Below are 230686 nucleotides of genomic sequence, written 5' to 3'. Positions count from 1 at the left end.
CGAAAAGAAAAACCGCGTTCTGCTTCATCGAACTCATGCGACGAAACGCCCAAATCGGCCAATATCCCATCCACCTTTTCCAATCCGTAGTAGCGGAGGAAATTTTTCAGGAACCGAAAATTATGCTGAACAAATATGAGACGATCGTCATCAATAAGGTTTTGCCGGGCATCCACATCCTGATCGAAAGCCAGCAATTTGCCGCCCTTGAGTTTCTCCAGGATTCTGCGCGAGTGTCCTCCTCCGCCAAACGTCACATCCACATATACTCCACCCGGTTTCAGCGCCAAACCGTCAACACTTGCATCCAACAACACGGGTACATGGTATTCACTCATCACTCAGCAATTTGAAGGGTCAAAAACTATCGGCCGGACCACCGAGCAACTCTTTGTAAAGCCGCACAAAATCTTCGTCGGAAATCCGTGAAGCTTCATGTCTGGCAGGCTCCCACAATCTCATCCGTTCGCCCTGACCGGCAAAAATGGCTTCTTTGCCAATTCCTGCATAGTCCAGCATTTCGTTGGGAACATTGAGCCTTCCGTTATCAGCCATATTTACTTTCACCACTTCTTCGAAATAACGGGAAAGCATTTTACTGTGGAGCGGATCATCCATATTAACCCGCTGACGAAGCTTATCCACTTTCCGGTGCCATGCCGAGAGCGGATAAACGTTCAGGCATTTGTCATAAATATCTTTCTCCACCACATACACCACTTCCAACGCGTCTCCCATCTCCTTCTTGAAAGGAGCCGGAAGCACGACACGGCCTTTACCGTCAACATTTACAGGATATACGCTGGTGAAAGAGATCATGGCTCAAATTACCTACATTTTCATGTAAAGGTATCTTTTTTACACTATCTGACAAAGTATGACACATTGAGACACTTAGCAAATTTGTCAACATTTTGTTGACATCAATGTTCATAACCATGTTGATAAACACCTTGTAATTGTTGAAATCTTAAAGTTGAGAGTGGTTTTTCTGTCTTTGGAATTCAAAGATACACTTCATTTGGGAAATCCATTCTACAACGGCTTTAAATTGTCGGCCATTCTTTACACGATCAATTTTTTAGTAAATTTCGCCACAGTTGAACGACAATTCCTATGGAGCAAAGAGAACCGGTTCAAAAGTTAAAACCGATTGTACTAAAAGAGCTTATCGCGGATAAAAGCCCTAAACTGGCGTCCCGGATTCCGGGATTTGTGTATCGTTATCTGAACTACAAATTACATATCAAGGAGGTTAACCAGATTATTCGGGATTATGGACACCTGACGGGAGTAGAATTCTGTGATGCCGTTATCAGTGATTTTAAAATCAAATTCGATTTTCACGGACTCGATAATCTTCCCGGGGAAGGACGATACATTTTTGCATCGAACCATCCGCTCGGAGGTTTCGATGGAATGTTGCTCCTCAGCCAGGTGACACATCAAATGGGTCCGTCCAAATTCCTGGTAAGAGACGAGTTAACAAAAATTCCACCGTTGGCTCCTGTTTTTGTTCCGATCAACAAGCACGGCAGTCAGCGAAAAGCCGCCAAAGTGATACAGGAAGCGTATGAATCAGACAACCAAATACTCATCTTTCCGTCGGGACTGGCTTCAAGACGCATCAACGGGGAAGTAGTCGATTTAGCATGGCACAAACACTTCATACAAAAATCGATACAGTATCAGCGAGACGTGATACCGGTTCACATTTCCGGCAGAAATTCCGGATTTTTTTACCGGCTAGCCAATTTCCGCAAGTTCATTGGTTTGAAATTCAACATTGAAATGTTTTTTTTGCCTGACGAAACATTCAAACAGAGGGGAAAAGAGATAAGTATTACATTCGGTGAACCCATTTCGTGGCAGACTTTCTCAAAGGAAAAATCGCAAAATGGATGGGCAGCCTGGGTAAAATCGAAGGTTTACGACATGGCACCGAATACTCAAAAATAAGTGTACTTTACACATATCCTGTCTATTATTTCTTATTTTTGAAACCTTAAATCAAATGTTCGAAACATGAAGGAAATCATTCCTCCCGTTCCACGGGAGCTAATTGAGTCGGAACTTACCGAGGATAAATTCCAACGCAAGACGAACAAAGCCGGGAACGAGATTTACATATTCACCTATCACGAGGCTCCGAACACGATGAAGGAGATAGGTCGACTGAGGGAGCTTTCTTTCAGAAAAGCAGGGGGCGGAACCGGCAAAGAGATTGATCTTGACGATTACGACACCTGTGAAAATAATCCCTACAAGCAACTCATTGTCTGGGATCCCGCCAGAAAAGAGATCCTGGGAGGCTACCGCTACATTCATTGCTCCGGCTTACCACGTGACGAAAACGGAGAAGTACAGCTGGCAACAGCACGTCTCTTTCGGTTTTCCGAGAAGTTTATCGACGAGTACCTGCCCCATGTAATTGAACTGGGCCGCTCATTTGTGCAACCCGATTACCAGTCGAGCAAAGCAGGGGCCAAAGGTTTGTTTGCGCTCGATAACCTGTGGGACGGACTTGGCGCCCTGACGGTAGACCATCCGGAAATCAAGTACTTTTTCGGAAAAGTAACGATGTACACGCACTTCAACACGGAAGCGCGCAACCTGATACTTCACTTCTTCGAGACCTATTTCGCCGACCCGGATGAACTGGTACGGCCTAAAAAACCGATGCCGACCCATCGGAATATCGAAGCACTGAATGCGTTGTTCGAAGGAAAAGAATATCAGGAAGCGTATAAAATCCTTTCACAGGAGGTGCGTAATTACGGCGAAAATATTCCGCCGCTCATCAATGCTTACATGAATCTTTCTCCATCGATGAGGACATTCGGTACAGTTGTCAACGACCATTTTGGTGACGTGGAAGAGACCGGCATCATGATCAACATTGACGAGATGTACGACGCCAAAATCGACCGGCACGTTTCAACTTACCTCGAAGAGCTGGTTGAAAAGGGAGAAGATCCGAAAGTAAGATTCCAGTAAAAGAAACAGAATCAACGAATACACAATAAAGCCTTCTGAAATTTCAGGAGGCTTTTCTTTTTGCCATCAAACCCCTAACAGAAAGGAAACTATAGCATTCCGTATTTGTATCTACTATTTTCTTAGTAGAATTTCTAAGAAAATAGTAGGAATTAACAAACACATCTACTATGTTTGTAGTAGACTTTGAAGTAAACGTGTATCCTCATGGAAATAAAACAGCTGACAAATGCCGAAGAGCAAGTGATGCAGATTGTATGGCGACTAAAGGAAGTAGTGGTAAAGGATGTGGTTGAGCAATTCGACGAACCCAAACCCGCGTACACAACGGTGGCCACAGTACTAACTGTTTTGGAGAAAAAGGGATTTGTGGAAAAACGAAAAATCGGGAATACCAATTTATTCTTTCCGCTGGTTAACAAAGCCGAATACACCAAATTCCAATTTACGTCGCTGCTGAAAAACTATTTCAACGGTTCGTTTCCGAAGATGGCTACATTTTTCGCCCGCGAGAACCAACTGGATATTCAGGATCTGGAATCGATCATGAAACAGGCCGAAGAGGAACTCAGGAAAGATCAATCTAACACCGATTCGTAATGGAAAACTGGTTCGACTTTTTATTTCATGCCTCTGTTGGCCTCAGTCTCTTCTTCGTTGTATACTGGCTGTTACTACGGCAATCAACGCATTTCACGGCCAACCGGATCTACTTGGTGCTTTCGGTATTGCTGGCACTGATGGTTGCTGCTTTTCCCTTTCACTACACGGTAACACTCACACCATCTGCGAGCACTCCCCTGTCCAATTTATCGGGTATTCTTAGCCACCAGATCATTTCCGGAAGCAAGCATACTCCTGAAAACAACGGAGTCACCTGGTCGACGGTTTTACTTTACGCCTACCTGACCGGTACTGCTCTTTTCGCGTTGCGACTACTCATTCAAACATGGAGACCGCTTCGGGTTATCTACTCTTCAGAACCGAAAATACGGGATGGCTATTACATTCATGAAAATGACAAATACGCCCTTCCATTTTCGTTCTTCAACCATATATTAATCAATCCGAAATACCTGAAACAGGAAGAAATCAGTGAAATTCTTTCTCACGAACAAGTGCACATTCGCGAGCGTCACTGGGTCGACCTGCTTATCATAGAACTGTTGACAGTCGTTTTCTGGTTCAATCCATTCATTTGGTTATTTGAACTGGCTATTAAACAAAATCACGAGTACCTGGCCGATCAAGGTGTGATATCCCGGGGCCACTCACCCGTCAGGTACCAGGCATTATTAGTTAATCAGCTAATGGGCATGCAGGTCATTGGAATCACCAACAATCTGAATTTTGCCCTTGGCCCAACCCGTTTAAACATGATGAAAAGACAAAAAACATCGAAAAAGAGGCTGTTCCATATGGCTTGGGGGATTCCCGTTCTGGCTTTTATGCTGGTGGCATTCGCCGAACCTCAATATGAAAAAGCTGCGCCTGCAACCAATACAGTCCAATCGGAGGCAACCAAAACAATTCATGGAACAGTTGTTGATGAAAAAGGCGAACCAATGCCAGGAGCATCGGTGGTAATCCGTAATACCAGCCAAGGTACTGTAGCAAATATGAAGGGAGAATTTTCGCTTGAAATTCCGGAAAATGGATGTGAGTTGGCTATTTCTTTTGTGGGTTACAAAACAATTGTCAAAAAAGTCTCACCGAAAAAAGATAACCTGAAATTCCGGATGGAGAAAACGGTTATTGGAATCAGTACGAAACTTTCACCGGCCAAAAAAGAAACGCCTGCTCCACCTCCGCCACCGGTAGAGGCAAAGAAAGCTGAGAGCAAGGCCGAAAAAGATGGCCCGGTTTTCGTCATCGTCGAAGATATGCCGCAATATCCGGGAGGACAGCCAGCATTGGCGAGATATATCGATGACAAAAAGAAGGAAATAGTTCAGAAAGCAAAGGCTGAAGGAAAAACGCTAAAAGGCAAGGTCTACGTTAATTTTGTCGTTCAACCGGATGGTTCGGTAGGGCAGGTAAAAATTACCAAAGCCAGTGGTTCAAAATATCTTGACGAAAAAGCTATCGAAATCGTCAAGGGGATGGAGAAATGGAGCCCGGGAAAACAACGGGGCAAACCAGTTCGGGTTAGCTTTGTCGTACCCATCGAGTTTTAATGATAATTACTTATACAAAAAAGAAGGATGTCGAAACGACATCCTTCTTTCATATTTTAGCAAGGTCCGGCTTAATAGGCCCGGCCTTTGATTCCTTCGATATAATTAATGAATGAGGTATTCACTACTTTGTTTCCACCGGGTGTTGGATAATCGCCGGTGAAATACCAGTCTCCCAAATCGTTCGGGCACGCCTTGTGGAGATTATCTACCGTCTGGTAAACGATGTCCACTTCCGCATTGCAATCCACCGGCTTCAACAACTGGGCGATTTTATCCGAAATCTCCTGGTCGGTAAAGGGACGATAAATTTCCTTCACGTAGTTGACAATCTCTTCCTTCGGCAAGTGTTGCTGCTCTTTACATTTCTTGTAGGTCTCATCAATCACGTGTCCTCTGCCAGTTTCCTTCAGCAACGTAATGGCCGCTTCAAAAGCGATAAACTTGCCAAGCTCCGCCATGTCGATTCCGTAACAATCGGGATACCGAATCTGCGGTGCCGACGAGATGATGACAATCCGTTTCGGATGCAACCGGTCGAGAATACGCAGGATACTTCGCTTGAGTGTCGTCCCCCGAACGATGGAGTCGTCGATGACTACCAGTGTATCCTTCTCATTCTTAACAACGCCATAAGTAACGTCGTACACGTGACCTACCAAATCATCCCGGCTGGAATCATCCGTGATGAACGTTCTCATCTTCACGTCCTTGATGGCAATCTTTTCAATACGAGGCTCAACCGAGATAATTTCAGCAATGGCTTCTTCCGTCATGTTCTCGCCAAGCGCGTGAATTTTCTCCTTTTTCCATTCCAACAGCAGGTCGCGGATGCCCTCCATCATTCCCGAAAAGGCGGTTTCAGCCGTGTTGGGGATATACGAGAAGACTGTATTCTCCAGGTCGCCATCCACAGCATCCATAATGGTTGGTGCCAACAAGTGCCCCAGCTTTTTTCGTTCGAGGTAGATATCACGATCGGAACCACGGGAAAAGTAAATCCGCTCGAAAGAACACGATTTCCGCTCCTGCGGAACACGGACCATCTCTTCGGACAAGGTTCCGTCCTTCTTCACAATTAATGCAGATCCGGGCTTCACTTCCTGAACACTTTTCCAGGAGACGTTCATCACGGTTTGAATCACCGGACGCTCAGAAGCTACCACCACAATTTCGTCATCGGCATAGTAATACGCCGGCCGGATTCCCCACGGGTCGCGCAGCACAAAGGCATCGCCGTGACCGATGATTCCACCAATGGCGTATCCTCCGTCCCAGTCGCGACTGGAGCGTTCCAATGTTTGTCTCAAATCGAGGTTGCGTTCGATGAGCGGCGAAATTTCTTTATTGGAGTGACCTTCGTTTTTATACTTGCGGAAAAGCAGTTCATTCTCCTCATCCAGGAAATGTCCCACTTTCTCCAGGACAGTCACCGTATCGGTATATGCTTTCGGATGCTGCCCCAAATCGACCAGCAGATCGAACAACTCATCGACGTTGGTCAGGTTGAAGTTACCGGCCAGCACCAGGTTCCGCGAACGCCAGTTATTTTGCCGCATCACAGGGTGGGTAAATTCCACACTGTTTCGACCGAACGTACCATACCGCAAGTGCCCCAGGTAAAGCTCGCTGACAAAGGGCAGGTTGTTTTTGGCCCAGGCCGGATCATGATATGTTTTCGGGTAAGTGCGTTTGGCGTGGTTGAATTCGCCGAATACATTGTCGAACACATCTTTAATCGGATTGGCATCCACCGAACGGTGACGATGAATGTAATCCTGCCCGGCGGCCATGTCAATCTTCACACTAACGACTCCGGCTCCGTCCTGTCCCCTGTTGTGTTGTTTTTCCATCAACAGGTAAAGCTTGTTCAAACCGTACTGCCAGGTTCCGTATTTTACTTTGTAATACTCAAGCGGTTTGCGAAGCCTTATCATCGCTATACCACACTCATGTTTTATTAGCTCGCTCATCTCAGCTTAATCTGCTTTTTTATCGTTCTGATGTTGAATTGCTGTTAAGGTCGGGAAATTGAATATTGTCGGGTACAATAAAAGCGTTGGGATAATCCCGGGCAATCTGTTTTTGCAACCGAAGTGCATCGCTCCGCGTGCGAAAATCACCAACCCTAACTTTAAAATCGGGCGATTGGTATATGATATAGGCTTTTACATCCGGGTACGAGGAAAGAAAGTCGGTTTTCACCTTCATGGCCCGCAGTCGCGCTGAGCTTCCGGAACCAAAATAAATCTGCACCCTGTACCCCGGCGTGGTTTGATCATTCTTATTGAGCTGTATTTTCCGCTCAAGCAGTTCTTTCGTTTTCGGGTTCTGATGAACATCGAGTCCTGTCCAAATCCGGGTCGTATCGTTCGCCGAAAGCTGACCGTATCCGTTGACCGGCGCCGGCTTCTGCGCCAACACACTACCCAAAAAGAGTAAAAGGACAACGAAAGTTGAAAGTATCCTCTTCATGAACTGTTTTTCTTTAGGGATGCAAATATAACGGAAAAAGAAATGGCCGGGAAATTCCGGCCATTGTCAAATCTTTAAATATTATTCTGATTCAAGCGCTTCCTGCAATTCATCAGTCATTTCGAGGTTGTGGTAAACGTTCTGAACGTCATCATCATCTTCCAGCGCCTCGATTAATTTCAGGACCTTCTGGGCCGAATCCACATCCAACTCCTTGGTATCGTTGGGTATTCGCTGCAAATCCGCACTCGCTACCTCGATGTTCAAATCTTCCAGTTTTTTATTCAGGCTACCGAAATCTTCCATGGCAGATGTCAGATTTATAAAGCCGTCCTCTTCTTCAATATCCTCAACACCCGCGTCAATCAAATCGAGTTCGACCTCCTCGAGGTTGATATTATCGGCAGCAATACGGAAAATTCCCTTCCGGTCGAATAGGAAACTCAGCGAGCCATTGGTTCCCAGGTTGCCCCCGTATTTATTAAAGATGGAACGTACACTGGAAACCGAACGGTTATTATTATCGGTCAAACATTCCACAAAAACAGCAATTCCGTGAGTGGCATAGCCTTCGAAGGTTACCTCCATGTAGCTTTCGCTATCGGCGCCGGCAGCTTTTTTAATGGCTCTTTCAATATTGTCCTTCGGCATGTTCTCGCCCTTGGCATTCTGAATGGCCAGGCGTAAACGGGGATTTCCATCCGGATCGGGTCCGCCCTCCTTCACGGCTATTGAAATTTCCTTGATAAGGCGGGTAAATATTTTTCCGCGTTTCGCGTCCAGTGCGCCCTTTTTTCGTTTAATCGTCGACCATTTACTGTGTCCTGACATAATTCGTTTTTTTGGGTTGACTATTTTGGAATCGTCGGGGCTGTAAAGATAAGAAAATCCCATTTTTTACAGAAAATCCTTCAGGAAAGGACAATTAAGTCTTATTTAGACAGCACCTTATTGTCCAAATTCAAAATATGAATGTAAATTTGCCCAACTAATTTTCTCAATTGATTTTACCGTAATGGCGAACAAGAAATTATATATCGAGACGTACGGTTGCCAGATGAATGTGGCAGACAGCGAAGTGGTGGCAGCCGTATTGGGAGAGAAGGGATATGACCTGACCGAAGATCATCAGGATGCCGATGCCATATTAATTAATACCTGTTCTATTCGCGACAACGCCGAGCAGCGCATACACGCCCGGTTGGATTTGTTTCAGAGTCATAAAAAGAAAGCACCTGAAAAAGTGGTTGGTCTGATTGGCTGTATGGCCGAACGGATTGGCGACCAGTTGCTCGAAAAGAAGAAAATCGACCTGGTAGCAGGACCCGATGCTTACCGCGATCTTCCCTACCTGTTCGACAAAGTAAAGCGCGGCGAGGAAGCCATCAACGTGGATTTAACCACGAACGAAACATACGATTCCATCATCCCGAAACGTATCGGGAACAATAAAATTTCCGGTTTTGTATCCATTACCCGTGGTTGCAACAACTTCTGCACGTTCTGTATTGTGCCGTATACCCGTGGCCGGGAAAGAAGTCGCGACCCGAAAGATATTCTCAGCGAAGTACAGGACCTCATCAGCAAAGGCTACAAAGAAGTTACCCTGCTGGGCCAGAATGTGGACTCGTACCGCTTCCGTGCTCCCGGAACCCGTCCGGTGAAGTTTGCCGATTTGATGGAAATGGTAGCACAGATTGACCCGACAGTCCGGGTACGTTTTACCACTTCGCATCCGAAAGATATGTCGAACAAGTTGCTGGAGGTGATTGCCAAATATCCGAATATTTGCAAGTTCATCCACCTGCCGTTCCAATCGGGAAGCTCGACGGTGCTCGACAAAATGAACCGGAAATATACCCGCGAATGGTACCTCGACCGCATCAAAGCCATCAACGAGATTATCCCGAACTGCGGCTTGTCGACCGACGTGATTACCGGCTTCTGCGGCGAAACCGAAGAAGATCACAAAGAGACCCTTTCGCTGATGGAGGAAGTTCGCTTCGACTCGGCCTTCATGTTCAAGTATTCGGTTCGTCCCGGAACCTATGCGCACGAACATTACGAAGACGATGTGCCGGACGAGGTGAAATCGCGTAGACTGAACGAAGTAATCGCCTTGCAAAGCCGGATTTCGCAGGAGAATAACCGCCAGGACATTGGCAAAGTAGTGGAAGTGCTGGTAGAAGGTGTTTCGAAGAAGAGCGACGAGCAATACTTCGGACGCAGCTCGCAGAACAAGATGGTTGTTTTCCCGAAAGGTGATTTGAAATTTGGGGATTATGTTCGGGTAAAAGTGAACGAAAGTACGCAGACCACGCTGATTGGCGAGGTAACCGAAAAAATAGGACAACCCACCGAATAAACTGAAATGAGCAAAATGATAGATGAATTCCGGGATTATCGTGCCCGGATGAATGAGAAAATTCTTTCCGCCGATAACAAGGTGATGAAGCGCATCTACAACCTCGACACCAATACCTATATGGAAGGTGCCTTATCGACCAAAACCAAGGAGATGCTGGGGTTGGTGAGTTCCATGGTGCTGCGTTGCGACGATTGCGTGAAATACCACCTCGAGAAATGTCACGAGCAAGGTGTTACCACCGAAGAACTCTTCGAAGTGTTTTCGGTAGCCAACCTGGTGGGCGGAACCATTGTAATTCCCCACACCCGCCGTGCCGTGGAGTACTGGGAAGAGTTGCAGAATGCAGAATAAATCAACAACCCAAACAAATAAAAAAGGGTCTTCGTTACGGAAGGCCCTTTTCTTTTATCTCATTCTCCGGGGAAAAGCTCCGGCCTGACAAACGGAATCAGCGCCAGGCAAACCGCCTGTTCGTAAAGCAACGTCCGCGTGATGGCGTTGCGGGTGAGCAATCCAACGGCTCCATTCTCCTGTTTCGAATTGGTTTTCCCAAACACCTGATCGTCGGCATCGCCCAGCTCCAGTCCTTCTTCCACCAGTTTCACCACTTCCGGCGGAAGCTGAAAAGTAGTGGTACGCGATTCGCCAAACTGCCCGTCAGCGCAGGCTGCAATCCAGGCAAACGACTGCATCCCGCCGTTGTGTCGTTCGATGCCGCCCTCTACGCCAAACCAGAAATCGGCATCCGGAACCTTTTCCCGCGCATTGGCGGCCCGGTTATGCGCCCCGGCCCGGGTTTCTTCATCGCTCATGGGTTGGTCGGGAACCCCAGACTCAACGCTCACACCTTCTATTTTAATTTCCGTGTCCGGGAAGAGCCTTTCAAAGCCCCGCTTCACCGCCTCAATCTTTACCGGGTTGTGCGAGGCCACTACAATATGTTTTTTCATCTCTCGTAATTTCTAATTCTCTTCTTCTATCAGGCCGGCCAAAGCATATACCAGCGCAGCCTGCCAGTTGATGGCAATTTCGTTGGTGGTATAATCCGGCTGTTTATCCTGCCAATTGGTGGCCGTGCGTCCGCCGCCCACGAGGTAACCCGGCCAGGGGTCTTCAATCCCGTCGGCAGCGCTGCGCCGGTCGTGCGGATGCATCGGCGGACGAAACCCGATGCCGGTTACGTACGAACGGTCATATACATTCCGTCCCAGCAGATGGTCGGCAATGGAGACCACTGCGTTGGTATAGGCCCGGTTGGGCGAAATGGCGTTGGCCACCTGCAGATTAACAGCCTGCCGCGCCACCGTTCCGTTACACCCCCAGTAATAGCGCCCTGCCAGTGGCCGGCCGTAAACATCCTTTCGTCCTTTTGCCACCAGGGTATCGGCATTCGCCAGAATGGCTTTTTGAACACGGGTCAGCAGGTCCGCGTTCTTTCCGTTCCTGCCGGAAAGCACATAGGTAAACAGGGCCAGGTTTTTCACATTGCCCCAGTCCCAGTCGCTGTCGATGAGCGGCGGATGAATGTCCGGCACCGCCGATTCGAAGTCCGCGAGATAAGCCGGCTCGCCCGTTGTTTCCCACAACTCGGCCGCAGCCCACAGCCGTTCGCTTTTATCGCTCTTCACTTTGTAGGCACCCGTCTTGAAATCGCCCTGCTCAAACGGTTTCATCTCCGGATGTTCTTTCAGAAATTCATAACTGTTCTTCGCAGCCTCCAAACACTTTTCCGCATACGCGGAATCGTACGGCTGAAAGTTGCGGGCCGCCATGGCCATTACCGCGGCAAAATCAGCGGTCGCTGCCGAACTCCATTCGGTAAAATAGCGTTTCCCCTTATCGTCTTCTGGCATGATAAAGCCGGCAAAATTAACGCGCGTCAGCTTGTGTGACACCCTACCCGAACCATCCGGGTATGGCATCTTCAGCAGCCAGTCAGTTTCCCATTTCAGCTCTTCCAGGTAGCCGGGATAACCCGGAGCTGTCTCCGGTAGATTCAGCTTCACATTTTCCAGTGCCGGCCTGAACTGTTCCCATGCCAGAAACAATGTGCCCAACGTGATACCAGCGTTCACCGTGTATTTCCCATAATCGCCGGCATCGTGCCAGCCACCGGTCCCGTTACGGATAACGCCTTTCTGTCCGGTGTAATCGCCGTAAGCATCATCGAGGTGACAGGCAGCGTGGGCGTAATGTTGTCCGTTGAAATCGCCTTCCACGGCTGTGCCACAACGCCAAAGATAAAAGGCCCGCATAACTGTTTTGTAAGGAAACCTGAATACATCATCGCTGATGCGAAAGGCCACCGACCTTCCAACGCCGGGCACGTCCAGGTAGTAAGAACCGGTATCGGCGAAAGCCGAGAAATCGGCCAGCCAGGCATTTTGGTTCACATCCTTCTGATGGAACGGGCCTGTAACCTTTCCGCTGAAAACCGTGGAGTCGTCGGCCAACCGCCTCACTTCGAACTGGCTGCAGGGTTGTATAATGGTGGCTATTTTGGCTTTCGCCGGAAGGAACCCCACCGAGTTGAGACGGACCGGGTACGCATCGCCCGATGGCCCGGCGCTGCAGGCAGTGAGCCACAGCAGCAGCATCGTCAATAATTTTCTCATGAATCAGATCGTGTAAAAAGGTTTGGAAAAGTGGTCACGGTGCGTCACATTCAGGCTCTTCCTCCGACAAGTCGTAAACTCTCCCGGAGGGTTTCAACTTTCATTTCCAGGTCGTGGATTTGCTGGTTCAGCCCTTCCATCTCCTGTTTTAACAGGGTGGTCTCCTCCCGTTCCGGTTTTTCGATGGCCCGTGCTTTGGCAATCAGGGTAAAGAAATTAAAATCCAGCGCCTCCGATAGTTGCCACAACCGGCCTATCTTAACATCCTTCGAGTTCAGGATGTAATGAGCCATCTGCTCCGAAACCCCCAGCCTGCGGGCAAACTGCGGAACCGTAAGTTGCCGTTCCGCCAGCCGCTCCCGGATGGCATTCCCGATGTGAAAAGGCAGTTTCAATTCGTTATTCATGACCAAATATTTTGTGGTGATATTCTCCGAAGCTTCGCAAAAGCCATCGGCTACTTAAAGTTACACAAAATTATTTTATTTTTCTATCAAAGAACAGGATAATAACCAAACAGCGTTAGTTAACTATCACACAGCGTTAGATACCCACTTCACAGCGTTAGATACCCACCGAATAGTATTGTATTAAAACAAAAATTTAATTTATCTATACATCATTTTATTTTATTCTTACCTGATTTTAATTTCTTCTGTTCCATTAAATATAATTATTGTCGTTGTTTTATTTTATTTTGTATGGTAGTTATTTGTAATTATACTATTATTAGTTAGATACCAAATATTTTTTGTTTCATATCAAACAATATCTCACCATACAGATAGATGTAGTGGAAGCCCTTCAGGCTTCCCTCATTGTTGCGCACCTTTCTCTGGGGGCGGTGCCCCCAGTTTTGGAATATCAGGCCTTCAGCCTGTTTCCCCTCACCTGACAGCGACACCCGTTGGTTGGATTTTTATCTACTCACCCCATCCGGACTGCGTCCGAGTTGCCCCTCTCTACAAGTAAAGATGGGCGGGGGCCGGTGATAGCATCGAAGTTTGTATTTGCATTCTCCCCGACGGGATACCAGGTTGTTTTTGGAATTGATGCCTCACGAATACGCAGCGGCCTGGCCCTTCTCTATGATTAGAGAAGAGGTGGGATGAGCAGATAACCATGCACCGAACACTCACCGGCGGTGCCCCCAGCTTCGGAATTTCAGGCCTTCAGCCTGGACAGGGTCGGCAGCCCCTAAGTGAAACATCGAAGGAAACCTCTAAAGTTTGACGCTGGCGCCCAATGAAGCTACGCTAGTGAATCTGTCATCGGTCCAAAAGTCTCCCCGGGTGGGGAGATTTAGAGGGGCGGAAAATGGAAGAACCACAATCCGGGTATTTCCATTTTCCCCGGTAGGATAATAAGTTGTTTTTTGGAATTGATGCCTCACGAATACGCAGCGGCGTGAGTCCTTCTCTATGATTAGAGAAGGGTTGGGATGAGTAGAAAACATTGTTTCGAACACTCACCGGCGGTGCCCCCGGCTTCGGAATATCAGGCCTTCAGCCTGGACAGGGTCGGCAGCCCCTAAGTGAAACATCGAAGGAAACCTTTAAAGTTTGACGCTGGCGCCCAATGAAGCTACGCTAGTGAATCTGTCATCAGTCCAAAAGTCTCCCCGGATGGGGAGATTTAGAGGGGCGGAAAATGGAAGAACCACAATCCGGGTATTTCCATTTTTCCCGGTAGGATAATAAGTTGGTTTTTGGAATTGATGCCTCGCGAATATGCAGCGGCGCAAAATCATTAACGGCCGAGGAGTTTAAAGAGAAAAATAATAACTTGCGTCAACCCAAAAAAATTCGGCCATGGTGAACACGAAATTATTCAGGATGATACGAGAGGGGGAACACCAGCAGCAGGATTTCAAGTTTTGTATCAACGATTCGCGAAAGATAGCCCGCTCGCTGGTTGCTTTCGCCAATACCGATGGCGGCCGGTTGCTTATCGGCGTAAAAGACAATGGAAACATTGCCGGCGTGCAGACCGAGGAAGAGTTTTATATGATTGAAGCAGCCGCCAAATTATATAGCAAGCCTGAGATTGAATTTGAAACCCAACAGTGGCATACCACGGACGGCAAAACGGTTTTACAAATCGACATTCCGCCAAGCCCTAACAAACCACACTACGCTAAAGACGAGAACCAGAAATGGTTGGCCTACATCCGGCACGAAGATCAAAACATCCTCGCCAACCGGATCCTGCTTGAAGTTTGGAAGAAAAAACAAAAGCCGCGGGGAGTCTTCATCCGGTACACCGAAGAAGAGAAGAAAATACTGCAGTATCTGAGCAATCACCAAAAGATAAATCCGGGTCGTTTATCCCGTTCCATGTCTATCTCCCGATGGAAAACAGAAAGAATCTTAATAAACCTCATAACCATCGGAGTTATTGAGATTGAACAAACGACAGATGGAGTGCATTACCATCTGACGGACAATTTTATTCTTTCCGGGAATAATAAATAAAATCCCCTCTTCGTTTAAATAAAAAAGCCCCTTGGTTCACCTTTTCAGAAAGAGAATCAGGGAAAGCTAATAAAAGGGGGTTGAAAAATGGGAAGGAATCAAATTTTGGCTTTAGCAAGTAGCTTTTTGCTGCTGCTAGCCGGATGTGCGAAAGACAATACAATAACTAATGAGTTTACTGCAAACGCAGAAAAAATCTCCAAAGAGAATGCCGACCGGATTACGTATGTCAACGAACGAATCGATCTGGCTGGAAGCAGTTCACTGAAATCAGCTGAATCGCCGGAAGACTATACCTACACGTCAGCGGTTGATATCTACAACACTGTCTTCGATAAAATAATTATCCAGTCCAGTACGGCCACGTATACTGTTTATTCCGGGCAAACAGTTTTGTTGCCCAAAGGCTTGACCTACGAAGGAAATATTACGGTAAATGACGGCGGAATGTTGGTGGTTGTCGGTAACTTAGCCGGCTCGACGCTCAGTGGGACAGGAACCGTGGTCATTAATCCAACCGGTGTTTTTTCAGCGAAATATTTAACCCTCAACTCTGGGGTGAAACTGGTTAACTACGGCGAGTGGAGTGCCGAAAAGAACGCCAACCTGAACGGCATTCTGGAGAACCACGGTGTTGTATCGTTCGATGCCATGAATAACAATAGTTCGGGCCATGTGGTCAACACCGGTAAAATTACACTCTCGGCAGACCTCAACAACAACGGCGTCATCGACAACTTCGGGACATTTATTACTGCCGGAACATTCAATCTGAACAGCGGTGCTAACCTCAACAATGCGTGTCATTTCGAAACGGCAAAGATGCAGGCGAACGGACTGACCCATTCCACCGGCTTCCTAAAAGTCAATAACCAGTTAACGATAAACGGAGGCAGTATTCTGATGCTGGGCTCCCACTCAGTTACCGATGCTGGCACCATTTCCCTTAACGGGAAAATTTCAGGCACCAACGACGATTACGCGGGTATCATTATCCGGAATTCGTTTCAATCGAACTGGGGCGCCCGGATTACGGGGAAAATAGACATCCGTTACGACGATGAAATCACCAGCTCCGACCCCGATTTACTGGGCTCTCTGGTTACCTTCAAGTCGGCCTATTTCCCGGCTACCGACTGCACGCCTCAGTACGGAGCCAACCCGGTAAATTCTTTTACACTGGTTGCCAACGTCGATGCTCCTGTCGATAGCAGGGGAAACACGTTAAGTGCGACAAGCGTGGATATTCAGGGAGACTATGCATACGTTTCATACCACCTGCACGGGGCAGAATTTGGTGGCCTTATCGAAGTGTATGATATTACCGATCCGTCAACTCCGGCCATTGTCAGCCAGTACTGGAGCGAGGATGCCGACTTTAACGACATTGAGGTGGATGGTAACAAATTATACGTAACAGGCGGAGCCAATCCGGACAAGACCGGAGCTGATACTCCTGCTACATTTTCCGTTATCGATTTAAAAAATGGTGAGTTGCCCAATGCTGCACCAACATTTTATTCACTGCCCAGTTTTTCAGGCAACTGTGTGCACCTCGCTGAAAACGGAAAGCTTTATATCGCAACCGGAAATACCGGAGGTCAGTTTATCTCCGCCGATGCCAACAATGGTTCGATCATCAGTAAACGGGATGCCTTAACCGCCAAATATTTTGACAGTGAAGGAAACACCATTATCGGATTACAGGGTGGTACTGTTGGCTTGCTGTCGGTATTTAACGAGAATAACGGCTTAAATCCGGTCAGGACCATCCCGGTAGGAAGCATTATTCCGGAAGACGGAAAGGCAGTAGCCCGCCTGAAAAACGGACTCGCCTATGTTTGTGAAGGCGAAGCCGGATTGTATGTTTTCGACACAAACGACGCCTCCGGAACTCCTCTGGAAATATTCAACCCGCAAAGCGGCAACACCAACGGTGTCGATATCGACCATGGCCTGGTATATGTAGCCAATGGAGCAGGCGGTTTATACGTCATCGACCAAAATACATTTAAAGTATACGGAAATTACAACTACGATGGCTCGGCCAATTTCGTAAGAGCTGTTGACAACTACATTTTTGTGGCCAACGGCACCGGCGGCCTGAAAATATTAATGAGAGATAATCCCTAGTTTTTTCATACCCAATTCAAATGAAAACAGCACGCTCAGGCGTGCTTTTTCTTTGTCATAAATGCTACATAAATATTTAGTCTTTTGTTTACAGAAAGGCATTGCCCAACTTCAAACAGAAACCCTTAATTTTGTACCTGATATCCTAATCAAGTTTGAAACCTTACTGAAACATCAAGTAATGAAAAACTTTCTTATGAGAAATGTCCGCCATGCTTTCCTGATTGGTCTTATTATTGGCGGTTTTGCCTTTGCCGGTTGTGCGCAGAATGAATACATGGATCCGGCCAACCGGAAGTTGCAGGAAATTTATACCGGCGGCGACTTCTATCCGGTAAAACATTACCAGCAGAGTACCCGGAAAAAACGTCCGAAGAATGTCATCCTAATGATTGGCGACGGCATGGGACTCGCCCAGGTATACGCAGGTTTGACAGCCAACGGCGGTCATCTTTACCTCGAAAATTTCAAGCACATTGGTTTTTCAAAAACCTACTCTTCCGATAATTACATAACCGATTCGGCTGCCGGGGGAACAGCCCTGGCTTGTGGCGAAAAAACATACAACGGTGCAATTGGCGTAGATCCGCAAAAACAGCCGATTGTCAACATTCGCGAGCTGGCTGAGAAGAAAGGTCTGGAAACCGGGCTCGTTTCGACTTCGGCCATTACGCACGCCACCCCGGCGTCATTTATCGCTCATCAGCCTTCGCGAAATATGTATGAAGCCATTGCTGCCGATTTTATCAACAGCGACATCGATGTTTTTATCGGTGGTGGCGTCGACCATTTCGAAAAGCGTAAAGACGGCCGGAACCTGAGTGAAGAGCTGAGAAAAGACGGCTATCAGGTTTTGTACAACATGGATAATATCAGCCAGGTAACATCGGGTAAACTGGCCGGACTCACCGCCCCGGTTCACAATCCGGCTGAACCCGAACGTGGCAATATGCTGGTTCAATCGACTAATACCGCACTGAATATCTTGTCTCAAAACAAAAAAGGCTATTTCATCATGATTGAAGGAAGTCAGATCGACTGGGGCGGCCACGCCAACAAAACGCCTTACGTAGTAGAGGAAATGCTCGACTTCGATCAGGCCATCGGGGCTGCACTCAAACATGCGGCGCAAGATGGTGAGACGCTGATTATCGTGACAGCCGATCACGAAACGGGCGGAATGTCCATCAATGAAGGCGACATGGCAACCGGAAAAGTAGTTGGTGAATATACCACAGGACACCACACGGGAATTATGGTTCCGGTGTACGCTTTTGGACCGGGCGCCGAGCAGTTTACCGGAATGATGGAAAACACCGATATTCAGAAAAAAATTAAAGATCTGTTGGATCTATAACTGCACTAACCAATTTCTGGTTATTTTAGAAGGGAAACCACTGTGTTTCCCTTTTTTATTAAGACAAATAGCGGGGTTATTGTTGCAACCTAATGTTTGAAACCACACCTATTTGGAATGGAGCCATGCTTCTTCGACTAAAAATCAGGTTACTCAGCGTTCATACATGACTGAAGGATTGATTAAAATCCGCCTGACTGCCCACCCCGGAGATTCCTGAAGTTGCTGCCATTCTGCTGATTATTATTCTGGTTGTTGTTGTCTGGCGTAGCTGATTCGTCGATATGTTTGGCACCTTCCATTTTGGGTGCTTTCGGCATCTTCTTCGTTCTCCACAACGGAATCCGGTAGTAAATCCCATATGAAAAATCCATCGGAATATCCACATTGGTTTTCCCGAATCCGGGTACGATATAAGGTGACATGTTCGGATCCTTCGTTTCGCTCACCATGAATTTTACCCGAACAGACCATCCGAGGAAAAAATTCTTAAAAATCTCCCCTTTCATCCCGAACACGAACTCGCCCCAATGAGCATTCATATTTCTTTTCGGAATGGATGTGTTATAATCGCCCCAGAAATTGGAATATTTAACATCATCAGCCTGTTGAGTGAAACGGGAGTAACCGTAACGCAAACCGACAAACACCAAATCGCCGTCTTCGAGATTTCGGTAGCGCAAAATATTGAAATCAGTTCCCAACCGGCCATAAACACCGTTCGCCTGATAGTGGAAATTATCCCGACGATCATTCAACCCCATCATACCCACTTCAACCGTAGGAAACCAATATCCCTTAACAGGAATATCTCCCTGCAATTCCCAACCCCAACGGTCGGCCGATTGCAGATACGTGGATGCAAACCGCGAGAGATCGACACCGATACGGGGTCCTTCGACACGCCAAACATCCGCATTCTGTTTCTCCTGAGCCAGTGCTTTCAGCGGGCTACTGAGTGTTAGCAGGCAAATTGAAATATACAGTAATATTTTGCTCATTATTGGGTTTTTCAATAGATGTTGGGCCCACTGAGGGGTCCGAAATATTCACCGAGTCGATTCGGGAAGTATATGAGAAACCTTTCAAGTTGTAATAGGGTGCAAAGCCGCACGCCTCCGACACCAGTTTCATTTGCATGGTGTGGTAAATGAACAGCGTGTCAGCTTCTCCATTCACAAACAATACAAACGCTGTAGAGTCGTGTTCAAGCGAAAGCGGCAAAGGATAGCGCTTGGATATGGAAGGTAGCGTATCGCGTACCCATCCGGTATCGTTTTTGGCAACGCCCCAAATCATCAGCGAATCAATCGTCGTTGAATCACTGTCGATGAATTTGGCCATGAGATAAGTATCTGTGGAATCGTAACACCTGTCCGCCTCGCTACACGAAACGACAATTGCCAAAAGCACCACAAGTAAAGGTAAAATGTATTTTTTCATATCCGGATACGGGTTTCCGCTTGCCTGACAAATATAAACAAAATGAGAGGAAACAAGCATGAAGCAAGATGTCAGATTGAAAAAGCGTAAACCAGAAACAATTGGCTTATCATCAACAAAAAAAGGTTATTTTCGTTAATTCCATTGCGGCACAAAACATAAGAAACACTGCCGCCGATCTTACATTGAACGACAATCTACTTTAAATATGCGAAACATGCAGTTTGCCATTTTCTTCGGAACCGTCATTTTAGTCTACTTTCTGGTCAATTATTATATCTATGTTCACGGATTAATGGCCTTCCAGGCGACCGGAAACTTCAAAACGATATACAAAATCCTTTTCTGGGTTATCGCCTCCACTTTTATCGTTGGTGAAATACTGGAGCACACGCATTCCAGCCTGGCTGGTGAGTGGGTTTACCGGATAGGAGCTTTCTGGCTCTCGTTCATGCTCTACCTGTTTATCGCTGTCCTTTTCATCGACATCATCCGGTTACTGGACAAATTCTTTCACATTGTTCCGGCCGTGCTAAAAAGCAACCCGGACCAACTCAGGCTGTGGACCGGCGTTGTTGTTTTTTCATTGGTAGCCCTGGTGGTTTTTTTCGGACACCTCAATGCGCTGAATACACGGGTAAAGCAATTCTCGATTACCATACCCAAAAGTGTTACCGGTTCCCCGGATATGAAAGTGCTGATGGCTTCCGACATTCACCTCGGAGCACTGATTGGTGAACGCCGCGAACAAAAGCTTGTCGACATCATTAATCAGCAAAAGCCCGACTTGGTTCTCCTTTGCGGAGATATGGTGGATGGCGACATTGCTCCTGTATTGCGGAAACACCTGGGAAGACACTTGCAGGAAATCAAGCCACCGATGGGCATGTACGCTATTCCGGGCAACCATGAATACATTGGTGGAATAAAAGAAACATTACCTTACCTGGAAAGCATCAACATCAACGTGCTGCGCGACCAGGTGATTACACTTCCCAACGGCGTTCAGATTGTCGGGCGCGATGACTTGTCAGCTCGCAATCGTGATGGGGGAAGAAAGGAACTTCCGGAATTACTAAAAGATGTGGACATGAGCAAACCGGTAATTGTGATGAACCACCAACCGTTCAATCTGGAAGAGGTTGCCGAAGCCGGTGTTGATTTACACCTTTCGGGACACACCCACGACGGGCAAATGTGGCCGCTAAACTACGTTACCGAAGCGATTTTTGAAGACAGCTGGGGATTTCTGAAGAAAGGCAAAACCAACATCTATGTCTCTTCAGGATTCGGTTCATGGGGACCGCCGGTTCGCATCGGAAACACACCGGAAGTTGTGGTTTTCAATCTTCACTTTCAACCGGAAACGGCAAAATTATAAACAAAATTAGTCGTCGTAGGTCATGGGAAGCGGCTCCGGATGGATGGTCGTTATGATACCCAATTCCTTTTCGATGGCTTCTTCGATGACAGAACAGATATGATGGGCTTCATCCAGTGTCATCTCCGGAGGCAATTTAATGTGACAGCTTAATTCGGTATGGTGTCCGTAGCGGTGCATATGGAAATGATGGGGAAACACTTCCCGGTCGACATTTTGCCGGACCAACTCCCTGATTTGGCCAATCATTGTAGGATCGGCACTTTCACCGAGCAGCAGACTGAAATCATTCTTCATTACTTCATAGGCGGTATACGCAATCAATATGGCGACCAAAATTCCAAGTACACCATCGATCCACCAGAAATAACCGCCGAGGAAAATACCTGCCAGGATAATGATGGAAGACAATGCGTCAGAACGGTGATGCCAGCCATCGGCTTTCAGCACCGACGACTTTGCTTTTCGTCCGACCCCAAAAGCATATTGAGCCAGACCTTCCTTCGCCAGAATCGATACAACGGTAACCACTTTAGCAACTATTCCATAGTGAACAGCCGTATGTGACTGCAAACGGTCAATCGACTGCAGCAGGAACTCGAACGCAATAATCGCCAGCAGTACACCAATAATAACCGCAGCGATGTGTTCAGCACGGCCATGCCCGAACGGATGTTCCTCATCGGCGGGTTTGCCGGCCAGTTTTGCACCGAAAATAACAATGATGGAAGAGACCGAATCGGAAAGAGTATGCCATGCATCCGCTACAATAGCAATTGAACCGGATACAATACCGGCCCAATACTTCAAGGCAAACAGCACCAGATTTACGATAATCGAGACCCATCCGGCCTTAACGATCATTCTGGTATTCTTCGGTCTCATAAGCTTTGGTAAGTTTCTCTTTAATAAAGCATCAAAGCTAAAAGATTCAGGCCTAAAATCCGAGTAAACAAAAGGTGGTTGTGTTCTAAATTACGCGCTATGCATCTCGTCGTACCACATAAGGAATTTCTTAATGCCTTCGCGGAATGAAGTTTTCGGCTGATAGCCCAGTAGCTCTTTCGCCCTGGAGATGTCGGCATACGTGATATTCACGTCGCCATCCTGCATCGGGAGCTGATTGATAACGGGCTCAACACCGGCCTCTTCAGCAATCGTTTGAATCATATCGCGGAGCAGCACCGGATGGTTATTTCCCAAATTCACGGTTTCGTACACATTTTTATTCTTCAGCAAATAGTCAATCGCCGACTCGATGCCGGCAACCGTATCTGCTACATATGTGTAATCACGGGCTGTTCCTCCATCGCCAAACATGGGAATAGGCTCATTATTCCGAAGCAACCGGGTAAACTTGTGAATGGCCAAATCGGGACGCTGCCGTGGACCAAACACCGTGAAAAAACGCATATTCAGAATATCCAGCTGATAAAGGTGATGGTAAGTGTAGTTGATAAGCTCACAACTCTTCTTGGTAAAAGCGTACGGCGAAACCGGATTGGAAACGTCCATATCTTCACGGAACGGTGTTTCCGGACAATTCCCATACACCGACGATGACGAAGCGAAGGCCATTTTCCGGATACCTTTTTCCTTCATGATATCGAGAATATTCTGCGTCGCTGTGATATTGGCCCGGATGTAGCCCGCGGGATCATCAATCGACGGCCGTACGCCAGCTTTTCCGGCCAGGTGCACAATAATATCAGGAGATTTATCTTTCAAAAAGGTGGCTAGGTCATCTTTATTGGCCAAATCCAGCTCGGCAAACGAGCAATAAGGTTGCCCGATGAAGCTAACCAGGTTTCGCTCTTTTATTACCCGGCTATAAAACGGGTCAAAATTGTCGATCCCAATTACCCGGAATCCTTTATTCAAAAGGCTTTCACAAAGATGTGAACCGATGAAGCCGGCACATCCGGTCACTAAAACAGTTTGCATTACGGTGTATCTTGTTTCATCCGAATTATGGTCACATAATTCGAGAATATTTTAATTCCATCTTTTTTCTTCATGTCGAGATCGTAATGTCCCAACGACTCAAAATCGTACTTCTCCTTAAAACTTTCGTTGAAAACGTCCTCGGGAGGTTCGTGTGTCATCACCACCAATGGCGTAACAACCGGAGTTCCGGTCGCATTCGACGTATTCCAGTACTGAATCAGATGCCCGCTGCTCCATACCACCTGGATGAATTTTCCGGGTACGGGGCCATTGAAATAGAAAGGCATATTTTGCACTTTCTCCATATGCCGCAAATCGTTATAAGGCCGGTAATCGGGGTTTTTCTGGAAGAAATTACGCGCCGAGGGAATCACCAGCAAGCAAAATGCCATAATCAGTACCACCGTTCCACTCCACAGGCGGAACGCCTTTTTCCGGTAGGTGCTTCTTACCACATATCCGCCAATGGCCCAGAAAACAACCAAAATAATTATCTGCAAACCAAGTGATAAACCATCATTAAACCGATGATTATGATACATCACTGCCAGCGGCAAGGCAAAACCAACCAAACCTACCAGGTATCCCTGGATGGAATACAGTATCGTGTCAGCTTTAGTGTGCTCCTTCTCTTTGAAAGCATGCATCAGGTAACGGAAATAATAGGCCGTTATCAACGCCAGCGGAATCAGAACCGGCATCAGGTAACGCTCTTTCTTTTCAGGAAATGAGGAAAGCAGGATAACCGCTGCCCAAACCCAAAGTGCCAAAAACTTGTAGTTGCCGAACTGTCCGATTTTCCTCCGTGCATACGGAATAATCACCGCAGCCGCAGCAGGTAAAGCCCAGATTCCTGATTGCACCGGAAAACTCCAGTAATGGTACCACGGGTGTACACTGCGGTTCATCCATGCAGCCGACTCTTTTTCCGCCACATACGTGGAAAATTCGGGATGCAGGAAATAGATGTATAACGGCCACCACGTACTGAACGCAAGCAAAATCCCCAATGCAATCATCAAAGGTTTCCATTGCAGCTTCACACCGCTGAAACCATAGGCAACGAAAAACGCAATGAGGAAAGGCAACAGCAGCGCAAAGAACGAAACCGGGCCTTTACTCAGAAAGGAAAGTCCCATTAGTATACCCGCCCACGTAAACTCTTTCCAGGCTTTCTCCTTCCGATTCCAACCCCGGTAGAGCATCCAGATGGCACCCAACATAAAACTGTGACAGAAAATGTCCCAGGTAATGGTTCTTGCCATGAAAAATATATAGAAGCTGGTTGCAACGGTTCCTCCGGCCAGCAAGGGGAGGTGTTCGTCACGCGTCAGTTCTTTCGTCAATTTATACAGGAAGAAAACCAACAACATAGCAGAAAGGGCAGCAGGAATACGCAGGATCGACAGGCTGTCCTGTCCGAAAATATGCATCATAAAGGCTGCAATCCATGTTGGCAACGGCGGTTTCTCCAGGCGCAACACACCATTCATAGTAGGAACTAACCAATTGTGTGTCTGCAAAATCTCGCGGGCAGTCACCAGGTTTCGGGCCTCCATGATGTTAGCGTCCAATACGCCGTTATGAATCACAAAGGCGAAAAAAGTAATTACCAGCAATGCCAGAAGTTGACGGTTCTCTCTGCTCATGATCGTTTCTTTAATCGTGCGGCCACTTTCCGGATGACCGGACTTAAAAATCCGGGATGATTTAACCCCAGCAGCAAGTTACGTGAATAGACAAATGCTCCGGTTAACTGTCCCAGAAACAACACCGGATCGAGGCGAAAAATGGCGTAGCTGAATATCATCAGCGAGCCCGCCAGGCTGATAATCCAAAATGTATTGGACAATACCGATTCGTTTTGTCGCTCGGAATCGATCCATTGATACACAAACCGGAAGGTAAATATCAATTGTCCGGCACTACCCCAAAGCAACAAGCCGAACGATACATTTTCGTTTCCAAGTATTTCACGGATATTATTCGGTGCCCCGGAAAAAAGATAACCGAGACTGAAAGCCGGCAAAACATAAAACACCCACCGGAAAATCAATGGAATGGTTTTCCACCTATTCTTCAACTGTAAGTTTCGGATATAAACAAAGTAAACCAACAGCTGTCCAAGGACAATGGCAAAATCCTTCCGAAGTACGCCGTAAACGAACAGCAACATAGACGCGAAAAGGCTGAGCTGCCAGAAAATAGTAGGAGACAACGGTTTGCCCGCTTTTTCGGAGCGAAACCACTGAATAATCATCCGGCCCGAGAAAAGGATCTGTGCCAGGAAACCTACACCATATACCAGGAAGTTATCTCTCATCAACCGCGCTTCTTAATATCGTAACGGATATACCGGTTTTTCATCCAGCTGTAAGCAAACAAATCCTTCAACGGACCTCCCAGTCGATTCCACAAATGGTATTTCGACTCGCCAGCCACCCTCGGGAAATGACGAACCGGAACTTCCTTCACGGTTCCGCCTTCGAGTTGTATCAACGCCGGAAGAAAACGGTGCATCCCATCAAAAAAGGGAATCTTCCGGGCCACCGGAGTTTGCATAATTTTCAACGGACAACCGGTATCTGTAGCGCCGTCGTGTGTAATGGAACGACGAATGCTATTGGCCAGTTTCGACGACAGCTTCTTCACAAAACTGTCTTTCCGGTCGACGCGTATTCCGGTTACCAGGGCAAAATCATCCGCAAAAGGCAGCAACTTGTTGAAGTCCTCCGGCGACGTTTGCAAATCGGCATCGATGTATCCCACCAAAGGGGTTTCTGCGTGATCGATTCCGGCTTTGATGGCTGCACTCAGTCCACAATTTTCGCGAAACTGAATAAATGAGAACGCTTCGTGGCGCCCGCACATCGCTTCCAGTTGTTGCTGACTGGTATCGGTGGAACCATCGTTGACGAACAAAATACGTGTCGGCACCGAAGAAATCCCGGCAAAAGCAGAAAGTTCTTTTTCCAGCCGGTCCATGTTACTCTCCTCGTTATAAACGGGGACAACGACGGTCAGAATATTATTTTCCTTCATTTCTGTATAATTCGACCGGAACAGGAAAACCGTTTCAACTATTCCGGATTTGGCGGTTCAAAGTTAAAATATTATCAGGCACATCAATTATTGCGCGACTGCTTAATCGATAAATTTAGATGATCTGTCCGGTCCGAAAAAATCATGCTGTTGTAAAATCCTGAAATCAACTGTTTTTCCAAAAGGAAATCAAGTAGATAAAAGCGTTGAAAGATAGCATATATCCGCCAAATATCCATCTGACAATGACCGTGAATTTTTCCCACCCGTTATCAAAAATTGAATATCTTTGCGTGACTTTGGAATAGACTATTAGAATAAGAAAATCAGGACATAAGATATAATTTGCCCATGAATAACATCAGGAACTTTTGTATTATTGCCCACATTGACCACGGTAAAAGCACATTAGCCGACCGTCTCCTGGAAATGACGCAAACCATTACCCAACGGGAGATGAAGCAGCAAGTGCTCGACAATATGGATTTGGAGCAGGAAAGGGGAATTACCATTAAGAGTCATGCCATCCAGATGAACTATCTGCAGGAAGGACAAAAATACACGCTCAACCTGATTGATACTCCCGGGCACGTCGACTTCTCCTACGAAGTTTCCCGTTCCATCGCTGCTTGCGAAGGAGCCTTGTTAATTATCGATTCTACTCAGGGAATTCAGGCGCAAACCATATCGAACCTGTACCTGGCACTCGAGCACGATTTGGAAATCATTCCGGTAATGAACAAGATGGACTTGCCGAATGCCATGCCGGAAGTGGTGGAAGACCAAATCATCGATTTGCTGGGTTGTGAGCGCGAAGATATTATCAGGGCATCGGGGAAAACAGGAGAAGGCGTTGGCGAAATTCTTACGCGCATTGTAAAAGATGTTCCGCCTCCCGTTGGAGATCCGGACGCACCCTTGCAATGCCTCATTTTCGACTCAGTCTTCAACTCATTCCGCGGTGTTATTGCTTATTTTAAAGTTACCAACGGAACCATCCACACCAACGATTTGGTGAAATTTGTGGCAACCGGCAAACAGTACCAGGCCGATGAAATAGGTGTCCTGAAACTGAAAATGGATCCACGTGACGTATTGAGCGCTGGCGATGTGGGTTACATCATTTCCGGAATTAAAACGGCACGCGAGGTGAAAGTAGGTGATACCATTACGCACGTGAAAAATCCCTGCGATAAAGCCATTGCTGGTTTCGAGGAAGTGAAGCCGATGGTCTTTGCCGGTATCTATCCAATCGATAGCGACGATTACGAGGACCTGCGGACAGCCATGGAAAAGCTGCAGCTAAATGACGCATCACTTACCTTCCAGCCCGAATCTTCTGCAGCACTAGGCTTCGGTTTCCGATGCGGATTCCTCGGGCTTCTCCACATGGAAATTGTGCAGGAACGCCTCGATCGCGAATTCGATATGAATGTGATTACCACCGTTCCGAACGTTTCCTATCATGTTCACACCAAGGGTGGTGAGGTTCTGGACGTTTATAACCCATCCGGAATGCCTGAAGCTACTTTGATTGAAGATATCGAAGAGCCTTTTATCCGGGCACAAGTCATTAGCAAGTCCGACTTCATTGGTCCTATCATGACGCTTTGTTTGGAGAAGCGGGGCATTTTGAAAAAGCAGGATTACCTGACAGCTGACCGGGTCGAACTCACTTTCGATATGCCACTGGGCGAGATCGTATTCGATTTTTACGATAAACTAAAAAGTATTTCCAAAGGTTACGCCTCATTCGATTACCACATCACTGGGTACCGTTCAGCGAAGCTGATAAAACTGGATATTTTGCTGAACAGTGAGCCGGTCGATGCGCTTTCAACGCTCATTCACTTCGATAACGCATACAACTTTGGGCGACGCATCTGCGAAAAGCTGAAGGAATTGATTCCGCGCCAGCAATTCGACGTGGCCATTCAGGCCGCTATCGGCGCCAAGATTATTGCGCGTGAAACGGTAAAAGCGGTTCGAAAAGACGTGACAGCCAAATGTTACGGAGGTGATATTTCGCGTAAGCGGAAACTGCTGGAGAAACAGAAGAAGGGTAAAAAGCGGATGAAACAAGTAGGTAACGTGGAAGTGCCACAGAAAGCCTTCCTGGCCGTTCTCAAACTCGATTAAAAATATTTCAGCAAAATACGAAGCCCGGATTCCTTAATCAGGATCCGGGCTTTTTGTTGATTAGAGTTCTTGCACAAATATTTTATACAATCAGTTTATACCCCTTGCCGTGAACATTGATAATTTCAACGCCCGGATCATCCTTCAGGTGCTTGCGCAACTTGGTAATGTAAACGTCCATACTACGGGCATTGAAATAATTATCGTCTACCCAGATAGTTTTCAGCGCGAAGTTACGTTCCAGCACTTTGTTCACATTCACGCAAAGCAAACGCAACAATTCACTCTCCTTGGTCGTCAGCTTCTGCGTTTCCTTACCATCGGTAAGGGTTTGTTTCTGCGAATCGAAGGTGTACTTTCCTAATTTGAAAACCTCCTGGTTTCCTTCCTGCCCTTCTCCTTCGGTTCGACGGAGGATTGCTTCGATACGGAAGATCAGCTCTTCCATGCTGAATGGTTTTGTCAGGTAATCGTCAGCACCCAGCTTAAAACCTTCCAACACATCCTCCTTCATGTTCTTCGCCGTAAGGAAAATCACCGGAATATCGGTGTTCACCATACGAATGTCTCTTGCCAGCGAGAAGCCGTCTTTTTTGGGCATCATCACATCGAGAATACAAAGGTTAAACTGGCTCTTCATAAATCCCTGATAGGCTGCTTCGCCATCGGGATAAAGCTCGGTGTCGAAACCTTTGGCTATCAGGTATTCTTTCAACAGCAGCCCCAGGTTTTCGTCATCCTCAGCCAGGAGAATTCTAGTCTTTTTTTCCATAATCTATTGTACTTTAACGGGCAGATAGATTCTGAAACGGGTTCCCTTACCAGACGCGCTGTCCACTTTTATCTGGCCGTTGTGGACATCGACTATACGCTTAACGTACGATAATCCCAGGCCAAAACCTTTCACATTATGGACATTCCCGGTAGGAACGCGGTAGAATCTCTCAAAAATTTGTTTCTGATGTTCTCTTGGAATTCCTATTCCATTATCTTTTACTGCAACCACTACCCAACCATTTTTGTTCTCGGTAGAGAGTTCTATTTCCGGATTTTCCGTACTGTATTTCACTGCGTTATCCAGCAAATTGAACAACACGTTGGTAATATGAACCTCGTCACCTTTCACAACGGGGTGTTTGGCTGCAAAGTTTGTATGCAAGACTCCGTTTTGCGAGCTAACCCTTATCTGGAAGTTCGATGCGACAGTGCCTGCCACGTCATTCAGGTTAATCTCCGCCATTTTAAGTTTCAGGCGCCCTTCGTTGAATACCGCCATCTGTAACACCTTCTCGACCTGATAACTTAGTCTTTTACTTTCGTCGAAAATTACACCCGACACGTGCTCGATGGTCTTGGGAGTATGAGCTACAGAAGTGTCCTTCAGCATTTGTGACGCAAGCGAGATAGTAGATATCGGCGTTTTCAGTTCGTGCGTCATATTGTTAATAAAGTCGTTCTTTATCAGGGAGAGCTTCTTCTGCCGCAAAATGATATGCAATGTAATGGCAAAAATTCCGATGATAATAAACGTCAGAAGAATTGACGGAATAACTAAGAAGCCGGTCGATTGTATCAAAAAACCACGCTGCTCGGGGAAATATACCGTCAGGAAATTGGGTTTGACATTGATATCGTTCTGGAACAATAATTTCCGGTATTTCGTGGCGTGGCTCGGATCAAACCCATCGCTTCCCATCAACACCGTTGACTTGCCACTTATCTGCGATTCGACAGCATACTGATAGTTAAGTGTAATTCCGCTGTTGCGGAGTTCCGTGTTCAGCAGATGCTTTAAATAATCAGGGTCAATTCTTTTGTTAATCGGGATACTGGAACGGTTCAGATTAAATTCCATCGAACGGATCACCCGCTCTTGCCGGGCAGAGCTTTGTTGGAACTTTTTCTGCATCATATTATCACTCGCTGCGGAGTTGTTCCCCAGAAACTCAATCGTGCCCATGCTGCGGTGTTGCACATGCACCTGATTCGAATCGCCAAATGAGATTTTGGTTTCAGTCTTCACTCCACTGCGGTAGGATGAAGCTGACATATTGTATGACAAACTCAGTTCCCCTTTGGCAACCTTTTCGTTCAAAGGCTTTATAGCGCCCGAGTTCGGAAAGAAGCCCGAGCCACCTCCCGGCGTCGAGGGATCGTCCTCTCCATACCAAAAGAGGTTCATCTCTTCGCTCTCGAGTTTATCGACAACATCCTCCAAGGCACGGTTAACCAACAGGTTAAAGTGTTCCTCCTTAAGCTGCGACGTGCGCTTAATTGCCATTGTCTGAAGCCAGATCAATGCCACAACAGCAATTGCCATTGTAAGGCTTAGGAAGTAGATCACCTTTCTGCTCATGGATACAAAGATAACTTACTTGGGCTATCTGCTAACCAGCACTTAACAATATTTAACAATATCTTAGATTGATTAGCAATCAGATGCATTTGAAATTAACATTTTAAACGAGACAAACACAGGGAAAGCAGGCAGGAAAAATGGGATGATGTATGATCAATTTTTAACTCGTTTTAACATATTGCCGATTGCATTTTAAAATAAAAAAACTATGTTTGTAACATAAAACGTGGTTAATAGGTTTTTAATTTTTGGGGTTAACTGAGTTTTTTCACAAGGTGAATTTAGGTTTTGGTTTAAAAGGCGGGTAGTTCCCGCCTTTTTCTTTTTACGACAATTTACGGGAAAATTTCTTAGTCCTGAATCTTCATCAAAGCCACCTTGGCAGCCTGTTGCTGTGATTCCTTTTTCGAATATCCATCGCCCTCGCCGAACAGCTCTCCTTCGACAATTACCTGCGAAACAAAAGGAGGCTTATCTCCCGTCGTACCCGGATTATCCTGGGTCTTAAACTGCACCTCTTTTTTATTCTTCTGTCCCCACTCAATCAACTGGCTCTTGTAGTTGGTATCCTTCTTTTCCAGTTTATGAATGTCGACATAGACCGACAAGATGCGCTTAACGATGAATTTCTTGGTCTGCTCGTATCCTTTGTCGAGATAAATAGCGCCAATCAGCGCCTCGAAAGCATCACCGTAGATGTGGCTGGTTTCGTTTGCCGAGTTGGTATTCGATTCAACAAAACGATTCAGACCCGTTTTAAAAGTAAGTTTGGTAAGAAAGCTCCGGTTGACCATCCGGGAGCGCAATTGGGTAAGAAAGCCCTCGTCTTTATGAGGAAAACGGTTGTAAAGATAGTCGGCCACTACGGCACCAAGAATGGCATCACCCAGATATTCGAGGCGTTCGTTATTGACCGGATAACCGTGAGAATCGACTGTGGAAGCCGACTTATGAATAAACGCAATGTCGTAAAAGTGCAGGGTTCCGGGGTAGAACCCAAGCAATGATTTCAAAAACAAATAAAACTCTTTCCCCGGCGAGGAAAAGAGTTTTATTCTTTGCTTCAAAGCCTTTATCACTTTCTTATGACAATTTTTTGAAGATTACAGTCGCATTGTGTCCGCCAAATCCAAATGTATTGCTAAGTGCAAAATTAATCTGGCGTTCTTTTGCGTGATTAAAAGTAAAATCAATGTTCGGATCAACTTCCGGATCCAATTCAAATTGATTTATCGTTGGAGGTACAATGCTGTTCTGCATTGCCAAAATAGAGGCAATACTTTCAACTGCACCAGCCGCTCCCAGCAAGTGACCTGTCATCGACTTGGTTGAACTCACACTTACCTTGTAAGAATGGTCACCAAATACTTTCAGGATTGCTTTTGGCTCGGCAACATCTCCCAGCCCGGTAGAAGTACCGTGTACGTTAATGTAATCGATATCTTCAGGTTTCAGACCGGCATCGTCCAGCGCATGCTTCATTACCAGTGCAGCACCTTCTCCTTCGGGATCAGGAGCAGTCATATGGTAAGCATCCGTTGACATGCCAGTGCCAACCAATTCCGCGTAGATGGTCGCGCCACGGCGAACCGCGTGTTCGTATTCTTCGAGGATGAGTGCACCAGCACCTTCTCCCATCACGAATCCATCACGATCTTTATCGAAAGGTCGCGATGCCGTTTTTGGATCATCGTTACGCGTTGAAAGGGCACGCATGGCATTGAAACCACCAACACCCGCCTGGTTAATTGCTGATTCGGAACCACCGGCTACGAACATATCCGCTTTTCCGAGCCGGATATAGCTCGCTGCATCAATTAATGCATGGGTTGCCGAAGCACAAGCAGTAACCGTGGTAATGCTGGGTCCCCGAAAGCGATATTTCAAGGCAATATTACCACTGGCCATGTTGGCAATCATCTTAGGAATGAAGAAGGGGGTAAATCGCGGATTTTCCGGATTTGAATTGAAGGAGGTTACTTCCTGAAAGAAAGTATCCAAACCACCAATACCTGCACCCCAGATCACACCAACCCGGTCCTTATCGATTTTTTCCAGGTCGATTCCTGAATGACTGATTGCCTGGTCAGCAGCGATGTAAGCAAACTGAGCATACATGTCATGTTTGCGAACTTCCTTGCGCTCGAGGTAATCATTCGGGTCGAAATCCTTTATTTCGCAGGCAAACTGCGTTTTGAATTTGGAGGCATCAAAATGAGTAATGGGGCCGGCACCGCTAACCCCATTCCTCAGGCCTTCCCAGAATTCCTGGATATTCTTACCGAGCGGGTTGATCGTACCTAAGCCGGTAACAACAACTCGTTTCAATTCCATGGTAAGTTCTTAAGACCTTTATTCAGTAATAATTACTTTCCGTTCTCTTCGATGTAAGCAACAGCTTCGCCTACAGTACCGATTTTTTCAGCCTGATCATCAGGGATAGCAATATTGAATTCTTTTTCGAATTCCATAATCAGCTCAACGGTATCGAGTGAATCAGCTCCCAAGTCATTGGTGAAAGAAGCTTCGTTAGTAACTTCGCTTTCATCAACACCAAGTTTGTCTACAATGATCGATTTAACTTTAGCCGAAACGTCAGACATAATTTCTAAATTTTAACGTTAATACTATGAATAAATTTAAACTATGATTTTTTCAAATCAACGGGTGCAAAGTAATAAAGAAACCCAATTATTTTCCAAATATTTGTTCCATAATATGGCTTTTCGTCAGGGTAAAACGGCTTCCTATGCCTGTTTTCGAATCCATTAGTCGAATAGTCAATTTTTAAACAGCACACAAAACTCTAATTATGAAAAACATAGCCATACTTGCATCGGGTTCAGGAACAAATGCACAAAACATAATACAGTATTTTCAATACCATCCAACCATCCGCGTTGATTCGGTTTGGAGCAACCGCTCAGACGTCTATGTGCTCGAAAGAGCAGCAAAATATGGAATTGAGTATGGCTCCTTTAACAGGAAAGAGTTTTACGATTCGGAAGATTTCCTGAATCGACTCAAAAGCCGCAACATCGATTTAGTTGTTTTGGCAGGCTTTCTTTGGTTGGTACCCACCAACCTGATCCAGGCTTTCCCGATTATTAATATTCACCCGGCCCTGCTACCAACGTATGGTGGTAAAGGAATGTACGGAATGAAAGTACACGAGGCAGTTGTCGCCAACCAGGAAAAGGAAAGTGGTATCACCATTCACATGGTCGATGAAGTTTACGATCACGGAACCGTTTTACGCCAGGAAAAGTGTCCTGTCCTCCCGGACGACACACCGGAGTCGCTGGCTAAACGCATCCACCAATTGGAATACCAATACTTCCCCGAGGTGATCGAAAATTTTTTAATGAAATAATCACCATAACTGGAAAATCCGTACCAAAAATTCGAAAGCTGTTATTGATTATCTGCAGGCGTGCTGTGAATGACATCGGCCACAGGAATTTGATCGGTTTCGTTGCCGGGAATCGGGATAGTCATTAACTCATTCATGAGTGAATCCCGATGCTCCTCAAAACGCACCATATTCTCTTTCTTCACCGGTTCTACAGGCGGCGCTTTCACTTTTAGCGGATCGACAGCTGTACCATTTTTATATACCCTGAAATCGAGGTGTGGCCCGGTAGCTAGTCCTGTCATTCCTACATAGCCAATCAACTGTCCCTGCTTAACACGCACACCGGGGTGCATGCCCTTGGCAAACCGCGAAAGGTGCATATAGGAAGTCGTGTAGACAGAGTTGTGTTTGATGTATAAGTAATTGCCACCACCACGTGCCTGGTAACCCCGGCGCGTAATCACTCCGTCACCAATTGAATGAACCGGTGTTCCGGTCGGTGCAGCGTAATCAACTCCATGGTGCGGTCTTCTGATTCGTAGAATAGGATGATAGCGGCTGTTGGTAAAACGCGAACTGATGCGCGAATATTTGAGTGGAGCTTTCAGGAAAGCTTTCCGCAAACTCTTGCCGTCTTCATCGAAATAATCGGCCCGGCCGTCCTGATCGAAATTGAACGCATAATAATCATCACCCATGTTATTAAAACGGGCGGCATAAATGGTTCCGATACCAATGGATTTTCCATCGACATAATTCTCATCGTATATTATCTGAAACCAATCTCCCCTCTGAACTCCAAAAAAGTCAATGGTCCAGGCATAAATCTCTGAAAGGTCGATAGCCAGAATCGGATTCAAATTATTATCCGTCATTGCGTTCCACAGCGAAGAGTTAATCTGACCAAATGCCACCTTGCGTTTGGTTATCACCGGTTTCTGACCGGCTTTCACGCGAAGTGAATCGCCACTAAGGTCGAATGTATAATAATCAACAGGTGAATCTTCGTAAATGAAATAACGGGGAGTATGCAAAGAATCGTGAGCCAGGAACATAGAATAGGCACTTCCTGCCTTGATCCGACGCACATCAAAAACGCCTTTTGCATTCCGGGCAAGCTGATCGATAGCCTGATACGACACGCCATATCTTACCAAAATATCCGAAAGGTTCTGATTGCGCCGCACCTTCTTATTTTCAATAACAAAGGAATCAACCGGCAGTCCAAACTTTAAAACTGGCGGCGGTAAAACCTTTGCTACGCTATCAATTGGTTGAGTAACCGATAAATCTCCCTGCCCCGATTTTGTATTCTTCCGGATGATAAAAAATCCCACAACAACAATTATCAAAACGGCCAAAATAATCCCCGGAATCCACTTTTTCATTTGCTTCTACTTTCCCTGATTTAACATATGATAATAATCACAACACAGACAAAGTTAATATTTGATTTGGTCAAATCCGTGACCAAATACACCCATTACGGAGTTCTGGGATATAAATGCATCAGGATCAATCTGTTTTATTTGTTTATAAATTGGAGAAGCCTCTCTTTTTCTAACTACCGTCATAATCACTTTTACATGTTTCCGGGTGTACCAACCCGTTCCGTCGAAAACAGTTAGTCCCCGATTTGCTTGATAAACAATATAATCCGCGATATCATCGTAGCGCTCGGAGAAGATAAACATCTGAACCGACTGCTTGGCACCGTTCAAGAACGAATCGACCGTATAAGAAACGACCCACATCGAAACGTAACCGTACACCATTCCCTCTACTGATTTCAGAACGAAAAACGAGGAAGCAATAATAATCACGTCGCAATACATAATAATACGTCCCGGGCTTACATTCCGATACTTATTAATAATCATCGCGATAATATCGGTACCACCGGTACTTCCTCCACGATTAAAGACAATTCCCAGGCCGGCTCCCCCCAGGATACCTCCCAGAACAGCAGACAAAAACTGATCGTCGATAATAGGGTGAGTAAATATCGACTGTAATACATTCAGAAATACGGCCATCACCGCCATACCGAAGATCGTCTTCACCCCGAAGCTTGTCCCCAGTATTTTGATGGCTGCCAAAACAAGGAAAATATTAATAATAAAATAGGTATACCCGGTTTCTATTCCCGTCGTGAAGTAAATAACCGTTGCCACACCCGTAATTCCGCCACCAATAATCTTAGCTGGAATTAAAAATGCAGCTACACCAAAAGCATACAGGAATAACCCTAAAACGATAGTTGCGTAGTCCCGAACCTGATTATATACTTTTCCGCTCATCTCGATTAAAATTTGCGCAAAAGTAGAATAAAAAAAAGCACGGAAATCATGATTTTTCCGTGCTTTTTATGAAGATTGGATTCTTTACAATTACTTAACAACCACGTTGATAATCTTACCTGGTACGTAAATCAGTTTCACCACGGTTTTACCTTCCGTCCAACGTTTTGCAGCCTCATGTTCCAGTACTGCTTTTTCAGCATCATCTTTCGAAATATCTAACGGAAGTTCGAGTTTGAAGCGCATTTTTCCATTAAATGAAACCGGATACTCAAAGGTATTCTCAACCAGGTATTCTTCGTTCACTTTGGGCCATTCAGCCAAACTTACACTGGCATCGTTCCCATAGAGGTTCCAAAGCTCTTCCGCAATGTGCGGAGCAAAAGGAGCCAACACCTGCATGAATGTTTCGGCAGTCAAACGGGACACCTTGCCGGCTTTATAACAATGGTTAGTGAACACCATCATCTGCGAAATCGCGGTATTGAACTTCAAATCTTCTACGTCATCGCCTACCTTCCGGATGGTTTGATGTAAAAGCTTCAACGTCTCTTTGGTATCTTCGCTTTCACTTACGTTGTCCAGGTTCGAAAAGAAGGTGAATACCCTTCGCAGGAAATTATACACACCTTTCACACCGGTATCGGTCCAGGGTTTGGTGGCATCCAGCGGCCCCATAAACATTTCGTACAGACGCAATGAATCGGCTCCGTATTCTTCTACCACGTCGTCCGGATTGATGACGTTCTTTAGCGACTTGGACATCTTGGCCACAATCTGCTTCAGCTCCTCACCGGTTTCGATATGGAAATAACTGCCGTCACGTTCCTCCACCATATCAGAAGGAACTTTCGAGCCGGAAGCCGTTTCATAAGCAAAAGCCAGAATCATTCCCTGGTTATACAATTTCAGATAGGGCTCATCGGTAGAAACCACACCCAAATCAAACAATACTTTATGCCAGAAACGGCTATACAGCAAGTGAAGTACCGCATGTTCGGCACCACCTACATACAAGTCGACCGGCATCCAGTAGTTTTCCTTTACTTTATCGAACGGAGCCTCGTCATTTTTCGGGTCGATATAGCGCAGGTAGTACCAGCACGACCCGGCCCACTGGGGCATGGTATTCGTTTCACGACGGCCTTTCCGTCCATTTGAATCGGTTACATATAACCAATCGCCAGCATTGGCCAAAGGAGACTCGCCCGTTTCTCCCGGCTGATATTTTTCAACATCCGGAAGAATCAGGGGCAGATCTTCGTCTGACAAAACGGAAACTTCGCCATCTTCCCAGTGAATTACCGGAAAAGGCTCTCCCCAGAATCGCTGACGGCTAAACAACCAGTCACGGATCTTGTAATTCACGGTAGCTTTACCCAGATTTTTCGACTCAAGCCATTCAATAACAGTTTTCAGGCCGTCCTCTTTGCTCATGCCGTCAATATCGAGGCCTTCGCTTTCGTTAGCCGAGTTGATATAAGCTCCGTCTTCCGTCCAGCAAGCGTCTCCCTTAAGAACCTTTTCACGTAATTCAGGTTCCGCATCTTTCGGATCGAGAATGCAGACAATATCTAAACCGAATGTTTTCGCAAATTCAAAGTCACGGGTATCATGCGCTGGCACAGCCATAATCGCACCGGTACCGTATCCCGTCAGCACATAATCGGCCACCCACACCGGAATTTTCTTCCCGGTAAGGGGATTAATAGCATACCGGCCCGTAAATACGCCGGTTTTATCTTTCGCCAAATCGGTCCGGTCCAAATCACTTTTCAGTGCAGCCGAGCGCACGTAATCATTAACGGCATCTTTGTGTTCCTCCGTAGTAATCACGTCAACCAATTCATGCTCTGGAGCAATGACCATATAGGTTGCGCCAAACAATGTATCGGGGCGGGTAGTGTACACCCTGATTTTCTCATCAACACCATCCAGCAGGAAATCCACTTCGGCACCGGTTGACCTTCCAATCCAGTTCCGCTGCATATCTTTCACGCCTTCCGGCCAGTCCAGATTGTCAAGGCCGGTCAGCAAACGCTCGGCATAATGCGGAATACGAAGCATCCACTGTTTCAGGAAACGACGCTCCACCTCTTTCGTACCGCACTTCTCGTGCGAGCCGTCGTTCAGCACCTCTTCGTTGGCACAAACCGTCTTACAATGACGGCAATACCAAACCTGTGCATTATCGTAATAAGCCAGACGCTTTTCATCAATATACTCGCGTACTGCTTCTTTTCCTTTACTTTCAATTTCTGCCGGAACAGACAGTTCTTCTATCGGACGACCTTTCTGCTGCTCCCCATCAAACCACGTATTATATAAACGGGTAAAAATCCATTGTGTCCATTTATAATATGCCGGATCGGTCGTATTGATTTCCCGGTCCCAGTCGTAGCTCAATCCCAACGACTGAATCTGACGGCGGAAGTTGTCACAATTCTTTTGCGTGGTAATCGCCGGATGGGTACCGGTTTGAATAGCATACTGTTCTGCAGGGAGTCCGAACGCATCCCATCCCATTGGGTGAAGGACGTTAAATCCGTTTGCCCTTTTGTAACGGCAAATGATATCGGTAGCCGTATATCCTTCCGGATGGCCCACATGCAATCCGGCACCCGAAGGATAAGGAAACATATCGAGGCAATAGAATTTCGGTTTTGAATAATCGTCTTCTGTTTTGAAGGTCTTATGCTCGGCCCAGTAATTTTGCCAGCTTTTTTCAATCTCCCTGAAGTTGTAATCCATCTTTATTGAGACTATTAAATTCTTTTTTCAACTAAAGTGCGAAAATAAGACTTTATTTTCTGACTGCCGGAAAGCTTCCTAAAAATCATGAAAATAACTTTTAGGTGCCCCGAAAATAAATCGGAGACCAATGAACGGGGCTTTTTCACCTCAAAACATCTAATCCTCAATGATATGTTAAAGAACACCCCGTGTTTAAATTGCATTTTCTACCTTATCATACCTTAATTAATAAAACAAACAGCTATGACAGCCACCGCCACACTTTCATCACCGACCAAACTGGTCGACGAATTCATGTCCGATTTAAGAAAAAAAGATCCGCATGAAGTAGAATTCCACCAGGCCGTTCATGAGGTCGTCGAATCGCTCGCCCCCTACCTAATGGCTCATCCCCAGTACATGAAAGCGAAGATTCTGGAACGAATGACGGAGCCGGAAAGAGTCATTCAATTCCGGGTTCCATGGATGGACGACCGGGGAAACATTCACGTTAACCGGGGATTTCGAGTGGAAATGAACAGCGCCATTGGTCCTTATAAAGGTGGCCTTCGTTTTCACCCCAGTGTCAACCTTAGTATCCTGAAATTTTTGGCCTTCGAGCAAACCTTTAAAAACAGCCTCACCAATCTTCCGATGGGAGCCGGTAAAGGTGGTTCTGACTTTGATCCCAAAGGCAAATCAGATGCAGAAGTAATGCGGTTCTGTCAGTCGTTTATGACGGAACTCAGTCGACATATCGGGCCTTACACCGATGTCCCGGCAGGTGATATTGGCGTTGGAGGACGCGAAATCGGTTTCCTTTTCGGACAATACAAACGACTACGAAATGAATTTACGGGCGCCTTAACTGGAAAGGGAATCGAGTGGGGTGGTTCGCTAATCAGACCGGAAGCAACCGGTTATGGTAATGTATATTTTGCCCGCGAAATGCTTAAGACCCAGGGCAAAGATTTCAATGGCCTGACCGTCGCAATTTCCGGCTCGGGTAATGTAGCACAGTTCTCTGCTGAAAAAGTAATTGAACTCGGCGGAAAAGTTATTACGCTTTCCGATTCAAGCGGTTACATATATGATCCGACTGGCATCGACTGCAAAAAGCTGGAGTACGTGATGGATTTGAAAAATAACCGACGCGGCCGAATTAAAGAATACGCTGAAAAGTACGGTGTAAAATACGTTCCCAATGCCCGTCCGTGGAGTGAAAAATGCGATGTTGCATTGCCATCGGCTACCGAGAATGAGATAGATGAAAACGATGCGCGCATGCTGATCGAGAATGGCTGTTTCTGTGTAGCTGAAGGAGCTAATATGCCAAGTACGGCTGAGGCAATTCATCTGTACATGAAGCACAAAATCCTGTACGCACCGGGCAAAGCTTCCAATGCAGGTGGTGTTGCTGTATCAGGTCTCGAGATGACACAAAACTCCATGCGCCTGAAATGGACCCGCGAAGAAGTTGACGAGAAATTGCTGCAAATCATGCAGAATATTCATCACACTTGCGTGAAGTATGGTACGCAAAAAGATGGATTCGTTAACTACGAAGTAGGTGCCAACATCGGAGGTTTCCTAAAGATTGCCAACTCCATGATGGCGCAGGGATTAGTTTGATTTTCTGTTTTCCAATCTATACCGATACGCTCCTTTGCTCCGGCAGAGGGGCGTTTTCTCTTTCTGGCTTTCACGCAATCAGCACCTCATTTATTCATAAGGCCAAAAATCCACTTTCAAAATTCTGACATAAGTCAAACTTCCGGTTTTTTGTGCTATTAAACATACTCTGAAAGCATCCGTAATGACTGATTTACTGACTATTGAGCGATTCCTGTTTTTTGAATAATCATTAGGAAGAGGAGAAAATGTTTTCTCTACCTTTGACTCTAACAAATTGAAACCGTCGGGGTGTAACTGTCTTCGGGCATTATACCCGCACACAGACGGAATCCATAGGGTTTTTACAAAAATATGTTATCATGAATACCGGTATAGATCAATTCATGGAGGCCTTAAAGGCCCGCACCAATGGCGAGAAGGAATTTCATCAGGCCGTTCAGGAAGTTGTTGAATCTGTTTGGGAGGTTTACGATTCAAATCCTCGTTACAAGCAGGCACGCATTCTGGAACGCATGGTGGAGCCCGAAAGAGTCGTCATGTTCAGGGTTCCCTGGATGAATGACCGGGGCGAAGTTGAAATTAACCGCGGTTACCGCGTCGAATTCAACAGCGCACTTGGTCCATATAAAGGTGGATTACGTTTCCACCCCAGTGTTAATTTAAGTATTCTCAAGTTTTTAGGGTTTGAACAAACCTTTAAAAACAGCCTGACCACCCTTCCTATGGGAGGCGGTAAAGGAGGCTCCGACTTCAGCGCCAAAGGACGCAGCGACAACGAAATCATGCGTTTCTGTCAGTCGTTCATGACCGAGTTGAGCCGCCACATCGGTCCGGATACTGATGTACCCGCTGGTGACATCGGCGTTGGCGGTCGCGAGATCGGCTACCTCTTCGGACAGTACAAACGCATCCGCAATGAGTTTACTGGCGTATTGACCGGAAAAGGTCTGGGTTGGGGAGGTTCACTCATCCGTCCGGAAGCAACCGGTTACGGTGCCGTGTACTTCGTTCAGCACATGCTGGCCGAAATGGGCAAAGACATCAAAGGTCAGGTATTCTCGGTATCCGGTTTCGGAAACGTTGCCTGGGGAGCCATCAGTAAGATCAACGAACTGGGTGGTAAAGTAGTTACTATCTCCGGTCCCGACGGTTACATTTACGATGCCGCTGGTATTACCGGCGAAAAGGTTGACTACCTGCTCGAACTGCGGGCAACCAACAACGACATTGTTGAGCCTTATGCCGAAGAGTTCGGCGCACAGTTCTTCGCTGGTAAAAAACCATGGGAACAAGCAGTTGACATTGCCATGCCATGTGCTACTGAAAACGAGTTGAACGAAGAAGACGCCAAGTTGCTGATCAAGAACGGCTGCTTCCTCGTTGGCGAAGTTTCCAACATGGGCTGTACAGCTGACGCAGCAGAATTGCTGACCAAAGAAATCGCGTATGCTCCGGGTAAAGCAGTTAATGCCGGTGGTGTTGCTGTTTCTGGTTTAGAAATGTCACAAAACAGCATGCGTTACAACTGGACCCGCGAAGAAGTGGATCAACGCTTACATATTATTATGAAAGAGATTCACGAGACTTGTAAAATCCACGGACGTAACGGAAGTAAGATAAATTATGTCAAAGGTGCCAATGTTGGTGGCTTCGTAAAAGTTGCCGATGCCATGCTGGCACAAGGGCTTGTATAAGCACCTATCCTAAAAAGCAGAAAGAGCCGTTTCCCTTCCGGGAAATGGCTCTTTTCGCATCAACCAGGCTCAATTATTTCCAATGTAAATTGCACTTAGGATTCAGATAACATTCTGTTAATGGGTGGATGCTTCTGCTTTTGCTATTTTTGACCAAATTTCGAAAAATGTTTGTTGATACCCATTCACATATTTATTCGCCTGAGTTTAATATCGATCGGACGGAAGTTGTAAACCGTGCCACAACATCCGGAATTAAGAAAATAGTTCTCCCCAATATCGACAGCTCTTCCATCAAACCCATGCTGGACTTGTCAGCATCGTACCCGAATGTTTGCTATCCGTTAATCGGATTGCACCCTACTTCGGTAAAGGAAGATTTTCGAAATGAACTGGAAATTGTTCGCTTTTGGCTCGACCGCCACCAGTTTTATGGTATCGGCGAAATCGGGCTCGACCTGTTCTGGGATCAGACTTTCGTCGAAGAACAGACCGAGGTTTTTCGCGTTCAGTTGCAATGGGCAAAAGAGCGCAAACTTCCGGTAGTAATCCACGTACGGGATTCATTCGAAGAAGTATTCAACGAAGTAGGAAAAGCTGCAGATGAAAACCTAAGAGGCGTTTTTCACAGCTTCACCGGAACGCTGAAACAGGCAGAACAGATTATTGACTGGGGATTTAAAATTGGTGTGAATGGTATTGTTACCTTTAAAAATGCCGGCGTCGATAAAGTCATCTCCCAAATCGATCCCAAACATCTTCTGCTGGAAACCGATTCACCTTATCTTGCACCCGTTCCATTCAGAGGGAAACGCAACGAAAGTGCACACATTGTACAGGTAGCCGCCAAAGTTGCCGAACTGCACAACACTACTCCCGAAGAAATCGCCGAAATAACAACAAAAAATGCTGAAGAAATGTTTGGAATCTGACCACGCTTCGTTCCAATATTTCTAATTTTGAGGGCAATTTAATCGTGTAGACAAAGAAATCCGGGTTGAACCCGTTCGCCGGACTCAAATTACACGTATTATATTATTGTACTTCATCCAAATTTTCACCGATTCGGCAATCGGTGATAAAAACATTAGGTGTGAAAAACAACGAAAAGCCTTCAATTCATATTATTTATACCGGCGGCACCATCGGGATGCGGGAAGATCCCGATACCCACACACTGGCCCCGATGAAATTTTCCCACATCCAAAATGAAATTCCTGAGTTGTCGAAACTTGGCATAGAAGTATCGGCAACCGCCTTCAATCCTCCCATCGACTCGTCCGACATGCAACCGGCGATTTGGGCCCGGATTGCCAGAACGGTACGTCAGAACTACCAAAAATACGACGGTTTTGTTGTTCTTCACGGCACCGATACCATGGCGTACACCGCATCTGCATTAAGCTTCATGTTCGAGAACCTCGACAAGCCCGTTATCCTGACCGGTTCGCAGCTTCCTATTGGTGTTATGCGTACCGACGGGAAAGAAAACCTGGTAACGGCCGTAGAACTTGCGGCCGCCAGCCGAAACGGCCGGGCCATTGTTCCGGAAGTCTGTATTTATTTCAACTCCCGCCTTTTTCGCGGCAACCGCACAACAAAAGAAGATTCAGAAAAATTCAGTGCGTTTATGTCACACAATTATCCGATTCTGGCCCGTGCCGGAGTGGATATTGTATACAGTTACGACCGCATTAATTACCCGAAAAACAAAGGCATACTAAAAGTTAACACCAACATCAGTGATAAAGTCATTATCTTGAAGATGTTTCCGGGGATGAACCGCCAGTATATTGAGCATGCACTGAATCTACCGGAATTGAAAGGTGTTGTACTGGAATCGTATGGTTCAGGAAATGTTCCCACACACCGTTGGCTGTTAAACGCCATCCGGAAAGCCATCAGGCAAGGGGTTATCTTCCTGAATGTAACACAGTGTTCAGGCGGCAGAGTGCAGATGGGACAATACATGACCAGCTATGATCTGCTCAACGCAGGCGTTATCAGTGGAAAAGACATAACCGTTGAAGCAGCTATCACTAAGTTGATGTTTCTACTCGGACAAGAGCTCACAACAGAGGAAGTGAAGACTCATTTACAACGGAGTCTGAGCGGGGAAATAACAGAATGAGTTGTTTTTTTTTCAACTTTTTTTTGTAATTTGCGTGCCTGAATTTTAGACCAATCCGGAATCTTTTTAAGCGGAAATAGTTTCATTTGGAAAGAGAAAACGGGGGGCTAATTGAAGAACGAAACAAGGATTTTTTTTTATTTGTTGGAAATTTATTGTAGATCAATAAATCGTAAATAGAAATTAATAGTAAGAACAATTTATTAATCAAAATTCAAAACCAATTATGAAAAAACTATTTGCGTTAATTGCAGTTTTCGGGATGCTTAGTTTTGGCGCATCGGTGGTTGCTTTCGCACAGGAGCAAGACACCACGCAGGCAGCTACTGAACAAGCGGCTACTGATTCCGTAACACAGGCTCAGGCTCAAAGCTCTGACTTGACAGCTGATCCTGTAGAGCAAGCAGCTGCCAAAGCTGAATCAGGCAAGTCTCTTCACAGCATGCTTAAGCAATATTTCATTCAGGGGGGTCCGAGCTTCATGGCATTCGTACTTATCGCCCTGATTCTTGGTCTTGCATTGGCTATCGAGAGAGTTCTTTATTTGAACCTCGCCACTACCAACACCAAAAAACTGCTGGCAAATGTAGAAGATGCATTGAATAGTGGTGGTGTAGAAGCTGCTAAGGAAGTTTGCCGCAACACCCGCGGTCCTGTTGCTTCTATTTTCTATCAGGGACTCGATCGTTTCGACGAAGGAATCGACGTAGTTGAGAAGTCAATCGTATCATACGGTGGTGTACAGGCTGGTCTGCTGGAAAAAGGACTGAGCTGGATTGCACTGTTTATCGCACTGGCTCCGATGCTTGGTTTCATGGGAACTGTAATCGGTATGATTTCAGCATTCGATGCTATCCAGGTTGCTGGTGACATTTCTCCTTCTCTGGTTGCTGGTGGTATTAAGGTTGCACTTATTACTACTGTAACAGGTCTTATCGTTGCTATCATCCTTCAGATTTTCTACAACTACTGTGTTGCAAAAATCGATAGCATCATCAACAGCATGGAAGATGCTTCTATCTCTCTGCTTGACCTGTTGGTAAAACACAACCTGAAGAAGTAATTACAAAATTAATTCGTACCCATGAGTAGTAAAGTAACAAGAATACTGACTATTATTCTTTGGGTCATGTTGGCGTTATCAGCAATCTTTATCGTGCTGCTGGTCGATAAGATTGATACACCACAACAGGACTCAATGATAAATCTTAACCTTCGCTGGTCATACATACTCTTTGGCATTGCGGCTATTGTTGCTGTCGGATTCTCCGTTTTCCACATGTTCTCATCTGGAGAAAAAGCTAAAAAGAGCTTGATGGCTATAGGAGTGCTTGCCGCAGTAGTCATTATTGCAAGCCTGCTGGCATCGTCAGAAATTCCAAATTTCTACGGAGCTCAAACGATGGTTCAGAAGGGAACATTGACCCCTGAAGTTGCTAAATTCACAGACACCCTGCTCTATACCACCTACATCTTGTTTGGCGGAGCCGTTTTGTCTGTTATTTATTCGGGTCTTTCCCGTTTCTGGAAATAAGATTTAAATCAGAATGAAAAAGGGTGACTTTTTCATCATAACTGAACATGAAATTAAATAAACATGCCTAGAAAATTACCGGAATATAATGCTGCATCTTTGGCTGACATTGCCTTCATGTTGCTTCTCTTCTTCCTGGTAACAACTACCATGGACGTTGATTCTGGGCTCGAACGTAAGTTGCCACCGCCACCTCCGCCGAATCAGGACTTGAGCAAACAGCCACAAATTAAAGAACGTAACGTCTTTGTTGTGCTGGTGAACAAGAACGATCAGTTGTTGGTGGAAGGCAAACCGATGCGCGTCCGCGACCTTCGCGAAGCAGCGGAAAATTTTATGGCCAACCCGAATAACGATCCGACGTTACCGGAAAAAGAAGTGAAAGACGTTCCCTTCTTTGGTCCGACGGAAGTTACCAAGGGAGTCATCTCGCTGCAGAATGACGTAGGTACGACATATGGTACCTATATCGCGGTCCAGAATGAATTGGTAGGCGCTATCAACGACTTACGGGACCAGCTGGCACAACGGAAATGGGGAAAATCCTATGACGATCTCGATAGAGATCAGCAGAAAGCTGTTCAAGAGATTTACCCATCACGTATTTCAGAAGCTGAGCCCAAAAAAGTTGGTAAAAAATAATTAGGAGGATTTAAAGAATGTCAAAATTCAGAAAAGACGACAAAAAGGAAACTCCACCGATTTCGACAGCAGCTTTGCCTGACATTGTATTTATGCTTCTGTTCTTCATCATGGTGTCGACCACCATGCGTGAGGTAACGTTGAAAGTACAAATTAAGTTGCCCCAGGCAACTGAGTTGAGCAAACTGGAGCGGAAATCTTTGGTGAGTTACATCTACATCGGCCCTCCTCAACAGCAATACCAGGCACAGTTAGGTAGCGAACCGCGAATTCAGCTGAACGATTCATTTGCCACTGTTGGCGACATCCAGGATTTTATTGTGTCCGAAAGGGAAGCACACGACGAGAACGAAGTTCCGTTGATGGTTACCTCTCTTAAAGTGGATCAATATACCAAGATGGGTATCGTTTCAGACGTGAAGCAGGAATTGAGGAGAGTTCAGGCTCTTCACATCAATTACTCAGCCAGAAAACGTACTGAGAAAAACTAAGATGTACACTAAATAAAAGAAAGCGGTCTGAAATTCAGGCCGCTTTTTTTGTGCCAATATTTTTAACATACAAAAAACGGCTGCTCATAAGAACAACCGTTTTAATTAGTAACGCGTACGCTATTTTTATTTCTTTTCTTTTTGCGGAACGACTTTCAGGGTAAGTTCGTCCAACTGTGCATCAGCAATGGTCGACGGGCTGTCAATCATTACGTCACGCCCGGCATTGTTTTTCGGGAATGCAATCACATCGCGAATACTGTCGAGCCCGGCAAACAGCGATACCAAACGGTCGAAACCGAAAGCAATTCCTGCATGCGGAGGCGCACCATATTTAAACGCATCCATAAGGAAGCCAAACTGCTTCTCAGCCTCTTCTTTGGTAAAACCGAGTGTCTTAAACATTTTGGCCTGCAGCTCGCTGTTGAAAATACGAACAGAACCGCCACCAATTTCCACACCGTTAATCACCAGGTCATAAGCATTCGCATGAACCTTACCCGGATCGGTATCCAACAAATCCACTTCATCCAATTTTGGCGATGTAAACGGATGGTGCATAGCAAAAAAGCGCTGCACTTCTTCATCCCATTCCAGCAATGGGAAATCAACCACCCACAACGGACGGAAATCATCACTTTTAGCCAGCCCTAACTGCTTGCCCATTTCCAAACGAAGTATCCCTGTAGCTGTTTGTGTCGCCTCTTTCCTGCCTGACAAAACCAGTAGCAAGTCACCGGGAACGGCTCCAAACAGATCGGCCCACTTCTTCAAATCGTCGGCACTATAGAATTTATCAACTGACGATTTAAATGAGCCGTCTTCGTTATATTTCACATAAACGAGCCCTTTGGAACCAACCTGTGGACGTTTAACAAAATCCGTCAACGCATCCAGTTGCTTGCGCGAATAGGAAGCTGCGCCGGAAGCACAAATACCTCCAATATATTCAGCTTCGTCAAACACTTTGAAGCCATTTCCCCTCACCGTTTCCGTCAGGTCATGGATTTCCATCCCAAAGCGAATATCGGGTTTGTCTGAGCCATATTTTTCCATTGCCTCTTCGTAAGGCATACGCGGAAACTCACCCGGGTCGAAACCCTTCAGTTCCTTGAAAAGATGTCGGGTCAGCCCTTCAAACATACTCAGCACATCATCCTGCTCCACGAACGACATCTCGCAATCAATCTGCGTAAACTCAGGCTGCCGGTCTGCGCGAAGGTCCTCATCGCGGAAGCATTTTACAATCTGATAGTACCGGTCAAAACCAGCAACCATCAGCAACTGTTTGAAGGTCTGCGGCGATTGCGGAAGCGCATAAAACTCGCCGGGATTCATTCGCGAAGGAACTACGAAGTCGCGGGCACCTTCCGGTGTAGACTTGATCAGAACCGGCGTTTCTGTTTCGATAAAATCCTGGTCATTCAGGTAATTTCTTACGTAATGGGCCATCCGGGCACGAAGCTCGAGATTCTTGCGAACATTTTCCCGACGCAAGTCGAGATACCGGTATTTCATACGAATTTCATCACCGCCATCCGTATCTTCAGCAATGGTAAACGGAGGAACAACCGATTGATTCAGAACCGTGACTTTTTTGAGCTCTACCTCCACATCTCCCGTAGAAATTTTGCTGTTCTTGCTCGCGCGTTCTCTCACGACACCTACGATTTGGATGACAAATTCACGTCCCAGGTGATTCACAGCATCCTTAATTTCAGCCGAAGCAGTATCGTCAGCAACCAGCTGCGTAATACCGTAGCGGTCACGGAGGTCAACAAAAGTCATTGCACCGAGGTTGCGGACCCTCTGTACCCATCCGGCAAGCGTCACTTCATCGCCAGCCTGGTTGATTCGTAATTCACCGCAATTATGGCTTCTGTACATCGATTATTCTTTTATAAATTTGAATGCAAAAGTACAAAAGTTCTAAAGAAAACAGGAAGCAATCAATCACAGGTTTAGGCGCCTCCTGAGAAATATTTTGGGAATCGGACTTGCCTGCTTTTAGAATCAGAATTACTTTTAAACTAAAACTCATAACATGCTGGAACCATTTTCCGATGAATACTTCATGAAGCAAGCGCTTAACGAGGCGCAGAAAGCATTTGATATGGGAGAAATCCCCGTCGGCGCTGTAGTCGTTTGCCAGAATCGTATCGTTGCACGTGCGCATAACCTCACCGAAAAGCTGAACGATGTAACCGCTCATGCGGAAATGCAGGCCATCACGGCTGCTGCCAACATGTTAGGCGGCAAATACCTGAACGAATGCACACTATATGTTACCCTGGAGCCTTGTGTGATGTGTGCCGGGGCATTGGGCTGGTCACAAATCGGACGAATTGTATATGGTGCCGAAGACGAAAAGAGAGGCTTCCAAAAGTTTGCAGCGAAAGCCTTACATCCTAAAACAACCTTACTGGGAGGAATTATGGAGGCTGAATGTTCAACACTTGTCAAAGACTTCTTCTTGTCGAAACGATAAGCAAACCCTCCAAACACCTTTTTAAAAGTGATATCAGGTAAAAAACATTTTGCTATTTTGCCTGACAAACCAACTCTATTAACGACTAAATAAAAATTCGATGAGTATACACAACCAGGCTAAAAAAGGAGACATCGCAAAAACCGTTCTTCTCCCGGGTGACCCGCTTCGCGCAAAGTTCATTGCTGATAACTTTCTGGACGATACGGTCTGCTACAACGAAGTCCGCGGCATGTTAGGCTACACCGGTTATTACAACGGACAGCAAGTGAGTGTGCAGGGAACCGGCATGGGAATGCCGTCCATGTCGATTTACGCCACTGAGCTAATTGAAGAATACGATTGTGAACAGCTTATCCGTATCGGCAGCTGTGGTTCCATACAACCGGAAGTACAACTCCGGGATATTATTCTCGCACAAGGTGCTTGTACCGATAATGGTATGAACCAGTTGCGATTCGGCGGGCTACAGTTTGCTCCGCTAGCCGATTTTGACCTGCTTCACAGAGCCTACACTATTGCCCGGGGAAAAGACGTGAACCTTCATGTAGGAAATGTTTTAAGTTCTGACTTCTTTTACAACGACGAGCACATTGGCGACCCATTTGCCGTATGGCAGAAATTCAATGTTCTGGCAGTGGAAATGGAAACGGCTGCTCTTTATACGATTGCTGCCAAATACAAGAAACGGGCACTTTCTATTTTGACCGTCAGTGACCATATCCCGGAAGGAAAATCGACCACTTCGGAAGAACGGCAAACCACTTTTACACAAATGATGGACATTGCCCTGAAACTGGCCTAAACACTTTATAAACCAAACAATCGCCTTACGCCATGCGCTTAATGACACTATTACTGCTTCTCCTGCTTCTGAATCTGACTACTTTCGGGCAAACCCAAAAAGACAAGGGTTTGCAAGCAATTACCATGAACAGCGTGAAAAGTCCGGTTCAGTTTCTGGCCAACGACCTGTTGGAAGGACGAATGGCAGGTACAAAACAAGGGCAAACGGCAGGTGAATATGTAGCGTCATTGTTTAGCTTCATTGGGCTGGAAGCCATGGGGGACTCTGTTACTTTCAAACCAAATCGTTACCAAAAGCTCCTGGGAGCGGAACCAAGAACAACAGCTTCCTTCTTTCAACCTTTCCAGGCGATTGAGGTTTCTCCTGATACCGTCCAGGAGCTCGCATTAGTCACGACTTCAGACAAAGCAACGCTAAGAAAGGAATACGCGTATAAAACGAACTTTCGGGTGACTATTCCGAACGGGAGCAGCCAGGTTTCGGCGCCTGTAGCGTTCGTCGGTTATGGCATGACGGATAAAAAAAGCGGTTATGATGATTTCAACAAAATCGACGTCAAAAATAAAATCATCGTCAGATGGGCAGGTTTACCCGGACAGGATTTTAAAGGTAGTCCGGCAGCGAAACAAATCACGGGACCGGAAGGCAGGGCGCTGGAGCGTTTGAAAAATAAACAAGCAAAAGACAATGGAGCAGTCGCAGTCCTGGAAGTTGCGGACGGTGCGCAAATCAGCCATTGGAACGCCAACCAATACTATTTCCACAATGCGATGTATGAAGGCGTGAAGAAGCGTGAATCGTTTTATGACAAACGGGTTTACCTACCCAACACGGGCGACGGAAATATTCCGGTTATTTACATTTCTCCTTCTGTATTTTCAGACATCATGGGACCGGAGTTTCAGAATACGCGAGCCCGAAAGAAAGCTTCCGAACTGAAAAATGTATCACAAGCCATCAGCAGAAAGACAATTGAACTGGCAATAAACACCAGGAATCGAAGACTACAGCTGCGAAATGTGCTGGGCAAAATTGAAGGAAAGAAAAAGGATAAGTTCATTGTAATTGGTGCCCATTACGACCATTTGGGCACCCACGATGGCTATATTTGGAATGGCGCCGATGACAACGCATCGGGAGTTTCTGCAGTATTGAACATTGCCAAAGCCATGATTGCATCGGGAGTTCAACCCGAATACACCATTTTATTCGCCTGTTGGGACGGGGAAGAAAGAGGATTGCTGGGCTCACATTACTTTGTCAATCACTGGGCAAACAAGGGAAAAATAATGGCCTACCTCAATTTCGATATGATTGGCCGAAACGCCGGCCCGGAAGCACCGGACAACCAGGTAACCATGATTTATTCTAAAGCCTTCCAACCGGCGGTTACTTTATCAAAGCAACACATCAGCGCCTACAACCTGAACCTGGTTGTTTCATACAACGGTTCGGAAAAACCGGATAGCGGCAGCGATAACGTGTGGTTTGTCAAAGATGATGTGCCACTGTTCTGGTTTCATACCGGTGGTCACCCGGATTACCACCAACCGACTGATGTGCCGGAAATGATCAACTACACCAAGATGGCCAACATCATCCGGTTGAGCTATCTCGACATTTTTGAGTTGTCGACGAATCCTGAAAGCTGGAAATAACTGAAAAGCGTCTCCGTAGATATCAATCGGATACTTCCTGAACAGTGAATCCAACTTTCTTCAAATCCTCATAGAAAGCAGGGTAAGATTTGGTCACCACCATTGGATCGGCAATCTTCAATTTGCCGAATACCAGCGTTGCCGGAGTAAACGCCAATGCCATCCGGTGATCATGATAGGTTTCGATAGTCGCCTCACTCGCATCAACACGTTCATCCAACATTCCATCCCAGTCAATTTCACCATGCTGTGGTTCGGTCAGTTTGGCTCCCAGCTTAGCGCATTCATTCTGCAAAGCAGCAATCCGGTCGGTCTCTTTTATCTTCAGCGTATGCAGTCCTGTAAAATGGAAGGGAATCTGCTTTGCTACACACAAGACGGCAAAAGTCTGGGCCACGTCCGGGTTTTCAACAAAGTTTAAATCCAGGTGTTTCAGCTCCGGTTTTTCCTTCCGGGAAATTCGAACATCATTGCCTTCCTGTTTTGACTGAATTCCGAAATATTGGTCGAACCACTTGGCCAATACTGCGTCCCCCTGCAAGCTTTGCAAGCGCAGTCCTTTTAAAAGAATATCGAAGTCATCGGACATGGCAGCAATTTGATACCAGTAAGAGGCACCGGACCAGTCAGCTTCCACCGTGAATCGGATGGGCTTATATTCCTGCTGATCGATACGAATCTCACTCCCTTTCCAGGCATACCGCACACCAAATTTCTTCATCAACTTCAGTGTTAACTCGATGTACGGCCGGGAAGTAATCTTGTTTTTCAACCTCAACGTCAAACCATTTTGGATAGACGGAGCAATCATCAGCAACGCTGAAATATACTGGCTACTCACACTTCCGTCGAGCTCCAGGACGCCACCTTTCAGAGCGGTTCCGGTAATCTTCAACGGTGGATATCCCTCTTCTCCTGCATATTCGATTACCGCTCCCAATTCACGTAATGCATCAACCAGTATGCTAATCGGCCGTTGTTTCATCCGCTCCGAACCGGTTAGCGTCCACTGCCCCATTATCTTCGAAAGAAAAGCCGTCAGGAAACGCATGGCCGTTCCGGCATGACCGATATCGAACTCGTTGGTCGAAGCGTTCAGCACCTTCTCCATCACGCGGGTATCGTCGCTATCCGACAAATTTCCGATAGTGTATGGCGAATAACTCAGCGCATTGATAATCAACACACGATTACTAATACTTTTTGAAGCAGGCAGTTTGATCTCTCCTTCCAACCTGCTGTTGGGTCTGGTTATCTGGTAAAGCATCTATTCAATTCGTTAAAGAGAAAGATTCCGGTAAAAATCAAGCGATTCAATGATTAAGTCGCGACTGCAATCCTGATCAATCGCCACTTTTCCAATTTTCGGCAGCAGCGTAAAGTTAATCCGCTTGCCTTCGTTTTTCTTATCATGACTCATCAGGCTCAGCAACGCATCGTAATCCTCTTCCGTGATATCAAATTTTCCATAAATGGTCATCAGCCAGTACGAAAGTTCCTTCAAATCGCGACTTGACAACCCGGCCATTTTGTGCGACAGATACAATTCCGCCATCATACCGTAAGCCACTGCATAGCCGTGTAATATCGGTTTCCCGGAAGTCATGGCATAGCTTTCAAACGCGTGACCGATGGTGTGACCAAAGTTCAAGGCTTTGCGAATATTCTTTTCCGTCGGGTCCTTATCAACAAAATAATCTTTGATGGCTACCGAACGGGCGATTAATCCGGCTAACGCTTCGTAGTTGAGCAAATCGAGATCGTAGTTCCGGACCTCCTTCAGATGATCGGCCGAGCGAATCAAGCCGTGCTTCACCATTTCGGCGAATCCGGATACGAAATTCCGGCGGTCGATGGTTTTCAAAAAGCGCGTATCGATAATGACATCTTTGGGTTGATTTATCACCCCTATTTCATTTTTGAACCCGTTAAAATTGAATCCGGTCTTGCCACCGACTGAAGCGTCTACCTGTGATAGCAGCGTAGTCGGGACATTCACGAAATCCATTCCGCGCTTATAGGTCGAAGCCGCAAAACTTCCCAAGTCGGTTAACATTCCACCGCCCACGTTAATTACCAGTGATTTCCGGTCAGCACCATTTTGACTCAGGAACAGCCAGATTTTCTCTACGGAAGACAGCTTCTTGTTTTCTTCGCCTGCCGGAACTTCTGTTTTCTTCACCTTCTCCCATCCAATGACGTCCTGTAAAACAGGAAGACAAAATTGGGTCGTATTCGATTCGCTCACCAGAAAAACCTTATCTTCGGGATAACGGGAAATCAATTGAGAGAGAGCAGCTACAACATCATCAGTTACGGTTACTGCTGCATGGTATGATGGTAGATTGTTCATTTTTCGGTTGTTTACCGGACAAAGTTAAAACTATTTGCTATTTTGAATTTCGATTTGCAAACTTCTACATTAAAATACACACAAAGATGATATACAGTAACCGGAAATATGCCGACAAGCTGAGAAAGAGAATTCTGCTTGGAGGAGTGCTCGTTCTGGTAAGTTTAACGGTTTTACTTCTGCTACAACTTTTTACCTGGCTGGCTATTGGTGCCGCCGTCTTTGTTGTCGCTTTTCTTTTCATCGCCGCACTCAATCTCCAGTACATCCGTATTTTCGATGAAAAAGAGAAGATCATCATCCGGTACTTCTCCGTCTTCACTATCAACCGCTTGTTTCAATCCATCGAATTTCCCGTTACTAATTTGATGAAAGCGGAAGCTGAAAAACATTTAGGCGGAATAAAGACCGACCTGATATTAACGGTCAGAACCCGGCAAGGAGTGGCCGTTTATCCGCCGGTTAGTCTTTCCGGCATTAAAAGAAAAGAGAGGCAACAAATCATTGAAGAACTCAATAAGTTAATTCCACGAAAAAAAGAGGGAGCATAAAACAATCATGATTCTTAGGAATCACCAACGGAGATACAAATGATATTAGGGTTCTTTCCTTTGTTCTGAATATCAGAAAGACGAAGATTTTTGCAAAAGCGTAAAAAGCCATCTTGTCTTGCGTGCATACACTGACCACCTTGTGGTTTTTATTTTGACGTATGGTATATCCATTTTCATGATGAACCATATGATTAAACTTTCAGAAAAAACGACCTCCGAAATTAATACGTTTCTCTTCTCTTCTTTATACGGTTCTCATCAAATCTTTATACGGTTCTCCCTGCTACACTGATACGGTTCTCGTCGAAGCTTTATACGGTTCTCCTTGAAGCTTTATACTTTCTCCAAAAAAACTACAGGTAGTCCGCCTATGACAATAAGGATATTGATAGTGAATTTCATAAAAAAAGCGACCCATCCGGATCGCTTCTATCTGTTCACATGTATTTTATTTGATCAAACTTTCTTCAGGATATACAAGCCTCCTGTTCCAGCTGCCAAAATAATGTAATCGTTCGTCCCGGCAACATAATTCACCGAACCTTCCGGGTTGTAACTTCCCAAGATTTCCAAATCAGTTCCCTGAGCGGGAATACTGGCGACAACCAAACCATCGGCTCCATTGGCAATCATGATGTCGCCATTGAAAAGCGTTACTGCATTCACATTTCCAACATTCTGATCGGTCAATAAGTACTGGTACACCGGAGTCGGATCGGTTTGACCGGCTGTCAAATCAAAAGCCTTCAAACCAACAGCTCCCAATGAAACAAATACCAGGTTGCCGTCTACGGTAATCGTCGATTTCCCTTGGTAATCGGGAGTTGTATGATTATCGGAGGTACCCGGGTTATTCGAATTACCGGGATAGTAGTAGTTACCGATATTCATCACGTCGTCCGATGAAAGGTCGGGTGCTAACACGTGCAGTTTAGCATCGGCAACACCTTCAAAACCTACCACTTTATCTACATTGGCAGCATAAGCCGCATACTTTGCGTAAGAAAACCGAACCCTTGCCGCTGTCGAGAAATCACTCAGGGCAATCTTCGTAATACCGGTGTTCAGAGTAATCGTTTCTCCTTTACTATTCGTGATGGTCTTCTCTTCACCGCCGGCAGCAAAATAGAGATAGTCGCCATGCCGGAAAACCGCATTGGAAGAAGGAGCATCCAGCACCTTATCGCGTTGAATAATCTTGTTTTTATTTTTCCCGGTAGGATAATAAATATCTCCATTAGCTTCCAGGTAAAGTTCCCGAAGAACTGCACCATCTTTATGATCATCGCAGGCCAGCCAACAACGGGTTACTGTGCCGGCATCCGGATCGGAATAGGTTTGATCATCGACATTTAAGGCGTTGAATTCAACGTTTCCGTACGTTAGCTGAGATGAAATTTGGGGATGCTTTGGATCGGACATGTCAATTACCTCAAATGCTCCTTTTACTATATCATCCTGCCGGTGATAGGTTACATAAGCCTTATCACCAACCACCTGAACGAAAGAAGCACTCAACTTATCCGATTTCCCCTGATCTGCCAGAGGAGGATCGACGTGAGCCACCAACTTCAATGTATAACTATTCGAAGGGACCACAGACGCCGCCTTCAGCGAAGATGAAGCCACGTTAACCACTTCATCCATTGTCGTTACCCTTGAAGTAAAAGCTGCGTCATCGTTAACAACGGTTATGTCTTCATCGGTGTTACTGCCAAACGGCGATTTGCCGTCGTCCTTGGAACATGATGCCAACACCAGGGCAAAAAGAGCAATAATAATTCCAACGACCCAAAGACTTCTAAGACTAAGTCTACTCATAAGGGGTTACTTTTGGTTAATAATTAGATCATTCCTAAGAAGAATAACGAAATTCTCCCTGGTTTTGGTATACAGGAAAGCAACAATTTTCTATAAATCAATAAAATAAACTAACCCTTGAAGTCGATTTTCTTGTGAGTGCCATCACAGAAAGGCTTGTTGGACGAACCTCCGCAACGACAAAGAAAAATGGTTTTGGTTTCTGTGGCCTTATTGCCATACTGACCTTCCATCGTAACAGGTCCTTCGATCATGATCGGTCCGTTTTCCGTGAAAGTAACTTTGGTGGTTTTGATTTCTGATACCATAAATAGTCGGTTTTTATAAAATTCTCACTTCATTTACTTATCAATCAAAACAGCACAGGCATATCAAAAGTTTGATTAAAAAACGTAAGCTTTACCCTGTCATCGAATCCGTTTGTACGACTCTTTTTTCAGCACAACTGCTGTACGTGCAGGCAAATACAACCTCAGATAATGGTTGGAACTCAACTTAGAAACCGGCAGCGTGTAATAAATGATATCCTGGTCAATCCGGTTTTGTCCGCCATAAGGATGAGCATCTGTACTGAGAATTACCCTGAATTTCGATGGGTCCATCTGTATTCCATATCCTTCAAACGATTTGTCGGGATTGAAATTAAAGACAAACAGTAAATCACCGCGCTGAAAGGCCAGTATTTGATCGGCCTTATTGTCGGTAATCCAACGTACTTCCGGACTCTCGAGCAATCTTTCTTCCCTGAGAATATGAATCATATCCCGGTCGAAATCGAGCAGCCAGTGATACCGCAATTCGGGATCTTCAGCAATACTCCATATTCTCCGGGCATGTTGATACGACCAACCATTCCCTTCCCGCGGAAAGTCGATCCATTCGGGGTGCCCAAATTCATTTCCCATGAAATTAAGATAGGCGCCACCGGCACACGAAGCTGTTGCCAACCGGAGCATCTTATGAAGCGCGATTCCGCGTTCCACGGTCAGGTTGGGTTGGTCTTTTCGCATGCTGAAATACATCTCCTTATCAATCAACCGGAAGATGATCGTTTTGTCACCTACCAATGCCTGGTCATGGCTCTCAGCATAGCTTACCACTTTTTCGTCCTGACGATGCGCTGTCAGCTCGTAAAAAATCCGGCCGACATCCCACTCCTCATCTTTCAGCTCTTTAATAATTTTAATCCAGAAATCGGGGACACCCATCGCCATACGAAAATCGAAACCGAGTCCGCCGTCTTCCTGCGGTGAAGCCAGTCCGGGCATTCCACTCACTTCTTCGGCAATAGAAATAGCATTCGGCTTGATTTGGTGAATGAGTTTATTCGCCAACTTAAAATAAACAATCGCCTCGTAATCGATATTGGGCGTAAAATAATCGGTATAAGAAGAAAATGCCTTGCCCAAACCGTGATCGAAGTAGAGCATGCTGGTTACACCGTCGAACCGGAAACCATCGAACCGGAACTCATCCAGCCAATATTTGATATTGGAGAATAAGAAATGGAGCACTTCGGGCTTACCATAGTTGAAGCAGTACGAATCCCAGGCAGGATGTTCGCCTCTTCCACCTTCATGAAAAAACTGGTATCGCGTGCCATCGTAACGGCCCAAGCCTTCCACCTCGTTTTTCACCGCATGTGAATGTACCAGGTCCATAATAACCGCCATTCCCATTCCATGCGCTTCATCGATTAATGCTTTCAGCTCGTCCGGCGTACCAAACCTCGAAGACGGCGCAAAGAAACTAGACACATGATAGCCAAAGCTTCCATAGTAAGGATGTTCAGGAACCGCCATCAACTGAATCGTGTTGTAACCCGCCTTTTTTATGCGGGGAAGCATATTCTTACGAAACTCGTCATAGGTGTGAATACGCGGCTCTTCACCTGCCATTCCCACGTGCGATTCGTAAATTAGCGGAGCTTCAGTTAAACCGGAAAAATCATTCTTCCATTCGTAAGGATTTTCGGGCATCCAGACTTTCGCATTAAAAATCAACGAATCCGGATCTTGAACCGCCCAACGGGTCCAGGCAGGAATTCGCTTCCCCTGTCCTCCTTCCCAGTAAACCGAAAGCGCGAACAGGTCGCCATGTTTCAATGCGTCCGGCGTCAATCTTAGCTCCCAGTTCCCTTCTCCAATAGATTGCAGTTCGAATTCCGGCAGTTCCTTCCAATCATTAAATGCTCCGATTAGAAAGATGCGGGTCGCATTGGGCGCCCACTCGCGTAACACCCATCCCTTCTCATCACGGAATAACCCGAAGTAGTGATGGCCTTCGGCAAAATCGACCAAAGATCTACCTCCGGTTAACTCTCTTTCTTTTTGTTCAGAAAGTTCTTTCCACTCGATAAACGTCCCCTCGAAAGGTTCGAGCCAGGGGTCGTTTTGTACAATCGGGATTCTGTCCATGATGATGATTTTTAACTATTCTCTGTAAGGAACTTCGAACTACAAGTATTTTTCTATTCCTTCAGCCAGTACTTTTTCTAAATCTTCCGGGGTATCGATACCAAAACTGTCGTAATTGGTTTCCTGGGTGCGGATACGATAACTATGCTCAAGCCAGCGAAGTTGTTCCAACGATTCCATCTTCTCCAAGCGTCCTTCCGGCAAACCGGTTAATTCATGTAAAACTTCGGTACGATACGCATACAAACCAATGTGACCGAAAAATGTGTGATGATTAATCCATTTATCCTGCTCGATATTTCGGGCAAAAGGAATTGGCGAACGACTGAAATATATGGCATCGCCGTTTTCGGCCAGTACCACTTTGGGTATATTCGGATTGAAAATATCTTCGCTTTTGGTAATCGGCTGCACCAACGTGCCAATCTGTGTCTCCTCTTCATCAAACAAAGCAGCGACTTTATTTAACTGGCTGGGTTTAATAAATGGCTCATCGCCCTGAATATTTACGACCACATCAAAGCTTTTGCCAGTTGATTCACTCACATTCTTCACCGCTTCCGAGCAACGATCCGTTCCGCTGCGGTGCTCTTCTGACGTCATTACCGCCTTTCCTCCAAACGCCTCCACTGCGTCAAATATGCGCTGGTCGTCTGTTGCGACCCACACATCATCGAAAACGCTGGCGGCAGTTTCATATACGCGTTGTATCATTGATTTTCCCGCAATGTCAGCCAGCGGTTTCCCCGGAAATCTGCTGGAAGCATAACGGGACGGAATAATTCCGATTATCTTCTTCTGATTCGAATTGTCCATTTACGACTTTAAGCTAAATATTGTTACTAAATCGAAGTTAAAGATAAAAATAAGCACGTGTGTTTTTTCGTGAGTTAAGGTAAAGTAAATTTCCTCTGTTCAGATAGAACAAGTAACCTTGGCTATCGTTCCGATATTTTGGGGATTAATTATAAATTTGTAATCCAATATTAAAACGGGAAGATGGATATTCAGGAAATAAAACAACGTTTCGGCATTATTGGTAATGCTCTGGGGTTAAACCGGGCCATTGAAGTAGCTGTGCAGGTTGCTCCCACCGATCTATCGGTTCTGATATCCGGGGAGAGTGGTGCCGGTAAAGAGGCGTTCCCGCAGATTATTCATAACTATTCGCATCGAAAACACGGAAAATATATTGCTGTCAACTGTGGTGCCATCCCCGAAGGTACCATCGATTCGGAGCTTTTTGGTCACGAAAAAGGTGCCTTTACAGGAGCTTTGTCCGACCGGAAGGGATATTTTGAAGTAGCCGACGGCGGAACCATCTTTTTAGACGAGATTGGCGAGTTGCCACTTTCAACGCAGGTCCGCTTGCTCAGGGTACTCGAAGCCGGTGAATTCATTCGGGTAGGTTCGTCGAAGGTGATCAAAACCGATGTCCGCGTGGTAGCAGCAACAAACGTCGATCTGCCGACAGCTATTCGGGAAGGAAAGTTCCGGGAAGATTTGTACTATCGGCTGAATACGGTCCCGATTCACGTACTTTCGTTGCGCGACCGTGGTGAAGATGCCCTGTTGCTGTTCCGCAAATTTGCCCTCGACTTTGCCGAGCGCTATCATATGCCGCCCGTCAGATTGTCGGAAGACGCACAACGTGTATTGCTGAGTTACCGGTGGCCCGGAAACGTGCGCCAACTGAAAAATATTACCGAGCAAATTTCAATCATCGAGCAAGAGCGCCAGATTGACGCCAATACCCTGAGGAATTATATTCCGGATGACAGCGGAGGTTCGTTACCGGCCATCTATTCATCGGTCGATGAAAAAACATTTCACTCTGAACGAGAGATTCTGTATAAGATTCTTTTCGAGATGAAAAGAGACGTGACCGACTTGAAAAAACTGGTCCACGACTTGCTGGAAGATGGGCATACGCCTCACGTACACGAGGACAACGCGCAAATCATCCGGAAACTCTATCAGAGTTCTGACGGAGAGTTCCAGCCGGAACCCAGTAACTATGGTTCCCCGGTTCCGTCTGCTCCGCCAAGTAATGATCATCATCAGATTGAGGACACGGAAGAATTTGTAGAAGAATCGTTATCATTGGAAGAAAAAGAAATTGAACTGATACAGAAAGCACTGGAAAAACACAACGGGAAAAGGAAACTGGCCGCTGCCGAATTGGGCATATCGGAACGAACCCTCTACCGGAAAATAAAAGAATACAACATCAGCTAATGACGATTATGCCAAAGCATTCAGGAAAATTCCTGTTAACAACGCTGCTTGTTTCCATTTTAATGGTAACAGGATGCAGTATAAGCTACACATTCACCGGAGCATCGATTGCGCCGGATGTTAAAACGGTTTTTGTTGATTATTTTCCAAACCGGGCGAGAGTAGTCAATCCAACATTGAGTAATACCTTTACGGAAGGTCTGAAGGATAAATTCGTCAACCAAACCAGTCTGACACTGAACAATAGTCAGGGCGACCTGGAATTCAGTGGTGAAATTACCGGTTACGATATCCGGCCGTTATCGATTCAGCAAAGTAACGATGGCCGTGATGTTGCATCGCAAAACCGGCTAACCGTGACGGTAAAAGTGAAGTTCGTGAACAACAAAAATCACGATCAAGACTTTAATTCGACCTTCTCGGCCTATTATGATTGGGATAGTACGAGAAACCTGAGTGACGTGGAAGATGCAGCCGTACAAGACATCACCGAACAGTTGGTAGATGATATTTTCAACCGCTCGGTAGCGAACTGGTAAAAACGAGTAGTTATGTCGATGAACAGAGAGCAAATGATGCGATACCTGGACGACCCAACTCAGTTAAATGAAAAGTCGCTGGGCGAACTGAAGGAAATACTGGATGAATTCCCGTTTTTCCAGACGGCTCATATGCTCTATGCCCGCAACCTACTCAACGAAAAAAGCTTTCGGTTTACGAACCAGTTAAAAGTAGCGGCCGCCAACGTCACCGACCGGTCGATGCTCTATTTCCTGTTGCATCCCAAAGCCCGCCATGAAGCCGAGGTCTATGAACCGAAGCAGGAAACGGCCGAGATAGAAATGCCGCCGCAATCAGTTGCCACGTCTCCTGAAGAAGAGAAAACCGGGACGGCAACGGAAGAGGATGAGGGAATCTTCGAACTGGCAGAGGATGTAACACACGCACAGCCCGGAAAAGAGTCTCCGGAAAAAGAACATCCGGATACGGCAGAAGAGGACGAGCCTGTTGCTCAAAAGCCGCAAAAGTCATTCGATTTGCTTGACTTTGACGTAATGGAACCATCTTTTTATCAACTCGATGAAGATGTAACCAGCATCAAAGGATTGTCCGACCTGAGCAAATCGATTAACCGCAACGCGAAGAAGAACAACAAGTCGGAGGAAGAGAAGCCGGAGCAGGAAGAAGGGAAAGATAACCTGATTGACAAATTTCTGGAAACCCGACCGACCATATCGCCGGCCAGAAAGGGAGACGGTCAGCAGGAAGATATCTCGGAGCGAAGCGCTGAAGAAACGGATGAATTTATGACAGAGACCCTTGCACACATCTACGTAAAGCAGGGATACTACGAAAAAGCCATCAAAGCTTTTCAAAAATTAAGTTTGAAATATCCCGAAAAAAGTATTTACTTTGCTCGGCAAATTGAAGATGTCAGGAAACTGCTAAATAGATAACCCGATATGTATACACTGATAACCGTTTTAATTTTCATAATCTGTATCCTCATGATTTTGATTGTGCTGGTACAGAACTCGAAAGGTGGAGGTCTGACTTCAACTTTCTCAGGCTCAAATCAAGTAATGGGTGTTCGTAAAACCACCGACTTTCTCGAGAAAGCGACCTGGTACCTGGCTGGTGCACTCCTCATTCTGTCTGTTTCTGCTTCGGCTTTTATTCCGCGCCAGGGACAACAGCAGCGTTCGGCTATTGAAAAGCAGATTGAAAATGCGGCAGACCCGACTGAATTGCCTACTTTCCCACAGGCAGCACCTCAACAAGGGGATTCAGACAATACAACGCAACAAAGCAACGGTCAATAATATTACCCTGATAGAATTAGAGAAAGCTCACCAGATGGTGGGCTTTTTTTATGCCTGACATTTCCAAAAGCAATCAAATGTCAGCTTGTCAGCCCCAACTGACAACAAGATAAAATCATACCTGCCTGATTTTATTCGAATTACAAAAACAACGTCCTCCAATCTTCCTTATCCAAATGATTTTTTGTCCTGAATGCAGCCTATAACAGGCTTGTACCTGCTTTGGCACGTAATATGATGAATAGCGGGTGTCAATGAAATAACTTTTGTCTAACGAAAAATACAATACAAGATGACAGAACTGAAAGGTAGAATACTTGCCGGCAAGATTCTGGTACAGCCACAAGAGGCTGTAGAGAAGACCGCCGGAGGAATTATCATTCCCGACTCAGCCAAAGAAAAACCACAATTGGGAACGGTTGTGAAAGTGGGAGCCGATAAGAAAGATGAACCCATGGAGGTTAAAGTTGGGGACACTGTATTCTATGGTAAATATTCAGGCACTGAGCTTCAGATCGACGATGAAAACTACCTGTTGATTTCTCAGTCAGATGTTCTTTACATCGCATAGTGAAAAGACCGATTGTACAAAAATTAAAATGAAAAAATAACATGGCTAAAGAGATCAAATTTGAAATCGAAGCACGCGAGTTGCTGAAACAAGGCGTCGATCAACTTGCCGATGCAGTAAAGGTAACGCTGGGCCCTAAAGGACGCAACGTTATTATTGACAAGAAATTTGGTGCACCTCAGGTAACCAAGGACGGTGTAACTGTCGCCAAAGAAATCGAACTGTCGGATGCATATGCCAACATGGGCGCACAGCTCGTTAAAGAAGTAGCTTCCAAAACAGGTGACGATGCCGGTGACGGTACGACTACTGCAACTGTACTGGCACAGTCTATCATCAATGTTGGACTGAAAAACGTAACTGCCGGTGCCAATCCAATGGACTTGAAACGCGGTATCGACAAAGCAGTTGCCAAAGTTGTTCAAAGCATCAAAGATCAGTCAAAAACGGTTGGTGACGATTACAGCAAAATTGAACAGGTAGCCCGTATTTCAGCAAACAACGATTTCGAAATCGGAAAACTGATTGCCGAGGCAATGGAGAAAGTTCACAAAGAAGGCGTTATCACGGTAGAAGAAGCCAAAGGTACCGAAACTTACGTTGAAGTAGTGGAAGGTATGCAGTTCGACCGTGGTTACATCTCTCCTTACTTTGTAACCGACACCGAGAAAATGTCAGCTGAACTGGAAAATCCTTTCATCCTGATTCACGACAAGAAGATCTCAACCATGAAGGACCTGGTTCCAATCCTGGAAGCTACTCACCAGTCTGGTCGTCCGTTGATGATTATCTCTGAAGACATCGATGGTGAAGCGTTAGCTACCCTGGTAGTGAACCGTCTGCGTGCCGGATTGAAAGTATGCGCCGTGAAAGCGCCCGGATTCGGCGACCGCCGTAAAGAGATGCTGGAAGACATCGCTGTCCTGACCGGTGGAACCGTGATTACCGAAGAAAAAGGTATGAAACTGGAAGACACCACTCTGGAGATGTTGGGTCAGGCTGAAAAGATCACCGTTGACAAAGAGAACACCACTATCGTGAATGGTTCAGGCGAGGGCTCCAACATTGCTGCCCGTGTAGCTCAGATTAAAAACCAGATCGAATCAACTACTTCCGATTACGACCGCGAAAAACTGCAGGAACGTCTGGCTAAATTGTCAGGTGGTGTTGCTGTACTATACGTAGGTGCTCCTTCGGAAGTGGAAATGAAAGAGAAGAAAGACCGCGTTGACGATGCGCTGAGTGCAACCCGTGCAGCTGTTGAAGAAGGTATCGTACCCGGAGGTGGAGTAGCTTACATCCGCGCTACCAACGTACTGAAAAACCTCGAAGGTGACAACGAAGACGAAACCACCGGTATCGAAATCGTGAAACGTGCCATCGAAGAGCCGATGCGCCAGATTGTAGCCAACGCCGGACTGGAAGGTGCTGTTATCGTGCACAAAGTAATGGAAGGCAAAGACGACTTTGGTTACAACGCCCGCGTAGGTGAATACCAGAACCTGTTCGAATCAGGCGTTATCGACCCGGCTAAAGTAACCCGTGTTGCTCTTGAAAATGCAGCGTCTATCGCAGGTATGTTCCTCACCACCGAGTGTGTTCTCGTTGAAGAGAAAGAGGACAATCCTCCAATGCCGGCAGGCGGAATGGGCGGAGGTATGCCCGGAATGATGTAATCGATACATCGAACAATATATAGCAACCTTTTATTGGTTTTGAACAAGCCGTCCGGAATTTCCGGGCGGCTTTATTCTTGCTCGATTTTGCCCGATTCCCGCGGTTTTTCTATCTTCGTTCAAAATCTTTTGCATGGATTTACTGACCGTTTCGATTCTCGCTCTGGGCCTCTCCATGGACTCATTTGCTGTTTCCATTAGTTGTGGTCTGGCCGAACGAAAAATCTCCTTCCAACATGCAGTCAAAATCGCTTTGTCGTTAGCTTTTTTCCAGGGATTGCTCCCATTGCTGGGATGGTTTGTGGGTTCCGAAATCAAAGATTTTGTGGAACACATCGATCACTGGATTGCCTTCGCACTTTTATCCTACCTGGGAGGGAAAATGATTTTCGAAAGTCTCGATAAAGAAAATACGGAGGGAATGGCCAACGTGTACTCATGGGGCAAAATCCTCACTCTTTCTATTGCCACCAGCATCGATGCGCTGATTGTGGGCTTTTCCTATGCGTTAGCTTCTCCCGGCGACCTTTTTGAAGGAGCCATCATCATCGGCGGCGTCACCTTCTTTTTCTCCATGTTGGGTATCCGGATTGGGAAGAATGTCGGCAACCGCTTCGGTAAACGGATGGAACTTCTTGGAGGAATTGTCTTGCTCGCCATCGGATTCAAAATCCTGCTGGAGCACCTCTTTTCGTAATCGCCTTACGGCGGAAGTATCTATCTCCGGCGCGGCTTCTTTTTTCCCCGCAAGTGTTTACTCTTCGAATTGAAATCGAAATTATTCTTCTTGCCCCGCCTTTTCTTTTCATGAAAAGCCCCCTTGTAATCGGGGTCATTAACCCGCTTCACCCGGTCAATTTCGCGTGCCTGTTCCTGCAACTCCCGCCGGGTCGATTCCACCAACTCCACATCTTCCGGAACACTTTTTTCCGGAATCTCCATCCGGATAAGTTTTTCAATGCGTTCCAGATGATAAATCTCGGCCGGATTCACCAACGAAATGGCCTCACCTTCGTAACTGGCACGGGCTGTTCGTCCAATCCGGTGAACGTAATCTTCATCGTTGGGCGGCAAATCGAAGTTAATCACGTGGCTGATGCGTGATACGTCAATTCCCCGCGCCGAAACGTCCGTTGAAATCAGTACCCGCACTTCACCTTTCTTAAACGCGTTAATGGCGTTGATGCGCGTGACCTGTCCTTTGTTCGAATGCAAAATACGCACCTCACCTTCCGTCTTCCGCTTGATGACTTTGTAAACTCCTTCGGCATTCTCTTTCGTACGGCAGAAAATGAGTACGCGGTTAAACTTCTCTTCATCCCGCAACAGGTAATGAATCAGGTTGAGTTTACTGCGGTAGTTGGGAACATTGTAAAAATACTGCTCCACCTTTTCGGCCGGTGTCGCCGACGGCGCTACTTCCACACGCACGGGGAAATCGAGGAATTCATCACTCATTTTCTCCACCTTTCCGGAAAAAGTAGCCGAAAAAAGCAGGTTTTGCCGCTTGGGCGGAATTACCTCAAACAATTGATGCAACTGATGAATAAAGCCCATATCCAGCATTCGGTCAGCCTCATCAATCACCAGTGTTTTCACTTTCTTAAATGAAACCGCACCAGCCTTGTACAAATCCCACAACCGCCCGGGTGTCGCTACCAGGATATCGATTCCCGGTTCCACCAAAGCAGCATGTTTCGTCCAGCCAACACCGCCGTAAACAGCAGCATACCGGATATTGGAATAGCCCGTCAGTTCCTCGATATCTTCGCCAACCTGCAGCGACAATTCCCTCGTGGGAACCAAAACGATAGCGCGCGGATCGTTTCCTTCCGCCTTCACCAGCTTCATGAACAACGGAATCAGGTAGGCAGCCGTTTTTCCGGTTCCGGTTTGGGCAATCCCCAACACATCCTGCCCCGATTTGATGGCAGGAATGGCTTTCTCCTGAATCGGAGTCGGCTCCTCGAAGCCAATCTCATCCAACGCCTTCAAAATCGATTTTCCTACACCTAATTCCTGAAATGTCTTCATTATACTGGTATTCGTTTGCCTGCAAAAATACACTTTCCCAACGAATTGCCTCAACACATTGTTTGTCGTTTAACAGGAAGAACCGATTTGATGATATTCTCTGCTGAATAAGGGCCAATCACCATCCGCGAAAGGTTCTCTTCACGAAAAGTAGAACCACCGCATTTCGCGATTCGTTCCCGCCACAATGCAACAAGTAACCGCATTTGGCGACGACGTCTTTTTTCCTTGCGGGAAGCTTCTGCCGATGGCAGATGGCTTTTGTCCGGACACCGGGAGCAAACTACATTTTGTAGTTCCTTGCCGAAACGACACGAGGGGAAACTACAATTTGTATTTCCTTCCCAACACAACGCGGGAGTAAACTACATTTTGTAGTTCGTTCTCTTCACGATACAGGAAGTAACTACATTTTGTAGTTCGTTGCCGGAAGGATGCGAGAGAAAACTACATTTCGTATTTTCTTCCCGGCACAACGCGGGAGCACACTACATTTTGTAGTCCTGCCGGAAAACCAGGCGCAACCATAATCATCAACCAATTTACAGCAGCTTAAATACCTTACCGGGAAGTCCTTTCACCAGGCCGGCAAACTCGAGGTTGAGCAACAGCGGAGATACTTTGTTCATCGGCATACCACTTTTGATACAGAGGATATCGATGGCCAGCGGCCCTTCTTCCTCCAGGATGGTAATCACCACTCTTTCATCTTCCGATAAATCGGAAAACAGGCGCGGCTGAACGGCATCGGGTCGGCCCTTTGCGGGCTCCCAGTTCATGATGTATTCCAAATCAGCTACCGACTCGATGAGCGCAGCCCGGTTTGATTTGATAAGGAAGTTACACCCTTCGGAAAACGCATCTCCCTTCCTTCCGGGAAAAGCAAACACGTCGCGGTTATAGGAATTGGCAATTTCAGCTGTTACCAATGCACCACCTTTGTGCGCCGATTCAATCACCAACGTGGCATCGGCCAGTCCGGCAATAATCCGGTTACGACGAATAAAATGCTTCCGGTCGATGGTCGAACCACTCATAAAATCGGTCACCAGGCCTCCCTGATGATTCACCATTTCGCGTGCTGTTCCGGCATGTAACTGAGGATATAGCTTATCGAGACCGTGGGCCAGCACACCAACAGTAGGCAACCCATTTTTTAATGCTGCCCGGTGCGCCCGGATATCGATACCATAAGCCAATCCACTAACCACCATAACCCGGTAATTGCGATTTCCTAAATCATTCAGCATCTCATCCACCATCTGGTATCCGTAATCCGTTGCACTGCGCGTTCCCACAATGCTAATGATTTTCGTCGCATTTAAATCAGGTTCACCTTTCACGTACAACATCACCGGTGCGTCGCTGCAGGCTTTTAAACGCTCGGGGTATTCCTTATCGAGATAAAACAGGGGTCGAATTTGATTCTTTTCGATGAATTTCAACTCTTTTTCAGCCCGCTTCAACACATCGCTTTTCGCAATATTCCGGGCTAAAACGGTACCGATTCCCGGAATCTCGCGCAGCTCCTTCTCGGAGGTGTGAAATACTTCCCGGATACCCCCGGTATAGGCCACCAGGTTCCGTGCTGTGATGCATCCCACGAGAGGAATTAATGAAATGCCAATTTGATATAGCCGGTCGTCAGTCATGGTTCGGAAAAATGATACCATAAGTTACTAAAATCGCCGGTAATTCAGATCTTTCAAGTCATAAACAATCAAAAGCTAAGAAAGCCCATTCGTACAGTAACAGGCTGTCACTTCGACGCTAACTGGCTAAACATAACATGATTAAAATCAATATAAATTAACAAAATCAGGCTCTTTAATGGTGAAAATACCGTCAATCTACCACAAATTCCGTTAACTTTTCGCGCTGAATTAAGCTGTCTTAACTACCGACAGAATACAACGTATTAATTCGGCTTACTTCCGAAACCAAAAAAATCAAAAGCATATGACCAAAGGAAAAAGTGTCGGAGAACGCATCGGCAATATCCGGCAGCTGAAAGACATTTCGAGGGAAGAGCTGGCCGACAGGTGTCAGTTTACACTCGAAGTTTTGACAAAAATTGAAGAGGATGCGGTCATTCCTTCCCTGGGACATCTCATTAAAATTTCCAGGGTACTGGGAGTTCGTTTAGGTACTTTCCTTGACGATGCAGATCAACTTGGCCCGGTTATTTCCCGCAAGGGTGTTAATAAACCGAGCGCCAGTTTCTCCAATAAAAACAGTGAAGCAAGGGTTAATCTCGATTTTCATGCGTTGGCCAGCGACAAATCGGGCCGGCACATGGAGCCCCTCATCGTGCAGATCAAACCATCGGAGCGAAAAGACTATTTGCTTTCGTCGCACGAGGGCGAGGAATTCATTTACGTTCTGGAAGGTGAAATTGAAGTGACCTACGGAAAAGAAAACCACAAACTGGCAGTTGGCGACAGCATTTATTACGATTCGGTTGTGGAGCATCACATCCACACCCATGCCGATGAGCCCGCCACCATTCTCGCCGTTGTTTATGCACCTTATTAAAAGCGGCTTCTCATGGAATTACTTGATATTACATTAGGCGAGCAACTGGAATATTGGGCGAAAAAAACGCCTGACCACGAATTCATGGTTTATCCCGATCGCAATTTGCGTTTTACCTACCGGGAATTCGATGAGCGGGTCAACAACCTGGCAAAAGGTCTCCAGTACATTGGAATGGGCCCCGGAGACAAGCTGGGAATCTGGGCCAACAACGTTCCCGATTGGATGACCTTCATGTTCGCGACCGCTAAGATTGGTGTTGTACTTGTTACTATCAACACCAATTACAAATTGCACGAACTGGAGTACCTCATTAAAAACTCCGACCTGCAAACACTCTGCATCATCAATGGTTTCCGCGACAGCGACTATGTAAAAATGGTCAACGAACTGGTACCGGAACTGAAAGAGTGTGAACGCGGCTACCTGGAAAGCGAGAAGTTTCCGTTTTTGAAAAATATCATCTTCATCGGGCCGGAAAAACACCGCGGGATGTATAACACCGCCGAATTGATTTTGCTGGGTAGTCAACTGGATGATGATCTGCTGAATTCGACCAAAAAGATGGTCTCCCCGCACGATGTAGTGAACATGCAATACACATCCGGAACGACTGGTTTCCCAAAAGGAGTCATGCTGTCGCATCACAACATCCTGAATAACGGCTATAGCACCGGCGAATGCATGAATTACACACAAGACGACCGTTTATGCGTCTGTGTGCCGCTGTTCCATTGTTTTGGCTGTGTACTGGCCGTGTGTGCCGTTATCTCACATGGAGCCACCATGGTAATGGTAGAAAACTTCGACCCGTTGATGGTTTTAGCTTCGGTACATAAAGAACGTTGTACGGCACTTTATGGTGTGCCGACCATGTTCATTGCCGAACTCAACCACCCGATGTTCGAGATGTTCGACCTTTCATCGTTACGTACCGGAATCATGGCCGGAGCACCTTGCCCCATCGACACGATGAACCAGGTGATGGAGAAGATGTACATGAAAGAAATCATCATCGTGTACGGACTGACTGAGTCGTCGCCGGGAATGACTGCCACACGGACCACTGATCCGCCGGAAATCCGATCGACAACCGTTGGTAAAGAGTTTCCTTTTGTCGATGTAAAAGTTGTAAATCCAGAAACCGGTGAGGAACTAAAACCCGGAGAACAAGGAGAACTTTGTTGCAAAGGCTACAACGTCATGAAAGGTTACTACAAGAATCCGGAAGCAACTGCCAAAGCCATCGACAAGGACGGTTGGTTGCATTCGGGCGATCTGGGCGTGAAGGATGAAAAAGGTTATTTCCGGGTAACCGGACGAATAAAAGACATGATTATTCGTGGTGGCGAAAACATCTATCCACGCGAAATAGAAAACTTCCTTTACGAGATGCCGGGAATTCAATCTGTTGAAATTGCTGGTGTTCCCAGTCCGAAATACGGCGAACAAATCGGAGCATTCATCAAACTGAAAGAAGATGCAGCGTTAACCGCGGAAGACGTGCAGGATTATTGTCGTGGACAAATTGCCCGGTACAAAATTCCGAAGTACATCTTTTTTGTGGATGAATACCCCATGACAGCCAGCGGAAAAATACAGAAATACAAACTCAGCGAACTCAGTATCGAGCTGCTGAAAGAGCAAGGCGTCGAGCCCGTATAAGAATACTCAGAAAAAAAGGCCTCCAGAATTCGGGAGGCCTTTTCATTTATTATAGCATCGCTTTTAAATCCATTTCAGGTAACGGAAATCCTGCCGATGCGGCAGGTTCTCATTCTTCGGGTAGACCCGCAAACCGTAGTTAAAGGTTCCCGATTGCTTCAGATTGAGATCCAATTGGTAATGCGTCATTCCGTTTTCTGTTTTCACCGGAGTAAACTCCTGCTTCTGTATAAATTCAACAGGTTCATCCGACGTAACCACAATCATCTCCACGCCAACTTCCTCGGGTGTCAATCCTTTCAAATCGAGCACCACTTTAGACGGATAGTCCTGTCCCATTTTATAGGAATTCGTAATGCCGTCGGCCAGCTGTACACTCACCAGCTCGATATCGTTCCAAACATTGGAAATTTTCGATTTCCACTCCGCCATCTCGCGGGCATGCTTGTAATCTTCCGCAATGATATCCTTTGAGCGGTCGGCTTGCTTGATATAGAAACGGTCGAAATAGTCGCGCATCATCCGGCGTGTGGTAAAGTAAGGCGCCACTTCAGCAAATGTATTTTTGATGAAATCGACCCAAAGAACCGGTACTCCTTTTTCGTTCCGGTAGTAATAGGCCGGAATGATCTCGTTTTCCAGGGTACTGTAAATGCTTTCCGCATCCAGTTCATCCTGCAGATCCTGAATATCGAACGAGCGTTCTTCCGGAAGGGCCCATCCGGCGTCCTTCTTGTAACCTTCGACCCACCAGCCGTCAAGAACCGAGAAGTGCAAAGTACCGTTCATTACCCCTTTTTCACCTGAGGTACCGGAAGCTTCCAGCGGGCGCGTCGGGGTGTTCATCCAAACATCGCAACCCTGCACCATAATTTTGGCGAGGTTCATGTCGTAATTCTGGATGAACAAAATCTTCCCGATAAATTCCGGCCGCTTGGAGATCTCCATGATGTAACGGATCAAATCTTGTCCTTCTTTGTCGGCAGGGTGTGCTTTACCAGCGAAAATAAACTGCACCGGGCGCTCCGGGTTGTTCACAATCTTATTCAGCCGGTCGAGATTCCGGAAAATAAGGTGCGCTCGCTTATAGGTGGCAAAACGCCGGGCAAAACCGATTGTCAGCGCATTGGGATTCAACTTCGACAATGCCTCGGCAATGAACTTCGGATTTTCGTTTCGCTGAATATGAATATCGGTAAAACGTTCCTTGATGTATTCAATCAACCGGGCACGCAGCTTCGATTTCGTATTCCAGATAACGCCATCCTCCACCTTATATATATTCTTCCAGGCACGGGCTTCCGAATCTTCATCATAATCGTGAATATCTTCCGGCAGCTCTTCTTTCAGAAATTTATCGTGGATTCTTCTCCATTCCGGCGCCACCCATGTCGGATAGTGCACTCCGTTGGTCACATAACCAACATTTTCCAACTCTTCCGGAAGGAAACCTTTATAAAGCTCGACCAACAGTTCCTGGCTAACCCGTCCGTGCAAACGACTTACACCGTTGATACGTTCGGACAAATTAGCCGCGAGAAAGCTCATGTTGAAATGGTCTTCGTGCATGTGCGATTTTCCCAACATCTGGAATTCTTCCCACGAAATCCCCAACCGATCGGTGAATTTCTCCATATAGGCTCGGAACAAATCGTCGTGGAAGGCGTCGTGTCCGGCCGGAACCGGTGTATGAGTCGTGAAGAGGTTTGACGCGCGAACAGCTTCTTTGGCTTCAGCAAAAGTAAGATTGGCTTTCTGCTGCAGCTTCCACATCCGCTCCAAACCGATGAAGGCAGCATGACCTTCGTTGATGTGATAAATCTCTGCCGAAATGCCCATCTTTTCCAGTGCCCTGATACCACCTAACCCCAGTACCATTTCCTGTTTCAAACGATTTTCATTATCGCCGCCATACAAATGGTGAGTAATGAACCTATCCTGCTCCTGGTTCGCTTCCATGTCGGTATCGAGAAGATACAACTTCACGGCTCCCACATGTACAACCCAAACCTGAGCCAATACGGTCCGGCCCGGCATCTCGATGGTAATGGTCACCCAGTTGCCGTTGTCGTCCATCACCGGTTGCACCGGAATATGGGTAAAATGCTCGGCATCGTAATGCGCCACCTGCTCGCCATTTGCCGAGATGGTCTGTTTGAAATAACCAAAACGGTACAACAAACCAACCGCTACCATATCGACTTTTGAGTCACTGGCTTCTTTCAGGTAATCGCCGGCCAGAATTCCCAATCCACCGGAATAAATTTTCAGGCTCGAATGCAAGCCATACTCCATACTAAAGTAGGCCACCTTCGGTCCCAACAACTCTTTCCGCTCTTTGAGATATTGATGTAAACGGGCTTCTACTTCGCGCATGCGCAGAATAAAAGCTTCATCTGCTTCCAGCTCATCATAACGCTCAAAGCTTGTTTCTTCCAGAAGCAATATCGGGTTGTGTGCTGTTTGTTCCCAGATTTCAGGATCGATCTCCTCAAAAAGCTTCCTCGCATCGTCATTCCAACTCCACCACAAATTCTTTGCGATTTCGCGAAGAGGTTTCAGACGCTCAGGAACATTTGACTCGACTATTATTTTTTTCCAGGTTGGTTCAGGGTTCTCAGGTAGTTTAACAAATCTCACTCCTTGTCTTTCCATGATTCGTATGCATTTAACTCTCCTTCTGCAAGAGTTCGGTTAATAATGGGTCAACTACTTTCACACGGCAATTTGCATGCAATTTAGCCAATACAAATTACCTGTACGTTAAATTACTAGAACATAGGTTTGAATAGTGAGTCTGGTCAAAAAGCAGGTTGAACTATTTTGTCAATTACTCTTACTTTTCGTTTTACTCTTTGCCGTTGCTTTTTTTGTCGTTTTCTTCTTTTCCACCTTAGGCAAGGTAGCACCTTTGGCTTCTTTCAATTTCTTTTTCAGATTTCTCAATTCTTCTTCGGCTTTTGTCAAGCGGTCTTCCTTTTCGTCAATGACTTCCTTCAGAGCCGCAATTTCGCGGTCGATCTCCGATTCAGGAACTAACGCGTTCAGTCGAATCCTGAAGTCGCTCAGCACATTCATGTAGTTAATGAACGCTTCGTACGGACTGCTGTAGGGATTGAAGTACATATGCACCTCTCCGTCGGAAAAGAACTTGGTACACATGTAATACATATGGTCGCTAATTTGCAGGTAGTTCCAGTCTTTAATCATAACCGGATCGGTACACCGCAACATCCGGTCCTTCAAATCATACAATTTACCAAAAGCTTCTTCCTGCAACTCATTTCCGAGCCAGGCAGAAAGATCTCTCTCTTCGTCCGCCCAGGAAATCGGATGCGGAACATGCACTGCCGAAATGGGCTGGTACTTATCAACAATTTCTGAAGGAGTATCAAAAGTAAATTCTCCACTATTTAATGCAACCTCCGGAAAGTTCTTCAGAAAATCGAATATGCCTGAATCTTTTGTCTGATGTTCGCCAAATGTTTCGTAATCCATGAACAGGTTGATCATCTCTTCATTCTTATCGAGCGCATTCATCCAGTTCACGAATTTCTCAGCGGTCAGTGGGTATTCATTCCAGCCTTTATTCGAGAAGCGGAAAGAGATATCGTCACTGAGTTTGTAGTTCCGCATCAGCACCTTCAGCCGCGGGTTAAGAGCATTACAATAGAGGAAATTAGGACTTTTCCAGCCCAAAACGTGTTTTGCTCCTTCGGTGAGCATGGCTTTGAAACCCATTTTATACACCTTATCCCCAATATCATCGGAATAAATCATCTCGGTATTCCGGAAAACGGTAGGACGCTGACCGAAATAAGCTTCAATTTTATCATCGTGCTCCTTCACCTGCCTGTCGAAAGACTCACCATCGAATAATGAAACAAGCGAGTGAGAGTAGGTCTCGGACAGAAATTCCACATAACCGGTATCGGCCAGTTCCTGAAACGAGTGCAAGACTTCGGGCGCATACAGTTCAAATTGCTCCAGCGCGATACCTGAGATTGAAAGGGCTATCTTAAATTTTCCTTTGTGCTTCTTAAGCTGCTCCAGCAACACTTTGTTAGCCGGCAAATAACAATTGTTTGCCACCTTTCTCAGAATGGTTTCGTTGGCATAATCATCATAGTAGTAATGGTCGTTACCAATATCAAAGAAGCGGTATTTCCGGTAACGAAATGGCTGATGAATCTGAAAATACAAACAAACGGATTTCATATGGCTAACTTTTTACGCGTTACTGTTACTGGTTGACTGTCCTAAAGCAGATAAATACACCTGGCGCACATGCGCTGCTGAATGGCGCCACTGCAGGTGGTCTACTTCAATCCGGCCATGTTTCTTAAACATCTTAGGTAAAGCAGGATACTTTAATATCGAATAGATGGCATCGGCCATGGCGTTAATATCCCAAAAATCGACTTTAATGGCGTGTGTCAGAATTTCGGCTACTCCCGATTGCTTGGAGATGATCACCGGAACGTCGGACATCATCGCTTCGAGCGGGGAAATTCCAAATGGTTCGGATACAGAGGGCATCACATACACATCACTGAGACGGAACATATCAAATACGTCATCTCCTTTTAAAAAGCCTGTAAAATGGAAGCGGTCGGTTATTCCCAACTGGGCCGAACGTTTTATCATCTTGTTCATCATATCGCCGGAACCCGCCATCACAAAACGGACATTGTCCATCCGCCTCAAAACCTGGTGAGCTGCTTCGATAAAATATTCCGGCCCTTTCTGCATCGTAATTCGCCCGAGAAACGTCACAATCTTCTCGTCCACCCCTTTGTTTATCCCGAGTCTTGGTTTGCGTTCAACCGGCTCAACAGCGTTGTAAACCGTCACAACTTTGGCCGGATCGATACCATACTTATCGATAACAATATTCCGGGTCAGGTTACTCACGGTAATCACCTTATCGGCAGCCTCCATACCTTCGCGCTCGATAGCATACACACTAGGGTTAACACTTCCGCCCGAACGGTCGAAATCGGTAGCATGCACATGCACAACCAACGGCTTTCCACTGGCTTTTTTGGCAGCAATTCCGGCAGGATAGGCCAACCAATCATGCGCATGAATCAGGTCGAATTCATTTTCCTGGGCAATCACATCTGCCACAAGTGCATAACGGGCTATTTCCTGCAATAAATCGGCGCCGTATTTTCCTGTAAAAGGTAATCGTCCTTCCGAGTCGGTCTGAATGAAACGCGATCGTGAACTAACTTTTTGCTGTGTCAGTTTATAAAACTCTTCCGGCCCGACATAAGGAATCAGGGATGAATCTACTTCAAAATAATCGACCTTTTTCTGCAGATCCTCAAACTTCACTTGCTTTCGTGTAATCGGCACGTCGCTGGCACCAATAATATTATCCACAGCCGATCGATCTTCGTCACCGTAAGCTTTGGGAACAACAAAGAGAACATTCACATCATCATAATGGGCCAATCCCCTGGTGAGTCCGTAACTGGCAGTCCCGAGGCCACCACTGATATGGGGAGGGAATTCCCATCCAAACATTAATACTTTCATTCAGCTCTTCGATTTAAGGGGTTTTCTAACTGACATTACTCTTCATAGTTATCAAGAAACGAAATGGCCGACAATATGGAGCCCACATTCCATGCCTGGGAAACAGCGCCACGGGCCTCGTGGGGCGGGTTTCCGTCATACATCTCGGAAAGTGTTCCAATACAATGTTCTGTCATTTCTTCTTCAAAGGACTCCATAACGTTTTTCACGAATGACATCCCCCCCATCTTATGAATTCCTATATACGCTTTAACAAAAGGCCCGATAAAAAACGGATAAACAGTTCCCTGGTGCATCGCCAGTGACCGGGCACTCAAATCGCCGTCACATATTCCCAAATATTCCTGATTTTTCGGTGATAACGATCGCAACCCACTGGTGGTAAGCAACTCATTCTTCACGCGGCTGATAACGGCTTTTTTCTGCTCCCGCGACAAAGGAGAATATGAAAGCCAGGCAGCAAAAAGCATGTTGGGACGCACTGACCAATCTTTGTAATCGCCATCGACATAATCGGCCAGGTATTCTTCCTCATCGCACCAGAATGTTTCCTGAAACGAGGCGGCGATTTTTTCCGATATATCTTTCCACTCCTCAACAAAAGCATGATCACCCGCAATTTCGGCCAACTCCAGAGCATAAGAAACCGCGTTGTACCAAAGTGCGTTGATTTCAACAGCCAAACCACCTCTCGGTGTAACCGGCTTTCCTTCCACGTAAGCATCCATCCATGTCAGCGCAACATTCTCTGCTTTCGCGTGAATCAAGCCGTTATCCTGCATATGGATATTGAATCGTGTGCCTTTCCGGTAGTTGGCCAGTATCTTCTTCATGGTCGGACCATACTTTTCCCAGAGCTCTTTCTTCTCTACGTAATCATTCAATTCCTGCACACTGACGAAGAACAGCAACGGTGCATCAGCTGCGTCGTAATCACTTTCACCGGCACCAACATATTTTGGGAAAAGGCCGTCCTTTAACCGCTTGGTATGCGTTTTCAGAATCGACTCATACGTTTTCAGGTTTCCCTGGCGCAGTAAAATCCCGTTAATCGCCAGAAAAGTCTGCCGCGGAATCGACTCATACCATGGATAGCCGGCGATAATATCATCACCGTCATTGCGCATGCAAAGAAACTGCTGGGCAGAATTGAGCAACGAGTTGGAAAACGAATCGCGAGGCGTTCTCTTTTTCGTTTCGTTGGTAAACCGACGCTTAAATCCGCTCGGCTTTTCTTCGGCTGTCGACGCCGAGAAAACAATGGATTCTCCTTTCTCAATCGGAAGTTCAAAATATCCCGGCACAAAGAGGTCTTCATGAAACTCGTAACCTCTTTTTTGCTCCTTCATGTATTCGATATTGAAATACCAATCCGGCACAGGAACAAAATCGACTTCTTTCGAAAACTGCATGTGCAGAAAAGGATACCCTTCGTACAAGCGCATTTTAATTCCATTCTCAACCGGAACAAAACGGGTATTTGCAAACATGTTGGCTTTACTCAGTGTATGAACATTTCGAAAAGCCAGAAATGGTTTGAACCGGAGCTTTGTCGGACTATGAGCATCTTCCAGCGTGTATCGGATCAGAAGCTGTTCTTCCTTTTCTACCAAAATCCGCTCACGCGAAAGAATGACACCACCAACGCGGTAAGTGAGCTTTGAAATTTTATTGAATTCAATATCGCGAAGATATTTGTGTCCGCGGGGCTCGTAATGGTCGCCCGGGAACTTGTGTATTCCCAGATTAAATTCTGCGTCATGCTGAATCACTGTTTCATCCAACGACGAAAGAAGCACATGTCTTCCCCCGTCCAGCTCGTTCAACTGAGTAACGAGCAGACCATGATACTTACGGGTGTTGCACCCCGCAAGAGTAGAAGATGAATAACTTCCCGCACGGTTGGTGCGAAGAAATTCACGCTGCAGTGAATATTCCAGATTGACTAACTGCTGTTTATCAAATTTCAGATAGCTCATAGGTGCAGAATTAATTTTAATGCGCTTCAACGATTAATTTCCAAAAAATCGCAATAGGAATGAATTTAAAATACAGAAAAATTTAGGCAATTGGCACCTCTGTAAAAATTTATTCCTTCAGTTTTCGAAGAAAATACTCCAAAATATCTTGAATGTTAAGGAACGGGTATTGTTTCATCAATTTATCAGCCTGTGTTAACTGATTGTCAAGGAATAAGCGGTAGTCTTTCCCATGTTCATCGAAGGGCCGGTGTTCGGTCGCTCGTCGCAGTTTTTCTACTCTGTTCATGATGCTCAAACTATCTCTTGTTATTAGAACATCCGAAAAGCGCTCCCAGATATAATCGACAGCGGTGTCGCTCAGGTGAATCATGTCAGGGGCGTAAAACCGGTAGTCCCGCAATTCGTCCATCACAATTTCATACGATGGGAAATAAGCTATTCGCCCCTTTTCAAACCGATTCAACAAGGTCTCGATTACTAGAAACAACACCGATTTACTGATTTGGTTTTCGTGAGCCCCATCTTTCCAGTGACGTATCGGACTTACGGTAAAAATAACCTGCAAACCAGGATTCATCTCCCACAACCGGGTTAGCAAAGTCTCCCACCGGTTGACAGTTTCATCTACATTTAAGCGGTATCTGTGAAACTGCTTCGCCGGCTGCTTGTGACAATTCGACACTACTTTTCGAGCGTCACGGTTTTCGTACACCCAGGCTGTACCGAAAGTGATAAAAAGAAAACCCGCCTGGCTAAGTTGCTCTGCCCCAAATGTTACGCGTTTGTTAATTTCCTCGAGGCAGATTTTTTGATCCTGATGGGAAAAACGACTATGATGGTGATAGCTGTTCCATCGTCCGTTAGCAAAAAAGATATCTTCATCTTCAAATCTCTTTTGCTCCATTAGAATTTCCAGGCTATTCCCCACAGAAACCGGGTTGTATAAAATTCCGAACGGATTAACATCGACCGGAAAACAGCGGCTGGTGAGCTTTTCCCCAATATTTTCGGCAAAGCATGATCCCATCAGCACGATTTTTTCACGGTAGTCGAGCTTCTTCTTGTATTCCGGTAAATCTATTTTCGTCCTGAATCGGCTCATATATTCTGTTCTATCCAGTGAAAAATAAACTCCAGCACCTCATCCTGTCCTTCAAAATCGTGCAGTTGGTGACGCGCGCCGTGCCATCCGCGGTAGGTAATCCGATCGGCGGCATTATCGAATAGCTTCAAACCGGCATTGCTATCCATTATGGGATCATCCAGTCCCTGCATCAGCAGAACCGGTATATTCAACCGATAAGCATTTTCCAGCAACCATTCACCTTCGCGCTTGACTTCGCAAAACAGTCGGACAGAAATGCGGTTATGCAATAATTCATCTTTGCTACGCGAATCAGCTGATTCTTCATCTTCCGAGAAATCGCGTGAACGGAGTCCGGTTTTAAAGGTAAGACGGGGCGTCAGGCGATTGGCCAGACAAGCAGCTGCTGTCATAACAGCACCGGGTCTTTTCCGCAACGTTATCCATGGCGAAGTGATGATAGCCAGCTGTGGAACGGCAGCTCTGCGCAAACAGTAACTCAACGCCATGTTTCCACCCATGCTGTGGCCGAAAAGGATTACCGGGATGCCGGGGAATAATTCGCGGGTTTTTCGCACCAATAGCTCCACATCCTGCAAAAAATCGGTGTAATGACGAAGAATTCCTCTTTTTCCGCCCGATCGTCCGTGTCCCCGGTAATCGAATGCGACAGCAGCCAGATTCTTTTCGGGAAACTTACTCAGCCAATGATCATACCTGCGGCAATGATCGCCATGGCCATGGACCAGTGCCAGCACTGCTTTCGGATAAACATCCGGCGCCCAACTGACCGCATAGTAGTCCAGTCCGTCGAACGATTCCCATTTGTATTCCGCAAACTTCATTGGCACAAGGGTTCATCTTTGATTAACTAAATGTGCAAAAAAGTTCGCAGGAGTAAAACTTAATTAATCTAAAAAATCGATGTTACGACGAAGGCCTTTAAAACCGGCTCGTTTTACCGCCGATTTACGGAAGAGTTGATTGAAGTGTTCCCGGTCCAGCTCTTTCCATTCAGCGCGTGACATTTCGAGCAGTTCGGGCTTGGGTTTGAATGCTTCGACATTATGAGTAGCAGGAGTCCGGTTCCACGGACAAACATCCTGACAGATGTCGCAGCCATACATTCGGTCCTGCAGCTGGCCTTTAAAAGCTTCGGGAATTTCTTCGCGATTTTCAATCGTTAGGTAGGAGATGCATTTCCGGGCATCAATGGTATGAGGAGCCACAATGGCTTTGGTCGGACAGGCATCGATACAGCGGGTGCAAGAGCCGCAGAAATCAGTGTCAGCTGGTTTGTCATACGCCAGTTCCAAATCGATGATGAGTTCACCAATAAAAAAGAAAGAGCCATGCTTAGGCGAAATAAGATGGGAGTTCTTACCAATCCAGCCGAGTCCCGCCCGACGTGCCCACGCCCGATCCAGAACCGGCGCCGAATCGACAAATGGTCGTCCGGAACAAGGAGCAATCTCTTCCTGAATAAATCGCATCAGGCTTTTCAGTTTGTCTTTGATGACAAAGTGATAATCCGTTCCGTAAGCATATTTTGAAATTACCGGCGCATCTTCTACCTTTTGCGTTTCGCCCGGATAATAATTAAGAATAACCGAAACCACAGAACGGGCGCCTTCCACCAATTTTCCCGGGTCGAGACGTTTCTCCACATTTCGCTCCATGTAGCCCATCTGCCCGTTCATACCTTTTTCAAGCCATTGCAACAAACGGGCCTCCTCTTCCTCGAGATGTTCGACGGCTGCAATACCGCAATCAGTAAAACCGAGCCGTTTCGCTTCTTCTTTGATGCGCTCGCTGTATGTGGCTTTTTCCGTGTCCATTCGTTTCCGGGTACGATATTTTCTGACAAAAAAACCATCACAATATGTGATGGTTAAATATTTTACATGAAGCCGAGTTCGAGTCGCGCCTCTTCGGACATCATCGACTTATCCCACGGCGGGTCAAAAGTAATCTCCACCTTGCAATCTTCAACGCCGTCCACCTTTTTCGTCATGTATTCCACATCCGAAACAATCATGTCGGCGGCGGGACAATTCGGAGCCGTTAATGTCATTAGTACGTTGGCCGTGTTGTGTTCATCCACATCAACACTGTAAACCATGCCCAAATCGTATACATTGACCGGAATTTCCGGGTCGTAAACCTCTTTCAGGCTGGCAATTATTTTGTCAATTCTTTCATCCATTTCTTAACCCTCCTGTTGTGAAAGTTTTTCGTAGGCCAGAGCATAAAGTTTCATCTGTTTCACCATGGCCAGTAATCCATTTGAACGTGTAGGAGACAAATGTTGTTTCAATCCGATGTCATCGATAAAATGTAAATCGGCATCGATTATCTCCCTCGGTGAACGATTGGAAAGTACACGCAGCAACAAAGCCACCAGGCCTTTCACAATAATCGCGTCACTTTCTGCTTCAAACAGAATTTTATCACCGTCCTTTTCAGGATGAAGCCACACCCGTGACTGGCATCCCCGAATCAGGTTGTCATCAATCTTATATTTCGCATCAATGGGTTCCAGTTCATTCCCTAGTTCAATCAGGTAGGCGTACTTGTCCATCCAATCTTCGAACACCGAAAACTCCTCAACGATTTCCTGTTGTATATCTTCAATAGTCATAACGAAAAACTGCTTTGAATCAAAATCAAGGGAACAAACTTACGATAAAATTCAAAACATTCCCTTGATACGAATCAGGGCCTTGTACAGCGTCTCAACCTCTTCTTCTGTATTATAAAATGCAAACGAAGCCCGCGTCATTCCGGGTACGTCAAAATGATCCATGATCGGATCGGTGCACATGCGCCCGGTACGGACTGCTATGCCCAGTTGATCAAGAAGCGTACCTAAATCGAACGAGTGAATCCCATCAATCTCGAAAGAGATGACACCTACCTTATTTTCAGCTTCTCCGAAGAACCGAACACCTTCGATTGACTTCAGTTTCCCTGTCGCCAGTTTCAATAATTCTTGTTCACGAACTGCCAGATTGTCAACTCCGAGCGACTGAACATACTCTATAGCCGTTCCCAACGCAATAGCTCCGACGTAATTGGGCGTCCCGGGCTCAAATTTATAGGGCAGTTCATTAAAGGTCGTTCCGGAAAACTTCACCTCCGAAATCATCTCCCCACCGCCCATGAAAGGTGGCATTTGCTCCAGCCATTTCCGCTTTCCGTACAAAACGCCAATCCCGGTAGGGCCGTAAATTTTGTGACCGGAGAAAACGTAAAAGTCACAATCGAGCTTTTGTACATCCGGCGGATAATGGGCAATTCCCTGCGCCCCGTCGAGCAACACCGGGATATTTCGCTTATGTGAAATCTCGACAATCTTCTCAACCGGATTGATCGTCCCCAGTGTATTTGACACATGGTTCATCGCTACCAACTTGGTGCGCTCAGTTAGCAAACCATCCAGCTCTTCAATTTTCAGAACGCCTTTTTCGTCGAACGGTAATACTTTCAGTGTTGCTTTCTTCCGCTCGCAAAGCAATTGCCAGGGAACAATGTTCGCATGATGTTCCAGCTCAGAAACTACAATCTCGTCACCTTCCGAAACGAACGCTTCACCAAAAGAATAAGCAACGAGGTTGACCGATTCGGTCGTTCCATGCGTGAAAATAATCTCGCCCCGATCGCCTGCTTTGATATACTGCCGCACTGTTTCGCGAGCACCTTCGAAAGCTTCGGTTGTTTCGTTGGCCATAAAATGAGCCCCGCGATGAATATTGGCATTGGTCTTCAGGTAATATTCTTCCACCTTATCGAGAACAACCCGGGGTTTCTGCGTAGTAGCGGCATTGTCGAGATAGGCCAGTGGCTTTCCGTGAACCTGCTGGTCAAGGATGGGAAAATCCTTTCTAATTTTCCGGAAATCGAGACTCATAATGTGAATAAAATTATTGAACCGGAAGTTAAGCTTTCAACGCTAACTCCCGGCTTATGCTTTGTGCCTTCCGCGAAAGCGAAAAAGCGATGTTTTTCTCGCTAAAACGAAACGAATCAGCTTTCACAGTCCATCACACAGGAGTGACATTTCGACACCTCACCGCGCAGGCGCTTGTTCACCAGCTCATCAATTCGTTCACCCAGTTTTTCGACGCGAACTTCCTGCAGCACCTCGTGTGCAAAAGCATACATCAACATCAGGCGGGCTTCCCGTTCACCAATACCACGAGACTTCAGGTAAAACAAAGCCTCCTCATCGATACGCCCAACAGTCGCTCCATGCGAACATTTCACATCGTCGTTATCAATCACCAACTGCGGCTTCGTATTCATTTTCGCAGTGCCTGTCAATAACACGTTGTTATTTCGCTGGTAAGCCAACGTTCCGTGTGATCCACGTCCCACATGAATCCGGCCCGTAAATCCACCGGTGGACTGATCATCCAAAACATTCTTGAAAAGCTGGTTGCTCTGACAATCGGGATGCGCATGTTCAACGAAAGTGAAATTATCGACATGTTGACTTTTGTCTGTCAGTGCCAGCCCATACAAATTAGCTTCAGCATGCTCGCCATCGATGAGAACGTTCAGGTTGTTGCGAACAATTCCGCCATGAAGAGACAAAGTATTGGTCAGCACATTGGAATTACGCTCCTGACGGATATACAGACCAGTCAGATTCACCGCTTTGTTATGCTGGTTTTGCAGATTGTAAAAATCGACAACCGCATTTTCACCAACGTGTGCCTCTGTCAAGTTATTCACCATGTAATCCTGCGGGTCAAGCGTATGATCGCAGAAAATCACTTTAACCTGACTGTTCTCTTCGGCGATTACCAGGTTACGCTGGGTTGCGTAAGTATTCTCTGTCCCTCTCATCAGGTCGATGATTTGGATGGGCTTTTCCACCACAACACTTCGCGGTACATAAATAAAAACACCATCCTGGGCAAAAGCCGTATTCAATGCGGTCAACGGATCTTTTTCCGGATCCGCCATCTTGCCATAATATTTTTCAACCAACTCCGGATATTCAACCGCAGCTTTGCGAAGACTGGTCACCACAACACCTTTCGGGAGGTCTGTCAGCTGCTCGTTACCGGAATAATACCAGCCATTGGTGAGCATCACCAAATTGGTATCCAGTTCCGGAACATCGCACTGGAAAAGCTCGTGCAGATTGACGTCGCTTTTCTCGTAGGCAAACACCCGACGGTGATTCTCGTTAGCAAAAATCTTCGCGAGATTGGTATACTTGTAGTTTTCCGTTTTAAAATCGGGAATTCCCTGTTTCCGGAATGCCTCGATCGCCGGCTTGCGTGCAGCATTGAGAACACCGGCCGCGCCATCTTCCAGAAGGTGAACATTCGATTCAAAAAGGTTGGCGAGCCGCTGATTGATTTCTTGATTTCTTTTCGCCTCAGTCATATTTACGCTCCCACCTCTTTTTTGATCCAGTCGTAACCTTTCTCTTCCAGTTCCAGTGCCAGCTCTTTTCCGGCTGACTTCACAATACGACCGTTATACAAAACATGAACAAAATCGGGGACAATATAATCGAGCAAACGCTGATAGTGCGTTACCACGATGGTGGCATTATCAGGGCGTTTCAAGGCATTTACACCGTGAGCCACAATACGAAGCGCGTCGATATCCAGTCCTGAGTCCGTTTCATCAAGGATCGCCAGTTTCGGTTCGAGCATAGCCATCTGGAAGATTTCGTTCTTCTTTTTCTCACCACCCGAGAAACCTTCGTTCACAGAACGGTTGGTCAAATGAGAATCGATTTCAACCAGCGCTTTCTTTTCCTTCATCAGTTTCAAAAAATCGCCGGCTTTCAGCTCATCTTTTCCCTGGTATTTACGATGCTCATTCAACGCGGTTTTCAGGAAATTGACCATACTCACTCCCGGAATTTCTACCGGATACTGAAAACTGAGGAACAGACCTTCTTTGGAACGAACATCTGCATCCATATCGAGCAGATCTTTTCCGAAGAAAGTAACCTCTCCACCAGTTACCTCATAATTTTCATGACCGGCCAACACGTTAGCCAATGTACTTTTTCCTGAACCGTTAGGTCCCATGATGGCATGAACCTCTCCGGGATTTACCTCGAGGTTGATACCCTTCAATATTTCTTTTCCTTCGACTTTAGCGTGTAAGTCTTTTACAATTAACATATTTTCTGAACTTATCTTACGTATATATCTGATTAACCCACGCTACCTTCAAGGCTGATTTGCAATAGCTTTTGTGCTTCCACTGCAAATTCCATGGGCAATTTATTGATTACTTCACGTGCATAACCATTCACAATCATTCCAACCGCATCCTGCGTTGAAATTCCGCGCTGGTTACAATAGAAAATCTGGTCTTCACCAATTTTCGATGTAGTGGCTTCGTGTTCCACCACCGATGAATTATTGGAAACTTCGATGTAGGGGAATGTATGTGCTCCACAGGTATCGCCAAGCAAGAGCGAGTCGCACTGTGAGAAGTTCCTTGCGTTTTCCGCTTTGGGAGCCACCCTCACCAAACCACGGTAGGAATTATCACTTTTTCCGGCCGAAATACCTTTCGAAATAATCGTGCTCTTGGTGTTTTTGCCAATGTGCACCATTTTGGTTCCGGTATCCGCCTGTTGGTAATTATTGGTAACAGCCACCGAGTTAAACTCAGCCACCGAATTATCGCCTAACAAAATACAACTCGGGTATTTCCAGGTAATGGCTGAACCGGTTTCCACCTGATTCCAGAAAATTTTGGACGATTCTCCTTTACACAATCCGCGTTTTGTCACGAAGTTGTAGATACCACCTTTTCCGTTTTCATCACCTGGATACCAGTTCTGTACAGTAGAGTATTTTACTTCTGCACGATCGAGTGCAATGATTTCCACAACGGCCGCGTGTAACTGATTCTCGTCACGCATCGGAGCGGTACAACCTTCGAGGTACGAAACGTAGCTATCGTCGTCGGCTACAATCAGCGTACGCTCGAATTGACCGGTATTGGCCGCGTTGATACGGAAATAAGTGGAAAGTTCCATCGGGCAACGAACACCCTTCGGGATGTAAACAAACGAACCGTCGGAGAAAACGGCTGCATTCAGCGCAGCAAAGTAGTTGTCAGTCGAGGGAACCGACATTCCCAAATATTTCTGAACCAAATCGGGATGCTCCTGAACAGCTTCACTGAACGAGCTGAAGATAATTCCCTTTTCGGCAAGTGTTTCTTTAAAAGTGGTTTTCACCGACACGCTGTCCATCACTGCATCTACCGCCACGCCGGCGAGTAATTTCTGCTCTTCCAGCGGAATACCCAGCTTTTCGAAAGTGCTCAGTAATTCAGGGTCAACTTCGTCAAGACTCTGCAATTCCTTTTTCTTTTTCGGTGCTGAATAATAGATGATGTCCTGGTAATCGATTTCCGGGATTTTCAGGTAAGCCCAGTCCGGCATTTCCATCTCCAGCCATTTGCGATAAGCTTTCAAACGGAAATCAAGCATAAACTGAGGCTCTTTCTTCTTGGCCGAGATCCAACGAATCACATCTTCATTCAACCCTTTTCCCAGCGTATCGGAATCAATATTGGTCACAAAACCATACTGATATTCACTCTTTGTTACTTTATCAAGTAGTTTATTTTGGTCTTCCATAACTGCGAATATTTAATTAAAGCCGGCCCACCTCTTCACTATGCGCGTCTCACACCGTTAACACATTTAAATAGACCGCTTTTAAATTGTTGCAAAGATATAAAATGTGCGCTATTTTTGAAGCCTGATTCCTACTAAAAAAAACCTCGAGGTCTTTTATTATATGACAGACGAAAAAAGAACAATTCATCAACTTTCCGAACTCGGAGAGTTTGGCCTGATCAACAGGCTTACATCACATCTTACTATACACAACAAAAGTACCCTCAAGGGGGTTGGCGATGACTGTGCAGTTTTAGATTTTAATAACAAAAAGACGGTCGTAACTACTGATATGCTGACGGAAGGAATTCACTTCAACCTGATGTATGTCCCGTTAAAACATTTAGGATACAAAGCTGTGGTGGTCAACCTCAGCGATGTTTATGCTATGAATGCCATCCCGAAACAGATTACCGTTAGTATGGCCATATCGTCGAAGTTTTCCATCGAAGCACTCGACGAGCTTTATTCCGGCATCCGGTTGGCCTGCGACACGTACGGAGTTGATTTGGTGGGAGGAGACACTACCTCATCGATGACGGGACTGGTGCTTTCCATTACCGCTATCGGTGAAGCCGAAGAAGAAGATTTGGTTTTCCGCAGCGGCGCCAAACCAACCGATCTTTTATGTGTCAGTGGTGATTTAGGTGGCGCATACATGGGATTGCAATTGCTGGAAAGAGAAAACGAAGTCTTCAAAGTGAACCCAAAAATGCAACCGCAGTTGGAAGGTTATGACTACATCCTGGAAAGACAGTTAAAACCGGAAGCCCGGCGTGACATGTTGAGAATCTTTCAGGAACAAGGAATTCATCCCACCGCCATGATTGATATCTCAGATGGATTGTCATCCGAAATTATGCACATCTGTGAAGAATCGGGAACCGGCTGCAAATTGTTTGAAGACCGAATCCCAATGGATGATCAGACCAAACAAATGGCGGAAGAGTTAAATGTCAATCCGCTGGTTGCGGCATTGAACGGAGGCGAAGATTATGAATTGTTATTCACCATCCCGGTAGGTGATTATGACAAAATCCGGAATCATCCGGACATTACCGTTATTGGCCATATTACTGAAAAGTCGGAAGGGACTAATTTGGTTACCGCCGGCAGTGGCCAGGAAATTCCGCTTATGGCGCAAGGCTGGAACCCGCTGTGAACCAAGAATAAAACATTCAAAAATTCTCAAGCAATAAAAAAACCGCCCCGGAAATGGAGGCGGTTTTCTTTTTCAATATCATATCATCAATCGGGGAAATATCCTTTGATAATTCCTCGTTTCGAATCTTTTACAAATAACAAGATATCATCACGCTCGCGGGAAGCAGGAAGCTCAGCTTCAATTACTTCCAACGCCTGTGTATTATTGTAACCTTTCTGATAAATCAGGCGGTAGATTTCCTGCATCTCACGGATTTTTTCGTTGGTATATCCACGACGACGAAGTCCGATAGAATTCACACCAACATATGACAACGGCTCACGGCCTGCCTTGATGTACGGAGGAACATCTTTCCGCACCAACGAACCACCCGAAAGCATCACATGCTTACCAATATGGCAGAACTGATGTACGGCTGTATATCCACCCAGGATAGCAAAGTCGTCAACGAAAACTTCACCGGCCAAACCGGTATAGTTAACCAAAATAACGTTGTTTCCAACCACACAGTCGTGGGCAATATGGACATATGCCATGATGAGACAGTTACTTCCTACTACCGTTTTACCTTTAGCAGCAGTACCTTTATTAATGGTTACATACTCGCGAATGGTTGTGTTGTCTCCAATTTCCACGGTAGTATATTCTCCCTGGAATTTCAGGTCCTGTGGCTCACCACCAATCACCGCTCCGGGAGATATTTTACAATTCTTACCAATCCGGGTACCCGGCAAAATGGTAACATTAGGTCCAATATGGGAACCTTCGCCAATCACCACGTCCTTATCAACAGTTGTAAAGGGCTCGATGACTACATTTTCAGCAATCTGAGCTTCGGGATGAACGTACGCTAAAGGTTGTTTCATTACTATAAAATTTGAGACAACACCAATGGTTGTCGTTTCAGAATCATCTTAGTTTTTAACAATTTGGGCCATAAATTCGCCTTCGCAGACAACCGTGTCGCCAACAAAAGCATAGCCAATCATATTAGCAATTCCACGACGAATCGGACCTGCCAGCTTCAATTTAAATATCAATGTATCGCCTGGCACCACCTTCTTTCTAAACTTAATGTTGTCAAGTTTCATGAAATAAGTGGAGTAATTCCCGTCGGAAGGTAATGAACTAATCACAAACACACCCCCACATTGCGCCATGGCTTCCACCATCAGAACGCCGGGCATAACCGGCTCATCCGGAAAATGACCGCTGAAAAACGGCTCATCCATGGTCACGTTTTTCACTCCGATAATGAAATCGTCTCCTTTGTCCATGATTTTGTCAACCAAAAGGAATGGAGACCGGTGCGGCAACATCGTTTTTATCTCGTTAATATCGTATAAAGGAGTCTCGTTGGGGTCGTATTCCGGTGCTGAGTTCAGAGCCGTCTGACGCTTGCATTCTTTCTGGAGAATCCGGGCAAACTCCGTGTTAGCCATGTGTCCCGGACGACGGGCTATGATTCGCCCTTTGATGCGCTTTCCAACAAGGGCCAGGTCGCCAATCACATCAAGCAACTTATGGCGGGCACATTCGTTTTCGAAATGCAGATCCAGATTATTTAAAACACCAATCTTATCGACCTGAACATGCTCGTGATTAAACAAGTCGGCAATGCGATCCAACTCCTGCTGAGGCATCTGCTGATCCATAATAACAATCGCGTTGTCCAGATCGCCACCTTTCACGAGATTATTCTTCAACAACATTTCCAGCTCACGCACAAAAACAAACGTACGACAAGGAGCCACTTGTTTTTCAAAGTCTTTTAATGAACTGAGCGTCGCAAATTGATTTCCCAACACTACCGAATCATAGGAAATCATCACATCCAGAGCAAACTCATCGTCCGGAAGCGCAATCAACTCAATTCCCTGCTCTTCGTTCCGATAAACAATTTTTTGCTTGATTTCGAAATAGTCGCGACGGGCTTCCTGTTCAACCAGGCCTGCTTCTTTCAGCGTAGCTACAATGGGAGCAGAACTTCCGTCCAAAATGGGAGCTTCGGGACCATCTACCTCGATCAGCACATTATCAATATCCATCCCAAGCAAAGCAGCCATCGTGTGCTCAATCGTGCTAATCCCAACTTCACCTTCCTGAAGAACCGTTCCGCGCGAAGTACCCTTTACTTTCGATACATCGGCGTTAATCACCGGTTTTCCCTCAACATCTATCCTCTGAAATTTGAAACCATGATCTTCGGGAGCAGGTTTAAAGGTCATCGTTACTTCTACTCCCGTATGGAGTCCTATACCTGTCACCGAAACAGGTTTCGCAATGGTCTTTTGTTTCACACTCATTTTTCTGAGAAATTTGGTTCAACCCGGTTAGGCTATTGCCGGAATTCCGGGAGTTCTCATCCCATTTTTATTATTTCAGAATTCCCAAAAATAAACAATAAACCGTCTGAATCAATCACTTCACTAAAATCAGCTGTTGGATTCGTCCAGGTCTTTTATTTTCCGCCCAAGCTCAATCACATCTGAACGCAACTGCGGAAGATTCTTAAATACGGCATACGACTTCATAAAATCGCGATGTCCAAAAGCAGGCGTTCCAAAAATTGTCGAGTTATCTTTCACATTATTTGAGATTCCTGATTGGGCACCAACTTTTACGTTATTGCCAATTCTAATATGACCGGCAATACCTACTTGTCCGCCAATCATACAATTTTCTCCAATCTTAGCTGATCCTGCAACTCCTACCTGAGCTACAATAACAGTATTTTTTCCAACCTCCACATTGTGTGCAATCTGCACCAGGTTGTCAATTTTCACACCTTCGTTGATAACGGTTGACCCCATAGTCGCACAATCGATCGTAGTATTCGAGCCAATTTCTACATTATCACGAATCTCTACATTTCCAACCTGTGCAATCTTATCGTAACTGCCATCAGAAGTTGGCGCAAATCCAAATCCATCGGAACCAACAACTGAGCCAGCATGCAAAATACAGTTTTTACCCACCTTACAGCCGGCATAAACTTTCACACCTGCATATAAAATAGTATCGTCACCAACAGTAACTCCATCGCCAATATATACGTTGGGATAAATTTTTACATTCTTGCCGATCGTCGCGTTTTCGCCTATATAGGCAAAAGCTCCGACGTACAGCTGTTCACCGACAGTTGCTGATTCGCTTATAAAGGAAGGTTGTTCAATACCTACTTTTTTCGGCTTCGATTGCTCGTAATAATTCAGCAATTTGGCAATCGAAGCGTAGGCGTCATCTACACGGATAAGCGTACAGGAAAGTTCATCCTCCGGTTTGAAATCGCGGTTAACCAGCACCACCGATGCCTTGGTTGTATATATATATTTAGCGTAAGCCGGATTAGCAAGAAAAGCTAATGTTCCGGGGATTCCCTGGTCGATTTTGGAAACATTATTCACTTTTACACTGCCATCTCCTTCTACTTCACCGCCCAGCAACCCGGCAATGTCGTTGGCTGAAAACTCCATGCGCTGTTCTTTAAATTTCGTGCAAAAATAGTTAATTAATATTACTTCAAAATTATTTCGCGAGGATAACAGACAAAATATTTGCGCACAGTCGTCGATAATCCGGACAAATTAATGTCCGAAGCATCCTTGATATCCTTGATCTTTCCGTTTTTGAACAAGATATTGATCTGCTCTACACTTGGCATGTAGGCATTGTTTGTCGCTGTTCCCGAAATGACAAAATAATCGGCTTCGGATGATGTCACCGAAAAAGTCTTCATAACACGTTCACGCAATTCTGCCCTCTTTTTTTCCGTTACCGGATGATTACTCAATTTGATCTTAAAAAGGTTTCGGTTAATAATACTCCCGGAAAGCGTTGACAAAATCACGTCTGAATGACGAGTCCATTCTTTGATCGAACTAAGAATATCCGTATCATCCAGCTCGGCAAACAGTTGAAGCGCTGATTTGACCGTTTCGTTGTCGCCCGATTCAAACTCGTGCCGGGTGATATCGCCACGCAAAAACACACCGAGTGCCGGCGGGGCAAATACATTGTCGCCATCGGAAGCCAACTCATGCGCCCTTTTCAGCACACTTATCATCATATGCTCGGCCGACAAAACGGTTTTGTGCATGTAAACCTGCCAATACATCAAGCGCCGGGCAATCAGAAATTTCTCGATAGAGTAAATCCCCTTCGACTCAACCACCAGCTCACCATTCCGGATATTCAGCATCTTGATGATCCGATCTGACGAAACAATTCCTTCCGAAACACCGGAATAGAAGCTGTCACGCTTCAGGTAGTCGAGTCGATCCATGTCCAGCTGACTACTGACCAACTGGTGCAGAAATTTCTTGTGATACTCTCCGGCAAATATCTGAATAGCCAGGTCGAGACGGCCGTCAAATTCACGGTTTAACTGGTGCATGAACAACTTCGAGATAACTTCATGGGAAATCCCTTTCACCATGCTCTCTTCCAAGGCATGGGAAAACGGGCCGTGCCCAATGTCATGCAAAAGGATAGCAGCCAGCACGCCCGTCGTTTCCTCATCTGTTATCTCATGCCCTTTTGTTTTCAGCACATCCAGCGCAGAACGCACCAAATGCATCGCTCCAATAACGTGCTCGAAACGGGTATGATTGGCACCAGGATAAACCAGGCTGGAAAGCCCCAGCTGTTTAATCCGACGAAGACGCTGCACGTAAGGATGACTAATCAAATCCAACAACAACGGTGAATCCCACTCGATAAACCCCCACACCGGATCGTTGACAATTTTTCGTTTAAGCGGCTTCAAATGATGTTCTTTTAGGATATTTTTAACTTCTGCAAAATACAAAATGTTTTCGGAAGGGGAAGGAAAAGGCCGGCAACCCCCTAAGACCCAAATCTAAAATAGCTGAAACAAAAGTAGGTTTGTTTTGATATATCATACAATTATATTATTTTTGCGGCGAAGAATAATCGAAGGATTTAGGGGACAGTGAGTCCCCTATTTTATTAGGGTTAAAGATGATTAATAAAGAACTGATTCGGAGTCTGATTGATGAGAAGCTTACTGACGACATATTTGTTGTCGATATTCAGGTCTCAACCGGTAACGCCATATCGGTTCTGATTGATAGTGATAGCGGGCTGAGCATCGAACAATGCGTTGCATTCAGCCGTCAAATTGAGCATAATCTAGACCGCGATGAAGAAGATTTTCAACTGGAGGTTTCGTCGCCGGGTTTAACCCAACCCTTCAAGGTGCTTCGTCAGTACCAAAAAAATATTGGACGCGAAATTGAAGTAACAACCAATGACGGTGACAAGCACACCGGCATTTTAAAGGAAGCCGGTGAAGACGGCATCATACTGGAAGAAAGCCGGCGTGAGCGGGTTGAAGGAAAAAAGAAGAAGGTAACTGTAACAGAGAACCTTCCATTTTCGTTCGACAAGATAAGAACAGCAAAAAGCGTTATTTCTTTTAAATAAAAGAATAAAGAAATGGACAATCTGAACTTGATTGACACCTTCTCGGAGTTTAAAGAGTTAAAGAACATCGACAGAGCCACAATGATGAGTGTGCTGGAAGATGTTTTTCGCAGTGTGCTACAAAAACAATACGGCACCGATGAGAATTTCGATGTAATCATCAACCCTGACAAGGGCGACTTCGAGATTTGGCGGAACCGTGAGGTTGTAGAAGACAAGGATTTAACCGATCCGAACCTTCAGATTTCATTATCTGAAGCCAAGAAAATTGATACCGACTACGAAGTAGGTGAAGAAGTGTCTGACGAAGTGAGATTGGTTCATTTCGGTCGCCGGGCAATTCTTAACTTGCGTCAGAATCTGGCAGCAAGGATATTGGAGCTTGAAAAAGATAACATTTACACCATATATAAATCAAAAGTAGGTGATATTGTTACCGGAGAAGTTTACCAAATTTGGAAAAGGGAAATTCTAGTACTCGACGACGAAGGCAACGAACTGTTGCTTCCGAAAGCTGAGCAGATTCCTTCAGACTTTTTCCGGAAAGGAGATACCATTCGTGCAGTTGTTGTGAGGGTTGAGATGAAGAACAACAATCCGCAGATTATTCTGTCACGGACATCGCCGGTATTCCTCGAAAGACTTTTCGAGTTGGAAGTTCCCGAGATTTTCGATGGCCTGATAACCATCAAGAAAATCGTTAGAGTACCCGGTGAGCGGGCCAAAGTTGCCGTTGAGTCATACGACGAGCGCGTTGATCCGGTAGGAGCTTGTGTAGGAATGAAGGGTTCCCGCATTCATGGCATCGTAAGGGAGCTACGTAACGAAAATATTGATGTAATTAATTTTACGAATAACTTGCAGCTGTACATTCAACGGGCATTGAACCCGGCCAAAATTTCCACCATTAAGATTAATGAAGAGGATAAACGTGCCGAGGTATATCTGAAACCCGAAGAAGTATCGCTCGCAATTGGTAAAGGCGGTTTGAATATCCGTCTGGCCAGTCAGTTGACCGGCTACGAAATTGACGTTTACCGCGATCAGATAGAGGAAGACGAGGAGGATGTTAACCTCGACGAATTCTCTGACGAAATTGAAGATTGGATTCTCGATGAATTGAAAGCAATTGGTTGCGACACAGCCAAGAATGTATTAAGTCTTTCAAGAGAGGAATTGATCAAAAGAACCGATCTTGAAGAGGAAACCATTGACGAGGTTCTCCGTATCTTCAAGACTGAATTTGAGTAACTCATGTTCATGTCAACAGCAGACAATCTGCCGTACAGAGATTCGGGGTAAACGGAACAGACATTTTGATTATTAACTCTTTGGCTAAATATGGTTGTAGGAAACAAAGGTACTAGATTAAGTAAAATTGCACGCGAATTAAACGTGGGTATTTCCACCCTGGTTGACTATTTGCAGAAGCAGGGGGTCGAGATTTCATCCAATCCGAACACCAAGATTGATGATAAGACACAGGAAATGCTCGAAAAGCAGTTTCGTAAAGATCACGAGGCTCGCATCGAAGCGAACAGGGTGAACTTGCGTCAAACAAGGTCGAAGAAAGAATCTGTTTCACTTGATGACGTTCATCAGGAGGAAAATGCAGACACGGAAGAAGAAGACTTCCAGGATGATGACTCCATCCGTATCGCCGACCATAGCAGTTCAGCGCACCGCGCAGAAGAGAAAAAACAACAACCGTCGGAAGAACCTCCCAAACCCAAACAATCCAAAGAACCTACGCCTCCTGCACCCGAGAAGAAAGAAGACAAGCCAAAAGTTAAAGTTGTTGGTCACGTAGATTTGGAAAACGTGGGCCCAAAGAAAGCCCCAAAAGAGGAAGAGAAAAAGGAAACTCCGAAAGCAGAGAAAGCTCCGGAGAAAAAAGAACCGGTACCTTCTCCCGAATCTTCAGAAAAGGAAAAGAAACAGCAGGAACAAGATAAGTCCGAAAAAGCTCCGAAACAGGAGAAAAAAGAGCCAGGGAAGACTGAAAAACCCACGGCTGGGACACCGCCTGAAGCTGAGAAATCAGACAAAAAGGAATCTGCTTCGCAAAAAGCAGAGGACAAAGTTAAAGTCGTTGGTAAAGTCGATCTCGATTCCATGAAGCCTGGCTCAAAACAAACTAAAGAGACTCCGAAAAAACAGCAAAGACCTACCCAGGGAGAGCAGGAAGCTCGAAAAAAACCGCAGGGAAAGGGCAAAGAGAAAGAGCAATCGCACGAGGCGAATGCTGATAACGGAGATGAAATTTTCAAACTGGAAAGAAAGAAACTTTCCGGACCGACAGTCGTCGGAAAAATTGATCTTCCGCAAGCAGATAAACGCAAGCCCGGAAACAATAAGAATAAAAAAGACGAAGAACGGCAAAACCGAAGGAAAAAGCGTAAAAGGATTCAGAAGGACCCAAAAGAACGCGTTTCGGTAAGCAATAACAAAAAGGACAATCAGCCCAACAAGCAACAACATCATAAAGATGGAGGCAAAAGGGGCGATTGGAAGAAAAAACCGAACCGGAAGAAAAACGCACCGAAAAAAGAGGTTAGCGAGGAAGATGTTCAGAAGCAAATCAAAGAAACACTTGCCCGCCTGACTTCCAAAGGTCAGAAATCGAAAGGTTCGAAATACCGTCGTGAGAAACGTCATGCTGTCAGTGAGAAGATGGCTGAGGAAATGGCGAAAGCCGAACAGGAAAAGAATGTAATTAAGGTAACAGAATTCGTTTCTGTAAACGAATTGGCCAACATGATTGATGTTCCGGTTACCAAGATTATCGAAACCTGTATGAATCTCGGCTTGTTCGTATCCATCAACCAGCGTCTCGATGCGGAAACCATGGCTCTTGTTGCCGATGAGTTCGGCTACACCGTAGAATTTATCTCGGTAGAGGTACAGGAAGCCATCATGGAAGAGGACGATACCGACGAGGAAATGCAACCTCGCCCGCCGATTGTAACGGTGATGGGACACGTCGACCACGGTAAAACCTCACTGCTCGACTACATTCGGAAAACCAACGTAATTGCCGGTGAGGCCGGAGGTATTACACAGCACATTGGAGCATACAACGTCACGCTGGAAGATAATCGTAAGATTACTTTCCTCGATACTCCAGGTCACGAGGCTTTTACAGCAATGCGTGCCCGTGGTGCTCAGATTACCGATATCGCCATCATTATTATCGCTGCCGATGATAACGTGATGCCGCAGACAATCGAGGCTATCAACCACGCTTCAGCAGCTGGTGTGCCAATTATATTCGCTATCAATAAAGTTGATAAACCGGGAGCCAACCCGGAGCGAATCAAGGAAGAGTTAGCCAACATGAACTACCTCGTTGAAGAGTGGGGTGGTAAATACCAGTCACAGGACATCTCGGCCAAGAGTGGTAATGGCATCGAAGAATTGATGGAGAAAGTGCTGCTTGAAGCTGAAATGCTCGACTTGCAGGCCAATCCGGATAAACGTGCTGTCGGTTCGGTTATCGAATCATCGCTGGATAAAGGACGTGGTTATGTTGCCACAGTATTGGTTCAAGCCGGTACACTCCGGGTAGGTGACGTTATCCTGGCCGGACAGTATTTTGGACACGTCAAAGCGATGTTCAACGAACGGAACCAGCGAATCGAAGAGGTGGGTCCATCAGAACCTACGTTGATTCTCGGATTGAACGGTGCACCACAGGCTGGTGACAAGTTCAATGTAATGGAAGAAGAAAAAGAGGCCCGGCAAATTGCCAACAAGCGCGAACAGTTACAGCGTGAGCAAGGACTCCGGACTCAGAAACATATCACACTCGACGAGATTGGTCGTCGTATCGCCATCGGAAACTTCCAGGAACTGAATGTGATTGTGAAAGGTGACGTTGACGGTTCCATCGAAGCACTCTCCGACTCGTTGATTAAACTGTCGACGCAGGAGATTCAGGTAAATGTTATCCACAAAGCTGTGGGACAGATTACCGAATCGGATGTGATGCTGGCTACCGCATCCAATGCGATTATCATTGGATTCCAGGTACGTCCGTCCATCAATGCTCGCCGGATTGCGGAGAAAGAGGAAATCGATATCCGTCTCTACTCCATTATCTACGACGCTATCAACGAAATCAAGTCGGCGATGGAAGGAATGCTTGCTCCCGAAATCAAGGAAGAAATACAGGGAACGGCCGAAATTATGACAACGTTCAAGATCACCAAAGTGGGTACCATTGCCGGTTGTATCGTTCGGGATGGAAAGATTACCCGCAATGCTCAGGTTCGTGTCATCAGGGATGGTATCGTGGTCTACACAGGCGTACTTGGTTCACTGAAGCGCTTCAAGGATGATGTGAAAGAGGTTGCCCGTGGTTACGAATGTGGATTAAACATCGAAGGCTACAATGATATCAAAGAAGGTGATTTTGTAGAAGCTTTCACTGAGGTAGAAGTGGCCAAAAAACTGAAATAAGCAAAATTCACGATAAAAGAAAAGCCGGTCAAAATTTTGACCGGCTTTTTTAGTGTCTTTTAGGAGGATAATCAGCCCTCGATCAAATCTTTGTATTCGTCTGCCGACATCAGGTCATCCAATTCAGATGAGTCACTCATGGCAATTTTAATCATCCATCCTTTTCCGTACGGATCTTTGTTCACCAACTCGGGTGCGTCTTCCAGTTCAGTATTGAAAGACTCTACGGTTCCGGAAACGGGCATGAACAAATCAGAGACAGTTTTAACGGCTTCGACAGTACCAAAAACCTCCTCTTTTCCCAGTTCGTCGCCTTCGGTCTCAATTTCGAGGAAAACGATATCACCTAACTCACCCTGAGCAAAATCGGTGATACCAACTACAGCTTTGTCACCTTCCACACGAACCCATTCGTGGTCTTTCGTGTATTTTAAATCAGCAGGAATATTCATAAGATAAAACGTTTTAAAAATTTCAGATGCTTTCCCAAAAGTACAACAATTTTTGGTTTAAACCCTATTAGAAAGTCAGCTCCAAAAACAGATTCCTGAACTGGGAAAAGAAGCGTTGAAATTAATTAATGCACTGTTTTTATTAAATCCCGAAATTGATTAAAATTGAAAAACGAAAATCCACATTGAAAATGTTTAAGGCTGAGATACATTCTCTGGAGGATATCAACCATATCGCCAAGCGATTTATTGCGGCGCATCCGGCCGACAGAGTATTTGCATTTTACGGCAAGATGGGAGCGGGTAAAACAACGTTTATCAAGGCGTTATGCGAAGAAATGCAGGTAATCGATTACGTTACATCCCCCACCTTTGCATTGATCAACGAATACCAAACTTCAACCGACGACCAGATTTTCCACTTCGATTTTTACCGGATAAAAACACTGGAAGAAGCGTTCGATTTTGGTTATGAAGACTACTTTTTCAGTGGAAAACACTGCTTTATCGAATGGCCCGAAAAAATTGAGGCCCTTCTGCCAGAGAATGCTGTTAAAGTCTATATCACAGAACTGGACGACGGACTGAGGATGATCGAATCGAAAAATTAACCTGATACGCCATGATTCAACGGAAATCTTCCAAAATGAGTTCGCTTGCCAATCCGGATTTGCTTCCCAAAGAGCAACTCCTGATTCCACAAAAGAAAAGCATGAAACTGAGCATCGGCATTCCGAATGTCGTTCCCGACGTAGAGTTCCGTATTCCGTTGACGCCACAGGCTGTTGAACTTTTGGTGTCGAATGGCCATGATATCTTCATTGAAAAAGGAGCAGGAGAAGGTTCCAGTTATTCCGATCACGCTTACGCTGAATCAGGAGCCGTCATCTGTGAAACGAAAGCCGAAGTTCTTCAGTCGGACGTGATTGTAAAAATGTCTGCATTTACACTAGAGGAAGCAAAACTTTTGAAAGGCAACCAACTTCTGTTGTCGCCGCTATACATCACATTTCAAAGCCAGGAAACCGTTCGCAAACTAATGCAAAAACGGGTGACTGCCATTGGCTTTGAGTACATGAAAGACGAACATGGCATTTTCCCGGTTACCCGGATTTTAAGTGAAATAATGGGAAACGCTGCCATTTTTGTAGCCAGCGATTACCTCAGTACCTTCCGGGACGGAAAAGGAGTTATCCTTGGCGGAATCACCGGCATATCTCCAACCGAAGTAGTTATCATCGGTTCCGGAACAGCAGCTGAGTTTGCAGCCCGCAACGCGTTGGGCCTCGGAGCGGTTGTCAAGGTGTTCGACGATAGTATCCACAAGCTGATGCGTTTCCAGGAACGACTGGGTCAAAGGGTTTTTACTTCGGTATTTCACCCGAAAGCGTTAAAGAAAGCGTTGAAATCAGCGGATGTAGCTATCGGCGCATTATCGATGAACGAGGTTCCGAAAATTATTGTCCCCGAAACGATGGTGGAGAATATGAAAAACGGTTCTGTCATTATCGATCTGAATATCATCCAGGGAGGTTGTTTCGAAACGTCACGGATTACCAATCTGAAAAAACCGGTTTTCAACAGACATGGTGTTATTCACTACTGTGTACCAAATATCTCTTCGCGAATGGCGCGAACCACATCTATTTCGGTTAGCAACATCATCGCTCCCATCCTGCTCAACATGGGACGTTCAGGGAGTTTGAAACAATATATCCGAATCAACCAGGGATTCTGCGAAGGAATTTATGTTTTCAACGGCATCCTAACGAATCACGATCTCGGGAACATACTCGACATTCCTGTTAAGGATATCAACCTTCTACTTGCTGCTTTCTAATCTTCAGCCACCAAAATCATCATCGAGGTAGGATGAATGCGCACTTTTCCGGTAGTCATCCGCCCCATTCCATTGGGATTAATTTCCCCGTCCTCAGCAATAACCAGCCAGTTGGCTTCAGGAATTTCCAGTTCAACTGAGTAATTATTTCCGTTAAATAACATCTGGATACTCTTCCATGAATCGCCATTGGCATAATCACCCAGCTCGTATTGAATAATTCCGGGAATGTATTTCCCGTTGAACCGCATCTTCTCGTTTATCATTTTCGCAGAACTCATCCGGAATGCCGGATGCTGCCGGCGCAGCTCAATGCATTTCTGAGTGAAAAGGAACAAATTGTGAAATTCGTGCTTCCGGCTCCAGTCAATCTGGTTCAACAAATCGGGTGACCGATATGAATCGTGATGACCTCCCTTGGTCCGCATCATTTCGGATCCTGCGTGCAGAAACGGCACCCCTTGCGAAGTAAGCACAATACCTAAGGCAAGCCGGACCATTCGTTCGATCTGTGCCTTGGAAGCCTCCGGACAGGAGTATTGAAGCTTATCAAACAACGTAAAATTGTCGTGACATGAGACGTAATTAATACATTGTGCAGCTTCGTTGGCCCAGGGGCCTTTCGACGATTCGACATAGTCGTACGCAATCTGATCGTGTTTTACCGCGCCCACCATCGAAAACTTCAAACGCTCTTCCTGCAGCGTATGACCACTGATGAAGCCGGTACTAAACTGATCGAAAGCACTTCCTTTCAAGCCGTCGCGCATGTCGTCGCTAAAGCTGGCAATCCGGTCGAGCTTCAACGTGTGCCGTTTGGTCGCCCGCCTCTTCTTTTCCAGAGGGCTTTTGCCGGCAGTCCATCCTTCGCCGTAAAGGAAAATATTCGGGTTGATAGTATCGAGACTTTCCCGAATGATATTCATCGTTTCAATATCCAGCACTCCCATTAAATCGAAACGAAATCCATCAATATGATATTCTGAAGCCCAATACATCACCGAATCAACGATATACTTCCGCACCATCGCCCTTTCAGAAGCCAGTTCATTTCCGCATCCGCTCGCATCGGAAAAACTTCCATCCTCTTTCTGTCGATAAAAATAACCGGGAACGGTTTGATTGAAGTACGACTCGTTGATAAGACCAGTATGATTGTAAACCACATCGAGGATGACGCCAATTTCCTGTTCATGTAACGCCTTTACCAGTTGCTTCAGCTCTCTAACCCGTACTCTGCCATCGTTCGGGTCAGTTGAGTACCATCCCTCGGGTGTATTGTAGTTCAGCGGGTCGTACCCCCAATTGTATTGAGGAGCTTCCTTTCTTTCGTCAACCGTATAGAAATCGGCAACCGGCAACAAATGAACGTGAGTGACTCCCAGCTCATCAAGATGATCCAGTCCAGTTTTTTCTCCTGTGAGTGTTTTTGTTCCGGTCTCGGTAAATCCCAGGTATTTTCCTTTATGTTCTATACCCGAATCAGGTGACATGGAAAAATCACGGATATGCGTTTCGTAAATGAGCATATCGGTAGGAGAAGCTGGCACAACGTGTTCGTCATCTGCCCATCCTTCCGGATTAGTTTCCGCCGGATTGAAGATCATCCCACGCCGGCCGTTAATACCGGTGCTTCGAGCGTAAATGTCGGGACCTTCCAGAAGCCAGCCGTAGTTGTCGCGTACTTGAAGGGTGTAGTACCAACCATTCCAGTCTCCCGATAACTCCAAAAGCCAGATGCCATTATCTCTTTGCTCGAGGTAGTGTTCAACCTCGGCATCGCCTCCAAATCCTTCCCGGTACAACCGAAAAAAAATACGGGTTGCCGAAGGCGCCCAAACCTTCACCATGGTCTTATCCTCAGACCAGAATACTCCTAAATCGTTACCTTCGTAAACGGGGTATTTATCAAATTCAACAGGATTAAATTTCCAGTTTCTCACAGTCTATATCCATTTTAAACGCACAATCCGGCTTTCGAGCCGAATATTTCCATTCACTTCCGCGACTTCTACTCTCACTCTGGTAGCGGTTCTCAGAATGGGTTCCTTCCGATAAAAAGGTTCGAGTTGCACGGTTAGCTCGTGGGTTTGGCCGGCATCCAACAACAGCGGATAAATCTCCGATTCATTTACTTTCCGTATCCTGAATTTTCGGGAACTTCGCCACCGTTTAAATACAATTACCGGCGCTTCAATATCAATTGTACGGTCCGAATGATTTTTCATTCTGACATACAAAACAATGGGTCTGAATTCCGGTTCACCAGAAAGTGACAATGACAATTCTCCGTTACCTGATTCACTGTTTTTCGACGCGCTGAACAGTCGTCTCCACGAAACCCTCCTCCATAAATAGTACACGATTACCGGCACGAGCAAAGCGGCCAGTCCCCAAAGTATCTTGTACCCTTCAGGTCCGACATTATGCAACGCTAATAAACTATTTACCGAAAGTGTAACACATGCAATCATCCTCTGGTGCAGGATTTAATCACACAAAAGAAGGGAATTCTGCGAATATTCCCGCATAAAAATCAGTCGATTACCAAAATATCTTTAAAGAGAAACGCTGACACAAACTACTCTTGTTTAAAACCCGTGAATATATTGTTGAAAACTCAGCCTATCACGTTCAAATAGTAGTTGAAAACCTTATGATATATCCCTACGGATAGTTAATAAACTGGAAAGGAAGATCTTTTGTCTGCTTTGATTCATTACATTCCAGTTGAAGGAGAGTTGATAAAAAAAACGTTATTCACACCTTATTAACAACAATATTAAAAACTCAGCCTTTCCCGAAGATTGCGGTAACCCGATTTACTAACCTTCAGTTTTTCACCACCATTAAGCCGAAGTACCCACGACTCTTTCTCGTACTGCTGAATTTCGCTGATTTGTGATACATTCACCAGATAAGAACGATGAATACGAATGAATTGCTGCGGATCCAGGTGAGTCTCGAAGTATTTCATCGTCTTCTGTTTCATTGCATGTTCATTCTTCCAGTAGATCATCACGTAGTCGTCCTGCGACTCAATATAGCGGATATCGCTGGCCGGAATAATGTGGATTTTACTCCCGGATTTAACGACAATCCGTTCCACATGAACCACCTGATCATCGTGATCCCTGACTAACTTTTCAACAGGCAGCTGTTCGATATCTTTTTTCTCGATTCGTTCGATAGCTTTATCAACAGCCTGAGAAAGCCGCTCGATTGGGTAAGGCTTCAACAAGTAATCAACGGCGTTCATCTCGAAGGCGCGGATGGCATATTGATCGAATGCCGTGGAAAAAATAATTTCCGGCGGCTCGTTTAGCAGCTCCAGCATCTCGAAACCGTTGACTTTAGGCATCTGAATATCCAGGAACACCAAATCGGGATGCAGCTCCTGAACAGCCTTCACTCCTTCAAGCCCGTTCGAACATTCTCCGATCACTTCAACACGTTGGTCTTCTTTGAGGTACTCAATTAATAATTCACGGGCCAGATCTTCATCATCAACAATAAGGACGCGATATTTTTTCATGGCAAAAAGGTTTTCAATTGATTCAATGTCAAGATGACAAGTAACATTCTTTTGATATTTTCCGGCTAGTCAACTTCGCCCTGAGGAATTTTCATGTGAACATGAAATGTATTCATCCGTTTTTCGATATCCAACAGTCCACTACGTCCGTACATCACCCTAAGCCTACTCCCAATATTTCGGAGTCCTACACCTTCACCTTTTGTTGGAACGGCTTCCGGGTCAAAATCATTTTCAATATCGAGAACAAGAAATTCAGCCGCCACCACCGCTTTTAATCTGATCTCAACCGGTTCAATCGCTTCATACACCCCGTATTTAATGGCATTTTCAAAAACCGGCTGCAATATAAGGTTGGGTACAATGCTCTCTCCGGCCGCTTCTTCAACATCAATATGATACTTTAACTTACTACCAAATCGCACCTTCTCTATTTTCAGGTACAGCTCAATATTGTGCAACTCCTGATTCAGGCTAACTTTATCCTCATTCCGGCTTTTAAGCGAATACCGCATAAATTCTGAAAGGCATACCACCATTTCGCGGGCACGCTCCGGCCTTGTCATCGTTAAAGACGCAATAGAGTTTAAACTATTGAACAGGAAATGTGGATTGATTTGCGACTTCAGAGCCTTCAGCTCAGATTCCTTCACCATCGATTCAAGCTGTGCAGTGCGTTCTACTTTTTCCCTGAAATTCCGGTAGTAAACAATCAGATAATAAAACAGAACCAGCAAGACGTAGAGCAACATGCAGGTCCAGGCACGGCCGGGATAACTATTCTCATAAAACCCGTAATAAGTGGGCGACTGCACAAACAAATGAACGATTACTCCCCCAACAAAGAGCCACAGGGAAATAAATATCAGGGCAGCAGCGATATGATTCCCCAGAAACTGCAAACGGGTCATCTCATCCGGATCGGTATACACAACCATGTACCATACACCTAGTCCCATGCCTCCGAAAAGCACAATATTGACAAAGCTGTCGGTAAAGGCAAACCACCAGGGCACCGGATTATTCAAGGCCAGCACCAAAAAGATACCGATCCCGATAACGATCAGAACCGATAGATATATGACCAGAAAACGCCGATTAGCAACAAATGGGTGAGTCATAGGTTAGTGGTTTGATGGTTAAGGTAAATTAGCCACTTCTCCTCCGCCGAAAATCGCAAATCCCTTTATGACTACTACTTTGTTACTATCGACTTCACTCAATGAGATAGAGCGCTTGTCAGAGAATCCGCCAAGAATAGCTACGACCTCCACTTTCACGTTCCAATCGGATGGTACGATGAACTTGGAACCACCAAACATGGTGAACATATCGATGGTACAGTTTTCTGCCGGGTTTGCCTTCAACAGATTAAATGTGCAACCACCAAAAATAGTCGTCACTTTTCCGCCTTTAAAATTATTTGTTACCAAGGAAGTTTCACGGCCGCCCAGCACTGCGACTTCGTCAAAATAGTCAGTTGAATTCACCCCTTTTTTAAAGTTCCCTCCGTGCCGTGTTCGATCCATTAAAAATACCAGACCGACAATGACCAGTACAGCCGGCCAGAAATTATAAACTATATTTTCGGGAACGCCTGAAATGCGAGGCAAGAGGAAAAATCCTCCTATCGCAATTAAAATAAGACCAGGCGTAACAGCTCGTTTGGCCAGGTTAAATAAGCCAATTACGATAAGCAGCATCTGCCAGCTAATGACAATACGGGATACTGAATAAGGTATCATTCCGGAATTATCGGCGATCAAAATAACTCCAATCAGGACCAGTATCAATCCAAGGAGTGGACGATTTCCTTTATGAGAACGATAAGGTTTCGCAAAATCATCCTGAGGGAAATGCGGATTATGGTTTGATGTCATGATATTAATTTTTATTGTTTACCTCAAAAATAGCCCGAAAGAGCAGAATCCAAAATGCTAAATCGGTAAATCCCGCTTAATTATCGGTAAACAGCGAAAAATTAATAATCGTTATTTCTACCCGACTGCTCGATCATCTTACTCAACGCATGATTAAAGCCATCGGAGTGTAACAACTCTTCCATCTTCAAATGCATCCGGTAGCGCCAATAGTAATAAGTTATCCCCGGGATGTTAATCCGCTCGTTCCATATCTTCTCCCAGCGCAATTCACCGTCCATGGCCAGTAAATCCTGTAAAGGAAAGATGGCCCACATAGCCGGCGACCACAAATGCTGATTGATAATATCACGCGCTATCCATGGCTCCATGAAATGCGGCACTTCGCCTGCATGTCCCAACAGGGTATGGAAAAACCGGCTACTACGCTCGTAGTCTTCTTCCCACCATCCCCTGATGGTCGTCATATCGTGGCTGGAAGTAGTGCAGACTGACAGGTACGGCGCATCGGACGGGTGCCCGAATTCCACCTCGGTATCATGAGGCCTGCGTTGCACCTCGAGCGTTAAGATGCCCAACTCTTTCAGTACCCGTTGCACACAGTCAGGATTCATTCCCAAATCATCGCCAAAGGCCATCATATCGGAAGTGCGCAATAATGCCGGAAGTTTCACCATAGCATTGTCGCGCCACAGATCTTCATGCCGTTTGTAGAAATAATCCACATACAGCTGCTCAAAACTATAACGCGTTTCTTCATCCAGGTTAATGAACGAATAAGTATCCTGAAGACGAATTCTGGGATGGAACTTATACTTGTCATACGGATCGCGCAAAAACAGGACCTCGCTAACCAGCGAATTCAAGCCTTCCATCATCCGGGTTTCCTTATCAGGAAGATTGCCTTCTTTCTTGAACTGCTCAAAGTGAAGAGTAATTTTCCGTTGTGTGTCTACTTCCGGACGAAGATTGTACTTACCCGAACCATACTCTTCCAGGTACCTGTTCTTCACCTCATCGGTATAATCGCCGAACAAATCCCACAGAAAATATTCGCGGATAAACGGCCGCGTCATTCGCTCCTCGATGAAATGAATTCCGGCATCGATAATTTCATCCCGCGTAAGCGGAAAAGAAGGTACAAAATATCCCATATCAGCGCTGGTTTGCGATGAAGGGATTACCCACGTACGGAAAAATCCAACCACATGCGCCAGCCGATAAGCATCGAACCAGGAAGCAAGCTTTAGTAGTCGCTTACGCCACCAATCGTAACCATCATAAGCCATGCGCTCCCAGTTGTAGGTCGGATATCCCCAGTTTTGTCCCATATCGTCATCCTCGTTCGGCGGTGCACCTATCTGTTCCTCCAGGTTAAATAACTCGGGATGCGCCCAGGTCTCAACGCTATCGGGACTAACGCCTATCGGGATATCGATTTTCAGCACGATTCCGTTTTTCCGGGCGTAGTTCGACGCATCGCGCAACTGCCGGTCGAGGTGATACTGAATGAAATAGTGAACAGCAATATCGGGATAGTGTTTTTGTGACGGATCGCAAAGCTGCTGTATCTCCTCTGGACGATAGATGGCGTACTTCTTCCACATACGATGAGCGGCTGTTTTATTCTGATCACGCAAATAACAAAATGCTGCATAAGGAACCAGCCACTCTTTGTTTTCCGAGAAGAACAGAAGAAAATCACGATCATTCAGAAACGTTTCCATCTCTTGGTCAAACAGCTGTTTAAAATAACGCGACTTAACCCGGTGAACCTCCTCATAGGGAACCGATTCCATCTGGTTTAATTCGTAAAGCTGTTCCCGAAAATCCTGCATCACCTTCCCGTCTTTCAGTTCTCCCATCAGTTCAATGTTCGCATAAACCGGATGCAGGGCCATCGCAGAAATAACCTTGTACGGATAAGAATCAATCCAGCTTTGCGTAGCCACCGTTTCATTGACCGGAAGGAGCTGTATCATCTTGAGACCAGTTTTCTTAGCCCAGTCAACCAACATTCTCAAGTCAGGAAATTCACCAATTCCTCCACTTTTTTCGGTCCGGATAGAAAATACCGGCAGCGCCACACCCGCACCCCGCCAAACACCAATCGGGAAACGAAACTTCTCGTCGGTATGTACTTTCAGGCTGTTATCTTCTTTACAGACAAAATCACGAATCACACGATTATTGCCATCTTCCCACGAAATCACTTTTCGCTCACGCTCGTCATACACGACATATTTGAATTCCAGTGGAAACACTAATTCCGAGGCATCAATATCCACCGACCAAAGCGGGAAACGCGAATCATCCATCACGAGGGCATCCCGCTCTTTCCAGGCTCCCAGTTCAGGACGATTTCCCAATAAAGCAATGTTGTACCGATGATTCACCCTCGGAACATGCACCTGTACCCGCAACACTCGACCTGTATGTAATTGCTTCTGGCTCTTACCTGATGGTTTTCGCTGCATCAGCACTCGGGTAAAAGCTGAATGGAAAAGCGTATTCTCTACATCCTGCGAGGTTCTCCAGAAATCCCGGATACGAACTTCATCAAACTTCCCTTTGGAAAGATCAACATGCCGGTTACCTCCCCACTCCCACAAAACGCCTCCGTCATCGTCTTTCACGAGGTATTTATAGTCCCACGAATCAAGGCCTTCTACTTTGATAATCAATTCCCATTCGCCCGGATAGATATTCTTCATCTCAAGGGCCCGATCGGGGTTCCATTCGCCAAATTCAGGCCGGGAGCCCAAAACATAAAGTCGTTGTCCCCAAACAGTCTGATAATCTATCTTAAAAGAAACTCTCATAAGTTATCCTCCTAAAATGTAGGTGAACAAAAGCTTTGGGGGTCATTACCTACAATTTACAACTTATAAATTTGTCATAAAATGAAACACTACAAAAAATAAATTGTTGGAGAGTCTGTATATGCAAGTACTTTACCTGCATTTTGCCAGTAATTTGTTAAAAACGAGGATAACTTAACTATGAACAGCCGATCTAATTTTACGACTGCGCCGCTACCCGGACTTATCAAGCAATTGGCGGTTCCGGCCAGTGTTGGCTTTATTTTCAACACGCTGTTCAATGTGGCCGACACGTGGTATGGCGGACTTCTATCAACGAAAGTACTGGCATCCCTGTCACTGTCTTTCCCTGTTTTCTTTATCATCCTGGCACTGGGAACCGGTTTGGGAACGGGAACAACTGCTCTCATATCTCATGCGCTGGGCGCGGGAAAATTTAAGGAAGCCCGGTTGTACGGCATTCAGGCTATCTCATTTGCTATTGCCAACTCAGTACTACTCACAATAATCGGTTTCTTCCTTGCCCCGATACTTTTCCGCATCATGGGTGCCGAAGGCGAATACCTCGACACGGCACTGCAATATATGTACCTGATACTTTTCGGCACCGTATTTTTCTTGATGAATAATATCTTCAACGCCTTCCTAACCTCGCGGGGAGACACCCGCACCTACCGGAATTTCCTGATAGCCGGATTCTTTTTGAACCTCGGATTCGACCCCTGGTTCATGTTCGGAGGCCTGGGAATTCCCGCTATGGGCATAAAAGGCATTGCGCTTTCAACCGTTATGATTCAATTCATCGGCATGTTTTACCTGCTATTTGTGGTTCGGCGCCGCGGCATCCTGCTTCACTTGAACTACCGTGAACTTTTTCCGCGAAAGCTGTTTTTCACCAACCTCTTCAAGCAGGGATTTCCGGCCAGTTTAAATATGATGACAATCGCGCTGGGAATTTTTATCATCACGGCTTTCGCCGGAAGATTTGGAGCCAACACGGTTGCTGCATTCGGAATTGCTATCCGGATAGAACAAATGGCTTTACTTCCAACTATCGGACTGAATATTGCCACCCTGACACTTACAGGGCAAAACATGGGCGCACTTTTGTTGCACCGCGTTTATGAAACCTGGAAATTGAGCCAGACCTACGGGATTATCATCATTCTGATTGGCTCCACGCTGGTTTTCTTCTTTGCCCGGCAATTGGTCGGATTTTTCACCGATGATCCTGATGTCGTTGGAATAGGTGTTGAATACCTCCACGTAGGTGTTTTCTATTTCCTATCCTACATTATTTTGAATATTTCTGTCTCGACTTTGCAAGGCATGAAAAAACCTATGTATGCCATATGGATTGGACTATACAGAAGATTGTTAGTGCCGCTGCCCCTGTTCTATTTTCTAGCCGTCATGTTAAATTGGGGCACAAAAGGAATCTGGTGGAGCCTTTTTATCGTAAACTGGACAGCAGCCATTTATACTTTTTTTTATACCCGGAAAAAAATTCGTAAGGTTGCCCACATTCATACGTCTAAAACATAGTTTAACCCTAATAATTTAATACCGATGAGCTCACTTATTTGCCCCGTATCGACTGAAAAAGTCGACGAGAAAGCCGTACGAGGTACCGCTTTGCTCAGTTTCATTATTGCTGTTTTGTTTACCGTAAAACCGAACCTGTTTGCCGCGGCCTTTCTGTCCATTGATTTCTATTCACGTGGTTTTGGAATGAAAAACACCAGCATACTGGCGTGTTCCGGCGCCGGACTCACCCAATTTGTGCCATTTCAATCGAAACAGATAAATAAAGGACCGAAAATTTTCGCTGCCCGGGTTGGCTTTCTGTTTTCCGTTGTATCCTTCATTCTTCTGCTCGTCCACTATGTTTTAGCCTCACAAATTGTTATGGGAATCCTTACCGTGTTTGCGTTTTTGGAGTGGAGCGTGGGTTTCTGCATGGGATGTTACGTTTACACCTATGCTGTGCTTCCCTTCTACAACAAAAACAGAAAAAAGATATGACAAAAAAGAGCTGTGTCCGGCACATGCCGGACACAGCTCTTTTCAATATATCGCGTATCTAAACTTATTGCATCTTCTTCCAGGTTTCCCTGAGCGGAACCGTGCGGTTAAAACGCATATGCTCTAGAGTTGACTCCGGATCGAGGTTGAAATAACCGACGCGCTCAAACTGGAAATGATCCAGTGGTTTCGCATCCTTCACGAAAGGTTCGACATAACACTCCGAACGAATCTCCAGCGAATCAGGATTCAGGAATTCCGTGAAGTCAACATCCTTGTGACCGGCCGGATCCGGATCATTAAACAAGCGATCGTAAAGCCGTACTTCTGCTTTTACCGCATGCTTGGCTGAAACCCAGTGAAGCGTCGCTTTCACTTTCCGCCCGTCGGGAGCATTTCCACCCTTGGTTTCCGGATCGTAAGTGCATCGCAATTCAACAACCTCTCCGTTTTCGTCTTTAATTACTTCGTTACAAGTAATGAAGTATGCATAACGCAAACGGACTTCACGGCCCGGTGCCAGACGGAAAAACTTCCGTGGCGGGTCTTCCATAAAGTCGTCACGTTCGATATAAAGTTCCCGGAAAAACGGCACACTGCGTTTGCCCATGCTTTCATCTTCCGGATTATTAACTGCCTCAGTGTTTTCCTCTTCTCCTTCCGGATAGTTCGTGATCACCACTTTCAGGGGGTTCAAAACACCCATTACCCGCTGTGCGCGTTTGTTCAAATCTTCACGGACAGCATGTTCCAGAAGCGCTACATCGGTCACCCCGTCTACCTTGGTAATACCAACGCGCTCGGAGAAATTCCGAACCGATTCTGGCGTGTATCCTCTTCGGCGAAGGCCTGAAATAGTGGGCATGCGCGGATCGTCCCAGCCACTAACGTATCCTTTCTGAACAAGCTCGAGCAAACGACGCTTACTCATGACGGTATAACTCAGGTTCAACCGCGAGAACTCAATCTGTCGCGGACGATACTCATTTGTTTTCAATTGATCGACGAACCAGTCATATAACGGGCGGTGAATTTCAAATTCCAGCGTACAAATCGAATGGGTAATTCCTTCCCAATAGTCGCTCTGTCCGTGCGCGAAATCATACATCGGGTAGATGCACCACTTGTCACCTGTACGGTGATGCGTCTTTTTCAGGACACGGTACATCAACGGATCGCGCATGTGCATGTTCGGCGATGCCATATCAACTTTGGCCCGCAGCACGCAATGACCTTCCTCGTATTCTCCGTTCCGCATTTTTTCGAAATGCATCAGGTTTTCTTCCGGCGAAGTATTTCGATATGGACTTTCAATTCCCGGACGTTGCGGCGTACCACGTTGCTGGCTTATGATTTCCTGTCCCTGGAAATCGACATAAGCGAGCCCGCGCTTGATTAATGTTACGGCGAACTCATACAGCTTGTCAAAATAATCAGAGGCATAATATTCCCGATCGCCCCAGTCAAAACCAAGCCAATGTACGTCTTCCTTAATGGAATCGACGTATTCGGTTTCCTCTTTCGTCGGGTTAGTATCGTCGAAACGCAGGTTCGTCAGGCCGCCATATTTTTCTGCAATACCAAAATTCAGGCAAATCGATTTGGCGTGACCGATATGCAAATAGCCATTAGGCTCCGGGGGAAAACGGGTATGAACACGTCCACCATTCTTACCTTCGGCCAAATCAGCGTCAATCTGCTGATGTATAAAATTCTTAGGAGCCTTTTTTTCAGCTCCTTCTGCTGTGGTTTTCTTCTCCGTCATATGCAATGCGTTACTTCGCGGAATTGTTGTCAAAATGTTCTCACAAAAGTAAGAAGAGTTTCCCCATTCGTGGTAATAATCAATCATAAAAATAGGTTTTCATAAAATACTCGTAATTTTGGGGAAATAAACGCCGGAAGGAAATACAATTTCCGACCAAAAGGCAAGTGTTTTAACACCGAAACAACATGGGACTGATTGAAATTGAGGACATGGAATTTTATGCCTATCACGGGCATTTCAAAGAGGAACAGGTAGTCGGGAACCGTTTTTTGGTCAATGTAGCGATACGGACAAACTGCCAGGCTGCTTCGAAAAGTGACAAGCTGGAAGATGCGCTGAATTACCAGTTGGTCTACCAGTTGATTAAGGATGAGATGGAAGAGAAGTCACATCTTTTAGAGCATATTGGCGGACGAATTCTGGATAGTCTGTATGCAACCTTTCCGGAAATACACTGGGCCAAAGTGAAGATTTCGAAAATGAATCCTCCGATGGGAGGACAAATCGAGCGGGTAAGTGTTACCCTCGAGCGCTAGCCCGGGGATTTTTGAAAAGAGAGTTGCAAGGGATGAAGAAATTTCCCTATATTTGCATCCGCATCGAAAAAATACAGGCTATTCGTCACTAAAAAGTGAGATCCCAGCTAATTTTCGAAGTTATAATGGTCGGTTGGCCGAGTGGCTAGGCAGCGGTCTGCAAAACCGCGTACGGCGGTTCGAATCCGCCACCGACCTCCACCCAAAAGCCGCATTTCTGAACTCAGGAATGCGGCTTTTATTTCTCCAGTCTGACTACCAGAAGAAGAATCATAGAAAACCGTTATCAACTTTCGAATTTAAACGACACTTTGACCTTGGCCCGATAAGCTTCTACTTTACCATCCTTTATCTGCATATCCAGTTGCGAAACTTCAGCAATACGTAGGTCCCGTAAAGATTTCGAAGCCCGATCAATAGCATTCATCGCTGCTTTTTCCCATGATTCAGTACTGGTACCGACCAGTTCAATAATTTTATAAACGCTTTCTGACATAGTAAGCCCTCCTAAATTTAGTATTCGAATCTGTTTAAGTTACAAATATTCAACGCGAAAGACAACCAATTTTCATAACACAAAAACCTGCTTTTCAACTGCCGGTATTCACCGGTATCCTCGACATTTTTTTGTAACTTCAATATCCGAATATCAAAATCCACCGCAAATGACTCCGAATCCTGAAATCGATCTTGCAAGGAAATTCGTATGGTACACCAACCGGAACGTTTTCTTAACCGGGAAGGCAGGTACTGGTAAAACCACCTTCTTACAAAATCTAAAAGCTAATCCATTAAAACGAACAATTGTTGTAGCACCCACTGGTGTGGCGGCTATCAATGCCGGTGGAGTGACCATTCATTCATTCTTTCAACTTCCATTTGGGCCCATTCTGACGAAAAAGATAACAGGCGTTACGAATCAACAGCGCAGCAATGAGCAACGTTACCGGTTTAGCAAAACCAAAATCAACATTATCAGAACTCTCGATTTGCTAGTCATTGATGAAATCAGCATGGTTCGGGCCGATGTACTTGACGGAATTGATGAAGTGCTCCGCAGATACCGCCGTCCGGATGTTCCTTTTGGTGGAGTGCAGTTGCTATTAATCGGAGACCTTCAGCAACTTCCGCCGGTAGTGAAAAAAGAAGAATGGGAGTTGCTCAAATCATATTACGATACATTTTATTTCTTCAGCAGCTACGCACTGGCCAACTCCAAGCCGGTCAACATCGAACTGAAAACAATTTTCCGCCAACAAGACGAGGATTTTATTCGAATTCTGAATGAAATAAGAGATGACCGATTGACACCCGGATCTCTCCAGACACTAAATGAAAGATTTCATCCTTCCTACCTTCACGGAGATAACGAGGGCTACATCACGCTCACCACACACAATGCCGGAGCTGATAGTATCAATCATCAGAAACTGGCACGACTCGGAACCCAGTTGTACAACTTCGAAGCAGAAGTTCAGGGAGATTTTGCTTCGTACAATTATCCGGCACCAGCCAATCTCCAACTGAGAGAAGGAGCTCAGGTTATGTTTCTGAAGAACGACACCTCATACCGGAAGCAATATTACAACGGAAAGATCGGTGTGGTCACCGAACTGGATGAGGAACACATCGAAGTATCTTTTCCAGGGGAAGATGAACGGGTTGAAGCCGAAAAGGAAGAATGGCGCAACATTCAGTATACCATCCATCCTGAAACAAAAAATATTGAAGAGAAGGAGATCGGAAAATTTATTCAGTACCCCTTGAAGCTAGCATGGGCCATCACCATTCACAAAAGTCAGGGATTAACCTTCGACAAAGCTGTTATCGATGCGCATGCCGCCTTTGCACATGGACAAACCTACGTGGCGCTGAGCCGGTGCAAAACCCTGGAGGGCCTTCGGCTTAGTACGCCATTATCATCCGATGCTGTCATCTGCGATCCGATGGTTCAGCATTTCAACAGCAAAGTGGCCGCCAGCAAACCCGATAGTCAGGACTTTGCCAAATCCAGGCGAGCCTACCAACAAATGTTGCTGAACGAACTCTTTAGCTTTCATTCCATCGAAAAGAAAATCAACAATTTGCTCCATCTTATCGGGACCAACGAGAAAAGTATTCAGGGTAACCTGAAAAACAAACTGATGGAATTGTCAAATGTTCATTTACCTCATCTAAAGGATGTTTCGATAAAATTCCAAAATCAATGTAATCGACTATTTCAGGAAAACAGGTATCCGGAAACCGATTCTTTCTTCAACGAACGGATCAGTAAAGCCGGCATCTATTTTAAAGAATATCTGGAAAACCAATGGCAACCCGCCTTCGGGAAACTTTATTACGAGTCAGATAACAGAGCAATTCAGAAATCACTGGATGAACTTTCTGAAAAGATAGAGGGAGAAACCACACAGAAAATAAAGTCTTTCACAGCAGTCAGTACAGGTTTCGCTCTGGTGAGCTATCTTCGCACAAGAGCGCTGGCGCAGCTTGGAGATATGGAAGTTGAAAGAAGACCGAAAATCATCCTGAATGACTCGGATGTTATTCATCCCGAACTTTACCAGGAACTAAAAGCATGGCGCTATCAACTATCTAATGAAGCTGGTGTTGCTCTTTATTCCATTGTTTCGCAGAAATCACTGCGCCTGATTGCCAATGAACTACCAACAACGATAAAACAACTCGGTTCTATTCACGGCATTGGAAAGAAAAAACTAACTCAACATGGCGACGACATCCTAAAAATTGTAAAGGAATATTGCCATAAGAAAAACATACCGATAAGAAAAGACAGCAACTATCCACCTTTACGTGGCAAAAAAGAAGATACCAAACAGATCACCTTCAACCTTTACAAACAGGGAATGGACATACCTGCCATCAGCAAACAGAGAGGTTTCACCGAGGCAACAATTGAAAAGCATCTTGCTTATTACGTTGAACAAGGAGATCTGGAAATCACAGACTTTGTCCGCGAAGAAATCATAAAAACGCTTTCACCACTCATTAAAAGTGATAAAACAAGGTCATTATCGGAAATAAAAAGCTTAGCCGGCGATGAGGTTACCTTCTCCGATCTGCATTTTGTAATAAGTCATTTAAAAAGGAAAAAAGCAGAAAAAGCAAAGTAAAGAATCAAGCTATTCTGTCACATCGAGCTGCACGAGCTGAGCATCGACGCCTTTTACCAACTTGAGCTTTCGAACAAGCTCTTCGTGTTTAGCCTGCTCACCGACCAGTTCCAGAAATATCAGGCCGCTTTCGGAACAGTTATCCAAAACGCCATCATGAAGTCCCAGGCGTGTTTTGATGAAACATCCCCAACCGGTTAATATCTTTTGAACACGGTCGGCTGTATCTTCGCGATGTTGAACAAGCAACAATAAGACATCTCTTTTCATGGAATAAAAGTTTACTGGTTAATTGATTACAAGAAATTTACGAAATTCCGACCGATGCATCAATTGAATTAGCAAATCAACACATACAAAATTCCGGTTGGAAGAATTTATATTTATGCGTTCATCGCTAAATCCTTTTTCCAATGAAAACTTTCGTATTTGCTTTCCTTCTGGTTGCCTTCAGTGCTTGCCAAAACGAACCCGTCGTTGAAATCCAGACGACCTTGGGAAACATACAGGTTGAGCTTTACCCCGACAAAGCTCCGGTTACCGCTAATAATTTTCTGCAGCTGGTAGAAGACAGCGTATATACCGATGCCGAGTTTTATCGCACGGTCCGCATGAATAACCAGCCGCACAATCAGGTAAAAATTGAAGTCATTCAGGGAGGACTGTTCGCAGATAGTCTGGTAGATAAAATTCCAACCATCCCACACGAAACAACTCAACAGACAGGTATTCGGCACAAAAACGGAGTCATTTCGATGGCACGAAATAAGCCCGGTTCCGCCTCGTCAGAGTTCTTCATTTGCATTGGCGACCAGCCTGCGCTTGATTATGGCGGAAAGCGAAATCCGGATGGACAAGGATTTGCCGCTTTTGGTAAAGTAATTAAGGGTATGAACGTTGTTAAACAAATACAAATGCAACCAGATACTAGCCAATATTTGATTCATCCAGTCACCATAATAGATATTAAGCGTATAAAATGACGTTTTTCAAAAACTACAAACTGAAAATCAACCGATAAGAATGCCTTTTTTAAAAAGTTAAAATGGGCAAAAAACCGCATTCATCCTTTCAAACATATGATTCAATCATTCAAAATGCTCATTTGCTCATTCTAATTTAATATTTGTTAAATTAATATTACGAAAGCTGTATCTTTGTATCGGTTGATTAAAGTTCAAGTTGCCTCGCACGAAAACGAACAGGCAATTTTTGGTTTTTACCCCGCTGCATCCCAGCGGGTTTTTTTATATCTTGTCTGCAGGTATTTACCCTGCAAAAGCACAAATATAAATGGGACCAACTCCTGAACAGATACAACACGGACCAGGCTACAAACTAGTAGCCCGAATTTCCCACGATAATATTAAAGCGTTTTTGCTGGAGCAATTTTCGGGTGGCTCGAGGCTGGCCAAACGGTATATGATATACCAAACCATCATGGGTGCCGTTTTAGCCGGTTTACTAGTCTACAGCATTGTGACCTTTTTTAAAGGCTCAAAAATGGAACTAGAATGGTTTTCGCTAGCTGTACTTATTTCGTTTACTGCACTGGTGGTAATTCACGAACTACTGCATGCCGCCGCTTTTTTGATAACAGGAGTAAAAAATATTTCGTTCGGAGCCAATTTCTGGCGCTTCATTTTCTACGTCCAGGCCGACCGGGAAGTCATTCAGAAAAAGCAATTCCGTTTTGTAGCAATCGTTCCTTTCGTGGTAGTTAACCTGGTAACGGCTGCAGGTGCTTTGTGGTGTATCTGGCAGAATTCACCGGCCGTCATTCTCTGGTTAAGCATCATGGCCATCCACAGCTTCTTTTGTGCCGGCGACTACGGGTTACTTTGCCTCTATCAAAATCATCCCGACAAGGAGATAATAACTTTTGACATGAAGCACGAACGCTGTTCCTACTTCTACGAAAAAATAGCCTGATTTATTTTATCCGAAAAACGTACCGATCGCCTTCTTTCTCAAAACCAATCTTCTCGAGGTAGTTGTTGTGCGCTGAGTTTTGCACTTCGGAATAGAGCATATTGTATCCCAAATAACGGAACCGATCGATATTTCGCTTGAAAATATAATCAGCCACTTTGTAATCGCGGTAGCGGGGCACCACATAGTCAAGAACAATGTGTAACGTATCAGAATCTTTTATTTCCAGCACAATAAGACCGGCCATATTCAGGTCGCGGTGCACAAACATGATTAGGTATTCCTCTTCGATATTGAAGTTAAAACGGGGAAAGAAACGCTGGATGTCATCGTGATAATATTCCAGAAAATCAGTCAAATAATCGTTCTCCTCCGAATGGACAAAAGCAACGCGAAAAGCCTCCTTTTTCCGGTAAATACCATACAGGTGAACGATATTCACCCCCACAATAAAAATATTAACTCCCGCTACCGATACAGAATGGATTAAGATACCATAAACGGAAAATATAACAGACCCGAACAGATTCAACCACCGCAACTTAACAAGCGAAGACATCATCAGGCTAATCGCCACCAACACCGAAGCCAGCAATCCAATGGCTTCATAATAATCAGAGAAATCCATAAGTAAAAGTTTCTATCCCAAAAGACAACACGCAATAGCTGTGTTTGGTTTGTCTCTTTTTCAATTGAGCATAAAATTAATCTTTGAATCGCTTCTGGCCAAACAATTTCGGAGGATGGAAAGATTTAAAAAGTCTTCAAATAAATCCGGAAAAAAGAAACATCTGCATCATAAACTCACGTAATTTTGTTAGGGGAGATATGAGATGGGATACTTACTGAAAATATTGAATGTATTTCTTCTGGCAAGCTTAAAATACTTCTGGACACCGCCTTATGTGAAAATACTGAAGCTTGAATTCTGGGAGACTTTTCTGGCAGTTGAAGCGGGAGGAATCCTAGGATTCATCTTTTACTACTACCTGAGCGGCATCATCATTCATAAATTCCTGAAACATCTCCCGAAACTGTATTGCTGTACACCAGCAACTTTTGAGCGCCGAATGGAGATCTGGCTGGACCAGTTTAAAGAAAGACGCCGGAAACGAAGGAAATTTACCCGCCGAAATAAGTTTATTGTTCGTACCCGGATGAAATACGGCATGTGGGGCATCATCATCCTGACACCGATTTTGCTGTCAATTCCCCTGGGAGCATTTCTCGGGAAAAAGTATTACGAACGAAAGAGAAGGTTTTTGCCACTGATGCTTTTCTCGATCTTCTTATGGGGCATTATATCGTTTATTCTATTTTACGAATTCCCGTTCATTTTCCGCTGATTCTCGATGGCTTCCAGCAGTTTTCGTCCGCGGCTGCGAAAACCTTTGCTTTCCACATCCCATTGTTCTTCAATAATCGCCTTTAGTTCCTGCAACAGATCGGGCTCTTTCTTCCCAGCCTGAAAAATAATCTGCATACAATGTACCTTTACAGCCGGTGGTTCCTGCGAATACAGCCATTCGAAACAAGTATTAACCACGGTACCCAGCCATTCTTCCGGGATAGAGCAGCGAGTAAGGATACGCGCGAAATGCCGTTTCTGAGAACTGTTGCTCAACGAGGGAAGTCGTTCGCAGAATTTGCCGATATGGGGTTTCAGCATTTCCGGATATTTTTCGGTGGTATTATCAATTAAATAGCACGCGCGCCACGCAGTCGGATGCTCATCAGAAAAAGCCACTTCGAGGCACCGATTGAATAACGCTGCATTGTTGTGTAAAGCTTCGTGCCAAAAGGTCGATTGACTGCCTCCGAAATTTACGAAGCCGCCTCGCAGCAATTCGATCATTTCTTCAGGACTTTCCATATCTGAAGTCTTGATTTTTCCCCCGGGCATCTCCTTTTTAGATTCCTTCCTCGTAGTCGCCGTGCTGCTGCCGGATGAAACGATAGAACTCCATCTGCGACTTATATGGAGTTTCACTATCCGTTCTTTTCAGCTGATTCACCAGATTATTATCCAGAATGCGGGCTGCCTCATTATCCTGCCACTGCATTTCCAGCATCTTCTTAATCTCGTTCCGCAGGTCTGCATCATAAATCGGGGCTCCCACTTCAACGCGTCGGTCAAGGTTCCGCGACATCAAATCCGACGATGAGATGAACAAACGCTCATGTCCATTATTATGGAAAAAATACACACGGGAATGCTCCAGAAAACGATCAATCAACCCGATACAGGGAATCGTGTATTTCTGGTCGGGTGGTGTAGGCAGCAACGAGAACATACCACGTACATTCAGTTTGACATCAACCCCTGCACGGGCAGCATCGTGTATTTTCCGGATGATAACCGGATCGACCAGGTTGTTGCATTTGAAATAGAACATCGCCTCTTTCCCTTCCAGCTTGTTTCGTATTTCCTGGTTGATCATGCGGATGAGGCGACTTCGCATATTGAACGGCGAAACCATCAAGTGCCGGAAACGATTCAGCTTATAATTGCGCTCGAAGAAGTCGAACACATAGTTGACTTCGCGGGTAATGCGCGGATCGGCTGTACACAACAAATGGTCGCTGAACACCCGGGCTGTATCCTCGTGGAAATTACCGGTTCCGATACAAGCGAACAGTTTGTCTTCGCCGTGTTCCTTCCGGTTAATCACACATATCTTGGAATGCACTTTCAGTCCGGGCACACCGAAAATCACCTTCACATTCTCTTTATCCAGAATATTTCCCCACTCTATGTTATCCTGCTCGTTAAAGCGCGCCCGAAGTTCCAGTACAACGGTCACCTGCTTCCCGTTACGGGCCGCATTGATGAGGGCGTTCATCACGCTCGAATCGGGAGCCACGCGATAAACCGTCAGCTTAATCTCGGTAACTTTCGGATCAATCGATGCTTCCCGCAGAAGATCGATGAAATGAATAAACGATTGATATGGAAAATGGAACAACAGATCCTTTTCTGATATACTCTCCAGGTAGGTTTTTCCCGGTAGGACCCGCTTATGCCGGGCCGGTGATATCGGTTGATATTGGAGCTCTTTACTTCCCACTTTCGGAAAGTTCATAAAGTCCTTGAAGTTGTGAATCCGTCCGCCACCAATAATGGTATCGTCTTTGGTGAAATTCAGCTTCTTCAATAAAATTTTCAGAAACTCGCGCGGCAATTTTTTATCGTACACAAACCGGGTCGGCTCACTCTGACCGCGTTTTTCCAAACTCTTCTCAACCGTTTTCACGTAACTTTCGGCCACATCGTCGTTGATATCCAGCTCGGCGTCACGTGTCAGCTTCACAATATAGGATTTGATATCCTCGAACTCGAACATGTAAAACAGGTCCTTCAGCTCATACCGGATAATATCTTCCAAAAGGATAATATAAGTCCCGCGTGGATCTTCCGACGGAATGATGATGAAACGCGGCAGCACATCCGAAGGTACCTCGATAAGGGCATAGGTCGTTTTGTCCTTTCCGGTTAATTCCACAGCCATGTAAATCGCATCATCGCCCAACATGGGTAACGGCAGACTCTTCTTCAGAATGATAGGCATAATCCGCGGCCGGACTTCCTTGAGAAAGTAATCGCGCACATACTTACCCTGACTTTCCGAAAGTTCCTGCTCGTTCACCAGGTAGATATAGTCCTTGGCCAGTTCCTTCAGAATGCCTTTATAAATCACCTCAAACCGCTTTCCCTGCTCAACGACAATCCGCTCAATCTCATCCAGCACTTCTCTTGGATCGGCCCCTTCCACCATCGTGGTGCGTCCCATCATGGCCAGACGCCGGAGAATAGCCACCCGTACCCGGAAAAATTCATCCAGGTTATTGGAGTAGATTCCCAGAAACTTGATACGTTCGATAACCGGCACATTCCTCTTCGAAGCCTCCTGCAACAGTCGCTCGTTGAATGACAACCAGCTTATTTCTTTATTTCTAACTTCAATGCTCATAAAACTTGTGACCATAATGTTATGGTAAATTTTAAAGATAAGAATTATGCGATAAAAGCAACCTGACAAAGGCTACTTCCTGCCTAAAAAATAAGGAAAAAAAGATAGAATTTTGGGTTCCTCAGAACTACAATGGTGAGGGATTGTTCTCACTATTGGTAACCATAATTTGCATCAAAAGTTCGAAAACCGCTGCTATGAAAAAGTCGCATCTTGGAAACCTTCCGGTTTATACCTTTTCCCACTTTTCCGGTTACCCGGAAATCATTCATTTTTCTACCACCCGTAATGGCGGGAAGAGCGAAGGAGTTTACCAATCGCTCAATCTGGGTTTTCATTCCGGCGATGAAGAACCTAATGTACAAGCCAATCGCGAAGTACTGAGCAATGCATTGCAGATAAAACCGGAGCAACTGGTTTTTGCCGTACAAACACATTCGGCCAGTGTTGCCAAAATCAACTCTGAAGCACTTAGCTGGACTGATGAAATTCGCCGTGAAAACCTCAACGAAACCGATGCATTAATAACCGATAAGCCCAACATCTGCATTGCAGTAAAAACCGCCGACTGCATCCCGGTTTTACTCTACGACCCGCAACGCAAAGCTGCTGCAGCCATCCATGCTGGTTGGCGTGGAACCGTTGGCCGGATTGTTAGCAGAACCATTGAAGCAATGAAACAGGAATACGGCACGCAACCGGAAGATCTTATTGCCGGTATCGGACCGGGAATTGGGCCGACAGTATACCAGATAGGACCCGAAATCGTGCAAATAGTGCACGAACAACTGGAAAAAAACCACGACCTCATTCAGTATTTGGTTTCGAAAAATGAGCATCAGAAAACTCCACACCTGAACCTGTGGAAAGCCAACTACATTCAACTGCTCAAATCAGGCATACCTGAAAAAAATATTGAAGTAGCAGAATTGTGCACCTTCACCTATCGGGAAGATTTCTATTCCGCCCGCCGTGATGGTGCCGCTACCGGACGCCTGGCAACAGGAATCATGATTCGGGCATAAAAAAACAGCCCGATGTGGATATCAACAGGCTGTTCTATGCAGCATTTCGGGCTATGAAATATTGGAACGGCTATTAGTATAGGCACGAAAGAGATTAGCAGGTAAAGAATGGCCGCGACCCGACTTTTTTAAGCTGCATCATTCAAGACAGATATAATATTAGGAAGGAACTCGTTTTTATAATTGAATTCAAGATACAACCTTGGCAAGTAGAAAGTCAATACCTCATTCGTTGAATTTTTCCACACAAAAATACCCGGGGTGTTGACAACTATTTTTCATTTGCTTGCAATCAGACCAACAGGATCTCATCAATCACTTGGCAGTCAGCCTCACTAAAATCCAAAGAATGAAGTTCATCAACCGGCACCCAACGAAACTCATCGTGGTCGGTTAAAGAGATAGTTCCCCCGTTGACAAAACACTTCATCGCGATTAGCCGGATAGAAATATCGGGATAGTGGTGAACGACGGCCCCCAGCATGTCAGCAGCCTTGACGTCTAACGACAATTCCTCGTGTAATTCTCTTTCAATAGCTTCTTCCGGCGATTCGTCTTCTTTTACTTTCCCTCCGGGGAATTCCCATTTTCCGCCTCTTGCTTTACCTTGTTTCCGCCGGCAAGCCAGAAATTTATTTTCATCCTGAATAATTGCACATACTACATTCACCATGCCGGTAAAGATAGGGGAATTAGCTCTAATGAAACTTTTCCTGACCGCCTTGAAATTTTCAGAAGGTTCCCGGTTCAACATTTGGCGCTGTTGAATTTTTCAACGCCTTCCCGACGTAAAAAATGGAGCCGTTGAATTTTTCAATCGGTCGCCGGGGAGAAAAGAGAGGTTATTGAAATTTTCAATTCGTTCCCGGGAAGAAAAATGAAGCTGTTGAAATTTTCAATTGGTTGCCAACACGACGCGGGGAGCTGTTGAAATTTTCAATTCACTTCCACAGCGAAGCAGAAAACTATTTTCATTAGCCTTTTGTGTAATCAGAGAAATCTGCCCCTAAGCGAAATAAACAAAGCCCGGAGAAAAATTCCCCGGGCCAGGCTTCACATAAAATAGTATGACAGTTGATTAAAGTATTTGGGTTTTACCATCCTCCGCGTCCGTGGCGTCCCTGTCCGTAGCCTCTGCCACAACCGGCACCACGTCCCTGACCACGTCCGAATCCCATAGCTAAATGATCATTGGCCCATTGCTGTTGGTCTTTGTCGAGCACTGCCATTAAATCGGCATGATGAGCGGCACGAGCTTCAGCTATCTGAACACCAATCTGGTCGCGTTCTTTCAGCGTCGCAGCGCGCATTCTTTTCAGACGCAGTTCGTCCATTTGCTTCCAGTGAGTTTTCTGCAAGTCAGCAATTTTATCCTGCTGCTCCTGGGTCAATCCGGGAATATTCTGGCAAATTCCTGCATTCCGGTAACCATAGCCATTTCCCTGACCTTTTCCATAACCGTTACCACGAGGTTGAGCGTTGGCTCCCAATGCCAGTAAACCGGCAAACATAATCGTCAACACGACTTTAAACATTTGATTTTTCATGATTTTTTGATTTTTAAGTTGATACATTCTTGATTTTTATGACATACTTTTCCCATTCAAGCCTTCGAAGCTTTTTCGAAAACCAGGGTATTTTTCAGTTATTAAATTCCGATAAATTAATTTCCGGGCCTGCCTCTGCGCATTCCCCGACCGTGTCGCCAGCCTCTTCCGTAACGATGTAAGGGCAAATCGTTGTTCGGATTCAGCATGGTACGAAACAGCACGTGCAGTTCTTGCTGCTGCTCAGGTGTACACACCGAGCGCAATTCCATATAGTAGTTAATTGTTTGTTCTTTCAATTGTCTGTGCAAATTACCGAAAGCAGCTGCCAGCGAATCGAGTTTCTGCCTGTCGGGATTCTCTTTTCCCAGTTCATTCACCATCTCCCGTCTCATATCTGCCATCTCCATGGAAAGTTGATGCACCCGCGGATTAAATGTGCGGTTTGCATTCCGGAAGGCTTCCATCTGCTCGGGCCTCAATCCTAATTCCTGAGCGAAAAAGTGGAAACGAACAGCGTCCGGATCAGCCGGTGGATTTTGCACCTGGGTTGTTTTCGGTTCAACCGTTCGGTTACGACTAACCACAATCGTCACAATCGTTGCCACGTTCATGGCAAACAGGATAATCACTGCCCATATCAGGAATTGTGTCTTTTTCATCGCCGCATCATTTAAAGTCGAACAGATAGCCTTCAATTGGTTCATTCACCATCTCATTGATGGCCAGATTGCCCATCGGGTTTTCCACCGACGTACCGGAAGTTTGTCTTACGTCCATCGTCCCAAGCTTTACGCCGCCCCAGATACTCACCAGCAACAAAATGGTTCCCAATGAGGTAACCAGGGTGCGTTTCCACAACGGTGCCGGTTTCCTGACTGATTCCAGTCGTCCCTGAATCCGGGTATAAAGAAAAGGCGGAACTTCCTGCGAACGTTCAACAGCTATCTCCTGAACAGCTCGTTTTACGACCTCCGATTCACGAAGACACGATTCACAAGCTTCGAGGTGGGCTTCCATCTGCCGGTTTTCTTCTTCCGAAAGATTTCCCAGATGAAACTCCCAAAGTCGTTCTGTGATATGTTGCTCGTTCATCATTTTTTACCTCGTTTTACTGTTTGACACCGTTACCCGGAAAAACTTGCGCCGGGATCATCATTTTTTGTAAAAATTCTTCAATTTCTTTTGCAGATTCTTTCGTGCCCGGTGAATCAGCGACTCAACCGAAGACAGCGAAACGTTCATCACGGTAGCGATTTCCTTGTAAGCCATATCTTCGTAATGATAAAGCACAAACGCGGTACGTTGATTTTCCGGCAAACTGCCAAGCGCCTGTTGCAACGCCTGAGCCGTTTCCTGGTTGCCTACCACCGCTTCGGGATGGATAGAACAATCAGCTTCCGGCTCGCCGGTCCAATCTGCATCATCCTGAAAGAACGCCTCGATTCGCTGAAAAAAACCTTTTCGTTTCCGGCTCCGTAACCGGTTCAGCGAACGGTTGACCGTCATCCGGTAAATCCAGGTCGAAAGGCTTGCATCGCCCCGGAACCCATGAACCGATTTAAAAACCTCGACGAAAACCTCCTGGGCTATGTCATCAGCTTCCGAACCATCGTGGACAAATCCCATGGCTGTGCGAAATACCTGTTGCTGATATTTCCCGACAAGGTGACGAAAAGCTTTTTCGTCGCCCGCTTGCAATTCAATAACCAGTTGCTTCTCGTCCATTAATGGTTCTAATCGTTGTCCGGATTTTTCTTTTGGACACATCAAGGTAAAAAAACTTGCGCCATGGATTGAAAAAAAATTTCATCTCGTTCCGGCGCGTGTTTTCTTTAGATTGTTTATCAGGCAAGTGGTTTAATCACTGCCGGTTGATACAATGATTCCGATTTCTTAACAACCAATTACCGAACGCGCATCGTTTTTTTCCTACATTTGCCGCCTCAAAAGCCTTTTTTAAAAATGATTACAGTCTCAGATTTAGCCATTCAGTTTGGTAAAAGAATACTTTTCCAGGATGTGAACATGAAGTTTACACCCGGCAACTGCTACGGAGTAATTGGAGCGAACGGAGCCGGTAAATCTACTTTTTTGAAAATGATTTCAGGAGAGCAGGATTCGACCAGAGGTTCTATTTCCATGGGACCCGGCGAACGATTGTCGGTACTCAGCCAGGACCACCACGCGTATGATGAATTCAACGTGCTCGATACCGTCATGATGGGACACGAAGAGCTGTGGAGCATTATGCAGGAAAAGAATGCCATTTATGCCAAGCCCGATTTCTCGGAAGAAGATGGTATGAAGGCAGCCGAGCTGGAAGATAAATTTGCCGAAATGGACGGCTGGAACGCTGAGAGCGATGCTGCAGCCCTGCTCAGCGGATTGGGCATTCGTGAAAGTTTGCATTACCGCCGCATGGGCGATTTGGAACAGAAAGAAAAAGTTCGCGTGTTGCTGGCCCAGGCTTTGTTCGGAAACCCCGACAACCTACTCCTCGATGAGCCGACCAACGACCTCGATTTGGAAACGGTCATGTGGCTGGAAAACTTCCTGGCCAATTTCAATAACACGGTAATTCTGGTTTCGCACGACCGTCACTTCCTCGATAGCGTGTCGACGCACACCGTCGATATCGATTACGGAAAAGTTCGGATGTTCGGTGGAAACTACTCCTTCTGGTATCACTCCAGTCAGTTGGCTGCCCGCCAAATGGCGCAGCAAAACAAAAAGATGGAGGAGAAGAAGAAGGAGTTGCAGGAATTTATTTCACGCTTTAGCGCCAACGTGGCCAAGTCGAAACAAACGACGAGTCGCAAGAAGATGCTGGAAAAACTCAACGTGGAAGAGATTCAGCCTTCGACCCGCCGTTACCCGGGAATTATTTTCCAACCCGAGCGGGAAGTGGGAAACAACATCCTTACGGTGAAAAATCTGAGTAAAAGCATCGATGGCGAAGTCGTATTCAACAATGTCAATTTTACCATCGAACAGGATGAGAAAGTCGTCTTTCTTTCGCGCGATACGCGTGCCATGACGGCGCTTTTCAACATTCTGAACGAAGACGCTCAACCCGATTCCGGTGAATTTGAATGGGGTGTAACCGTGACCACCGGTTATCTTCCGATGGACAATAACCGTTTCTTCAACAACGACTTTCCACTAGTCGACTGGCTGGCGCAATACACCGACAACACCGACGCCAGTTTCCTCCGCTCCTTCCTCGGAAAAATGCTTTTCTCAGGCGAGGAAATTTTCAAAAGTGCGAAAGTACTTTCCGGAGGTGAAAAGATGCGCTGTATGATTTCGCGACTGATGATGCGCCACCCGAACGTGGTGATGCTGGACAACCCCACCAACCACCTCGACCTGGAATCGATTCAGGCTTTCAACAACGGCCTGATTAGCTTCCCCGGCATTGTGCTGATGGCATCGCATGACCACGAATTCATTCAAACCGTTTGTAACCGTGTTATCGAACTCACACCGAACGGTATCATCGATAAACTGATGAATTACGACGACTACATCACCGACGATCGCATCAAAGAATTGCGCGAATCGATGTACCAGCAATAATTTGTACTGCTTGACCATTAACAAATAGTATCAAAGGCTGCGATGGATGAAAGTCCGTTGCAGCCTTTTTCTTTTTTTTCCCCTTCCGAAGGCTTTTCATTTGGCAGCTGTTTTTCCTATCTTCATCAGAACGAATCCAATACCTGCACAAATGAACCGAACTGCCTTTCTCCTGGGTTATCTTTTCTTGTTCCTCTTCACAAGCTTTCTGTCCACTCCGTCACAGGCTCAACCTCCCAAATATGTTTTAGTAATTCACGGCGGTGCCGGTGTTATCAGTCGCGAAAATTTGGGCCCGGAACTGGAAAAACAATTCCGCGACAAACTCAGTGAAGCGCTCGATACGGGCAAGGCAGTTTTGTCGCGCGGCGGAACCGCCATCGATGCCGTAGAACACACCATTCGGGTGATGGAAGATTCTCCGCTGTTTAATGCCGGAAAAGGAGCCGTATTTTCCCACTACGGAACCAACGAAATGGATGCCGCCATCATGGATGGATCAACTCTGAATGCAGGCGCTGTCGCCGGAGTTGGCGATGTGAAAAATCCCATCTCGCTGGCGCGGAAAGTGATGGAGAAATCGGAACATGTGATGCTGTATGGTTCCGGCGCGTCGGAATTTGCCCGTCAGCAGGAATTGACGATAGTCGACAGCAGTTACTTCTTCACGCAAAGGCGATGGGATGCGCTACAACGTTACCTCGCGAAAGAAGGGAAAAACAAATTTGGAACCGTCGGTTGTGCCGCACTCGATCAGTATGGAAATCTGGCTGCAGGAACCTCGACCGGAGGCATGACGAATAAAAAGTTTCACCGCATTGGCGACTCTCCCATCATCGGAGCGGGAACGTATGCCAGCAATCAAAGTTGTGCAATTTCCTGCACCGGCCACGGCGAGTTCTTCATTCGGTACACGGTGGCGCGAACCATCGCTGCCCTGATGGAATACAAGCAACTTTCGTTTCACGATGTAGCCAACGAAATCATTAACAACGAACTGGTAAAGTCCGGTGGCGACGGTGGCATGATTGGCGTGGATAAAGACGGGAATGTGGTGATGATGATGAATACGCCGGGCATGTTCCGTGGCTTTGTGAAGTCGACTGGAGATAAATATGTTGCCATTTACGGCGACGAAGAATAATTCGCAAATCAACCGTATCATGTATAACCAATCAAATTAGCTATGAGTAAAATTGGTGTCCTGGGAACTGGGATGGTCGGTCAGGCCATTGCGTCCCGTCTGGTCGGCAGAGGCTATGAAGTATGTATGGGCTCGCGTTCAGCTGAAAATGAAAAAGCTGTGGCTTTCGCCGAAAAATACGGAGACCTGGCCAACAACGGAACTTTCGCCGATACAGCTGTCTTCGCTGACGAAATCGTTTTCAATTGTACCAACGGACATGCATCCCTTACGGCACTCGAGTTGGCTGGCGGCGAAAATCTGAAGGGAAAAATCCTTATCGATGTGGCCAATCCTCTCGATTTTACAAACGGCATGCCGCCCAAACTACTCTTTTGCAACGATAGTTCGCTGGGAGAACAAATTCAGAATCATTTTCCCGATTCAATGGTGGTGAAGTCCCTCAACACCATGAATTGTGAAATTATGCTGCATCCCGAAGGCATTCCCGGTGACCACAACGTTTTCGTTTGTGGAAATGATTCCGATGCCCGAACGAAAGTCTCGGAATTGCTCCAGGAGTTCGGCTGGAAAGACAGTAACATCATCGACCTGGGCGATATTACCGCTGCCCGCGGAACCGAGATGCTGCTTCCACTCTGGCTTCGCTTATTCAGCAAAATCGGAACCGTGGAATTCAACTTCAATATTGTACGAAAACCTTAGGCCGGGTTGAAAATTACCGATGCACGATCCAACCACGTTAACCAATGGGGCGGTCGTTTTCTTTGGCCGTGGCAAATTCGATGACTGGTGCGTTTTCCTTCGTTCTCCGGAAGGAAAAACTGTGGCTCCACGGGATAAGGAATACTTTCAAAAGCTGAAAACCATCGGTAATCGTTTCGGCCGGCAGAAGCTCTACGACGATTTCATAACGGTTTATGCACCTACCGGGAAAGTTGTCGACCCGCTGATTTTAAGACGCATCAAACGGTTATCATTAAAATACGATGAACTGACAGATGAAGTGGAACAATGGCTAACGGTCATCTATTATGGAATGGTAGCGGAAGAGAACAAAGCGCGTGCGATTCTGAAAAAGCGGATTAAACGATTAGGTATTCATCAAATATTAATAGAGGATAACTCACCCGAACAGGCTGCCACATTCAGTAAAGGAAAATCTGCAAACGAACTCGATAAACTGATACTTGAAAAAGGATTTTAGTCGTAATTCCGAATCAGCAACTCACTGATTTCTCCGCGCCGGCTTCCACGCGAGTTGATTGCCCGGCGCGCCTGCACCCGTTCGATTTGATAATCACCGTACAATTCATCGAAGAAATGATTTTCCGGATCTTCGTTCTTCGGATCGGAATTGCTGAGCAGCCAATGGGCTCCCGTTTCGTGCAACTTGTCGCAAAATCCCTTCAGGCGTTCCTGATCGCCGTCACCAAATCCATTCTGCGAATAAGCATTAAATGAAGCCGTTGAACTGATAGGCTTGTAGGGTGGATCGAAGTAGAAAAAAGCATCGGGAGTCACCAGGTCGTTTAACGCATCAAAATCGCCCAGCCGAATCTCCACCTTCTGCAAGGCTTTGTGCACCAACCGGATGTTAGCCTCATTGCAAATCTTCGGATTTTTGTGTTTCCCGAAAGGCACATTGAACTGATTCTCCTTGTTCACGCGGTACAATCCGTTGTAACACGTCCGGTTCAGAAAAATAAGGTAAGCTGTATGATGGGCTCTTGACGCTTTCCGCTCATTGAAAAGCTGTCGCACCATCTGGTAATGCATTTGCCGGAACTCCTCTTCCGGGTTACCGTAATACTCTTTCTCCAGTTGCTGCAAAGCCTCAATCAATGCATCCGGCTCCTCCTGAATAGTCCGGTAGGCATGAATCAAATCTTCATTAACATCGTTGATGACAGCTTTTTCAATGTTGGGAAATTTGTCGAGCATCCTGAAAAGTACAGCCCCACTGCCCACGAAAGGCTCGACATACACAAAGGGTTTTTTCTCCAAATCTTTCGGAAGCGCATCTGTAATAACCGGCAAAAGCTGCCTTTTTCCACCTGCCCACTTCAAAAAGGGTCGGGCAGTAGCTGGCTTTTTATGATGTGTAGGATAAACCATAACAGATGCTTTACGAACGTCTAGTTACCACGAAAATACAGTTTCAGGAACGTGCAGCCAAAGAAATCGCAAAAAAGTCGTGATTTGCGACAAAACATAATCTTAACTTCAGGTTATCATATCCTTCGCGGAATAAATATCCAAACTAAAAAAGGCTCCCCTGAAACAGGAGAGCCTTCGGATTGTAGGAGAAATCCGGAAATTACCTGACAATTACTTTTGATACGGTTTTGTGCTGTATCTGCACCAGGTAGATTCCCTTTGGAGTTCCGGATAGATCAAAGCGTTGGATATTTGATTCCATCAGCGCTGTTTTCACCAATCTACCATTCATGTCGATCAGATGTACGGTTTCCCCGACAGGACCGTCTATATAGAAATAACTTTGAGCAGGGTTCGGGTACACCTTCACCTCTTTCAAGGCAAGGTCATCCAAACCGGTTGTTACATCGTCACTGGTATCATTTGTGATGCCGATGATTACTTCCAGATAGTCACTCCGGTTAATGCCATCCCAGACAGATATCCTGACTTTCAGCTCATCGTTGGCTTCATAATCGAAATCATCTTTGTCGCGGATATACAGATTACCATTCGATTCATTAATGATAAACGCTTCCGCCCCATCCATGTCCGGATCAGTATTTTTCACAATGTGCCAGGTAAAGGTTGCCGGCGTAACATCTACGTCCGTAGCTTCAAACTGGGCCACCAGTGTTCCAATCTCGGAATTTTCCTGGATGGTGAAATAAGGCATCGTGATAATAACCGGTGCATTGTCGTTTTTATCCGTCAGATGCAAGGCTACTTCCACCGGAAGGCTGGTATTCACACTGTCGTCAACCGTTACGGCGATGTTAAAATCCGGCACAGTTTCGAAATCGAGATCACCCGGATCGTTGACCGTCAGGTTACCCGATAGACTATCGATGGCAAAGGTTGGATTACCGTCACCGTTTCCATCGAAATTGGTCGATATTTGCCAATTGTTGAACGTGCTGGCAGTCACATCGCTGTCGGCAACTTCTATCTTACCAACAGACGTTCCTACCACCGTATTCTCCGGAAGGGTAAACGATTGTCCGGCAGCAATAACCGGCAGAATATCATTCACATCGTTCAGAGTTACAATGACCAACTCAGGAGCACTGGTATTCACTCCATCGCTAACCGTTACACTCAGCTTCAGGGTATCGATTTTTTCACGGTCCAGTGCCGAGCTTTGTGCAACGGTAATCTGGCCGGAATTGCCATCGATGGCGAAAGCTCCTCCTGTGTTTCCATCAACGATAGTCCAATTGGAGAAAGTTGTTGGGGTTACATCGCCATCCGTAGCTGAAGCTGTTCCCACAACCGTGCCGGCAGGACTGTTCTCATCAATGGCAAATGTCGAATCAGCTGCAATAACAGGAAGAACATCGTTCACATCATTCAGGTGAATCGTTACATTTTGCACTACACTGGTATCCAGTCCATCGCTGACAAAGACACCGATAATCAATGAATCGAGGACTTCGCGATCAAGCGTTGCCGGATCGTTGACAGAAAGAACACCTGACAAACTATCAATGGCAAATGCATTATCATCATTTCCAGTGCTAATTGTCCAATTGGTAAAGGTTGTTGGAGTCACGTCACCATCGGTTGCGAGCACCGTTCCAATGGTCGTACCGGCAACACTGTTTTCGTCAACATTGAATGATTGATCGGCTGTAACAACCGGCGTCACATCGTTCACATCGGTGAGATTGATGACTACATCTACTGTATCGCCGGTATTCACCCCGTCACCGGTTACTACACCGAGAGTGAAAGATGAAGTAGTTTCGCGATCAAGTGCCGTACTGTCAGCGACAGACAACGCTCCAGTAGATTCGTCAAGAGCAAAGGTTCCGGAAGCATTTCCTGTAAGGATATTCCAGTTTTGGAAGGTAGTAGCCGATACATCACCATCGGTTGCCACCAGCGTTCCGATAACCAAATCGTTGGCACTGTTCTCTTCAATGGTAAATGACTGGTCAGCGGTAACCACCGGTGCCACATCATTGACGTCATTCAGTGTAATCGTAACATCCTCCGGAGCACTCACATTAATGCTATCACTCACGGTAATACTCAACACGATCGATTCAATAGTTTCGCGGTCGAGCAAGGTACTGTCCGCAACAGTAATGACTCCCGTCGAATCATTGATGGCAAATGTTCCGGCATCATTACCACCAACAATCGTCCAATCGCGGAACGTGGTAGCCGTTACATCAGCATCAGTAGCAACCACCGTACCTACCTCGGTTCTATTGGTAGTGTTCTCATTAACCGGAAAGGATTGTCCGGCCGTAACCACCGGAGGCTGGTTGTTGGTGTCGCTCAAATTAACAACCACATCGGCCGTATCACTGGTATTCACGCCATCTCCAACGGTTACCCGAATGGTCAAAGAAGCATTTTGCTCACGGTCCAGATCGTCTGAATCGGCGACGGTGAGTACTCCCGTATCGATATTCAGCGCAAAAGCGCCTGTTCCGTCACCGTCTACATCTATATTCGTGGCGATGAGCCAATTTTGGAAGGTTGTTGCACTGATATCGCCATCGGTTGCAGCAAGGGTTCCAGCCGTTGTTCCAACATCACTTTTTTCCTTAATGGTAAAAGATTGATTGGCGGTCACCACCGGTGCAACATCATTCAGTTCATTCAAATTAATCACGACATCCACCGGATCGCTGGTATTTACACCATCCGAAACCGTTACCTGGATGGTCAGTGAAGCATTCGCTTCCCGATCGAGATCTGTTGAATCATTGACAAAGATTTCGCCTGTTGCATCATTGATACCGAAAGCATTCAAAACATCATTATCAGGATTCACATTCGAGACAATCCTCCAATTTTCAAAAGTCGTAGCCGTCACATCAATATCAGTTGCCACGAGCGTTCCAATCACCATATCGTCCGGGGAGTTCTCGTCAATAGAGAAACTCTGATTAGCTGTTATAACCGGTGCTTCGTCGTTCAAATCATTTAAATAAATGACCACGTCCTGCTGAGCACTGGTATTGACTCCGTCGCTTACTGTTACTCCAATCGTAAAAGAAGAAGCAGCTTCGCGGTCCAAGTCGCCGGCATCATTCACTGTTATCTCCCCCGTCCCGGTGTTAATTGTAAAGGCGTTGTTAACGTCCCCGTCACCATTCACGTTGGAAACGATTTGCCATGTCTGGAATGTCGTTGCTGTGACGTCTCCGTCCGTCGCCGTTAAAGTTCCCACAACCGTTCCACCGACACTATTTTCATCAATAGTAAAGGACTGATTAGCGGTAATAACCGGCAATACATCATTCACATCATTCACATCCACCGTAAGAGTTTGGGCTGCACTGGTATTCACGCCATCATCAACAGTAACGGTTAACGTGTAGGAAGTCACGACTTCCCTGTTGAGCTCTGTTGATTTAGCGACTGTGATTTCACCGGTAGAACCATTAATGGCGAATGCTCCGTTGGTGTTTCCATCGGTAATCGTCCAATTCTGGAAAGTCGTAGCCGTTACATCACCGTCAGTGGCCAGAACCGTTCCTACAGATGAACCATTCGCACTGTTTTCATCGATAGAGAAAGTCTGATTGGCTGTCACCACCGGAACCTCATCGTTCAAATCATTCAAAGTAATGGCAATAGTCTGCTCTGCACTGGTATTCACACCATCGCTAACCGTTAAACTAAGCGTGAAAGATGACGTTGTTTCCTTATCCAGGGCCGTGCTTGTCGCTACCGTAATTTCGCCGGTCGACACATTAATCGCAAATGCATTGTTCGTGTTGCCGGAAACAATGGTCCAATCCTGGAAAGTGGTTCCTGCATCAGGATCAGTAGCGGCAACAGTTCCGACAACATTCGAATTGACACTGTTTTCGTCTATCGTGAAGGTTTGGTCGGCTGTGATAACCGGTGCCTGATTATTTACGTCATTCAAATTGATGGTAACACTCCCTTCGGCACTGGTATTGGTACCGTCACTAACCGTTAACGTTAGTGTAAAAGATGGATTGACCGCAAAGTCCAATGCCGAACTGTTCGTCACCGTTATCTGTCCGGAAGAAGCATTAATCCCGAAAGCATTATCTGTATTACCGCCGGTAATGGTCCAATCGTGGAAAGTAGTTGAAGTTACATCCTGATCGGTTGCTGCAACGGTTCCCACCACGGTAGCGTTGGCGCTTCCTTCATCCACATTGAATACCTGGCTGGCAGTTATCACCGGAGTCACATCATTTACATCCGTCAATGTGATAGTCACATCCTGTGCGGCGCTGGTATTAACGCCGTCTCCCACCGTCAAACCAAGTGTGATGGTTTCCACGGTTTCCCGATCCAGAGCAGTCGAGTTAGCGACGGTAATTTGTCCCGTCGAAGCATCAATTGCAAAAGCCCCTGCAACTGTGCTTGATGAGATTGTCCAATTCTGGAAGGTTGTTGATGAAACATCACCATCCGATGCTGTTGCTGTTCCGACAACCGTACCGTTTGCACTATTCTCGGCTATGCTGAAAGATTGCCCGGTATCAACAACCGGAATGACATCATTCACATCATTTAAATTGATGGTTACATTTTCAGCCGATGATGTATTGGCTCCATCACTAACAGTAACTTGAATAATCAAAGAAGCGTTGGCTTCCCTATCCAAATCGTCTGCATCATTAACCGTTATTTCTCCCGTAGAAGCATCAATAGCAAAAGCATCGTTGGCGTCACCATCTCCATTCACATTGCTGGTAATTGTCCAATTCTGGAAAGTTGTATTGGAGTCTGCATCCGTAGCAGCCACCGTTCCGACCGACGTAGTCGCAGCACTGTTTTCATCCACATCAAACGTCTGGCCATTGGTGACAACCGGATTTTGATTGTTGATATCAGTTAGACTAATGGTTACCGTCTCATCTGCGCTGGTATTGACGCCATCGCTAACACTAAGGGTCAACGTAAAAGTTGGATTCACTGTGATATCCAATGCAGACGAATTGGCCACCGTTATCTCTCCAGATGTACCATTAATCGTAAAAGCGTTATCTGCAGTATTGCCATCTTTAATAGTCCATGATGAAAAACTCGTAGTGGTAGTATCGCCATCTGTTGCCTTCACAGTACCAACCACCGTACCATTATCACTAAGCTCATCCACATCAAAGGATTGGTCGGAAGTAATCACCGGATCGATATCGTTAACGTCAGTCAAATGGATGGTAACAGTTTCCTGAGCGCTGGTATTATCTCCGTCATTCACGGTTAGCCCCAGAGTAAATGAAGTTGTAGTTTCCAAATCAAGTTCTGAACTGTTAGCTACTTTGATTTCGCCGGTAGAGGCATCAATTGAAAAAGCTCCGTTTGTGTTTCCACTCTTAATGCTCCAATCATGGTACGTAGTGGGCAACGGCGAATCAGGATCCGTCACGGCCACTGTCCCCACCGAATAGTCATATGCACTATTTTCCGGAATAGAAAAACGTTGATCGGCGGTTATAACGGGAGCTTCATCATTCAGGTTATTCAGGTTAATGGTCACGTTTTGCTCTGCGCTAAGATTTTTACTATCACTAACCTTTACGCCAATCGTCAAAGACGGATTCGTTTCATAGTCCAAATCATCTGCATCATTAACAGACAACTGTCCGGTACCGGCATCGATAGAGAAAGCCTGATTTCCATCCCCATCCGGATCGACGTTAGTACTAATTATCCATTCCGAAAAAGAAGTCCCGGCATCAGCATCTGTGGCTGCCAAACCACTTGTCCCAACTGCCGTTCCAACAGATGTATTTTCATCGATAGTAAAACTTTGATTCGCTGTAACTATCGGTATTTCATCATTAAGATCTACCAGGCTAACTGTCACAGTTTCCTCGTCACTAAGATTCAAGCCATCACTAACCTTTACGCCAATCGTCAAAGACGGATTCGTTTCATAGTCCAAATCATCTGCATCATTAACTGACAACCGGCCGCTATCTCCATTGATAGAGAAAGCGAAATTCCCATCTCCGTCAGGGTCAACATTACTGCTAATGATCCATCCAGAAAAAGAGGTTCCCGCATCAGCATCTGTGGCTGTCAAACCGCTTGCTCCAAGCTCTGTTCCGACTGACGTATTTTCATCAATAGTATATCCCTGCCCGGAGTCGATAACTGGAATCTCATCATTAAGATCGACTAGATTGACGGTTACAGTTTCTTCTTCGCTGAGATTTGTTCCGTCACTGACCTTTACACCTATAGTGAACGAGGTAGTGGTTTCGTAATCCAGTACAGAACTATTAACAACTGTGAGCTCTCCTGAAGATGCATCAATGGCAAACGCCCCGGAAGAATTTCCACTCGAAATCGTCCATCCACTAAACGTTGCTGAACCATCATCATCCTTTGCAGTCATCTTCACAATAAGGGTAGTGGTGGAGGTGTTCTCAGCAATCGTAAACGGACCGGCAGGTTCAACCACCGGAGTAAACTCGTTGACATCTGTCAGGTTTATAACTATATCAACCGGTGCACTGGTTAAAGTCGCAGCATCTCCTTCCGGCCCGTCACTAACCGTAACTGTGAGTGTGACAGACTGAATCGTCTCATAGTCTAAAAGTGAACTATTCGCTACCGTTATATCACCTGTCGAGGGATCAATAGAAAATACGTCAACTGTTGTAGCTGAAACAATGGTCCAGTTTTGAAGAGTTCCATCATCATCCGTACCATTAAGAGTCGTCACAGGATCATTAACCGCACTATTTTCAGCAATACTAAAGGGTCCGGTAGTTGTAATAACAGGCGCCGTACCTGCTAATAATTCCAGATCATTTCGGGTATTCCCGGGGGACGAAAAGTCAGTCAGGCCAGGTCCCCCTGCTGCCATAACATTTATTCCGATTAATAGGATAATAAATGACAAGAGTAGAGGTTTCTTCATAAAACTGAGGTTAGAGGTTAGTATTAAGCTACAGAAAGATACCAGGAGGCATCTTCACAGTAAATAAATATACGGCAAAAAGGTTTGAAATGTAAGAGTATGATAAATAAAGATGCCTTGATTATCAATACATAAGAGGTTATTATGTTTAGGAGACCAGCTCTGGAATCATCTATATGTCAATAAAATTAGCACTTTCAAAGATATCGGGTAGCCCACCCACATGTCATTTAACATACCAGACTGAGTATAAATATTATCCCAGGATCATTAATCATAGAAACATAATTATCATTTATAAAAATAAAAACAGTCTATTATCTATCATAATTTATACAGAAAGAACATTTATTGGCTATCACAGACTCATATTTCACTACAAACATGAACATTAAAACAAAAGAGGGTCACCTGAAAAACAGGCAACCCTCTTTTATAAGTTTATCTAAATAGCTATCGACTAATACTGGCTACCCCGTCCCGTATCCGGCGAATGGTTTCTTCCTTTCCAATAATTTCGCATATCTCGAATAGGTCAGGACCAAATCCACCGCCTACCAGGCAAAGCCGGAAAGCATTCATGACCGCTCCAAATCCCCACTCTTTCCCATTTACGAAAGCTGAGAAAGGCTCTTTAATTTCCGGTGCTTTCCAGTTTTCCACGGTTTCCAGGAAATCAGCGATTTCAGTCATCATAGCTGGCGTACCTTCTTTCCAACGCTTTTTCACCACTTTTGCATCGTACTCAGTTGGCGCTTCAAAAAAGAAATGACTCTGTTCCCAAATTTCCGGGACGAAATTACAACGCTCTTTCACCATTCCGCAAATACGTGCGACCATCTCAGAACCGGTATCAATTCCCTTTTCCTGCAACAGCGGAAGAAATAATTCAGCCAGCTCATCATCACTTTTCCCAATCAGATACTGATGGTTGAACCACTTGGTTTTTTCCGGATCGAAACGGGACCCCGATTTACCAACCCGCTCCAGCGAAAAGGCATTGACCAGTTCATCCATTGAGAAAAGCTCCTGTTCTGTCCCGGGATTCCAACCCAGCAAAGCCAATACATTGATGAATGCTTCGGGGAAATATCCATCTTCGCGGTAGCCGCGTGAAATCTCATTCGATTTCGGGTCTTTCCACTCCAGTGGGAAAACCGGAAAACCCATTTTATCACCATCGCGTTTCGAGAGCTTCCCTTTGCCCACCGGCTTTAGGATAAGCGGTAAGTGAGCAAAGCGCGGCATGGTATCGCTCCAGCCCAGTGCCCGGTACAGCAAAACATGCAGCGGCATCGACGACAACCACTCCTCGCCACGAATAACATGTGTAATCTCCATCAGGTGATCATCCACCACATTGGCCAGGTGGTAGGTTGGCATGCCATCGGCTTTGTACAATACTTTGTCATCGAGCAGCGAGGTTTCGAAAGTCACCCGCCCACGAATTAAATCATCCTCCGTTACCGATTCATTGTCCGGCATCCGAAAACGAACAACAGCGGGAACGCCGTCTGCCAACATCTTCTTCCATTCGTCCTCAGGCAGTGAGAGTGAGTTCTTCATGTTGCCACGGGTAGCCGCATTGTACGTGAAAGTTTCTCCTTTTGCTTCCGCATCGCTCCGCGCAGCTTCGAGTTCCTCCGGCGTATCAAAAGCATAGTAGGCATTAGCACTGGCTACCAACTGCTCGGCATATTGATGGTACAACTCTTTACGCTCACTCTGCCTGTACGGCCCATGTGGCCCACCTTCTTTAGGGCCTTCATCGATCTGCATTCCGCACCATGCCAGACTTTCCATGATGTATTCCTCGGCACCCGGTACGTAGCGGTTTTGGTCGGTATCTTCGATGCGGAGCAGGAAATCGCCTCCGTGTCCTTTGGCAAACAGGTAATTGAACAGCGCGGTACGCACTCCGCCCATATGCAGCGGTCCGGTCGGACTTGGAGCAAAACGAACCCTCACTTTTCTCTCACTCATGATGGTATATTTTTCAGTTTCACGTTCTGTCAAAAAGTTAGGGCAAAGATAAGAAATATGATCACGCTCCTAGGGAAAAACAGGCCAATAAACCCGCAACAGCCGAAGGACGACAGATTGTTGAAACCGTTCCAAAGACATAATTGTTGATCAATTTGCCATGATTGCTTTAAGCAAAAACGGAACAACCGTTTTCCCAAACCATACTGCCCGCCGGGAAAAAGAAAAGGAGCTGCATCAGCTCAGGCTTCGTTTAAAAGCGATTCGTGTGCAGTGCTTCCTCCTCGAATTTGTTTACCCTAAGCGCTACCTATCGAAATCACTTTTTACTCCCTTCCGGGAATATTACCAACAAACCAGCCGCCTGCGCGATCTGACAGTAGCCCTGCATCGCTTCCGCAAAATTTGCAGGAAGCACCGATTACCTTCCAACGGCTTTCAGAACTATCTGTGGCAACACTATCGTGAAGAAGAAAAACATCTTCAACGGCTTCCCATTCCTGATATTGCTGCATTTGAGCAACAATACCGAAATGAACTACCTACGGAAGAACTTACAAACATCGTTACGCAGCAATTGCAACAAGTGATGGAAAAAGTGCTGGCAGCGCACATGGATCCCGAAAAATCCGGCAACCTGCACTGGCAGCGGAAGCAACTGAAGAAACTGATATATTTGAATCAGTTGCTACCGGAAGAACGGTCGGTTTGGGATGAATCCATAACCACGAAACTGGAAATACTAGACGAAAAGCTGGGAGCCTGGCACGACCTGCAGGTTCTGTTGCAATTTATCGGACGGTTTGCAGGCCAACATTCACGAGGGCACACTCCCGCATGGTTACCACGAATCGCCCGGGCCGTGATAACTGAGCAGGTACGAATTCTGGAGTCATTAAAAGAACTAACAAAATAACGTTCAATACCTATACCTATGAAAAAAATTATTTCCTGGTTTTTGCAGGGGTTACTCATGATTGCCCCGCTGGCCATCACCGTTTATGTACTTTACATTGCATTTGACTTTACTGACGGTCTATTGCAAGCCTACATCCGCGATTGGCTGGGTTTCAGTCTTCCAGGCTTCGGCATTCTCATTATATTTTTCATCATCACTTTGTTGGGAATGCTTGGAAAGTCCATTGTACTGCGTCCGGTTATTCATTTCACCGACCATTTACTCGACCGGGCGCCACTGGTACGGGTCATCTACACATCGTTGCGCGATCTGTTTTCGGCCTTTGTCGGAAAAGAAAAAAAGTTTAACCGACCGGCCATGGTGCTCATCAACCGCGAAAATGATCTGTGGAAAATGGGATTCATCACTCAGGAAACACTCGAACAGATTGGTCGGCAGGAATTGGTGGCTATCTATTTCCCACACTCTTACAACTTCTCAGGCGAACTGTACATGGTCCCGGCCTCCAATGTTCATCCTATCGACATCAATCCGGCAGAAGCCATGAAATTTATTGTGTCTGGAGGGATAACGAAGGTGGATTAGCAAAAAATTGCTGAATACATACTCAAAATGCCTCAAAGGAGAGGCATTTTTTTTATCTTCATTCTCGAATTATGTTTTACCAGACAATAAGGCAAATTCTTTTCCTAATTACTAACCTACATCCGTAGCGTAACAAATGATAGATAAAAAATCACTGTCGGAAAGAGATATTTGTACTAAATATATCACACCTGCCATTGAAAGAGCCGGATGGGATAGGATAACGCAGCTGCTGGAAGAAGTCTCTTTTACGGATGGGAAGATATATGTACGAGGAAAACTAACCGCACGAGGAGCCAGAAAAAGAGCAGACTATATCCTCTATTACAAACCAAATATTCCGGTTGCTATTATCGAAGCGAAAGACAATAAGCACTCGGTTCGCGCCGGCATACAACAGGCCTTGGATTATGCCGGAATTTTGGATATCCCATGTGTTTTTAGCAGCAATGGGGATGGTTTTCTATTCCACGACCGAACGGCAATCGATGGAGATGTCGAACACGAAATTGGACTAAATGACTTTCCTTCTCCTGAAGTCCTTTGGGAAAAATACAAGAGATACAAAGGCATAAAGACTACTGAAGAAGAAAAGATTGTTGCACAAGACTATTATTTCGACGGTAGCGGAAGACGTCCCCGGTACTATCAGCAAATAGCAGTTAATCGGGCGGTGGAAGCGATTGCTAAAGGACAGAACCGGATTTTGCTGGTAATGGCCACCGGAACCGGAAAGACCTATACGGCATTTCAAATCATTCACAGGCTTTGGAAAAGTGGTGCGAAAAAAAGAATCCTCTTTCTGGCCGATCGAAACGCCTTAATCGATCAGACACGAAGAGGTGACTTTAAATATTTCAAAGACAAAATGACGGTGGTAAAACACCGCATGATTGATAAAAGCTATGAGGTTTACCTTGCCTTGTACCAGGGATTGTCTGGTGCCGACGAAGAAGCCAATGCCTATAAACAATTTTCTCCCGAATTTTTTGACCTGATTGTAGTAGATGAGTGCCATCGGGGAAGTGCCAAGGAGGACAGTGCTTGGCATGAAATTCTCAAATACTTCAAAAAAGCCACACACGTAGGCCTCACCGCAACTCCCAAAGAGACCAATGAGGTTTCCAATATCGAATATTTTGGTACCCCTGTTTATACCTATTCCTTAAAGCAAGGTATCGACGATGGTTTTCTGGCTCCCTATCGGGTGATACGAATTAACCTGAGTGTGGATGCCGAGGGTTGGCGTCCGGAACAGGGGAAAAAAGACAAAGAGGGTAACCTGGTAGAGGACCGGGTATATAACCGGAAAGATTTCGATCGCACGTTGGTTATCGACGAACGTACCGAAACAGTTGCCCGCAAACTAACCGAATTTTTAAGAGGATTTGATCCGTTTGCAAAGACGATCGTATTTTGCACCGATATCGATCATGCTGAACGGATGCGTTTTGCTTTGTCCAACTTGAATCAGGAGTTGGTCGTACAAAACGACAAGTATATCATGCAAATTACCGGTGATAACGATGAGGGTAAAAGGGAACTCGACAATTTTATTAACCCGGAAGAAACCTACCCGGTCATTGCCACAACATCAGAGTTAATGACGACTGGTGTCGATGCACAAACCTGCAAAGTCATAGTGCTCGATTCTGAGATCAAGTCGATGACCAAATTCAAACAAATTATAGGTCGGGGAACCCGAATCAATGAAGAGTTTGGCAAAATGTACTTTTCCATTCTCGATTTCCGCAACGTCACCGATCTGTTTGCTGATAAAGAATTCGACGGAGAACCAATCCGGGTAAAACCGGTTTCGGAAGACACGAATTTAGGCGATATTGTTGACGAAGAACAAAAAGACAACACGCCGGTTATCGATGAAGAGACCGGTGAAGAGATTGACATAATACCACCGGACATTCGGTATCCGGAACCGCAGACTCCTACAGGTAAAGTAACTGAACCTCGTCAAAAAGTATATGTAAACGGCGTAGACGTTTCGGTACTAATTAGCCGGGAAATGTATTTCGATAACAACGGCAAACCCATTACCACCAGTCTGAAAGATCATACGAAGGAAATATTAAAAGGACAATTTGCATCGCTGGACGATTTCCTGACCAAATGGAACAACTCCGAAAAGAAGGAAGCCATAATAAGGGAGCTTGAGGAACAAGGTGTATTGGTGGAAGCTTTGCGTGACGCAGTAAACAGGGAAGTCGATTTGTTCGACCTCATTTGTCACGTAGCATTCGACCAGCCTCCGCTCACACGAAGAGAACGGGCCAATAATGTCAGGAAACGAAACTATTTCACAAAATACGGCGACCAAGCCAGAAAGGTACTGGAATCGTTGCTGGACAAATATGCCGATGAAGGTATCACCGACATCGAAAGTTTGGATATCCTAAAGGTAAAACCATTAAATTCTTTTGGTTCACCAATGGAAATTATCAATGAATTTGGGGACAAAGAAAGTTACATGAAGGCCCTGAGAGAACTGGAACAGGAGTTATACAGCACTGGTGCATAATGCCGTTTGTCAAAGTACATATCCATTTGGTGTGGAGTACAAAAAATCACGAACCACTTTTGTATTCCAAGGAAGTGCGTGACAAACTATGGCAGCATATGCGCGAAAATGCACGTAAAAAAGATATTTATATTGATTACATCGGAGGCTATACCGATCACTGTCACTGCCTGTTTTCGCTGGGAATTGACCAGACGCTGCAAAAAGTAGTACAGCTAATCAAAGGAGAAGCTTCTTTCTGGTTCAACCGGCAACCGGATTTCAGCATAGCATTAAGAGGAAAAAAGCTGGAATGGCAGAATGATTATTTTGCCGTGTCGGTTTCTGAGTCCATGATAGATAAGGTCCGGAACTATATCAAACATCAGGAGGAACATCACCGACACAAAACTTTTCAGGAAGAGTATGACGAGTTTATTCATAAATTTGGGGTTCAAAAATCCAGGGAATGAAGATTTGGCTAAAGCCGGAAATAGTTCTGTTAACAATCACCCTCCGACTAAAGTCGGAGGCAATTCATCAAGTACAATTCTAAATTGTCTCGGGATTTAACTGAATTGCCCCTGACTTCAGTTGAATTGCCCCTGTCCCGAGAAATCGGGACAGTCAGGGGATAAAAAAGCAAAAACACCACGGGCTTTAGCCCAACAAAAAAAGGACACAATTTGTAAATGAATAAAGACAGATGGCATTTCATCCAGTACAGACCAAAAAGAAAACAAACGATTACACACTCAATTTAATACAAATCAAACGGATCAATTCACTATAACCCAAAAGAACGACTGAATTGCCCATGGCTTCAGCCATGGGATAAAAAAGGCAAAAACACCACGGGCTTTAGCCCAATAAAACCAAGGCATGGCAAACCTAAAAGGCATATTAGACAGCATCCGGAAAATCATGTGGCAGGACACCGGCCTCAACGGTGACGCGCAGCGTATCGAACAGTTGGGATGGATGCTCTTCTTCAAAATATTCTCCGACAAAGACAAGGAGCTCGAACTCCTCAACGATAAATACACCAGCCCCATCCCCGATGAATTGCACTGGGATGCCTGGGCCGGAGACGATGAAGGGATGACCGGCGACGAGCTTCAGGAATTTGTCGACCGGAAATTATTTCAGGCGCTTCGCAATTTGCCGGTATCGGCATCCGACGATTTGCGGAACAAACGGGTGTTAATTGTTCGCGAAGTATTCGAGGGCAACAACAACTACATGAAAAGCGGCATCAACATCCGCAAGGTGTTGAACAAGCTCAACGAAATTAATTTCAATATTGCCAAAGAACGTCATGCCTTTGGGGAACTCTACGAAACCATTCTGAAAGAACTGCAAAGTGCCGGCAAGAGTGGCGAATTCTATACCCCCCGGGCCGTCACCCAATTCATTTGCGAAATGATTGACCCGCAACTGGGCGAGAAAATCCTGGATCCAAGCTGCGGAACCGCTGGTTACCTCACAGCCGCCATCGAGCACCTGAGGAAACAGGCCAATAGTGTGGAACAAAATCAAAGCATCGCGAAAAATATCATGGGTTGGGAGTACAAACCATTGCCCTACTTGCTGGCTACCACCAACCTGATTCTGCACGACATTGATGTACCCAACATCATCTTCCGCGATTCGCTCGACCAACCGCTGAGCAACTACACCGAGAAGCACCGGGTGAAAGTCATCCTGGCCAACCCGCCGTTTGGAGGCATTGTTGCCAACAACAACGAGAACAACTTCCCGCAAAACTTCCGGACCAAAGAGAGTGCCGACCTCTTCCTCATCCTCATGATTCACCTCCTGAAAAAAGGCGGACGGGCCGGCATTGTACTACCCGACGGTTCACTTACCGGCGATGGCGTGAAACAACGGGTGCGCCGGAAACTGCTCGAAGATTGCAACCTGCACACCGTTATACGGCTGCCCAATTCGGTGTTTCAGCCCTATGCCACAGTAGCTACCAATCTGTTGTTCTTCACCAAAGGCGAGCCTACCAAAGAAATCTGGTACTACGAGCACCGCCTGCCCGAAGGACAGAAGAGCTACAGCAAAACCAAACCCATTAAGCTGAAAGAGTTCGATCCCGTTAAAAAATGGTGGGACAACCGAAAAGAATCCGACATCTGCTGGAAAGTCGATATCCAAACCATCATCGACCGCAACTACGATTTGGACATCAAGAATCCCAACAAACAGGAGGAAACCACCGAACACAGCAGTGCCGAACTCATGCAGATGCTCGAAACCTCGTTTGCCAAAAGCAAAACGTTGTTGAACCAGTTAAAAGAGGCGGTGAAATGAGCTGGAAAATGGAAACTTTTGGTACCCTCTTATCGGAAAGTCGTATTCCTTGCGAACATCCTAATATAGAAAGAAGGATACGGGTAAAATTAAATGTTCAAGGTGTTGAAAGAAGGCCCGTAGGTTCTGAAAAAGAAGGGGCAACAAAACAATACATTAGGAAAGCGGGCCAATTCATTTACGGAAAACAAAATTTTCATAAAGGGGCTTTTGGAGTTATACCAGAAGAACTTGACGGTTTCGAAACCAGTGCAGATATCCCGAGCTTTGATGTTAGAAAGGATTGTCTTGCTGAATGGATTTATTACTTTTTTAAAGCCGGTAATCGATATTTAGAATTAATTGAATATGCAAGGGGTGTTGGCTCCCAGAGAATACATCCAAAGCAATTATCTTCATTAAAGATACCTCTACCACCAATTGAAGAACAAAAAAGAATAATTGAAGAATTAAGATTTCTTGAATCAAATCCGTTATCCTCTGAGCTCTCCCACCAACTCGATCTAGTCAAACAACTCCGTCAGGCCTTTTTGCGCGAAGCCATGCAGGGCAAACTCGTTCCTCAGAATCCCGATGATGAACCCGCTTCGGTGCTGTTGCAAAAAATCAAAGCTGAAAAAGAGCGCCTCATCAAAGAGAAGAAAATTAAAAAGCAAAAACTTCTGCCTCCCATCAAAGAAGAAGAAATCCCGTTTGAAATACCCGAAAATTGGGTGTGGTGCAGATTGGGTGATGTAGTTGTTATGAGTAGAGGCCGATTTTCTGTGAGACCACGAAACGATTTAAGATATTTTAATGGTACTTATCCTTTTCTTCAAATTGGTAGTTTAGATGAAATCGGCTCTATCATATTTGAAGCTCCTCAATCACTGAACGAAAAGGGACTTGCAGTTTCAAAGATGTTTCCTAAGGGGACTATTGTAATAGCAATCGTTGGTGGCACAATAGGGAATTTGGGTGTACTCGGTAGAGATATGTGTTTTACTGATTCAATGGTGGGGTTCTATCCTTATAAAGACATTTATAACTCAAAATATATTTTGAACTTTTTAAGGTACCAACAACCTTCAATAAAGCATGCTTCATACCAAATGGCCGGTCAACCAAACATCAAAATTCCAACTCTATCTGAATTAATATTTCCTCTACCTCCACTTTCAGAGCAACATCGCATCGTAGCCAAACTAGACGAACTCATGCATTACTGCGACCGGTTGGAAGAGCAAATCAAAACCAGTCAACAACAAAACAACTTATTGTTGCAACAGGTATTGCGCGAAGCTTTGCGACCCCAACCCAAAACGGAAGAGGAAGAACTCCCCACAGCTGTCGAGCTAAAAGTGGTTTACAAAAAACCAAAAGCTCATAAGGGCACATCCAGAAAATGCGATCGGGCCGAACGGGCCATCCTCGCAGGCCACATCATTAATCACACCTATCGGGAAGACTTTGGACGGGTCAAATTTCAAAAACTGCTGCACCTGACAGAATACCACTGCCAAATCGATATCGACTCGAACTATGTGCAAAAAGTAGCCGGTCCGTATGACAGGGAGCTGATCAAAGTCATCGAGTCGACCTTAAAACGATTCCGTTTCTTTGAAATCAGGGAATCGAAACGCACAGGCAAACGGGTAACATATAAACCATTGGCTGCGGCATCGGAATTAGATAATTTCTTCAGAAAGGATTTTCCCAAAGAGACCAAACGTATCGATAGTCTGCTCAACAAGTTCGCACGATTCTCTTACGAAGAATGTGAAATCATCTCCACCCTGTATGCTGTATGGAACAACCGGATTATCCGGGAACAACCGGTCACTGACGAATTGCTGAAACAAGACTTCCTGGAATGGGACAAACATAAAGCAAAATACACCGACCGGTTAGACAATGCTTTGAGATGGATGGAAAAAGAAGACATTATTCCTGTTGGATGGGGCAAATTGATTGAAAAACCTGTTGTCCAAGAATAATTTGGGTTCATTCACCCCATTATCCATACTGAATTGCCCATGAACTCGGCTAAAATCTCCTTCTCAATTCCCCATGGCTTTAGCCATGGGATAAAGAGTCTCAAAGAAATAAGGGCTTTAGCCCAACTATACATTAAAATAAAAACAAACTTCATGAAAAATACATTAGGCTAAAGCCAATCCTTCTACACCAACCTTATCCCCCGACTAAAGTCGGGGGCAATCTAATGCACTCAACTAATTTATCACCAACCTCAACCATTTCTCTCTCCTCAATTCCCAATGGCTCCAACTGGATTGCCCATGGATTTATCCATGGGGTAAGAAGTCACAAGAAAACAAGGGCTTTAGCCCAACTATTCATTTAAAAACAAAAGCAAGCTTCAGGAATACTACATTTGGCTAAAGCCATTCTTCCCTCTCTCAATCTTATACCCCGACTAAAGTCGGGGACAATTCAATAACTACGCAAATTATCTACCAACAACATCATTACTACAATCAATTTTAATCCGAGATAGCTCCTTCTGAATTCCCCATGGCTTCAGCCATGGAATAAATAACCACAGCGCTAAATGGGCTTTAGCCCAACACCTATTTTTATCCACCATTTATCCAATTCCCTGCTCCAAAACATCTTTTCACCCCCTCTTTTCCACTTGATTTTCAATACCATTTTTGCCGTTCATCACACAAAATCGACCATTCACATACCAGATCCGTACGTTCATCAAAAATTTTAATAAAAAGTGTGATGTTAAGTAAATGATTCCTAACTTGATGAACATACCAAACAATTAATCTTAAAAACGACCAGATTATGACAGAATTTTCATTTCCGGCCAGCAAGTCAGTTACCATGATGGCTTGTGAAACCATCGTTGCTAATTTTAAAGATAACATCGCCGAACTGTCCTTGGTCCGCGATAACTGGACAGAAGAATATGCCCTCGATTTGGAAACCCGGCTAAAAGCTGATATTAGCCAATACCTGGGCGTCGACCAACATGCTGCCCAGAAAAAAGCGACCATCCAGGTGAACATGATTCTTAACGAAGCGACCAAGGATGTTAACTTTTTGTACAAGCAGATTAATACCGATTTTGAACGGGAACCCGCCCGTCGCGATGCCATTTTGCAAACGCTGGGATTTACATCCTACTGGAAATCGGCTACCAGTACCAGCCAGGTCGGCATGATCAACCTGCTGCAAACTTATTCACAAAACCTGCCCGACGAACTAAAACAGGAAATCAACGCCAAAGGAATCACTATGGCGCTTTTGGAACGCATCCCTACTTATCTGGAGCAACTGAATACGGCCAATAATAAACAGGAGCAACTGAAATCCACCACCCCCGAACTAACGGAAGAGGCCAACCAGGCCCTGTACGGTATTTTTCAGGAGGTGAAAAGCATGGCTAAAGTGGCCAAGGCCTTTTACATCTCGGACCCGGCTAAGAAAAAGCAATTTACATTTAGTTACATCCTGCGTAACCTGAGATAAGCAAAATAAAGAGGCTGTTGGAGCCTCTTTTCTTTTTCCTCACAGCCTCCGGGATTCAATCTTCAGGCATTAACAGATATTTCCAAAACGCCGGAACTCATTTCTGCTTTTGGAGAACTCTTTCTAAAATGCTGGAACTCATTTTGGACTTTGGAGAACCCTTTCCAAAACGCTGGAACTCATTTTGGACTTTGGAGAACCTTTCCCAAAACGCTGGAACTCATTTTGGACTTTGGAGAACCTTTCCCAAAACGCTGGAACTCATTTTGGACTTTGGAGAACCCTTCCCTGAAACGTTGGAACTCATTTTGGACTTTGGAGAACCCTTTCCAAAAACGCTGGAACTCATTTTGGACTTTGGAGAACCTTCCCCAAAACGCTGGAACTCATTTTGGACTTTGGAGAACCCTTCCCTGAAACGCTGGAACTCATTTTGGACTTTGGAGAACCCTTCCCTGAAACGCTGGAACTCATTTTGGACTTTGGAGAACCTTCCCCAAAACGCTGGAACTCATTTTGGACTTTGGAGAACTTTTTACCGACAAAAAAAACCGCTCCCCCAGCGAGCAGGGAAACGGGAAAGAGAGGACTATACATTTTTTTCAGGAACCTTTTACGGTAACGGTCTTGGTAGTGGCATCGTAAGTGGTCTGATACTTTGCCAGTGGACTGCCAGCCGGTCCACGCATTACACTGCCTGATGTTGAGAACACCGAGCCGTGACACGGGCAATAAAAATCTTTTTGCGAAGATTGATATTCCACCAAACAGCCGGCGTGGGTACAGATAGCCGAAAGTGCAATGAAATTGTCGCTTCCGGTGTTGACCACAATGGTACTGCCAACAATCACCGAGCCTCCGCTCTGCGTTAGCTGACTGTACTTCGAACTGGTCAAATCAAGTGTAAGGTCCCCTGTTAACGGAGCCCCTGCATTGGACGATTTGGAACACGATGCCAGTGCGGCAGGAACAACCATCAGCGTTCCGGTTCCTAAAAATAGTTGCTGAAGGGCTTTACGTCTTTCCATAAATCATTATTTAGACTTATTAAATACAGTAGCAATATGCTGAAAATGAACAAGACGAAAAATTAAAACCTTCTTAAAAATATTGAACAATAAAATACAGGATGCAGTATTCCAGACACAAAAAAACCCGGAGAAGTATCCGGGCTCAGGTGATCTGTTAAAAGAGAAAAATTGATATGATGCAATTTATGAACGATCGATAGTCAGTGTGTCGCCATTACGGGTTACTTTGTATTTCGGAAGCGGCTTGGTAGCCGGTCCCTGAAGCACACTTCCATCAAAGGCGAACTCCGAACGGTGACACGGACACAAAATATCTTTATGGGCTTTGTCGTATCCTACGGTGCAGCCTTTATGGGTACAAATGCTCGACAAAGCGACAATGCCGTCAGCAGCCGTATTAATAATAATGGTATTGTCGGTTACCACTGAGCCGCCCTGCTCTTTCAGCGAGGCAAATTTGGCATCATCCAGGTTCACCGTCAAAGGAGAAGTGTCCGAACTCTTCTTTTTGCTGCTTCCACAGGCCGCCAAAGCCGAGGGAACCACGAAAAGTGTAGCACTACCGGCTACCATTTGTTGTAATGCTTTACGTCTGTCCATAAATTTATCATTGTTAAGTTTCCAATTTACCCTTACGAACAAACCCAGCGAAAGTTGGCTCTCCAACACAGGTTTTTTGTTAAAAAAAGTGAATTGTTAATTTTTCCCTTCCGGAAGGGTCTCAAATCCTTATCCGTTTCCCTGCCAAATATCATCCCTCAAACCATCAATTTTCCTTTATTTTTGTAGTTAACCTGAAATTGCTTCATTGCGACAGGAAAACCGGGGAGCTTTCTCCTCATAGATAATCGACAAACTTTTTATACCATAAAATTATGTACGGCAAAATAAAAGATCACCTGCAACAGGAACTGGATAACATCCGGGAAGCAGGCTTGTACAAAAGCGAACGCATTATTGTTTCACCGCAAAGCGCGGTCATTCGTCTCGAAGACGGCAAGGAAGTGCTGAACTTCTGTGCCAACAACTACCTGGGCTTATCGAATCACCCGAAACTGATTGAGGCAGCCAAAGAGGCACTCGATACGCATGGCTTTGGAATGTCGTCGGTACGATTCATCTGCGGTACTACCGATTTGCACAAAACACTCGAGCAGAAAATTGCTGAATTCTTCGGTACCGAAGACACCATTCTCTACGCCGCTGCATTCGATGCCAACGGTGGTGTGTTCGAACCATTACTCACTGATGAAGATGCGATCATCTCCGACTCACTGAACCACGCCTCCATCATCGACGGAGTGCGTTTGTGTAAAGCACAGCGTTTCCGTTACAAAAATGCCGACATGGCCGATTTGGAAGAGCAATTGAAAGCTGCTCAAAAAGCGCGGTTCCGCGTCATTGTTACCGACGGAGTTTTCTCAATGGATGGAAACGTAGCACCGATGGATAAAATCAATGCACTGGCTGAAAAATACGACGCCATGGTGATGGTTGACGAATGCCACTCGGCCGGCGTTGTTGGCGAAACCGGTCGCGGTGTAACCGAGTTATTCGACCTTCGCGGAAAAGTGGATATCATTACCGGAACGTTGGGTAAAGCCTTTGGCGGTGCCATTGGCGGCTTTACTACCGGGAAAAGAGAAATCATCGAACTGCTGCGCCAACGCTCGCGTCCGTACCTGTTCTCCAACTCACTGCCACCGGTAGTTGTTAATGCAGGAATCCGCATGTTCGACATGATGGCTGAAACCACCGAGTTACAGGATAAGCTGCATGCCAACACCGACTATTTCATGGAGAAAATGCAGGCAGTTGGTTTCGATATCAAGCCCAGTAAATCGGCGATCTGCGCTGTGATGCTGTACGATGCCAAATTGTCGCAGGAGTTTGCTGCCAAATTGCTTGACGAAGGCATTTATGTAATCGGTTTCTATTATCCGGTTGTCCCGAAAGGCGAAGCGCGTATTCGCGTTCAATTATCGGCCGGTCACGAAAGAAAACATCTGGATAAGGCCATTGCTGCTTTTACCAAAATTGGAAAAGAGCTGAAAGTGTTGAAATAAATTGCAATTCAATGCAAATACGAAAGGCTGTCCATCAGGGCAGCCTTTTCTGTATCATCTGTTTTTCCAACCGAAGTTATTTTTTCCGAACGGAAATACGTTTAACAACGAGTTTGGAAACAAAGTGGGTTAGCACGGTAAATATGACCAAACCACCAACCATTCCCAACTGCCAGTACTTCATCTTACCGTCGAGTAAATCAGCCGATTGCGAGAATAAGTAGCCGGCGATTCCAATCACAGCAATCCAGATAATGGTCCCGGGAATATCGGCACGCAGGAAAGTCCGAACGTTAATACGGGCCGCATGCAGGCGCAACAGAGTAGGCCGGTGCATTCCGTACAGAAATTTCGAACCTACAATACTTAGTATCGGCTTTCGCCGGATAAAGTGGTCAATAGTTTTAGGCATACGCTCCGACAAACGTTGTACGAATGGTACGCGCATGAGCAACTTTCCTCCGTAATACCAAAGCAAGTCGCCCGTAAGGACACCGGCGATAGCCACCACGATAGTATAAAACAGTTGCAGCTCCTGTTGATTCACCAAAAAGAATGCTGCAAACAGAATACTCTCCCCTTCAATCAGCAACCCTACAAAGAGGATTACATAAATCAATGGTGTCCAGATGTGAAGCTGTTGTGTTAAGATTGCATCCATGCCCGAAATAAATCAAATTCTTTTCCATAATAACGGATAAGACAGCCTTTTAGTACTCCAAATCTGCATCTAAATGTTATTTTTTCTAAAATCGGATACATAATGTTAATGAAGTGATGCTATTTATGTAAAGCATATTGATATTGGGGTATTTCTCACCGAAATTCAGCAATTTTTTATTTCCTTTGAAATACGTTCAAACAGCACCATGAGAATATCACTTTTTATCATATTATTCGCGACCTTGGGAGGTCTTGCGTCCTGTCACCGTGTCGATAAAAAAGCGGCGCAAACAGAAGGCGAGTATCTAATGAAACTCGAAAAAGCAAAAGCAGGTCCGCAGGATACAACTGCCATCTCAGCCGAAGAGTTTCAGAAAAAATTCAGCTGGGTGAAGGAAGGAACGGAAGGTTACGCAGCTGTTACGGCGCCCATCAATGGTCACTATTATGGTCGTCCTATCAAAGCTCGCGTTATCCGTAAAACCGACCGGGAACTGAAACTCCGATTTCTGGAATCAGTCATGGTGGCACCGGCCAAAAACTGCCCGGCAGAAGTGAAGAGTGGACAAACATATTGGGAAAAAAGGGGAGCCTTCTGGAAAACACGGGAAGAAGCAAAAAAATACCTGGCAAAACATGGCTGGTTGGGAGAATAAGCCAGCCTAACAATACGACTAACTAACAATTAACCTGATGTTCAAAAGGATTAAATCGCTCCATCCATGGCGCGAATTTCTCCGGTTCGGCGTTATCGCCTGGATTCTGTACCTCGTTTTCCGAAGTAGTTTCGATCGGGCATTTCATCCCGATTACGAAGCCTATTGTCCTTTCGGCGGATTGCAGGCAGCCGCCAGTCTTTTCGAACGAGGCTCTTTGGCCTGCACCATGACCAGCGCCCAGATTGTGACGGGAGCGGTACTGGCCATCGGCGTCATCATCTTCAGCAAACTGTTCTGTGGCGTGGTTTGTCCGCTGGGAACCATTACCGAAAAACTTTCGTCGCTGGGGCGGAAATGGAAGTTACAGGTTAAACAGGTTCCCGAAATCGCTGACAAGCTCCTTCGCAGCCTGAAATACATTCTGCTCTTCGTAACAGTTTATTACACCGTGGACAGCAGCGAACTTTTCTGCAAAACATACGATCCTTATTATGCCGCCACAACCGGTTTTGGAGCAGATGTCAATCCACTTTGGGCCGGGATAGCCATCTTAGTCTTCATCACAACCCCCATTTTCATCCGTACAGCCTGGTGCCGGTATTTGTGTCCCCTGGGAGCCGTTTCCAATATTTTCCGATACTTTCTGATGTTCAGTGTCGTCACTATCGCATACATTTTGGCCAATGCCGCGGGATTACAACTATCGTATGTCTGGCCGTTGGCTGCAGTAACCTTCTTAGCCTGGTTGTTCGAAATTCAGCGAAAAGCAAGCTTCCCATTACCGTTGAGCCGGATAACCCGCAATACCAGCACCTGCAATAACTGTAAGCAATGCACCGAAAGCTGTCCGCAAGGTATCCCGGTAGGAAAACTAAAGGAGGTTCGCCACATTGATTGCAACCTTTGCGGTGTCTGTGTAGCATCCTGCAATCAACAAAAAAGCCTGACCATTAATCATCGCTACCGCGAATGGTACCCGGTGACTATCGCGGTTTTACTAATCGTTCTGGGTTTGTCTTTGGGGGCTTCGATTCGTATCCCAACCATCGAGCAACAGTGGGGCGAGCCAAATGATTTGGAAAATGCCTCAACGCTCACTATTTCCGGACTAGACAATGTGAAATGCTACGGAAGTTCCATGGCTTTTGCTTCCGGAATGAAAAAAGTGAACGGAGTACTGGGCGTCGCGACATATGTCGACGACCACTCGGTTAAAATTTGGTACGACGCCAACAAACTGACTCCAACCGACATTAGGAAGAATATTTTCACGCCTGTTCGTCGACAGATTAAACCAGTCCCGGAAGATGTTCGACAACTGGGAGTGATAACAGCCGGCATCGATCAATTATACGACGTATACGATGCTGAATATTTACAGCAGCTCCTTCTGCAAAACTTTCCGGCAGCTTATGGTTTCGAGACCACCTTCGATTGTCCCGTGAAGGTGAATATATTCTACGACAAGACAACCAGTGTTGACAAAAACACCTTCAAGAAAATCGTCGAAAAGCGGGAAATACGCATTGAAAACGGCGTAAATACCCGAAAGGTAAAACTCAACTATCAGCTATCAGGAATGACTATTTCCGATACGTCCATCGCCCGGAATGAATTTATGAAAATGATGTTTGTCCCATATAGAAAAACGTTTGCCCGTTTCGACCGGACTCCTATTCCTTCGATTGATACGCTGCGATTGTCTTACAATCATCCGGGAGAAAACCACTATCAGCGAATGCTTCCGTACCTCACAAGTCACCTGTCGTCTTATCAGGCCGTGCTGGGAGTGAGAACAACTTTCGGAAGGAGAAACCCGGAACTTCAGGTCTTCTTCCACAAAGAGAAAGCCGGCACATCCCAGATAAAAGAATGGACCAACGCTGACAGGTTGGAGATACATTATGCAAATGGGAAAAAGGGTTCCATAACCAATCCATTTCGTTCCGAAGATTAATTCTTCGATATATACGTTTCTCTTTCAGGGATTTGAATTTCATTCCTGAAAAATATGATGTCAAAATTTTTAACATTAAATTTGGACGATTGATTTTCCCACAGAACCTCTGTGATTTAATTGCTCTTTTACCTAAACCCGACAGAAATGAAAGGATTTGCGCATTTCGTCCTGATTGTTACGTTATTTTTTTTCTCTTCCTCCACTTATGCTCAGTGGATTCCCTATGATACCGGAACCGGCAAAACGCTAATGAAATTATACCCGATAAGTAGCCAGGAAGCCATGCTTTCCGGGAAAGATACGCTACTTATGAAAACAACCGACGGTGGTGCATCATGGGCACAGGTACAACTCACGCTTCCGCAGAAGATTCCTTACGATTTCATGGATATTGCTTTTTCCGATCAGTTGAACGGTTACGTAGCCGGAACTAAAGCGAAAGATCTATCCGGAACTTATCAGAATGGAACCATGCTTCATACTACCGACGGAGGCAACACATGGAGCCCCGTCCCGTTGAATGCTTTCAGCGATGGTTCTTCCAATATAACCACCGATCCGCTGGCAGGTGAAAAGGCCAATTTTTCATCGGTGGTAGCTTTAAATAACGATACCATTTTTACCTCACTCTCCTGGAGCGATCCAGCCAGTGGAACTACGTACGGTTATATTTTCCGGAGTACCGATGCCGGCGTAAGCTGGCAGATTACGTCTCCCAATTTTGGCCGTTCGACGATTAACCGGATTGCGTTTAACGACAGTAGAGGTTATGCCATTGGTTCGCTGGGGGCGTTTCTCACGACGACCAACCGGGGCGATTCGTGGAATGACTTATCAAGTTCATCGCTCGGCTCGCTCAACGATATTATCCCGGCACTCGGAGACACCGCCGTAATTGCCGGACAATATGGGGTTTCCACTACAGTGGATGGCGGAACAACGATCGTTCCCAGCGACAGTGTTATTTATGCTTTCGACGCTTTCGTTCTGAACGATACAACATTTCTTTCTATTGGAGGACGTGATACCAAAACGGCCCGTACACTCGATAAGGGAAAAACGTGGCAATCAGCCAATATCGGACAAAACACCACACTCTTTCATCTCGATGAATTCGCCGGAAAAGTCTGGGCTTTAGGCAGCAATGGAATCATGGAGCACATAGGCCCCAACGAAATTCTGGATCCCAAAGCAGACTTTAGCTATACGCAGACGGATAACCAATATGCCTTTACCAATCAGGCTGAAAATTTTGGTACACTAACATGGGATTTCGGCGACGGCGTTGTTATGGATGGCTTGGATCTAACGCACACCTACCCGGCCTTTGGAGCATACGATGTGACTTTAACGGTCACAAATGCCGTGGCCAGCGTCACCTCTGCAGTGCAAAGCGTTGCAGTGAATAATATCACCAGTCTCTGGACGCAGGTTCCCATCAATTCGGATACACACCTGGCAAAGCTTGTTCAACTGAATAATCGCTCAGCTGTGCTTCTGGGACTCAAGGGTGAGATTTTCCGAAGTACCGATGGCGGTCTGACCTGGCCAAAAGTGGCGGTCAGTGATACATTGTCTTCGTATGTCCCAATGGATATGAAGTTTGAAGCTGATAGCACACATGGCTACATCTCGTTTTACTTTGGCGGAAACAACAACTTCATTATCTCGACAGCCGATTCAGGAAAAACCTGGAGCCCGCTGCCTCTAACCAATTTTTCAGACGGAACAGGAAATTATCTAACAGATTTGTCTGCCGGTGCGAATGTCAAATTCATGCCGTTGGCGACAGTCGGTGATACTGTCTACACAGCTGCTAGCTGGACCAATCCGGCTGACAGCAAGGAATATCATGGCTTCATTTTCAAATCGACCGACCATGGAGCTAGCTGGACAAAAACATCAGACGATTTGTACAGTGGATATACCTCTTACTTGTTTGCAATGGAATTCTCGGCTGACGGAAAAACCGGGTACATCGGGGGAAACAAAACCATATGGAAAACCACCGATTACGGCAAAACCTGGACGATGACAGCAAATGCTAACCTGGGCGCGATATCCGATATTTTGCTCATCAATCCCGACACTGTTTATATGTCCTCCTCAGCTGGGATAGTGGCCAGCACAGACGGAATGGCCACATACAATTTACTTAGCACCTCAGTGCTGACGGATATGATTCGCGTGGGTGACAGCACGCTTATCGCGGGAAAAATAGACCAGATGATTCAAACCTCAAGCGATTGGGGAACCACGTGGCAATCGGCAGATGCCGGTCGCCCGGCCTATTTTTATGAATTGGCCAATTTCGGAGACAAAGTATTTATCCTGTCCAACAGTGCTTTATATTTCAGTCTGAAAGACAACTACCTTCGTCCCAAAGCCGGCTTCGAGATGCTGGCCAATGGGAAACAAGTAACCTTCACAAATACATCGACGAATGCGTTAACCTATGAGTGGGATTTTGGTGATCAGTCAACCAGCAATGAGGTTGATCCGATTCATGACTATGCATATGATGGAACGTACCATGTAAGTTTAGTGGCTTCTAACCGTACAGCCCGCGATACTGTCACGATAGACAATATGATTATTGATACCGCTGTTGATAGTCCGTTAGCCGACCAGATGAATGTCTATCCGAACCCCAGTAGCGATGGTCGCTTCGTGTTAAACCTGGGAACATCGGATAAAATCTACGAAGTTTCAGTCATGAATTTAACCGGTGCTACCATCCTGAAAAAGGAAGTGCCTTCCGGGGAAAATAACCTGGCTGTTTCGCTGAGCACTCAACCCGCAGGAATATACTTGTTGCAGGTAAGCGATAATTCCGGTCATCCGAAAACGTTTAAACTAATTCGGCGATAGATTTTATGATAATTAGCTGAGGAAATTCGGCTTTCTAAATAATAATTAAAGAATCTCGCAAATACTTATTTTGAGCTGAATTTCAGGTTTCGTGCTGTTAAAAACATGATGTTTCGATAAATATTATTTTATTTGTTACCATCCTTGTTTTTTACCATACATGACAGTTCGCTTCAAAAAATACATCTTACTTATCTGTTTTGGGATAACCAGCATTCCTGTACTTTTTGCTCAGGTAAATGAAGGTGAACTGTATGGTAAAATTGTCGGACACGATGGAAACGGGATATCCGACGTATCGGTCATCAATGCCGAAACACAAAACTGGAGCTTAACCGATAGCTCAGGAAATTACCGGTTAAGACTCCCTGCCGGAAAATCCGAAATTGTCATTCGCCACCTTGGATACCAACCCGAATCGTACTTTATAAATATCGGGCCGAATCAAAGCGTTCAAAAAAACTTCACCCTTCAAATTCAATCACTCAGTTTGAAAGAGGTGAGAGTTTTGGCTCGTGAAAACGAACAAAGTCTGACCTCAACCTCCACCATCGGACAACAAGCTATCGAACTGGTTCAGGCAACCAATCTGGGCGACATACTGCAACTCCTTCCCGGTAGGCCAGCGCAAAACCCCGACCTCAACACCGCTGGACAGGCACAATTAAGGGGAACCGGCTCGTCCTCCGACGACAAAATTGATGCACTGGGAACCGCTGTTGTAATAGACGGTGCCCCACTTTCCAACGATGCCAATTTGCAGGTAAGTAATACTGCCACCATCGGTGCCAACGGACTTTTCTCAACCGTTAGTGGCGGAGGAATTGACCTGCGCGATATTCCCGCCGACCAAATCAGCCGGGTTGAAGTCATTCGGGGAATCCCTTCCGTTCAATACGGAAACCTCACTTCGGGAGTTATCCGTGTGGAAACCATGCAGGGGAAAGCTCCTTTTCGTGGCAAAGTTCGTCTCGACCCGACGACCCAGGAAGCCAGTTTGGGAAAAGGAATTGCTCTGGGAAAAAGTAACCAGACGTTAAACATTGGCTTTGATCTCACGCATTCGCAACAGGATTTGCGCATTCCTGTCCCCACTTATAACCGGGCAACAGCCAATATCAACTGGAATTCCCACAGCAACAACCAGAACTGGCGAAACCAGGTGAACCTTTCCCTGCTCTACACGAAAGATCAGGACAAGGGAGACAAAGATGCTGCTCTGAAAGAGAAACGTTATGCCAGCGATAAAGGATTTCGACTACGCACTAAAGGCGAGTACAAATCCGGAGAAACAGTCCTGAAAAGGTTAACATATCAAGCGTCTCTAGCCATTCGGAACCAGGACTCCTACAACAAACAACTCCGCTCGGGCGAAGCTGAGCCACTACCAACTAGTCTGGTTGACGGAACGTTTGAAGTTCCCTTTGCTCCGGCCGAATATTATACGGCAACACGCATCCAGGGTAAACCGTTGAATTTCTATGCTTCGCTTATTCAACATTTTGCCGTAAGCGGAGCAAAAGTACGCGACCGTTTTCTGGCCGGTGCCGAATGGCGAACCGATGTTAATCACGGTGAAGGCAAAACATTTGACGCAGGATATCTGCCTCCGTCATCCTATCGACCAAGAACATACAGCGATATTCCTGCACTCACCCAGCTTTCGCTTTTTGCCGAAAACACCTTCGCTTTTCCATTGGCCGGAAAAACCATTCAGTGGCAAGCTGGCATTCGGTTCGACAATGTACAACCCGACGGATTGTTCAAAAGTGGCTTTGATACGAAATGGCAACCCCGAACAAATCTGACGTACCAACTTTTCCCATTCCTTCGCCTTCGTGGAGGTTATGGTATAACCGCTAAAGCTCCTTCGCTGGTGTATCTCTATCCGGAAACGGCTTACTTCGATGCACTCAGTTACATGTATTATTCCGCCACTTATCCCGACGAAAGCCTGGCGTTAATGACAACCCATACTTTCGATTCGAAAAACAATCACCTCAAATTCATGACCAATCGCAAAGCGGAAATTGGTTTCGATTTAACGACAGGAAAATGGAGTGCCCATGCCACTTTTTTCAATGAACAAACGCGGAACGCCTATTCCTTCAACGATGTAGCAGCAGCGTTCCGATACCCGGTTTACGATACCTTTTTCTATATTCCCGGAAACGGCGAAAAACCACAACTCGATGAAGTGAACGTCGATACAATGACCTACCGGAATGCTTATCTGAAACCAGCCAACTCGCTGAACATTGATCGCAAAGGAATTGAATTCACATTGCAGGCGCCACAAATTCAACAAACTGGTACTTCGTTTAATCTGAGTGGTGCCTGGTCCTCCAACATATCCTGGAGTGATGTTCCGGATATTCTGGAAATCAGCCGGAATTTCCCCAACAACCCGAACGGATACATCGGCATGTATGAATCGAATAAGACGAAACGTGAGCTGTTCCTGACAACTTTGCGTATTGTTCAGCACATTCCTGTGTTACGATTCGTAGCTACGGTTGCATTACAAAATACCTGGATTGACAAATACGAATCAACTTTTCGGGGTTCTGTTCCGGTAGGATATATCGATGATAATGGAAACACGATGCCATTGACTTCTGCTCAAGCAAAAACCGATTTTCCGTTTCTGATACGAACGGTCGATCCGGTAACCTATGAAATGGTTAACCGGCCAGCATTGTGGAATCTCAACCTGAAACTGGCGAAAGAAATTGGGAAAAATTATCGTTTCTCGTTCTTTGCCAACAACATGTTTATGCACAATCCGGCATACGCGAACAACCGCACCGGATACATTGAAAAACGAAATCCCAATCTCTATTTTGGCGGAGAACTGGCATTTCACTTTTAAATGAAAGGATTAAAGAACATAGGGCTTTTTCTGCTTTGGACAGCAATTTTGCTGACCGGATGCCGCGATGACAAGTTCAACATCGAACCGCAGTTGTACGATGTTTCCATTCAGTTGTCATTGCCGGACAATTATTCCGGTGGTTCGCCGGAAAATACAACCGTTCGGTTGATTAATATCGACAATCAACTGGAGAGCGAAGGCGTGACGGATGCCAACGGACAGTACACATTTCACAGGGTAACTGCCGGAACTTACCGTTTGTCCGCAGGAAAAAAGTACCCGGCTGCCGAAGCCCGGTCATACGGTTCTACGCTTGTCACGGACAGGGATATTTTACAAAACCGAAAAGTATCGCTCAACTACAGTCAGGCCGATATTACCGTGACCGGAAATGCCGATTTAGGTAAGCAAACACTAAAAGAAAGCCTGGCCGGATTGCTGGTCATTAAAGAATTGTACTATACCGGTTCCCGCACACCTGCCGGGAAAGCGTACTGGTCCGATCAGTTTGTCGAAATCTTTAACAACAGCGACAATACGATCTATCTCGACAGTCTATACATTGCAAGTGTTTACGGAGCCAGCGGGAACTCCACAGCCACTTCACCTACGCCATTTGCCAGTATTCAGGACAGCGTATTTCTCGACTTCGTCTGGATGATTCCCGGTAGCGGAAAAGATCATCCGCTGCAGCCGGGTAAAGCCATTGTGATTGCCCAGGACGGAATGAATCACCGCGACGATCCGAATGGCAATCCTAACAGCATCGACCTCTCGCATGCCGATTGGGAAACATTCCTCTACCGACCAGATAAACAGCGAGACATCGATTTCGCTGAAGTTCCCAATTTGACTGAAATATTTGCCAGTATGCAGTCGACCTTTGATTGGATTTTCAATAGTTACGGAACCGGCATCGTCATTTACCGCAATTACCAACCCGATGATGTACATTTTGTCCCCCGCCCCAATGATACCAAGGGCCGAACATTAATGGTTGTTCCGGCTGAATGGGTTCTGGATGGTGTGGAAGCACTGGCTTCGGCTGATGCGGGAGCTTATCACCGCATACCGTATTCCATTGATGCCGGTTTTGTTTACTGCGATGGGAACTTCAACCTGCAAAGTTGTCGACGGAAGATAGAACAAGACCATGATGGACGCATCATTTTAACGGATACGAATAATTCAAGTGAAGACTTTGAAGTCATTCCTTTCCCAACACCCGGAACATTTAATTAGCATGAAAAAGCCCGAAAACAGACATATCATCCTGTACATGCTGCTCTTCATGCTGCTTCCGCTAATTGGGATTGCCCAAAATCAGGTGTCATCGAAGATGGATGAACAAGCACTTTTCCTTTCCGGGAAACCGGGAATAGATTTGCCCTTTGCACTTGTTTTGAATGACTCACTACCGGACTTCAACCAGCTTGAATTATCAGGTACGATACGTAATCAACCTTTCCGGGAAACCGGAACTCCCGATAAATATAAAGGGCTGGACTTCTCAACATACGGTTACAAGCAGGTCAAACAATTCCGGTTTTTTGGCAAATTCGACTATCGGCGTAGCAGTGAAGAGAACATCCAGTGGCACGACCGCTTATCTCAGCATCCGGTCAACCCATTTCAATTAGTTGATTCCATTGGCGGAAGCTGGAAAAAAGACCGGTATCATCTTCAAGTACACGGATTGGCTCCACTTAATCGACATTGGGCAACCGGACTCGGCCTCAATTATCGGGTCGAAAGTGGTGGAAAAGATCAAAATCCCCGGGCGGGTAACACCGCTTTCGAAATCACGATAACACCATCGTTGACATACCAAACCGGCAGTTGGAACCTGGGAATCGAAGGCTGGTACCAAAGTTCCCGGGAGGATATCGATTTTCTGACCTACCAGAATAATATTGGTTACGACTACTTTTTCATTGACGGGCTGAGCTTGTATGGACATCCGCTAAACCGCATCAACTTCAGTTACCGGTATGATGCGAATGGAAAAGGTGGAACCATTTTCTTTCGAAAGAAACATTCCTCCGGCAACCAATGGAACGGAAAACTGGGCTACAAAATATGGGAAGAATCAGCGATTGAAACACCGTATTCCAGTAGCCTGAATCCGGAAACCGGGAGAGTTGAATCGAATCCGGTTACCGATGCGCAATATTCGCTGAAACGATTTGACGGCCTGGTATCGCTTACCCTTCCGGGCGAAAATTGGAGTCAACACTTCAGTGTAGGCGCCCAGTACGATGATGGGAAAAACTTCATGACCGAAACGACGCAGACCAATTTAACCACACAATACCTCAATGCCCAAATCGACTGGAAAGCATTCTTGAAAAAGGAAAAGCAAGTTCGATGGATTTTCAACGCCGACATCAATTTCCTTTCCGGGAAAACCGAAAATATTCTGTACGGCTACCAACAGCTCAAGAAACTGACGACACACGGTTCGGTCAGTCATTCTTTCTTTACAGGACAAAAAGGAAAAATTGAATTCGAGCTGGCTGCTTCGTGGGACACTGATCTCGGAAGCACGCTAAATATAGCGCCGGCGTCTGTATTCATTCCCGAATCATCAGAAATAACAGCCCCGGTTGTTCGCTATAATTTCAACTATCTTTCTGCCGAAAATGTTAATCTTTTCTCTCAAATCTACTGGTACCCTGAATGGAAAGCCGCTCCAAATGCTTATATTCGCTTAGCAGGCGGAGTCAACCGATTTACATCAGTAGGTGAAACCAACAATTTTATGGAGATAGGTTTGGGTAGCTATTTTTAGTACAAGCCGGACTTCTTACCTCTTTGATTGTTTTCCACTCCTCCTGGATGCAGATAATTATCAGAAGATTCGTTAACGTATTATGAAAAGATTTCTTCCGGTCATTTTTGTGTTCGTCTCATTTCATACTGTTTCAGCGCAACAGGCAAACTGGTCAGATTTTCTGTCCAGCCCGGATGACGTGGAAGTTTATTCTTGCGCCGCTTCACCTGACGGAAACTATTACTGGTTAGCTAAGTTCAGAAAAGATTTAACTATCGACAGCTACCAGCTTCAGCCTACAGGCACTGCCGGAAAAATGCTGCTGCTCAAAACCTCCAAGGACGGTCAGATTATCTGGAGTCAAACAGCAGGTGCCGACTCCACCATTAATACACTCACGCCATACAAAGTAGCGGTAGCTCCGGATAATCATATTTACACCGGAGGCATGTTTTACAACGATGTACGATTCGACAATAGCACCAAACTGACCGGCACGTCTTCCGATCAAGGAACAGGTTTCTTAACCTGCTACAATCCCGACGGAACCGTTAACTGGGCGAAAGTATTTACCAGCACCGGCAGCTCAAGAATCGAATCTGTCGCAGCCAATCAATCGTACATCGTCGCAGGAGGAACCTTTACACAATCGATGACCATCGATGGAACCACACTTCAGTCAACATACCCGGGAGTAACCAACGAGCACACGCCATTTATAGCTGTATTCGATGCGACGGGCGTGCTGGATTATACCATTGTATTTAATACACAGTCCGGCTTTTTGCGGGAAGTCAATCTTTCGCCTGACGGAAACATCGCATTTGCTGTCGAAGCCAGCGACAACGTGTATTTGACGTCGACCGCAACCAGCGGGCAATTCCCGATGAAACAATCTTTCGGGAATATGGATGCTTACACCGGAAAGATTGACATTGCCGATGGTTCACTGCTTTGGAGTGAGCGAATCGGAGGAGCCAGTTATGACTACGCTTATGCATTGGCAACTGACGCCGAAAGCAATATTTACATTTCCGGAAATGTAAATGGCGATTTTACGATGGATTCTGCTGATGGAATCTTCTATTCGGCAACAGCCAATGGCATGGATTACTTTGCTGCAAAATACGATTCGTCAGGAAATCTGATGTGGGAGTTCATTATGGGCGGCTCTGCCAGTGATGGCAATCTCGGCGATATCGCCGTTAACCAATACGGCGAAGTTTATTCCACAGCTTACTATTTGAGTTCCGCTTTGGTCTTAAACCAAAAAACTTATTCGACTGACGGCTTCGCATCTCTACTCATCAAACTTTCGCCGGAAGGCAAACCCGATTGGGCGATCGATTTTAACAGCAGCGCTTCCAGTGCCCGGCTTTGGACTGTTTCACTCGATTCAAACGGAGAAATACTGGCCGGAGGCCATTTCAAAGGGAACCTAGCTGTGGGCAACCAAAATTATCAAGCTCCTGAAACCATTTATAACGGCTTCCTGCTGTCGCTTCATGATGACAGCAGCATCGGAACGGAAGTTCTGGAGCGTCCGATCGCCCAATTAAAAGTGTATCCCAATCCGGCCAGCGATTATGTGCACCTGGCTCCGCAACCGGGGGAAACAATTGTTCGCTCAACTCTTTACGATGTTCGCGGACAGCTTATCCAGTCGAACGATTACCAAAATCAGCTGGCGGTTTCGGGTTTGCCCGAAGGAGTTTACATTTTGCGGGTAACCAGCACGCAGGGAACCAACAATCATAAATTGAGTATTCAACATTAGCAGAACAACCGGTATGGAGAATATCATCGAGTGTAAAAATCTGACACATCATTACGGAACCAAACCGGTTTTCGAAAATCTGAATTTCAATGTACCTGCCGGAAGTATCCTCGGATTGTTGGGTAAAAACGGAACCGGCAAAACCACAACGATTAACATTTTAAATGGCTTTCTGCAGCCGACCGGAGGCCAGTGTTACGTCTTCGGGGAAGACTCGCAACACATTTCTCCAAAAACGAAAGCACGCATCGGTTATCTTCTGGAAGGACATATTCAATATGGTTTCATGACTATCGTGGAAATTGAGCGATACTATTCCGCTTATTATACCGGCTGGAAGAAAGAGCCTTATTACGAGCTCATGGCCAAGCTCGATGTGGCACCGAATCAGAAAATTTCGTCCATGTCAACCGGACAGCGGTCGCAGGTTGCATTGGGGCTCATTTTGGCACAGGACCCGGAATTGTTGATTCTCGACGATTTCAGCATGGGGCTCGATCCCGGCTACCGGAGGTTATTTATTGATTACTTGCGCGAATATGCCCGTGCCGGAAACAAAACTGTTTTCACAACTTCGCACATCATCCAGGACATGGAGCGACTAATTGACGACGTACTGATTCTGGATTCGAAGCAGGTTGTTGCTCAACAACCGCTGAACGATTTCATTGAGCACTTTCGAAAGTTTACCTTCACAACCGATCGAAAAGTGGAGAACTGGAGTCAGGCTCCGGCTGTCAATGTGGAACAATTGAACCAACATGTAGAGCTTTATACATGGTCTGAGGAAATTGAAGTGAAAGCCTTTCTGGATGGAAATGGAATTTTAACAGAAAATTTTTCACAGGAGAACATGAATCTGGAAGACGCCTTCATCGGCCTGACCGGAAAATATTAATTGAAAAAATTCTCTGAGATGCTAAAGGCATTATTTATAAAAGAATGGATTAAAATACGCTGGATTCTGATTGGATTCTTCGTGGTTTCATTGTTTTCGGCTGCCAAGTTGTTGCTGGATATTCACCACCAGATTGAGTTGATGGGAGCTGGAAATCTTTGGGACATTATGCTTTTTAATAACTTCAATCCCTATCGATGGATGGAATATGTACCGCTGGTTACCGGAATATCGATTGCTTTAGCACAATTCATTCCCGAAGTACAGCACAAACGCATCAAGCTGTCGTTCCATCTTCCGGTAAACGAAAACCGAATGTTGATGCAACTGACATTGATGGGCAACCTGTTTCTGCTCATCATTTTCCTATCGGAATTATTGGTTGCATTGTTTGGCATAACGGCGGTACTGCCCAAAAAACTGATAACGGATGCTTTCATCACACTCGCGCCGTGGTTCCTGGGAGGTATCACCGCTTACCACCTCACAGTCATGGTTGTTTTTGAATCAACTGCCATCCGGCGGCTTTTGCTCATTCTTATTGCTGCTGCTTTCATCACACTATTTTATCAACCAGCAACAACCGGAGCCTATCAACCGGCATTGCCTCTGCTCGCCATATTGACGCTGTTGACTTTTTTCAAGCATTTATATACCGCATATCGCTTCAGGAAAGGGATTAACCAATGATAAAGGCAAGCCGCTACATACTCATTCTGCTGACAGTTTTCACATTGTCCGTATTTCTGCCCGGGTTTTTCAGGACCGCTTTCGAAAGGCATGTTCCGGTTCCGTTCGTCATGTACAGTTCGGTTTCACATCACTTTGTCATGCGCAAAGCGGCTGATGGAAAAACCATGTACTACGATTCGGAGGGGAAGCAGTTTAACCGAAGTCAGTATGAGCAACAACTGCCACTATTTCATTTCCGGCAGTTGATGACTGATGGTCTGATGCCTGATTCCCTTTTCGGGAAACCGGTTGATGTGTTCGAAATCAACAACGCCAACTTTTTCTCCCGCATCACTCCCTCCGATATCGATGCTCCGAAACCCGGATTGTACCCGCTATTTGAGTCGGAATCGGGTAGAGTTGCTTTGGAGAAACCCGACGATTATTTCCGGATAAACGACAAAGGAATCCAGTTCATCGATCCGGCTTCCAATGGCGTTAAACCCGGAAAAAGTGCGCTGTTCACGAAAGTGTTGACAGAAAAAGGAATGACCTTTCCGGCGAAGATGATTGCGGGAATTCCGACTATACGGAAAAAATATGACCAGGGCTATTTCATCGTCGATAAGAAAGAACATCTCTTTCATCTGAAGATGGAAAAAGGGTTGCCTTACTGTGTTCAAATTCGGTTGCCCGAAAACTTTCACATCCTACACATCGACTGCACGGACTTCAGCAATCAAGAATTCTATGGCTACATTATCACAAAAGACAGCCAGGTTTTTGTTTTGGAAACCGACACCTATAAGATGATAAACTGGCCTGTTAAAAACTACAATCCAAAGACTGACAAATTAAGTCTTCGGGGTAATCTCGATTCAAGGCTGGCGATTGTCGATAAACCGAATGACGTTTATGCTTATGCCAGCAACCGGAAGTATATCCTTCAAAATGAATATCATGAAAAACTGATACCGAATCTTTCACGCGGAGCTCAAATTGTCAACCAAATCCTCTTCCCCATTAAGATTGAATCTGGTCCGGGAACCTCCGGATTTCACCGAATTGTTTTGAAACTCCCGGAAAAGAGTCTCTTTATTATTAGTAATCTGTTCTTTCTGTTACTTTACCTTGGCATCTTCTTCGCAAGAAAAAGAAAACGGATAGCTATCGTCGAGCTGGTAATTATTCTTCTCACCGGACTATATGGATTTCTGGGAGTTCTGTTGTTGCCAACAGCGAAAAAGTAACCTGACTGTCAGATTGTCAAAAGATTCCGAAAAAGGATTAAAACACCCCGACTCTGGACTTTTTAAACGATAATTTCGATTTTTTAGAAATTCAATTTAATTTTGGCCCGAATCTTGACAGATCAAGCGTCGATGACGAATTAAGAAGAGAGACATGACAACAAAAGTAAAACTGTATAAAATTTTACGGCGTGTAGGGTTGCAAAAAAAACGCATCCTGGTAGCCAATAACAAGGAAGAACTCTTCCTCGACGATTTGGATAATCGTCTTTTGACGTATTATTTCGAGAAAGAATTCAATGTAACCGTGGAAGATGAAAAGATACCTACTCTGACCACCGTTCCTAAGGTAGAGCACTTTTTAGCCCGACTAAGAAAATCAGCGTAAATAACCAGTTTGATCGTCTTAACGAAAATTTTGTATTTATTTTAATAAAGAAATATTGCCAATCTGGAATTTTTATTTTTTCTTTACAACGTAAACGTGAAGAGAATGAAAATTAATCAATCAATATGGCTTTGGTGGGGCACCTTCCTCTTTTGAGAGGCTAAGCCATATTGCATTTAAAAATATGACGGCTTACCTTCTCAACAAGGTGAGCTTTTTTATTATCTGAAAACCGAATATCATGAATCTGCATACAAACGATACAACCTGGCGTTGGTGGTGGCACCGCAACTTTTTACAACCGTGAAGAGAATGAGCTTGGTATGTATTTTATGTGCAGAAGAAAGCGGCTTATCGATTCACGGTAGGCCGCTTTCTTTTTAAACAGCAAAATCAAAAAAATAAACGTATATATCATGAAGACGATCAAATTCAGTCCACGCGTAAAAGAAATTCTTGCCGACACCGTAACGCCGGTCAGTATTTACCTGAAGTTGCGCGACATTTACCCCAATACGTTGTTGCTCGAAAGTTCCGATTACCACGGCAACGAAAACAGTTACTCATTTATCTGCATCAAGCCGGAAGCCACGTTTATGGTGGAGCAGAATAACATCCGAATCAAGTATCCCGACCAGCAGGATGAAATCAGGCCGGTGGAAAAACACGGCCAAGTAGCCGACGAGCTGGACACATTCTTTCAATCATTCAAGCCCTCCAACGGCATATCGGGTATTCCGGCCAACGGCTTGTTCGGATATGTAAGCTATGATGGCGTTCAGTATTTCGAAACCATTAAATTCAAAAATCCGGTTAAACCGGAATACGCGATTCCGGAAATTCGCTATTCATTTTACCGGTACATCATCGCCATTAATCACCACATGAACCGTGTCCAGCTGATTGAAAACCTTCCGGAAGGAGAAGAAGAAACCATTGCAGAACTGGAAGGTTTGCTAGCCAACCGCAACTACGCCACGTTCACTTTCGATACGCACAGCGAAGAAACCTCGAATATAACCGACGAAGCATACAAAGAAATGGTCACTCGCGGAAAAGAACATTGCCACCGCGGCGACGTGTTCCAGATTGTTCTTTCAAGGCAATATAATCAGCCTTTCCATGGAGACGAATTCAATGTATATCGTGCTCTACGAAACATCAATCCTTCACCTTATCTCTTCTACTTCGATTACGGCGATTACAAAATCTTTGGCTCTTCGCCGGAAGCCCAGTTGCAAATCAAAGACCGGAAAGTTTCCATCAACCCGATTGCCGGAACCTTCCGTCGTACGGGCGATGATGAGCAGGACCGCCAACTGGCCGAGAAGCTGGCAGCCGACCCAAAAGAAAATGTAGAGCATGTCATGTTGGTCGATTTGGCGCGAAATGATTTGAGCCGCAACGCAGAAAATGTGGAAGTTGAGCAATTCCGGGAAGTTCAGTACTACTCGCATGTCATTCACCTTGTTTCAAAAGTTTCAGGCTATCTTCCCCAAAATAGCAATGCTTTCCGGGTAAACGGCGATTCGTTTCCAGCGGGAACCTTATCCGGGGCACCGAAATACCGCGCGATGGAACTGATTGACCAGTACGAAAATCAGAACCGCGGCTATTATGGCGGCTGCATCGGATACATTGGCTTTGACAACCACTTCAACCACGCCATCATGATTCGTTCGTTCCTAAGCAAGAATGCCACACTGTATTACCAGGCAGGCGCGGGAATTGTTTCTGAATCGAATGAAGAGAACGAGTTGCAGGAAGTGAATAACAAGTTGGCAGCACTGAAAAAGGCTATCCAACTGGCCCGCGAAATCCAATAACCCCGAAAAATTCAGAAAATGAAGATATTAGTTATCGATAATTACGATTCATTCACCTACAACCTGGTGCACGCGCTTCGAAAATTTGAAGGTGTAACGGTTATCGTGAAACGGAATGATGAAATTGAGCTGCCGGAGTTGAATGAATACGACAAAATCGTCCTCTCACCTGGACCTGGAATTCCGGAAGAAGCCGGTCAGATGCCCGAAGTTATAAAAGCTTATGCCGGAAAGAAACCGTTTTTGGGTGTTTGTCTCGGACATCAGGCGCTGGCCGAAAGTTTTGGTGCCAACTTGAAAAACATGGACAAGGTGCTGCACGGTGTAGCAACTCCGATTATCCAAATCAATCAGTCCTATCTTTTTGATGACGTTCCCAGAACCTTTGAAGCCGGTCGCTATCATTCGTGGGTAGTAGAAAAGAAAGACCTGCCTGCTGACCTGGAAATCACCTGCGAAGATGAGCAGGGCCGCATCATGGCTTTCCAGCACAAGACTTACGATATGGTTGGCGTACAGTTCCATCCCGAATCGGTGCTTACACCTATGGGAATGAAAATCCTGGAAAACTGGATCAACCATTAATTCACTTGCAGACGAAAAAACACAATCATGAAAGAGATACTCAATTACCTGTTTGAATATAAAAAGCTCACCAGTGAGCAGGCCGAGGCCGTTCTTCTGGAAATCACGGAAGGAAAATACACCGATGCCGAGATTGCTGCTTTTATCACCGTTTTCAACATGCGTACTATCAGCATCGAAGAATTGGAAGGTTTCCGCAATGCTTTGTTGAAAACCCGCATTCCGGTCGATTTCTCCGATTTTGAAACCATCGACCTGTGCGGGACAGGCGGTGACGGAAAAGACACCTTCAACATCTCTACGCTTTCGGCCTTTGTGGTGGCCGGAGCCGGAGCCAAAGTAGCCAAACATGGAAACTATGGCGCGTCGTCCAGTTGTGGTTCTTCGAATGTGATGGAGCACCTCGGTTATCGTTTCAGCAACAATGCTGACCAATTGAGGAAAGAACTCGACAGCTGCGGAATCACGTTCCTGCACGCACCGCTGTTCAATCCGGCAATGAAAAATGTGGCACCGGTACGTCGTGCGCTTCGACTCAAAACCTTTTTCAACATGCTGGGCCCGATGGTCAATCCCAGCCAGCCGAAGAATCAAATGGTGGGTGTTTTCAGCCTGGAGCTGGGCCGCATGTACAGCTATCTGTACCAAAAATCCGACAAGAACTTTTGCATCCTCCATAGTCTTGATGGTTACGATGAGATTTCCCTTACCGGCGAATTTAAAATGCAAACTAATTACGTCGACCGGCTGTTGAGTCCATCAGACATCGGCTTGCCGAAAGTGCAACCTGAAGAGTTGGCCAGCACCGGCGATATTCCGGGTACGGCAAAAATATTCACCGACGTGCTGAATGGTAACGGAACCGTAGCACAAAACTCGGCGGTTATAGCCAACTCAGCTATGGCGCTGCATTGCGTCGAACCGCAGAAAAGCATTGAACAGTGCATTGAAGAAGCCCGTTCGTCCCTTGCCGGGAAAAAGGCGTTGAAAATATTCACTCAACTGATGGAGATTCAGAAATGACGATTCTTGATGAAATAGTAGCCAACCGGAAAAAAGAAATCGAGCAGGTAAAAAGCCACGTTTCGCTGGCGGATCTGAAAAAGCAGATTCCGGCGGACCGAAAAGGAAATTCACTAAAAAAGCAACTATTGAATCCGGAAGCTTCGGGAATTATTGCTGAATTCAAAAGGAAGTCACCTTCAAAAGGAATCATCAACGATAAGGTGACGCCGGAAGTCGTAACAAAAGGCTATGTCACGGCAGGTGCCAGTGGTATTTCGGTACTTACCGATAAAAGCTATTTCGGCGGAAGCCTCGATGATTTTGCGAAAGTCCGGGAAGCTAATCCGGAAACACCGCTACTTCGTAAAGATTTCATGGTGGATGAGTACCAGATTTACGAGGCAAGTGTGGTAAAAGCCGATGTTATCCTGCTGATTGCTGCCGTTTTGACAAAGGAAGAAATCGAGCGCTTTACCACATTGGCTCACAAGTTGGGACTGGAAGTACTGCTCGAGCTACACGCTGAAGAGGAATTACAGAAAGTCGACCCGCGAGTGGATTTAATTGGCATTAACAACCGGAACCTGAAAGACTTTACGGTCGATCTGGACCACTCCATCCAGATGTTGGAAAAACTTCCCGCGGAAGCGGTGAAAATTGCAGAGAGCGGCATCAGCGATCCGGAAACAGTCGATCATCTCCGCAAAAGCGGCTTCCATGGCTTTTTGATGGGAGAAAATTTCATGAAACAGGAACATCCGGCGGAAGCCTGCCGGGAATTCATAAATGCATTGAAGAGATGAAAATTAAAGTATGCGGGATGCGGGAGACGGAGAATATTCGTCAGTTGGTGGAGCTTGGCCCCGACTATATCGGTTTCATTTTTTACCCGAAATCGAAACGCTTTGTTGGTGAAGAAATAGCTCCGGAAGCAGTGGAGCTGGTCCCGACCTTTATCCAGAAAGTGGGTGTTTTTGTCGATGAGCCGTTTGAATCGCTGCTCGAACAGTTCCGCAACAACAAGCTGGAAATGGTTCAACTGCACGGTAACGAGCTGCCCGAATACTGTGCCCGAATGAAACAACTAGGCATTCCGGTCATCAAGGTATTCAGCGTAGGCAGCGACTTTGACTTTGCGACGACGAAACCGTACGAAGGCAATTGTGATTTCTTCCTGTTCGACACCAAAGGCGATTTACCCGGCGGTACCGGACGAAAGTTCAACTGGCGGTTGCTCGACACTTATGCAGGCGACACACCTTTCTTCCTGAGTGGCGGAATTGGTCCGGCTGATGCCGAAATGATCGGCAATCTGCAACACCCTAAACTTTATGGTGTAGATGTGAACAGTGGTTTTGAAATTGAGCCGGCGCTAAAAAACAATGAAGCGCTTAAACGATTCATTGCTACCATCCGGGAAAACAATACGGGTTCGAATAAATCCTATTTAGATTATCTATAACGAATACAAGAAATAAATCAGATATCATGAGCTATCATGTCGATCAGAATGGCTATTACGGACGGTTTGGCGGGGCATTCATCCCGGAGATGATGTACCCGAATGTGGATGGATTGCGGAACCGTTACCTGGAGATCATCGAAAGTGAAGAATTTCGGAAGGAGTACACCGATTTGCTTCGCGATTATGTCGGACGACCTTCACCGCTCTATTACTCCAATCGATTGTCGGAGCAATATGGAGCGCAAATTTACCTGAAACGGGAAGACCTGAACCATACCGGTTCGCACAAAATTAATAACACCGTTGGTCAAATTTTATTGGCAAAACGACTGGGCAAAAAACGTATCATTGCCGAGACCGGCGCAGGTCAGCATGGTGTGGCTACCGCTACAGTTTGCGCCCGTGAAGGCCTTCAGTGTATTGTCTATATGGGCGCATTAGATGTATCGCGGCAAGCCCCGAATGTGGAAAAAATGAAAATGCTGGGTGCAGAAGTTCGTCCGGTTTACAGCGGCAACCAAACACTGAAAGATGCGACCAACGAAGCCATCCGCGACTGGATTAATAATCCGGAAGATACGCATTACATCATCGGTTCAGTGGTGGGTCCGCATCCTTACCCCGATATGGTAGCCCGCTTTCAGGCCGTCATCAGCGAAGAGATGCGGCAACAACTGAAAGAAAAAACAGGCAGCGAACTCCCTAATGCTGTTATTGCCTGCGTCGGTGGCGGAAGTAACGCAGCCGGTGCATTCTATCATTTCCTGGATGATGAAGAAGTAAAACTGATTGCGGTGGAAGCGGCCGGCAAAGGTGTCGACACCGACGAATCGGCCGCCACCACTGCACTTGGAAAAACCGGTGTTCTTCACGGTAGTAAAAGCTTGCTGATGCAAACGGAAGACGGACAGGTGATAGAGCCTTACTCCATCTCCGCCGGCCTGGATTATCCCGGCATCGGTCCCATGCATGCGAACCTTTATGAAACCGGCCGTGCCAAATTCATGAGCGTAACCGATGAAGAGACATTGGAAGCTGCCTACAACCTCACCGAGAAGGAAGGAATTATTCCGGCCCTGGAGTCGGCGCATGCTTTAGCCGCACTGGAAAAGCTCAAGTTTGGTCCGGATGAAGTAGTTGTTGTCAACATCTCAGGACGAGGTGACAAAGACATGGAGACCTACCTGAAACATTTTCGCGCAAAGCAATAGATGAACATCGAAACGAAAGAATAAAGAGATGGAAAATCGCATCAATCAGCTTTTCAAAGAGAAGCCCAATAACATACTATCGGTCTATTTCACGGCCGGGTTCCCTCAACTCAACGAAACCGAAGAAATCATTGTGGAATTGGAGAAAAGCGGTGCCGACTTAATCGAAATCGGGATTCCGTTTTCCGATCCGGTGGCTGACGGCCCCACGATTCAGAAGAGCTCAGATAAAGCCCTCAAAAACGGGATGTCAATCAAACTGCTTTTCGAGCAACTGAAAGATATTCGTCAGAAGGTAAAACTGCCACTGGTACTGATGGGCTATTTCAACAACGTGTTGCAGTACGGTGTAGAAGATTTCTGCCGGAAAGCGAATGAAATTGGCATCGACGGAATTATTCTGCCTGACCTTCCGCTGGAAGTTTATGAAAACGAATACCGCCCGTTCTTCGAGCAAAACAATCTCAGGAACATTTTTCTCATTACACCGCAAACCAGCGAAGCGCGAATCCGGAAAATCGACGATCTTTCCAACGGATTTATCTATATGGTATCGTCATCTTCAACTACCGGAGCGAAATCGAACGTAACTGAACAACAGGAGGCATATTTCAAACGAATTCAGGAAATGAATTTGAAAAACCCCCGACTGGTAGGTTTTGGTATTTCCAACAACACAACTTTTGTTAATTCCTGCCGTTATAGTCATGGAGCCATTGTTGGAAGTGCTTTCATCAAAGCACTTTCAGAAGAAGGTTCTATTTCGCAGAACGTGAAAAAGTTCATTGATTTAATTCATTCTTCAGAAGAAAATAATTAACAAAATTTCCAGTCCCAAATTAGAAAAATGAGATTGTTAAAATAGATTAAAAGCTGTTATTGCATACCTGATTTTTGGTTCTGATTTGGTATCTTGAGGAAGAGAATGAAAATTCTGAGCACGTTCTTTTAAAATTGATACACTATGATGGAATACGCAAAAGTAATCTTACCGAAGGTAAGTTTCAGTCAGGAGCTTTTCGAGAAAGAGCTGCTGAAATGCATTGGCTGGTCGAATGACAATGGAAAGGAATTGGAAGAATTAAGAGATTGGTGCTATGATCAATTTGGCGCGATTTATCCGGATATTCTGGACGATGCCTTTTCGGACATTGCAGCCTGATATCATTCCCATCAGCTTTACCTGTATTAAAAATTTTAGCCCGTTCTTCAGCGGATAACAGAACAGCATTTCCGCTCTTGCTGTTTTCCTCGAACATTAAGGAAATGCAACATCCAATGAAAGTTAGGCTACAATAACCATAATCAAAAAAGAGGTTCTCCAAAAGGGAACCTCTTTTTACTTTTATGAACATTTGCGTTTAACCGCATTTCGAAGAGCCACAATCTTTACAAATCAGACAACCTTCCTGGTAAACTACATTTTCCGAGCCACAGCCTCCACAGGTAGCGCCATCAACTGAAGTTCCGTTCGGGATGTACTTTTTCAATGCCCGTGCAACTCCGTTTTTCCAAGTGTTAATGGTATCGATGTCAAACTGCAGACTGGTCACCAGGTCAACCACTTTTTGGATGGCCATACCGTGACGCAGCACGCTGGAAATCAATTTAGCGTAGTTCCAGAATATCGGATTGAATTTGTACGAAAGTCCTTCAATGGTTGTTTTATAGCCACGCTTGTTGATGTATTGGAAATCGTACCGGGCTACACCGTTTTCGTCACGGCTTTTAATGATTCGTCCACGGGTTACCGAGCGGGGAAGCAAAATTCCGTCTTCGTCATCGGCCAAACCGGTAAAGATTTCGTAAGGCTTATCGTCAATCAAACCAATGAAGGCGATCCACTTGTCCTTGCTATTCTGGAAACGAACAACATCTGCTTCCAAAATTTCGGGACGCTTAGTCGGGAAATTTCCTTTCTTTTCGGTCTTATCTTTCGTCGAAATCAATACGCCTGAACGGGAACCATCACGGTAAACAGTCACACCTTTACATCCGCTTTCCCATGCAGTGAAATAAAGTTCACCAACCAGCTCCTCATCAACATCTGAGGGGAGGTTAATCGTCACCGAGATAGAATGGTCGACCCATTTTTGAATTTGCCCTTGCATTTTCACTTTGGCCACCCAGTCTACATCATTCGAAGTAGCTTTGTAATAAGGTGATGCAGCCACCATCTTATCCAGCTCCTCGTCGGTATATTTCTTATTCACATCGTATCCTTTCATCGTCATCCAGTCTTTGAATTTATGATGGAATACAATGTACTCTTCCCAGCTATCACCTACTTCATCCACAAAATCAACACGAACATCCCTATCGTTCGGGTTCACTTTCCGGCGGCGTTTATAAACCGGCATAAATACCGGCTCAATTCCCGAAGTAGTTTGAGTCATCAAACTAGTTGTTCCGGTAGGAGCAATGGTCAGCAACGCAATGTTACGGCGACCATGTTTCTTCATGTCTTCATAAAGTTCCGGATCGGCTTCGGCCAAACGTTTGATGTACGGATTATCTTTCTCGCGATTCGAATCATAAATCGGGAAAGCCCCCCGGTCTTTCGCCAGCAATACAGAACCACGGTAGGCTTCCATAGCGATTGACTTATGTACCTCTACCGAGAAATCGATAGCATTGTCGGTTCCATAAATCAATCCCAAAGCAGCCAGCATATCGCCTTCAGCGGTAATACCGATTCCGGTACGACGACCGTTTATCGCCATTTCGCGGATTTTGTTCCAGAGATTCGACTCCACCCGCTTAATTTCTTCATCCTCCTTATCGGAACCTACCTTACCGGTAATTGCTTCAATTTTCTCCAGCTCCAAATCGATGATATCGTCCATGATGCGTTGAGCATACCGAACATGCTTGCGGAAGAGTTCGAAATCGAATTTTGCCTTTTTCGTGAATGGTTTCTCAACGTATGAGAACAAATTAATAGCCAGCAACCGACAGCTGTCATAAGGACAAAGTGGGATTTCACCACATGGATTGGTCGAGACAGTCTTATAACCCAAATCAGCGTACGAATCCGGAACCGACTCACGAATCACTGTATCCCAGAAAAGGATTCCCGGTTCCGCCGATTTCCAGGCATTATGAACAATCTTCTTCCACAGGTCGCCGGCGTTAATATCGCGGGTAAACGATGGATTTTTGCTCTCTACGGGATACTGTTGTGTATAAGGTTTGTTCTCACGAACCGACTGCATGAACTCGTCGTCGATCTTCACCGAGACATTCGCTCCGGTCACTTTTCCTTCCGTCATCTTCGCATCGATGAATTTTTCGGAATCGGGGTGTTTAATCGACACCGAAAGCATCAGCGCACCACGGCGACCATCCTGGGCCACTTCACGGGTTGAGTTGGAAAAGCGCTCCATAAACGGAACAATACCGGTAGAGGTCAGTGCAGAGTTTTTTACCGGTGAACCGGCTGGCCGGATGTGAGACAAGTCGTGACCGACACCACCACGGCGTTTCATGAGCTGAACCTGTTCCTGATCAACCATCATGATACCTCCATATGAGTCGGCATTATTTCCTACCACGAAGCAATTCGACAGTGATGCTACCTGGTATTCGTTTCCGATACCAGTCATCGGACCACCTTGCGGAACGATGTACTTAAAATCTTTTAGCAGGCTATAAATTTCTTCTTCTGAGAGGGGATTAGGGTAACGATTTTCAATACGCGCAATTTCTTTAGCAAGACGACGATGCATATCGTCTGGGGTTAATTCAAAAATGTTTCCGTAGGAATCTTTTAAGGCATACTTATTCACCCACACTCGGGCAGCCAAATCATCTCCCTTAAAATACTTGAGCGACGCCTGATAAGCTTCCTCTCCCGAGTATACTTTTTTGTGCGTAGCCGACCGTCCTGAAGATACTTCTTTCAAATCCATGGTGAACTAAATTTGGGTTTTGTAATTCGGTTGTCTGTCGGATTTTTTCGTGCCCGTAATTGAGGCGATGAATCCGATATGCAATTTACTTTTCATGTTGCAAGAATGGAACACTTTATTTTCCATTTCCTGTAAAAGTTATCAACTTCAACATGTTTATTCGCTTACTACAAGAATGTTACATTTTTGATAACTGTCAAAAGTTGACCAAAATGAAAAATAATTCAAAAAAATAAGGCAATATATTCTCTTATCCGAAATGGCTCTGCATGCCGGATAAACAATGAAATAACCGCGAAAATTAATTGAAAATGTAGTCTACTACTACATCTGAGGCGCCCCGACTTTGTGAAACATAATTACCGGCTAAGTCAGCAGTAAGTTGCAATTTCTTCTCGTTTCCAAGGAACTCATCCATGACAGATTTGAGTTCTTCGTAATCGTGAATACAGAAAGCCGCTTTTTTTTCAAGCAAATCGAGCGCTTCCTGAAATTTCTCATGATTGGGACCAAAAATAACCGGCATACCGAAAGTTGCTGCTTCCAAAATATTGTGAATACCGCTTCCGAAACCACCGCCAATGTACGCCAGGTTTCCATAGCGATAAACCGATGTCAGGTAACCATAGCCATCAACAATTAGCACATCCGCTTGCTTCAGATCGCCATTTCCGGCTTTCGAAAAACGGACATATTTCCTCTCCAGCGCGCTCGTAATTCGTTGAATAGACTTATCGGAAACTTCGTGAGGCGCGATGACATATTTTACGTCATGCTCCGTCGAATTGATGTACTCCAGCAACAACGCTTCATCAGCCTTCCACGTACTACCGGCAATCACGAGTTTTTTCCCGTTAGCAAACTCATCGAGCACAGAGAGACGCGGAGCTGCGTCAGCAATTTGCCCCACCCGATCGAACCGGGTATCACCCGAAAGGGAAACATTGGTAAAACCAAATTTATTGAGCAAATCAAGCGACTCCCGGTTCTGCACAAAAATATGGGTATAAGCCTGCAGTGCTTTCCGGTACCAACTTCCCCAGGGTTTGAAGAAAATCTGTCCGGGGCGGAAAATCGCTGAAAAAATATACGTAGGAATTCCTCGCTTTTTTAACGCAGTTAAGTAGTGAAACCAAAATTCGTATTTGACGAAAAACGCCTTTTCCGGCTTTACGATATCCAGAAATCGTTTGACATTATAGGGCGTATCAAGAGGGAGATAATATACGTAATCGGCGAACTCGTAATCTTTTCGCACCTCGTAACCGGAAGGAGAAAAAAAAGTGAGCAGTATCTTCACATCCGGCACTTTCTTCCGGATAGCTTCGATCACCGGCCGGCCCTGTTCAAATTCTCCGAGCGATGCTACGTGAAACCAATATATGGGTTGATCGGAAGGTAACTCTTCTTTCAACCGACTGAAAATATTACGACGCCCCTTTATCCATTTGCGGGCCTTCTCACTACGTAAGGATGCCAACCGAATGAGCAAGTGGTATCCCCGAACTCCTATGTCGTATAATAATCTCATAACTTTTCAGCGGCCAAAGGTAAATTACTTTTGAGAATTGGAGGCAAGGTTTCAGCAAAAATTATGTTTCAGGCTGATAACCTGCATCTTCCTTCAAATTTGATTTCAATGCCGCCTCAACAGCCAGTTCGTCACAACGCTCGTTTCCCGGGTTATCAGCGTGGCCTTTTACCCAAATAAACCGCACCTTATGTTTTGCATAAATTCGTAAAAAGCGAGCCCACAAATCGGGATTCTTCTTCCCTTTAAAGCGCTTCTTCGCCCAACCGAAGACCCATCCTTTTTCAACCGCATCGGCTACGTACTTTGAGTCGGTATAAATGGTGACATAGCTTCCTTCTACTTTCAACGATTCCAGCGCGACAATCACCGCCAGTAACTCCATGCGGTTGTTTGTCGTTAGCCGGAAGCCTTCGGACAGCTCCTTCCGGTGACGCCCGGACTGCAGAATTACGCCATAACCACCGGGCCCAGGATTTCCCCGGGAAGCGCCGTCGGTATAAACGATAATATGGGGCTTCTTTACATCAGTCATAAATGCAAATGTATGCATAAAGAAAAGACCGGCATACAACCGGTCCGTCCTTGTACTTATATTTTAAAGCATTCGTCCGATTAACGAACAATGGTCATCTCATCAATCAGATTGGTTGCACCTGCATATTTGTCGATTACCCAAAGCACAAAGCGAATATCAACACAGATACACCGCTGAATACTGGGTTCGAAAGCAATATCACCGCTCATGGCTTCCCAGTTTCCATCGAAAGCAGCGCCAACAAGCTCGCCTTTCGCATTAATCACCGGGCTACCCGAGTTACCACCGGTAATATCGTTATTGGTGATGAAGCAGGTGTGCAGCGTTCCGTCTTTATCGGCATACTGTCCGTAATCTTTGGCGTAGTACAGATCTTTCAGACGCTGTGGTGTGTCAAACTCATCGTCACCTGGAATATCTTTCTGGATATAACCAACCAACGTTGTGTAATATTTATACCAAACCGCGTCGCGGGGACTGTATCCACCAACTGTACCGTAGGTCAGTCGCATTGTTGAGTTGGCATCCGGATACAGATTCTGGCCTTTATCCATTTTCATCAGACCGGCAACAAACAACCTGCGTCCTTTTTCCAATTCAGGAACCGTTTTCATGTTATCGCTATTGATAACACGCATCGCATCAATAATTTGCTCGGTTGCCTGGAAAGCCGGATCTTTTTTCAACACCTTCAGGGACGGATCATTCAAAAATGCAATCAACGACGCCTTATTGGCGAAGATGGTTTTCTTGAACATTTTCTCAGCAAACTTGCTGTAATCGCCTTTGTATTTATCCTTGATGGTATTCAGGTAAGCCGGATAATATTTCGGATCGACATTATCTGCATAAATTTTGGAGAGGGCCGCAACCAGCTTCTCATCAGTTGGCGCATTGTAATCCTTGAAGAAATCATCCAATGAACCTTGTATGCGGGCCGACATTGCCTTTATAGCCTCTTTGTTTTCCGGCTGATTCTTCATCACCTCGTAGAGGCCATTAGCCCGCATCGCCAGGGTGAAAATTTCAGGACCTCGTAAAAATGCTTCCCTCATATACGCACCGGCTGCTTCATCGTCGGTGTTTGTGTAAGCATCTTTAATCATACTTAACGCCTTCCCGTATTTGGCTTCCCGTGACGAATCTTCGTCAATCCAGGCAGTAAAACGTTTCTCCAGCGCTTTCTTGTCAGCAATCACATCCAACGCCTTCAGTCCTTTATTCTGACCGATGGAATACTTATAATAATTGGCACTACGGGCATATTTCGAAGCATACTGAATCCGCGCTTTTGTTCCCGTATCCATGTATTTTTTGATGATCGCCAGTTTTTTCGCCCGCACTTTCGTACGCACCTCATTGGTCACATTCATGGTATACTGGACACCGTACGACGTTTTGTAGCGTTCCGTTCTTCCGGGGTATCCCATTACCATGGTAAAATCGCCCTTGTGGACACCTTTCAAAGAAATAGGCAGGAAGTGTTTGGGGTGATAAGGTACGTTGTCCGGTGAGTAATCTGCCGGTTTTCCATCCGGACTGCAATACACACGGAACATACTGAAATCGCCGGTATGACGAGGCCACTCCCAGTTATCAGTATCGCCACCAAATTTTCCGATTGACTGCGGCGGAGCACCAACCAAACGAACATCGCGGAAGGTTTCGTATACAAACAAGTAATATTTATTCGACTCGAAGAAACTACGAACGCGTGCCTGATAATCGGTACCTTCAGAAGCTGCTCTCTCAATCTTTGAGGCCACTTCTTCGACCTTTGCTTCGCGCGCATTCTCGTCCATATCGGGGGTGAGCGCACTATCAATCTTGGCAGTTACGTCTTTAATGCTTATCAGGAATGAAACCGTTTTTCCCGGATTAGGAAGTTCCTGGTCTCTCGATTTTGCCCAAAATCCATCTTTCAGATAATCGTGCTCCACGGTACTGTGAGCCTGAATCTCTCCGAAGCCACAATGATGGTTTGTCAACAGCAGTCCATCAGGAGAAATCAACTCTCCGGTACAAGAACCATGGTCTAAAGCCACAACAGCGTCTTTCAGACTGGAATGGTTAATACTGTATATTTGATCTGCCGTTAATTCACACCCCATAGCGTGCATCTTGCCGATGTTCAGCTTCTGAACAAGAGCAGGCAGCCACATTCCCTCATCGGCTTTTACACTACTTGAAAACGCAGCGATCAAAGCAATAAGGACGATAATACCTTTCTTCATCTCTAAGTTTTTGATTTTTTCTGTCCCGCAAATTTAATTTTATTTGGAGCTTTTCCATGCTGTTTTTCAAACAGTATCCCCTCAAGCTGTAATTTTCCTTACCTCGCGGCCCCAAAATACAGCAATACTCAATCCGACGGCCAACGTGATTATCTCACCGGTCATTGCGCCCGGATAGGCAGCAATAATTGCCTGTCGCACCGCTTCGGGCACCAAAATCCCCGCCATGACGACCGGAATGATTGAGGGAGAATACCGGAATGCAAAATACCAGACGCTCCAAATCATGAGTCCAACTACAATACCTGCAGGAACCATATAGGCAAACTGCTGCAGCGAACTTCCTGTAATTGATAGTCCCATCAAAAGTGAAATCATTACACCGGCAGCATTTCTTTTTTTGCCCATATGGGTTATTCGATTCAATCCCAGGGTGATTAACCAGGCAAAAACCGGCAGCAGAATGAAATTATCGACATTGTGGAAAACGACTCCCAACCAGGGAATATAGTCATTGGCCGCACCAAACCAAGGGATATAAGGTGTGAGTTCCGGCCTGAAAAAACGCACAAGAGCAATAATACCAGCCAACAGCAAGCCTAATCCAAACTGCTTTCTCGAAGAAACGTCGATACGTTCCTGTGCCACAATTGTGTATGGCAACATACCCGCGACAACCCCCATTCCCAATGCCAGGAAAAGAGGTCCAAGCAACTGAAAAATCAGCGCAACGGTAATGTAATTTCCAAAATCCTGCCCGGTTGGATAAGCATAAAGGCTTTGGCTCCATCCGTTTGCCACCGAAAGCAGCTTCACAACCGTGAGGAAAACCGTCATGATGCCGAAAAGTCTGACTGAAAAATAGCCTTTTGTCCACCGGACGATTCCGATAACAATTCCGGCAATGACCACAGCCACCAAAATCAACCAGCTAATGGTACGCCAAACAGACAGCTTGCTTTCGCGATCACGATATTCACGCTGCCAATCCTCAGGAACATGGATGGACCGGCCAAAATAAGCCAGTTTATTTCCGGCAAGCTGAACCTGGTACCGTGCCTCACCTGTTCGCAAAGGATAATTGGCGGTATCAGCGTACGTAAATTTCCAATCGGTTCGTTTATCCAGTTTTTCCGGTATAACCGAAATTTCTTTCAACCGGAAAATCCCCGTTTGGAACTCGACGTGTAAAAGCGAATCGACTAATTCGGAAGCTTCCGCCCTGGAAAGATTCGCTCCCGGCTGTTTCTCCGGGAATACATGGCGATAGGATAACAACTCTCCGTTCCCCGAAACTCCCATGCGAAATTCCTCCGTCCGTTCCTCTACTGAACCTTCCGTTTTCATGTACCTGACCATGAAGTGCGAAGGTTCCAGGAAAGTTCCCAGAAATTGCCTGTAAACTTCCGGCCCGCCTTCCTGCCAAATAAAACGATGGTCGGTTCCTCCTTCCTTTACCGTAGTCGCCACAGTCCACCTGGCAGAATCGAGCGAAATGCGTTGCGCCATCTCCTTTTTCGCGATACCAAGCGCCGCTTTTCTCTTGATAGTCATCGAATCATCATCGTGATCGAACCTCGAGAAAAACGCCCACAAAAGAATGCCAAAAACCGCTACCGGGAGAATCCATTTAAATACTGGTCTCTTCTTGAGATCGGTTTCCACAGCAAAAGGGGCCATCGTTCTTCGTGATGCTTCTTCCTCTTCCGGCTTGGGAGGTCGCCATGCCCAATTTCGGTAGGTATCCGGCAATTCGGTCCACTTTTTATTTCGTAACCTGAAAAAAAGGACAATGAATAATGGCGTAAGAAACAGAAGGACTATAATAATCCGGTCTATCCAGATTCCGGGAGAACTGGCTACCCACAAAGGCAATGAGATCCAGAAGACGTCCACCGCATAGTGAGTAATAATCACCGGAAGCAAGCCAAACTGCAGATATATAATTCCGAAAATCACGAACGGAACGAGCATTTCAACCACCCTGGCATACGAAGGTTGATTGGGATAGTTCGCATGACCTAACCCAAATACGACTGTCTGTAAAATCAGTACCAGAATAACCCAAAACCGGTGACTTTTCCAGTTTCGTGTTAACAAAATAACACCTGCCAGTGGAATGGCGCGAAACATCGCCTCTTCCCAGAAACCCGCCTGCAAGGAAACCGAAAACGGACTGAGCCATGGAAACGGAGTCGCTAAAATATCCGGATCGGAGAGCGTTCCCGCCGGACTCCACCAGCCAAAATGCCGGGTAGTAAACATGTAAAAAGCGATATCGAAGGCCAGTACAATGACCATGAAAAGATAAGCGCCCAACGTCTGTCCGACAATCAGTTTTGAGCTACCTGCCCTGTTCGACCAAACATGCCAGAATTGGACGTGGCGCGGAAATGCCATACGTCCCATGCCTTCACCGGCAGTTATCGACAAACTGACCAGCGCCCCCATTCCAATTGCGCTCAGGAATCCGTACAAAAGCGTCCGGGCAATGTAATTAGATGCAGAAGTCGAGGTCTCGTAATAAAGCCATGAAAGGGGAAGTTGATTGGCCTCAACCAGAAATACTGAAAAGAAACAGATAGCAAATCCCCAGATAAACGCTTTCCTCCAGAGAACATAACGTCTCTTCATGAGAAAAAATAAGCCGATGACGATTCCACCTAAACCATACAGCAATGCCATAAGCAATGTGGCAATAGAGGAAAGAGTCGTATTGGAAGAGCGCATCTCTTCATATTTCCGATCAAATGCTTCCGGAATTTTCACAAACCAGGTCAACTCAGTTAACCGGTCACCACTCACCACTAACCGCAAACGGTATTTTCCTTCTCCAATACTCTTCTTATCATTCTCATATACGAACGTGTGATCAATACGTTCGCTGGGAAGTACCTCAATAGAATGTTCCACTAAATGATAATTCGTCAAATTGGCGTGCCAGTCTTTCCGGGCCGATTCCTCTGCAATGTAACGGGCACGAGCTGAATCGAGCGCTGCCCCTTTGAAATCTTCGGGAAGCGTTTCTTTAAATCCATAGGGTTTTCCCTCCGGCGTAAACCGGAATAATACCTCGCGCGGATTGTATTCCTCGAACTGTCTGACAACCCACCGGTATGGGTGATAGTCTCCCCGCTGCATAACATCTGAAAAAGTATCGAGGCCTCCGCCTTCCAACTCTACATAGTTTTGGAACCGATAATCGTTGGTAAAACTCGCTGCCTGCCGGAAGCGCTCCGGCCCAACCCTCAATTTCTGCGACATCCGAGAGGCCATGGACAATGCAGAATCACGCGACATCGAGATATCGACATGCACGAGTGGGTTGGCTTTTTCAAAATTTCGGTAAACAAAAAAACCACTACCCAGCGAAAGAAGCACAAGAATCACCCAGGTAATCGGCTTGCGGAAGAGCGAGAATTGTTCCATACGGAAAGGAAATTAGTTTGAGGAATAGCATATTGGTTCAATATAGTGAAAATTGAAACCCGGAGCAACAGACTCATATCATGCCAAATGAACCGTCAATGGCAATAAAAGCGACCAATTCACTCAAAATTTCTTTCGTCATTTTCAGGGAGAAAACAACTACATTTAGTTAGATGACACTAACGTTTTTTTGTTCAAAATTTTAGCGTCAGCTGATCATCAGTCAACCGAAAAGACATTCGATGATAAGAAGTTACACCATGTTTTTTGATCGCTTCGCGGTGAGCCTTGGTAGGATATCCTTTGTTCCGGTCCCAGGCATAAACCGGAAATTTTTTATGAAGCTCGAGCATAAAATCATCCCGGTAGGTTTTAGCCAAAACCGAGGCAGCCGCAATCGACAGATATTTTCCATCGCCTTTTACCACACAGGTATGAGGAATATCCCGGTAGGGTTTGAAACGATTGCCATCGACCAGAATATGCTCCGGTGTAATCTTGAGCTGCTCCAATGCCCGGTGCATCGAAAAGATGGAAGCATTGAGGATATTGACCTCATCAATTTCTGTATTGTCGTAATAACCGACAGCCCATGAAAGTGCTTCTTTTTCAATAATCTTCCGGAGCAGGTAGCGATTCTTTTCAGTTAGCTGCTTCGAATCATTTAGTAAATCATTTTGAAAATCGGCAGGCAGGATAACAGCAGCCGCAAAGACAGGTCCTGCCAAACACCCACGGCCAGCTTCGTCGCAGCCGGCTTCCACTTTTCCCTCATGTAAAAACGATGCAAGCATATTTCAAAATTAATCATTTCCCTTGTTAGGAAGGATGTTCAATCGTTTTCATCATCGACTCCCATAAAAGTTCCGCCGAACGTTCCCAGGTGTAATTCTCCGAACGTCTCTTCCCACTCAATATCAATTCGCCGGCATATTCCTGGTTGGTATAAATCTTCATCATCGCTGCTGCAATTTCATCGATGGAATCCGGTTCGACGTAGCAAACCGACTCGCCTCCAACCTCCGGCAATGACGACGAGTTAGAACAAATAACCGGGACGCCTGCAGCCATCGCTTCGATGACCGGTATACCAAATCCTTCGAAGAACGGAACGAACGTTAAAGCCAATGCTGCTCCCAGCATTTGAACCAATTCTACATCGGTCACTCGTCCTGTAAAATGAACATGATTCCCACATTTCATCGAACGGTGTGCTCTCGAAATTTCTCTCGTTTTATGCATAGCTCCACCAACAATCAATAAATCAATTTCTGCATTCGATTGCTGGCAGAATTGGTCGTAAGCCCTCAGAAGTCCGGCTACATTTTTGCGGGGCTGAAGCGCCCCAACAAACAGAAAATAGGGACGACCACCGGTATATTTCTCCCTGACTTTGCGAATCGCCGGAACTGACAACGGGTGAAACATGTCGCTAACTCCGTTGGGAACGATATCAATCTTGCTTTCGGGGATATGATATTTCTGCATTAAATCGTCGCGGGAAAAACCGGAAACGGTTACCAACCTTTGGGCCTTTTTTGCATAGCGAGGAACAAAGTGATGCTGGAACCACCGGTGTGAAAAGCGCAAATCGTAGGGACGGTGCTCAAAACTCAAGTCATGTATCACCAATGTTTGCGGAACATTAGTCCTTAGCGATGCGAAACCATCAGTCGACAAAAACAGATGCGCGTTCAATCCTTTCAATGCACGAGGAACTACCCTTTCGAACCACAGATACCAAAGCAACGGATGGCGGGCCGATGGGCCGAAAACGATTGGAGTGACATTAGAACTATAAATGAATTCGCGTGAATAAGGCCTGTCGAAAAGGAAAAAAAAACGATGCTCCGGATGGTTGGTCGTTATTCTACGCAACGTTTCGTGCGTAAACCGCCCAATTCCTTCCAGTTTGCCGGGAAGCAACAACCTTGTATTCACAACTATATTCATATTCCGTTAAATAGAATCGCTAAAAAGCAAAGGTATTTATCCTTAGCTAACCTCGCACGGAAAATTTCTTAATTTTGAAATAAAGCAAAACTATTCACCTTGCAAAAGAAATTCGTTACCAACCTACTACTGATCATTGTCCTAAATTTGCTGATAAAACCGTTCTGGATATTTGGCATCGACCGGACGGTGCAGAACATGGTAGGAGCCGAGTCGTACGGATTCTATTTCTCGTTGCTCAATTTCACATTGCTACTTAACATGATTCCCGACCTGGGAATTACAAATTATAATAACCGGAACATTGCCCGCCATACACAGCTTCTGAACAAACACCTGGCTAACGTTTCGGGTCTGAAGATTATCCTGGCAACCGTTTATGCTATTGTTTCGATGGTCACAGCGCTGATTATAGGTTACTCGGCCGCACAAATATCATTGTTGGTGTTCCTGATTCTTAACCAGATTTTCATCTCCTTCAGTCTCTATTTTCGCTCGAATTTAACGGCTCTCCACCTCTTTCGTACCGACAGCCTTTTGTCGATACTCGACCGCTCGTTGATGATTCTTTTTTGCAGCATCATCTTGTTTACCGACGCAACCCATCATACCATGCACATTGAGTGGTTCGTTTACATCCAGACGTTTTCGTATCTGCTGGCTGCCATCATCATTTTCGCAGTCGTGAAACACTACTCAGGCCATATCAAACTTAGTTTCAATCGCTCGTTTTTCATTATTTTTCTGCGGAAGTCCTATCCTTACGCGCTGCTCATTTTGCTCATGTCGCTATATACAAGAATGGATTCGGTGCTCATCGAACGCCTTCTTCCGGCAACAGAAGGAAAAACCGAAGCCGGAATTTATGCCCAGGCTTACCGCTTGCTCGATGCTGTTTCGAATTTCGGCGTACTTTTCGCCGGCATACTACTGCCTATCTTCTCCCGGATGCTGAAAAAGCGTGAAGACATTCGTCCGATACTGCGGTTTTCCTTTTTACTGATTATTGCTCCTGCTTTACTATTGGCGTTCTCTTCCTGGTTCTTCCGCAAGGAAATTATGGAAGTGCTCTATCACCACCACACCTCGCAATCACCACTCATCCTGGGAATACTGATGTTCACGTTTATTTCGATTGCCACTACCTACATCTTCGGAACGCTACTGACGGCTAAAGGAACACTAAAACAATTGAATATTTTAGCGGCGGGAGGCGTTGTTCTGAATCTTGTCCTCAACCTGGTGTTAATACCTAAGTTGATGGCTTTAGGCGCGGCATGGGCAGCTTTGACTACGCAATCGGTGATGGCGCTGGCACAGGTTGTTTTAGTCTATTACCTTTTCCGGTTTACACCTGATCTTAAATTAATAATTCGCATACTCCTCTATACACTGGCTGTAATCGTATTGGGAATTCTCTGTACCGGATGGCAAAATTGGTTGCAAGGATATCTGACCATGCTGGTGGGCGGAATACTACTCGCCTTTGCAACCGGGCTCATCAGCTTGAAGACATTGCGAGCCATTTTAACTGAGCAATAAGTCTTCTGCTGAACCGGAAATTTAGTGCGATAAAGTAAAACGGAAACTTACACCAATGTTGGAATTGGCCGTAGGATAGGATAGTGAAATAAACGGATTATTTACAATACGGTCGTAATACAACCGGACGATAAAGGCTTCACTCAGATTGTAATCAGCCGATAATTTGATGGTCATTGCCTGCTGGCCGGCCGTAAGCTGATTATCCGACTCCACCAGTTTTCTCAGAACGGTTTTGTTCTTCCGCAAGCCAAAGTCAGCCCTGACTTGCAAGTCGTTGTTCAAGGTCTTCTGCGAGTTCTTCGTCTTAATGAACAACTTCAAATCCTCGAAACGGTAGCCCAAACCAACACTCATTTCGTTGTTGTATACTTCCGTCAACTGATTATTTGTCAAGCTGAGTGTCAGATTCCGTGATTTCCGGTATTCGAAACGAGTCGTCAGGTTATTCAACCAGGTCACATCCACGTTAAACAGCGGACTAAACGACTCATTGATACTAATGGCGTTAATATCATTCTTTGGCAGGAAGTTATCCTGATAATCGCGCACGTAGCTGAAGCCATCACCAAGCTCATCATAATTCAGGTTACTGATAAACGAACCCACATTATAGGAAGAACGGTAGGCGTGCGAAATACTCAACGTCTTCATGATATTCTTCAAACCCGGAACAGCATTAACTGCACCATTGTACTGAAGACGCCAGTTGGGCATCATGAACTTCACCGACGGGAACGGATCAAGAGATACTTTGTTTGGATCCATCCCGGTATACGCCGCAAAGAAGGAAGGGATCAGCACCTGTGCGGCTGTTGGACCATAACCATCAGGGAAGCCAGTCGTTGGATCGACCTTTCCCGGATCGTATCCCTGATCCAAATTGGCTACTCGTTGAGCGGCCAACCGACCAGCAATAATATGACGATAATCCCGGAATTTTTCCCATGCCGAAGATTGCTGCACACCACTGGTTCCTAACTTATCGAAAGCCGATCCGATTGTAATGACCGACATGGTGAAATTCCCGAAGTAATTTTTGTTGTAAGCACCCCAGCCATCCTGCGCATCGTACAAATAGAATTCCGATGAGTTTTCGGAATAACTCCGATTAGCCGTCAAATCAATTTTCAATCCCGGAATGGGTTCGAGTTTGGTCCGCAGATTCAGTGTATTGTTGTGAGTCATTTGGTACGGGCTGTTTTGAGCAGAATCCGTCGTCATCCACCCATTCTCAATCGCTTTCCATGCAAAGTTCGGGTCTTGTTGTCCCAAAACGAAGGGCCATCCCGGAGCCAGTGATTTAACCGTACTTCCATCCGGTGCATAGTTTTCCAAACCAAAATAGCTGGTGTTAGGCAGGTAACCCGGAAGAACCGTTCCATCGGTTTGCGTATAGGAAATGTTGATGTCACGAACCATCATCAGCAAACGCGACGTGTATTCAGCTATTTTCAAAGCGATATTGGCTGAGGGCTTCTGCGTGCCAACGACCAAAACATTCGCATTGTTATAATCTTTCGGCGCAGTAAAAGTCACCCGGTTGTCATTCACCACTTTCACATCACCGTTAATGGGTTTTCCTGTGGCATCGGTAACAGTTACCCGAACATCTTTCGTACCTAGCTTATGGAAAATCGAGCGGGCCTTCCCTGCCTTTAGGTTCAGTCCCTTGTCTGCAAACCTGACTTCTTTGCCATTTGCTCCGTTTCGGGTATCCGTTCGCATTGGAGAAGGCCGTCTCATCATGCTTCTCCTTCCCCTCCCTCCTGAATATTTTTGATTTACTTTTCTCAGGAACGGGACTTTGTTATACAGGTTCACCAGGTTCGCCTGCCCGTTAAACTGCATCGAACGTGAGTTTTGGATAATATTACCCAACTGGTATTCGCTGCTCGTAATCGGTCCGGTATCCCAGTCAAAAGTCGATTGATAACGAGCCGAACCCGATGTCCAGTTCAGTAATGGAATTTTATTAATCGGCAGTGTGTACGATGCGTTCACCGTGTGATGATAATGCGTGTTACGACCTCCGTCGAGAATACTCTGAATAATCGTGTCGCGCCGAGCCTCATACTCATCCTGATTCTTGTTCAGTCTGGCTCCCAACGGCTCTTCCACGCGTGATGTATTCTGAGCCGAAACATCCAGCTTAAGGCTGCGGGTAAGACTGTAACGCAAATCGTAATAACGATCCCAGATAAAATCCTTCTCATAGGAGGAAGGAATGATGAAATCAGGGTTGGTAATATTCCGGTACTGCAGCTCACTATACCGCCGGTTCATATCCGAACGGAAAGAGATCTGTTCCGGCGAATAATAAAAGTTGAAATCACGAATCAGGGAGAACCATGGCGAACGGAACAACTTCACATTTTTGAAAGGCTCCACAGCCTTTGGCCGTGTATTGTAGTTGTACGAAAACAACATGCGTGTATTTCGCGTCTCATTCCTCGTGGTGTTGATATCACGATGATAATACTGGTTAAATGAATAGGTCACCGCGAAATTCGAAATATCATAGACCTTGGGTTTCCCCTTTTTGTTAGGCTTGTCGATGTGCACATTCGTGAAATTGATACTTCTACGGGTCGTATAATCCTGCGATATTCGCTTGATGGAATCCCTTTCGGACTTATTCGCGGCAGCATCCAGCGCATCTTTCAATTTCACATCCGGATCGAGCGGCGAATATTCGGGTGTTTGCACCGCTTTCGAAAAACCGAGGTACATCGGAATCTGCACTCCCGACTTCTCACCAAAGAATTTTCCTAACTGAAGATTCGTAGAAATATCATATTCATGATTGTCTTCCATGCTGCGCTGCTGCATCTTCGAATCGATACTTCCAAAGCCGGCAGTACTGGTTCGTCCGGCAAACGAATAGGTTCCCAAATCAGCCAGGTTACCCGAAACGCGGCCCAAAGCTGCCCATCCACCTTTCTCGTCGAAATCCGTCAGACGAAGTTCGTTGACCCATACTTCCACCGACTTACTTCCCGGATGAGGACTGCCATCCTTATTCCGGATACCAATCATCACCGAAGTCACCTCTCCCAGGTTCGGATTACCCTTCACCTTAATGATGTTCTGGTTGTTGTTCACACCATTCTGAATCTTTTCAAAGACATCATTCAGCGAAAGCTGAGAACCGGCTTGCCGCATTTTGGCATTCCGTTCAAGCTTCAATTTTGGCAACAGATCCAGCGGGATATACATTCGGTTGGCTTCAGGCCATACAATCAACCGGTCGTTCTGCGAATCATTACTGTAGTAACCCGGAGGCGTCAGCTTCAGCGGTATTTCGTATTCGTAATAGTTGTAGCGGTAATCCGACCCGATGCGAATGAAAAGCGACAGATCATCATCGTTCAGCGCATGGTTTTTAATTGCTTCGGCATGCACCTCCATTTTCAGCGTTTTATACCGCCGCATGTCCACTGTGGTAGTCTTATATGCTGCCCGCGCATCGCCGGTTGGCAAATCGATCGTTCGCAGCACCATCGACTGTTCGTTCAGTTGTCGGATCTGCGGGTTGGCGGGGTCAATCACACGGCTGATTCCGGGAGGTAACACGTAGTTCACCGGTTCGCGGTTCGCATTCTCCTCAATGTTAACAGCCGATATCTCGAACTTGGTATTCGGAGAAGGAACACTGTTGTTTTCCGACAAATCCTTTTCATAAATTCGCCAGTCAGAGCGAACCAAATCAAGCGTGGCAAAACGCAATACAACTGGCTTCTTCCATCCGCGCAAGAACATCCGCATAAACCGGATAGAACGGAAATCGGAAATGGTTCCAATGGTCGAAGTCGGTTGCTTGACCGGAATCTTAAACTGGTACCAGGTAATCTCCGAAGTTGTACCATCTTTCAGTTTAACACGCGCTGTTTTCGCGTCGGTGATGTAATTCTTTCCAACAGCCAAATCCCGCCGGTCCAGCTTCAGGTGATACTGGAAATATGACTCATTTTCACTTAACGTATTATCGTCGTTAATATCCTCGGCATCAGGAATCGATGTCGCGGCTGTGCTATAAGGTTCCGGCGACATATCGGAGGTCGGCGAGTTGCCATCGGGATTGTTGTAATTTTTGTATCGCTGAAGAATCCCCAGCTGTTCATTATCGTAATCGGTTCCCCGGAAATAGTGGAAGTTATCATTCGCCGGGTCGGCATAAACCTTAGCGTATACACTATCGACCAACAAGCCTTTTAACTGGTCGAGATACGTTTTATAAAAACTCTCTTCATCTTTCGAGTCCAAACCATCCAAACCAATATCCTGGTAACGGCGGGCCTGTGGGTTATTATCGAATGCCTTCACCAACGACTGTTGTCTCGAAACACGTCCCCAGGCGGTCGTATCGCAGGTAGCTGCGTAATTACCGTCGGCAGGTAATCCGTTCTCAAACGATTTTCTTCCATCGCGAAGAATATCCTCTGACACATTTCCCAAGTCGAAATACAAATCTCCACCGGGATTTTGCTGCAACGTATCTTCGGCAAACGGATCCATCATCCAAAACTCGATGTACTCGATATTCGCCGCTTCAAAATCGCTGGTTTGAACCTGTCGCATAATTCCCCCCCAACGCGTCTCCGGCTGATTCAAAGAACCATCTTGAGCCACACCCGCTGAATAAGCCGAAGGATAGGTATCGAAGTTATAAGGGCCTTTTTCCGAAGGGTAATATGCCAAATCCAATGTCGGAATATTCGTAGGTTGACCAACAGGTGTCTGCCTGTCAGGATAAATTTCACTCTGATACACCTCGCGCACATAGTTGCTCGAGCGCTGCTTCGGAAACTGTATCAGATGCTTTGGTGTAGTTGCTGTATTTCGTTGCAAAAGTGGATCGATAACATACCACGCCAGCTTTGCCCGGTTGTAACCATTGGCCAGGTTGTCAACCAGCTCCCCTTCCGGGAACATATCCTGTCCCTGCGGCGTACTGGCGAAAGTCCACGCATGCTGCGTTTTCATATCGATGGTTGTTTTCGTTCCCTCGAAATCATCGATATACACCGCACCCTCGTTCGAAATCACCTTTGAGTGCCCCGGTAGTAACTGTGCAAACTCCGCATCCACAGCCACTTTCGATTCCGCTTTCGTATCCAGGAATGGGAGCGCATCCACCAAATTGGTAATCAGCTGCGATTTCGTTTTATACGAAGCATTCAAACCCAGCATGGTATTCGAAATGGGATCTTCACCGTAATTCACTTTCTGTGTCAGCGGTTTTTCGTGCAAATACATTACCGTACCGCCCAGGTTGAAGTTCTTGTTGAACTCGTAATTCATATGGGTTCCCAGCAAGGTCTTCCGCTGCATACTGAAGAGATTGTTACTCTCGGTGAAAACCGAAATAGGCGTTCCCGATTCGAGCAGCCCCTGGTTAATAATCTTCACCGTTCCCTGGGCGTAGTCCACCACATAATCGACGTTTTCCGTCAGTTCGCGTCCGCCTGCAGTAACTTTCACCGATCCCCGCGCGACGTTAATTGTGTTCAGCGAAATTTCGTTGCTGGCACTTCCCTTGTAACTACCTACCAACTGATATTTGTTTTTCTCCGCATCCTGTTCGGCTACCGTTTTTGTCTCGTCGTACAAACTCTGGAAAACATACCGGTCGATTGCCGTCTGATCACTTCCAAGTTGCTTTTTCAGGTTGGAACCGAATGGCTGAACCACCGGGAAGAACACCCGTCCGGTAGCAGCATCGATCGTCACGCCGTCGATGAAGTCAAATAGTCCATCGGGATAGGGATCTTTTTGCTTGTTCAAATTATCAAGGTTCATCACCTTGAGCAGTATTTTCTCTTTCAGTGGACCTGTCGGCAAGTAGTTCAAATTGGTACCCGTCGAATCGTTCTGGTATTCCACATCGAAACGGAAATCTTCCGGAGAAAGCTGATAAGCCCCAAGATTATAAACGTTTTTCATCATCAAATCCCAGTTCTTGAATTTGGGATTTAAGTCGGTCCCCTTAATTAATTTCAGAACCAACGTCTGCGGCGCATCAATACCATCGGTCGAGAATTCCCCCACCTGGTAAGTTTTTCCGTTGGCTGTATACTGATAAGCCACAGCCAGCACCTCATCCGCATTCAGCGCTGAATTAAGCGAAATATAACCCAGTCTTTTGTTGACGGTATATTCTGAAGGAGAGAGCCTGCGGGCATTTTCAATTTTTTCGTAGTCGCGTCCGGCCACAAAACCTCGACTGGCCAACGGAGCCATTACCTGTGTCAGCTGCGCTATATTACGGATACCGGAATAAGTAGATGTAATCGAAGTGTACATCTGGTTGGCACCATTGAACGTATAAACGTTTTCCGGGTACGAAAGTCCGGGAGTGTCACCAAACTCTGAAATGGACTGATTTTCTCGGTTACCGCCCCGCTCACCCAGGTCGGTTAACGCCAAAATATTTCGGGATTCCTTAAAGTCGTTGGATTTATTGGTAACCCACACCTCCACCTTGTTGATGGTAATGGCTGAATTGATAACCGGAAGGTTGGCCAGTGCCTGATCGTAGTGATCGTAAAAATACTGCCCGAGGAAGAAGTGCCGGTTGGCATCGTAATCCGTCACATCGAGCTTGAACTTCGTCTTCTGGGCGCCGCCTTCCGTTTCAATGGTCTTGGTTTCTCCTTTTTGTTGCGAGAAAATTGTCGAAACGGCAAGTTTACCAAACTGCAAATCCGTTCTCACCCCGAAAAGGTTCGTCCCTCCGGTAATCAATGAACCCGACAATGGCATCGAAACGTTACCGGCCTCCACATTCTTCACAATCTCATCCTCATCGCCGGTGTAGTTCAGCTTCATTTTGTTTTCGAAATCGAAAGTCGCTTCGGTATTATAATTCACCCGCATATTCAGCTTACTTCCGATTTGTCCCACCACATTCATGTTCACTTTCTCGTTGAAATCGAATGTCGTGGTTTTGCGCATCCTTTCGGGAATGGAAGGATTATCGATGCGGTTGGTTTGCACGCCAAGACTCAGCTCAACGTAACCCTGCGGGCGAATGCTCACGGTATTGGACCCGAAAATTCTATTGAAGGATTCGCCACCTACTTTAAGTTGGGGAATGAGTTGCGACTGTTGTTCGAAGGATTGCTGTGCCATCCGTTGCCGCCAGTAACGCTTGATAGATTCCTGAAAATCCCAATGGCGATACTCTTCCAGCGACATGGTACGCGGTAGCCTATAGTTGAAGTCACCAATCCGGTCGTAGAAAATATAATCGCCGGTTTCCGGATCGTACTCCACCTCCTTTTTCATATTCGAAGGATCATGAAGATACAAGGCGGATGAATCCTGTTGTCCTGCATTTCCGAAGGGGCCTTTATCCCGAAAGGGATAGGGTAATTTCCCAATGGTATCTACGGCAAGCGTATCACCCTCTTCTTTAACCGGACCGTTATCATTCCACCTGACAGCTTTTCCCATGTTGACCGACGCATCGCTGTTTCCGATAATGGACACAACGATAATCAGCAGGGGAATAGCCAGTATATATCTACGGTACCTTCTCAACACCAGCTACTACAAATTTTTTCCGCAAAAATGCAGGGAAAGGGAGCCCTCAAAGATTTTTCAGCGCAATTTTAATGGTTTCCTCAACAGAAATACCCGGATTGTCGGAAAAAATCCGGTCCAGTGCTTTTTCGATTGCCCGCTTGTTGAACCCCAGCATCACCAAAGCAGATAACGCTTCTTCCCGCGTGGTATTGTCTGCTTTGTCGAAAACCTGCACTGATTCTGATGATTTACCGATTTTATCCTTCAAATCGATGATAACCCGCTGCGCCGTCTTGGCTCCAATGCCTTTGATACTTTTGAGCACATTCACATTCTCGGTAGCGATGGCGTCTCTCAACTGTTCCGGCTGATACGACGAAAGCATCATAACAGCCGTATTGGCTCCGATGCCGTTTACCGATATCAGTAACCTGAAGATTTCCCGCTCATCCCGATCGGCAAAACCATACAGGAGATGAGCATCTTCGCGAACAATTTGCTGAAGAAAAACCGTCACATTTTCCCGTCCGTTCAAACGGGTATAGGTGGTTAGTGAAATGTTGATAAAGTACCCGATACCTCCGGCCTCAACAATGACCGAAGCAGGCGTTAGTTCAGTGATATTTCCCTTGATGTATTCGTACATCCTTTGCGTTCATTCAAGTTTATTCATGGAATCGGGGAGAACTCTATTCTCCCCCGGTTCGATCGATCTCCTGGCTCTGCAACGGATCTTTCGAAAATTCTTTGTACTGCTCCCGGTTCAGGAACAGGTCGATGGCCAGGTACATGGCATTCCGGAATGAATCTTCCGACGCATTACCTTCGCCAGCCAGACTGTAAGCCGTTCCGTGTCCCGGCGATGTTCTGACAATAGGCAAACCTGCAGTGAAGTTCACACCCGACTCGAACGACGCCAGCTTAAAAGGCGTCAGTCCCTGGTCGTGATACATCGCCAGAATAGCATCGAATTTCTTGTAATCGGCCGAACCAAAAAATCCGTCGGCCGGATACGGTCCCATGGCGATAATCCCTTCTTCATTGGCAGTTTTGATTGCCGGAATAATCTCGCGCTCTTCTTCGTCACCAATCAATCCATGATCACCAGCGTGCGGATTCAACGCCAGAACTGCAATACGGGGCTTGTGCAACGTAAAGTCTTCCATCAATGTCCGGTTCAATACCCGGAGCTTACTCAGGATCATGTCTGTGGTAATCGTCGAGGCCACTTTCGACAGCGGGATGTGCTCGGTAACAATACCAACCTTCAGGTCGTTGCTCACCATCAGCATCAGGTGATCTTCCGCCTTAAACTCTTCGGCCAGATACTGCGTGTGTCCCGGAAAGTGAAATACGTTGGACTGAATATTCTCCTTGTTGATAGGAGCCGTAATCAGCACGTCAATCTTTCCCTCTTTGATATCCTTGACAGCCGCTTCAAGCGCCATGTAGCTGGCTTCGCCGGCCATCTTGGTCGACTTACCCAGTTCGACCCGGATATTTTCATCGATGCAGTTAATGATATTGGGCCGCTTGGGCACTGCTTCCTCCGCCGCGTTAATGTGGTTAAAACTGAAGTTGTTAATATTTAACGCCTTTCGGTGATAAGCGGCTACTTTGGGCGAACCGTAGACAATGGGAGTACAGTTTTCCATTATCCGGTTGTCCAGCAGAGCCTTCATGATAACCTCATAACCAATTCCGTTGATGTCGCCGTGCGTAATTCCGACCTTGACAATATGTTGCTTCATAGTCCTGTCTAAATGTTAGATTTTCAACAATTCCCCCAAGGAGAAAGGATGGTCAAATTTAAACTTTTCTTCGGTATATCCCTGACCGCCCCGCGTTTTTATAGAGGTTTCAGAGCATATCATCCAACCAGGCTTTTCAGGAAACGGTACAACAGGCGCACACCGGTACCCGTCGCTCCTTTACCACGATAGCTATCAGGTTGGTTCAGAAATGCGGCTCCAGCAATATCCAGGTGGATCCAAGGATAGTCCACAAAGTTTTCGAGAAATTTCCCGGCGGTGATCATTCCTGCTTCGCGCGGCCCCAGGTTTTTCAGGTCGGCAATATCCGATTTCAACAATTCGCCATATTCTTCCCAAAAAGGAAATTCAACCACCCGTTCGTACACTTCATGCCCGGCTTTTTGAAGTTGCTGCATCACTTCCGGTTTCGCTGTTCCCATTCCGGCAATTCCGTAATGTCCCAGCGCAACGGCTGCTGACCCGGTTAATGTAGCCGCATCAATGACCAGCTGCGGTTCAAATTTCTTCGCATAGCTCAATGCATCCGCCAGCAACAAACGCCCTTCTGCATCGGTATTGAGCACTTCCACCGTTTTGCCGCTATGCATCGTAATCACATCGCCCGGAACATAAGCGTTTCCGTCAGGGCGGTTATCGGTAGCCGGAATCAGTGCAATAACATGCAATGGCAAACGGTTCAGCGCAGCCGCATAAATGGCACCACCAACAGCAGCACCTCCAGCCATATCCGATTTCATGTAATCCATCGAATTGGGCGTCGGCTTGAGGCTCATACCTCCCGTATCATACACCACACCTTTACCCACCAGGACAATCGGTTTTTCATTCACCGGTTTTTCCGGTTTCCACTCCATGATGGTGAAGGTCGGAGGATCGATACTTCCTTTGTTGACCGCCAGCAGGCCGCCCATTTTCAGCGATTCAATTTTTTGCTTATGGAAAACATCCACCGTCATTCCGGCTTCTTTTCCCATTTTGGTGAAAGCTTCTGCCAAACGTTCAGCATTCATGTGCGACAGCGGTTCGTTCACTAAATCGCGTGTTTGGCAAACACTCTTCACCAAGTTGGTCAATTCTGTTACGTCAGCATCACTCAGTTGCTCAGAAACCAAAGACAAATTCTTTAGCGGACTCTCTTTCCCTTTTTTGTCGGTAAAATGGTTCAAAAACCGGTAGCTGCTCAATGCCACTCCTTCGGCGACAGCCAAAACAGCCTGGGCATCATTTCCTGATATGCCCAGTTCTTCCAGTTTTTCTTCCGTCGCCCGCACTGCAATTTCATTTCCTTTTTTCCGGCATTCCTCTAAAAATGCCTCTTCATCTTTGCACTGTTTGGGAACAACCAGAAAAATCCATCCGTCCATCCGGTTGATGAAGATTAATTCTGCTTTATCTTCCAACCGCTTTTCGGCATATTTTTTTTCTTTCTCGCCGAGCGGAACAGAGGCCAACTCCGAGCTATCTTTTAATATGTATATCAGATTATTACCATTGTGCTCACTTTGTCTTTTCAGTTCCATATCGAAAATTTTAATTTACTGATGCAACATTATCCCCTGAAAAAGGTTGAATCTTTTTAAAAAGGATAGCCGTAAACATCAGCGACTATCGTATTTGAAAATTAGTACCTTTACGCCAAATTTTTACTACATGAATTTCGAATCAATATACCAAAAAGCCTTAAATTTTGAGGCATTGACCGTTGATGAAGGATTGCTGCTGTATGAGCATGCTCCCACTCCGGAGTTGATGCATGTAGCAAATGAGTTGCGGAAAAAGAAGGTGCCCGGCAACGTGGTAACCTGGATAATCGACCGCAACGTAAATACCACCAACATATGTGTGGCCCACTGTAATTTCTGTAATTTCCGACGCGATATCGGCGATAAGGATGTCTATACAACCACCATCGAAGAGTACTCTGAAAAAATTGAGGAGATGCTCAAGCAGGGTGGTAACCAGCTGCTTCTCCAGGGCGGCATGCACCCGCGATATGGTATCAAGTTTTACACCGACCTGTTCAGTGAGTTAAAGCGCCGTTATCCGGAAGTGAAACTGCACTCGCTGGGACCGCCTGAGGTGGCACACATCGCCAAGCGCTCTCGTTTGAGCTTCCGCGATACGCTTATCCAACTGCGGGATTCGGGGCTGGATAGTCTGCCCGGAGCCGGTGCAGAAATTCTGTCGGATCGGGTTCGCCGGATTTTATCACCCGGAAAGTGCAACACGCAGGAGTGGCTTGACGTAATGCGCGAAGCCCACAAACTGAAAATGGTGACTTCGGCTACCATGATGTTCGGAACGATTGAAACCAACCGCGAGCGCATCGAACACCTGGCTTTGCTTCGCGATGTGCAGGACGAACGCCCGGAAGGCAGCGATGGTTTCACGGCTTTCATCCCGTGGCCGGTGATGCTCGAAGATACCGAGCTCTATCAAAACATTGAAGTTACTCCGATTGAGCCAATGGAATATGTGCGGATGATTGCCGTTGCGCGTATTATGCTGAACAATGTGACCAACATCCAGGCATCGTGGTTAACAGTAGGAAGAGATACCGCGCAGCTTTGTCTGAATGCCGGAGCTAACGACATGGGTTCCATCATGATTGAGGAAAATGTCGTTTCTGCCGCAGGCGCATCGTACCAGATGAATGCCAAAGGTATTCAGCAATCCATTATCGATGCTGGTTTCCGTCCACAACTGCGTAACCAGGGTTACGAGCATGTGGAGTTGCCGGAAATGGTTCCGGAATTGCAGCCGGCATAGTTAAAAAGAAACTTTACTCTCGAGAGTTACCACATAAAAAAGAGGCGGAATAATTAGTTCCGCCTCTTCTTTTTTATGCCCAATTGCTTTCGAAAATTTATTTCGTTTCTACCGAATCTACCGGTGGCGCACTCGTGTCGTTGCCCATCTCAGCCATCCGGTTAATCTTGTCGTTCTTTTTCTGGTCGGGGAAGCGCACCGAATAAATCATGGCTTCCACCTGCCTCATCAATTCCCGCTTATCTTTCTTCGGAGCATAAACAAATCCTTCCAGTGTCAGTACACGACCACGAATCGGGTCGAGTGTGCTGATGCTAACAAAAGGACCTCCCATGAAATCGCCGTGCACCTTCCAGAGCCCGCGCAGCATAGCAGTGTAATTACCGTTCAGCTTAAAGGCACGGAAAAGAGTGGGAATCTGTCGCTCTGTCATCATGTAAGTGCCTTTATCGGGTCCGGGAACGTTTTTCTTCAGGACCGAATCGCGCTTATTCAGCAGATAATTCCTGGTAAAGGTACTATCGGAAGTATACGGGTACCAGTAAGCGATTACATCCTGGCTGATGTTCGGAGTTTCGTAACGAATCCACACAAAATTGGTCGTATCCACTGAAACCACAAATCCCTTCGGCACGTTGAGCGTAAAGTGGTGCTCTTTTGCCATCCGCTCGGCAACCGCATCGTTTTTAAATTTCCGGTCGGCATACATTTTCATCAGCCGGTTCCGCTCTTCTTTCACGAAGATGCTCACGATATCGTTTCCCTTTTTGGCAAAGAAATCGGTAAAACTCTTTTCATTGGGCGCCTGTACCGAAACAATTATCTGCGGTTTCGCCCACACATTGCGCTGTATCGTAATCTTAGGTTCTTTCACCGAAGGGTTAATCTTTGTCAGCAGAAGATTTCTGCCGGTTTTAAAAATCTCGCCAAATGCCTGCGGCGGGATATGCACCACGTTCAACATCGGCTCCTCCTGGGGCAAATCGGCAACAGGCTGCGCCAGGAAATGAAAGATGGTATCGCCTGCCTCGCCCTCCCAGGTAGCCTTAGGAATCACGACAACAATTTCGCCTGGCTTTCCGGTAGAATTTTTCATTGTTGGATTACTGTCTCCCCCGCAGGAGGAAAGCATCGCTCCCAATACAAAGGTGACAGTCAGTTGAAATAGTATCTTCTTCATGATACGCTATATTTTAGATTTATTGACTCGATAAGAAAATAAACAGAAACAACCTTGCGACAAAACCGTAATCCGGTTCCCATTCCGGGACGAATCACAAATGGTCAGGTCAAGGCTGCATGGTTATCAAACGTTGTCTTACAAAATGATACAATGGTTAATTCGAAATTAACAAAATCATTTTAGGAAAAAAAGTTAAAGAATATCAACGAACAAACCCCGGCTCATCTGAACCAGGGTTCTGTGTTGTATCAGTCTGAATATTTTTCAGTCTACTCTTTGAGTGTCTCTTTCGAACTCTCCTCTTTCTTCGAAGATTTCTCCTCGGAACCGCCCTCATCGTTGGTGGCGTTTTTAAACTCTTTCATACCCTTCCCAAGGCCGCGCATCAGTTCCGGTATCTTCTTGCCTCCAAACAGAAGCAGAACAATGACCAGTATGATAATGATTTCCTGCGGGCCAATGAACCCTGCTATCACGAATAAGTTCATAATGTCATGTTTTAAAGGTTTGGTTACAAATTTAGAATTTTTTTCATACGATGTTCTTCATCCACTGGAAATGACACACTAACCCTTGAATAATTTGATAATGTCGTTTCCGTTGGCGAAAATCAGCAGTGCAAACAGAATCACCATTCCGGCAATCTGCGCGTACTCCAGGAATTTATCGCTGGGCTTACGGCCCGAAACAATTTCGTAGAGCAGGAACAATACATGGCCACCATCGAGTGCCGGGATGGGCAGAATATTCATTACGGCCAAAATAATCGACAGGAAGGCGGTCAGGTTCCAGAACGAACGCCAGTCCCAAATGCCCGGGAAAATGTTACCGATAGCGATAAAACCACCCAATGATTCGTATGCTTTCGTTTCGGGCTGAAACAACAGCTTGAATTGCTTCAGGTAATTATCCACGGTATTAAAACCTTTCGTCACACCGGCCGGAATGGATTGCCAAAAGCCATAGGTGAGTGTTTTAAAAGTAAACAAGCTGTCGAGGTTCATCATGGTACGTTCGACCCCAAGCAGCCCATTCTCACCAATCGTCACCGGTAACGTCTTTGTCGCACCGTCCCGGTCAATGGTCACATCCACCGTTTTGCCTTTCGCATCTTTCAGTGCCTCAACAAACTGGTCGTTGTAGGTAAAATGCTGTCCGTTGATGGCTACTACTTTGTCGCCAATATCCATTCCGGCATCCCGCGCGGGCGATTTCTTCATGAATCCATGCACCTGAAGGGAATAAGGAATCCGGACGCCCATTACGTTTTTATTATTCAGCAGCTTGGCAATATCTTCCTGCGTAATCGGAACTCTCACATCCTTGCCATCGCGCTCCACCTCTACATAGCTCGCCTTTTCAAGCACAATGGTCGGAACGATTTTCGTGAAATCAGCAACCTTCTTGCCGTCAACATTTAATATTTTATCGCCGTTCTGGAAACCAATTTCTTTACCGGTATCACTAGTGACGATTCCGTACTTCACATTGGCTGTCGGCAAATATTGTTCGCCCCAGGTGTACAACACCATGGCATACAGGAAGAGCGCAAAAAGAAGGTTGAACAGCACACCGCCAATCATGATTAACAGACGCTGCCAGGCCGGTTTCGAACGGAACTCCCATGGCTGCGGAGGTTGTTTCATCTGCTCTTTGTCCATCGACTCGTCGATCATCCCCGAGATCTTCACATAACCACCCAGTGGCAGCCAGCCGACGCCGTACTCGGTTTCGCCTTTTTTAAATTTAAAGAGCGAAAACCACGGATCGAAGAAAAGGTAGAATTTTTCAACCCGGCACTTAAAGAGCTTGGCGAAAATAAAGTGTCCAAACTCGTGAAGGACAACCAGAATCGAAAGACTCAGGATAAGCTGAGCCGCCTTAACCAAAACAACCATAGTATCTTTATCGAATCGTTTTTAACTATTTTCATTTACCAATGAGACAGCCCTTTCGCGAGCTTCCCGATCGGTTTCAACATAATCTTCGTACGAAGGTTCATTCACCAACGAAGTTTTCATCATAACTGCCTCATTGATACACGCCATCTCGGTAAAAGCGATTTTTCTGTCGAGGAATGCTTTTACAGCTATTTCGTTGGATGCGTTGAGTGAACAGGCGATATTTCCGCCCTGATGCAAAGCCTCATACGAAAGTGCAAGATTACGAAAATTTTCGGTATCGGGTGTATCGAATGTGAGTGTCGGGTAATCAGAGAACCGGAAGCGAGGGAAATCGCTGGCTAACCTTTCGGGATAAGCCAATGCGTACTGAATCGGGACCCGCATATCGGGCATGCCCAGCTGCGCTTTCAAGGCTCCGTCCTCAAACTGAACGAGCGAGTGAATGATACTCTGCGGATGCACCACCACGTCAATCTGTTCCGGCTTTAAGCCGAACAACCATTTGGCCTCAATCACTTCAAAACCTTTGTTCATCAGCGAGGCCGAATCGATGGTAATTTTCGCGCCCATGTCCCAGCTCGGATGCTTCAGCGCATCTTCCGGCGTAACCGCTCTCAACTCTTTCGCTGTTCTTCCGTGAAAAGGACCGCCCGAGCAGGTCAGAATCACTTTCTCGATGGGATTCATGAACTCGCCGGCCAGGCATTGGAAAATGGCCGAGTGTTCCGAATCCACCGGAAGGATATCCACCTTCTTTTCGTTGGCCAGTCGCACAATCAGCTCGCCGGCAACAACCATCGTTTCCTTGTTGGCCAGTGCTATGGTTTTTCCGGCATTGATGGCATTGATGGTCGGCAACAAGCCGGAATAGCCCACCATGGCCGTCAACACTAAATCGACGGAGCCCATCGAAACCACCTGTGCCACCGCATCGGCGCCGGCATATACTTTAATCGGTTCCGAAGCCAGCGCATCGCGGACCTCGTCGTATTTTTCTTCGTTGGCAATAACCACAACATTGGGCCTGAACTGACGCGCCTGCGCAATCAACAACTTCGTGTTGTTGTTGGCCGTCAATACCTCCACAGTGAACCGGTCGGGATTTTTTTCAATCACCTCCAGCGCCTGTGTTCCGATAGAACCGGTTGAACCCAGTATGGCAATGTTTTTCATGATGTTCCGCCTAAAAATTGATGTAATCTTCGGGGTTCAAAGGTACACCAGATTGCCACATTTCAAAATGAAGATGCGGCCCGGTTGTTTCCATCCCGGTATTCCCCATAATGGCAATGGCTTCGCCGGCTTTCACCTTGTCGCCGGCCTTTTTCAGCAGCTCGGAATTGTGCTTGTAGAACGTCACCAGGTTATGCTCGTGCTGAATCTCAATCACATATCCGGTCTGCATCGTCCATCCGGTAAATACCACTGTACCGTCGAGCACCGACGAGATACGAGTATTCTTTTTCGCCACCACATCGACGCCAAAGTGGCCGGAAGCCGCATCGAAGTGGTTGGTGATGACACCGTTGATTGGCGGGAAGAACAACAGCTCCGAAATGCCGCGTTTGCGATCGGGAGTCTGGTTATTCAGAGAGAGATTAAATTGTTCGCGCGACAGTTGATCCTGGAACAGGCTGTCGTGGTCGTATTTTTTGAAATGTATCTGGTCGAGGCGAACGATGGTATCGGGCGAAGTGGTTTCGTCCGGGGGCGTTTCGCCGGCCAGCAACATGCGGATATCGCGGAAATACCGATCGCGCACAGCCAGCTCGCTTTCCAGCGAATCGACCATCAACGCATTTTGCACAATGGTTTGACGCATTTCTCCGGTAGGATAACCGGGTATATATTCCCTGAGCGGCGTAAAAGCGATAAGCAAGATAACAGCCACAATCAGTAAAATCACCACCGAAGCGATGAGCATAAACAACGATTGAGGCGTAAACCGGAACTGCCCAACAGTATGCAGATTCTGGTCGTTAAAAATCACCATCCGCAGGGGATTCTTCATTTTATAGCGAAGGCGCTTCTTCTGGTTTTCCGTAATCATTCCATCCTGTTTTCTCTGGTTGCCAAAGTTAATAAGAAAAAGGAGAAATTTTTTTATTTGCGGCTACCGCTTCATCATCAAGTAACAACACCCAAATGTGCTCCTGATCGCAATGAATTTTCACGAATTTATTTGGAAGGACACAAAAACTGATCTATATTTGCAACCGCGTTTGAGAAACATACTCAACGCCTACATTGCGGGGTAGAGCAGTTGGTAGCTCGTCGGGCTCATAACCCGGAGGTCGCAGGTTCGAGTCCTGTCCCCGCTACTACAAAGCCGGTTTCTTAACCGGCTTTTTTATTTTACCCTCCAAACACTTTTTGATTATGCTATATTTGACAGATATTACGCATGATTAAAAACAATAGACCAACAATGGATTTTTCCGATTTTCAAGAGCTGAAACCCATCATACTCAAATCCGTCATCACCTGCCCCGAATGCGGTTTTCAGAAGGAAGAAACGATGCCTGAAAATGCGTGCAGTTTCTTTTACGAATGTACCAACTGCCACACTGTTTTAAAGCCAAAAGAAGGTGATTGTTGCGTATATTGTTCGTATGGTACCGTTCCTTGTCCCCCAATTCAGCAAGGAAAGAACTGTTGCTGATACAATCTTAGAATATTGCTTATTCCAGATACGAAAAGAGAAACCCGAAGTCTTTGGCTTCGGGTTTTTTGTTTTTAATCTTAAAAATCTAATAAGATGTCATCATCATCAGCAGACAAATATAAATTAGGGAAAATATGACTTTTAAGGTTTCTCGACGTATTGGGGATATATAATCCTCTATCTTCAAAATTAGGATAACTTCTAAATTTATGCTTAAACAGCATAAACACTTCATCCTTAAAATGATTTTTTTTCTTAGGTTTAAACTTGCTTAATAAATAATCTTTTGTAGCTCCAATAATAATATCTGTAAATTGAAGTGCTGATGTATTAAGTGTTTTAGCAAACAACGGACTATCAAAAAATTTCAGCTTTTGAAGAGCCCCACATTTATATTCAAACTTGCCACTTGTTGACTTTCCCCCAAAATATGCTGCTGCATATTCTTCATTAAATGGCTTAGGATCTTCTCCCTCCGGCCAATCTAAAATAACAATAGCAGGTTTATGACTAATGCTTACTTCAAAACCAAACTGATTCAACCCATACCCAAATACATATCTCTTTATTTCTGATTGCAGTTCTCTAACGGATTTATCATTCTCTTTCATTATCTCAACAGCAGCAATAATTATCTTGTAGTTAATATCGTCAGCAGACTCAATTATTTCTTTTCTTATATCATTTGAATGTTTTCTAAGTATCTCCAATTCATTTTCGAGACCCATTTTCTTACAATATTCCTTAACTACAGTGATATTCCATTTTATTGGAATCGAATAACCAAGAGAATACTTATTCTTAACTTCATCAATTTTAAACCTTAACAAACTAAGGTTTATATCATCAATAACAATTCCTCCAAAAAGGTGTATGTCATCATTTTTTAATGTTCTTAGAGAACTAAAAGCCGAATCATCTGCAATCCAATAAAGCATGGTCCAATTTTTTTACATTTCATACCGTCGACACAACATAAAGATGGTAATAATTATCTGAAATAATTTAACTTCTGAATTTGATATAACTATAGGTAAACTAGTGATGTCATAAAAATGACAAAGTTGTTTTATCCTCTCTCTAAACATTTCCCCTTTCCAACCCTTTACTATATTTACATTTCAAACCCATCGAAAATTCAATTATGAACTGGAAACATCTTGCGCGCGGAAGGTTCCTGCTGCTGATTCTTTCGCTCACGCTTCTCCTTTCTTCCTGCCAGAAGAAAACCGTCAACCTCGAATTCATCGAAACCAGTGATGTACACGGCTCCCTTTTCCCGTGGAATTTCATGACCGATACGACCGCCAATCATTCGCTGGCATCGGTTTATTCTTACGTGAAAGCCGAGCGGGCCAAACCCGACCAGGATGTGATATTGCTCGACAACGGCGACATTCTGCAGGGCGAACCCGATGTATATTTTTCCAATTTCCTGCAGCCCGATAGTACCAACATCGTGGCGCGGGTCTACAATTTCATGAAGTACGACGCCGCCACCGTGGGCAACCACGACATCGAAGCGGGACATCACGTGTACGACAAGGTGCGCAGCGAGATGCACATGCCGTGGATGGCGGCCAACGCCGTCCGCACCGACGACGGAAAACCGTATTTCAAGCCCTACACCATCATCGAGAAAGAGGGCGTGAAGATTGCCGTATTGGGCATGATTACCCCGCACATTCCGTACTGGCTTCCGGAAAAAATCTGGAAAGGGATGGAGTTCGAAGACATGATTGAAACCGCCCGGAAGTGGGTAAAAATTATACAGGAAAAAGAGCATCCCGATGTACTGATTGGCCTGTTCCACTCGGGTGTCGATTATACCTACGGCGGAACGACTGCCAAGACCTACAAGAACGAAAATGCTTCGGCGCTGGTAGCCGAACAAGTACCCGGCTTCGACATTGTGTTTGCCGGCCACGACCACCGCGAGTGGAACAAGTGGGTGACCAACACTGCCGGCAAGAAAGTTCTTGTCATGGGACCACAGGCACATGCCCGCGAGTTTCCGGTAGCCAAAATGAAGCTGACCTACGACAGCTTTGACAAAACCTGGAAGAAGGAAATAACTTCCGAGGTGAAGCATTCCAAAAACTACCAGCCCGACCCGGAATACATGGCGCACTTTAAACCGTTTGTGAACGAGGTGAAAAAATGGGTGAACCAGCCGGTGGCCAAACTCACGGCCGAAATCGATACCCGCGATGCTTTCTTTGGTAGCTCCAGCTTTATGGGACTCATCCACAAGGTGCAGCTCGCACAAAGCGGCGCCGACATTTCCCTTTCGGCTCCCACCATTTTTGACACGCAACTGAAAAAAGGCGAGCTGTACGTCCGCGACATGTTCCGCCTGTACAAATACGAGAATCTGCTCTACACGATGAAGCTCTCCGGGAAAGAAATCAAAGGATACCTGGAATATTCATACGCCGGTTGGTTCAATACCATGAAAAGCTCCGATGACCACCTCATTAACTTCCGCAAGGACAAAGAGGGCCACCTGATGGAGAACAAAGGTCGCGGCACTTACTCACTGGCCAAGCCGTATTTCAATTTCGATTCGGCAGGCGGCATCAAGTACACCGTCGATGTGCGCAAACCAGCCGGTCACCGCGTACACATCATCTCCATGTCGGACGGAACGCCCTTCCGGGAAAACCACATCTACAAAGTGGCGGTGAATTCATACCGGGGAAATGGCGGCGGCGGTCACCTCGAAGAGGGAGCCGGCATCCCGCATGACGAGTTGAATGCGCGACGCATTAGCACCACCGAAAAGGATTTGCGCTTCTACATGATGAAGTGGCTGGAAAAACAGGGAACTTATACGCCTGTCAATCCGGAGAACTGGAAAGTGATTCCACAAGCCTGGGAGAAAAAAGCCCGCGCCGTCGACGAACCGATGATGTTCGGCAAGAGTGGCAACGATTGATTGTTGCCCTTCCGGGAAGATATAGAAGAGGCTGTCTTTTGAAGGCAGCCTCTTTCTTATTTAGTTCAACCCGCTTCGGGGTTGGGGTCCAACCTCAGAAACCCAACCCCCAATTGCATTGGGGGAGATGAATATTTATCCGGCCTTCGCCGGAAATAGGGAACAATTGCTCTTCTTCCAGGCTTAGTCGGAAAGGGTAAGTAGATTTTGGTCCCCGCATCTAATAACGGAGATTCCCGCAAGGGAATAATCATTCTTCACCTCCGGCGAAACCGGAGGACCAGCAACCTTACTAACAAGCAACTCCAAAGGAGTTGAATATTTTTAAAGTAGATACTTCTCGTCGAACGTAACCCCGTTCTCATTTAAAAGCTTGATGTATTCCTCTCGAAAATCGGCTTTCTTGTGATGCTCCTGTTGATTCATCACATATTTTATGGTCGCGTCCTTTTCCCTTAATGACATGGTAAAAGCTCCGTAGCCTTCAGCCCATCCATTGAATCGAGGATAGATCTTTTCTCTCTTTATCCAAAGCGAAGTAGAAACCTTTATTTCCCGAACTAAATCAGCTAATGCTACTGAAGGATGAAGATAACAAACCAGATGCACATGATCTGAAACCGCATTAACCCGATATAGCTTACAATTTTTGTTTTTCAAGATGCCCCATATGTATCTCAACAAGTCATCGTTACTAGAGTAGTGAAGTACTTTTTGGTTATTCTTCGTCCGGAATGTAATGTGATAAAGGATTTGATGGTAACTGGCCATGGTCGTATAACTTTCAAAGGTTCTTGGGAGTGAAATTTTCTTCGAATAAATAAGTTACGAAGATTTGAGAAGATTATTCAACCCACTTCGGGGTTGTGGTTCTACTACTGCGTGCCAACCCCCAAATTTAAGGGGGGAGATGAATATTCATCCGGCTTCGCCGGAAAAATAAGTAGATTTTGGTCTCAGCATCCGGTAACTGAGATTCCCGCAAGGGAATAATCATTCTTCACCTCCGGTGAAACCGGAGGACCAGCGACCTTACTAACAAGCAACTCCAAAGGAGTTGAATCGAAATAATGAGATCTTTGAAAATTTGCGTCCCGTAATGTTGTGATATGGAAAAGCTCTCAGAATTTTCTTTTTCTCCGGGCTGCAGCATCAAAAAACTTCAACGGTTTTTGTTCCCCTTGGGCCAGGGCGTGAGAGAACGCGGACGGATTCCGTTCCCCGGGAGCCCGGGCATGAAAAAACGCGCACGTATTTTGTTCCCCGTGGAGCCGGGCATGAAAAAACACGGACGTATTTTGTTCCCCGTGGAGCCGGGCATGAAAAAACGCGGACGTATTTTGTTCCCCGTGGAGCCGGGCATGAAAAAACACGGACGTATTTTGTCCCCCGGGGGGCCGGGCATGAGAAAACGCAGAAAGTTTTGGTCGCCTCAGACCCGCGGCAACCTCATGTTCTTACCGAGTCGTTCCAGTCCAACCGAGCCGAGTTTCAGGATTCCAAACAGGATCACGAGCGCAAAGATGATGGACGCGCCGGAAGGGATATTAAAAGAATAGGAAAAGAGTAGTCCGGCCATGGAACCAATGAAGGCAAAAATCACCGACAAAATCATCATGGTACCGAAGTTCCGGGTGAAGATATTGGAAATGGCCTGTGGAATGGTCAGCAGTGACATCACCAGGATGATTCCCACCACGCGGATATTCATCACAATAGTTAGCGCCACCAAACTAATCAACACCAGGTTGAATAACCGTACCGGCGCATTGTTGGTCAGGGCAAACTCTTCGTCGAACGACACAAACAGGATCATCCGGAAGAAGGTGATGAAAAAGGCAATTACCGCCAAGGTTATCAGCCCCATGAAAAGTAAATTCCCGGCTGAAACCGTCAGGATATTCCCGAAAAGGTAACTCATCAGGTTGGGCGCATAACCCGGTGTGAGGTACACGAAAATAATTCCGATAGCCATACCAAATGCCCACAACATCGCGATAGCCGAGTCCTCGCGCACATCTGCTTTGCGGGTAAAGAATTCGATGCCCAGTGCCGACAACACACCAAAAATCAACGCTCCCAGGATCGGGTTGATGCCCAGGAAATATCCCAGACCGATGCCGCCAAACGAAGCGTGTGTAATACCACCGCTGATGAAAACAATGCGTCGCGAAACGATGTAAGTTCCCACCAGTCCACAGGTGATGCTCGCCATGAGCGCCGCCCAGAAGGCATTTTGAAAAAATCCGAATTGAAAAATTGAGGCCAGGCTATCCATTAGTGATCGTGTTGTAAGAGAACGGTGTGCGGTATTTGTCCGTGCGAGATAATCTGAATCGGACATTCATAAGCCGCCAGTTGTTCGGTTGATATTTTATTCGACGGGTGGTAATGCAGGTTGCGATTCACACAAGCGATGGTTTTTACATAAGCAGTAATCGTACCCACGTCGTGCGAAACCAGCATAATCGCCATATCCTTGTTAAGGATACGCAGCCGCTCGTACAACTCACGCTCAAACTTATTGTCGACATACGTGTTCGGCTCGTCCAGAATCAGCAATTTCGGCTGGTTCACCAACGCACGGCTCAACAACACCCGTTGCAACTGTCCGCCTGACAGTTCGCCGACTGCTTTTTTCCGCAAAGTGTAAATACCCATCTTTTGCAGCAAATCGGTAGTTCGTTCGTTTTCCTCGCGGGAATAACGTCCAATCAGCCGGTTCCGCGACATCAGTCCGCTTCGCACCACATCAAAAACCGTAATGGGAAACTTCTTGTCAATCCGGTTCACCTGCGGCAGATACCCAATATGATGATGGGAACCTTCCCGCATCGACTCATTGAAAACAATTTCGCCTTTGATGGGTGGCAACAACCCCAGCATGGTTTTCAGCAAGGTCGTTTTTCCACCTCCATTGGGGCCAATTACCCCGATAAAATCTTGGGGATTAACGGTCAGGTTCACGTTGCTCAGGACCACTTTCTTTTCGTAGCCCGCGGACATATTGCGTATTTCGAGGAGACTTTCCATGTGTATTCGTTTCCGTTTCAACCGCCGGTTCATTCCCCGATGGAATATTCCGTCAGTAAAAAATGAAATTAGCAATTAAACAATGAAGTAACAACCCTAAGCGGGAGTAGTTCACCAAAGACTGTCAAACAACTTAGCTGCAATAGAGAGTGTTTCCTTTGGCCAGTCCTCGTCCAGTGGGTCGATTTGCATCACATCGGCATGGATTTCGCGGGCAATGGTTTCAGCGTCCGCTTTATCGAATTGCTTCTGAATCAGGATCAGCTTGATGTGCTGCTTCCGGGCCTTTTTCACAATCTCCTCCATGTGTTTGGGCGAAGGTGATTTCCCTTCAAATTCGATGGATTCCTGAATCAGACCATAGTCGCGTGCCAGGTAGCCCAGCGACGGATGGAAAATCAGGAACCGCTTTCCTTTCAATAGAGACAGCTTCATGCTGACCTCGTGGTCAACCCGGGCAATCTCGTCAAACAGCTTCTGCAGGTTTTGGTAGTAATATTCCCGGTTACCCGGATCGATGGCCACCATTCCTTCGAAGATATTGATGGCAATTTGCTTGGCCTGCTTGGGCGATGTCCAGATATGCGGATCGACCCCTTCGTGATGGTCGTGGTCGCCGTGTTGTATCGTATCACCCTTAATCAGCGTAATTCCGGTATCGGTGTAAAACAATTCCATGTTGGGATTGGCCTGCCGGATGCGGTTCAACCACGCATTCTCAAAACCAAGATGACCAACCGCAAAGTAGGCCGCTGCATTCGAAAGTTTTTGTATTTGCCGGGGCGTAGGCTCATAAGTAGCCGGACTCGCTCCCGGCGGAACCATCACCTCAACGGGAAACCGATCGCCAATGATTTGTTTGGCAAAATATTTTAACGGTAGAATACTGACAAAAACCGCAGCAGAATCAGCCTGGCTGCCACCAGACGACTTGTGCGAACGATTTGAACAGGAACCAAACAGAAATGACGCAATGGTCAACAAAATTAAAATCTTCTTCATGCAGAAATGCTACTTCAGTTTAAGGGTTTTCACTTTAATTTTTCTCGGTGGAACCGGGTCATAGCCATGTGTTCCCCAGGGGTGACAATGCAGAATGCGTCGGGTTCCCAGAAACAAACCCTTAATGGGGCCGTGAATTTCCAGCGCCTTCACCGCATACTCCGAACACGTTGGAATATGGCGGCACGAAGCCGGTGTCATTGGCGAAATGAAATACCGGTAGAAATACACCGGAATCTTCAAAATCCAGATAAAAATTTTACGAACCCACTTTCCCATCACTCAAAATCCCTGTAAAGCAAACTCGGTTGTATCCCCTGATTCAATTGATATTTTCCACTTTTATACCGTTCGTATTCCCCGTCGATGGTGTGGTAGTAAATCTGGCAGATTTCCACACCGGCATAAATACGAACCGGCTGAACACAAAATATTTCCAGTGTCCAGTAACCGCTGAATCCCACATCGCCGAAGCCTGCCGTCACATGAATAAACAGTCCCAGTCGCCCGACAGACGAACGTCCTTCGAGCATCGGAACGTAATCCTCGGTCCGGGTGTACTCCAAGGTACGTCCCAGGTACAGTTTATTGGGTTGCAGTGTCAGGCCTTCCGGTGGAATTTCCATCTCACTCACCTTGTTCGGACTCTTCATGTCAAGCACATCCTCATCGTACACCAATAGTTGGTTATGCAAACGAAGATTGTAACTGTTCGGATTCAACTGCTCAGGCCGGAAGGGATCAATAAAGATCTTCCGGTTCAGCTGTTTTTCAATTTCCTTTCCCGACAGGATCATCTTTCGAAGGTATTTCCATGAGATTCAAGATGTAAAATTACCTTTTTTAGCATGACTGCCGAAATTTTTAAAAGGAATTTCGGAGAAAGCTGTCCAAATTATAGTGCATCAGTCATTTTTGACGAAAGTTGCCTGATTTTTCCTGAGGCTGAACCAACCGGATGGATGGGTGTTTATTCAACACAAACGCATAACGCTTTATGGGAAAATCAGCTGATTACACAAAATACGACGATGAGTTATACCAGGTAGCCCTTCTGAAAAACGACGAAATTGCGCCCGGTGTTTATGTTCTTTCCTTGCCCCGGCTCCACGATTTCAAAGCAGGACAAGTAGTAAAAATCGGTCTGCCGGAAGGCGAACCACCCCGCATGTACAGCATTTGCAGCGGCGAAAAAGAAGACGAACTGAAAATCCTGTTCAACGTAAAAGGCGGTGGTTGGCTCACACCGCGTCTGGCCAAGTTACAGCCCGGCGATTCAATTCTGATTTCGGAACCGATGGGTGATTTCACCGGTGATGATGAACCAGCCTGGTGGGTAGCTTCTGGAACCGGGATTGCGCCATTCTACAGCATGTTCAAATCCGGTTTGGGCACAAACAAAACGGTTGTACATGGCGGACGTTACCTCCAAAATTTTTACTTCGAAGATGAGTTCCTGCCGGAATTGAAAGATCAGTATATCCGTTGCTGTTCGCAGGAAAAAGGCGGCGATGTGTACCACGGACGACTTACCCATTTCCTGGAAGACCAGAATAATTTACCGAAGGATCAGAAATTCTATCTCTGCGGTAGTCCGGAAATGGTCGTCGAAACCCGCGACCTGCTCATCCGGAAAGGAATTCCCTACGGAAACATTGTGGCCGAAATCTATTTTTAATGAACGATTTACATGCATCGTTCGTGATGCGGTGTACATTGATTATCTTTGCAGCGGTTAAAGGAAAATCAAAAGCTTTGGCCTAAACAGAGGAGCAGCATGGAGAAGGAAAGATTATTTGGAAAAACGCTCGATGAACTGAAAGCAGTAGCAGCACAGGTTGGCTTGCCCAAATTTGCGGCCAAACAGATGGCTGACTGGCTGTACAAAAAGGACATTCGTTCCATCGACGAGATGACCAACCTGTCGGTGAAGGGAAGGGAAGCGTTGAAAGAGCATTTTGAATTCGGACTGAGCGCACCAACCAAAGTACAGGCCAGCATCGACGGAACCAAGAAATATCTTTTCCCCACTGACCATGCGAAATTCATCGAAACAGCGATGATCCCGGAGAACGATCGCAAAACCGTTTGCGTATCGTCGCAGGTGGGTTGTAAAATGGGCTGCCTCTTCTGCATGACCGGAAAGCAAGGTTTCCAGGGACACCTGACTGCCGGCGAAATTGTGAACCAGATTCGCAGCATCGAGGAAAACGGTGAGGTAAGTAACATCGTATACATGGGAATGGGCGAACCGTTCGACAACCTCGACAATGTCCTGAAGAGCGTCGAAATCCTGACGTCGGACTGGGGCTATGCGATGAGTCCAAAACGAATCACCGTTTCGACCATTGGTATCCTTCCGGGAATGAAAAAATTCCTGGAAACCAGCACGGCCCATTTGGCTGTCAGCCTGCACTCACCTTTCGATGAGGAGCGCAAACAGCTGATGCCGATCCAAACCGCTTACCCGATTCAAAAAGTTTTAGACGAGATCAAAAGCTGGGAATTTGGCCGGCAACGCCGCGTTTCATTCGAGTACATCATGTTTGGCGGATTGAACGATACCCCGGCACACGCCAAGGAGCTGGCCCGCATCCTCAACGGCATCAAATGCCGTATCAACCTCATCCGGTTTCATCCCATTCCGGATACACCGCTCAAAAGCAGCGATGAAGAGACACTGCAGTCATTCAAGGATTTGCTCAACAGCAAAGGAATTCTGACCACCATTCGTGCTTCGCGCGGACAGGACATTTATGCCGCCTGCGGATTGCTGTCGACCAAAGCGCTGGTGAAAAAAGAAGAAGAGCCGGACTATTAAGCTCTTCGCAAAAGCAAAAAATCCAGACAGAATTTCACAAATTCGTTTTACCTTGGGTGAAAACAATTAATCTTCCAACCCATGGATCGCTACGAATACAAATTCTACCGCATCAAGCTGACTCCTTTTTTTAGGAAGCCCAAAGAAGACTACCACGAAGTAACAGCGCGCATGACAAAAGACGGCTGGAAGCTGGTACAGATTTTTGCACCGCCAACTTCGGGGTACGGTTCTGCCAGCTATTTTGAGCTTATTTTCGAACGTCAGCGAATGTAATTTTGCTTAACGCGGAGAAAGCGTAACAAACGGCACGAGCATTTCCTCCAGTGAAATACCACCGTGCTGGAAGGTATCTCGGTAATAACTCACGTAATAATTGTAGTTATTCGGGTACGCGAAGAAATCGGTTCCACTGGCGAAAATAAACGTTGAACTGACATTGGACGACGGCAAAAATCCCGCTCCCGGGTTCGTCATTTCAAATACTTCCTTCCGATTGTATTTCAGATTACGCCCCTGCTTGTAGCGCAGGTTGGTATTTGTTGACCGTTCGCCTATCACCTTAAGCGGATTGTGAACGCGAATGGTACCGTGGTCGGTCGTGACCACGAGCTTGATATCTCTTGTCGACAGCTCCTTAATCAACTCGAGCAATGGAGAGTGTCGGAACCACGATTCGGTGAGAGATCGGTAAGCCGCTTCGTCGTTGGCCAGCTCGCGAATCATGTCCATTTCCGTCCGCGCATGCGACATAATATCGACAAAGTTGATGACCATCACGGAAAGTGGATTTTCGAGCATATTGGCGAGGTTATCGAGCACACGCCGGCCTGATTTCAGGTTGGTCATCTTTTCGAAACTGAATTTCTCACTTCGCCCATAACGAGCCATCTGGCGGGTAAACAACTCCTCTTCGTGCTGATTCTTGATGCCCTCTTCCTCTTCATTCAACCAAAGATTCGGATAGGTTTTGGCAATTTCGGACGGCATCAATCCTGAAAAAATCGCATTCCGGGCATACATCGTCGCAGTAGGTAAAATACTGAAGTACAATTCCTCTTCGTCGGTCGTGTAATATTCCCGAACAATCTGCTGAAGAATACGCCATTGATCGTATCGGAGATTATCAATCAGCAAGACAAAGACTTTTTCACCCTGGTCGAGCAACGGGAAAACGCGGTGACGGAAAAGATCGGGAGAAATTAACGGGCGTTCGCCGGCCGGTTGTTCCAGCCAGTCGAAATAATTCTTTTTCACGAAACGGGAAAATGCCTGATTGGCTTCGCTTTTTTGCATCAGCAGCACTTCGTCCATCGTGTGATCGTCCGATTCCTCGAGTTCCAATTCCCAGAAAACCAGTTTCCGGTACACTTCCACCCAATCCTCGTGCGTCAGCGAGTCGTTGATTTGCATGCCCAGTCGTGCAAATTCACTCTGATAAGCAGAGGTCGTTTTCCGGGTAACCAATTCCGCTTTATCAATATTCTTCTTAATGGAAAGTAATATCTGATTGGGATTGACAGGTTTAATCAGGTAGTCAGCGATTTTAGCACCGATAGCCTCCTCCATAATGTCCTCTTCCTCACTTTTGGTAATCATCACCACGGGGATTCCGGGGACAACATTCTTGATGGAGGCGAGTGTTTCCAGACCACTGAGGCCGGGCATATTCTCATCAAGAAAGATAATGTCAAAGTTCTTTCGGTTGACCTGTTCGATGGCATCATCGCCGTTTGTTACAGCAGTTACGCTATACCCCTTTCCTTCGAGGAAAAGCAGGTGAGGTTTAAGCAAATCAATTTCATCGTCGGCCCAAAGAATTCGGATCGTCTTCATATATTAAGTTCAGGATTAACGTCTTTGTCTTACCGCAGTCCCAATTTAAAAAAACTATCTAGTTTTTCAGGTAGAACTGACCAAAGAACTCAAGATAAGGTGTGAGATTTTTCTTTTGCTTAAGAATTTTCTCATTGGCCGCGCTGATGACAAAGTTTCGGTACTCCTTGTCTTCCAATGGCGTAAACAGCGGTCGGCTGGCAATCACCTTACGGAAATAAACCATTGAACTTTCCTTTCCTCCGAGTCCACTAATCACTAACATCATCCGGCTAGTGTCCAGCGGTTCGGCCTCCACTTTGATTTTACCAGAACCAAAATTGTCCGTGTTAAACTTCTCGAAACCCGATTGCAATTTCGCCAAATCAACACCTTCGGCCGGGAAAACCAGGATAAACCGGTTGTCATCTCCCAGGTTGGTATGGTACGGTCCGTTGTACGAAGGTGCAGGCTTTGCCACCGGTGTTGCAGGCTGAGTTTGAGTTTCAGGTGCTGTTGTCTGTGGCTTTGATTCCGGCTCTTTCGGTTGTGGAATTTTTCCCAGATATGCGCGAGAGAAGAAATCCATGTAACCATCAATGTTTTTCTTTTTCTCCAGTAATTTCATGTTCGTATCCGAGATATAGAAATTCCGGTAGTTTCCACCGTTCAACGGAGCGAACAACTCACGGGTTTTCACCACGGCTCCAAAATAATCTTTTGCCACAGCTTCCCCGGTTAAACCGGTTACCAGTAATGCCGGTTTCCCGGAAACGCTTCCTTTAACCACGGCCAGGTTCAAATCGGCATAATTGGTCGAATCGAATGCAGCAAATAACTCCTGCAACGGCTGCAAATTCTGCTTCGTATTTTCCGGAATCAGCACAAACTGATGCGCTTCATCAGCTGTCCGGTGATAACTGTTCGGATCGACTGTCGGTTTCACCATCACAAACTGACCTTTTTCTTCCGGCTCTTCCTGTTTACGCGCTTTGGCCAGCAACTCTTCCGGATTAGGCAATTCATTCTGCGGAAAATCGGAACTGATGTACCGGCTGTAATTCTTCATGAAGAACTTCAGGTATTCATGGTAATCATGGTCAGCCAGCAACGTCCGGTAGTTCGGCGACGAAGCAATGAAATTGACATATTCGACACCTTTGAGCGTTTCGAATACGTTCCGTTTCCGGATAATGGAACGGAAATAAATCAATCCTTCTTCCTTGTCGGGAAGACTGCGCACGACCACCATCTGCGAACGCGCGTTCAGGTTCACTTTTTCAATATCGAAATCCTGCTGCGTGTAGTAGTCAATATCGTAATTGGCGATGTCGAAAATCAAACGGTTGACATCCACCTTCGCCTGACGCGGGAAGACGATAACAAAGTAATGGAACACATCTTCCTTGTAAGAGAATTTGCCACCGAACTCATCGTTCTTTTGGTTCTCCTCCTGCACAACTTCCGGGTTCTGAATATTCTGATGGATATATCCTTCTGCCAGCATTTTCTGGTAATCAGCCAGCGTACTGTCCTGAAGCCGACCATAAATTTTATTGGCCAGTGGCAATGTTTCCGCATGCGGATTGGCAGCGATGTATGCTTTCAGGCTATCGGCAAATACTTTTCGAGCCTGCTGCGTACCTTTCGAAACCACTTCCAGGAAGCGGGTCTTGGCTACCAGCCCCGTGTCAGGGTGCATCGCCAGCAACTGATGCGCTTTCTGCGCCGCTCCTTTGAAATCCCGATCCTGGTACAAACTGAATGCTTTGCTGTACATCCGGTTCATACTGTCGCGTTGTGCTTCCAACGTCACAAAGTAGTTCGGATCTTTCAGGAATTTCGCGTATTTCGAGTTGGGATACTTGGCTACAATCAACTGCTCATATTTGGCGGCGTCTGCGGTTTCCTTCTGTGTCTTATAAATTTGGTACAAGTCGAACCACGAAATGAGCTCCAAACTTCCTCCCGGGAATTTCCGGTCCAGTTCCTCCAGCATTTCCGCCGAACGCTGATAATCGTTGAATTCAGAGCGATAAATTCGTGCGGCGTTGTAATAAGCCAGCATCAACCGGTCATTGGAAGCCGCCATCAATGAGTCTGTCAACGGCACATCCTGCAGGTAATAATCACGCTGCCGCGGATCGGATACCCGTTGTTCCGTCACCTGAGCGGAGTCGCTTTGTGTTTCTTCGGCCAATTGGTCGGTATCACCTGCCGAAAGCTGGGTTTTATTCACCCTGCGCCAGTTGTCCTCCAGTTTTCTCTTTCCCCAGATGCGGCGGAACTCTTCTTTCCCGATTCCCACTGTAGTAGGATTATAAAAATACCACGAGCCGTCGTTGCTTCCCTGAATGGTATTTCTTCGCTGGTTATACCGGTAATAATTTTGCGTCAACTGCTGGTTGCGTTCTTCTTCCCGTTTCTGAGCCTCTTCTTTATTGATTTTGGAAATCCAGACATCAATCAACGCATTCCGATCGGCCGTTGTCATTTGCGCCAACCGTTGCAGACTATCTTCCCGGGAAATGGTATTCAGGTTCGTCACCAGACGGCCCAAACTGGCTGCCCGCGATGAAATCTCGTCATATCCTGGATAGGTATTATCAATCACAACCAATGTGCTATCGTAATAACTTTGCGATTGCACATAGTTTTCGTCCTGGAAATAAATACGAGCCAGGGTCAGGCAGGTTTCTGCCCGCTGAGCATTATTATTCTTACTGTAAGCAGCCGATTTCCGGTAGTCATCAATAGCTTCCGCTTTCATGCCTTCCTTCATCGCCACTTTTCCCATGGCAAAGTAAATCCGATCGCGGAACTCTTCGTTCTTCTCGTCGCGAAGCATGCGCCGCAACTGCTTTTTCAGATCGTCGGCACTTCCGGCTCCGGTGTATTCTTCGGCCCGATTAATCCGCGCATTAAACGCCATCTCGTAAGGTGGACGCATCTTCAAAACCTTCCGGTAGTAAGCTACTGCATCTGACTGTTGGTCAGTTTCAGCATACAATTGCGCCAGGATATAGTTGTAACGGAGTTTTTTCTTCCGGGGAAACCGGTTATTTACAGCCGATTTCAAATGCGGAATAGCTTGCCTGTACTGGGCCTGCTTCATAAAATAATCAGTCTGTACCAGCTCAAATTCTTTCAACAGCTTTTTCGGGAAATTGGGATCGCCCTGCAGCAAATCGAAAATATCGCGGGCATTGCTGTATTGCCCATTTTCGTTGTATGCCCGGGCCAACCAAAGATAGGCATCATAACGAATAGGCTCTTTACTGAAGTTCCGAATGACGTAAGAGAAATTCTCGATAGCGCGGTAATAGTCGTGCTTGTAAAAATAAGCCCGCCCCATCAAAAGGTAAGCATCGTCGACCCATTTGTTGAATTCCGTCTTCGAAGCAAATTCCTTGTACCGTTCCGAACGGTTACTTCGCCGGCGTGGCTTCTTGGTAATGGAGTGCTGCGTAATCAACTTCGAGCACTTCATTATCGCTACATCCATCGTCGAACGCGCGGCATTAGCCGCCTCTTTTTCGCTGGCTTTATACAACGGAAGGATGTGCGTGTAGTCGTTCTTCACGGCCTGATCGACCTGTCCCAATCCCGATTTCACACTCTCTTTCGCATTGAAATAGATATTATAATGTGAAGTTAGGTTATTGTAGGCCCTCGACACAACCGTATTTTTACTGGTCGAACATCCCAGTACCAATCCACTCAGGCCAAGCAGAAAAAAAATATATCGGGTTTTCAGCTTCAACAATTATTCCTTTTGCAATGGGAAATTGGAATTCAGCAACGAGCGGTAAAATAACCAAAATGAATCGCTCTGCCACAAAGATATAAAGATAATTAAGCCAGCAATCTGTCAAATACCATGCAAAAAAAGAGGGCACCGATTTTTCCGTGCCCTCCTTGCTGACTGCTATTACAGTTATTTTCTTTCAGTTTTCACTTTTCGTGAAGGTTTGAAAAACTTATTGCGAAGATCCAAACGGTGAACAACTTGTTCAGCAACTTCGAGGAATGCCTGTCCTGTTAAGGAATCTTCTTTCGATGCAGCAGGAACCCCGCTATCACCGCCTTCGCGGATACTCATTACCAACGGGATTTGTCCTAGCAACGGAATTTCCAGCTGTTCTGCCAGTTCTTTTCCGCCATCTTTTCCGAAGATGTAGTATTTACTATCGGGAAGTTCAGCGGGCGTAAACCAGGACATGTTTTCGATAATTCCGAGAACGGGAACATCGACTGATTTACTATTGAACATGGCGACACCTTTCACCACGTCGGCCAAAGCCACTTCCTGCGGTGTTGTCACTATAACCGATGCCGTAACCGGAATAGTTTGCACCAGCGTCAAATGAATATCGCTGGTTCCGGGCGGCATGTCAATCAGAAGATAATCGAGTTCGCCCCAGTCGGCTTCAATCAACAGCTGCTTCAGCGCGTTGGAAGCCATCGGACCACGCCATACAAGCGCATCTTCCTTGTTCACGAAGAAACCGATGGACAGCAACTTCACGCCGTATTTCTCAACCGGAACAATCAAATCGCGGCCTTCCACCTTAGTCATCACCGGACGGGCATTCTCTTCATCGAACATTTTAGGAACCGAAGGACCGAAAATATCGGCATCAATCAGTCCCACTTTCGCTCCGGTTTTCGCCAGAGCTACCGCTAAATTGACCGCCACAGTCGATTTACCAACGCCGCCTTTACCCGAAGCAACCGCAATCGTATTCTTTACACCGGGAAGAACGGGCGCCTGCATGCGATGAATCGCTTTCGGCGTAATGCTGATTTCTACTTCAGAGCCCAGCTCATCTTCAATCGCTTCGGCGCAAGCCTGAGCCACGTTTTGAATATTGGGGTCGTTGTCTTTTTGAAAAACCAGGGTAAAACTAATGCGGGTACCGGCAATCCGGATCTCCTGAACCATATCCAGCTCCACCACATTCTCTTCCGAACCCGGGAATTTTACAGATCGTAGAATATCGGTAATCTGCTTGGGAACAATAGCCATATCGTAAGTATTTTCTTGAAATTGAAAAACAAAGTTATAAATAAGGAGAACATTATCCGTTTATGGTGTAGGAAAAGTTTCATCGAACGGAAGTTCCTTCACAGGGTCCCAAAAATGTTTTTGAAAATCGACAATTTGGTCGTCAACCACTTCGATGCCTTCGCTTTCCAGCAGTTCCTGCATCACGTCCGGTCCACCAAAGTGCACCTTTCCGGTTAACAGTCCCTGACGGTTCACCACCCGGTGCGCCGGAACATAAGGCTGCTGATTATGGGCATTATTCATGGCCCAACCTACCATGCGCGACGACTGCGGCGAGCCCAGATAACGGGCAATGGCACCATAGCTGGTAACCCTGCCTACCGGGATTTGCCGGACCACATCGTACACATTTTCGTAAAAGTCGGACATGATAAAACATTGAATTCATTAATCTTCTGGTTGGCGGCGCCTGCTTCGGCCAAAGCTGCGGTAATCGTCAAGCTCCAGTTCCACATCGGGCTCTGTCAACCCACCATCTTTCAGATGAAACCGCAGGTATTTAATGGTTTTTCCGCGTTCGAGCCACTGCTGTTCATAAAAAGTGCGGATTTCCAGTATATCGTTGGCCAGATTGGATTGATACAGATCGTCGGTATCCACATCCACCGGAAGATGATTCTCTTCAATCATCGCCCGGGTGTACTGGTACATAAAGTTACTGTCTGTCTTCAGGTGAATAACGCCACCGGGTTTCAGAAAGCTCCGGTACAATTCCATAAACCGGGTCGATGTTAACCGCTTGCGCACCTTTTTCATTTGCGGATCGGGAAATGTAATCCAGATTTCTGCCACTTCTCCCGGAGCAAAAAAGGCGTCCAACAGTTCGATGCTGGTCCGCAAGAAACCGACATTGTTCATCTGGTCTCCCCACGATTCTTTGGCTCCCTGCCACATTCGGGCACCTTTAATATCGATGCCGATAAAATTGAAATCAGGAAACCGGCGTCCCAGGCCAACCGTGTATTCACCTTTCCCACATCCCAGTTCCAAAACGATGGGATTCTCATTCTTGAAAAAGCGCTCATTCCACTGGCCTTTCATATCAAAGCCTTCTTCCTTCAGTACCCTGAAAGGAACCTGCACTACGTGTTCGAAAGTTTCCATTTCGGCAAACTTCGACAGCTTGTTTTTCCCCACGATTGTTTTGTGTAATTAAAGGGTCACAAGAAAGGGCCTTTTCAGCCCCTTCTCTATTTTGTATTGTCAATTTGCTTTTTCCACACGAAAACCAAAGTCGTGTATTCCCTTCAAAATTCCGTCTTTACTCCTCATTCCCTGTCTTACCGAAAAAGTATAATCGCCCGGATTCGGGAAATAAACATCATGCTTGTACGGATACTTTTTATCGTACATATCGCCAATTCCGGAACCGTACCATTTCCCGGCATCATTCGCCAGCATCAACTCCACGGTATCCTGCATCAGCTTACCACCTTCAGGCGGCGTCACTTTAATAAACAACCAAAGGTTCTGATAAGGATAGGAACCTTCGTTCCGAACGTTGAAATAGATATTGTACAAGGTGGTCGAGTCGGGAATATTAACCGTGAAGTTCAAGACAGAATCCTTATTCCATTTCGAACCGTTCAGTTGATGATATTCATCGTACACGGCACCACCACTGCACGAATAAAGTATTCCGGCCCAGAACAAAAGCATCAGGCCGGCAATCCATTTAGCGTTTCCTCGGTTTTCTCGGTTTCCCATGATTTTTGCTATTGCCGGAAGGTTTTTGATTGCTTGATGATGACGATGGATCATTGCTTCGGTTCGATGGTTTTCGCCGCTTCTTTTTCCGACGATTGCGCGAGGAAGACGGCTTATCGAACCTATCGAGACTATCCTGTCCAACTACCTTGTGGTAATCAAGCACTTCGGATTGCTCAACAGCTACCGGTTCCGAAGTCAACTGCGGAACTTTCTTTCCGGCTTTATTCAGACGGATAATTTCCTTCACTTTGTCCACCGAGATGGCAACCTGCCCACCGGGCTGATGTTCAGCAGGCGCATACCAGTAAAGCCTTTTGAAGATATCCGCCTTTAGGAAATTGTAGTTTCCTTTTTCCGTCTCCAGCGGAATGTTATTCGGCGGGAAGTCCTTTTGCGCGTCGATGTACGAATCAAGCTCGTAATTCAAACAGCACTTCAGCTTACCGCATTGTCCGGCCAGTTTCTGCGGATTCAGCGAAATTTCCTGGTACCGGGCAGCATTGGTCGTTACCGAAACAAAATTGGTGATCCACGAGCTGCAGCACAATTCGCGTCCGCAGGGACCAATACCACCAATCCGGCCGGCCTCCTGACGAGCACCGATCTGGCGCATTTCAATCCGGATACGGAATGTTTCGGCATACACCTTAATCAACTGCCGGAAATCCACACGCTCGTCGGCGATATAATAGAAAATGGCTTTTGTCTTATCGCCCTGGTATTCCACATCTCCAATCTTCATATCAAGCCGGAGATCCTCTGCAATTTTACGCGCTTTCAGCATGGTGTCATGTTCCAGCGCCATCGCTTCTTCCCATTTCTGAATATCCACCGGTTTGGCTTTTCGGTATACTTTGCGCAATTCACCGTCAACGTAGGTTACCTTGTGACGGTTCATCTGTTTCAGCACCAAATCACCGACCAATGAGACCACACCAATATCATGTCCCGGGTTTGCCTCTACAGCTACCACATCGCCCTCTTTCATCTTCAGGCCATTTACATTTCGGTAGTAATCTTTACGGGTATTTTTAAACCGGACCTCAACGATATCGTCCGGATTGAGAATATTGGGAACGTCTTTTAACCAATTAAAAACATCCAGCTTCGCCGTCGAACCGGCAACAGTGGATGACGGGCACCCTCGTGCCAGCTTTTCCTGTGAACTCATACAGTTATATATATTTAGTAGCCCTCAACCTTTTCGGGAAGGCTCGATTGTACTGATTTTCTACAAAAATAATGATTTACACGAAATCGCGATCGGCTTCCGACAAAGCCTGATTTCACATATTCGCGCTTTTACGAACGCAGGAAGATAGCCACCTTCAGGGCCAAATCCAAAAAAATGATGCGGGCATTGCCATTCATGCTGATATCCCGGTAGGCCTGTTCGAACTCCTGAAATAACGGAATCACATTGCGCTCGTGAATGAATGGCGCAAAACGGGCCGAAAAATCCGATTGCTGGTCATCCATATAAACCAACTCCGGCTCCTTCATATTCAGCACAAAATTCTCGCGAAGGTATTCGCTGCAATACTGCAGAAAACTTTTCTGTTTTACTCTTCCAATCCGGGAAACTTCGTCGGTCCACTTCAGCAATTCTGAATTCCCCTTGCGGGAATAAGCCAGTCGCATCAGCTTCGTGAAATTTTCGTGATTGGAAGCCCGCAGTTCATCATTCTCCAGAAGCTCCAGCGCATAAATGAAATTCCCCCGTGCCAAACGAGCAACCGTCGCCGGGTTTTGTGTCCCGATGGAAGGATGAATCGCTAATCCCGCTTCCAGATCGTGATCGGCAATGCGCGGAATACGAACCACCTGGCAGCGCGACCGAATGGTGCTGATGATTTGCTCCTCAT

190 protein-coding genes and 2 tRNA genes (2 of these 192 only partly in view) are annotated in these 230686 nt (G+C 45.9%); 87 read left to right on the top strand and 105 right to left on the bottom strand.

Annotated elements, in window-relative coordinates; all coding sequences use genetic code 11:
• Positions 1 to 338: the 5' portion of a 16S rRNA (cytosine(1402)-N(4))-methyltransferase RsmH gene (rsmH, locus tag GJU87_RS20145; RefSeq protein ID WP_153641110.1), read on the bottom strand. It extends 562 nt beyond the left edge of the window; only the first 338 of its 900 coding nucleotides appear in the window; the start codon lies at positions 336 to 338; its stop codon lies beyond the left edge, outside the window.
• 19 nt (positions 339 to 357) lie between these two features.
• Positions 358 to 819, bottom strand: coding sequence for a division/cell wall cluster transcriptional repressor MraZ (locus tag GJU87_RS20140; RefSeq protein ID WP_153641109.1), 462 nt, complete (start codon positions 817 to 819; stop codon positions 358 to 360).
• 297 nt (positions 820 to 1116) lie between these two features.
• Here GJU87_RS20140 and GJU87_RS20135 point away from each other — a divergent pair, with 297 nt between their 5' ends.
• The 4 genes from GJU87_RS20135 (at position 1117) to GJU87_RS20120 (ending at position 5174) form a co-directional block, all read left to right on the top strand.
• On the top strand, positions 1117 to 1959 hold the full coding sequence (locus GJU87_RS20135; RefSeq protein ID WP_153641108.1) for a 1-acyl-sn-glycerol-3-phosphate acyltransferase: 843 nt from the start codon (positions 1117 to 1119) through the stop codon (positions 1957 to 1959).
• Between the two features lie 66 nt (positions 1960 to 2025).
• Positions 2026 to 2997 (top strand): GNAT family N-acetyltransferase, encoded by a 972-nt coding sequence (locus GJU87_RS20130; protein ID WP_153641107.1) that lies wholly within the window; start codon positions 2026 to 2028, stop codon positions 2995 to 2997.
• A gap of 207 nt (positions 2998 to 3204) precedes the next feature.
• Positions 3205 to 3597: a BlaI/MecI/CopY family transcriptional regulator gene (locus GJU87_RS20125; RefSeq protein WP_106541328.1), complete on the top strand. Its 393-nt coding sequence runs from the start codon at positions 3205 to 3207 to the stop codon at positions 3595 to 3597.
• Positions 3597 to 5174, top strand: coding sequence for a M56 family metallopeptidase (locus GJU87_RS20120; protein ID WP_153641106.1), 1578 nt, complete (start codon positions 3597 to 3599; stop codon positions 5172 to 5174). Before GJU87_RS20125 ends, GJU87_RS20120 begins: the two co-directional genes overlap by 1 nt.
• A gap of 71 nt (positions 5175 to 5245) precedes the next feature.
• Here GJU87_RS20120 and GJU87_RS20115 read toward each other — a convergent pair whose 3' ends face one another.
• The 3 genes from GJU87_RS20115 to GJU87_RS20105 form a co-directional block, all read right to left on the bottom strand.
• A complete protein-coding gene (locus tag GJU87_RS20115) occupies positions 5246 to 7147 on the bottom strand; it encodes an amidophosphoribosyltransferase (protein WP_153641105.1) in 1902 nt (633 codons plus the stop codon).
• Positions 7148 to 7166: 19 nt separating this feature from the next.
• The gene (locus GJU87_RS20110; protein ID WP_153641104.1) at positions 7167 to 7649 is read right to left on the bottom strand and encodes an SPOR domain-containing protein; all 483 of its coding nucleotides are present in this window, start codon (positions 7647 to 7649) and stop codon (positions 7167 to 7169) included.
• 81 nt (positions 7650 to 7730) lie between these two features.
• Positions 7731 to 8480, bottom strand: coding sequence for a YebC/PmpR family DNA-binding transcriptional regulator (locus tag GJU87_RS20105; RefSeq protein WP_153641103.1), 750 nt, complete (start codon positions 8478 to 8480; stop codon positions 7731 to 7733).
• 184 nt (positions 8481 to 8664) lie between these two features.
• On the opposite strand from GJU87_RS20105, the gene miaB reads away from it, so the two are divergent.
• Both miaB and GJU87_RS20095 read left to right on the top strand, forming a co-directional pair.
• Positions 8665 to 10014 (top strand): tRNA (N6-isopentenyl adenosine(37)-C2)-methylthiotransferase MiaB, encoded by a 1350-nt coding sequence (gene miaB / locus GJU87_RS20100; RefSeq protein ID WP_153641102.1) that lies wholly within the window; start codon positions 8665 to 8667, stop codon positions 10012 to 10014.
• 6 nt (positions 10015 to 10020) lie between these two features.
• Positions 10021 to 10368 (top strand): carboxymuconolactone decarboxylase family protein, encoded by a 348-nt coding sequence (locus tag GJU87_RS20095; RefSeq protein ID WP_106541323.1) that lies wholly within the window; start codon positions 10021 to 10023, stop codon positions 10366 to 10368.
• 59 nt (positions 10369 to 10427) lie between these two features.
• Here the strand turns inward: GJU87_RS20095 and yjjX are convergent, their stop codons facing one another.
• The 3 genes from yjjX to GJU87_RS20080 are packed head-to-tail and all read right to left on the bottom strand — an operon-like array spanning position 10428 to position 13039.
• Positions 10428 to 10967, bottom strand: coding sequence for an inosine/xanthosine triphosphatase (yjjX, locus tag GJU87_RS20090; RefSeq protein ID WP_153641101.1), 540 nt, complete (start codon positions 10965 to 10967; stop codon positions 10428 to 10430).
• A 12-nt stretch (positions 10968 to 10979) separates the two neighbouring features.
• Positions 10980 to 12632, bottom strand: a complete 1653-nt coding sequence (locus tag GJU87_RS20085; RefSeq protein WP_153641100.1) for a glycoside hydrolase family 9 protein — start codon at positions 12630 to 12632, stop codon at positions 10980 to 10982.
• 50 nt (positions 12633 to 12682) lie between these two features.
• Positions 12683 to 13039: a helix-turn-helix transcriptional regulator gene (locus GJU87_RS20080; protein WP_153641099.1), complete on the bottom strand. Its 357-nt coding sequence runs from the start codon at positions 13037 to 13039 to the stop codon at positions 12683 to 12685.
• A 1428-nt stretch (positions 13040 to 14467) separates the two neighbouring features.
• On the opposite strand from GJU87_RS20080, the gene GJU87_RS20075 reads away from it, so the two are divergent.
• The 3 genes from GJU87_RS20075 to GJU87_RS20065 all read left to right on the top strand — a co-directional run bounded on the left by GJU87_RS20075 (position 14468) and on the right by GJU87_RS20065 (position 18596).
• Positions 14468 to 15106: an RNA-binding domain-containing protein gene (locus GJU87_RS20075; protein WP_228492062.1), complete on the top strand. Its 639-nt coding sequence runs from the start codon at positions 14468 to 14470 to the stop codon at positions 15104 to 15106.
• An 87-nt stretch (positions 15107 to 15193) separates the two neighbouring features.
• Positions 15194 to 17239 carry a hypothetical protein gene (locus GJU87_RS20070; RefSeq protein WP_153641097.1) on the top strand — a complete coding sequence of 682 codons (2046 nt, stop codon included), beginning with the start codon at positions 15194 to 15196 and terminating at the stop codon, positions 17237 to 17239.
• Positions 17240 to 17420: 181 nt separating this feature from the next.
• Positions 17421 to 18596: an alkaline phosphatase gene (locus tag GJU87_RS20065; RefSeq protein WP_228492061.1), complete on the top strand. Its 1176-nt coding sequence runs from the start codon at positions 17421 to 17423 to the stop codon at positions 18594 to 18596.
• Between the two features lie 182 nt (positions 18597 to 18778).
• Here GJU87_RS20065 and GJU87_RS20060 read toward each other — a convergent pair whose 3' ends face one another.
• A complete protein-coding gene (locus GJU87_RS20060; protein WP_153641096.1) occupies positions 18779 to 19597 on the bottom strand; it encodes a DUF6048 family protein in 819 nt (272 codons plus the stop codon).
• Positions 19548 to 20039 carry a DUF6452 family protein gene (locus GJU87_RS20055; protein WP_146141963.1) on the bottom strand — a complete coding sequence of 164 codons (492 nt, stop codon included), beginning with the start codon at positions 20037 to 20039 and terminating at the stop codon, positions 19548 to 19550. The genes GJU87_RS20060 and GJU87_RS20055 overlap by 50 nt, the downstream gene beginning before the upstream one ends.
• Before the next feature lie 217 nt (positions 20040 to 20256).
• Here GJU87_RS20055 and GJU87_RS20050 point away from each other — a divergent pair, with 217 nt between their 5' ends.
• Entirely contained in the window at positions 20257 to 21420 is a 1164-nt protein-coding gene (locus tag GJU87_RS20050) for a metallophosphoesterase (protein ID WP_194831595.1), read from the top strand.
• 6 nt (positions 21421 to 21426) lie between these two features.
• Here GJU87_RS20050 and GJU87_RS20045 read toward each other — a convergent pair whose 3' ends face one another.
• From GJU87_RS20045 to GJU87_RS20025, 5 genes are all read right to left on the bottom strand, one after another.
• The gene (locus tag GJU87_RS20045) at positions 21427 to 22305 is read right to left on the bottom strand and encodes a cation diffusion facilitator family transporter (RefSeq protein WP_153641094.1); all 879 of its coding nucleotides are present in this window, start codon (positions 22303 to 22305) and stop codon (positions 21427 to 21429) included.
• A gap of 90 nt (positions 22306 to 22395) precedes the next feature.
• Positions 22396 to 23364 carry a GDP-mannose 4,6-dehydratase gene (locus GJU87_RS20040; RefSeq protein ID WP_153641093.1) on the bottom strand — a complete coding sequence of 323 codons (969 nt, stop codon included), beginning with the start codon at positions 23362 to 23364 and terminating at the stop codon, positions 22396 to 22398.
• A complete protein-coding gene (locus GJU87_RS20035) occupies positions 23364 to 25016 on the bottom strand; it encodes a glycosyltransferase family 39 protein (protein ID WP_153641092.1) in 1653 nt (550 codons plus the stop codon). Before GJU87_RS20035 ends, GJU87_RS20040 begins: the two co-directional genes overlap by 1 nt.
• A complete protein-coding gene (locus GJU87_RS20030; protein WP_106541312.1) occupies positions 25013 to 25690 on the bottom strand; it encodes a lipid-A-disaccharide synthase N-terminal domain-containing protein in 678 nt (225 codons plus the stop codon). Before GJU87_RS20030 ends, GJU87_RS20035 begins: the two co-directional genes overlap by 4 nt.
• The gene (locus GJU87_RS20025; RefSeq protein WP_153641091.1) at positions 25690 to 26409 is read right to left on the bottom strand and encodes a glycosyltransferase; all 720 of its coding nucleotides are present in this window, start codon (positions 26407 to 26409) and stop codon (positions 25690 to 25692) included. The genes GJU87_RS20030 and GJU87_RS20025 overlap by 1 nt, the downstream gene beginning before the upstream one ends.
• Before the next feature lie 351 nt (positions 26410 to 26760).
• Here GJU87_RS20025 and lepA point away from each other — a divergent pair, with 351 nt between their 5' ends.
• Entirely contained in the window at positions 26761 to 28548 is a 1788-nt protein-coding gene (gene lepA, locus GJU87_RS20020; RefSeq protein WP_153641090.1) for a translation elongation factor 4, read from the top strand.
• 82 nt (positions 28549 to 28630) lie between these two features.
• Here lepA and GJU87_RS20015 read toward each other — a convergent pair whose 3' ends face one another.
• The 5 genes from GJU87_RS20015 to GJU87_RS19995 form a co-directional block, all read right to left on the bottom strand.
• Positions 28631 to 29320, bottom strand: a complete 690-nt coding sequence (locus GJU87_RS20015; RefSeq protein ID WP_106541310.1) for a response regulator transcription factor — start codon at positions 29318 to 29320, stop codon at positions 28631 to 28633.
• A 3-nt stretch (positions 29321 to 29323) separates the two neighbouring features.
• Entirely contained in the window at positions 29324 to 30904 is a 1581-nt protein-coding gene (locus GJU87_RS20010) for a sensor histidine kinase KdpD (RefSeq protein ID WP_153641089.1), read from the bottom strand.
• Between the two features lie 353 nt (positions 30905 to 31257).
• The gene (gene rnc, locus GJU87_RS20005; RefSeq protein ID WP_170108878.1) at positions 31258 to 31974 is read right to left on the bottom strand and encodes a ribonuclease III; all 717 of its coding nucleotides are present in this window, start codon (positions 31972 to 31974) and stop codon (positions 31258 to 31260) included.
• Between the two features lie 16 nt (positions 31975 to 31990).
• Positions 31991 to 33241, bottom strand: a complete 1251-nt coding sequence (gene fabF / locus GJU87_RS20000; protein ID WP_106541307.1) for a beta-ketoacyl-ACP synthase II — start codon at positions 33239 to 33241, stop codon at positions 31991 to 31993.
• A gap of 32 nt (positions 33242 to 33273) precedes the next feature.
• Complete coding sequence (locus GJU87_RS19995) at positions 33274 to 33510, bottom strand: acyl carrier protein (protein WP_025862964.1); 237 nt, start codon at positions 33508 to 33510, stop codon at positions 33274 to 33276.
• Between the two features lie 209 nt (positions 33511 to 33719).
• On the opposite strand from GJU87_RS19995, the gene GJU87_RS19990 reads away from it, so the two are divergent.
• The gene (locus GJU87_RS19990; RefSeq protein ID WP_153641088.1) at positions 33720 to 34280 is read left to right on the top strand and encodes a phosphoribosylglycinamide formyltransferase; all 561 of its coding nucleotides are present in this window, start codon (positions 33720 to 33722) and stop codon (positions 34278 to 34280) included.
• A 41-nt stretch (positions 34281 to 34321) separates the two neighbouring features.
• Here the strand turns inward: GJU87_RS19990 and GJU87_RS19985 are convergent, their stop codons facing one another.
• From GJU87_RS19985 to leuS, 3 genes are all read right to left on the bottom strand, one after another.
• Positions 34322 to 35650: a peptidoglycan DD-metalloendopeptidase family protein gene (locus tag GJU87_RS19985; RefSeq protein ID WP_153641087.1), complete on the bottom strand. Its 1329-nt coding sequence runs from the start codon at positions 35648 to 35650 to the stop codon at positions 34322 to 34324.
• Between the two features lie 54 nt (positions 35651 to 35704).
• Positions 35705 to 36562, bottom strand: coding sequence for a YitT family protein (locus GJU87_RS19980; RefSeq protein WP_153641086.1), 858 nt, complete (start codon positions 36560 to 36562; stop codon positions 35705 to 35707).
• A gap of 90 nt (positions 36563 to 36652) precedes the next feature.
• The gene (gene leuS / locus GJU87_RS19975; protein ID WP_153641085.1) at positions 36653 to 39313 is read right to left on the bottom strand and encodes a leucine--tRNA ligase; all 2661 of its coding nucleotides are present in this window, start codon (positions 39311 to 39313) and stop codon (positions 36653 to 36655) included.
• A 246-nt stretch (positions 39314 to 39559) separates the two neighbouring features.
• Between leuS and gdhA (GJU87_RS19970) the strand changes: the two genes are divergently transcribed.
• From gdhA (GJU87_RS19970) to GJU87_RS19935, 8 genes are all read left to right on the top strand, one after another.
• Complete coding sequence (gdhA, locus tag GJU87_RS19970; RefSeq protein WP_153641084.1) at positions 39560 to 40927, top strand: NADP-specific glutamate dehydrogenase; 1368 nt, start codon at positions 39560 to 39562, stop codon at positions 40925 to 40927.
• A 362-nt stretch (positions 40928 to 41289) separates the two neighbouring features.
• On the top strand, positions 41290 to 42624 hold the full coding sequence (gene gdhA / locus GJU87_RS19965; RefSeq protein WP_106541301.1) for an NADP-specific glutamate dehydrogenase: 1335 nt from the start codon (positions 41290 to 41292) through the stop codon (positions 42622 to 42624).
• A gap of 167 nt (positions 42625 to 42791) precedes the next feature.
• Positions 42792 to 43556: a TatD family hydrolase gene (locus tag GJU87_RS19960; RefSeq protein ID WP_153641083.1), complete on the top strand. Its 765-nt coding sequence runs from the start codon at positions 42792 to 42794 to the stop codon at positions 43554 to 43556.
• Positions 43557 to 43717: 161 nt separating this feature from the next.
• Positions 43718 to 44755 carry an asparaginase gene (locus tag GJU87_RS19955; protein ID WP_228492060.1) on the top strand — a complete coding sequence of 346 codons (1038 nt, stop codon included), beginning with the start codon at positions 43718 to 43720 and terminating at the stop codon, positions 44753 to 44755.
• A 226-nt stretch (positions 44756 to 44981) separates the two neighbouring features.
• Entirely contained in the window at positions 44982 to 45818 is an 837-nt protein-coding gene (locus GJU87_RS19950) for a MotA/TolQ/ExbB proton channel family protein (protein WP_106541300.1), read from the top strand.
• A 21-nt stretch (positions 45819 to 45839) separates the two neighbouring features.
• The gene (locus tag GJU87_RS19945; RefSeq protein WP_153641082.1) at positions 45840 to 46289 is read left to right on the top strand and encodes a hypothetical protein; all 450 of its coding nucleotides are present in this window, start codon (positions 45840 to 45842) and stop codon (positions 46287 to 46289) included.
• A 63-nt stretch (positions 46290 to 46352) separates the two neighbouring features.
• Positions 46353 to 46931, top strand: coding sequence for a biopolymer transporter ExbD (locus GJU87_RS19940; RefSeq protein ID WP_153641081.1), 579 nt, complete (start codon positions 46353 to 46355; stop codon positions 46929 to 46931).
• A 17-nt stretch (positions 46932 to 46948) separates the two neighbouring features.
• On the top strand, positions 46949 to 47422 hold the full coding sequence (locus GJU87_RS19935; protein WP_153641080.1) for a biopolymer transporter ExbD: 474 nt from the start codon (positions 46949 to 46951) through the stop codon (positions 47420 to 47422).
• Between the two features lie 126 nt (positions 47423 to 47548).
• Here GJU87_RS19935 and aspS read toward each other — a convergent pair whose 3' ends face one another.
• A complete protein-coding gene (aspS, locus tag GJU87_RS19930; protein ID WP_153641079.1) occupies positions 47549 to 49309 on the bottom strand; it encodes an aspartate--tRNA ligase in 1761 nt (586 codons plus the stop codon).
• A gap of 157 nt (positions 49310 to 49466) precedes the next feature.
• Here aspS and GJU87_RS19925 point away from each other — a divergent pair, with 157 nt between their 5' ends.
• From GJU87_RS19925 to GJU87_RS19915, 3 genes are all read left to right on the top strand, one after another.
• Positions 49467 to 49910 (top strand): nucleoside deaminase, encoded by a 444-nt coding sequence (locus GJU87_RS19925; RefSeq protein WP_153641078.1) that lies wholly within the window; start codon positions 49467 to 49469, stop codon positions 49908 to 49910.
• A gap of 100 nt (positions 49911 to 50010) precedes the next feature.
• Positions 50011 to 50715 (top strand): purine-nucleoside phosphorylase, encoded by a 705-nt coding sequence (deoD, locus tag GJU87_RS19920; protein WP_153641077.1) that lies wholly within the window; start codon positions 50011 to 50013, stop codon positions 50713 to 50715.
• A gap of 41 nt (positions 50716 to 50756) precedes the next feature.
• Positions 50757 to 52376: a M28 family peptidase gene (locus GJU87_RS19915; RefSeq protein ID WP_194831594.1), complete on the top strand. Its 1620-nt coding sequence runs from the start codon at positions 50757 to 50759 to the stop codon at positions 52374 to 52376.
• Between the two features lie 22 nt (positions 52377 to 52398).
• Here GJU87_RS19915 and GJU87_RS19910 read toward each other — a convergent pair whose 3' ends face one another.
• Both GJU87_RS19910 and aroB read right to left on the bottom strand, forming a co-directional pair.
• Positions 52399 to 53643, bottom strand: coding sequence for a 3-phosphoshikimate 1-carboxyvinyltransferase (locus GJU87_RS19910; RefSeq protein ID WP_153641075.1), 1245 nt, complete (start codon positions 53641 to 53643; stop codon positions 52399 to 52401).
• A gap of 12 nt (positions 53644 to 53655) precedes the next feature.
• Positions 53656 to 54729 (bottom strand): 3-dehydroquinate synthase, encoded by a 1074-nt coding sequence (aroB, locus tag GJU87_RS19905; protein ID WP_153641074.1) that lies wholly within the window; start codon positions 54727 to 54729, stop codon positions 53656 to 53658.
• Between the two features lie 86 nt (positions 54730 to 54815).
• Here aroB and GJU87_RS19900 point away from each other — a divergent pair, with 86 nt between their 5' ends.
• On the top strand, positions 54816 to 55280 hold the full coding sequence (locus GJU87_RS19900) for a hypothetical protein (RefSeq protein WP_106541290.1): 465 nt from the start codon (positions 54816 to 54818) through the stop codon (positions 55278 to 55280).
• A gap of 459 nt (positions 55281 to 55739) precedes the next feature.
• Here GJU87_RS19900 and GJU87_RS19895 read toward each other — a convergent pair whose 3' ends face one another.
• The 4 genes from GJU87_RS19895 to kdsB all read right to left on the bottom strand — a co-directional run bounded on the left by GJU87_RS19895 (position 55740) and on the right by kdsB (position 60337).
• A complete protein-coding gene (locus GJU87_RS19895; RefSeq protein WP_153641073.1) occupies positions 55740 to 57104 on the bottom strand; it encodes a hypothetical protein in 1365 nt (454 codons plus the stop codon).
• 110 nt (positions 57105 to 57214) lie between these two features.
• Positions 57215 to 57412: a CDGSH iron-sulfur domain-containing protein gene (locus GJU87_RS19890; RefSeq protein WP_106541288.1), complete on the bottom strand. Its 198-nt coding sequence runs from the start codon at positions 57410 to 57412 to the stop codon at positions 57215 to 57217.
• A 99-nt stretch (positions 57413 to 57511) separates the two neighbouring features.
• Positions 57512 to 59521: an alpha amylase C-terminal domain-containing protein gene (locus tag GJU87_RS19885; protein WP_153641072.1), complete on the bottom strand. Its 2010-nt coding sequence runs from the start codon at positions 59519 to 59521 to the stop codon at positions 57512 to 57514.
• A 39-nt stretch (positions 59522 to 59560) separates the two neighbouring features.
• Positions 59561 to 60337 (bottom strand): 3-deoxy-manno-octulosonate cytidylyltransferase, encoded by a 777-nt coding sequence (gene kdsB / locus GJU87_RS19880; protein WP_153641071.1) that lies wholly within the window; start codon positions 60335 to 60337, stop codon positions 59561 to 59563.
• Positions 60338 to 60520: 183 nt separating this feature from the next.
• Here kdsB and GJU87_RS19875 point away from each other — a divergent pair, with 183 nt between their 5' ends.
• The 7 genes from GJU87_RS19875 (at position 60521) to GJU87_RS19845 (ending at position 66526) form a co-directional block, all read left to right on the top strand.
• A complete protein-coding gene (locus GJU87_RS19875; RefSeq protein ID WP_106541285.1) occupies positions 60521 to 61759 on the top strand; it encodes a sigma-54-dependent Fis family transcriptional regulator in 1239 nt (412 codons plus the stop codon).
• An 8-nt stretch (positions 61760 to 61767) separates the two neighbouring features.
• Positions 61768 to 62298, top strand: coding sequence for an LptE family protein (locus GJU87_RS19870; RefSeq protein ID WP_194831593.1), 531 nt, complete (start codon positions 61768 to 61770; stop codon positions 62296 to 62298).
• A gap of 12 nt (positions 62299 to 62310) precedes the next feature.
• The gene (locus GJU87_RS19865) at positions 62311 to 63216 is read left to right on the top strand and encodes a hypothetical protein (RefSeq protein WP_153641069.1); all 906 of its coding nucleotides are present in this window, start codon (positions 62311 to 62313) and stop codon (positions 63214 to 63216) included.
• 51 nt (positions 63217 to 63267) lie between these two features.
• Positions 63268 to 63582, top strand: coding sequence for a preprotein translocase subunit SecG (secG, locus tag GJU87_RS19860; protein ID WP_246187198.1), 315 nt, complete (start codon positions 63268 to 63270; stop codon positions 63580 to 63582).
• Between the two features lie 292 nt (positions 63583 to 63874).
• Complete coding sequence (gene groES, locus GJU87_RS19855) at positions 63875 to 64153, top strand: co-chaperone GroES (protein WP_106541281.1); 279 nt, start codon at positions 63875 to 63877, stop codon at positions 64151 to 64153.
• A 41-nt stretch (positions 64154 to 64194) separates the two neighbouring features.
• On the top strand, positions 64195 to 65829 hold the full coding sequence (gene groL / locus GJU87_RS19850; RefSeq protein WP_153641068.1) for a chaperonin GroEL: 1635 nt from the start codon (positions 64195 to 64197) through the stop codon (positions 65827 to 65829).
• 133 nt (positions 65830 to 65962) lie between these two features.
• Positions 65963 to 66526 (top strand): manganese efflux pump MntP family protein, encoded by a 564-nt coding sequence (locus GJU87_RS19845; protein ID WP_153641067.1) that lies wholly within the window; start codon positions 65963 to 65965, stop codon positions 66524 to 66526.
• A 20-nt stretch (positions 66527 to 66546) separates the two neighbouring features.
• On the opposite strand, the gene GJU87_RS19840 is transcribed toward GJU87_RS19845, so the two are convergent.
• From GJU87_RS19840 to dprA, 3 genes are all read right to left on the bottom strand, one after another.
• Complete coding sequence (locus GJU87_RS19840; RefSeq protein ID WP_153641066.1) at positions 66547 to 67863, bottom strand: DEAD/DEAH box helicase; 1317 nt, start codon at positions 67861 to 67863, stop codon at positions 66547 to 66549.
• Positions 67864 to 67913: 50 nt separating this feature from the next.
• Positions 67914 to 68069 carry a hypothetical protein gene (locus tag GJU87_RS19835; RefSeq protein WP_153641065.1) on the bottom strand — a complete coding sequence of 52 codons (156 nt, stop codon included), beginning with the start codon at positions 68067 to 68069 and terminating at the stop codon, positions 67914 to 67916.
• 336 nt (positions 68070 to 68405) lie between these two features.
• On the bottom strand, positions 68406 to 69536 hold the full coding sequence (gene dprA / locus GJU87_RS19830; RefSeq protein WP_228492059.1) for a DNA-processing protein DprA: 1131 nt from the start codon (positions 69534 to 69536) through the stop codon (positions 68406 to 68408).
• A 286-nt stretch (positions 69537 to 69822) separates the two neighbouring features.
• Here dprA and GJU87_RS19825 point away from each other — a divergent pair, with 286 nt between their 5' ends.
• Together GJU87_RS19825 and GJU87_RS19820 are read left to right on the top strand one after the other, a co-directional pair.
• The gene (locus tag GJU87_RS19825; RefSeq protein ID WP_153641064.1) at positions 69823 to 70398 is read left to right on the top strand and encodes a helix-turn-helix domain-containing protein; all 576 of its coding nucleotides are present in this window, start codon (positions 69823 to 69825) and stop codon (positions 70396 to 70398) included.
• 12 nt (positions 70399 to 70410) lie between these two features.
• A complete protein-coding gene (locus tag GJU87_RS19820) occupies positions 70411 to 72063 on the top strand; it encodes an AMP-binding protein (RefSeq protein ID WP_153641063.1) in 1653 nt (550 codons plus the stop codon).
• Positions 72064 to 72126: 63 nt separating this feature from the next.
• Here the strand turns inward: GJU87_RS19820 and glgP are convergent, their stop codons facing one another.
• The 13 genes from glgP to sufB form a co-directional block, all read right to left on the bottom strand.
• Positions 72127 to 74718, bottom strand: a complete 2592-nt coding sequence (gene glgP, locus GJU87_RS19815) for an alpha-glucan family phosphorylase (protein WP_153641062.1) — start codon at positions 74716 to 74718, stop codon at positions 72127 to 72129.
• A gap of 171 nt (positions 74719 to 74889) precedes the next feature.
• Entirely contained in the window at positions 74890 to 76281 is a 1392-nt protein-coding gene (locus GJU87_RS19810) for a glycoside hydrolase family 57 protein (protein WP_153641061.1), read from the bottom strand.
• A gap of 12 nt (positions 76282 to 76293) precedes the next feature.
• On the bottom strand, positions 76294 to 77607 hold the full coding sequence (locus GJU87_RS19805) for a glycosyltransferase (RefSeq protein WP_153641060.1): 1314 nt from the start codon (positions 77605 to 77607) through the stop codon (positions 76294 to 76296).
• Between the two features lie 35 nt (positions 77608 to 77642).
• The gene (locus tag GJU87_RS19800; protein WP_153641059.1) at positions 77643 to 79586 is read right to left on the bottom strand and encodes an amylo-alpha-1,6-glucosidase; all 1944 of its coding nucleotides are present in this window, start codon (positions 79584 to 79586) and stop codon (positions 77643 to 77645) included.
• Positions 79587 to 79695: 109 nt separating this feature from the next.
• Positions 79696 to 80691 carry a GSCFA domain-containing protein gene (locus GJU87_RS19795; RefSeq protein ID WP_153641058.1) on the bottom strand — a complete coding sequence of 332 codons (996 nt, stop codon included), beginning with the start codon at positions 80689 to 80691 and terminating at the stop codon, positions 79696 to 79698.
• Positions 80688 to 81518, bottom strand: coding sequence for an alpha/beta hydrolase (locus GJU87_RS19790; RefSeq protein ID WP_153641057.1), 831 nt, complete (start codon positions 81516 to 81518; stop codon positions 80688 to 80690). The genes GJU87_RS19795 and GJU87_RS19790 overlap by 4 nt, the downstream gene beginning before the upstream one ends.
• A 63-nt stretch (positions 81519 to 81581) precedes the next feature.
• Positions 81582 to 82511 carry a tRNA epoxyqueuosine(34) reductase QueG gene (gene queG / locus GJU87_RS19785; RefSeq protein ID WP_153641056.1) on the bottom strand — a complete coding sequence of 310 codons (930 nt, stop codon included), beginning with the start codon at positions 82509 to 82511 and terminating at the stop codon, positions 81582 to 81584.
• Positions 82512 to 82573: 62 nt separating this feature from the next.
• Positions 82574 to 82879 (bottom strand): iron-sulfur cluster assembly protein, encoded by a 306-nt coding sequence (locus tag GJU87_RS19780; RefSeq protein ID WP_106541268.1) that lies wholly within the window; start codon positions 82877 to 82879, stop codon positions 82574 to 82576.
• Positions 82880 to 82882: 3 nt separating this feature from the next.
• A complete protein-coding gene (locus tag GJU87_RS19775) occupies positions 82883 to 83314 on the bottom strand; it encodes a SufE family protein (protein WP_153641055.1) in 432 nt (143 codons plus the stop codon).
• Positions 83315 to 83365: 51 nt separating this feature from the next.
• A complete protein-coding gene (locus GJU87_RS19770) occupies positions 83366 to 84583 on the bottom strand; it encodes a cysteine desulfurase (RefSeq protein WP_153641054.1) in 1218 nt (405 codons plus the stop codon).
• 116 nt (positions 84584 to 84699) lie between these two features.
• Complete coding sequence (gene sufD, locus GJU87_RS19765; protein ID WP_153641053.1) at positions 84700 to 86073, bottom strand: Fe-S cluster assembly protein SufD; 1374 nt, start codon at positions 86071 to 86073, stop codon at positions 84700 to 84702.
• Between the two features lie 2 nt (positions 86074 to 86075).
• Positions 86076 to 86828 carry a Fe-S cluster assembly ATPase SufC gene (gene sufC / locus GJU87_RS19760; RefSeq protein WP_106541264.1) on the bottom strand — a complete coding sequence of 251 codons (753 nt, stop codon included), beginning with the start codon at positions 86826 to 86828 and terminating at the stop codon, positions 86076 to 86078.
• A gap of 32 nt (positions 86829 to 86860) precedes the next feature.
• Positions 86861 to 88306 carry a Fe-S cluster assembly protein SufB gene (gene sufB, locus GJU87_RS19755; protein ID WP_153641052.1) on the bottom strand — a complete coding sequence of 482 codons (1446 nt, stop codon included), beginning with the start codon at positions 88304 to 88306 and terminating at the stop codon, positions 86861 to 86863.
• A gap of 163 nt (positions 88307 to 88469) precedes the next feature.
• Between sufB and thiL the strand changes: the two genes are divergently transcribed.
• On the top strand, positions 88470 to 89510 hold the full coding sequence (gene thiL / locus GJU87_RS19750; RefSeq protein ID WP_153641051.1) for a thiamine-phosphate kinase: 1041 nt from the start codon (positions 88470 to 88472) through the stop codon (positions 89508 to 89510).
• A gap of 86 nt (positions 89511 to 89596) precedes the next feature.
• On the opposite strand, the gene lpxA is transcribed toward thiL, so the two are convergent.
• The 4 genes from lpxA to GJU87_RS19730 all read right to left on the bottom strand — a co-directional run bounded on the left by lpxA (position 89597) and on the right by GJU87_RS19730 (position 94281).
• The gene (gene lpxA / locus GJU87_RS19745; RefSeq protein ID WP_153641050.1) at positions 89597 to 90379 is read right to left on the bottom strand and encodes an acyl-ACP--UDP-N-acetylglucosamine O-acyltransferase; all 783 of its coding nucleotides are present in this window, start codon (positions 90377 to 90379) and stop codon (positions 89597 to 89599) included.
• 48 nt (positions 90380 to 90427) lie between these two features.
• A complete protein-coding gene (locus GJU87_RS19740; RefSeq protein ID WP_153641049.1) occupies positions 90428 to 91819 on the bottom strand; it encodes a bifunctional UDP-3-O-[3-hydroxymyristoyl] N-acetylglucosamine deacetylase/3-hydroxyacyl-ACP dehydratase in 1392 nt (463 codons plus the stop codon).
• 129 nt (positions 91820 to 91948) lie between these two features.
• A complete protein-coding gene (gene lpxD, locus GJU87_RS19735; protein ID WP_153641048.1) occupies positions 91949 to 92989 on the bottom strand; it encodes a UDP-3-O-(3-hydroxymyristoyl)glucosamine N-acyltransferase in 1041 nt (346 codons plus the stop codon).
• 41 nt (positions 92990 to 93030) lie between these two features.
• Positions 93031 to 94281, bottom strand: coding sequence for an HD domain-containing protein (locus GJU87_RS19730; RefSeq protein ID WP_153641047.1), 1251 nt, complete (start codon positions 94279 to 94281; stop codon positions 93031 to 93033).
• Positions 94282 to 94496: 215 nt separating this feature from the next.
• Between GJU87_RS19730 and rimP the strand changes: the two genes are divergently transcribed.
• The 3 genes from rimP (at position 94497) to infB (ending at position 99422) form a co-directional block, all read left to right on the top strand.
• Entirely contained in the window at positions 94497 to 94961 is a 465-nt protein-coding gene (rimP, locus tag GJU87_RS19725) for a ribosome assembly cofactor RimP (RefSeq protein ID WP_153641046.1), read from the top strand.
• A gap of 12 nt (positions 94962 to 94973) precedes the next feature.
• The gene (gene nusA / locus GJU87_RS19720) at positions 94974 to 96212 is read left to right on the top strand and encodes a transcription termination factor NusA (RefSeq protein WP_153641045.1); all 1239 of its coding nucleotides are present in this window, start codon (positions 94974 to 94976) and stop codon (positions 96210 to 96212) included.
• Between the two features lie 90 nt (positions 96213 to 96302).
• Entirely contained in the window at positions 96303 to 99422 is a 3120-nt protein-coding gene (infB, locus tag GJU87_RS19715) for a translation initiation factor IF-2 (RefSeq protein WP_153641044.1), read from the top strand.
• A gap of 71 nt (positions 99423 to 99493) precedes the next feature.
• Here infB and gcvH read toward each other — a convergent pair whose 3' ends face one another.
• A complete protein-coding gene (gene gcvH / locus GJU87_RS19710) occupies positions 99494 to 99874 on the bottom strand; it encodes a glycine cleavage system protein GcvH (RefSeq protein WP_106541255.1) in 381 nt (126 codons plus the stop codon).
• Positions 99875 to 100065: 191 nt separating this feature from the next.
• Between gcvH and tsaE the strand changes: the two genes are divergently transcribed.
• Both tsaE and GJU87_RS19700 read left to right on the top strand, forming a co-directional pair.
• The gene (tsaE, locus tag GJU87_RS19705; RefSeq protein ID WP_153641043.1) at positions 100066 to 100485 is read left to right on the top strand and encodes a tRNA (adenosine(37)-N6)-threonylcarbamoyltransferase complex ATPase subunit type 1 TsaE; all 420 of its coding nucleotides are present in this window, start codon (positions 100066 to 100068) and stop codon (positions 100483 to 100485) included.
• Positions 100486 to 100496: 11 nt separating this feature from the next.
• Positions 100497 to 101714 carry an alanine dehydrogenase gene (locus GJU87_RS19700; RefSeq protein ID WP_228492058.1) on the top strand — a complete coding sequence of 406 codons (1218 nt, stop codon included), beginning with the start codon at positions 100497 to 100499 and terminating at the stop codon, positions 101712 to 101714.
• Here GJU87_RS19700 and pulA read toward each other — a convergent pair.
• The 6 genes from pulA to GJU87_RS19670 form a co-directional block, all read right to left on the bottom strand.
• Positions 101711 to 103657, bottom strand: a complete 1947-nt coding sequence (gene pulA / locus GJU87_RS19695) for a type I pullulanase (RefSeq protein WP_153641042.1) — start codon at positions 103655 to 103657, stop codon at positions 101711 to 101713. The genes GJU87_RS19700 and pulA overlap by 4 nt on opposite strands.
• 3 nt (positions 103658 to 103660) lie before the next feature.
• Positions 103661 to 104188, bottom strand: coding sequence for a hypothetical protein (locus tag GJU87_RS19690; RefSeq protein WP_153641041.1), 528 nt, complete (start codon positions 104186 to 104188; stop codon positions 103661 to 103663).
• A 308-nt stretch (positions 104189 to 104496) separates the two neighbouring features.
• The gene (locus tag GJU87_RS19685) at positions 104497 to 105249 is read right to left on the bottom strand and encodes a LytTR family DNA-binding domain-containing protein (RefSeq protein ID WP_153641040.1); all 753 of its coding nucleotides are present in this window, start codon (positions 105247 to 105249) and stop codon (positions 104497 to 104499) included.
• A 65-nt stretch (positions 105250 to 105314) separates the two neighbouring features.
• On the bottom strand, positions 105315 to 106370 hold the full coding sequence (locus GJU87_RS19680) for a sensor histidine kinase (RefSeq protein WP_153641039.1): 1056 nt from the start codon (positions 106368 to 106370) through the stop codon (positions 105315 to 105317).
• An 18-nt stretch (positions 106371 to 106388) separates the two neighbouring features.
• Positions 106389 to 107129: a LiaI-LiaF-like domain-containing protein gene (locus tag GJU87_RS19675; RefSeq protein ID WP_153641038.1), complete on the bottom strand. Its 741-nt coding sequence runs from the start codon at positions 107127 to 107129 to the stop codon at positions 106389 to 106391.
• A 101-nt stretch (positions 107130 to 107230) separates the two neighbouring features.
• Positions 107231 to 109951 (bottom strand): 4-alpha-glucanotransferase, encoded by a 2721-nt coding sequence (locus tag GJU87_RS19670; RefSeq protein ID WP_153641037.1) that lies wholly within the window; start codon positions 109949 to 109951, stop codon positions 107231 to 107233.
• Positions 109952 to 110131: 180 nt separating this feature from the next.
• Here GJU87_RS19670 and GJU87_RS19665 point away from each other — a divergent pair, with 180 nt between their 5' ends.
• Together GJU87_RS19665 and GJU87_RS19660 are read left to right on the top strand one after the other, a co-directional pair.
• Positions 110132 to 111496: an MATE family efflux transporter gene (locus tag GJU87_RS19665; RefSeq protein ID WP_153641036.1), complete on the top strand. Its 1365-nt coding sequence runs from the start codon at positions 110132 to 110134 to the stop codon at positions 111494 to 111496.
• Positions 111497 to 111520: 24 nt separating this feature from the next.
• On the top strand, positions 111521 to 111976 hold the full coding sequence (locus GJU87_RS19660; RefSeq protein WP_153641035.1) for a DUF4395 domain-containing protein: 456 nt from the start codon (positions 111521 to 111523) through the stop codon (positions 111974 to 111976).
• 64 nt (positions 111977 to 112040) lie between these two features.
• Here GJU87_RS19660 and GJU87_RS19655 read toward each other — a convergent pair whose 3' ends face one another.
• Complete coding sequence (locus tag GJU87_RS19655) at positions 112041 to 113741, bottom strand: glutamine--tRNA ligase/YqeY domain fusion protein (RefSeq protein WP_153641516.1); 1701 nt, start codon at positions 113739 to 113741, stop codon at positions 112041 to 112043.
• A 188-nt stretch (positions 113742 to 113929) separates the two neighbouring features.
• Here GJU87_RS19655 and folB point away from each other — a divergent pair, with 188 nt between their 5' ends.
• Together folB and GJU87_RS19645 are read left to right on the top strand one after the other, a co-directional pair.
• Entirely contained in the window at positions 113930 to 114280 is a 351-nt protein-coding gene (folB, locus tag GJU87_RS19650) for a dihydroneopterin aldolase (protein WP_106541245.1), read from the top strand.
• Between the two features lie 127 nt (positions 114281 to 114407).
• Positions 114408 to 114481, top strand: a tRNA-Cys gene (locus tag GJU87_RS19645).
• A gap of 85 nt (positions 114482 to 114566) precedes the next feature.
• Here the strand turns inward: GJU87_RS19645 and GJU87_RS19640 are convergent.
• Positions 114567 to 114776, bottom strand: a complete 210-nt coding sequence (locus tag GJU87_RS19640) for a dodecin family protein (protein WP_153641034.1) — start codon at positions 114774 to 114776, stop codon at positions 114567 to 114569.
• Between the two features lie 169 nt (positions 114777 to 114945).
• Here GJU87_RS19640 and GJU87_RS19635 point away from each other — a divergent pair, with 169 nt between their 5' ends.
• Positions 114946 to 117414 (top strand): helix-turn-helix domain-containing protein, encoded by a 2469-nt coding sequence (locus tag GJU87_RS19635; RefSeq protein WP_153641033.1) that lies wholly within the window; start codon positions 114946 to 114948, stop codon positions 117412 to 117414.
• A gap of 9 nt (positions 117415 to 117423) precedes the next feature.
• Here GJU87_RS19635 and GJU87_RS19630 read toward each other — a convergent pair whose 3' ends face one another.
• Complete coding sequence (locus GJU87_RS19630; protein ID WP_106541242.1) at positions 117424 to 117684, bottom strand: hypothetical protein; 261 nt, start codon at positions 117682 to 117684, stop codon at positions 117424 to 117426.
• A gap of 143 nt (positions 117685 to 117827) precedes the next feature.
• On the opposite strand from GJU87_RS19630, the gene GJU87_RS19625 reads away from it, so the two are divergent.
• Both GJU87_RS19625 and GJU87_RS19620 read left to right on the top strand, forming a co-directional pair.
• Positions 117828 to 118397, top strand: coding sequence for a peptidylprolyl isomerase (locus GJU87_RS19625; protein WP_153641032.1), 570 nt, complete (start codon positions 117828 to 117830; stop codon positions 118395 to 118397).
• Between the two features lie 310 nt (positions 118398 to 118707).
• Complete coding sequence (locus GJU87_RS19620) at positions 118708 to 119346, top strand: DUF3267 domain-containing protein (protein WP_153641031.1); 639 nt, start codon at positions 118708 to 118710, stop codon at positions 119344 to 119346.
• A 1-nt stretch (position 119347) separates the two neighbouring features.
• On the opposite strand, the gene GJU87_RS19615 is transcribed toward GJU87_RS19620, so the two are convergent.
• Complete coding sequence (locus GJU87_RS19615; protein WP_153641030.1) at positions 119348 to 119974, bottom strand: YgjV family protein; 627 nt, start codon at positions 119972 to 119974, stop codon at positions 119348 to 119350.
• Positions 119975 to 120179: 205 nt separating this feature from the next.
• On the opposite strand from GJU87_RS19615, the gene GJU87_RS19610 reads away from it, so the two are divergent.
• Complete coding sequence (locus tag GJU87_RS19610) at positions 120180 to 120692, top strand: hypothetical protein (RefSeq protein ID WP_153641029.1); 513 nt, start codon at positions 120180 to 120182, stop codon at positions 120690 to 120692.
• On the opposite strand, the gene GJU87_RS19605 is transcribed toward GJU87_RS19610, so the two are convergent.
• Positions 120665 to 121219 (bottom strand): hypothetical protein, encoded by a 555-nt coding sequence (locus GJU87_RS19605; protein ID WP_153641028.1) that lies wholly within the window; start codon positions 121217 to 121219, stop codon positions 120665 to 120667. The genes GJU87_RS19610 and GJU87_RS19605 overlap by 28 nt on opposite strands.
• Before the next feature lie 37 nt (positions 121220 to 121256).
• Positions 121257 to 123317, bottom strand: coding sequence for a polyphosphate kinase 1 (gene ppk1, locus GJU87_RS19600; RefSeq protein WP_153641515.1), 2061 nt, complete (start codon positions 123315 to 123317; stop codon positions 121257 to 121259).
• A gap of 197 nt (positions 123318 to 123514) precedes the next feature.
• On the opposite strand from ppk1, the gene pgeF reads away from it, so the two are divergent.
• Positions 123515 to 124342 (top strand): peptidoglycan editing factor PgeF, encoded by an 828-nt coding sequence (gene pgeF, locus GJU87_RS19595; RefSeq protein WP_153641027.1) that lies wholly within the window; start codon positions 123515 to 123517, stop codon positions 124340 to 124342.
• Positions 124343 to 124634: 292 nt separating this feature from the next.
• Here the strand turns inward: pgeF and GJU87_RS19590 are convergent, their stop codons facing one another.
• The 5 genes from GJU87_RS19590 to GJU87_RS19570 form a co-directional block, all read right to left on the bottom strand.
• The gene (locus tag GJU87_RS19590; protein ID WP_228492056.1) at positions 124635 to 125096 is read right to left on the bottom strand and encodes a (deoxy)nucleoside triphosphate pyrophosphohydrolase; all 462 of its coding nucleotides are present in this window, start codon (positions 125094 to 125096) and stop codon (positions 124635 to 124637) included.
• A 340-nt stretch (positions 125097 to 125436) separates the two neighbouring features.
• Positions 125437 to 125889 carry a Spy/CpxP family protein refolding chaperone gene (locus tag GJU87_RS19585; protein WP_153641026.1) on the bottom strand — a complete coding sequence of 151 codons (453 nt, stop codon included), beginning with the start codon at positions 125887 to 125889 and terminating at the stop codon, positions 125437 to 125439.
• Between the two features lie 116 nt (positions 125890 to 126005).
• Entirely contained in the window at positions 126006 to 126551 is a 546-nt protein-coding gene (locus tag GJU87_RS19580; protein ID WP_194831592.1) for a Spy/CpxP family protein refolding chaperone, read from the bottom strand.
• A 7-nt stretch (positions 126552 to 126558) separates the two neighbouring features.
• Positions 126559 to 126987 carry an anti-sigma factor gene (locus GJU87_RS19575; protein ID WP_153641024.1) on the bottom strand — a complete coding sequence of 143 codons (429 nt, stop codon included), beginning with the start codon at positions 126985 to 126987 and terminating at the stop codon, positions 126559 to 126561.
• A 57-nt stretch (positions 126988 to 127044) separates the two neighbouring features.
• On the bottom strand, positions 127045 to 127617 hold the full coding sequence (locus GJU87_RS19570) for an RNA polymerase sigma factor (RefSeq protein WP_194831591.1): 573 nt from the start codon (positions 127615 to 127617) through the stop codon (positions 127045 to 127047).
• A 237-nt stretch (positions 127618 to 127854) separates the two neighbouring features.
• Between GJU87_RS19570 and GJU87_RS19565 the strand changes: the two genes are divergently transcribed.
• From GJU87_RS19565 to GJU87_RS19550, 4 genes are all read left to right on the top strand, one after another.
• Positions 127855 to 129471, top strand: a complete 1617-nt coding sequence (locus GJU87_RS19565) for an ABC-F family ATP-binding cassette domain-containing protein (RefSeq protein ID WP_153641022.1) — start codon at positions 127855 to 127857, stop codon at positions 129469 to 129471.
• 151 nt (positions 129472 to 129622) lie between these two features.
• Positions 129623 to 130615, top strand: a complete 993-nt coding sequence (locus tag GJU87_RS19560) for an isoaspartyl peptidase/L-asparaginase family protein (RefSeq protein ID WP_153641021.1) — start codon at positions 129623 to 129625, stop codon at positions 130613 to 130615.
• Positions 130616 to 130657: 42 nt separating this feature from the next.
• Entirely contained in the window at positions 130658 to 131320 is a 663-nt protein-coding gene (locus GJU87_RS19555) for an NADPH-dependent F420 reductase (RefSeq protein WP_153641020.1), read from the top strand.
• Positions 131321 to 131339: 19 nt separating this feature from the next.
• Positions 131340 to 131822: a hypothetical protein gene (locus GJU87_RS19550; RefSeq protein ID WP_153641019.1), complete on the top strand. Its 483-nt coding sequence runs from the start codon at positions 131340 to 131342 to the stop codon at positions 131820 to 131822.
• Here GJU87_RS19550 and GJU87_RS19545 read toward each other — a convergent pair.
• The 3 genes from GJU87_RS19545 to gltX all read right to left on the bottom strand — a co-directional run bounded on the left by GJU87_RS19545 (position 131819) and on the right by gltX (position 141671).
• Entirely contained in the window at positions 131819 to 132733 is a 915-nt protein-coding gene (locus GJU87_RS19545; protein ID WP_153641018.1) for a DNA adenine methylase, read from the bottom strand. The genes GJU87_RS19550 and GJU87_RS19545 overlap by 4 nt on opposite strands.
• A gap of 202 nt (positions 132734 to 132935) precedes the next feature.
• On the bottom strand, positions 132936 to 139688 hold the full coding sequence (locus tag GJU87_RS19540) for a cadherin domain-containing protein (protein WP_153641017.1): 6753 nt from the start codon (positions 139686 to 139688) through the stop codon (positions 132936 to 132938).
• Between the two features lie 453 nt (positions 139689 to 140141).
• Positions 140142 to 141671, bottom strand: coding sequence for a glutamate--tRNA ligase (gene gltX / locus GJU87_RS19535; RefSeq protein WP_153641016.1), 1530 nt, complete (start codon positions 141669 to 141671; stop codon positions 140142 to 140144).
• A gap of 160 nt (positions 141672 to 141831) precedes the next feature.
• Here gltX and GJU87_RS19530 point away from each other — a divergent pair, with 160 nt between their 5' ends.
• The 7 genes from GJU87_RS19530 (at position 141832) to GJU87_RS19500 (ending at position 151492) form a co-directional block, all read left to right on the top strand.
• Complete coding sequence (locus tag GJU87_RS19530) at positions 141832 to 142587, top strand: CHAD domain-containing protein (RefSeq protein WP_153641015.1); 756 nt, start codon at positions 141832 to 141834, stop codon at positions 142585 to 142587.
• An 18-nt stretch (positions 142588 to 142605) separates the two neighbouring features.
• The gene (locus GJU87_RS19525) at positions 142606 to 143175 is read left to right on the top strand and encodes a DUF502 domain-containing protein (protein ID WP_153641014.1); all 570 of its coding nucleotides are present in this window, start codon (positions 142606 to 142608) and stop codon (positions 143173 to 143175) included.
• Between the two features lie 136 nt (positions 143176 to 143311).
• Entirely contained in the window at positions 143312 to 145711 is a 2400-nt protein-coding gene (gene hsdR, locus GJU87_RS19520) for an EcoAI/FtnUII family type I restriction enzme subunit R (protein WP_153641013.1), read from the top strand.
• Positions 145711 to 146163, top strand: a complete 453-nt coding sequence (gene tnpA / locus GJU87_RS19515) for an IS200/IS605 family transposase (protein WP_153641012.1) — start codon at positions 145711 to 145713, stop codon at positions 146161 to 146163. The genes hsdR and tnpA (GJU87_RS19515) overlap by 1 nt, the downstream gene beginning before the upstream one ends.
• A gap of 409 nt (positions 146164 to 146572) precedes the next feature.
• Positions 146573 to 148009: an N-6 DNA methylase gene (locus tag GJU87_RS19510; RefSeq protein WP_153641011.1), complete on the top strand. Its 1437-nt coding sequence runs from the start codon at positions 146573 to 146575 to the stop codon at positions 148007 to 148009.
• Positions 148006 to 149985 carry a restriction endonuclease subunit S gene (locus GJU87_RS19505; RefSeq protein WP_153641010.1) on the top strand — a complete coding sequence of 660 codons (1980 nt, stop codon included), beginning with the start codon at positions 148006 to 148008 and terminating at the stop codon, positions 149983 to 149985. Before GJU87_RS19510 ends, GJU87_RS19505 begins: the two co-directional genes overlap by 4 nt.
• A gap of 820 nt (positions 149986 to 150805) precedes the next feature.
• Positions 150806 to 151492 (top strand): hypothetical protein, encoded by a 687-nt coding sequence (locus GJU87_RS19500; RefSeq protein ID WP_153641009.1) that lies wholly within the window; start codon positions 150806 to 150808, stop codon positions 151490 to 151492.
• Between the two features lie 602 nt (positions 151493 to 152094).
• Here the strand turns inward: GJU87_RS19500 and GJU87_RS19495 are convergent.
• A complete protein-coding gene (locus GJU87_RS19495; protein ID WP_153641008.1) occupies positions 152095 to 152520 on the bottom strand; it encodes a ubiquinol-cytochrome c reductase iron-sulfur subunit in 426 nt (141 codons plus the stop codon).
• A 186-nt stretch (positions 152521 to 152706) separates the two neighbouring features.
• On the bottom strand, positions 152707 to 153123 hold the full coding sequence (locus GJU87_RS19490) for a ubiquinol-cytochrome c reductase iron-sulfur subunit (RefSeq protein ID WP_106541419.1): 417 nt from the start codon (positions 153121 to 153123) through the stop codon (positions 152707 to 152709).
• A gap of 275 nt (positions 153124 to 153398) precedes the next feature.
• On the opposite strand from GJU87_RS19490, the gene kbl reads away from it, so the two are divergent.
• Positions 153399 to 154589, top strand: a complete 1191-nt coding sequence (gene kbl, locus GJU87_RS19485) for a glycine C-acetyltransferase (RefSeq protein WP_153641007.1) — start codon at positions 153399 to 153401, stop codon at positions 154587 to 154589.
• Positions 154590 to 154665: 76 nt separating this feature from the next.
• On the opposite strand, the gene GJU87_RS19480 is transcribed toward kbl, so the two are convergent.
• Positions 154666 to 155250: a DedA family protein gene (locus GJU87_RS19480; RefSeq protein ID WP_106541221.1), complete on the bottom strand. Its 585-nt coding sequence runs from the start codon at positions 155248 to 155250 to the stop codon at positions 154666 to 154668.
• 208 nt (positions 155251 to 155458) lie between these two features.
• Here GJU87_RS19480 and GJU87_RS19475 point away from each other — a divergent pair, with 208 nt between their 5' ends.
• From GJU87_RS19475 to GJU87_RS19385, 19 genes are all read left to right on the top strand, one after another.
• Complete coding sequence (locus GJU87_RS19475; protein WP_146141958.1) at positions 155459 to 155908, top strand: hypothetical protein; 450 nt, start codon at positions 155459 to 155461, stop codon at positions 155906 to 155908.
• A gap of 37 nt (positions 155909 to 155945) precedes the next feature.
• Positions 155946 to 157868, top strand: a complete 1923-nt coding sequence (locus GJU87_RS19470; RefSeq protein ID WP_153641006.1) for a 4Fe-4S binding protein — start codon at positions 155946 to 155948, stop codon at positions 157866 to 157868.
• 147 nt (positions 157869 to 158015) lie between these two features.
• Positions 158016 to 160742 carry a YCF48-related protein gene (locus GJU87_RS19465; protein WP_153641005.1) on the top strand — a complete coding sequence of 909 codons (2727 nt, stop codon included), beginning with the start codon at positions 158016 to 158018 and terminating at the stop codon, positions 160740 to 160742.
• A 160-nt stretch (positions 160743 to 160902) separates the two neighbouring features.
• Positions 160903 to 163614, top strand: a complete 2712-nt coding sequence (locus GJU87_RS19460; RefSeq protein WP_153641004.1) for a TonB-dependent receptor domain-containing protein — start codon at positions 160903 to 160905, stop codon at positions 163612 to 163614.
• Entirely contained in the window at positions 163615 to 164859 is a 1245-nt protein-coding gene (locus tag GJU87_RS19455) for a DUF4876 domain-containing protein (RefSeq protein WP_153641003.1), read from the top strand.
• A gap of 1 nt (position 164860) precedes the next feature.
• Positions 164861 to 166408, top strand: a complete 1548-nt coding sequence (locus tag GJU87_RS19450) for a DUF6850 family outer membrane beta-barrel protein (RefSeq protein WP_153641002.1) — start codon at positions 164861 to 164863, stop codon at positions 166406 to 166408.
• 82 nt (positions 166409 to 166490) lie between these two features.
• Positions 166491 to 168167: a T9SS type A sorting domain-containing protein gene (locus GJU87_RS19445; protein WP_153641001.1), complete on the top strand. Its 1677-nt coding sequence runs from the start codon at positions 166491 to 166493 to the stop codon at positions 168165 to 168167.
• Positions 168168 to 168180: 13 nt separating this feature from the next.
• Positions 168181 to 169065 carry an ABC transporter ATP-binding protein gene (locus GJU87_RS19440; protein ID WP_153641000.1) on the top strand — a complete coding sequence of 295 codons (885 nt, stop codon included), beginning with the start codon at positions 168181 to 168183 and terminating at the stop codon, positions 169063 to 169065.
• A gap of 18 nt (positions 169066 to 169083) precedes the next feature.
• Complete coding sequence (locus tag GJU87_RS19435; RefSeq protein ID WP_153640999.1) at positions 169084 to 169755, top strand: hypothetical protein; 672 nt, start codon at positions 169084 to 169086, stop codon at positions 169753 to 169755.
• Positions 169752 to 170987 carry a DUF4857 domain-containing protein gene (locus GJU87_RS19430; protein ID WP_153640998.1) on the top strand — a complete coding sequence of 412 codons (1236 nt, stop codon included), beginning with the start codon at positions 169752 to 169754 and terminating at the stop codon, positions 170985 to 170987. Before GJU87_RS19435 ends, GJU87_RS19430 begins: the two co-directional genes overlap by 4 nt.
• Before the next feature lie 154 nt (positions 170988 to 171141).
• A complete protein-coding gene (locus GJU87_RS19425; protein WP_106541210.1) occupies positions 171142 to 171375 on the top strand; it encodes a hypothetical protein in 234 nt (77 codons plus the stop codon).
• A gap of 416 nt (positions 171376 to 171791) precedes the next feature.
• On the top strand, positions 171792 to 173201 hold the full coding sequence (locus GJU87_RS19420) for an anthranilate synthase component I family protein (protein ID WP_153640997.1): 1410 nt from the start codon (positions 171792 to 171794) through the stop codon (positions 173199 to 173201).
• Positions 173202 to 173219: 18 nt separating this feature from the next.
• Positions 173220 to 173786 carry an aminodeoxychorismate/anthranilate synthase component II gene (locus GJU87_RS19415; protein ID WP_153640996.1) on the top strand — a complete coding sequence of 189 codons (567 nt, stop codon included), beginning with the start codon at positions 173220 to 173222 and terminating at the stop codon, positions 173784 to 173786.
• 27 nt (positions 173787 to 173813) lie between these two features.
• Positions 173814 to 174809 carry an anthranilate phosphoribosyltransferase gene (gene trpD, locus GJU87_RS19410; protein WP_153640995.1) on the top strand — a complete coding sequence of 332 codons (996 nt, stop codon included), beginning with the start codon at positions 173814 to 173816 and terminating at the stop codon, positions 174807 to 174809.
• Positions 174806 to 175594 (top strand): indole-3-glycerol phosphate synthase TrpC, encoded by a 789-nt coding sequence (trpC, locus tag GJU87_RS19405; protein WP_153640994.1) that lies wholly within the window; start codon positions 174806 to 174808, stop codon positions 175592 to 175594. Before trpD ends, trpC begins: the two co-directional genes overlap by 4 nt.
• Positions 175591 to 176253 (top strand): phosphoribosylanthranilate isomerase, encoded by a 663-nt coding sequence (locus GJU87_RS19400; protein WP_153640993.1) that lies wholly within the window; start codon positions 175591 to 175593, stop codon positions 176251 to 176253. Before trpC ends, GJU87_RS19400 begins: the two co-directional genes overlap by 4 nt.
• 26 nt (positions 176254 to 176279) lie before the next feature.
• On the top strand, positions 176280 to 177467 hold the full coding sequence (gene trpB / locus GJU87_RS19395; protein ID WP_153640992.1) for a tryptophan synthase subunit beta: 1188 nt from the start codon (positions 176280 to 176282) through the stop codon (positions 177465 to 177467).
• A gap of 28 nt (positions 177468 to 177495) precedes the next feature.
• Positions 177496 to 178287, top strand: coding sequence for a tryptophan synthase subunit alpha (trpA, locus tag GJU87_RS19390; RefSeq protein ID WP_153640991.1), 792 nt, complete (start codon positions 177496 to 177498; stop codon positions 178285 to 178287).
• A gap of 144 nt (positions 178288 to 178431) precedes the next feature.
• Positions 178432 to 178629: a hypothetical protein gene (locus GJU87_RS19385; protein ID WP_106541202.1), complete on the top strand. Its 198-nt coding sequence runs from the start codon at positions 178432 to 178434 to the stop codon at positions 178627 to 178629.
• Between the two features lie 199 nt (positions 178630 to 178828).
• Here GJU87_RS19385 and GJU87_RS19380 read toward each other — a convergent pair whose 3' ends face one another.
• The 7 genes from GJU87_RS19380 to GJU87_RS19350 all read right to left on the bottom strand — a co-directional run bounded on the left by GJU87_RS19380 (position 178829) and on the right by GJU87_RS19350 (position 191063).
• Positions 178829 to 181378, bottom strand: coding sequence for an adenosylcobalamin-dependent ribonucleoside-diphosphate reductase (locus GJU87_RS19380; RefSeq protein ID WP_153640990.1), 2550 nt, complete (start codon positions 181376 to 181378; stop codon positions 178829 to 178831).
• Between the two features lie 301 nt (positions 181379 to 181679).
• Positions 181680 to 182909 carry a 3-deoxy-D-manno-octulosonic acid transferase gene (locus GJU87_RS19375; RefSeq protein ID WP_153640989.1) on the bottom strand — a complete coding sequence of 410 codons (1230 nt, stop codon included), beginning with the start codon at positions 182907 to 182909 and terminating at the stop codon, positions 181680 to 181682.
• 61 nt (positions 182910 to 182970) lie between these two features.
• Positions 182971 to 183444 (bottom strand): ribonuclease HI, encoded by a 474-nt coding sequence (gene rnhA / locus GJU87_RS19370; RefSeq protein ID WP_194831590.1) that lies wholly within the window; start codon positions 183442 to 183444, stop codon positions 182971 to 182973.
• Between the two features lie 80 nt (positions 183445 to 183524).
• Positions 183525 to 185681, bottom strand: a complete 2157-nt coding sequence (locus GJU87_RS19365; RefSeq protein ID WP_153640987.1) for a S46 family peptidase — start codon at positions 185679 to 185681, stop codon at positions 183525 to 183527.
• A gap of 81 nt (positions 185682 to 185762) precedes the next feature.
• Positions 185763 to 189110 carry a CPBP family intramembrane glutamic endopeptidase gene (locus tag GJU87_RS19360; RefSeq protein WP_153640986.1) on the bottom strand — a complete coding sequence of 1116 codons (3348 nt, stop codon included), beginning with the start codon at positions 189108 to 189110 and terminating at the stop codon, positions 185763 to 185765.
• A 194-nt stretch (positions 189111 to 189304) separates the two neighbouring features.
• Complete coding sequence (locus GJU87_RS19355) at positions 189305 to 189904, bottom strand: ribonuclease HII (RefSeq protein ID WP_153640985.1); 600 nt, start codon at positions 189902 to 189904, stop codon at positions 189305 to 189307.
• A 25-nt stretch (positions 189905 to 189929) separates the two neighbouring features.
• Positions 189930 to 191063: a glycosyltransferase family 1 protein gene (locus tag GJU87_RS19350; protein ID WP_153640984.1), complete on the bottom strand. Its 1134-nt coding sequence runs from the start codon at positions 191061 to 191063 to the stop codon at positions 189930 to 189932.
• 99 nt (positions 191064 to 191162) lie between these two features.
• Between GJU87_RS19350 and GJU87_RS19345 the strand changes: the two genes are divergently transcribed.
• The gene (locus GJU87_RS19345) at positions 191163 to 192605 is read left to right on the top strand and encodes an oligosaccharide flippase family protein (RefSeq protein WP_153640983.1); all 1443 of its coding nucleotides are present in this window, start codon (positions 191163 to 191165) and stop codon (positions 192603 to 192605) included.
• A gap of 21 nt (positions 192606 to 192626) precedes the next feature.
• Here the strand turns inward: GJU87_RS19345 and sprA are convergent, their stop codons facing one another.
• The 4 genes from sprA to GJU87_RS19325 all read right to left on the bottom strand — a co-directional run bounded on the left by sprA (position 192627) and on the right by GJU87_RS19325 (position 203430).
• Positions 192627 to 200153, bottom strand: coding sequence for a cell surface protein SprA (gene sprA, locus GJU87_RS19340; protein ID WP_153640982.1), 7527 nt, complete (start codon positions 200151 to 200153; stop codon positions 192627 to 192629).
• 46 nt (positions 200154 to 200199) lie between these two features.
• Positions 200200 to 200781, bottom strand: a complete 582-nt coding sequence (gene ruvA, locus GJU87_RS19335) for a Holliday junction branch migration protein RuvA (protein ID WP_153640981.1) — start codon at positions 200779 to 200781, stop codon at positions 200200 to 200202.
• Positions 200782 to 200824: 43 nt separating this feature from the next.
• Positions 200825 to 201886 (bottom strand): 4-hydroxythreonine-4-phosphate dehydrogenase PdxA, encoded by a 1062-nt coding sequence (gene pdxA, locus GJU87_RS19330; RefSeq protein WP_153640980.1) that lies wholly within the window; start codon positions 201884 to 201886, stop codon positions 200825 to 200827.
• Between the two features lie 119 nt (positions 201887 to 202005).
• Positions 202006 to 203430, bottom strand: coding sequence for a M17 family metallopeptidase (locus GJU87_RS19325; RefSeq protein WP_153640979.1), 1425 nt, complete (start codon positions 203428 to 203430; stop codon positions 202006 to 202008).
• 130 nt (positions 203431 to 203560) lie between these two features.
• Here GJU87_RS19325 and mqnC point away from each other — a divergent pair, with 130 nt between their 5' ends.
• Positions 203561 to 204679 (top strand): cyclic dehypoxanthinyl futalosine synthase, encoded by a 1119-nt coding sequence (gene mqnC, locus GJU87_RS19320; protein WP_153640978.1) that lies wholly within the window; start codon positions 203561 to 203563, stop codon positions 204677 to 204679.
• Positions 204680 to 204776: 97 nt separating this feature from the next.
• Here mqnC and GJU87_RS19315 read toward each other — a convergent pair whose 3' ends face one another.
• The 5 genes from GJU87_RS19315 to GJU87_RS19295 all read right to left on the bottom strand — a co-directional run bounded on the left by GJU87_RS19315 (position 204777) and on the right by GJU87_RS19295 (position 209816).
• A complete protein-coding gene (locus GJU87_RS19315) occupies positions 204777 to 205859 on the bottom strand; it encodes a DUF4837 family protein (protein ID WP_153640977.1) in 1083 nt (360 codons plus the stop codon).
• A 272-nt stretch (positions 205860 to 206131) separates the two neighbouring features.
• On the bottom strand, positions 206132 to 206350 hold the full coding sequence (gene tatA, locus GJU87_RS19310) for a twin-arginine translocase TatA/TatE family subunit (RefSeq protein WP_194831589.1): 219 nt from the start codon (positions 206348 to 206350) through the stop codon (positions 206132 to 206134).
• 78 nt (positions 206351 to 206428) lie between these two features.
• Complete coding sequence (gene rseP, locus GJU87_RS19305) at positions 206429 to 207760, bottom strand: RIP metalloprotease RseP (protein ID WP_153640975.1); 1332 nt, start codon at positions 207758 to 207760, stop codon at positions 206429 to 206431.
• A 21-nt stretch (positions 207761 to 207781) separates the two neighbouring features.
• Positions 207782 to 208939: a 1-deoxy-D-xylulose-5-phosphate reductoisomerase gene (locus GJU87_RS19300; protein ID WP_153640974.1), complete on the bottom strand. Its 1158-nt coding sequence runs from the start codon at positions 208937 to 208939 to the stop codon at positions 207782 to 207784.
• Positions 208940 to 208949: 10 nt separating this feature from the next.
• Entirely contained in the window at positions 208950 to 209816 is an 867-nt protein-coding gene (locus tag GJU87_RS19295) for a M23 family metallopeptidase (RefSeq protein WP_153640973.1), read from the bottom strand.
• A 198-nt stretch (positions 209817 to 210014) separates the two neighbouring features.
• Between GJU87_RS19295 and GJU87_RS19290 the strand changes: the two genes are divergently transcribed.
• Together GJU87_RS19290 and GJU87_RS21700 are read left to right on the top strand one after the other, a co-directional pair.
• Positions 210015 to 210087 (top strand) — tRNA-Met (locus tag GJU87_RS19290).
• 107 nt (positions 210088 to 210194) lie between these two features.
• Positions 210195 to 210428 (top strand): GDCCVxC domain-containing (seleno)protein, encoded by a 234-nt coding sequence (locus GJU87_RS21700; protein WP_153640972.1) that lies wholly within the window; start codon positions 210195 to 210197, stop codon positions 210426 to 210428.
• Between the two features lie 80 nt (positions 210429 to 210508).
• Here the strand turns inward: GJU87_RS21700 and GJU87_RS19280 are convergent, their stop codons facing one another.
• Positions 210509 to 211369 (bottom strand): hypothetical protein, encoded by an 861-nt coding sequence (locus tag GJU87_RS19280; protein ID WP_153640971.1) that lies wholly within the window; start codon positions 211367 to 211369, stop codon positions 210509 to 210511.
• Positions 211370 to 211575: 206 nt separating this feature from the next.
• On the opposite strand from GJU87_RS19280, the gene GJU87_RS19275 reads away from it, so the two are divergent.
• Positions 211576 to 213369, top strand: a complete 1794-nt coding sequence (locus GJU87_RS19275; RefSeq protein WP_153640970.1) for a bifunctional UDP-sugar hydrolase/5'-nucleotidase — start codon at positions 211576 to 211578, stop codon at positions 213367 to 213369.
• 324 nt (positions 213370 to 213693) lie between these two features.
• Here GJU87_RS19275 and tnpA (GJU87_RS19270) read toward each other — a convergent pair whose 3' ends face one another.
• From tnpA (GJU87_RS19270) to dcd, 6 genes are all read right to left on the bottom strand, one after another.
• A complete protein-coding gene (gene tnpA, locus GJU87_RS19270; RefSeq protein WP_153640969.1) occupies positions 213694 to 214140 on the bottom strand; it encodes an IS200/IS605 family transposase in 447 nt (148 codons plus the stop codon).
• A 661-nt stretch (positions 214141 to 214801) separates the two neighbouring features.
• Positions 214802 to 215647, bottom strand: a complete 846-nt coding sequence (locus tag GJU87_RS19265; RefSeq protein ID WP_106541182.1) for a metal ABC transporter permease — start codon at positions 215645 to 215647, stop codon at positions 214802 to 214804.
• Entirely contained in the window at positions 215647 to 216402 is a 756-nt protein-coding gene (locus tag GJU87_RS19260; protein WP_153640968.1) for a metal ABC transporter ATP-binding protein, read from the bottom strand. The genes GJU87_RS19265 and GJU87_RS19260 overlap by 1 nt, the downstream gene beginning before the upstream one ends.
• A 111-nt stretch (positions 216403 to 216513) precedes the next feature.
• Positions 216514 to 217404 (bottom strand): metal ABC transporter solute-binding protein, Zn/Mn family, encoded by an 891-nt coding sequence (locus GJU87_RS19255; RefSeq protein WP_153640967.1) that lies wholly within the window; start codon positions 217402 to 217404, stop codon positions 216514 to 216516.
• A gap of 9 nt (positions 217405 to 217413) precedes the next feature.
• A complete protein-coding gene (gene yidD, locus GJU87_RS19250; RefSeq protein ID WP_153640966.1) occupies positions 217414 to 217683 on the bottom strand; it encodes a membrane protein insertion efficiency factor YidD in 270 nt (89 codons plus the stop codon).
• Complete coding sequence (gene dcd / locus GJU87_RS19245) at positions 217683 to 218201, bottom strand: dCTP deaminase (protein ID WP_153640965.1); 519 nt, start codon at positions 218199 to 218201, stop codon at positions 217683 to 217685. Before dcd ends, yidD begins: the two co-directional genes overlap by 1 nt.
• A 200-nt stretch (positions 218202 to 218401) precedes the next feature.
• On the opposite strand from dcd, the gene GJU87_RS19240 reads away from it, so the two are divergent.
• The 3 genes from GJU87_RS19240 (at position 218402) to GJU87_RS19230 (ending at position 220501) form a co-directional block, all read left to right on the top strand.
• On the top strand, positions 218402 to 219082 hold the full coding sequence (locus GJU87_RS19240) for a ferredoxin--NADP reductase (RefSeq protein WP_153640964.1): 681 nt from the start codon (positions 218402 to 218404) through the stop codon (positions 219080 to 219082).
• Between the two features lie 99 nt (positions 219083 to 219181).
• Positions 219182 to 220225 carry a 23S rRNA (adenine(2503)-C(2))-methyltransferase RlmN gene (gene rlmN / locus GJU87_RS19235; protein WP_153640963.1) on the top strand — a complete coding sequence of 348 codons (1044 nt, stop codon included), beginning with the start codon at positions 219182 to 219184 and terminating at the stop codon, positions 220223 to 220225.
• Positions 220226 to 220306: 81 nt separating this feature from the next.
• The gene (locus GJU87_RS19230) at positions 220307 to 220501 is read left to right on the top strand and encodes a DUF4177 domain-containing protein (protein WP_153640962.1); all 195 of its coding nucleotides are present in this window, start codon (positions 220307 to 220309) and stop codon (positions 220499 to 220501) included.
• Positions 220502 to 220507: 6 nt separating this feature from the next.
• Here the strand turns inward: GJU87_RS19230 and GJU87_RS19225 are convergent, their stop codons facing one another.
• The 8 genes from GJU87_RS19225 to holB all read right to left on the bottom strand — a co-directional run.
• Positions 220508 to 222061, bottom strand: coding sequence for a bifunctional response regulator/alkaline phosphatase family protein (locus GJU87_RS19225; protein ID WP_153640961.1), 1554 nt, complete (start codon positions 222059 to 222061; stop codon positions 220508 to 220510).
• A gap of 58 nt (positions 222062 to 222119) precedes the next feature.
• A complete protein-coding gene (locus GJU87_RS19220; protein ID WP_153640960.1) occupies positions 222120 to 225803 on the bottom strand; it encodes a tetratricopeptide repeat protein in 3684 nt (1227 codons plus the stop codon).
• Positions 225804 to 225977: 174 nt separating this feature from the next.
• Positions 225978 to 227069, bottom strand: coding sequence for an Mrp/NBP35 family ATP-binding protein (locus tag GJU87_RS19215; RefSeq protein WP_153640959.1), 1092 nt, complete (start codon positions 227067 to 227069; stop codon positions 225978 to 225980).
• A gap of 60 nt (positions 227070 to 227129) precedes the next feature.
• Positions 227130 to 227480, bottom strand: a complete 351-nt coding sequence (locus GJU87_RS19210; RefSeq protein WP_153640958.1) for an MGMT family protein — start codon at positions 227478 to 227480, stop codon at positions 227130 to 227132.
• An 18-nt stretch (positions 227481 to 227498) separates the two neighbouring features.
• A complete protein-coding gene (trmB, locus tag GJU87_RS19205; RefSeq protein ID WP_153640957.1) occupies positions 227499 to 228248 on the bottom strand; it encodes a tRNA (guanosine(46)-N7)-methyltransferase TrmB in 750 nt (249 codons plus the stop codon).
• A gap of 66 nt (positions 228249 to 228314) precedes the next feature.
• On the bottom strand, positions 228315 to 228818 hold the full coding sequence (locus tag GJU87_RS19200) for a gliding motility lipoprotein GldH (RefSeq protein ID WP_194831588.1): 504 nt from the start codon (positions 228816 to 228818) through the stop codon (positions 228315 to 228317).
• Positions 228787 to 229992 carry a regulatory iron-sulfur-containing complex subunit RicT gene (locus GJU87_RS19195; RefSeq protein ID WP_153640955.1) on the bottom strand — a complete coding sequence of 402 codons (1206 nt, stop codon included), beginning with the start codon at positions 229990 to 229992 and terminating at the stop codon, positions 228787 to 228789. Before GJU87_RS19195 ends, GJU87_RS19200 begins: the two co-directional genes overlap by 32 nt.
• A gap of 131 nt (positions 229993 to 230123) precedes the next feature.
• Positions 230124 to 230686: the final stretch of a DNA polymerase III subunit delta' gene (gene holB, locus GJU87_RS19190; protein ID WP_194831587.1), read on the bottom strand. The gene runs 565 nt beyond the window's last position; 563 of the gene's 1128 nt are visible here — the last part of the coding sequence; the start codon falls outside the window, past its right edge — the gene reads right to left on this strand; the stop codon is at positions 230124 to 230126.

Origin of the sequence: Prolixibacter sp. NT017, assembly GCF_009617875.1 — a bacterium.
GTDB lineage: Bacteria > Bacteroidota > Bacteroidia > Bacteroidales > Prolixibacteraceae > Prolixibacter.
The sequence above is the reverse complement of the archived record's forward strand: the minus strand, read 5'-3'. Positions and strand labels throughout refer to the sequence as shown.

Excerpts from the sequence above, each read along its gene's own strand:
- GJU87_RS20140 (WP_153641109.1), bottom strand. The coding sequence starts at position 819 with ATGATCTCTTTCACCAGCGTATATCCTGTAAATGTTGACGGTAAAGGC.
- GJU87_RS20135 (WP_153641108.1), top strand. The coding sequence starts at position 1,117 with ATGGAGCAAAGAGAACCGGTTCAAAAGTTAAAACCGATTGTACTAAAA.
- GJU87_RS20130 (WP_153641107.1), top strand. The coding sequence starts at position 2,026 with ATGAAGGAAATCATTCCTCCCGTTCCACGGGAGCTAATTGAGTCGGAA.
- GJU87_RS20125 (WP_106541328.1), top strand. The coding sequence starts at position 3,205 with ATGGAAATAAAACAGCTGACAAATGCCGAAGAGCAAGTGATGCAGATT.
- GJU87_RS20120 (WP_153641106.1), top strand. The coding sequence starts at position 3,597 with ATGGAAAACTGGTTCGACTTTTTATTTCATGCCTCTGTTGGCCTCAGT.
- GJU87_RS20115 (WP_153641105.1), bottom strand. The coding sequence starts at position 7,147 with ATGAGCGAGCTAATAAAACATGAGTGTGGTATAGCGATGATAAGGCTT.
- GJU87_RS20110 (WP_153641104.1), bottom strand. The coding sequence starts at position 7,649 with ATGAAGAGGATACTTTCAACTTTCGTTGTCCTTTTACTCTTTTTGGGT.
- GJU87_RS20105 (WP_153641103.1), bottom strand. The coding sequence starts at position 8,480 with ATGTCAGGACACAGTAAATGGTCGACGATTAAACGAAAAAAGGGCGCA.
- miaB (WP_153641102.1), top strand. The coding sequence starts at position 8,665 with ATGGCGAACAAGAAATTATATATCGAGACGTACGGTTGCCAGATGAAT.
- GJU87_RS20095 (WP_106541323.1), top strand. The coding sequence starts at position 10,021 with ATGAGCAAAATGATAGATGAATTCCGGGATTATCGTGCCCGGATGAAT.
- yjjX (WP_153641101.1), bottom strand. The coding sequence starts at position 10,967 with ATGAAAAAACATATTGTAGTGGCCTCGCACAACCCGGTAAAGATTGAG.
- GJU87_RS20085 (WP_153641100.1), bottom strand. The coding sequence starts at position 12,632 with ATGAGAAAATTATTGACGATGCTGCTGCTGTGGCTCACTGCCTGCAGC.
- GJU87_RS20080 (WP_153641099.1), bottom strand. The coding sequence starts at position 13,039 with ATGAATAACGAATTGAAACTGCCTTTTCACATCGGGAATGCCATCCGG.
- GJU87_RS20075 (WP_228492062.1), top strand. The coding sequence starts at position 14,468 with ATGATACGAGAGGGGGAACACCAGCAGCAGGATTTCAAGTTTTGTATC.
- GJU87_RS20070 (WP_153641097.1), top strand. The coding sequence starts at position 15,194 with ATGGGAAGGAATCAAATTTTGGCTTTAGCAAGTAGCTTTTTGCTGCTG.
- GJU87_RS20065 (WP_228492061.1), top strand. The coding sequence starts at position 17,421 with ATGAAAAACTTTCTTATGAGAAATGTCCGCCATGCTTTCCTGATTGGT.
- GJU87_RS20060 (WP_153641096.1), bottom strand. The coding sequence starts at position 19,597 with ATGAGCAAAATATTACTGTATATTTCAATTTGCCTGCTAACACTCAGT.
- GJU87_RS20055 (WP_146141963.1), bottom strand. The coding sequence starts at position 20,039 with ATGAAAAAATACATTTTACCTTTACTTGTGGTGCTTTTGGCAATTGTC.
- GJU87_RS20050 (WP_194831595.1), top strand. The coding sequence starts at position 20,257 with ATGCAGTTTGCCATTTTCTTCGGAACCGTCATTTTAGTCTACTTTCTG.
- GJU87_RS20045 (WP_153641094.1), bottom strand. The coding sequence starts at position 22,305 with ATGAGACCGAAGAATACCAGAATGATCGTTAAGGCCGGATGGGTCTCG.
- GJU87_RS20040 (WP_153641093.1), bottom strand. The coding sequence starts at position 23,364 with ATGCAAACTGTTTTAGTGACCGGATGTGCCGGCTTCATCGGTTCACAT.
- GJU87_RS20035 (WP_153641092.1), bottom strand. The coding sequence starts at position 25,016 with ATGAGCAGAGAGAACCGTCAACTTCTGGCATTGCTGGTAATTACTTTT.
- GJU87_RS20030 (WP_106541312.1), bottom strand. The coding sequence starts at position 25,690 with ATGAGAGATAACTTCCTGGTATATGGTGTAGGTTTCCTGGCACAGATC.
- GJU87_RS20025 (WP_153641091.1), bottom strand. The coding sequence starts at position 26,409 with ATGAAGGAAAATAATATTCTGACCGTCGTTGTCCCCGTTTATAACGAG.
- lepA (WP_153641090.1), top strand. The coding sequence starts at position 26,761 with ATGAATAACATCAGGAACTTTTGTATTATTGCCCACATTGACCACGGT.
- GJU87_RS20015 (WP_106541310.1), bottom strand. The coding sequence starts at position 29,320 with ATGGAAAAAAAGACTAGAATTCTCCTGGCTGAGGATGACGAAAACCTG.
- GJU87_RS20010 (WP_153641089.1), bottom strand. The coding sequence starts at position 30,904 with ATGAGCAGAAAGGTGATCTACTTCCTAAGCCTTACAATGGCAATTGCT.
- fabF (WP_106541307.1), bottom strand. The coding sequence starts at position 33,241 with ATGGAATTGAAACGAGTTGTTGTTACCGGCTTAGGTACGATCAACCCG.
- GJU87_RS19995 (WP_025862964.1), bottom strand. The coding sequence starts at position 33,510 with ATGTCTGACGTTTCGGCTAAAGTTAAATCGATCATTGTAGACAAACTT.
- GJU87_RS19990 (WP_153641088.1), top strand. The coding sequence starts at position 33,720 with ATGAAAAACATAGCCATACTTGCATCGGGTTCAGGAACAAATGCACAA.
- GJU87_RS19985 (WP_153641087.1), bottom strand. The coding sequence starts at position 35,650 with ATGAAAAAGTGGATTCCGGGGATTATTTTGGCCGTTTTGATAATTGTT.
- GJU87_RS19980 (WP_153641086.1), bottom strand. The coding sequence starts at position 36,562 with ATGAGCGGAAAAGTATATAATCAGGTTCGGGACTACGCAACTATCGTT.
- leuS (WP_153641085.1), bottom strand. The coding sequence starts at position 39,313 with ATGGATTACAACTTCAGGGAGATTGAAAAAAGCTGGCAAAATTACTGG.
- gdhA (WP_153641084.1), top strand. The coding sequence starts at position 39,560 with ATGACAGCCACCGCCACACTTTCATCACCGACCAAACTGGTCGACGAA.
- gdhA (WP_106541301.1), top strand. The coding sequence starts at position 41,290 with ATGAATACCGGTATAGATCAATTCATGGAGGCCTTAAAGGCCCGCACC.
- GJU87_RS19960 (WP_153641083.1), top strand. The coding sequence starts at position 42,792 with ATGTTTGTTGATACCCATTCACATATTTATTCGCCTGAGTTTAATATC.
- GJU87_RS19950 (WP_106541300.1), top strand. The coding sequence starts at position 44,982 with ATGAAAAAACTATTTGCGTTAATTGCAGTTTTCGGGATGCTTAGTTTT.
- GJU87_RS19945 (WP_153641082.1), top strand. The coding sequence starts at position 45,840 with ATGAGTAGTAAAGTAACAAGAATACTGACTATTATTCTTTGGGTCATG.
- GJU87_RS19940 (WP_153641081.1), top strand. The coding sequence starts at position 46,353 with ATGCCTAGAAAATTACCGGAATATAATGCTGCATCTTTGGCTGACATT.
- GJU87_RS19935 (WP_153641080.1), top strand. The coding sequence starts at position 46,949 with ATGTCAAAATTCAGAAAAGACGACAAAAAGGAAACTCCACCGATTTCG.
- aspS (WP_153641079.1), bottom strand. The coding sequence starts at position 49,309 with ATGTACAGAAGCCATAATTGCGGTGAATTACGAATCAACCAGGCTGGC.
- GJU87_RS19925 (WP_153641078.1), top strand. The coding sequence starts at position 49,467 with ATGCTGGAACCATTTTCCGATGAATACTTCATGAAGCAAGCGCTTAAC.
- deoD (WP_153641077.1), top strand. The coding sequence starts at position 50,011 with ATGAGTATACACAACCAGGCTAAAAAAGGAGACATCGCAAAAACCGTT.
- GJU87_RS19915 (WP_194831594.1), top strand. The coding sequence starts at position 50,757 with ATGACACTATTACTGCTTCTCCTGCTTCTGAATCTGACTACTTTCGGG.
- GJU87_RS19910 (WP_153641075.1), bottom strand. The coding sequence starts at position 53,643 with ATGCTTTACCAGATAACCAGACCCAACAGCAGGTTGGAAGGAGAGATC.
- aroB (WP_153641074.1), bottom strand. The coding sequence starts at position 54,729 with ATGAACAATCTACCATCATACCATGCAGCAGTAACCGTAACTGATGAT.
- GJU87_RS19900 (WP_106541290.1), top strand. The coding sequence starts at position 54,816 with ATGATATACAGTAACCGGAAATATGCCGACAAGCTGAGAAAGAGAATT.
- GJU87_RS19895 (WP_153641073.1), bottom strand. The coding sequence starts at position 57,104 with ATGAGTAGACTTAGTCTTAGAAGTCTTTGGGTCGTTGGAATTATTATT.
- GJU87_RS19890 (WP_106541288.1), bottom strand. The coding sequence starts at position 57,412 with ATGGTATCAGAAATCAAAACCACCAAAGTTACTTTCACGGAAAACGGA.
- GJU87_RS19885 (WP_153641072.1), bottom strand. The coding sequence starts at position 59,521 with ATGGACAGAATCCCGATTGTACAAAACGACCCCTGGCTCGAACCTTTC.
- kdsB (WP_153641071.1), bottom strand. The coding sequence starts at position 60,337 with ATGGACAATTCGAATCAGAAGAAGATAATCGGAATTATTCCGTCCCGT.
- GJU87_RS19875 (WP_106541285.1), top strand. The coding sequence starts at position 60,521 with ATGGATATTCAGGAAATAAAACAACGTTTCGGCATTATTGGTAATGCT.
- GJU87_RS19870 (WP_194831593.1), top strand. The coding sequence starts at position 61,768 with ATGCCAAAGCATTCAGGAAAATTCCTGTTAACAACGCTGCTTGTTTCC.
- GJU87_RS19865 (WP_153641069.1), top strand. The coding sequence starts at position 62,311 with ATGTCGATGAACAGAGAGCAAATGATGCGATACCTGGACGACCCAACT.
- secG (WP_246187198.1), top strand. The coding sequence starts at position 63,268 with ATGATTTTGATTGTGCTGGTACAGAACTCGAAAGGTGGAGGTCTGACT.
- groES (WP_106541281.1), top strand. The coding sequence starts at position 63,875 with ATGACAGAACTGAAAGGTAGAATACTTGCCGGCAAGATTCTGGTACAG.
- groL (WP_153641068.1), top strand. The coding sequence starts at position 64,195 with ATGGCTAAAGAGATCAAATTTGAAATCGAAGCACGCGAGTTGCTGAAA.
- GJU87_RS19845 (WP_153641067.1), top strand. The coding sequence starts at position 65,963 with ATGGATTTACTGACCGTTTCGATTCTCGCTCTGGGCCTCTCCATGGAC.
- GJU87_RS19840 (WP_153641066.1), bottom strand. The coding sequence starts at position 67,863 with ATGAAGACATTTCAGGAATTAGGTGTAGGAAAATCGATTTTGAAGGCG.
- GJU87_RS19835 (WP_153641065.1), bottom strand. The coding sequence starts at position 68,069 with ATGCGGTTACTTGTTGCATTGTGGCGGGAACGAATCGCGAAATGCGGT.
- dprA (WP_228492059.1), bottom strand. The coding sequence starts at position 69,536 with ATGGTATCATTTTTCCGAACCATGACTGACGACCGGCTATATCAAATT.
- GJU87_RS19825 (WP_153641064.1), top strand. The coding sequence starts at position 69,823 with ATGACCAAAGGAAAAAGTGTCGGAGAACGCATCGGCAATATCCGGCAG.
- GJU87_RS19820 (WP_153641063.1), top strand. The coding sequence starts at position 70,411 with ATGGAATTACTTGATATTACATTAGGCGAGCAACTGGAATATTGGGCG.
- glgP (WP_153641062.1), bottom strand. The coding sequence starts at position 74,718 with ATGGAAAGACAAGGAGTGAGATTTGTTAAACTACCTGAGAACCCTGAA.
- GJU87_RS19810 (WP_153641061.1), bottom strand. The coding sequence starts at position 76,281 with ATGAAATCCGTTTGTTTGTATTTTCAGATTCATCAGCCATTTCGTTAC.
- GJU87_RS19805 (WP_153641060.1), bottom strand. The coding sequence starts at position 77,607 with ATGAAAGTATTAATGTTTGGATGGGAATTCCCTCCCCATATCAGTGGT.
- GJU87_RS19800 (WP_153641059.1), bottom strand. The coding sequence starts at position 79,586 with ATGAGCTATCTGAAATTTGATAAACAGCAGTTAGTCAATCTGGAATAT.
- GJU87_RS19795 (WP_153641058.1), bottom strand. The coding sequence starts at position 80,691 with ATGAGCCGATTCAGGACGAAAATAGATTTACCGGAATACAAGAAGAAG.
- GJU87_RS19790 (WP_153641057.1), bottom strand. The coding sequence starts at position 81,518 with ATGAAGTTTGCGGAATACAAATGGGAATCGTTCGACGGACTGGACTAC.
- queG (WP_153641056.1), bottom strand. The coding sequence starts at position 82,511 with ATGGACACGGAAAAAGCCACATACAGCGAGCGCATCAAAGAAGAAGCG.
- GJU87_RS19780 (WP_106541268.1), bottom strand. The coding sequence starts at position 82,879 with ATGGATGAAAGAATTGACAAAATAATTGCCAGCCTGAAAGAGGTTTAC.
- GJU87_RS19775 (WP_153641055.1), bottom strand. The coding sequence starts at position 83,314 with ATGACTATTGAAGATATACAACAGGAAATCGTTGAGGAGTTTTCGGTG.
- GJU87_RS19770 (WP_153641054.1), bottom strand. The coding sequence starts at position 84,583 with ATGAGTCTCGATTTCCGGAAAATTAGAAAGGATTTTCCCATCCTTGAC.
- sufD (WP_153641053.1), bottom strand. The coding sequence starts at position 86,073 with ATGACTGAGGCGAAAAGAAATCAAGAAATCAATCAGCGGCTCGCCAAC.
- sufC (WP_106541264.1), bottom strand. The coding sequence starts at position 86,828 with ATGTTAATTGTAAAAGACTTACACGCTAAAGTCGAAGGAAAAGAAATA.
- sufB (WP_153641052.1), bottom strand. The coding sequence starts at position 88,306 with ATGGAAGACCAAAATAAACTACTTGATAAAGTAACAAAGAGTGAATAT.
- thiL (WP_153641051.1), top strand. The coding sequence starts at position 88,470 with ATGACAGACGAAAAAAGAACAATTCATCAACTTTCCGAACTCGGAGAG.
- lpxA (WP_153641050.1), bottom strand. The coding sequence starts at position 90,379 with ATGAAACAACCTTTAGCGTACGTTCATCCCGAAGCTCAGATTGCTGAA.
- GJU87_RS19740 (WP_153641049.1), bottom strand. The coding sequence starts at position 91,819 with ATGAGTGTGAAACAAAAGACCATTGCGAAACCTGTTTCGGTGACAGGT.
- lpxD (WP_153641048.1), bottom strand. The coding sequence starts at position 92,989 with ATGGAGTTTTCAGCCAACGACATTGCCGGGTTGCTGGGCGGTGAAGTA.
- rimP (WP_153641046.1), top strand. The coding sequence starts at position 94,497 with ATGATTAATAAAGAACTGATTCGGAGTCTGATTGATGAGAAGCTTACT.
- nusA (WP_153641045.1), top strand. The coding sequence starts at position 94,974 with ATGGACAATCTGAACTTGATTGACACCTTCTCGGAGTTTAAAGAGTTA.
- infB (WP_153641044.1), top strand. The coding sequence starts at position 96,303 with ATGGTTGTAGGAAACAAAGGTACTAGATTAAGTAAAATTGCACGCGAA.
- gcvH (WP_106541255.1), bottom strand. The coding sequence starts at position 99,874 with ATGAATATTCCTGCTGATTTAAAATACACGAAAGACCACGAATGGGTT.
- tsaE (WP_153641043.1), top strand. The coding sequence starts at position 100,066 with ATGTTTAAGGCTGAGATACATTCTCTGGAGGATATCAACCATATCGCC.
- GJU87_RS19700 (WP_228492058.1), top strand. The coding sequence starts at position 100,497 with ATGATTCAACGGAAATCTTCCAAAATGAGTTCGCTTGCCAATCCGGAT.
- GJU87_RS19690 (WP_153641041.1), bottom strand. The coding sequence starts at position 104,188 with ATGATTGCATGTGTTACACTTTCGGTAAATAGTTTATTAGCGTTGCAT.
- GJU87_RS19685 (WP_153641040.1), bottom strand. The coding sequence starts at position 105,249 with ATGAAAAAATATCGCGTCCTTATTGTTGATGATGAAGATCTGGCCCGT.
- GJU87_RS19680 (WP_153641039.1), bottom strand. The coding sequence starts at position 106,370 with ATGACTCACCCATTTGTTGCTAATCGGCGTTTTCTGGTCATATATCTA.
- GJU87_RS19675 (WP_153641038.1), bottom strand. The coding sequence starts at position 107,129 with ATGACATCAAACCATAATCCGCATTTCCCTCAGGATGATTTTGCGAAA.
- GJU87_RS19670 (WP_153641037.1), bottom strand. The coding sequence starts at position 109,951 with ATGAGAGTTTCTTTTAAGATAGATTATCAGACTGTTTGGGGACAACGA.
- GJU87_RS19665 (WP_153641036.1), top strand. The coding sequence starts at position 110,132 with ATGAACAGCCGATCTAATTTTACGACTGCGCCGCTACCCGGACTTATC.
- GJU87_RS19660 (WP_153641035.1), top strand. The coding sequence starts at position 111,521 with ATGAGCTCACTTATTTGCCCCGTATCGACTGAAAAAGTCGACGAGAAA.
- GJU87_RS19655 (WP_153641516.1), bottom strand. The coding sequence starts at position 113,741 with ATGACGGAGAAGAAAACCACAGCAGAAGGAGCTGAAAAAAAGGCTCCT.
- folB (WP_106541245.1), top strand. The coding sequence starts at position 113,930 with ATGGGACTGATTGAAATTGAGGACATGGAATTTTATGCCTATCACGGG.
- GJU87_RS19640 (WP_153641034.1), bottom strand. The coding sequence starts at position 114,776 with ATGTCAGAAAGCGTTTATAAAATTATTGAACTGGTCGGTACCAGTACT.
- GJU87_RS19635 (WP_153641033.1), top strand. The coding sequence starts at position 114,946 with ATGACTCCGAATCCTGAAATCGATCTTGCAAGGAAATTCGTATGGTAC.
- GJU87_RS19630 (WP_106541242.1), bottom strand. The coding sequence starts at position 117,684 with ATGAAAAGAGATGTCTTATTGTTGCTTGTTCAACATCGCGAAGATACA.
- GJU87_RS19625 (WP_153641032.1), top strand. The coding sequence starts at position 117,828 with ATGAAAACTTTCGTATTTGCTTTCCTTCTGGTTGCCTTCAGTGCTTGC.
- GJU87_RS19620 (WP_153641031.1), top strand. The coding sequence starts at position 118,708 with ATGGGACCAACTCCTGAACAGATACAACACGGACCAGGCTACAAACTA.
- GJU87_RS19615 (WP_153641030.1), bottom strand. The coding sequence starts at position 119,974 with ATGGATTTCTCTGATTATTATGAAGCCATTGGATTGCTGGCTTCGGTG.
- GJU87_RS19610 (WP_153641029.1), top strand. The coding sequence starts at position 120,180 with ATGGGATACTTACTGAAAATATTGAATGTATTTCTTCTGGCAAGCTTA.
- GJU87_RS19605 (WP_153641028.1), bottom strand. The coding sequence starts at position 121,219 with ATGGAAAGTCCTGAAGAAATGATCGAATTGCTGCGAGGCGGCTTCGTA.
- ppk1 (WP_153641515.1), bottom strand. The coding sequence starts at position 123,317 with ATGAGCATTGAAGTTAGAAATAAAGAAATAAGCTGGTTGTCATTCAAC.
- pgeF (WP_153641027.1), top strand. The coding sequence starts at position 123,515 with ATGAAAAAGTCGCATCTTGGAAACCTTCCGGTTTATACCTTTTCCCAC.
- GJU87_RS19590 (WP_228492056.1), bottom strand. The coding sequence starts at position 125,096 with ATGTTGAACCGGGAACCTTCTGAAAATTTCAAGGCGGTCAGGAAAAGT.
- GJU87_RS19585 (WP_153641026.1), bottom strand. The coding sequence starts at position 125,889 with ATGAAAAATCAAATGTTTAAAGTCGTGTTGACGATTATGTTTGCCGGT.
- GJU87_RS19580 (WP_194831592.1), bottom strand. The coding sequence starts at position 126,551 with ATGAAAAAGACACAATTCCTGATATGGGCAGTGATTATCCTGTTTGCC.
- GJU87_RS19575 (WP_153641024.1), bottom strand. The coding sequence starts at position 126,987 with ATGATGAACGAGCAACATATCACAGAACGACTTTGGGAGTTTCATCTG.
- GJU87_RS19570 (WP_194831591.1), bottom strand. The coding sequence starts at position 127,617 with ATGGACGAGAAGCAACTGGTTATTGAATTGCAAGCGGGCGACGAAAAA.
- GJU87_RS19565 (WP_153641022.1), top strand. The coding sequence starts at position 127,855 with ATGATTACAGTCTCAGATTTAGCCATTCAGTTTGGTAAAAGAATACTT.
- GJU87_RS19560 (WP_153641021.1), top strand. The coding sequence starts at position 129,623 with ATGAACCGAACTGCCTTTCTCCTGGGTTATCTTTTCTTGTTCCTCTTC.
- GJU87_RS19555 (WP_153641020.1), top strand. The coding sequence starts at position 130,658 with ATGAGTAAAATTGGTGTCCTGGGAACTGGGATGGTCGGTCAGGCCATT.
- GJU87_RS19550 (WP_153641019.1), top strand. The coding sequence starts at position 131,340 with ATGCACGATCCAACCACGTTAACCAATGGGGCGGTCGTTTTCTTTGGC.
- GJU87_RS19545 (WP_153641018.1), bottom strand. The coding sequence starts at position 132,733 with ATGGTTTATCCTACACATCATAAAAAGCCAGCTACTGCCCGACCCTTT.
- GJU87_RS19540 (WP_153641017.1), bottom strand. The coding sequence starts at position 139,688 with ATGAAGAAACCTCTACTCTTGTCATTTATTATCCTATTAATCGGAATA.
- gltX (WP_153641016.1), bottom strand. The coding sequence starts at position 141,671 with ATGAGTGAGAGAAAAGTGAGGGTTCGTTTTGCTCCAAGTCCGACCGGA.
- GJU87_RS19530 (WP_153641015.1), top strand. The coding sequence starts at position 141,832 with ATGATTGCTTTAAGCAAAAACGGAACAACCGTTTTCCCAAACCATACT.
- GJU87_RS19525 (WP_153641014.1), top strand. The coding sequence starts at position 142,606 with ATGAAAAAAATTATTTCCTGGTTTTTGCAGGGGTTACTCATGATTGCC.
- hsdR (WP_153641013.1), top strand. The coding sequence starts at position 143,312 with ATGATAGATAAAAAATCACTGTCGGAAAGAGATATTTGTACTAAATAT.
- tnpA (WP_153641012.1), top strand. The coding sequence starts at position 145,711 with ATGCCGTTTGTCAAAGTACATATCCATTTGGTGTGGAGTACAAAAAAT.
- GJU87_RS19510 (WP_153641011.1), top strand. The coding sequence starts at position 146,573 with ATGGCAAACCTAAAAGGCATATTAGACAGCATCCGGAAAATCATGTGG.
- GJU87_RS19505 (WP_153641010.1), top strand. The coding sequence starts at position 148,006 with ATGAGCTGGAAAATGGAAACTTTTGGTACCCTCTTATCGGAAAGTCGT.
- GJU87_RS19500 (WP_153641009.1), top strand. The coding sequence starts at position 150,806 with ATGACAGAATTTTCATTTCCGGCCAGCAAGTCAGTTACCATGATGGCT.
- GJU87_RS19495 (WP_153641008.1), bottom strand. The coding sequence starts at position 152,520 with ATGGAAAGACGTAAAGCCCTTCAGCAACTATTTTTAGGAACCGGAACG.
- GJU87_RS19490 (WP_106541419.1), bottom strand. The coding sequence starts at position 153,123 with ATGGACAGACGTAAAGCATTACAACAAATGGTAGCCGGTAGTGCTACA.
- kbl (WP_153641007.1), top strand. The coding sequence starts at position 153,399 with ATGTACGGCAAAATAAAAGATCACCTGCAACAGGAACTGGATAACATC.
- GJU87_RS19480 (WP_106541221.1), bottom strand. The coding sequence starts at position 155,250 with ATGGATGCAATCTTAACACAACAGCTTCACATCTGGACACCATTGATT.
- GJU87_RS19475 (WP_146141958.1), top strand. The coding sequence starts at position 155,459 with ATGAGAATATCACTTTTTATCATATTATTCGCGACCTTGGGAGGTCTT.
- GJU87_RS19470 (WP_153641006.1), top strand. The coding sequence starts at position 155,946 with ATGTTCAAAAGGATTAAATCGCTCCATCCATGGCGCGAATTTCTCCGG.
- GJU87_RS19465 (WP_153641005.1), top strand. The coding sequence starts at position 158,016 with ATGAAAGGATTTGCGCATTTCGTCCTGATTGTTACGTTATTTTTTTTC.
- GJU87_RS19460 (WP_153641004.1), top strand. The coding sequence starts at position 160,903 with ATGACAGTTCGCTTCAAAAAATACATCTTACTTATCTGTTTTGGGATA.
- GJU87_RS19455 (WP_153641003.1), top strand. The coding sequence starts at position 163,615 with ATGAAAGGATTAAAGAACATAGGGCTTTTTCTGCTTTGGACAGCAATT.
- GJU87_RS19450 (WP_153641002.1), top strand. The coding sequence starts at position 164,861 with ATGAAAAAGCCCGAAAACAGACATATCATCCTGTACATGCTGCTCTTC.
- GJU87_RS19445 (WP_153641001.1), top strand. The coding sequence starts at position 166,491 with ATGAAAAGATTTCTTCCGGTCATTTTTGTGTTCGTCTCATTTCATACT.
- GJU87_RS19440 (WP_153641000.1), top strand. The coding sequence starts at position 168,181 with ATGGAGAATATCATCGAGTGTAAAAATCTGACACATCATTACGGAACC.
- GJU87_RS19435 (WP_153640999.1), top strand. The coding sequence starts at position 169,084 with ATGCTAAAGGCATTATTTATAAAAGAATGGATTAAAATACGCTGGATT.
- GJU87_RS19430 (WP_153640998.1), top strand. The coding sequence starts at position 169,752 with ATGATAAAGGCAAGCCGCTACATACTCATTCTGCTGACAGTTTTCACA.
- GJU87_RS19425 (WP_106541210.1), top strand. The coding sequence starts at position 171,142 with ATGACAACAAAAGTAAAACTGTATAAAATTTTACGGCGTGTAGGGTTG.
- GJU87_RS19420 (WP_153640997.1), top strand. The coding sequence starts at position 171,792 with ATGAAGACGATCAAATTCAGTCCACGCGTAAAAGAAATTCTTGCCGAC.
- GJU87_RS19415 (WP_153640996.1), top strand. The coding sequence starts at position 173,220 with ATGAAGATATTAGTTATCGATAATTACGATTCATTCACCTACAACCTG.
- trpD (WP_153640995.1), top strand. The coding sequence starts at position 173,814 with ATGAAAGAGATACTCAATTACCTGTTTGAATATAAAAAGCTCACCAGT.
- trpC (WP_153640994.1), top strand. The coding sequence starts at position 174,806 with ATGACGATTCTTGATGAAATAGTAGCCAACCGGAAAAAAGAAATCGAG.
- GJU87_RS19400 (WP_153640993.1), top strand. The coding sequence starts at position 175,591 with ATGAAAATTAAAGTATGCGGGATGCGGGAGACGGAGAATATTCGTCAG.
- trpB (WP_153640992.1), top strand. The coding sequence starts at position 176,280 with ATGAGCTATCATGTCGATCAGAATGGCTATTACGGACGGTTTGGCGGG.
- trpA (WP_153640991.1), top strand. The coding sequence starts at position 177,496 with ATGGAAAATCGCATCAATCAGCTTTTCAAAGAGAAGCCCAATAACATA.
- GJU87_RS19385 (WP_106541202.1), top strand. The coding sequence starts at position 178,432 with ATGATGGAATACGCAAAAGTAATCTTACCGAAGGTAAGTTTCAGTCAG.
- GJU87_RS19380 (WP_153640990.1), bottom strand. The coding sequence starts at position 181,378 with ATGGATTTGAAAGAAGTATCTTCAGGACGGTCGGCTACGCACAAAAAA.
- GJU87_RS19375 (WP_153640989.1), bottom strand. The coding sequence starts at position 182,909 with ATGAGATTATTATACGACATAGGAGTTCGGGGATACCACTTGCTCATT.
- rnhA (WP_194831590.1), bottom strand. The coding sequence starts at position 183,444 with ATGACTGATGTAAAGAAGCCCCATATTATCGTTTATACCGACGGCGCT.
- GJU87_RS19365 (WP_153640987.1), bottom strand. The coding sequence starts at position 185,681 with ATGAAGAAAGGTATTATCGTCCTTATTGCTTTGATCGCTGCGTTTTCA.
- GJU87_RS19360 (WP_153640986.1), bottom strand. The coding sequence starts at position 189,110 with ATGGAACAATTCTCGCTCTTCCGCAAGCCGATTACCTGGGTGATTCTT.
- GJU87_RS19355 (WP_153640985.1), bottom strand. The coding sequence starts at position 189,904 with ATGCTTGCATCGTTTTTACATGAGGGAAAAGTGGAAGCCGGCTGCGAC.
- GJU87_RS19350 (WP_153640984.1), bottom strand. The coding sequence starts at position 191,063 with ATGAATATAGTTGTGAATACAAGGTTGTTGCTTCCCGGCAAACTGGAA.
- ruvA (WP_153640981.1), bottom strand. The coding sequence starts at position 200,781 with ATGTACGAATACATCAAGGGAAATATCACTGAACTAACGCCTGCTTCG.
- pdxA (WP_153640980.1), bottom strand. The coding sequence starts at position 201,886 with ATGAAGCAACATATTGTCAAGGTCGGAATTACGCACGGCGACATCAAC.
- GJU87_RS19325 (WP_153640979.1), bottom strand. The coding sequence starts at position 203,430 with ATGGAACTGAAAAGACAAAGTGAGCACAATGGTAATAATCTGATATAC.
- mqnC (WP_153640978.1), top strand. The coding sequence starts at position 203,561 with ATGAATTTCGAATCAATATACCAAAAAGCCTTAAATTTTGAGGCATTG.
- GJU87_RS19315 (WP_153640977.1), bottom strand. The coding sequence starts at position 205,859 with ATGAAGAAGATACTATTTCAACTGACTGTCACCTTTGTATTGGGAGCG.
- tatA (WP_194831589.1), bottom strand. The coding sequence starts at position 206,350 with ATGAACTTATTCGTGATAGCAGGGTTCATTGGCCCGCAGGAAATCATT.
- rseP (WP_153640975.1), bottom strand. The coding sequence starts at position 207,760 with ATGGTTGTTTTGGTTAAGGCGGCTCAGCTTATCCTGAGTCTTTCGATT.
- GJU87_RS19300 (WP_153640974.1), bottom strand. The coding sequence starts at position 208,939 with ATGAAAAACATTGCCATACTGGGTTCAACCGGTTCTATCGGAACACAG.
- GJU87_RS19295 (WP_153640973.1), bottom strand. The coding sequence starts at position 209,816 with ATGATTACGGAAAACCAGAAGAAGCGCCTTCGCTATAAAATGAAGAAT.
- GJU87_RS21700 (WP_153640972.1), top strand. The coding sequence starts at position 210,195 with ATGGATTTTTCCGATTTTCAAGAGCTGAAACCCATCATACTCAAATCC.
- GJU87_RS19280 (WP_153640971.1), bottom strand. The coding sequence starts at position 211,369 with ATGCTTTATTGGATTGCAGATGATTCGGCTTTTAGTTCTCTAAGAACA.
- GJU87_RS19275 (WP_153640970.1), top strand. The coding sequence starts at position 211,576 with ATGAACTGGAAACATCTTGCGCGCGGAAGGTTCCTGCTGCTGATTCTT.
- tnpA (WP_153640969.1), bottom strand. The coding sequence starts at position 214,140 with ATGGCCAGTTACCATCAAATCCTTTATCACATTACATTCCGGACGAAG.
- GJU87_RS19265 (WP_106541182.1), bottom strand. The coding sequence starts at position 215,647 with ATGGATAGCCTGGCCTCAATTTTTCAATTCGGATTTTTTCAAAATGCC.
- GJU87_RS19260 (WP_153640968.1), bottom strand. The coding sequence starts at position 216,402 with ATGGAAAGTCTCCTCGAAATACGCAATATGTCCGCGGGCTACGAAAAG.
- GJU87_RS19255 (WP_153640967.1), bottom strand. The coding sequence starts at position 217,404 with ATGAAGAAGATTTTAATTTTGTTGACCATTGCGTCATTTCTGTTTGGT.
- yidD (WP_153640966.1), bottom strand. The coding sequence starts at position 217,683 with ATGGGAAAGTGGGTTCGTAAAATTTTTATCTGGATTTTGAAGATTCCG.
- dcd (WP_153640965.1), bottom strand. The coding sequence starts at position 218,201 with ATGATCCTGTCGGGAAAGGAAATTGAAAAACAGCTGAACCGGAAGATC.
- GJU87_RS19240 (WP_153640964.1), top strand. The coding sequence starts at position 218,402 with ATGGGAAAATCAGCTGATTACACAAAATACGACGATGAGTTATACCAG.
- rlmN (WP_153640963.1), top strand. The coding sequence starts at position 219,182 with ATGGAGAAGGAAAGATTATTTGGAAAAACGCTCGATGAACTGAAAGCA.
- GJU87_RS19230 (WP_153640962.1), top strand. The coding sequence starts at position 220,307 with ATGGATCGCTACGAATACAAATTCTACCGCATCAAGCTGACTCCTTTT.
- GJU87_RS19225 (WP_153640961.1), bottom strand. The coding sequence starts at position 222,061 with ATGAAGACGATCCGAATTCTTTGGGCCGACGATGAAATTGATTTGCTT.
- GJU87_RS19215 (WP_153640959.1), bottom strand. The coding sequence starts at position 227,069 with ATGGCTATTGTTCCCAAGCAGATTACCGATATTCTACGATCTGTAAAA.
- GJU87_RS19210 (WP_153640958.1), bottom strand. The coding sequence starts at position 227,480 with ATGTCCGACTTTTACGAAAATGTGTACGATGTGGTCCGGCAAATCCCG.
- GJU87_RS19200 (WP_194831588.1), bottom strand. The coding sequence starts at position 228,818 with ATGGGAAACCGAGAAAACCGAGGAAACGCTAAATGGATTGCCGGCCTG.
- GJU87_RS19195 (WP_153640955.1), bottom strand. The coding sequence starts at position 229,992 with ATGAGTTCACAGGAAAAGCTGGCACGAGGGTGCCCGTCATCCACTGTT.